Source organism: Levilactobacillus fuyuanensis (assembly GCF_003946395.1).
In the GTDB taxonomy this organism is placed as follows: domain Bacteria; phylum Bacillota; class Bacilli; order Lactobacillales; family Lactobacillaceae; genus Levilactobacillus; species Levilactobacillus fuyuanensis.
In genome coordinates this window covers 1-209,005 of sequence record NZ_RHNZ01000004.1, presented here as the reverse complement: position 1 = coordinate 209,005, position 209,005 = coordinate 1, and the positions used below count along the sequence as shown (strand labels likewise).

The following is a 209,005-nucleotide window of genomic DNA, read 5'->3' as shown; positions in this document are numbered from 1 at the left end:
TTTTGCTATCCGCCCGCATAGCGGGTGGGTTTTTGTTTCGCACGCTTTAGCGTGCTCAACTGGGCCTAAAGGCAATACCAAAAAGGCTCACGGAAGTTTTCCGTAAGCCTTCAAAGTTATCTGTTTTAAGTTGTCATAGCGCCAATCACTGAGGTTGGTCCAAAATTCATCCTAACCTATCTAGTCCACGTGCTTCGGTGCCGCCGTGGATTGTCGAACAATTAAGTCGGGTTCATAGGTGATCGATTGCACCGGCTGCTTATTCAACAACTGGAGCATCATCCGCCCTGCATCTTCCCCCATGACATCCTTCACGTGATTAAGCGTGGTCAGTCCCGGACTCATGTACTGCGACATTTGATAGTTATCGAAGCCGACAATCGAGATGTCTTGTGGTACCCGCAGCCCTCGCGATTTGACGTAGGACATGACTGGGATAGCCAATTGGTCATTATAGCAGGCAATGGCGGTTGGCCGATCCGTACTATCGATATAGGAAGCCACCCGACTGGTAATCCGTTCAAAGTCATCGCCGGATTGATACATAATGAGATTGCTCTTATAGGAAATGTCTGGATGTTCCTGGTAGGCCTGAACGAACCCATTCATCCGGTTAACCCCTTGGATATCATCAACCTGGAAGATGCCAAGGATACTTTCGTGCCCCATACCTAATAGGTACTCCACGAGCTTCTTCTCAGTCTTGGCATCCGCCGTATTGACGTACGGAAAGTCCAGCTGCGGATAAGCCGCATTAATGAAGAGCACGGGAATCTGGTCATCCTTGATCTCTTGGTACAAGTCCATATTCGGGTTAGGCAAGGCACTCTGGGTTGGTTCAATAATCAACCCAGCAACCTTGCTATTGAGCATATTGATCAAGTGCTTGCGCTCACGATCGTGGTTATTCCGCGTATTTCCCAGCAGCATTGAATAGCCACTATCGGAAATGACCTCATCTAACCCATAAATGATCCGTGGGAAGATGTAGTCAGCAATATGGGTGGTAATGACCCCGATCATCTTACTATCGTTCTCAGTCGTCCAGTCCTTGTGCCAGTCCTGAACGAACATACCGCCACCCTGAATCCGGTAAATGAAATGTTCGGTCTCCAAATCCCCCACGGCACGCCGAATCGTGTACCGGGAAACCTTAAACTGTTCCATCAGTTCTGTCTCAGTTGGTAATTTTTCGTCGATCGGATACTTCCCGGAAAGAATTGCTTCCTTCAGAGAGTCCTTGACTCTTTGATATTTGTTTTCCATAATTACTCTCCCATAGTTCGTATCCATGCCGGACGGTGAACGTCCATAGTAACGTTTTAGCAAGGTTGCGCAAACGTCACCGGCCCCCTATCAACGGGTCCAAATTTGTTCGCAATTTATTTGATTAACACTAGCATAGCAAATTTCACACCAAACCGCCAACTTTAGGCGGTTTTTATGCGGATAAATCTACTTTTTCTCAGGAATAACGTTGCCTTCAGCGTCCAGATGCTTGACGATGCGGGCTGGGTTACCGGCAATGACGACGTTGTCTCCGAATGACTTGGTGACAACTGCACCCCCACCAACGATGACGTTATTCCCAATCGTCACGCCTGGCACAATCACAGCGTCCCCACCGATCCAACAGTTATTGCCGATGGTGACGGGTTTGCCGTAACCCAACCAGGACGTCCGTGCCTTCAAGTTGTATGGATGCCCAGCCGTATAAATTTGTGCTTTGGGGGCCATTAACACGTTATTCCCAATATTGATCTCACAAGTATCCAACAGAATACAGTCAAAGTTCGCAAAAAAATTATCACCGACGTGAATGTTGTAGCCATAGTCGCAGGCAAAACGCGGACGAATCTCAACGTTCTTGCCGACCGACCCGAATAATTTTGTTACCAGCGCCGTCATCCGATCCTTCTCGCGGAAGGGAATTGTATTCAATTCCTCATATAAATCTCGCGCAGCAAAACGATCCGCAACTAGCTTTTCATCGTTGACATCGTAGAGCTCTTCGTCCATCATTTTTTGAAATTCAGTCTTTGCCATCAGTGGTCAGTCCTTCACAGTAATTTATGAGAATAATATTAGCACACCGTGTAAGCGATTACAATGCATTCATCCGCCAATTTGGCGTAATTCTATATTCATCCGGACAAATAATTGCCTCAAAAAAGCGGCTAGCCCGGGAAGGACTGACCGCCTAAATTTATTTGATTTATTTTTAAAGGTACTGCCCCGTTACCGAACGCGGAATATCCCGTACCCCGGCGACCGGTCCGGCATATAGGACCTCACCACCATTGGCTCCCCCATCCGGACCAATATCAATCAGCCAATCGGCACTCCGCATAACATCCAGGTTATGTTCAATCACAATCACTGTGTTTCCTTTGTCCACTAAATCATTGATAATTTGGATGATTACCGTCATGTCCGAAGGATGCAACCCAGTTGTGGGTTCGTCAAGGATATAAATATTTCCACGCTTCTGTAATTCCTTGGCAATCTTCAAACGTTGCCCCTCACCGCCGGACAATGTACTTAGTGGCTGACCCAATGCCAAGTACGATAGTCCCACGGTCAGTAAGCTCTTGAGCTTATTGACAACCTTGGTTCCAGCAAAGAAAGCCGTGGCTTCTTCAATTGTCATCGCCATAATCTCGACAATATTCTTATTCTGAAACTGGTATGTCAGTACTTGTGGATCAAACCGTCCCCCGTGGCACAGTGAACATTCGACTGTCGCGTTTTCCATGAAGGATAGATTCAGCTCCACGACACCCTTACCACCACACTGCGGGCACGCCCCCTTAGAGTTGGCACTGAACAGACTGTCGCTAACGCCATTCTCTGTCGCCAACAACTTACGAATGTCATTGAGCACTCCCATATAAGTGGCCGGATTGGAACGACTGTTGGCGTGCAGTGCCCGTTGATCGATCCGAATGGCTTCTGGATGCTCCTTAGCAAAGACCTGTTCGACCAAGGTACTCTTGCCGGACCCTGCCACCCCCGTGACCACGGTAAATAGCCCAGCTGGAATCTTCAGAACGGCATCTTTTAAGTTATGTCGGCGGCTCGGCTCACTCGTGATGAATTTCTCCGGCAATCGCGGCGCATCCTTGATGGCTAAATGCCGGTTCAGATATTTCGCCGTCAGCGTATCAGATTTCAATAGCTCTGGATACGTCCCCGTAAAGGTAATCTGCCCGCCGTGAATCCCAGCGTGTGGCCCGACGTCCACCACATAGTCTGCCACCTGAATCACGTCCGGGTCATGCTCAACCACTAGTACCGTGTTGCCCTTCTGCCGCAACTTAATGAGCAGGTCGTTGAGACGATGGACATCTCTAGGGTGCAATCCCGTGCTGGGCTCATCCAAAATATATAGTAGGTTTGTCAGGCTATTTGCCAGATACTTGACCGTCTTGACCCGCTGCGATTCGCCACCAGAAAGCGTGGTCGTCTCCCGCGTCAGGCTGAGGTAGTCGAGACCCACGTTGATTAGACCTGCGACCCGTTCCTGAATACTGTCAATCAAGTTTGCCATACGGGGATCATTGAATTCGGCCAGTGTCGTTCGTAACTCTGTCAGCTGCATGGCAGTCAGGTCGTAGAGGCTATACCCCTTGATCTTCACGGCTAGCACCTCGGAATTAAACCGGGTGCCGTGACAATCCGGGCAAGGACTCATGGTCGCAAACTTCTCAATCTTCTTTCGCGCACCCTCACTGATTCCCTTGCCAACCTTCAAGTTCTGCCGATAGAACAGCCGCTCCAAGCCTTCAAATTTCACATTAAAAACTGAATCCTTATAATTGACCCGCACCGGCTGTTCGCCATTCAACAATTGGGCTAACTTCTCAGGTGAAAATGCCTTAACCGCTTGATCCAAATCAAACCAGTCGGTCGCTACCAACGTTTGAAACAGAAATGTCTGTGGGCCATAGCCGGGCAATAAGATGGCGCCATCGTTGAGCGACTTCTCTGGATCTAGAATCGCCTCGCGTTTGACAACGTAAGTCTTCCCAATCCCCTCACAGGTCGGACACATACCGGCCGGATCATTGAAAGAAAAGGCATTGCTGGCCGTGCCATAATGGGGCGTGCCAAAACGTGAGAACAAGATTCGCAACAAGGGACTAATATCGCTGACCGTTCCTAGGGTTGAGCGTGCATTTCCACCCAGCGGCTTTTGATCGATCACGATAGCAGTCGAGAGGTTGCGCACCTCATCAACATCTGGGCGCCGATAATTTGGTAGAAAGGTCCGCGTAAAACTATCATATGTACTATTCAACTGACGCCCGGCCTCCTGGGCAATCGTGTCGAAAACGATGGAGGACTTCCCGGAACCGGAGACCCCAGTGAAGACGGTCAGGCGATTCTTGGGAATCCTGAGACTAATATTTTGCAGATTATTCTCACGGTCATTCACAATTTCAATGAAATTTGGATCAGACATGGCAGAACCCTCCTCTGCTAGACTTGAGCAACACAGTGCCTTTAAGATTACCATAGCGCTCTGACCGACCCAAGCATGTAGACTCGCAAATTTTTGGGCTAAAATTGTCGTCTGCGGCTGCCGGGAGTTCCGCCGCTGTGGGGAACGGTAAAAGCCAAAAAGCGGTCTTTTACCTCGACTTGAAACCTCGCCCAAACCGCGAGTCTTCAAGGTCGTCCCATGGCCTAAGCACGGGAAGAAACAATCGCCCGTGCTAACGCCATCGCCACGGCTGGCTACACCCCCGGCCTCCTCCGACTAAGCCAGCTTTAGCCCAAACATTACCTAAATCGACACGTTTTCCTCATCTTCACATGACACCTACCATCTGATGTCAGTACCCAAGTCGCCAGAGGACCTGCAGGCATTAAAAAAGCGGCGTTCATCGCGTCACTTCAAAATCGCTTAATTATCATCATGGATTGGGACTCGCATCGACTAAATTCATCAAGCTTATTTAGCCGCAGGTGGAATTCCTGACAGGCGTAGGCACATGGGCGACACGCTATGCTTTAGCCGCTGCCTGGTCCTCACGAATAATGGCCATGAAGGCTTCACCATACTTCTCCAACTTGCTCTGGCCCACACCCTTGACCGACAGGAAGGCCTCGTCGTCCTGGGGCAGTACCTCGCACATGCCGTGTAACGACCGGTCCGAGAAGATCACAAACGGGGGCACGTGTTGGTCTTCTGCCAGCTGATGCCGCAACTCCCGCAATTTGCCGAAGAGTTCATCGTCGACGGGTGCCAGTCGCTTGGCCTTGCGTGCCATCTTTCGGAAGACCTGGGTCTCCCCCTTCAACACGCTCGCCCCCTCTTGCGTAATCGCCAGAGTTGGGTACTGCCCACCGATACTTTGCAAATAGCCCGCTGCGGTTAGAAAGTCAATTAGCTCGCCAACGCTCTTCTGGCGTTGGCCATTCATAATGCCGTAGGTCGACAACTCTTCCAAATGGTTATCCCGCACACGTTGATTGTGCGCGCCCGTTAAGACCTGGGCCACGATTCCTTTGCCAAACCGCGACCGTAGCCGGACGACACAGGATAAAACCTTTTGCGCCGACACCGTAATATCTTGGGCTTCGCGATCATCACGGCAATTACTGCAACGGCCACACGGTTCGGAGTCCTCACCAAAGTAGGCAAGGATGAACTGCTGTAGGCAGCCCTGCGTGTTGGCGTATTGGCTCATCACCTGTAGCTTCTGGTATTCCCGTTGCTTATTGCTTTCATCACGCTCGGATTGATCAATGAAGAAATGTTGAATCTGAAGATCTTGCGCACGGTACAACAGAATGGCTTCACTCGGCAAACCATCCCGACCGGCCCGACCAGCTTCCTGGTAGTAGGCTTCCAACGTGCCGGGTACCTGCGCGTGGATCACGAAGCGCACGTTACTCTTGTCGATCCCCATTCCAAAGGCGTTGGTCGCAACCATCACCTGAATCCGATCGTACAGGAAATCTTCCTGATTTGCCCGCCGCTCGTCATCACTCAGACCAGCGTGGTACGCGGCCGCTTTGACGTGATGCCGGGTCAGCAAGGTCGTCAATCGCGTGACTTCCTTACGCGTACTGGCATAGATGATGCCCGTTTCGCCTTGATTGACCTTCAAGTAGTCCAAGATAAAGCGGTCGGTATCCTGATCCTTGACCACCGTCAAATCCAAATTATCGCGAGCAAATCCGGTATTAACCTCATTCTGTGGGTCAATCCGCAACTGCTGACAAATATCGGCTGCCACCTGTTCGGTAGCTGTCGCCGTCAGCGCCAAGACTTGGGGCTGCGTCGGCAATTGTTCGATGGCCGTACTCAGTGCCAAATAACTCGGCCGAAAGTCGTGACCCCACTGTGAAATACAGTGGGCCTCATCAACTGCCAGTAAATCGACTGGTAACTGGCCCAACGCCTGCAGGAACGCGGCCGAATCCAACCGCTCTGGTGCCACATAAAGTAATTTATACGCCCCGTTGTGCAGCCCAGCCAACCGTTCTTGAATATCCGGCCAGTCCACCGAACTGTTGATAAATGTGGCCGGAACCCCGCTGTCATTTAACGCATCGACCTGATCCTTCATTAAGGAGATCAGTGGCGACACCACAACCGTAATGCCGTCGAACATCAGCGCGGGAATTTGATAACACAGGGACTTCCCACCACCCGTGGGCATAATGGCAAGACTGTTCTCCCCCGCCATGACGTGCTCAATGATCGCCTGCTGCCCGGGCCGAAAGTCATCGTACCCGAACGTGGTTTTTAAAATGTGTTGCGCTGCCGCTAAGTCCATCAATGCTTACTCCTTCTTCTCAATGCTTCTATTCTACTGGCAAACCCGACCCGATACAACCGAACGGATGGCCGAACAGCTTTTTTTCACAAATTACCCTGAAATAGTTGACAGCCAGCACATATTCGATTATAGTAAATTAAATCGTACGCAACCGAATTGGAGGAACCAATCGTGGAAGACTCAGACATGACCCTGGCTAATCAGCTCTGCTTTTCGGTGTACCACACAAGTCGCCTATTCACCAAGTTCTATCAGCAAGCACTCCAACCGTTTGCGCTGACTTATCCCCAATACTTGGTGCTTTTGGCGCTGTGGGAAGAGGATCGCCAGCCCCTCCACGCATTAGGTGAACAGTTAGACTTTGGGAGTAACACCCTGACACCGCTCCTGAAGCGGATGGAAAATAAAGGGTGGCTGATTCGCCAGCTTGGCGCTTCGGACCATCGTCAATTGATTATCCAACTCACGGAAAAAGGGAGAACGAGTAAGACCGCTATTTTTCAAGCGATCCGCCTGTGCATCACCCAGCAGAATATCGATCCAGAACTCTACCAAAGCACGTTGAAACAGAACAAGGAACTGATTAAGGTCCTTGAAAAATTGCTAGATTATTAATTCTATCAGCAATCAGTCGTGCACGATTATTTACTTGACACTTTAGGAAAAAGAAAGAGGTAACTTATTTTTATGATGCATTACGATGTCGCATTTATTGGAAGTGGCCACGCCAACTGGCACGCCGCTATCGCTTTACGGAAGGCTGGCAAGTCAGTGGTTCTGATTGAAAAGGACCGTATTGGCGGCACCCCAATCACCGGTAACCACGAAGCCACTCCCGTGTGGGACGGAACCACTGCGCTGACGGCCCACGCCCAAGACATGGCCAGTGATAATACCAACTTCACGTGGGCAGATGTCACGGCCTATCGGCAACATACCAATGATGCCCAAGCCAATCAACTGACGACACTTTTCAATAAATACGACATCACTCTTACTCACGGTACTGGTATCCTGATGGGCAATCACATGATTCAAATCGGTAGCCAACACATTTTCGCTGAAAATATCGTCTTAGGAACCGGCCAACACGCCACGCTACCACGGATTACAGGGAAGGAATATCTCCACAACAGTCAAGACTTCCTGGATCTGAAGCAACTGCCCAGTCGACTAGCTATCATTGGTGCTGGTGTCGTTGCCCTTGAGCTCGCCTCTTTGGCCCAACGACTCGGCACCCAGGTCACCATTTTGACCCACGGCGCACGGGCAGCTAAGGACTTCGAGCCCCGTTATGTCACGAAGCTATTGGTTGGCTTACAGCAAGCTGGTGCCGACATTCGTTTCCGTGAACCCGTCCGTGACGTTGACGAGACGGCAACGGGTTACGTCGTTACAACACAAAGCGGCCTGACCGTCCCCAGTGATTTCGTGCTAGCTGAAACGGGTCGCGAACCCAATATGCGGATGCTCGGGCTGGAAAACGCCGGTATTTACACTAGCGACGATGGCATTATTGTTGACGATCACCTGCGGGCCAACGGACGTAATATCTATGCCAGCGGCGAGGTGGTGGCCAAGAACGTGACGTCGACACCCGCAACGTCAGCCTTCGAATCCACCTACATTGCCAATCAAATTCTGGGCGATACCGCACCAATCAGTTACCCCGTCATCCCCAATATTTTATTTACCTTCCCTCGTATCGCACGGGTCGGTATCAGTGCCGCCGAGGCCGCGGGAAATCCTGACTATCAAACTATCCGGTTGCCTTATGGCAAAATGGCTGGCATTAAAGGGAATCACAAGACAGATGCTGAAGTGACGATCGTTTTGGATACCGCCTCTCGCTTTGTCGGCGCTGATATCTTTGGCATGGCTGCCCCTGCCCTGGCAAACGTGCTGACCATGGCCATTACGCGACACCTGACAGCTGATGACCTAGCCGAACTGATGGCTACCTTCTCAACACCAGTTCGAGGGATTATGACGAATCTCTTGCCACTGTTGGCACCTGATACAGAGGAAGAAACTGTTCAGTTAGAAGCCTAGCTATTTACCTTTACATGACTATTTATTGGGACCAGTCGTTACTGCGGCTGGTCCTTTTTCTAGTTAAGCCACCTCCACTACCAAGTCTCCCACACACCATCACGTCCCTTAATCATGGGATACTCTACATAACAACGCTTATACCGCAATCATACAGTTATCGCAATGGAAACAGCGTCTAAACCGACAAGATTAGAAAGGTGTGCATGGCTATGACTTGGCAACTAAAACTTTACAATGGCGTGGTCATCGTCCTCGCACTGTGGTCGATTGGCCTCGCAATCCTCGATTTCTCCAGTCTGATTACGATTTCTGCCCTGCCGTGGTCCGTGATGGACGATGGCATTTTGGTGCTGTTTACGATTGACTACTGGGTGCGATTCTTCCGTGCGCCGAAGAAATGGGACTTCTTCCGCCACAACATCTTCGATTTGATTGCTATTCTCCCACTAACTAGTCTATTCAGCCTCTTCCGACTGGCCCGACTGACGCGCTTGCTTCGGTTGACCCGGCTATTTCGATTCGTCCGTCTGGTCGGCTTCATTGGCCGCTTGCGGAAGCCGCTTCGTCAGTTCTTAAAGACCAACGGCTTCATCTACTTGGTATGGGCTAGTCTGGCCATTTTGATTCTGGCGGCCACCCTATACGCGTATGCGGAACACGTCTCGTGGGGCGAGGCCTTCTGGTGGGCGATTGCGACCGCCTCTACCGTGGGGTACGGTGACATTGCGCCCCACACAACCATCGGTAAATTTGCGGCGAGTCTTCTCATGCTAGTCGGCATCGGCTTTATCGGAGCGCTGACCAGTACCATCACGACTTACTTTGCCAATCGCGGTGAAACCAACCAATATCAGCAATTAACCAAACAACTCAAGACCATCGAACAACAAAACGCCGAACTGCAGCGACTCCTCACCGGCTCACAAAAGACTGAACAAGAGTCCACAAAAACGCCCGAAGACTGACCAACCACTTCAACGCTCATGCCATCAATGCTATAATGTTTTTTAAAAGGAGTGCTGTATTCATGACGAAGAGAATTAAAGGTTCATGTACCACGATTTTAGTAGGGAAAAAGGCTTCCTTAGACGGCTCCACCATCATTTCACGGAACGATGACGGCCACGAAGCCCTTGACCCAGAACGGTTCGTTGTGGTCAACCCTGACGACCAACCTCGCGATTACCAAGCGGTGATCAGCGGTGTGCAAATCAAGTTACCTGACAACCCACTGCGTTACACCTCAATTCCTAACTCCATCTTAACCAATGGTATCTGGCCAGCAGCCGGCATCAACAGTGAAAACATTGCGATGTCCGCTACGGAAACCATTACTACGAACTCTCGCGTATTGGGAATCGACCCTTACGTTGACGGCGGGATCGGTGAAGAAGACCTGGTAACGTTGGTCTTACCATACATCCACAGCGCTCGCGATGGTGTGAAGCGTTTAGGGAGCTTGTTGGAAGAATTCGGGACCTACGAACCAAATGGGATCGCCTTCTCCGACAACAACGAAATCTGGTGGTTAGAAACCATCGGTGGGCATCACTGGGCTGCTAAGCGGATTCCAGACGACGCCTACGTGGTTGCTCCTAATCGCATGAACATTGACGACTTTGACTTTAGCGCCGAAGACACGTTGGCTTCAGATGACTTGGAAGACTTGATCGCCAAGTATAACCTGAACCCCGACTTCGACCAAGTTAACCTGCGTCACATCTTCGGCAGTGCTTCCATCAAGGACACGGTCTACAACAACCCCCGTGCTTGGTTCGGCCAGAAGTACTTCAATCCTGAAATCGAACAAGATCCTCAGGACCAAGACTTACCATTCATCTGCCACGCCAACCGTAAGATCTCAATCGACGATGTTAAATTTGTCCTGAGCTCTCACTTCGAAAACACAAAGTACGATGTCTACGGTCACGGTTCAGAAGATGACAAGACATTGTTCCGCCCAATTGGGATCAACCGGAACCACGATGTGCACATCTTACAAATCAGAAACAATGTGCCCGACAGCATCGCCGGGATTCACTGGTTAGCCTTTGGTGCCAACACGTTCAATACGGTTGTCCCATTCTACGCCAACGTTGACGATACGCCAGCTGCTTACAAAGATGCTGACGGAACCTTCAACATGAACCACATGTACTGGTTGAGCTGCACCACGGCATTGCTGGGTGACACGGACTACAGCCTTTACGAAGACTTCCGTAACACCTTCGCCCTGGAAGCCATGGCCGCTTACCGGAAGATCCAACACGAAACGGATGCTGCTATCGTTGACGGTGCCGACACCAAGATCCTGAAGGAAGCCAACGAAAAGCTTTCCGACGAATCCTTCACCCGTCAAACGAAGTTACTGGGTGACATGGTGACGTTTGGTTCTGAACACATGAAGTTACGTTACAACTTAAATGATTAATTCTCATTGACAAAAGATGACTGCTCAGAAGCTTAACATTAGCTCTTGAGCAGTCATCTTTTTATGCTAAATTTAGACGTTTCATGATTTCAATGACCACCTCAATTTTGACAAACATCGGATAAGTTTCCAGTATAGCTGGCACAGTGTCATAATCAGCATGCAAATATTCAAATCCTAATTGCTGATAGAATTCCAAGGCGCCAGGTAACGCAGCAACTTGAATTCCAATAATTCCAATGTTTAATTTGAATCTGGCAATTAGTACTTGCTCAAATATATCTAGAATCAATTTTGTGCCATTCTTCTGATTCTGAAGACTTCGCTCCACACCCAACCAAGTAATCTCAATAGCAGGATACGGGATTATCGCTTGGCTAAGCCATGATGCATCTTCCAACAAATTCCGAAACATTTGTGCATCGTATGCGCTCTGAACCTCTAAAATACTCGCGGATAATGCATAAAATCCAACAACCAGCCTATCATCTTTCGCTTCCAAGACAGTCGTTGAAGTCCGACCTAAATGATCGGCCCAAGCAGCTTGTTCCCTTAGAAAGCGATTAACAATTGGCTCGCCACAGTCAAATTTGACCAACGATTCTTGCGAACTTATCTTTGAAATATGGGTTCTATACATCGGGTGTCTCTAATGCCTTCTTAAATGCAGTGACTGCGCGTTCAATGCGAGCCTTCTCTGCATCACTCGGTTCACTTCCCGTAGGCAATAATATTTTCATAACCTTATCGTACTCTTTCTTGTCTTTGACCTTAACAACTTGCTTCAGTTTGCCACCTTCAACCATTGTCATTTTTTGTCCTCCTATTGATCTACACTTTACCTTGACCATTTTCTTGCGTTTCTCATCGTTCCAGCCAGTATAACTGCTTCACCCCATAGGTGTATAGTCCCTTTTACAAAATTTACAAACAAAGAGCAAGCTCCCAGCATTAAACGCCGGTAGCTTGCTCTTTTGATATAACTAGAATTTCAGTTCGTACTCAAATTTCAATTTCTTATAGTAATCCTGCTCGATAAAGTCCGTCGGTCGAACCGCGCCATCTTTCATGTCGAAGTAGGCCACACCCGCCATCTTGAGCATCTTATAGACAAATTGGGAACAGAACATGATGTTGGGCTTTGCAGAATGTTTGGATACCAGCCCCAGCATGTTATAAGCACTCCCCTCGCGATTGATCTCATCGATCTTGTCGATCACGAACTCCTTTTGCGCTGCCGTCACCGGCAGGCTGTAGACCAGCAGGGACGCGCCAGCCTTCTGGTGGAAGAATTCCAAAGTTTCGGCGTTCATCCCCGGTGGATAAACGTTGTCGCCCCCGTTGTAACTGATGATGGTCTCCAGGTCGCGGTCAAAGGCCAGCGAGACGTGATTGAACTGCTTGCGGGTAAATACCGAAATCATCTCGCTGGCAGCGCTCCCCGTATTGGACACCGCCAAGTAAAGATTGGTGTCATCCAAAGTAGCATCCGCCGCATCAAAATAAGCATTCGTGAGCGTCCCGTGGTTGATATATCGCACCGAACTGTGCCGCGGTAAATCTTCCAGAATCGTCTTCACGTGGGCTACTGACACCTTGTCCTTGGCTTCGGCAGCGGTATCCATGAGTTCGCTTAGTTTGTCGGCACTCTGTCGCAGCTCATCGAAGCTCACCGTCGCCGCCTCTTCAACCGTCGGCAAATAGAAGACTGTTTGGTTGTTGGTCGTCACAAATCGTTCGACCCACAGGGGGACGAGAATGATGATGATTCCCAAAATTTTAGCTGGAAAGTACACGGGTGACCAGCCACGCATGGGGAAGACCACCACTGAAATGAAGATAATCTGTAAGGCTAGTAGCAGCCCATAAGCCGCGGTCAGTCCAAGCTTTGCCGGGCGCGGGAATTGCGCCAACCATGTCCGCACAATCATGACCGCTGCCAGATAAATGTAAACGATAATCAGGATGGGCTGATTGGCAAACAGGTACAGGCTGATCAGCAGCAGCCACCCAACCCCACGTATTCTAATCGATTGAAAATAGTTGATAACGTCGTTCATGACAACCCTCTTTCACGTAAAAGGCAAACGCCACTCTCATTGACAGTCGCCAGTTGATCAGGTCACTTAACTTGGAAATAGTAGATTTAGTATACCATATTCTACGTCATGACACCGGCACCCCCTGCATCCCCGATTGCTTTCGTATAGAAACAATTATTGCTTTAAAACGATTCTATTCGCGAACCGGCAAGAACATGAGACTAAATCGTGAAAAATTACATTAGTAGTAAGTAGAGGGCCAAAAAAGCAGCTACCAAAAAAACTGGTAACTGCTCACGATAATTTATTTTTAAACTGTTACGTGCTTACTTCACCGTCTTGGCAACTGCAACGTGAACGGCATCCTTCTCGGCTTCAACCAAGTCAACCCGACTCTCGATGACCTTAGTGTCCATCTTGATTTCCCGGGTTAAGCCTGGGGTGTTGATCTTCGGTGTGAAGAAGGCCTTGAATTCAGCCAGACGTGCTGGCGTATGGAAGATTCCTGAGGTAACGGTGATGTACGTGGTGAATTCCATGTCGCCACCGACCGTATCTTCCAGCCATTGCCAGTCATTTCTGATCCAGTCCCAAGCGGCCTGTTGGCCCTTGTCGTTGCCTAGAACACCGCGATACCAAGCCCGCAAGTCTTGTGGCTTGATGGTTTCGGCATCTTCGAACAACGTGATCAATTTGGCAATCTGCTTGGCGTCCGGCGTCGTTGGCAGTGCAGAAGCTAAATCCGCCTTGTAGCCGGCGTCACTGGATGACCGGTAGTCGTTCAACAATTGATCGAACAACTGGTCACTGCCGAAGTGCTTGATTTCGTTGGCTAAAATGAAGACCCGAGTTGCGGCTGGCAACGTTGCTGGGTTGTCCTGGTGGGCAACGAAGACAGCGTGGGCAGCGGCGATCGATTCAGCATTCTTGGCGTATAAGGTGGCGTTCAAAACGTATGGCCGCGTCAATTGGTCATCGTTAGATTCACCGGCCTTAGGCGTCCAGCCTAACCGAGCAACTTGACTAGCACTCAGCTTGTCGAATAAGGCTTGTAACTGCTGTTCTTCGGTAGAATCTGGCGTCACAAACTTCTTCAGGTTGCCGGCAACCCCATACAAGACATCGTTGACAACCGTGGAGTGGCTGGCAGCGAAACGGTCCAGTAATGGCACGATTGCCGCATAAGAAATCTGGCGACCTTCGGCTAATAACCGCAAGTCTTGCAGCAATTGTAACTGGGTGATGGCATCCAGGGAATCCAAGTTAGCGAGGATGTCTTGCAACAAAGTGTCATCGTATTTCACGATGAAGTGAGAGTTGTTGCCCACGTTCAAACGGAAAGGTTCGCCACTAGCCTTGCGCAGGTCGGTGTAATCCCCTAAGGTGGCGGATTGGTCGGCAAAGATGGCTGGTGCGGCGCTGTAGTTGCTGTTCAAAGGTACCTGCCATTGACGACCGGCATCCTTACCCTCACCCACGAAGAATTGGTTCTGGGTAATGGTTAACTTGCCATCTACTACTGCGGCGGAAACGACCGGATAACCGGGTTGTTCCAGCCAAGAGTTCATGATGGCACCGACGTTCATGCCGGATGCGTCACCCAGTGCGGCCCAGAGGTCAGCCCCGGTAGCGTTGCCGTAATGGTGAGCGGCAAAGTAGGCTTTCAAGCCTTGACGTAAGGCATCGTCACCGATTAAGGCACGCACCATAACGAGCATCCGAGCACCCTTGGCGTAAACGATGGCACTGTCGAACAAGGCATCGATTTCGGCAGGATCTTCAACTTGCACGTGAACGGACTGTACGCCGTCGGTGGCATCCCGTTGAAGCGCCATTGGGGCTTCGGTCGTCTGGAAGACTTCCCAGATGTGCCAGTCGGGTTCGATGGCGTCGATAGCGACGTATTCCATCATGTTGGCGAAACTTTCGTTCAACCAGAGATCGTCCCACCACTTCATGGTAACCAGGTCACCGAACCATTGGTGTGCGAGTTCATGGGCAATGACCGTTGCGACCCGTTGCTTGGTTTCAAATGAGGTGTTGTCGGGATCTAACAATAAGTAGGCTTCACGATACGTGACCAAGCCCCAGTTTTCCATGGCACCGGCTGAGAAGTCGGGTAAAGCCATTTGCCAAGAATGTGGGAGTGGATATGGCGTCTGGTAGAAGTCTTCGTAGAATTCGATGGAGCGCTTGGCAATGTCTAAGGCGAAGTCGAGTTCCTTGGCTTGGTGTGCCTTGGTAGCGAAGACGCCGACTTGCACACCGCTCTTGGTGGTGGTCAGCTTGCTCTGCATTTCCCCGAAGGCAAAGGCAATCAGGTATGTGGACATGCGGACCGTGGTGTCGAAGTAGTGGACGCCGTTTTCGGTCTTGGTCTCAGGCATGTTACTGATGATGGTTTCGCCGTCGTGTTCGTCGAACTTGATGGCCAGGTCAAAGGTGGCCTTGGCTTCAGGTTCGTCGACACATGGGAAGGCTTGACGGGCAGCGGTCGTTTCAAACTGCGTCCCGATGATCAGCTTCTTCTCACCATTGACGTCGTAGTAGGATGGGTAGATGCCCATCATGCTGTCGGTCAGGGGGGCGGTGAAGTCGATGGTCAGCGTCGTTTCGCCGGTCTTACCCAGGTCGATATGGATGCCCTCACTCTTGTCATCGAAGGTGAATGGCACATTTTGACCGTCTGCTTTGACGGCACTGATGGTCATAAACTTCTGGTGAATGGCGATGCTAGTCGCCTTGGCGTCACCGGTAATGGTGGACGTCCCAGAGATGGTCTTTGTGGCACGATTAATGTCTAAGTAAACGTTGTAATGCGTTGGTCGGAATAATTCGTAAAAATGTGTGGATTTTGCCATGATTTCCTCCTGAATTATTAGAATATCCTCATTATACACTTTTGGCCGGCGGGAACCACGTGAGGTGTTATGAAAGATGACGATCGTAGTATTTCCAATACGCTATATTTAGTACGCCTATTTAACGTTTTTTAATCATGTCCTAACTTCACTCTCAGTATGACTAATCTTCTTCGCGAAAAAAATCATCCAATTCAAAAGTAACGACTGGCTTCACGTACAATTCGTACTTCGCTACCAAATCAATCAGCCGATCTCCATCAATCAGTGTAATGACCCGCGTCCCCGTCCGTGCAGCTTTAATGGCCTCTCGAGAAAAAGTTGAGGTTGCAACAAAGATTCCAAACTCTGCATTATATTTGTCCATTGCTCCCCTGAATTTGTCAATTTCCGGTGAGGGTACCATTGATGACCAGCGTTTCGCTTGAATCGCAACTCTGGCGGTTCGGAAATCATCCGTTGTTAGATAGCCGAAACCGTCGAGTCCGCCATCGCCACTGAGCTTTACACCTATCTTTTCGTCTAAGTCAACGCCCATCGCCTTCACTAATCGTCTAGCAAACAGCTCGAATTTCGCTGGGCTAATCCGTAATAGGGCATTTTGTAAGTCTAATCGCCAATTATCAGCTGGGTCATCATCGATTGCATCATCAGGACTATCCGAAACACTAGGCTTCTCATGGACTACTAGATTTTGCTCACGCCTCTTTTTCCATTGCACATCAGCCTTATCATAGATGTCGCGCTGCAAGTCTAGCTGGCCTAAGTCAAACTCGCGCGCCATCTTTGTGAGCTCGACCTCGCCACGCTTTGGGCGGGTCAGAAATCCGGCAAATTCTAGATTTTTGACGCTGAAATTAAAGATGTAAGCAAATGGACGATATTCCCGTCCTGATTGTTGACTAGCTACCTTCTGTGTAATAAAGCTCTCTGGAATCACATTATCACGTATTAATATGTCTTCACGGATGTTCTTGGTCAGTGCGCGACCACCAAGTTTCCGTAGAGACTTGATAATTTCTGGCATGGTCAGGCTCTCCTGTTCACGCCGTGATAAATCTTCAAATTTGTCGCTACTCATAATAGTCTCCTCACAATCAATATCCCAAGCTCGTCATGATAAAACCCGAGACCTTGAGCTCCCATTTACGTTCAGGATATCATAGTAGCCCAAACGATGTTTTCATCCTATCATAATTAACTTAGCGTTCCCGCTTCTTCCATCCGGCCAGACCGACCAAACTTCCCAATAGAGCCAATCCGGTAATGGCTAACTTGCTCCTTCGTTGTTCATTTGTCTGCGGCAATTCAGTCTTACTTTGTGCCAACTTATCCGGTTGCTTCTGCGACTGCTTCGCAGGTGTACGCAATTGTTGAACCTTAGCCCCCTGTCCACCTTTGGCCTTTGACACAGTTACCTTGGCAGGCGTCTTTGTTTTATTAGACGGTTTCTTTGTCTTTTTCGACGGTTTCTCCTCCGATACAATTTGATCACCATCGCCACCAGTGACTGGGCCAGTCGTCGGTGGCGTCACGTGACCACCACCATTATCACCACCGCCAATCGTGGCATCCGATGAATAGGTCACGGCGACGGCCACATCGGCACTATCTAGCGTGACAACTTGCGCCTTGGTCTGCGTCAGATCATTGGCTGGGTCAGTCGTTGCAACGACGTGCATCCCCGCCACAGTTGGATTCTTAACAGCAGCAAAGCTTACCCGAGCCCCAACCTTGTAAACGGTCCAACTGGTATCGATTGGCCGACCCGTGACGCCCAATTCTGGTGTACCCGTGACAGCCGCATTGCTATACATCACAGCGTCCTGGGTGACTTGATCCGTTACCGTCGCAAAAGTCATGGTCTTCGTCACCGGAGTGGCGACCTGCTTATGTTGTTGATCCTGATATGTAATCTTTTCAGTAACTGTCTTTTCCGTCGTCTTAAAGTTATGAGCTAACGTAATCGTAAAGTTGAGAGGCGTATTGGCATCTTTTCCAAAGACGATTGCGCTGGTACCGTCGGGATTCTTGGTGGTATCACTGACCAGCTTGTAGCCTTTAGCCACGTCCGACTTGATTGCGGAATCGGCGTCAAACGTACTGGTGGTTCCAATGGCGCCCCGCAATTCAGGATTAGTCTTATAGTCTAAAGTCCTAATCGTCTTACCCGTCGTGGCATCCTTGATAGTGACGGTGGCACGCTTGGCGTTAGCATACACCATACGAATGATCTGTTTAGTCCCAGCAAATGAGATATTTGGTGATTGACTGATATCAGTCCAAGTCTTGCCGTCCACACTAGTCTCAGCCCCGGTGTAAATATAATCCGGGAAGTCCTTCTGGTAGCTGTTCAAGGCAACTTGAGCAGTTGACGGACCATTATAGCTACCAGTAACTGGCTTGCCTGTTTCATCGGTAATTGGTTTAAATTTACCATCGGCATCCTTGGTCCCATAATTAACGGCAATATTCCAAGGTAAGCCATCCTTGTAGAACAGGACGGTCCAAGTCTTAGAAACATCTGCCAAAGTCGTAGTCCAACCCGGTTGGGCAGTCGCCTTGCCATTGCCGGCCACCCAATCAGAGTACAGACCCGTACCATCTAGAATCAAGCCAGAGAAGGTGAAGCCCTTAGCAAGCTGCTGCTGCAGAAAAGTCATAACTGTAGCGTTAGCTAGTACGTTGACGTTGGTACCCACATCACCCGAGATCAGCGTTGTGGGTGCCAAGTTGAGCTGCTGCCCATCGGTCTGGAGAAGTTGAATGTTGACGTTTAAATCGCCGACATTTGCTGCTAATTCATACGGCTGAATGATATATCCAGCGAAACTACTATTCGGATCAGACCACGTTGTCGAGAGGCTCCCATAATTTTCATTCGTGCTGGTAAGTAAGTTGTACCAGGACAGCGTATTACTGTTGACGTTCCCGGCATCTGCACTAGATGGAAAGAGGGATGGATACAATACGTTCTTAGCATTGTCAAAACCTTTAATTGGAAGATTAGCTGCCTCCAAATCTTTAATAATAAAGGATGGTGTCGTGTAGGTTAAAGTATCTCCCGTCGTAGTACTTTGACCTTTACCTACCTTGTTATTGACCTTAATCGGCCTTAATGTGATGTGTTGATGGTGTAATGCTACTTTCTGAATATTCAAACGCTTATCCGTCGCCAGTGGTGAGATATCACTAATTTGATTATATGGCATCTCAACACTTGTCAGCTGACTCTTATTAGCCAATGCAGAAATATCGTTGATTGAAAACATGCTAATGTTCACGCTCTGCAGTTGATCCAAATTACTTAGAGCACGAATATCCCATAAATTTCCGGGTTGAAATGATTGGCCAAAGGTATTTAAACTGACGATTGGATCAATCATAAGATATATTTGTTGTAAATTCGTCGCATTCTGAAGGCCTTCTAGTGTTTTCATGGATATCAAGGCTAAATAGTATGACGTGCATCGAACCCCGTCACCGTTAACTGACTGTTTTGATTCCGACGATGAGATACTAGTAACCGTCGCCAGTTCGGCCTTGGTAAAATTATCTAGAAAGTCTGCAAATGTTGCATACTTCTTATCAAAATTATTCTGCCAAATAAAGTACTGTAAAGCGGAATTAGGCATCCACTCATCAATATACATGATCTTCACGCCATACTTAGCCGACGAAACCATGTCAACACCCTTAGCATTCTGCGCAATATTATTCGCATACGTTTCGCCTAACCAAGTCTGTTGTCCCGGCACTTGATGCAAATAATCGTAGCCATCTACAACTCTCAAGTCCGAACTACGCCCAGTAGAATCAACATGGTCATAAGTATATTGCAACTGGCCAGTCTTTTTGACATTAAACACTGGTTGCCCGGTAACTTTGTCTGTCAAATCATCTGGATTTTGAACCATAATCCCGGTTTTGATATTCGCGCTTGATGGATCACCCTTCACAGTATCTTTGGGACCGTCGACATTCTTAACACCTTCAACGCCCTCATCGGTATCACCAGTCGGCTTCTGCTGTGTGCTTTTATTTCCCGATTGCTCTGAATTTCCTTGATTACCATCGATTGGTCGCCCAGCAGCATGGTCTTGATTACCTGTATTGGGTTGCCCTGTCGGCACTTCGGGAGCTGCTGGTGTAGGTGATGCTACCTTGCCATCAGTCTCGGATGTCGCCTGTTCTTCTCTCAAAGATTTCGCTGAGGAGTCACCTACCGGCTGCTCCTCGACAACCTTTTCTGGGGCTAATGCACTATCATCGGCTCGTGCCGTCTGCATAGCCTGCGGTCCCATAATGATTCCGGCCATCATACTAGTTGCCGTGATACCAGCTATTATCCAACCTTTATGTGACTTGTACATCTTATAATGTATCTTCGATTCAAAATTTTTCATGATTAGTCCCCCTCATCAACTACGATTAAGAATCAGGTAATTTAACACCGAACTTATACCGCATACCGTTCTATAAGCTCTATTTTTTTATTATAAGCAAGCTGCGAGAAACAGTCAATGAATCGAAACTTTTCATCCTATGAATAATTTAATAAATAGACACGAAATCCTAGTATCATAGGATTTCGTGTCATTTCTTAAAACTAATAATCACTAAGTCGTCTGATAAAGCAAACAAATTCATCAGTAAATTACGCATCATTCAAACATGTCACCAGTACTCACAATAATTGCTAACGAAACTAATATTAGCTTCAAATTGGCGTGACATGAACAACACCCCAGCTTTCAAACCAGACTAACAATTAAGGCTTATTCACTAAATTTTACTAACACAAAAGGATCAACCCATTAACTAGATTGATCCTGAAATATCTGTTCAATTGAATCAAACTTATTACGGATCACACATTGCTTCAAGAAACGTCACTATTTATGCATCATCCTGAAGCCACAAAGTCTTTATTGTTCACTTCATTAGTGTTCCCGTTTCTTCCAACCGGCTAAGCCGACTAAGCTTCCCAACAGTGCCAGTCCAACAAGGGCTAATCCGCTCCCCCGCTGTTCATTGGTCTGTGGTAATTCAGTCTTAGCCTGAGCCAATTTAACGGGTGCCTTCCGCGACTGCTTGGCAGACGTTGCTAATTGTTGCACTTTAGCACCCTGACCACCGGCCATGACAACGTCTGCTTGACCACCCTTGGCCTTAGTCTTAGGCGGTGTTGAGACCTTAGCAGGCGTCTTGTCCTTCTTGGCTGGTGTCTTAGGCGTCGTTGCTGGTTCCTTACCAGGCTTGCCGATGTCAGCACCACCACCCGTAGATGGGCCAGTGGTTGGTGGCGTTACGTTACCGCCACCGTTACCGCCGCCACCGGTCGTAGCATCCGCCGCATAGGTCACGACGACGGCCACGTCGGCACTATCCGACGTGACGGTCTGCGCTGCAGTCTGCGTCAGATCATTGGCTGGGTCAGTCGTTGAAACAACGTGCATCCCCGCTACGGTTGGATTATTAACGGCAGCGAATGCTAATTGATCACCGTCCTTGTAGACGGTCCAATTGGTATCGGTTGGCTGACCGGTAACGTCCAATTCTGGCGTGCCCGTGGCAGCCAGATTGCTGTAGGTCACAGCGTCTTGGGTGACTTGATCAGTTACCGTAGCAAAGGTCATGGTCTTCGTCACCGGAGCGGCGACCTGCTTCTGCTGCTGATCCTGGTAGGTAATCGTTTCAGTAACGGCCTTTTCCGTCGTCTTAAAGTCGTGTGCTAACGTAATCGTAAAGTCGAGATTTGTGTCGGCATCCTTGCCAAAGACAATCGCGCTGGTGCCATCGGCATTCTTAGTAGTATCACTGACCAGCTTGTAGCCTTTAGCCACGGCTGGCGCAATCACAGAAGCGGAGTCAAAGTCACTGATCGACCCAATGGCGCCCCGCAGTTCGGGATTAGTCATGTAGTCTAACGTTTGAACAGTCTTACCCGTCGTGGCATCCTTGATGGTAACGGTAGCGCGCTTGGCGTTGGCGTAAACCATGCGGATGGCTTGTTTAACCCCAGCGAATGGAATGTCGGTTGACTGACTGATATCGGTCCAGGTCTTGCCATCCACGCTGGTTTCAGCACCGGTGTAAACGTAGTCTGGGAAGTCTTTCTGATAGCCATTCAAGGCAACCTGAGCGTCTGACGTCCCGTTGTAGGTGTCGGTAACTGGCGACCCATCTTCAGTGGTGATTGGCGTAAAGTTACCAGCGGCATCCTTAGTCCCGTAACCAACGGAGACATTCCAAGGCAAGACGTCCTTGTAGAACAGGATCGTCCAGGTCTTAGAAGCATCCGTCAAAGTCGTGATCCAGCTTGGTTGAGCAGTCGCCTTGCCATTGTCGGCCACCCAATCAGAGTACAGACCCGTACCATCCAGAATCAGGCCAAAGAAGGTGTACCCCTTGGCAAGCTGCTGGTTCAGGAAAGTCATGACCGTGGCATTAGCTTGCACGTCGACATCGGAACCCACATCGCCCGAGATCAGCGTTGCGGGTGCCAAGTTAAGTTGTTGTCCGTCGGCTTGAAGCAGCTGAATGTTGACGTTTAAATCACTGACATTTTCGGCCATCTCATACGGCTGAATGACGTAACCGGCGAAGTCACTGTTTGGATCGGCCCATGTGGTGGACAGACTCCCATAGTTAGCACTCGTGCCGGCAAGCAAATTGTACCAGTTCAGAGTATTGCTATTGATGTTCCCGGCATCGGCACTGGATGGGAATAAGGATGGATATATCGCTCCATCAGCATTATCAAACGCCTTAACTGGCAAGTTGGCTGCGGACAAGTCCTTGATGATAAATGATGGCGTCGTGTAACTCAAAGTACCATCAGCCGTAACGTTCTGGCCCTTGCCAAGCGCCGTGCTAACGGTGATTGGTTCCAGTAAGATGTGTTGATTAAACAGATGTGTCCCCGTCTTGATGACCAAGTTCTTATCTGTGGCTAGTGGTGAGATATCCGTAATCTGATTGTAGGCCATGTCGACAGTCGTCAACTGCTCCTTATTGCTCAGCGCAGAAATATCATTCACGGAGAATAGTGTCACGTTAACACTCTGTAACTTGTTCAAGTTGCTTAACGCCCGAATGTCCCATAAATTCCCAGATTGCATATAATTACCCAACGCGACATTGCTAACATCCATATTGGGGTAAAGATACAGGCTTTGGAGATTCGTAGCGTTCTGAAGACCTTCTAGCGTCGTCATGGACATCAACGCATTGTAGTACAATGTTGCCTGATTACTACTATTTGCTGCCTGCATCGCTTTGTCCGAATAGATGCTCGTGACCGTTGCGAGATCAGCCTTCGTAAAATCATTCCTGAAATCGGCTATTGTTGCGAACTGCTTAGCAAAATTACTTTGCCAAATAAAGTACTGTAGGCCATAATCAGGCATCCATTCGTCAATGTAGAGCGGATGCGTACCATCACTGTATTGTAGTGGCGAATTCATATCCATTCCCTTGGCATCCTGCGCAATGTTATTGGCGTAAGTCTCGCCTAGCCATGTCCCAGCTCCTTGCGCCTGATACTTGTCACTATAACCATCTACCACACGAAGATCAGTGCTGACTCCGTTAGCGTCCGAGTGATCATAAGTATATTGCAGCCGCTGAGTCTTGCTGACATTGAACACTGGTTGGCCCGTGACCTTATCCGTCAAGTCATCTGGATTCTGAACCGTGATTCCCGTCTGAACATTAGCTGGCGCTGGTGTTGTCGCATCTTTTGTGACATCTAGACTTCCTTTTTCTGGTGCGGTTGGCATATCCCTGGTGATCTTATCCCTTACATTCCGAGCTGGATATTGCTGTGATTTCTCTTGCTTTAGAGAGTCCTCATTAGCCCCTTCCCCAGGTTGTTCCTGCTGTTGTTCTTGTTGTTCTTGTTTCTGTTGCTCTTGCTGCTGTTGTTGCTCTTGCTGCTGTTGTTGCTCTTGCTGCTGTTGTTCCTCTTGCTGTTGTCCTTGTTGCTCTTGTTTCTGTTGCTCTTGTTGTTCCTGTTGTTCTTGTTGCTCTTGCTCACCAGCCCCGGCTGTTTTCAGAGGTACTTCTGATTTCTCACTTGCTGGCTGACCCTGTTCAACGTTTTCCGTTGGTGGTACGTTGCCATCCGCCTGTGCTGTCTGCATGGCTTGTGGGCCCGCAATAATCCCAACTGCCATACTGGTTACCGTAATGCCGGCTACCAGCCAGCCCTTATGTGACTTGTACATCTTATAATGTGTTTTCCGTTCAAAATCCTTCATGATTGGTCCCCCTCATTAACAATGACCAAAAATCAGATAATTCAACGCCGAACTTATACCGCATATTGTTATTCTATAAGCTCTATTTATTGTCCATTATAGCTATATTGTGAGAAACAGTCAACGGCATGAATTTTTTTGGTGTGCAAGTGTTCCCTAACGTGTACATAAGCGTTGATATAACAAGCTTTATAATAATTGTGTTTTTAAGTTCAGCTTCTTTAAATGCATGACAAATCAATCGAATTTTTCACTAGTTCATACACTATTTAAACACTTCATCGGCATTAGCAATGATTGTTAAAAGAACTAACGATGACACCAAAGTTAAACGTCGCGAATACAATCATTTCTTTCAAGCTGGGGCAACCGCTAAGACATATTCACTGGCTGTATCCCTCATCAACGCAAAAAGAAGAGGCCCAATTCGTAAATGAATTGGACCTCCCAAAGTCTTTCTATTAACACTCACAGAGAGTCCTTAATTATGAGCATTGAAACATTTAAAAATTAGTGGAACACACGCGCGATTCCAGCCACGTCAGAGCGTTGACCGTTCTTGATTGGTTGAACCATGATTCGTGGTGGCCAGCTTTCGATAACCTTGCCCTTACCTAAGTAAATGGCAACGTGCCAAATCGTATGGGTGCCTGGTTGGTAATAGAAGACTAAGTCGCCACGCTTCTTGTGACTGTAAGCCACGTGTTGAAACTTCTTGCTAGCCCACAAGTTACGTGAATTCCACTCGTTACCTGGGTAAGCATGATGAATGGCACTGATAGGCTTAGTGTTGATCCCACCAGCGTACAGTGACTGCATAACCAGGCCAGAACAGTCCGTCCCATAGATAGTCTTAGATGAAGAACCAACTAAGTAAGGATTGCCCTTGTACTTGTAGGCTTGCTTAATCATCGCTTCGATATGGGCTGAACGACTGTTCCAGGCGTGCGCACCCAGTGGTGCTACGTATGAATCAATGCTCTTCCAGCTGGACTTAGAGAAGCCTAACTTAACCCATGTTTTTTCATTGACGTTCCCGGTAGCTTTCAGGTGGTGCTTACGTTGAAAGTTTTTGACAGCGTAGTAGGTCGCAGAATTATATTTGTTATAACCGTTGGCCGTTCCTAAACGCCGCATGATCTTCCAAGTCTTAATACCTTCGTAACCACGCTTAACGGTGTAACCGACCTTACCGTAAGGCTTGATCTGCGTGTAGTTGACCTGATAATACTTCTTTGGGTTTTGGTAGCCCTTCGTCTTGGCAACAAATGTCTTGTTGGCAGTGACGTATTTGCCGGTGTTAGTCTTTAACACTGGCGCGTGCCCCTTGGCCGTGACCACTTTGGAAATCTTAGCGTAGTGGTCCTTGTGAACCGTCGCCGCATGATGCTTCTTAGCGGCGTCCTTGTAGTAGGCGACCGTCTTCTTGACCCGGATAATGCCAGGATTGGTAGTGTAGTAACTGGTCTTAGCTTGTGCGGAGGTCGTCATACCAACACTACTTAGACCGGCAATGACGAGTATTGTAGATAGCCATTGTTTCTTCATTATATTTTTCTCCTTTGTAAATTTAGTTAATGAATACTTGATTAATAGCTCAGCGCCCGATACGCATCGTGTTTCCGATGATTGTGCAGGCTAGCTAAGCTCATGCTTGTTTTCCGCTTGGTCCACGGATCGTTGTAGTAAGCCCGCGTGCTACTGTAGCCAGAAAGCGTGACAGCATGGTTCACAAAGCCATCGACACCAGCGACCCAGATAACGACGGGATGGCCGTGATTGATTTTGGCCTTCATCATGTTAAACGAAGCCCCGGTCATATCTGTAGCTGAACCGAGATGATGTCTGACGGTCTTCACGAGGCCCTTGGGATAGATCCACCAACCGGTCTTCGAATAGGGACTCCCAACGAAGCCCTTGTTAGGATTCGAACTCCGCGGCATCTCTTTGGCCAGCGACTTCTTGGTGACTTTCGCCCCAGCGTACTGGAGCATCATGGTCGTCGCCGTAATCTCACAGCCGGTTGGGAGTTCAGGCCGTTGCGCAATCAAGGGGACGTTGAGCCACCGGTAGGACTTGACGGTCCCGTTGCGGTGAATCCACCCTGTTTGCGTGTGCTTGTAAGTAAATTTCAACCAGGTCCCATCGCCCATCTTTTCTTCACGGGTAATGTGGACCTTTTTAGTCGCGTAGTGCCGTCCGGTCGAAATAGCCTTCACATTCCTAGCTGAAGACTTAGCACCACCCGTTTGGTACACCTTGTAGTTATGCTTGCGGTTGGTACCGATCTTGGTGTAGTAGTTCACCTTTTTCTGGCTGATGACTTTGCGGTAAGTCACTTGTGGCTTGGGCTTAGGTTTGGGCGTTGATTCTGTTGATGAAGAGGATGAGCTAACTGATGCAGACGAAGTGGCCTCTTCCCCTGCCGTTGCTGTGCTCGTCTTAGTCGTCGTTGATGAAGCGGTCGATGTTGCCGTTGCCGCGTGGACCACGCCGCTGGGGACGGCACCCAGGAAGAAGCCCAGCCCAGCAACGGCCAAACCTGCTATAAGTCGGTTCACGGTATTTTCACCTCCATATTTATTTAGTTATTAAGCCAAATGCTTTAAGGCTATTTAACGTGGACCGTCTTAGCAGGTGTCACCCCTGAAAAGTGCCCATGTGAGTAATATCCAACGGTGGCACTGACTTTCTTTGCTTTAGGAGCGTAAAGCTTTTTATTGAAACTGCGTGAACCCTTTAGCTTGGCATAGCTGGTTCCCTTATACGTCTTGATCCGAGCGTAGTTCGCCTTTTTGCCTAATTTCACAGTCCCCGTAACTTTAACGTACTTCTTAGAGGACGTCTTTTTAGCGGTCAATTTAGTAATCTTGCTCTTAACGCTTGGAACGCCAGTGATCTTAGTTGGCCGAATGTTGGTTTCAAAGTACTGAATGAAATAGTCACCAACATCACTAATGCTGTCCGGATCAACTTTGTTCTTGCTAATCTGTTGATCAGCTTCATCAATCTCATCATTGACAGAATTCTGGTAATCCGTGTCTAAGCGGCCCTTAAACTGATCGTAAACAGCCAACATTGCCCGATAGTCCTGCTTAAATGCTGGTGTTACCTGGCCTTTACGACCAAGCTCACTGACCGCATGGGTTGTCAGGACATGCATGACTTGTGAAAAATATGCTGATATTGAACTGCCATACGCATTGACGGGCTTTTGCGCCATGCGCTTAAAGAAGGCGGCATTGAGTTGTTGCTTTACTTTAGGACTGGCCTTTTTAACAATCTGTTTAACGCTATTTTCGTCATTCTTAAAAACTTGATAACTAATTGGCGCGTCTTCATTGTTATAGGCTTGCGCTTCGGGTGTGAACATGGGAACGGTGGTGGTAACGATTCCCCCTACTAAAATGCTGCTAAGTAAAATTGTTGTCGCTTTGCTTATCCAGTTAAATTTCATTGCTGGTTCCTCCTAAAACTGTTGCTATCATCATTCACCGAATGACTAATTCTTAACTCTGTGATAGTAAGGCTTGTGCGCAAATGCCGTGGTTTTCGAAATCTTCAAGCGATTATGACTAAACGTTTTGATGTAATAGCGAACATGCTTGCCATTCCGGGTAACGCTTTTGATTTGATAAAGATGTGCGCTAAGCTTGCGAGATGGCACCCGCCACATCAGCAGCAAAGTGATTTTCCCGCTTTTTTCGGCGGGCCAGTGGGGTTTTCGAATCTCGTTGAACACGACGTTGGGGGCAATATTGAGCTCGTTGTAATGGTTTTTGACTGGTTTCGTACGAAACAGACCTCTAACCTTTTTTGGAGTTCCAAATTGCCACTTAACTGATGCCGATGCTTTCACTGGTGATCCCAGTAGACCGGCTCCCATAACAACTAGTGTGATAGCAAGAATCATTGCATAAAATCTTTTCTTCATAAATTTCGTCTCCTACAATAATTAATTTTCAGTATTTGAATCGCCGGTATATGTCCCATCTTCGCTATAATTGAATGAATAATTTTCTGGCTTCAACGTTACTAAGTACCGCCCAATCCCAACAATGGTGAAGAATAGAGCAAGTACCCATAAGATCACATGGCCGAAAAATTTAAACATCATTTTCATGCCTGCCGCATCGCTTTTAATGGCATTTTTAGTTTCGCCGAAGGAGTGATCGTTGTTTCTGAAATTGGAGTTGACCAATCGAACAGCTCGAAACTGAGCTTTTCTATAGTCAGCTGCTTGCATCTCAGAGTAATTATCAAAAATCCCCTTAGCCTGTCGACCGTGCTCCCACTCGTATATCACAAGAAACCCGTTCGCAATCGGATAAAATATTGCGGCCTGAATGCCGAAGAAGATAAAGTAGCCCGGCAGCTGACCACCCAGAAAGGCTTGCTTACCGAAGTAAAACCATGCGATGGCAGTACCAATTGAAATCGCGTAACGCGTTGCCCAAAACCGCATGTTCAGGGCGAAAAATTCCTGTTTGAAAATGTCTAATATTTTTTGAATCATGAAGCTCCTCCTCATTGATAATTTGCCACTTACGTAAATATAAGTAGCTTTATAGTCTAATATACATCAAATAGGTATTATTTTCCCTCTTTTCTAAATAAAAAGGTCTTTTTTTCTCTGTCAATGATATAAAGACTCCATTATGGTTAGTTTTGATGCCATGATAGGAGAGATGCCAACTATGCAAAACGCAATTAGTAAACTGGTGAGTCAGAAACGACGAGCATTAGATTTGACCATTGAAAAGTTAGCTGAAAAAGCTGGCGTTTCCGTTAGCCTAATATCGCGAATAGAGCGCGGAGAATTCGAGAATATAAGTCTCAAGAAGCTACAGTCCATTGCATCGGCTCTCAACCTAAAGCTAAGTGACTTCTTCACAGATGAATCACTGACTGGAATCCACACTTTAGAATTAATTGCCTACCTAAAGTCCCTGCCAGAGAATCAACGTGAAATTGTCTCAGAAAGTATCTTAAAAATTTTAAAACTATAGTTGGTACTTCTTTACAATTAGATTTGCGATTTCGGCCAGCGTATACTGACCCGCATAAGCTTGATACTCGGCCACTAAATCAATATCACTAGTCGGTAGCTTAATTTCAAAAATACGAAATCTTCTGTAATCAATCCGGTGGTCCGACCCCTGGTCAATCAGAAACTTCAAATCTTGCAACAACTGTAATCGACTCAACAACGGATTCTCTACTTTTTCCATACGCCATTCACCCCTAAAAAAATAAGCTAGCCTCAACCGAATTGGTTAAAGCTAGCTTAACGCCGCTACTAAATAAAAAACAGGCTTGTATGTAAGTGAAAATTAATTTGTAGGTGTGGCATTAAACTTGTTTTAGTAAATCAATTTTAACATGTGTGTCAAGTTCTAATGCAACTATAAGAAATTAAAAGGACAGCTGCTAGCCAATTTCTCGGCAGTAGCTGTCCTTTTCAGTATCCATTACCAAAGTTTCTGGTAGGGAACTATTTGATTTTAAGCTAAATTCGACTTGCAGTGTTCTTAATAAATGCCGTATTGTCGGCATTTTCACTCAACTAAGTCATGGGAATTATTCCCACTCAATTGTCGAAGGCGGCTTACTCGTCACATCATACAGGATACGGTTTACGTGATCCACTTCGTTTACGATGCGGACAGAGATCTCCTGCAGCACGTCCCATGGAATACGGGCGAAATCGGCGGTCATCCCGTCGATCGACGTTACGGCCCGGATACCCACGGCGTAGTCGTAGGTCCGGCCGTCACCCATGACACCGACACTCTTGATGTTTGGTAAGACCGTAAAGTATTGCCAAATATCGCGGTCGAGGCCGGCCTTCTTGATTTCCTCACGCAGAATCAAGTCACTATCGCGGACGATTTGTAACTTCTCTGGCGTGATTTCGCCAAGGACCCGAATCCCTAAACCGGGACCAGGGAATGGTTGCCGCCACACGAGGTCGCTAGGCATCCCCAACTTTTCACCCAACTCACGGGCTTCATCCTTGAACAATGAACGCAATGGTTCGATCAACTGGAAGTGCATGTCTTCCGGCAAACCACCCACGTTATGGTGAGACTTAATCGTCTGCGCCGTGTCGGTTCCACTTTCAATCACGTCGGTATACAACGTCCCTTGTGCCAGGAAGTCGATCCCATCGAGCTTTTGCGCTTCGTCGTTAAAGACTTGAATGAACTCGTTACCGATAATCTTACGTTTCTTTTCGGGTTCAGTGACGCCGGCCAGCTTGCCGAGGAACCGGTCCTGAGCATCGACTTTAACGATGTTCAGACCGAATTTCCCTTCCAGGCTGTCCATAACTTGCTTGGCTTCACCCTTCCGCAACAGGCCGTGATCCACGAAGATACTGGTCAGCTGCGACCCAATTGCCTTGTGCAAGAGCACGCCGACCACGGAGGAATCTACCCCACCGGATAAGCCTAACAAGACCTGCTTGTCGCCGACCATCTCACGGATGTGCTCGATCTGCAGATCAATGAAGTCATCCATCGACCAGTTGGATTCTGCACCACAGACATCGAAAGCAAAGTGCTTCAGAATGTCATTACCGTATGTCGTGTTACGCACTTCCGCGTGGAATTGAATCCCGTAGAAGTTCCGGTCAACGTCTTGCATGGCAGAGATCGGGCAGTTTTCGCTCGTTGCGACACGTTCGAAGCCATCGGGCACTTGGGTCACCAAGTCACCGTGGCTCATCCACACCGTCTGGGTCTTCGGCGTGCCCTTGAATAGTTTTGCGTCATCGCTCAGTACGGTGATGTCCGCCCGTCCATATTCACGGTTGTCAGCAGATTCAACCTTCCCACCAGTCAAACTGTGGGCCATCAGTTGCATCCCATAACAGATTCCCAGAATCGGAATCCCTAACTCGAAGATCTCAGGGTCAACGTTAAACGCACTGCTGTCGTACACGCTGTTTGGTCCCCCGGAGAAGATAATCCCCTTGGGGCCCCAAGCCTTGATTTCGGCCGCACTCATGGTGTGCGCCTTCAATTCAGAGTAAACGCCCATGTCACGAATCCGGCGCGTAATCAATTGATTATATTGACTTCCGAAGTCCAAGACGATAATCTTATCGAATTTGGACATATCAACGTTTGCCAAGCCATTCACCCTTTCTTCTTTTCAACATTGGTACTATCATACCGATTTCTGAAACGCGGGTCAATCTAAATCCAACAGAAATCAGGGAGAATTGTTTCACCCGTCAATCGGTTTCGCCGCCTAAGTGGTTCCAGCTGACCGGCTACCATTTATTTCCCCGCAAATTCAATCGTAAATGAAAATACGTCTGCCGATCCAGCTTCCGGCGTTCAACCGCCACAAAACCGTACTGGGCCGCAAGCTTCGCGAGAGAACTCCCCGGCCGCACGTCCATCCCCATGGTGTTGGCGCCACTCAATCTGGCGCGGTGAATCGCATCCCCCATCAGCCACTCGGCAAACCACCAACCCTGATAGGTCTTGCCCTGGTACCGACCGCGAACCGTCAGCATATCCAGATACCACTCATCGGGACGGGCCCGCGGTGTCACCACCGCCTGCTGGGGCGGTGCGACCTGCAACCGCTCAAACAACGCCGTCCACTGATTATCCAGCGTGCTCTCAACCGCCGCTGGATAACCATAGGCTACGCCAACCGCGACACCCTGGTTCTGATACACCCGTGCCAGAGGATAGCCGTAGCGAAACGCCAGCTGATGATAGCCAACAAATAAAAGCTGGGACAACTGCTCCTTACTCAGACGCCGTAACCGCCGTAGTTGCCGTCGCTCCAACTCGTGAAGCACCAGCATCGCGACGGAATCGGCGTCCACAATGGTTGCGTCTCGAAGCATCGCGTTCCCTCCTAATATTTCCGCAACAACAGCCGATCCACCCGGTGATGGAACGTCTTGTGAATAATCATATCCGCCCGGTTACGCGTGGGCAGAATGTATTCCTCCAGATTTTTTAAGTCAATATCGTGCCAAACCTGCTTGGCCTTGGCGATGGCCTGGTCATGTCCGCCAATCGCATACGGATAATAGTAGTTGGTTGGGTCCTGAAAGGCCGTGTTCAGTAACAAGTCGAACCGTTCCAGGAACCAGTCCTCAATTAACCCAGGATCGGCGTCCACGTACAGGGAGAAGTCAGTAAAATCGCTCACATAAATTTGTTCATTGGTCGGTAATTGCAGGGTATTAATGCCCTCCACAATTAGCACGTCTGGATGGACGATATATTCATACTGCTCAGGAACGATGTCATAGATTTTGTGGGAATAGACCGGTGCCTTAATCAGCGATTGCCCGGCCTTCACGCTATTTAGGAAGCGAATCAGCCCAGCCATATCATAGCTCTCCGGGAAGCCCTTACGCGCCATGAGATTGCGCTTCTTCAGCTCCTCATTGCTGTAGAGGAACCCATCGGTCGTGATCAGCTGAATGCGCTGTCCTTGAAAGTAGTGATTCAGTAAGACTTCCAGTAGCCGCGCCGTGGTACTCTTCCCGACGGCCACGCTCCCGGCAATGCCGATGATAAAGGGCACCCGGTGCGCTGGCCGTTGCAAAAAGCGGGCCTTGGCCTGCTGAAGCTGCTGGTAGTGATCAAATTCTAACCGCAACAAGTGCACCAACGGAATATAAATATCCTGAACGTCTTGCAGGGAAATCCGGTCGTTAAAGGCCTTAACTTGCCGCAGGCTTTCCTGGGTCAACGGCAACGTCGCATCGTCGGAAAACGCCCGCCACTGAGCACGGGTAAACGCATTGTAATTGATGGGATCTGACATGGGGACACCTCAACTTTTTCAGAAATAATTAGCCCCATTATACCGCAGATAACGGTGGATTCCTCGTGGTTCGCTGAGAAAGTTTAACGCGAGATTGGCCAGACAATCGTCCCTCACCCTAGCTACTACCAATCGCGAAAAATAGCCAAATAAAAAGGCCAAACTCATTGCTGAGCTTGACCTTGATTGTTATTTAATAATTACCCAACTCAGACACACGCTGCCGAACAGATCCGTATGAAATGATCGACCACCATGTAAGCCGTGAGGGTAGTGAAAAATGCACTTAGCCGTAGCCTGTCAGGGATGGAGCCAGCCGTGACAGCGACGTTAGACCGGGCGCTTGTTTCTTCCCGGCCTTACATCGCAGGACGCACTTGAAGACTCGCGGTTCTGGCGAGGCTTCAAGTCGAGGCGAGAGACCGCTTCACAGGCTCTCACCGGTCCCACAGCAGGTGGAATCCCTGACAGGCGGAGGCGACTGTTTTTCACCACCCAGTGTTCGCAATCAACTTAGGCCAAATCAAATTAAGTCACAGGTACCACATTTAATGCCATATCTATGACTAAAATACGATAGTAACCATCAAATAATATGATTTCAAATTCCCTTAGATAGCAAAAAGGCCAAACCCATCACTGAGCTTGACCTCGATTGCTATCAAATTATTAAATCAAAACTGCCCTAAGCTGCCGACCAGATCCGTATGAAATGGTCAGCCACCGTGTAAGCCGTGAGGGTGGCGAAAATCGGCTCAGCCGTGGGAATTCTCTTAGTGGCAGAGCCACTTAGAGAATTGGTGGCTTTGAAACTCGTTTCTCAGAGGTTCAAGACCAAGCCGGAAGACCGCTCTTCGGCTTCCGGCGTCCGCCCACAGCGTCACGGCCGATTTTTACCACCCGGTAAGGCGTACTTTTACACACAGTTTTAGACCATTTCATACTCATCGGTTGGGACGTCGCTCAGGAGTGGGGAAACCTCGCCCACCGCCACCAAGCTCAGCCGGTGCATTGCCCGTGAGCAAATGGTGTAGAGCAACTGGCGTTCATCGTCTGCCCCAAAGCGGCTAGCCGATGCCTGCCAAACAATAACCGCATCGAATTCCAACCCCTTGGCCAGGAATGATGGGACCACAATCAGTCCCGGTGCCAGTCGTTGATTTTCCGACTGAATCAGGGTGACCGCTACGCCTTGTTCCCGCAACTTTTCGGTCAGGTCCCGACAATCTGCCAGGTCCTTGCCAATAATCGCCGTCGTCTCGTTCTCGGCATCGTTTTGCTTGACCAGGTCAATGACCCGCTGCAAGCCGTCCGCTTCGTCCGCAGCGACCGTGACCGTTGGCAATTCGCCTTCACGATCAAAGGCCGTGACCGCTTCACCGTTCTTCAAGATATGCTTGGTGAAGTCCGTCACCTGCTGCGTGGACCGGTACGACTGCGTTAACTGGACGACCTTAGTCTTGTCCGGATCAAACATCGTACTGAGCTCCTGCAACAGCGTGCGGCTATTTTCCTTGGTGAAGATGGCCTGGTTCAGGTCTCCCAGCATCGTGAAACGTGCGCGAGGGAAACTGAATTTCAAAAACGCCAGTTGAAAGGCGTTGTAGTCCTGAATTTCATCCAGGAAGACGTAGCGCATGTCGCGTTCGCCAGCCTTCCCAGTCATCTTATCGTAGAGGTACAGGTACGGCGTGGTATCGACCAGCTGCATGCTGTGATCGCGCAGCTTAGCCACGGACTCTTCCACACTAGCTTGCCAATCTGCCGCGCTGATGTGATAGTCCTGCAGCTCAATGCGGTTCGGCATGTCCCGCAGCATGTGCACGTACTGGTTATTGATGCTCAGAAACCGGGCCCGCACGATGGCCTTACGAATCGGGCCAAATGACTGCATGACGACCTTCCGTGCTAGGAATTGGAACTCCTTGTCGGCAGATTCAAACTCCCGTGGTTCATCCCCGTACAACGCGTTCAGATGTTCACGGTCGAGGTCCTGAATCGTATCTTCAACCCACTTCGTCTTCATTTCGCTGGAGATTCGCCGGTTGAGAATCCGAATCAGGGCTTCCTTCGTCGCCTGAAGCCGGTTGGACAGGTGATAGTTCCGATTAAAGCTGTAGTAAATTTCTTGAATTTTTTCTTTCGGGATAAAGACTTTCCCGTTGAATTTAATATTTCTGAAGACCATATCGGTACTTTCCAAATGGTCGGCGTAACCGGTCACGGCGTCGAAGAACTCCAAGCTCCCCTTCAGGCGACTGATGCGTTCCTGAGCGGGCGTGTTGGTTTCGCCAAACCGTTGGGCCAGCGTTTCCACGTCGATCTTCGGTAAGCGACGGCCAGCGTACTGATAGTACGTCATCTGGACCATGTTGTGCTCACCGAGTTCTGGCAAGACCTGGTCGATGTAGTCGTTGAACAGTTGGTTCGGCGAGAACAGCATGACTTGGCCGGCCGTCAAATGGCCCCGGTAACGGTACAACAGGTAGGCGACCCGTTGTAGAATCGCCGCCGTCTTCCCAGACCCCGCAGCTCCCTGCACGAATAGCAGGTCGGAACCGGTGTCTCGGATGATCCGGTTTTGTTCCTTCTGAATGGTCGTCACGATACTCTTCATCTTGGTATCGGAGTGTTCGCTCAACGCGGACAGCAGCATCTGGTCGGTCACCGTTTGGTCGGTGTCGTAGAGCGTGATGATCGTGCCGTCCTCAATCTGGAATTGCCGTTTGAGTTGAACATCCACGGTCTGTTCCCCATCGGGCGTCTGATAGCTGACGTCACCCAACTCGCCATCGTAGTAAATGCTGGAGATGGGTGCCCGCCAGTCGTAGATCAGAAAATGATCGGGGGAATCAGAGAACGATCCCAGCCCAATATAGATGGTTTCCGGCTTGGACTTGGCCCCTTCTTGGAAATCGATACGGGCAAAGTAGGCCTTCTTTTCCAACCGCTTCAGCGTCGACAGTTCCGTCGTCGCATGTTGCCAACTGTTCTGACGTTCAGCCAACATCTGTTGTTGCTGACGCACGGATAGCGCCGTTTCCAGAATACCTTCGTAACTGTCCGTCTTGATTCGTAAGTCGTTGACAAAGTTTTTGCGAATTCCCGCCTCGTCATCCTCGGCAGAATCGATCCGCTTCTTGGATTCAGTCTGCGCGACCTTGATCTTCGCGACCACTTCATCTAAATGTTCTTGCTCATGAGCCTTGATTGAATCTGGCAAGCCAATCCCTCCTCGAATTAACCGGGCAACCTAGTCGTGAAATACCTAATCATCGTGCCCTAACGCCGCTTATGTAGACCGCCAGGATCAATGGCTGATGCGCCTCACTTTACAGGGCCATCATTGCCACCGATACTGCTTACGCTCCCCCGGATTCAGCGCCGTTAAGGCTAATAATTCGACTTACAATTCTACACTTAATCCCCTTATAAATAAAGGAATGTGACTGCTTAATGTCGGCTAGTTTCGCCCAACTTTGTTATAATTGAGAAGATATTTTTTCGGGGGTGACAGTTATGGACCAAGTTTCCTTATTAATTATTTTAACCGCCGCGTTAGTCACGCCGCTAGTTATGGCGAAATTCAAGCTCACCGTACTTCCGACCGCTGTGGTGGAAATCCTAGTCGGCATCATGCTGGGACCGAGTCTCTTCAATATCGTTCATACCAACGATACGTTAACTTTATTATCAAACACCGGGGTCATCTTCCTGATGTTTCTCAGTGGGATGGAGATTGATTTCAGTCTCTTCAACCGCCGCAAGCAACCGCAAACGCCACTGGCCGCCAAGGTCGCCGGCAGTGCGCCCAAGTACTCACCGGTCTTCATTGCCATCACGAGCTATGTCGCTGTGGCCGCTAGTGCGTTACTGCTCGGCTTCATCTGCCAGTGGACCGGGCTCTTCAAGGACCCCTGGTTGGCCGCCATTATCTTCATGACGATCTCTCTAGGAATCGTCATCGCCACGCTGAAGGAAAAGGAACTGCTGAGTAAGCCCTTTGGTCAGACGGTCCTGCTGATCGCCGCGTTGGGAGAAATTATTCCCCTATTTGCGCTGACCATCTACGCCTCCATCTTCGGTAAAGGCGGCAAATCCCTCTGGCTATTACTCCTAGTCTTCCTGGCTGCTGGGGTCCTCTTCCGTCGGTTCAAACCGTTCTTTACCTTCTTCAATAGCATCAATAAATCCACGACGCAACTGGATATTCGGCTGGCCTTCTTCCTGATTTTCAGCATGGTAGTTATCGCCGAATCCGTCGGGGCCGAGGGTATCCTGGGAGCCTTCGTTGCCGGGATCGTCATGAAGCTCCTGCAACCGCAAGAAGACACCCGGACGCGTCTGGATGGTATCGGTTATGGCTTCTTTATTCCGATGTTCTTTATGATGAGCGGGGTCGAGTTGAACCTGCGCACCCTGCTGTCCGATTCCGCCACCCTACTCCTGATTCCTGCCTTTCTGGTCGCCTACCTGCTCGCCAAAGCCGCCGTCTACTTCATCCTGCGGTTACGGTTCAAACGGGGCAATGCCTTTGCCGGAATGGCCATCACGTCGACCACCATCACCATGGTCCTGGCCGTCTTGCAAGTCGCCAAAACCATGAAGGTCGTCACCAGTCAACAGTCTGGGGCCTTCCTGTTGGCCGCCATCCTGACCTGTGTGCTGGGACCCCTGTTGTTTAACACCGGCTACACCGCCGAGGCCGAAGACTTGAAGAAGTCGACGGTCCACTTCATCGGGACCAACCTTCTGACGGTGCCGGTCGCCCAACAATTGGCGGACAGCTGGTATGACATCAGCATGTACACCGATAAACAAGCCAACTACAAGACCTACAATTCCGAGGTCAACGTGTCCCTGCTGGACTCCCTCGATACCGACTACGTTACGGACAAAGACGTCTTTGACGCGGATATCGTGGTACTGGGGCATTTCAATGCCAATAAGAATTACGAACTCGCCAAAGCAGCCAAAGCGTACGGCGTCAACCGGGTCATCGTCCGCTTCGAGGACCGCAATATCCTCGACGAGCGAGAAGACGAGCTGCATGACTTAGGTATCGAGGTCTACAACACGCCAAACGTCAACATCGCCATGCTCCGGAGCCTGATTGAAGCCCCAACGACGCTGCGCATGATGACGGCCTCGTCCTCTGCCGTCTACGAAGTGGCGCTGCGTAACCGCCGCTACACCGACCAGCAGATTCGCAACCTGGACTTTGTGGGTGACATCACCATCAGCCAGATTTTCCGCAACGGCCACTTTGTCCGGCCAACTGGGGGCACCCTGCTGAAGTTCAATGACCGGATTATCTTTACGAGTACGCCGGAAAAGGCTCGTGAAATTCGGCGCGAACTAGGCATTCTCAATTAAAACTGTTACAATGATACCCGCTGATTACTGTCGGTTGTGTCGCCTTCGGCTGCCAGGGATTCCGCCCGCTATGGGGTCGCTTCCAGCCAAAGATCCGGCTTCCAGCTTGACTTGAAGCCGCGCTCAAAACCAGCACGTCTCCAAGATCATCCCGTGCTGTAAACTGACAAAAAACGTCAGTTAACACCACCGACACAGCTGGCTACACCCCTGGCCTCCTACGGCTTGGCAACACAGTAATCGCGACTTAACATTGACCGATGGGCTTCTAACGATGCTTACAATTAGTAATATCTGTTTGGACTATTCTGTTTCATTCATAAACTAGCTGGTTATGTCTGTAGAACGAGTGACACTTGGCATTTAATTAAAATCAAATTTTGTCTTGGTACCTCTCCAAGCTTTAAATTAAGTCGTTATCTTAGCCGGAGGAGGTCAGGAACGTAGCCGGCCGTGCTTATGGTGTTAGGACGGACGGTTCTTTCCGTTCTTACACCATGGGACGAGCTTGGAAACTCGTGGTTTTGCGAGGTTTCAAGTCGAGGTTCAAGACCGCTCTTTGGCTTGAACCGGTCCCCACAGCAGGCGGAGTTTCTGACAGCCGCAGGCGGCAATTTTCACCAAATTAATCACAGAGACAGTACTAAATTACATTTAATTTTAAAGGAGCGAATGACATGGCGACAGTTGAACTTTATTTGGTCCGTCACGGCCAAACCTTTCTGAACAAGTATTTCCGCATTCAGGGGTGGATCGATGCCCCGTTGACCGACAAAGGCCTGGCCGATGCCAAACGCGCCGGTGAACGACTGGCCAATATTCCTTTTGCGGCAGCCTACGCCAGCGATATGTCTCGGGCCCAACGCACCGCAGATATCATCCTTGCCGCAAATTCACTCGACCAGAGCGCCCTTCAGACCGAACCCGCTTTCCGGGAAGAAAGCTTCGGATTCTTTGAAGGCATGGACGAAGGTGAAACTTGGCACACGGTCGGCAGTCCCAAGGGATTTCACACCTTTGACGACATGATTGCCGGTCTCACGATTGAGAAGACCAAGGACATGTTCCACGCCCAAGATCCTTACGGCGATGCCGAAGATAACACCGCCTTCTGGGCCCGCCTCCAACCCGGCTTCGACCGCGTGGTGGCTGCGGCTAACGATGGCGACAAGATCATGATTGCCACGCACAGCACGACCATTCGGAGTACCGTTTCCAAGTTCTCCGACATCGACATCTCAATCCCCGTCGACAACGGCAGTATCACCAAGCTGACCGTCACCGATGGCCAGTACCACGTCGACTACTACAACAACTCTGAGGGGCCTGTGCTTTAAGCACCCGCTCGCATATGAAATCGAACGCCAAACCACACTCGCTGGTTTGGCGTTTTTTTGATGTGGTGATGGTTGCGGGACGACATTATTCAGGCGTCTCCCCTCGGCAGTTATGGTGTTTGTGAAGCCGCCAGTAACGCCGATTTCACCGTCAATTCACGTTTGGCTAGTCGGACAACTAATCGCTGGAAAGATTAAGTTCCACTAAAGCTCGCGTCTTTCATGCGACTAAATCCGTAAAAATTACATTGGTAGTAGTGTAGGGACTATTTCAAATAGCAGTCCTACACAATTCGGGGGTCAGCTCCGCCAACGCATATGGATAAATAATCTAGCTCAGCCGGAGGAGGTCAGGGTGTAGCCGGCCGTGACGATGGTGTTAGGACGGGCGCTTGGTTCTTCCCGTTCTTACACCATGGGACGAGCTTGGAAACTCGCGGCCCTTGCGAGGTTTCAAGTCGAGGTCCAAGACCGCCCTTTGGCTTGGACCGGTCCCCACAGCAGGCGGAATCCCTGACAGCCGCAGGCGACCGGTTTGGCCCTTTGAAGTTGCGCAAAAAAGGCCCAAGAGCTGGATTGCTCTTGGACCTTCCGTAAAACGTTCTTTGTGGTTATGTTGCCGAAACGTGTTCCAGCAGGCAACCAGCTCCGCTTAACCCCGTAAAGCCAGAAATCCAGATTCGGGATTTCTAACTTTACGACGTTAATGCTCACTGATTACCGCCTGCTTCCACATTCTTTATTCTTTAATCAATGACGCTTCCTGGGCGCGTTGCTTGTACATGAAGATTTCATCCTTCGCTGCGCGGACCCAGTGACGTGGGGCGATTTCTACCAAGTGACGTTCCTTACCGTCATTTTCCTGGCTACCGTCGTAAGCAATTTCTTCCCGGGTCCGTTCGAACTCTGGATCGGGTACTGGGACGGCTGACAGGAGACTCTTGGTGTAGTCGTGTAACGGGTGCGCGTAGATTTCGTCGGCATCGGCGATCTCTAGCATCCGGCCGTAGTGCATAACCCCGATACGATCGGAGATGTACTTGACCATGGAGAGGTCATGGGCGATGAACAGGTACGTTAAGCCCTGTTCTCGTTGTAACTGCTTCATCAAGTTCACGACTTGTGCCTGAATCGACACATCCAAAGCTGAGATGGGTTCATCGGCGATCACGAACTTGGGGTTCACGGCTAACGCCCGGGCAATCCCGATCCGTTGCCGTTGCCCACCGGAAAATTCGTGGGGGTACCGACTGGAGTGGTCCTTGTTCAGGCCAACCGTTTCCAGTAAGTCTTCGACCTGCTTGGTTCGGTCGGCATCATCCTTGGCGAGGTTGTTGATATCAATCCCCTCGGCGACGATGTCCTTGACCTTCATCCGTGGATTCAGTGAGGCGTAAGGATCTTGGAAGATCATCTGCATCTCTTGGCGGAAGTCACGTTGGTCCTTCTTACTCGTGAAGGAATCGACGTTCTTACCGTCAAACAAGATTTCGCCGGACGTTGGTTCGTACAGATGAATGATGGCCCGACCAGTGGTGGTCTTACCTGAACCAGATTCCCCAACTAAGCCAAAGGTTTCACCCTTGTAGATATCAAATGAAATGTCATCAACGGCGCGCACTTCATCAGCTTTACCCACGTTGAAGTACTGCTTGAGGTGCTTGACCTCGAGGATTTTTTCGGCATTTTCGTAGTCCATTATTGCTGTTCCTCCTCTTCTTCAACCGGCGTGGTCGACTGTTGCGTCTTCAACCAAGCCTTTTGCATCTTCGCGTACTTCTCTTGACGTTCAACGATCTGTGCTGGTGGCGTCACCTTGGGTGCATCCGGATGGAGCAACCAAGTGGCCGCGTAGTGCGTATCGGAAACCTTGAAGAACGGTGGCTCTTGTTCCGTATCGATCTTCAGTGCATAGGCGTTCCGAGCCGCAAAGGCATCCCCAGTTGGTGGATCCAGTAAATCCGGTGGCGTCCCGGGAATCGATGGCAAGGAATCACCACTCGAATCCAGCGTCGGCATCGAACTCAGCAGCCCCCACGTGTACGGGTGCTTCGGGTTGTAGAAGATTTCATCGACGGTGCCGTATTCCACAATTTTACCCGCGTACATGACGGCAACCCGGTCGGCCATCCCAGCAACCACCCCTAAATCATGGGTGATAAAGATGATCGACGTTGAAATCTTGTCCTGTAGTTCTTTCATCAAATGCAGAATCTGTGACTGAATGGTGACATCCAAAGCAGTCGTTGGTTCATCGGCAATCAGAACTTCGGGGTAGTTGATCAACGCAATCGCAATCACGATCCGTTGCCGCATCCCACCGGAGAATTGGTGCGGATAGTCGTTGATCCGGTTTTCTGCGTCCGTAATCCCGACTAACTTCATCATTTCCAAGGCTTGTGCCAAGGCTTTTTCCTTCTTCATACCCTTGTGGACCATTAAGGGTTCGGCAATCTGCCGCCCGATCTTCATGGTTGGGTCCAATGAAGTCATTGGATCCTGGAAGATTTCGGCAATGTCTTGGCCCCGAATGGCCTGCATTTCCTTCTCGCTCTTCTTCAACAGGTCTTGTCCCTTGTAGATGATCGAGCCGCTGGTAATATCGGCGTTCGACGCATTCAGACCCATGATGGTCCGCGTCGTAACGGATTTCCCAGAACCAGATTCCCCAACAATGGCAAGTGTTTCACCTTTCCGTAAATCAAAGCTAACGTTCCGAATGGCCTTAACGTCACCGGCATAAGTCTTGAAGTTAACTTGTAAATTCCGGACCTCTAAAATGTCTTTTTCGTTATCCATGACGTCATCTCACCTACTCTTTCGTCCGCGGATCGAATGCATCCCGCAACCCATCACCCAAAAGGTTAAAGGCTAACATGATGATACATAGGATCAGTGCTGGCCACCACATTTGATAAGGCAGGAACTGGAAGTTCTTTTGCCCATCATTTAACAGCGTCCCTAACGAAGCTTGTGGGGATGAAATCCCGATCCCGATATAGGACAGCGTGGCTTCGAAGAAGATGGCACTAGGAATGGTAAACATCGTGTTGATGATGATGACACTCGATAGGTTTGGCAGCAGATGCTTGAAGGCAATCTTGAACGAGCTTTCACCCAGCGTTCTCGCCGCTAAGATGTACTCTTGTTCCTTGATTTCCAACGTCTGCGCTCGAACCAGCCGGGCCATGTTCACCCACGAGGTTAACGCGATGGCAATAATGATCGAGGCCATCCCGGGTTTCAGAATCAAAATCAACAGGACGATAACGACCAGGTTAGGAATGGACAGGATGATTTCAATGACCCGTTGCATGAACGTATCAACCCGTCCCCCTTTCCAACCGGAGAACAACCCGTAGGTCACCCCAATCGTCAAGTCAAACAGTGTCGCAACTAACGCAATGATCAGGGAAATTCGCGTCCCGTAAAGGACCCGGGAGAACAAGTCCCGCCCTAGGTAGTCGGTTCCCATGATGTAATGTGCACCAGTGGCCCCAGCTTGCTTGTAGGCGTCGACCCGTTGACCGGCCTGAACCAGCGTCCCGTTGAAACCGTTGATGCCAATTCCAGGGATTTTTGAGGGTAAGTTTGCGTATGATGGATTCACGGCATTAGGATTGTGCGGTGAAACGAAGATGGAGCCGAAAGCTAGTAAGAAGATGATTCCTAAAAGAATCAGAGACACCCAAGCGCCCCGGTTCTTCTTTAACCGCCGCCAAGCATCCTGTGTAAAGGTCAGTGACGGTGCCGCAATCTTTTCACTATCTAAAGCCGCACGGTCATCGGCCGTGATGGGCTTAAAGCTATCTTCTGGGAGTTTTACTGTATCTGCCATTTATTTACCTCCTAGTTAGCCTTTCCTGTAAGCCGAATCCGTGGGTCAACGATTCCGTAAAGGATATCGGTGATCAACAGAACGACACACAACATGAATGAATAGATGATGGTCAAGCCCATGATGGTTGGGTAATCGTTGGTCAAGACAGACTTGACGAACTGTTCCCCAATCCCGGGGATGGAGAAGATGTTTTCAACAACCATCGACCCGGTCATGATGTTAACCGCTAAAGGACCCACAATCGTGATCAGCGGAATCAAACTGTTCCGCAGCGCATGGTGGTAAATAACCCCCATCCGACTCAGGCCTTTAGCCTTGGCTAACTCAATGTAATCAGAACTCAACACATCGACCATTTCCGTCCGCACGAACCGCGCCGATTCGGCTAACGGCGTCGCGCCTAACGCTAAGGTTGGCAATACCGTGTAGATAAAGCCCCCCCATTCAGCGATTGGGAACCAGCCCAACTTCAATCCTAAGTAGTACTGTAACAGTACGGCTAAGACGAAGGAAGGAATTGAGATCCCTAAGATGGAAACAACAGTTGTCGTGGTGTCGACCCACGTATTTTGCTTCATCGCACCGAAGGCCCCGATGATGATTCCGACAATGACACCCACAATCATGGCTTGCAGCCCAATCTGTAAGGATGGTCCAATCCGGCTAGAGAGCAGGTAGGACACGGGTTGGTCACTGAACTGGAATGAAGTCCCGAAGTTACCTTTGACGGCCCCTGCCAGGTACAGCAGGTATTGTTGCCAAACCGGCTTATCCAAACCATATTGCTGGTAAATCAATGCAATCTGGCTCTTGGACAACTTGGCTTGGTTCGTCAGTGGCGTCCCGGGTAACAACTTCATCAGGAAGAATGTGACGGTAATAACGATGAATAAGGTCAGGATCAGATAGAAGATCCGCTTTGCTAGGTACTTTGCCATTTGTTTACCTCTCAATCAGTAGACTTATTCGTTACCGTTAAGTTGTTAAGCTTAACAAGAATTATATGAAAACAACAAGACGATAAATGATTGCTATATATCGAAAAGTAAGGACTAACTGCTTCGTTAATCCTTACTCCCCGATTAAAACTATAACGTTCTCTTACGCGTAATGACTAATATTAGATTCGATTATTTAGAAATGTAAGCCTTACTGAAGTCCCAGTTAGCGCCGGTTGGGAAGTAGATAACACCCTTGACGTTAGACTTGACCAGTTGTGATTTCCCTTGTTGGTACAATGGGATGATCCCTTGGTCCTTCATCAACGTCTTTTGAGCATCAACTAAATCGTTCCAACGAGCAGCTTGGTTGTTGGCATCCTTACCATCAGCAGCGGCAATGTCCTTGTTGTATTCGGCATTGTTCCACTTCCCACGGTTGTAGGAGTTGGTCTTCGTGAACATTTCCAGGAAGGAGATGGCGTCAGGGTAATCAGCACCCCAGCCAGATACAACGGCTTGGAATTGCCCATTTTCAGAACGTGCTAAACGCGTCTTGAATGGTAAGCTTTGGTTGGTAACCTTGATGTTGCCCAACTTAGACCATTGACTTTGAACGAATTCCAACGTGTTCTTACCAGCTGGCGTATCGTCGGCCATCAGCGTTAAGTTGTAGCTTGAACGACCCGTTTCCTTCAGTGCTTGCTTCCACAATGTCTTCGCCTTAGCTAAGTCATGGTTGGTTGCTTCTGGCACGTATGAAGCAGTGTTGAAGTCCTTACCCTTGTAAGACATCAGACCCGTTGAGACCAGGCCCTTCGTTTGCGTTGAGCCATCGGCTAAGACCTTGTTGACGAATTGCTTCCGGTTGATTGCCAAGGACAATGCTTGACGGGCCTTCTTGTTCTTCATCATGCTGTCTTTCCGTTGGTTCAATTCAATGTAGAAGGTTGAAGCCCCTTTACGTTCAACGTATTGCTTGCTGTTCTTGTAGTTCTTAGGTTGTTGACCACTTAAGTAAGTCGCGTCCAGCTTGCCGCTTTGGTATTGGCTCAAAGAAGTTTGCGGATCCTTCATCGTCTTGAAGTTAATCTTCTTCAGTTTAACATTCTTTGCGTTCCAGTACTCAGTGTTTTTACTCATCGACCAGTTGTCAGACGTCCCGGTCCAGTAGGTCAACTTGAATGGACCGTTGTAGACGTTATCCTTGGCGTTCGTTGCAAACTTCTTACCGTACTTATCAACGACGGCTTTACTTTGTGGGAAGAACATGGGACTAGCCACTAATGATGGGAAGTAGCTCGTTGCTTGTGTCAACGTGACGACGACTTTGTAATTGCCTTCTGCCTTGATCCCTAAGCTGGAAACTGGCTTCTTGCTAGTCATGATTGCGTTAGCGTTCTTCACAGGTGCGTACATGTAAGCATATTGTGAAGCGGTCTTAGGATTAACGGTGCGTTGCCAGGCATAAACGAAATCTTTAGCCGTAACTTTGGTCCCGTTACTCCAGTTAGACTTCCGTAAGTTGAAGGTATACGTCTTGCCGTCTTTAGACACCGTATAACTCTTGGCAACCCCAGGATGAACCTTACTGTTCTTACCGAACCGTAACAGACCTTCATTGGTGTTGTTCAAGGTTTCCCCAGAAACCACGTCAGTTGCTGTAGCGGAATCCATTGATGGTAAAGCGGAACTTTCCATCCAGTTTAACGTTTGCTTGCTAGCCTCGCTAGAACTGCTTGACGATGAGCCACACGCTGCAAGTAATACTGCCGCGAACGTGGCCACCGTCCCGAGTTTGACTGCCGAATTGATTTTCATTGATATCCAACCCCTCTATGTGTTGTTAGTGAAATAAATTGACATCCTCAAATTTGATGTTTCCAATTGTATATTAGAAAACAATTAAAATCAATGGTAAAAACTAATAAAATTTAAATATACAGTTACAAACGCCGTTAGACGGGTATTCGTTGTGCAAAAATAAAATTTTTGAGTATAATTTTTCTCATTTTAGTGATAATTCTGAGATAACGCTTACATAAATATTTACCTATTATACATTCATTATGATTAGTCACCGTACTAACCGATCCCCACACTTTCCCAACAGCCCTAGTCCGACAACAATCACCAAGTCCATGTGTCACCACAATGTCAGATAATTGCCGCTGTACCACGGCTTTCGTAAAACGCTAAACCCGGAAAGCTGAGAACGTAATTAGGATTTTTAATGGTCTAGACGCATCACCACCCCGCTCATTCTCGAGTGATGTACCGATTGCACCCACTATTAATTTATGAATATTATTCAATTTATGTAGAAAACCGAATTATGAGAAAATTGCCACTGCTTTTGACTAAAAACGAAATTAACCCTGAACGACCTCAAGAGCCGCCGTAAATCGCTTTAAAATCCCTCAGGTGACGATAAATCAGCCCCATCTGCCATATAGGACGCTAATCCTATGCAAACGCACCAGCAGGCTCTCAGGACGGTGTCTCTCTCTGAAGCAGAAAAAGAGTTCTCCGAAGTTAAATACCTTTCAGAGAACTCTTGATAATACTATAGGATACGGGCAGGTACAGTAGCGACTACATTGCTAATATAGTGTAGCCGGAGACAGTCAGGGATGAAGCCAGCTGTGTCGATGGTGTTAGCCCGGGTGTTAGATTCTTCCCGGGGTTACAGCATGGGACGAGCTTTGAGCTACGCCCGAACCTGGCGTGGCTTAAAGTCGAGGTGAAAGACCGCTTCTCAGGCTTTCACCGGTCCCCACAGCAGGCGGAATCTCTGACTGTCGCAGGCGCGCAAACACTACTTAGCAATGTAGGCCCGGCTGTAATCCCAATTGGCGCCGACTGGGAAGTAGACGACACCCTTGACCTTAGACTTCACTAATTGTGGCATCCCTGTCTGGTAGAACGGAATGATCCCTTGGTCCTTCAGCAGGACCTTCTGGGCATCCACGAGGTTCTGCCACCGAGCACCTGGCTTGTTGGCATTGGTGATCGTCGCATCGTTGATCAGCTTGTCGTAAGCCTTGGAAGACCATCTCCCATTGTTGTACGTGTTCCCCGTGGTGAAGAGGGACAGGTCGGTGATTGGGTCTGGGAAGTCAGCACTCCAGCCACTGACAACGGCTTGGAACTGGCCATTTTGTGACCGAGATAACCGCGTCTTGTAAGGAATGTTGGAATTCGTCACCTTGAAGTGATCCAGCTTACCCCATTGACTTTGGATGTACTCAGTTGCGGATTTACCGGCTGGCGTATCGTCACCCAATAAGGTCAGTGAGTAGCTCGTCCGTCCAGTTTCCTTCAGGGCCTGGTTCCATAACTTCTGGGCCTTGGCTAAATTGTAATCCGTTGCTGATGGCACGGTTGCTTCCTTGGCAAAGTCCTTACCGTTACGGATAGCTAAGCCGGTAGAAACGATCCCGGTCGCTGGCGTTGAGCCATCTTGCAGCACCTTGTTTACGTACTGCTTACGGTTGATGACCATCGACAAGGCTTGCCGAGCCTTCGTGTTCTTTAACATGGTATCCTTCCGTTGGTTCAGTTCCACGTAGTTGATCCGGGAACTCTTCCGGGAATGGAATTCCTTGTTGTTCTTGTAGTTCTTAGGTTGTTGGCCACTCAGTGAAATGATGTCCAACTTACCACTCTGGTATTGACTCAAAGCCGTCTGTGGATCCTTCACGGCACTGTATTTCACGTGCTGTAGCTTCACGACCTTGGCATTCCAGTACTTCTTGTTCTTGGTCAACGTCCAGTTATCAGACGTCCCGGTCCATGAGGTCAGCTTGAATGGCCCGTTGTAGACGTTGGTTTTGGCGTTGCTAGCGTATTTACTGCCGTACTTGTCGACGGCTCCCTTGTTGACGGGGTAGAAACACTGTTGTGCGACCAGCGTCGGGAAGTAACTCACTGGGTGGGCCAAGGTAACGACTAACTTGTAGTCCCCATCCTTCTTAACTCCCAGCGCAGTCGGCGCCTTCTTGCCGTTCATAACCGCATTCGCATTCTTAATGTCGGCGTAGAGATAAGCGTACTGTGAGCTGGTCTTCGGCGCAACGGTCCGCCGCCATGCGTAGACGAAGTCCTGAGCCGTCAGCTTCTCACCGTTGCTCCATTGTGACTTCCGGAGGTTAAACGTGTAAGTCAGCCCATCCTTGGATTTGCTGTAACTCTTCGCCAACCCAGGCAGTGTCTTACTGTTCTTGCCGAACCGCAACAGGCCCTCACCTGTGTTATTCAGTGTTTCACCGGAAATGATATCGGTGGCCTTGGCATTATCCATTGACGCTAACGCGGAGGTCTCCATGACGTGAACCGTTTGATTCTTGGCCTTATTATCGTTGGAGCTGGTACCACACGCCGCTAACGAAATCGTCGCTAACGCCGCTACCGCCCCTAACTTGGCAATTGACTTAACCCTCATATAATTCCGACCCCTTCACAAATTATCCTCAAGTGACATAACGTTGAAGAATATATTAGATTATAAAACAATGAGAATCAATAGTAAATTTTAATCTTTCGCTTTTAAAACGCCGCCAACTGCCGCAAACATTGAGTTACTGCCCCCTGAAAAATATTTCAGCAGGGACTCATTGTGGCTGACAATAAGGCTACCAAGGTCACTGACGCCCGCATTTTCCCAAAGAAGGGAATCTCAACGGATACTAAAAAAACTCCCAGAAGTCAGTTACAACTTCTGAGAGTTCCGATAACTTTGACAAATTTTGAAAACACACCCACTTCATCGGCGAGCAACACTTAATCTGTGTAGCACAGCCGGAGGCAGTCAGGGATGCAGTCCTACAGTGACGATGGTGTTAGCTCGGGCGCTAGGTTCTTCCCGAGGTTACACCATGGGACGCGTTTGGAAACTCGCATGACCCGCGCGAGGTTTCAAACCGAGCCGGAAGCCCGCCCTTTGGCTGCAGGCGGTCCCCACAGCAGGCGGAATCCCTGACTGCCGCAGGCGATACAAACGCACAGATTACTTGTTAGCGATGTAGGCTTTGCTGAAGTCCCAGTTAGAGCTGACAGGGAAGTAAACGACACCCTTAACCTTGGACTTAACCAATTGTGGCTTACCACTTTGTGAAACAGGGATGATCCCTTGGTCCTTCAACAGAACCTTTTGGGCATCAATCATGTTCTGCCAACGAGCGGCTGGCTTGTTAGCGTTCGTGGTCGTGGCATCATTGATCAGCTTGTCGTAAGTCTTGTTCGACCACTTACCATTGTTGTAGGTGTTGTCGGACGTGAAGAGTGACAAGTCGGTGATTGGGTCAGGGAAGTCGGCACCCCAAAGCGTAACGACGGCGTCAAATTGACCAGAGGCAGACCGAGCTAACCGGGTCTTGTATGGCAAGTTTGAGTTGGTAACCTTGAAGTTAGACAGCTTGGACCATTGACTTTGAACGTATTCGGTCGTGCTCTTACCTTCGGCGGTGTCATCGGCCATCAAGGTCAATGAGTAGTTCTTCCGGCCAGTTTCCTTCAATGCTTGCTTCCAAAGCTTTTGGGCCTTGGCAACGTTGTGTTCCGTGGCAGCAGGAATCGTGCCTTCTTGGGCAAAGTCCTTACCGTTACGGATAGCCAAACCACTGGTAACGATCCCAGTAGCGACCTTAGAACCATCGTCCATGACCTTATTGACAAATTGCTTCCGGTTCAAGACCAGAGACAAGGCTTGACGGGCCTTCTTGTTGCGCATCATAGAGTCTTTCTTTTGGTTTAATTCGATGTAAGTGACCCGAGAACTGTTACGAGCATGGTAATCCTTGTCGTTCTTGTAGTTTTTAGGTTGTTGACCGCTCAAGTAGATGGCATCCAACTTGCCACTCTGGTATTGACTCAGAGCGGTTTGGGGGTCCTTAACGGCGCTGAACTTGATCTTGTCCAACTTCACGTTCTTAGCATCCCAGTACTTACTGTTCTTGGAAAGCGTCCAGTTATCTGACGTCCCGGTCCAGTAGGTCAGCTTGAAGGCACCGTTGTAGACGTTGTCCTTGGCATTCGTGGCGTACTTCTTGCCGTACTTCGTCACGACCGTCTTGTTTTGTGGGAAGAAGGCAGTCTGAGCAACTAACGTTGGGAAGTAGCTGACTGGGTGCACCAAGGTAACCTTAACCTTGTAGTCACCGACAGCCTTGATTCCTAACGTAGAAACGGCCTTCTTGCCCTTCATAATGGCGTTGGCATTTACCACGTCAGCGTAAAGGTAGGCGTATTGTGACCCCGTCTTCGGGTTGACAGTGCGTTGCCACCCGTAAACGAAATCACGAGCCGTTACTTTGTCCCCGTTACTCCAGTTAGACTTCCGCAAGTTAAATGTGTAAGTCTTCCCGTCCTTGGACTTGGTGTAACTCTTGGCAACCCCGGGATGGGTGCTACTGTTCTTACCGAACTTCAGCAAACCTTCACCCGTGTTGTTCAACGTTTCACCGGAAACGACATCGGTTGCCAGCGAATTATCCATCGTTGGTAAGGTAGAACTTTCCATCCAGGTTAAGGTTTGATCCTTAGCCTGCTTGCTACTGCTAGAGGAAGTGCCACACGCTGCTAATGAAACTGTTGCCAGCGCTGCCACCGCCCCTAATTTGACGATTGACTTTACCTTCATAAAATTCCGACCCCTCTAAATATGTAATACTCACATTGCGACGTTAATTCCGACTCGCGTCACCGATTGGCAAGTCATCGTGCCCGGATATCCCTCTCAGGAAATATCCGACTCACAACCACCCTAATCATCGATTGTCCGAACACTAACGGCTCAAATAGAGCTTGCCCGTTGACTAAGCAACAGCAACTATTGTAGATTAAAGTTCAATGAGAATCAATGCTGATTTTTAATTTTGTGGAAATTTATTCACTTTTTATCGACAATTCCAGCAATCAGCAGCACCGAATAAGCTAATGCTTTCTAATCAAGGCAGTCATATACGCTGTTAAATAGGCATTCATTGCAATTCAATTTTTATTCATTCGTGCGCACATCATTCTGTCTAAAAATGAGATATCCATAATAAAATATTTTTAATTCGTTGGTTTCACCCGGTCAACATCGTACTTTTTCGCCAAAACCATCAATGGGCCTAATCACACCTTACTTACCCCAGCTAATCTTTATTCGCTTGTGAGCAAACATGTTATACTCAAGTCATAGACTTTAAAGGAGGGTGATCTTTTGGAAGAAGCCCCACGAACACCCGTCATCACGATTGGTCTAAACGCTGGTCAATCCACGTTTAACTACTCCATGACGGAACTTAGAAATTTGGTAGAAGCTAATAACATGACTGTGGCAGAAGAGATTCAACAATCTTTGCCCAAGCCCAACCCTGGTACCTACTTCGGTACTGGGAAGGTTGAGGAATTAGCCCAAATTGTCGCCGATGATGGTGTCGACATCATTATCGTCAATGACGAGCTGACCCCCAGCCAGATTCGGAACCTAGAGAACGGGACGAAGGCCAGAATCATTGACCGCACCGGCCTGATTCTTGAAATCTTCGCCAACCGGGCACAGTCTCGCGAAGCCAAGCTACAGGTTCAACTGGCCATGTTGCAATACCAACTGCCCCGTCTGCACACCAGCGCCTCACAACGGCTGGACCAGCAGACTGGTAGCGGTGGTGGCGGTGGCTTCACCAACCGTGGTTCTGGTGAATCACAGACTGAAATGAGTCGTCGGACCATTCAACGTTCCATCAATCACGTCAACCACGAACTCAAGGAAATCACCCAGGCAGCGGCTACCCAACGGCAACAACGGGAACGTAACGAATTACCTTCCGTTGCCCTAGTCGGGTACACCAACGCTGGGAAGTCAACGTTAATGAACGCCCTCGTCCGTGAATTTGGGAAGAGTGAAGACAAACAAGTTTTCGTCAAGGATATGCTGTTCGCCACGCTGGACACCAGTGTTCGACAGCTGATCTTTCCCGACCAAAAGAAGCTGCTGTTGAGTGATACGGTTGGGTTCGTGAGCCAATTGCCAACCCAACTGGTCAAGGCCTTCCGTTCCACGTTAGCCGAAGCTGCTAGTGCCGACTTACTGGTTCAAGTCGTGGACTACGCCGACCCGAACCGTGAAGCCATGATGGCCACCACGGAGAAGACGCTGGAAGAGATCGGCGTGACCGATGTGCCAATGATCACGGTCTTTAACAAGGCCGATCTGACGGAAGCAAGCTACCCGAGTCGCGTCGGCGATCAACTGATTCTGTCGGCCAAGGACCCTGATTCCGTTGCCCTGTTAGTCAAGGCAATGAAGGAAAAGGTCTTCCACAACTACGTCACGGCTAACTTCCTGGTACCTTTCTCAGATGGCGAAATCGTCTCATACTTAAACGAAAACGCTAATGTTCTGGATACCAACTACGAGGCTGAAGGAACGGCGTTGAAGGTTGAGCTACAACAGGCTGACTTCGACCGCTTCAAGAAATTCGTAGTTACTGAATAAGTCAAAAAATCATCCCCACATCAGTTGAGGATGATTTTTATTTGGCCCTGAACGTTAGTGGTTGTCGCCTGCGGCTGTCAGGGGTTCCACCTGCTGTGGGGACCACTTCCAGCCAAAGAACGGGCTTCCAGTTCGATTTGAAACCTCGTCAGGCCCAGACGAGTTTCCAAACACGTCCCGCGATGTAAGACCGAAAACCATGGTCTAACATCGCCATCACAGCTGGCTCCACCCCTGACCTCCTCTGGCTAAGTTAACCCTTAACGATCAGTTCCAATCGAACTAGCCAGTTTTTACAATCTTTTAAATCATTCACCGAACATTTCCATACTGACATTAGAAAAGTTAGTTCCACGCAGAATAGCCATCAACACACTCAAACCGAATGTGTTGATGGCTATTCTCAATTTAATTATCTTAATTTCAGTACACTATCAGTTAAACGCCATTGCATGGTTATTAGCAGAATACTCGTCAACAACCATTTATCAATCACCAACACGCTACGGTCACAGCCCAAACATAATTTTTGTCAGAGCTGTCACGTAGAGCCGGAGGCAGCCAAGGATGCAGCCAGCCGTGACGATGGTGTTAGCCCGGGCGATAGGTTCTTCCCGGGGTTACAGCATGGGACGAGCTTTAAGCCACACCCGAACTTGGTGTGGCTTAAAGTCGAGGTGAAAGACCGCTTCTCAGGCTTTCACCGGTCCCCACAGCGGCGGAATCCCTGGCTACCGCAGGCGGCACACTGACACAATCCAACGCAATTTATGCTTGGCGCTTTTCCAAGTAGCGTGATAGGAGCGATAGCAGGTAACAAACGACGAAGTACATCAAAGCAATCGCCACAAACATTGGAATAATGTAATTGGTGTTTTGCCCATAAATAATCTGTGACCGGAACAGCATTTCTGGCAATAGGATAATCGTCGCCAGAGACGTGTCCTTAACCAATGAGATAAATTGGCTCACGATGGCCGGAATCATTTTGACCAAGGCTTGTGGCAACACAATGTGCCACAGTCCTTGCCAGTAAGTGAGTCCGTTGGCTCGGGCCCCTTCCATCTGACCGGAGTCGACCGCTTGAATCCCAGAACGCACAATTTCAGCGAGCATTGTGGACTCAAAGATAGTCATGGCTAAGATGGCCGCCGGAATAATCTCCGGCTTGACCCCCAGGTTGGGTAACCCAAAGTAGGTAAAGAACAGGATCAACAGCAACGGCAGGTTTCGAATGACATCGATGATAAACCCAACGACTGCCGATAAATATTTAATCTTCACATAGCGAATCACACCGAGAATCGACCCGATAATAAAACTCCCAATAATCGAGACGACGGAAACCAGAATCGTAATCCATAAGCCCCCGAGCAGGTAGCGCAGGTTGTCGGGAGAATAGGCATCAATAAAATTTTGCAGCATAATGATTCTCCTCCCCTTAAGCTAACCGCTTTTCCAAGTAGCGCATGTAGTAACTGATTGGCATCGTAATAATCAAGTAAAGGACCCCCACGGCGGAGTAAGCCGCCATGGTTTCCAGTGAACTCGAGGCGATGACGTTTCCTTGATACATCAGATCAAACCCACCGACGAAGGCTAACGTCGACGAGTTCTTGACCAGGTTCACGAATTGATTACCCAGTGGTGGAATAACGTAGCGAAAGGCCTGAGGCAACACCACATAACGCATGGCTTGCCAGTACGTAAACCCATTGGACCGTGAGCCTTCCATTTGACCGGAGTCGACGGATTGAATCCCCGCCCGCACCGTTTCGGCGATAAAGGAAGACGTGTAGAGCGTCAACCCAATCGTACCGGCGGTAAACCCGTTCATCTTGACCACGTACAGCGGGAAGACGACGTAGAAGAACATCGTGATTACCAGCAGTGGAATGTTCCGAAAGAGCTCGATATAAGCCCGCGCAATACGCCGACCGATCTTGCTTGGTGATTCCTCCAGTAAAGCAAAGAACGTCCCGATAATCAGACTAAAAATCAATGCGATGAAGCTACACAACAGCGTTTGGCCAAGGCCATAGAGGAGTGTGCCTCCGTATGCTTGAAAGATATGAATCATTCTTTAGCCGCCTCCTTGTAGTCAAAGCCCTTCACGTTGTGGAACCATTTGTGAAGAATCTTATCGTATTCCCCATTCTCACGTAACTGCGTTAACGCCTTGTTTACGGACGTCTTAAATGGTTCCTGGTTCTTGTCGATGGCGATCCCATAAGGTTCAGAGACGAACGTGCCCCCGGTAACCTTGTAGCCAGGGTTCTGAACGGACATCCCGTAAAGAATCCCGTTATCGGTCGTCAACGCCTGGCCTTGACCGGACTTTAAAGCGGTCATGGCCTGGGCATAGTCGGTCAGTTGGAGCACCTTGGCATCGGGTGCGACCTTCGCCACATTTTGCACGGAGTCCGATCCAACAACGCCTAGGACGGTGCCCTTCTGCTTATTTAAGTCCTTCACGTTCTTGATGCTACTGCCTCGTTTGACCAGCAGTGATTGCCCGGCAAAAAAGTACGTCTTGGAGAAATCAACTTGCTTCCGCCGTTCTGGCGTGTTGGTCATCGTGGCAATGATGGCATCGATATTCCCGTTCTTCAGCATTGGCATCCGCGTCGAACTCGTCACCTGAATGAACTTGGCCTTGGCGTCCTTGCCAAGCATCTGCTTGGTCAATGCCGTCGCGAGGTCCACTTCAAAACCTTTGATCTTATTGTCCTTGGTATCAAGTAACCCAAAGAGCCGGGTGTCGGCTTTGACACCCCACGTAATCGTCTTGTTCTGGCGGTCCGTCTGCAACACATTCCGTTGCGACAGTGGCTTATGACCACAGGCACTGACGACGACCGTCAGCGTCACCAGGGTCAGAACTAAGCCGAGGATTCGAATAAACTTTTTCATATCTCGCGTTCCTCCCCCGTTTTAGTGTGTAATAATCTTGCTTAAGAATTGACGAGCCCGTTCATTCGTTGGTTGTCCATCAAAGAAGGTTTCCTTGGAGTCATCTTCCAGAATCCGGCCATCAGCCATGAAGATAACCCGGTTAGCCACTTCACGCGCAAAGCCCATTTCGTGGGTCACAACTAGGGTGGTCATACTGGAGTCCCGGGCAATGGTCTTCATGACGTTCAATACATCATCGATCATTTCGGGGTCCAAGGCACTGGTTGGTTCGTCAAATAACAGACACTTGGGCTTCATTGCCAGCGAGCGGGCAATCGCGATTCGTTGCTGTTGCCCCCCGGATAATTGCGAAGGCATCTTGGGTGCTTGGTCGGCTAAGCCCACTCGGTCGAGCATTTCCATGGCAACCTTTTTGTTTTCATTCTCGTCACGATGCAACACGATCCGTGGCGCTAACATGATATTTTCAAGAATTGTTTTGTTGGCATACAAATTAAAATGTTGGAACACCATCCCCACGTTCTTGCGGATCCGATTCATATCGGTCTTGGGGTTGGCGAGGTCCTGACCGTTCACTATCAGTTGCCCATGGCGAATTGATTCCAGACCATTGATGGTCCGAATCAACGTCGACTTTCCAGACCCGGATGGTCCAATCAGCACGACCGTTTCACCGTCCTCAATCGTCAGATTAATGTTATGCAGTGCGTGAAAGCTACCGTAGTATTTTTCAACGTTGTGAAATTCAATCATTGACATAAGTCTTTCCCTCCACTAACTAAAGTATTTGCCCGAAGGCGACTCCCACTCCTGAATTTTTTATTCCGTGTTTTTTGAGTCTAAGCTAAAGTTTAAACCAAAAAAATAACCCGGTCAAAATAAACACATCATATGTAACCACCCCCAGTGATGGTTCAAGTACAAAAATGTTAGGCACACCACGGGTTAAGACTCTATGATGTTTGGGTGAAAATATTTCTGTGAGTTAGCACAGTAGTGTTAGAAAAAGTGACATGTGATGGGGTAAAAACCGAACTATTTTTAAAATTCAAGTGAACTTTTCCTTCAATCTTTGCGTGTTATGTTAGTTGCGTCGCTATATACGATGGTTGGCCACGGTGCCCATCACACTGACTTCTGAAGAGCTCAACTGTCCACTTCACTCGATTTGTGGCGGATTGACGTCACAATGTCACGCCCCACGTTGCGTACATAGCGTGTTCCTAGCTTCAAAGTTCAACCGCATCCGTTTCTGGAGCACAAAAAAACACGCCCAGAGAGGTTATCTCTAAGCGTGCAAATTGTTATTGTGGCTTATTAATGATGGTAACGGGAGGTCCGAGTCATCGGTTCAGACTCGCTCTCCGTTTGTGGCGCTTCATCGTAACGTGCCCGCCGTGACGTTGCCGTGGATTCGCGGGTCATCCGGTCAGCGCTTGTTGGCGTTGCCTTGGTGTCGCCCTGATGCTTGTATGCCAATTGAACAGCCACTTGAAAGTCATTAGCTTGTTCAATCACCGACGTCCGGCCGAGAACCTTGAAAGGTCCCCCGACCAACGTGGCGTTGGCTAAATACAGTTCGATTTGGTCACGAACGTCCGCAACATTTTGCAGACCAACCGTACTGACCACACCGACCCGTTGCTTTTCAGCTTGGTTAATGCCGGCGTAAACGACCAACTGATTGTTTTCCGTTTGCATCTCGAAGTAAGGAATTAAGGCACCGGGACCAGAAGCGTAAACGGGCTTTCCCGTCTGCCGAGTCTGTTCCGTAATTTCACGGTCACCCAATCCCGAATAGTCCATCTGCAACAATTGGTTCTGTTGCAGGCGCCCCGCCAAGTTTTGAATATTGGCTTGTTCGATCGGCGTCGACGTTAATTTCCCAGGTAATATTTTCTTCTCATCGAAGTAACCGTTAGCCGGAATATTTCTTCCGCCCATCGTCCGTCGTGGCTTGTCTTCCTCGACTTCCTTGGGCTTCATGTGTAGCATCTTCTCAATCTTAGGCGAGATATCGAATGGTGCTTTCTTCTGGGTGAAGAAGTACACCGTGTTGAGATAGACAAAGTACAAGAGTACCAAGGCAATCAACAGAATCAATAAGCCCCAGAATGGGTGACCATTTTGGAGATAGCGTACGGCGATGTAAAACAAGTAGAGATCCCCTAGTGCGCCCAAAATGACGTAGATGCGATTCTTAATCTTAACACTCACATTGATGTAGCCCAGATAATGGTTGACCATATCAAGAAAACTAAGCATTGTCGGTCCCCCTCTCTTTGTTATTGACCCGTATCGTTGGTGTCATTCGTATTGTTATAGGTCGTGGCGTGACTATACGTGCTTGACCCGGTATCGTCCGTGGTGTCATCACTGTTTGTCGTATCATCACTCGCAGTATTGTTATTATCAGTCGTCGCTGAACTCGTCGTGCTGGATGACGTCTTCTTCTTAGAAGTCGTCCCCGTGCTACCAGTCGTGCCAGTAGTTGTGCCGTTGTTCGTGTTATCTTCGGATGTAGAATTTGCTGAAGAACTTTCCGTATCCGTCGAGGAACTACTACTACTGCTACTTTCCTTGCTGGACGAGTCACTGCTATCCTTCTTGGAAGAATCAGAGTCCTTCTTCTTACTGTCGTCACTAGCCTTCTTCTTAGAATCGTTCGACTGGTTAACGACTAGCGATGAACTCGTCGACGTCCGTGAAGCCCCTTCATTGGTCTTCGTCACGGAATTAGTGACCACGTTGGTAGCGCCGAGTGCGAGTGCCATTGAAACGATGGCAAACGGCGTAATAAAGGGTGGTGTCCGGTACGCCATGCTACATTCCTCCTTCTGAATTAACTCAATGGTTCTTATTATCCCACGTTAAGTTCAAAAATTTCTCAAATTTATTTTAATTTTTCCTATGGTTTTAAAACTGTTCGTTGTCGCCTGCGGCTGCCAGGGATTCCGCCTGCTGTGGGGACCGGTCCAGGCCTGAGAATCGGTCTTGGACCTCGACTTGAAACCTCACTAAAACCGCGAGTTTCCAAGCTCGTCCCATGGTGTAAGAACGGGAAGGATCGAACGCCCGTCCTAACACCCTCGTCACGGCTGGCACCATCCCTGGCCTCCTCCGGCTTAAACGGATTTTAAAACCGGCTATCCGGTCTTTTCTGTGTTCCTTACGACTGACACAAGACAACCTTCACTGATTAAATGACCACTTATGAATCATCTAACTCGTCATAGTCCATAGTTTGCGAGAACCAGACCGTTAATCATTCAACTAACGGTTAACAAGTTCTCCCAGCTGGAGGCAGCCAGAGGTGTAGCCAGCCGTGACGGCTGCGTTAGTCCGGGTGTTTGATTCTCCCCGGCCTTACACAGCGGGACGCGTTTGAAGACTCACGAGAATTTTGTGAGGCTTCAAACCGAGCCGGAAGCCCGTCTTTCGGCTGCAGGCGGTCCCCACAGCAGGCGAAACCTCTGGCAGCCGCAAGCGCCAGCTTTTAACCTTAGTTATTGACCAACGTCTTCTTGGGTGCCGCAACCACGCCGGCCGCCTTGCACTCCGCACAGATACCGTAGAGTTCAAAGCTGTGGCCCGTGATGTCGTAGCCCGGTAGTTGGTCCGTGAAGAAGTCCATCGGGCACATTTGCAGCTCGGTGACCTTGCCACAGTTCTGACAAATGAAGTGGTGATGGTGTTGATGATGGAAGTCACACTGGTATTTCACCCGCGTGCGTTCCTGTTCCGTGTTCTGTTCAACGATCCCAACCTCTTCGAATTCCTTCAGGTTCCGGTAGACGGTGTTGTGACTCATCCCCGGAAATTCGGTCCGCATGTAAGCGTCAACGGTCACCACATCCGTATAATGACCCTGATTGGTCAATAAAAACTCCAACAACGCGTGACGCTGCTTGGTTAACTTGAATTTATTCTTTCTTAAAATCGCCACAGCGGCGTTCAACGTATCTGCCATGATGGGCGGCCTCCTCTTAAAAATTTAGTCCGAATTCCTAGTAAGTTTCGCACATTTTCAAACGAAACTCAACCAAGACGACGCTTATTCTGCCTGTAAGCGTTTCATCAGGTGATCTAGCTTAATCTGGGTCTGTTGCCAGTTATCATTATTCAGCTGAATCGCCTTCCCCCGCAATGCTAGTGGCATGGTCAGGTCACGGCGATACTCGGGACTCGCGAACCGCTGCTTGAGCATGGTCCGGTCGTCCCCGCGCTGTGTCACCCGCGTGAGCAACTCGTCCGGTTGACTGACCGTCAGAAAGATCACAACGGCCTCGTCTCCCAGCTCCTGCGCATAAGTAATAGCGCCCTTACTGTCCAAAACGATGGCCACAAAAGGTGCCCGCTCGAAGCCCGCCTTTAAGCCTTCACGAGAAGACCCATAGTGGTAGCCCGAATAAAAGACGGACTCCAGGTAATGATTCTTGGGAAAGCTCTCGTCGGTCTCGAAATAGTAATCGCGACCATTGACTTCACCCTGACGTGGCGGCCGGGTCGTGTGCGTAATCACCTTAGTCACGGGATACTCATCGACCAGGTAATCCTGAACGGTGGTCTTGCCAGTTCCAGTCGCCCCGGTGATGACCAATACTTTATTTGACATGCCGATCCCCCGTTAAGAAGGCGTTGGCCTGCGTCATTAAGTCCTGCAGGTTCGGGTAACTCAGGCGTTCATGAGCTGTCGCAAAGTCAAACCAGCCGAATTCACTGATCTCTTCAACTTGCCGATGAATCGTGACGTCAGCTGGCACTTGTGACGTGTAAAGTACCACATGCTTGTGGTGCCCGTTCTTCATGTCGTAATCCAAGTCGGCGTGGAACGTAGGGTCGACCGTCACATTCAAGCTAGTTTCCTCGCGAATCTCACGAACGGCCGTTTCAATGTCGGTCTCGTTGCCTTCCACGTGACCCTTGGGGAATCCCCAGAAGTTGCTGGTGGCACTCTTTAACAATAAGTATTGTGGTTGGTCGTCGACGAGACGATATACGACGGCGCCACTTGCATTTTCGGTAATCATGATGAAATTGCCTCCTCTTTCACTTCTTCACAACCATTTGGTGGCTGGTTAGGCCCTTTGCATCGCCTTGCCGGGTGAGCAAAATGGACCGGGACGCGGTGGGCGGACGTCTGGAGCCAAAGAACGGTCTCCAGACTTGCCCTTGAACCTCTATGGATCGAGTTTCAAGGGCACCAATTCTCTAAGCGGCAAGCCGCCAAGAGAATTCCCACGGCTGAGTCCATTTTGCCCACCCTTACGGCTAACACGGTGCTAACCAGCCACAGGTGTGCTTTACATTTCTGATTAGAGTGGCCTCAGATTCGCTGTATCTTGGTTTCGCTATACCAGCTTTAGCTGAGAGCTAGCTTTATTCGTATGTAAATGAAAGTTAACCATACCACGAACTGGCTTTGATTTGGGAATTTTGTCAGAAAAAAAGATGATTACTATTTTACCTGACTCATTGCGCGTGATTCACGACTGCTTCTGCCGCTGGATTCCAATGAATTCATGTGGATCTATCCACTCAAAACGGCGCAGCTCCGGCCTTTCAACCGTTCATTTTGTTTCCAACTCGTTTCCCTAATCGCTAGCCCTTACCAAATCTGTTGTGACCATATCTGTTCTATTTTATATCGAAAACCGAAGTTGTGGGGATTTTTTAATCGAGTTTTGGGAAAACTCTTGCCAACTCTCATTGACTTTTAATTTAAGTCTAGGGTACACTATCCGAGATATCATCATTATTAAGGAGGCTTTTTATGGGTATTTCGCGAATATTCCGCCGCGAACGCTTAGATAATTATTTAAAAAGTGACCAGCACTTTGCCAAGACCATGTCGGCAAAAGATCTGATGTCACTGGGCATCGGTGCCGTTATTGGAACTGGGATCTTTATCCTCCCCGGAACCATCGCCGCGCAGTATAGCGGGCCCGGCATCGTTTTATCCTTCCTGTTAGCGGCCATTGTCTGTTCGACAGCGGCCATGTGCTACGCCGAATTCGCCTCCGTTTTGCCAGTTGCTGGGTCCGCCTACTCTTACGGTAACCTGGTGTTTGGCGAAATCATCGGCTGGGTCCTCGGGTGGGCCTTGATCTTGGAATACGTCTTGGCGGTCGCCGCCGTGGCCAATTCCTTTGGGGCCTATTTTAACTCGTTCCTAGCCGGTTTCCACCTGTCCCTCCCCACAGCCGTCACAGGGCCTTACGATCCCGCACACGGCACGTACGGGAACATTGTGGCTATCCTCGTCGTCCTGCTGATCAGTTGGCTACTCAACCGGGGCATGCGCGAGTCGATGCGGATCAACAACGCCATCGTCATCGTCAAAATTGCCATCATTATTTTATTCGTCCTAGTTGGGATGTTTTACGTAAAGCCAAGCAACTGGCAACCCTTCGCGCCATTTGGGAGTAAAGGGATTCTACGAGGCGCCTCGACCGTTTTCTTCGCCTACCTAGGCTTTGACGTGGTCTCCGCCTCGGCTGCCGAAGTGAAGAATCCCAAGAAGAATATGCCGATTGGGATCATTGGGACATTGATCGTGGCTTCAGTTCTTTACATGTTGGTCGCAGTCGTCCTCACGGGGATGGTTCACTACACCAAGCTGAACGTGGCCGATCCCGTTGCCTTTGCGCTCACGCTGGTTCACCAAAACTGGACGTCCGGGATCATCTCGCTGGGAGCTCTGGCGGGAATGTTTACCATGATGGTCACCATGATCTACAGTTCTTCTCGGCTGATCTACTCGATTGGTCGCGATGGCCTGTTGCCTAAATTCTTGGGCAAGATCGACGAATCCAACGGGACACCTAAGAATAGTCTGGCCGTTATCACCGTAGTCATCGCCTTGCTGGGAGGCTTCGTTCCCCTGGCCCAGCTGACCAACCTGGTTAACATCGGGACGTTGGTGGCCTTTCTCTTCGTTTCCTTTGGGATTATCCGTCTGCGCCACATCAAGGAGCTCCCAGAAAATTCTGGCTTCAAGGTGCCTTGGTACCCAGTATTGCCGATTGTCTCTGGTCTGTTGTGCTTTGGCATGATGCTTCAACTGCCGGCTGAGACTTGGATTGCTTCGTCGATCTGGTTTGCGCTGGGACTGGTGATCTACTTCACCTACGGCCTCCGGCACAGCCGCCTCAACGACGAAATGCCAAAATAACTTGTGTTGTCGGCCGCCTTACCGGACGGTGTAAATCGGCCGGGACCGCGGTGGGCGGACGTCCGGAGCCATAGAGCGGTCTCCGAACTTGCTGGTGAACCTCTAAGAACCGAGTTTCACCAGCACCAATTCTCTAAGCGGTAAACCGCTAAGTGAATTCCCACGGCTGAGCCGATTTACACCGTCCTCACGGCTTACACTGGTTCTTTTAGGAATTTCGCCGAGTGACAGCTGTTTGAGTATTTCATTCTCTATTTTTTACTTCTACATTTTTCAAAACCCTACTTAGCTGACTGTGATTATCTAGTGAACAAAGTTATCGCGTATCGCTTTATAATCAGATTGTCTTGATCTTAAAGTTAACGTTTACGGATAAAAACCAGCTTAGCCACAGGCGGCCAGGGATGTAGCCAGCCGTGACGGCAGTGTTAGGACGGGCGTTTGATTCTTCCCGACCTTACAGTGCGGGACGTGTTTGAAACTTCGCATGTACTTCGCGAAGTTTCAAGCCGAGCCTGCAGCCCGCTTCTCAGGCTGCAGGCGGTCCCCATGGCAGGCGGAATTTCTGGCAGGCGAAGGCGGCAAATTTTAACCCGTCACGTCAGCTAAGTAAGCTTAAACCATGACCCTTTAATTTATTCAGGAAGGTGATCAATTTGCGTAATCAACAATTTGCTATTCGTCCCACGCAGCCGGCCGATACCCTGCGCGAGCTGGAAAAGATTCACTTCTTAACCGCTGCTAATCAACAGATGACCAGTCCTAGTGCCTTACTACGGGATTTCTACGATAAGAGTTGGCCAGAATATACCACGGCTAGCGTGGTCGACCAGCAGCTCAGTAACTTAATGGCAACACCAGATCTCGATGGGCTGGCCTTCTTGACCCAGCACGAGACGGTCTCGGTTACTGGCTTCTACAACCTAGCCCTGCAACGCCTCGGCTTCACGCCCGACTTGGACTTTAAACTGGCCGATCCATTGGCCGCAATGGCTAAGATTCAACTGCCCGTTGCCGACCATGCCGGCGATGACTTTACCCTCGCCGAACTGAAGCAAGCCTGGTACATACTGCTTACGACACACACCAAGACGGGGCAGACCTTCCTCGACCATTTGACGACGCATGGTTACTTTGCCCCACTGGTACACGATGCCAGCGTGGAAAAGCCGCTGATCTTCAACGGAAAGTCCCAAGCCGTTTTCGATACGACTCGCTTGATTCGTGAGGTGGTTTACGTCGAAAGTCCTCAAGATACCGATCACGACGGTCACCGCGACCTGCTGAAGGCCGAGGTCATTCGACCAGCCGAAACGGAAACTGGCCTCAAGGTTCCCGTCCTCTACACCGCAAGTCCCTACAACCAAGGGACTAACGACGAGGCTGGCGACCAGATGATGCATAACGTCAACGTCCCCCTAGAACCTAAGCAACCCAACGACCTGACGTTAGCCGATGTCACTGCCCAACCCGACACCACGCCGATTCCCGACCCCCGGCCCGTGACGACGACTACCAAGACCGCCGAGGAAACCTTTGCGCGCGAACAATCCTACACGCTAAACGATTACTTCCTAGCACGGGGCTTCGCGGTCGTTTACGCCGCCGGTATCGGGACGTTGGATTCTGATGGTGTCCGTACCACCGGGGACCCCGAGGAAACGACCTCGACCATCGCCATCATCGAATGGCTGGCTGGGAATCGCACCGCCTTCACCAGCCGTGCCGCTACCCAAGCCATCCCCGCTTGGTGGAGCAATCACGCCGTTGCCATGACCGGCCGTTCCTACCTGGGTACGTTGGCCACGGCCGCCGCAACCACCGGTGTCGAAGGCCTCAAAACAGTTATTTCCGAAGCGGCTATTTCCAACTGGTACGACTACTACCGTGACGGCGGTCTGGTCATCGCGCCCGGCGGCTTCCCTGGTGAGGACACCGACGTTCTGGCCGAAGAAACCTTTAGCCGGCAGCTCAAGGCCGGCGACTACCACCGGATTCAAGCCAAGTGGCAAGCCGACCTTGCTGCCATTACCCACGGTCAGGATCGCAAGACCGGGAATTACAGTACTTACTGGGACGCCCGCAACTATCTGAAGAACGTCAAGAATATCAAGGCGGATCTCCTGCTCGTCCACGGGCTAAATGACTGGAACGTCAAGCCACGCAACGTCAACAATCTGTGGAATGCCGTTCGCGATTTGCCCGTCACGAAGAAGCTGATCCTTCACCAAGGCCAACACATTTACATCAATGCCTTCCGGTCCATCGACTACACGGACATCGTCAATCTCTGGTTGACCCACGAGCTCCTTGGCGTCGACAACCAGGCGGAAACACTGTTGCCAAACGTGATTATCCAAGACAACGTTACCCCAGAAACTTGGCACGCCACGGACGACTGGGATGCCCCAAGTAACCCAACTCGGGTCTTCAACCTTCAACATGACGAGCTGGTCGATGAAGCAACCCATGAACCGATGGAATTTGCCACCAGCTTCAACGATCAACTCCCTGTTGCCCAGTATCAGGGTTACACCAAGGATATCGATGCTTGGCAAAAAGACCTCCTCGGCGATAAGCACAATGACATGTTCGGTCACCGTTTGATCTTCAAGTCCGCCGTCTTAAAGGACGACCTGGTCTTGGATGGCAAGCCAACCGTGAAGCTCCAAGTCGCCGTTAACCAACCAGTCGGGATGTTAAGCTTCCAGATTGTCGATTACGGGGATGCTAAACGCCTCGGCGTGAGTCCGACACCGCTACGGGTCAGCCTCGATGAAGGCTACCGTTGGCGTGAGGATAGCCTGCGTGAATTCCAGACGACTAAATCAACGCCATGGAAGATGATCACGAAGGGCCACCGCAACCTGCAAAACCGAACGAACGCCTACCACGTGGACGAGTTGAAACCAAACCAGTTCTACGATTTATCCGTGACCTTACAGCCAACCCACTACCGGTTGTTGGCAGGACACCAACTGGGGCTGGTCATCTATGCGACCGACTTCGGCATGACCGTCCGGGGGAATCAGGACTTGCAGTACTCGATCCAATTGGGCGCTTCTTCCTTAATCGTCCCCTTCGTTGAGAAGTAACTGTTGTGTATGCATCGCCTTACCGCCTGCGATGGCCAGGAGGCTACGCTGTGGGGCAACCGTCAGAGCCAAAGTACGGTCTCTGACGGCGGTACGAAGCCTCGTCAAAACCACGAGTCTTCATACCGTCCCAGCTAGTAAGGTGAGAAAGAACCTCACCAAACTAGCTTGTCACTGCGTATTCCCCTAGCCCTCTCCGGCTCACGGCTAACCGAATATTTACTTCTGAACTGGCTGGGCCTCTATCTTGTGTACCACCAAACCAGTCAAAGTTAATCGCGAATTCACCACTTGCTCTCTGAGACAAGTCAATTATCTTTGGTTTCGAATTTACATGTACAGTGATAAACTATTAATTAACATATCTGTTCGGTGCTGGTTAAGCTATGATTAACTGACCACAGCTAGTAGTGGTCTACACGTAACTAGCCGTAGGGCCGGTGAAAATGGACTCAGCTGTGGGGATGCTCTTGCCGGCTGAATTTGCCGGTTAGAGCATCGGTGGCTTTGAGACTTGCTTCTTAGAGGCTTAAAGCCAAGCCGAAAGACCGCTCTTTGGCTTTCGGCGCCCGCCCTCAGCGACACGGTTCATTTTCACCGGTCCGAAGGCAGTTCAACACGTTGACCAGCACGACGGATAACTCATTAGAAACGGGGGAATTACTCATGAAACAAGGCACTACGATCATTACCTTAGACAACGGCTACCACCTCTGGACCAACACCCAAGGAACTGGTGACATTCACCTGCTCGCCCTTCACGGTGGCCCCGGTGGTAACCACGAATACTGGGAAGACACTGCCAAGCAACTCGCCGCACAAGGCCTGAACGTTCAGGTCCACATGTACGACCAACTTGGCTCTTGGTATTCTGATCAACCCGACTATAGCGACCCTGAGACGGCCAAGAAGTACCTGACTTACGACTACTTCCTGGATGAAGTCGAAGAAGTTCGGCAAAAATTAGGCATCGACAAATTTTATTTGATTGGCCAATCATGGGGTGGCGCATTAGTTCAAATGTACGCTGCTAAGTATGGTCAACACTTAAAGGGTGCCATCATTTCCTCCATGGTTGATAACATCGATGAATACGTTGAAAGCATTAACCATATCCGGGAAACGGTCTTATCTGCCGACCAAGTTGCTTACATGAAGCAGGTCGAAGCCGACGGTAACTACGACGATCCTAAGTACCAAAGTTACGTGGACATCTTGAATGATGGCTACGTGGACCGTAAGAAGCCCGCCGCTATCTCCCACTTGATCAGCACGATGGCAACCGACGTTTACGGTGCCTTCCAAGGTGACAACGAATTTGTCATCAAGGGCAAGCTGAAGGAATGGAACTTCCGTGACCATTTGAAGGAAATCAAGGTGCCAACCCTGTTGACTTTCGGTGAACATGAAACCATGCCAATTGCCACCGGTAAGAAGATGGCTGAACTCATCCCCCACTCTCGCTTCGTCACGACGCCTGAGGGTGGTCACCACCACATGATCGATAACGCACCGGTCTACTACGACCACTTGGCAACGTTTATCCGCGATGTGGAAAACGACAACTTTAACGCTTAATCTTTAATCTAAAACGTTCTGCAGACCTCCCTAAGAGAAATCTGCAGAACGTTTTTTAATTTGTTAGCTTTTAAGATTAAATAAAGTCGCAACAGACCAGTATGATATCAACGCCGTGCAATCAAGTCAGCCTCAAAGACAAGACTGCAAAAGCTCATGAGGTTAACATGAAGATCAAAGCAGTTAGCCTGACAGCTCACTAGGTATTGGTCATCAGGAAGCAACCCCTCTTGCAAGATTAATGTCACCTACCACTTCTATTAGTCAGAAATCTGTGACGAGTTTATTTCTCCTATACTACTCGAAATCTAACGTACCTTCATTTGGCATACCAGGTTCAAGCTTTTCTAACTCATTCCCGAGATCTGTCACTTTTTGTTCAGCTGCACTAAGCTGATTGTGTGCGCGCGCCCCTTCAATAAATTGATTAGAACATTTATCCATATAGCCATAGTAATCACTGTACGCTTTATCAAACGTAGCTTGTGCTACAGAAACTTTTTGATTCGCAGCTTGAATGTCAGTTGTACTGGATACATCTGACGTTGTGAGAGACTCTTTTGCTGAAAGTAATCGATTTCTGGCTATGGCTAAATTGTTGTTAAGCTTGCTACGTTCAGAGAAAAGTGAATTATAATTATCGATTTGCGGCTTGAGTTTCTGCTTTAAGATTATGTAATTCTGAATAGCATTTTCTATTTCAACACGTAGTTCTTTGACTTGTTTAGTTTTGTCCTGCGTACTTGTCGTAGCCGACTGTGAATTAGAACTAAGATGTGTCGCTACTGTTGAACTGTTTTGTTTTTTGGGGACAGCTACTGGGCTTTGATTACTTGATTCTGTGATACCGCCATTACCAATTGGTTGAGAGCTATGCTTGAATGGATGCGTATAGGCCCGCATTTTATATCCCTTCTTAGTTGCTTTGAGCTTAAACTTCAGCTTGGTTAAATTATTCTTTTTGACCTTCAGTACAAACTTTCCATGTTTATCAGTTTTGGTACTAGCCTTTTCACCATGCTTCAAATTAGTAAGCTTTACGCGAGCATACTTTGTTGTTTTGCCAGATACAGTGTGTTTAGAAACTTTTACATGGGAGAACTTGCTAACCGTTTTGGTAGCTGCTATTGCCGTAAGTTCCCCACCTGAAATAATTGTTAACATAATCGCTAACACAATTGTTCTTCTGATATGCATAATAGTTGTTATCCCCTTATACGCTATTTGATGCCAACGATAAACATATCATAAGTTCTTTGAGAAGAAAAGAGAGCCAAAATTTTTAACAAAGTTGGTGGATTGACAATACAATATACAAAAATGGACCAGCCGCCAAGTGGTAGCTGGTCCATTTTCAATTGCTTAACAACATGATTTTGGCATATTAGTGAATCACAACCTTCATCCCATAAGGCACTTTGTTGTAAACCCACTTGGCATCGGAGACCGACAGCCGGACACAGCCGTGTGACGCAGCCGTCTTACCCAATTCCTTGGCTTCACTTTCGATGAAGTTACCGTCCTTATCCGTTGGGACACTGTGGAAGAGATAAATCCCATGATCCTTCCAGGAGACCCAATACTTCGCCCCTTCACCAGAATTCTGGTTATAGAAGAACTTGCCACGCTCGGCCTGGATGTAATACGTTCCGTGTGGGGTACCATTTTCCTTACCCGTTCCTGTTGAACAGTACATGGTGTAGAGCACCTTATTGCCGTTTTTCACGTAGACCCGTTGCTCACTGGTATTCACGTCCAGCCAGGCATTCGGGTAAGTCTTTAAGTTTGGATAGGCTTTATCTTCGGAAGGTGCACGCCAATCAATAGTCTTGGCCTTGGCCTTTGGTTTTGCTATTGATTTGACCGTCCGTGTGGTCGCGGCTTTATCAGCCGACGTGTGTTGCATGACGCGGTTAATCCCCACCGCCGCAACAACGACCAACACGACAATAACGAGTAATTGTCTGAATCGTTTCATGCTTTTCCGTCCTTTTTTACTGAATTTCAACCCACCGTTAACTGTAACGGATTTAGCGGTAAAAGGGAACGCTTTTTACCGAAACGTAATCTTAGTTTTGAGTATTCTTCAAACTCAGTTTTTCCACGTTCAAGATCTTATCGACCAAGCCCGTGTAGAAACTTTCCTCATGGCTGACGATAATGGCATTCCCCGGGAAGGTGTTGATGGCTTCCTTCAGGGCTTGCTTGGTCTCGTCATCCAAATGGTTCGTTGGTTCGTCCATGATCAGGAAGTTAGCGGGTTCGAATTCCATCATAGCCAGCTTGACCTTGGTCTGTTCGCCCCCGGAGAGCTCACCGATCGGTTTCATGGCATTGGCGGAATCCAGCCCACACTTGGACAACTTGGTCCGAATGGCCTTTTGTGGTAACTTTTCGTACTTCGCCTGGATAATCTGCAGCGGTGTCTGCCGATTGTTATCCCAAACTAAATCCTGGCTAAAGTAGCTGATTCGTGCGGATGGCGAGAAGGACGCTTCCCCACCCTTGGCCTTGATGATGCCCAAGATGGATTTGATCAGCGTCGACTTCCCGACCCCGTTGAACCCGGTCAAGCCGACTTTTTGGTCGGTCGTCACGGAGAAGGTTACTGGCTTTAACAGTGGCCGGTCGTACCCAACGGACAGTTGGTCCACAACCAAGGCATTCTGCGACCCGGTTTCCTGATAAGGGAAATCGAAGTGGGCTTGAATGTTGGTGGAAGGTGGATCGACCCGGTCCAAACGATTCAACATCTTTTCCCGTGACTTGGCCATGGTCGACTTGGACCCAGCCTTGTTCTTACGGATAAAGCGTTCGGCCTTTTCAATCACGACCTGTTGCTTATCGAATTCACGCTGTTGGGCCTTTTCCTTTTCAGCCCGTTGCCGCATGGCCTGCTTGAAGTTCCCTCGGTACTTGGTAATCCGACCAAACGCCACGTTAATGATACAGTTCGTGACGTCTTGTAAGAAGTCGTAATCATGGGAAACAATCAGTGCGGCCCCATCGAAGCCGTTCAGGTAATCTTCCAACCAGTCGATATGCGCCGTATCCAGGTAGTTGGTCGGTTCATCCAGTAAGATAACATCTGGCGTTTCCAACAACAGCTTGGCCAAGATAATCTTCGACCGTTGGCCCCCAGACATGTTGGCAACTTCGTGGTCACGGCCCATGTCGTCCAAGCCTAACCCGGAAATCACCCGCTCAATCTCGGTCTCAACGTCGTAAAAGTTCCGCGCATCAAGTTCCTCTTGAATCCGGCCGGCACGCTCTAAGAGCTTGTCATCCATGCTCTCAGCGTATTCCGTGTACATAGCCGTCATCCGGTCGTTCATTTCATAGAGATCGGCGTAAGCAGTGTGCAGAAAGTCGATCAGCGTCATGCCTTCTGGAATATCGGCATACTGGTCCAAATAACCCACGTGGGTCTTCTTTTGCCACTTCACTTCTCCGGTCAGTGGGAGTTCTTGTCCCGTAATAATTTTGATTAAGGTTGACTTACCAACCCCGTTTTGCCCGACGACACCCATGTGTTCGCCCTTCTCTAGGGTAAAACTGGCCCCTTCGTAGAGCTTCTTATCAGCGAAACTCATGCTCAGGTCGTCAACTTGTAGTAATGGCACGTGTATCCTTCCCTTCTTCTCTCACGCAGAAAAAGCCCCGACGACGTCAAGGCTTTATCCTAAACATAATATATAAGTAGTAACTTACCACGAAACGCCCGGGTTCGTCAACTTCACCGCTTAGGGTCTTTCCTGAAAACTATGCTATAATAGTGAAAATTTACTTGCTAAGGACTGAAACTTTCATGAATATTCGTAATATTGACCATTTAACCCTAACTGTTAGTGACATCGAGCGCTCCGTCCGTTGGTACCACGAGGTTTTCGACCTACCCATCATCGAATTTGACGATGGCCGCCGCGGCGTCAAACTCGGCAAACAAAAGATTAATTTCCAACAGACTGACGTGCCCCATCTGCCGGTCGCCAAGCATCCCACGATTGGGGGCGCCGACTTCGCCATCATCGCGACCGACCCATTGGCAAACATCCTGTCCCATCTGACCAACTACGCGGTGGAAATCGTGGATGGGCCACTTCCTAAGCAGGGGGCGCTGGGCCCAATGACGTCCGTTTACGTCCGCGACCCCGACGAAAACCTCATTGAAATCGGGAAGTATGATAAATAACACTGGTTTAGTAAATGGGGAGCGGTAAAGTGCCGCCTGCGGCTGCCAGGGATTCCGCCTGCTGTGGGGACCGCCTGCAGCCTGAGAATCTGGCTTCCGGCTCGGTTTGAAACCTCGCGAGAATCATGCGAGTTTCCAAACGCGTCCCACGCTGTAAACCCGGGAAGGACCTAGCACCCGGGCTAACACCGCCGTCACAGCTGGCTGCATCCCTGGCCTCCTCCGGCTCTTGATAGTCGTTGACCACTAAGATTGTCGGTTATTTATCAGACTGCCGCGATGATGTGGTTTTCGATGGACGTCGTGCTTGTTCTCCATTTGATCAGGTCATCATTCAAAACACTCATAAACCTTAGAACATTAGCATAAGCTGTCAATCGTACGTATAAGCATAGAATCATGTTGACTGGTGCCAACCACCATGTAAGCCGTGAGGGCGGCACAAATAGCCTCAGCCGTGGGAATTCACTTAGCGACTTGTCGCTTAGAGAATTGGTGGCTTTGAAACTCGGTTCACAGAGGTTCAAAGCTAAGCCTAAAGACCGCACTTTGGCTTTAGGCGTCCGCCCATGCGTTCCAGGCTATTTGTGCCGCCCGGTAAGGCGCTGACAAAGACCAACTTAACCGCGCCAAACAACATTGAAATATTGGAGGATTGCCTGAATGAATTCTTGGAATAAGGGAATCAACTGGCTGCTCGACTGGGTCCTGCGTGACCTCAAGTGGCTAGGATTTCTACTGCTGTATCTCATCGACAGCGTCTTTCTCACCCTGGCGACCCAACAAGCCAGTCACGGGAGTAGCCCCAACCGGGCAATCGGGATGATGCTGATCTACTCCGGGCTGTTGCTGGGCTTTATCACTTGGCGTTATCAGAAGCAACTACAACAAAATAATCCGCGGGACTTCGGTCGAACCCCCTTTACTGGTAAAACTGTGAGCCAATTGATTGGCTTCTTCATCTTGATGCTGGCAATTCAGTATTCATGGTCGATCTTGATTGCTACGCACATTCTGCCCAGTCCTGCCAACCAGACGGCCATCAACCAGCAGGTCACGCAACTGCCCTTCTGGAACCTGGCCTATGCGATCCTGCTGGCACCGGTATTTGAAGAACTCATCTTCCGGGGAATCTTTCTGAATTACTTCTTCAGTAAAAATACCCGACTGATGAACTTCCTTGGTATCTTTATCTCGGGAATCATCTTTGGTTTCATGCACGTCTCCAGTTTTACCCCAACGCTGATTATGTACTCCGCGCTGGGCTGGGTACTGGGCTACAGCTACCTGCATTTCCGCGATATTCGCTATGACATGACGCTTCACTTTTTAAATAACGCGTTATCTTTAATTTGATATAAATAAAGGACTGAGGCCAATTGCCCCAGTCCTTTATTTATGTACGGCCGCTTTCCCCACGATTTCCTAGTAGTCGTGGTTCGCGCGTCCTTGACGTTTTTTCTTGTACCCAGTGATGACCGTCTCGCGGGACCAGTCACCCCACGGGTTACAAACGCTTCGCTCAACTTTACATGCGGATTCCGTCAAGCTCCCTAAAATTAGGTTACCTTAGAATCTGGCCATAGTATAGAACATTATTAGCGTGATAGATAGCAAACTCCCACATATCGGGGAAGATGCCGTGCAAGGACTAAGACAAACCAAACTTACTGGTAATCATGTAATTTCTGAATAGCTCATCCATATGCTTAACGACTCAAAGATCACTTCAAATCAGTTTATTTAATCATCGTCGAATTCATTAGAACATCATAAGTCCCGTTCTAATTATAAACGGTATTTTCACATGGCTTTATAATCTGATTGCTAATTACTCCACAAACATCGATAACAGGTCTTCCTGCCGCAAGTTTTGCTTCTCCTCGCCACGGACGTCAAGCTTGATCTGGCCATCCTGAACCATGACTAACCGATTGCCATAGGTCAACGCGTCACTCATTTTGTGAGTAATCATCATCGTGGTTAATTGGTTTTCAGCCACGATGGTTTGCGTCAGGTCCATAACTTTTCGACTGGTCTGGGGGTCCAGTGCCGCCGTGTGTTCATCCAGCAACAACAGTTGGGGTTGACTCAGTGTCGCCATCAACAGGGAAAGTGCTTGCCGTTGCCCACCAGATAAGTATTTTACCTGCGTCGTCAAGCGATTCTCTAGTCCCATATCCAATGGCCGCAATAATTCCTGATAGGCTTCCGTCTGCCCGCGATGCCGGTAACGGTGAAGGCTCATACTCCCCGTATGTTGGGCCGCCAACGTCAGGTTTTCCGCCACACTGAGTTCCCCCGCCGTCCCCATCTTGGGATCCTGGAAGACCCGTGATAACCAACGTGAGCGGTAGGCAATCGGCTTGCGCGTAATGCGGTGTCCAGCCAAAGTGAGCTCTCCGGCATCGGCCGTCAACGTGCCCGCAATCGTATTGAGTAGTGTGGACTTTCCCGCGCCGTTATTCCCAATGACGGAGACGAAATCACCGGGTTCAATCGTGAGACTGACGTCCTTTAAGACGTGGCGTTCATTTGCCGTCCCGGGAAAGAAGACCTTCTGAAGGTGCTTGACGCTTAATACTGCTGTCTGTTGTCGCATGCGAATCGACTCCAATCTGTGTGAGATAACGTTTCAACTGTTGCTTCGTTTGGTATTTATTGCGGATCAGTGGCAGGCAGATCACAACGACCAGGATGCCTGCGGAAAGAATCTTCAAGTCGTCGACTGGGAAACCTAAGCCCATGGCGACGGTCAACAGAAACCGGTAAATAATCGCCCCGACAACCATCGCCGTCAGTCGAACCCACATCTGCCGACCGCGGAGGAAGATTTCCCCCACGAGGACGGAGGCCAGCCCAATCACAATCGTGCCGATTCCCATGCCAATATCAGCGTACCCGTTACTCTGAGCGATCAAAGCCCCAGACAGTGCAATACAGCCGTTAGAGACCATGTAGCCGATAATCACCATTCGGTCGGTGTAAATGCCGTTGGCCGCGCTCATCGCCGAATTATTTCCGGTCGCCATCAGGGACAACCCGAGCCGGGTCTTGAACAGCCAAATCAAGGCTGCCATGACCACACCAGTTATGATGGCGCCCACGATAATCGTCTGTAAATCAACGGACCACGTGGCTGGCAGGTAACTGGTCAACACCCGCTGGTTCAACAGGGGCACGTTAGATTTACCCATCACATGCATGTTGATCGAGTACAACCCGGTCATCGTCAAAATCCCAGCAAGCAGTGATGGCATCCGTAGCTTGGTGTCCAGCACGCCGGTCACCCACCCGGCAAGACAGCCGGCCAGAAATCCTAAGAGACTGGCCACCAGTGCCGATTGGCCGCTAACCATTGCACTGATCGTAACGGCCGCCCCAAGGGGAAAGCTCCCCTCTGTGGTCAAATCGGGAATATCTAAAATGCGAAATGTAATGAATACGCCGATAGCGAGTGGCGCCCAGAGTAGGCCCTGGCCAATACTAGTGATTAACATAACTGATCTCCCTTTCTGTCTACGGTTCTTGAATCTGACTAGTCTTTAAGCCAATCGCCTTAGCGTTAGCCTTGTTGATGTACATGTGCAGCTTCTTTGAGGTCTGAACGGCCGTCGTTTGGGGTTTCTTGTTATTTTCCAGTGCGGCGTAGGCCATCTTCCCGGTCTGCTTCCCTAAATCATAGTAGTTGATGCCGTAAGTGGCAGTCCCGCCGTCTTGGGCCATTTCAATCGAGCCGGTCACAACGGGTAATTTCGCTGCCTTAGCCTTTTGGCCGATAGTCTTCATCGCACTCGCCATCAGGTTATCGGTTGGCAGGTACAGGCCGGAAATCTTGCCCTCTAAGCCAGCCAGGACGCTGGAAACATCATTGGTGCTCGTGGCGCTAACAACCTTCAAGCTGATGTTGTGTTTCTTAGCGTAGGCTTTGGCCAGGTTGACTTGTAAGACGGAATTTTCTTCGGAAGAATTGTACATGATGCCGAGGGGCTTGTTGCCCTTGCTCATGCTGGCCAACAGCTTCAGTTGTAAGCCAACTGGCGTTAAATCGCTGGTCCCGCTGACGTTGGTCTGTGGCTTGCTGTTGGACTTGACCAAGCCAGCTGCCTTCAGATCCGTGACGGCCGTGACCAACGTTGGTGTGGTCTTGGTCTTCTTAGCCAGTGCTTGAGCGGCTGGTGTTGCGATTCCTAATAGTAAATCATTCTTTTGTTGGACCAATTGTTGACTCATTGTGTTTAAGTTGGCTTGATCCCCCTGCGCATTTAAGTAATGATATTTCACGGTCACGGACTTGTGATGGGCCTTGAGTTCTTGCTTCAAACCAGCCTTGAAACCTTGCCGTGCCTCATCGAGGGAGCCGTGTTGTACGACCTGTAAAATTCCCACGTTCAAGGTACTCTTGCTGCTAGCGTTGGACTTGCTGGAACAGCCCGCTAATGTTAAGCCCAATCCTAATAATGCAATGCTCGTCAGTAATAATTTTTTCATAATCGATTCCCTCCAGGTATGTTTGGCCAGCCGTGCTGACCGTTGTGGTGACGCTTTTCATATATGTTGATGATTGTCAGAAATGTTTGGATTTGGTTGATAAATGATTCTGGAATTTACCGGCAGTGCTGGTAAATTCTGCCCACGGATTAGATCAACTGGCTGTTTATTTAGGAGCTGGTAAACCTTGGACTGACTCAGCGCGTCCACTTTGTCGGTCCTGGCTGCTTCTGAAACGCGTTCAGTCGGGCAGGTCCCTGCGCTTAACCCAGCTAAGCACCGGCTCGGTTCCACCGAGCGGGCACTTAGCTACGTTAATGCTCAGGACCTACCGCCCTTCCTCACGCTCTAAACAAAAAAACACCAGACAGATTCTAAGTAGAATCTACCTGGTGTTATCGGGCCCGATAATATTTTCTCCAGATAGATTATACCCGTATCTATCTGGCGCTTAAGTCATGTTGAAAAACTTTAGCTTATCGATAGATACGAACGCAATTGAGCGGCGCGTTCGTATCCAACGATGCTGAATACAAACGCTATCTAAAGAAGAAGCTAAAGGCAAATTGGCTATTCAAATGAGTGAGGTTATTTTGCTTCATGAGTGAAGTTCCTTTCATTTATCAATTTACAAGTACTAGTTAACCATTAAAAAATATCGATGTCAACCCTAAATTTCTAATCTATTTCTCATTATCAGGGATTAAGCTCTGGAAATCCTGTGACCATGCCATTCCCATCGCGCCATCGCCCACGTGAACGCCGAAGCTGGGACCAATCAACGCAACGTCAAATTTTACCGTGGGGAATCGTTCCTGGGCAGCCGCCAACCACCGGGGCGTTGCCTCGGGTTGGTCCGCATTTAGAATGGTGGCTTTGACCGGATATGTTGCGGCCAGATCCACAGCAAGATCGTCGAGGAAGTCCCCGCGCGCCCCACGCCACCGCAAGGTACTGCCGGCGTATCGCATTTTACCAGACGGTTCAAAACTCAAGATGGGCTTGCCCGCGTGTAGGGGCGTACTACCGGGACCGGTCGGATTGACTTCCCCCGTGCGCAACAGCGGCTTGATTGAATCCACCACGAATACGCTGTGAATCGTCTCTCGCAGCAAGGTCATCTGGCCGAAAACTTCATCGACCGTGGCCCCGCGATTAACTAGCTCTGCCGCCAGTCGAACCTGGTCACCCATAACGGTTAAGATGCCGCGTGAATCCCACGGCCACACGTGAATGGTGTCGATGCTTTCGGCAAATGCCGCCAACGTATTCACGAATCCTGAGATGCCCAATGATGGCCCCACGATGATGACGTCGGTGTAGCCCTGTTTGACCAAGTCGTTGCAGGCCGCTTCAATCGTCTTCATCGAGAGCTGAGGAGCGGTCGGCACCACTTTCTTGGTCTTCGCCAACCGCATCAACCGGTAGTAATCCGCCGTTGAAAGATCTTGGTACTCGTGATATTGGCGATTGCCAAACATTATTGGCGCCGGCAACAAGGCGATGCGGCGCTGGTCGGCTTCGGCAAAGTCGATGCCGGCCGAAGTATCCGTCATAACTGCAATTTTCATAGTTTCTGGCAACCTCCTTGAGGTTCAAACATCTTTATTAAAATACTTTAGTGGCGCGCTGGTCACCTGCGGCTTCCAGGGATTACGCCTGCTGTGGGGACCGGCCCAAGCCAAAGCGCGGTCTTGGGCCTCGACTTGAAGCCGCCAAAAATCAGGCGGCTCCAAGCTCGTCCCGTGCTCTAAGCTGGTAAAGAACAACCAGCTAAGACCACCGTCACAGCCGACTCCATCCCTGGCTTCCTCCGGTTACAAAACTTCTTTAATTCAAAAACGTTTGAATCCAAAGTTGCTTTGCGCTTTCAAAGTTACTATTTCATGGCTCCTCAAACTCTCCACAAACAATAGACAGCCTGATACAGCCACTAACATAAGTAAAATCTGATCGACGTAATCTACGTCTCAGCGGCGTAATCGTTAAAGTCCAGTATACCAAAAATTAAAAATTATGGTTGACGGTTTTTCAGCAATGCCGTACACTAAATTTATTCGAGAAACGGAAGGAAGGAAAGTTTATATGCAAATGTCTGGCATTCAACTTAATGGACGTTGGCAAAGCCGGTAATCAAGTCGTCATCGCTGTAGATGCGACTTGAGCTCCCAGAGCGATTTTCGCATCTGCGCCGGCTAACTTTCTGATGCAATAGCCCGCACGGATGTCTTCTATCCGGTAATGCGGGCCTTTTTCTTGGGCACCCAGCCGGACTGGGTGCTCTTTTTTTGATAAAGAGTGCGGAAGCAAGCGCTTAGCTAGTGAGCATTAACGTCATTAGGTAGAAAATCCCGGGTCTGGATTTTTTGCCTAATGGGGTTAAGCGCAGCTGGCTGCTTGCTGAAGCACGTTTCGGCCATGTCGCATTAGAGAGAGAAGGTTCAAACCAATCCAACCAGGCGCCACCAGTCCCAAACAAGCCTGGTCCCACAGCTTACATAACTCACCACCCGCTTCACAGCACCTTTACGCATTTTGACCAACACAGGCAAAACCCTTCCATCCTTAAACCATCTCTGCCAAGATGAAAGCCAACGCCATTTTTCAACAATAATCATCCAAGCACCATTATCCATCAAAAACAAAAGTATCCTAAACCAGCACTTATTATAGAGAATTGAGGTTGATTGCAGCATGAAACGACTATACGGACTCATCGCCATCCTCGTGGTTTTTCTCGGCTTCGCCTTTGTTAGCGAAAGCCACAAGGAAGCGGCGACCACCAAAGAGGTTCCCACCGTCGGGATTCTCCAATTACTTTCCCATCCCGCGTTGGATGCTATTCACAAAGGCATCATCCACGGGTTAGCCGAAGAGGGCTATCACGTGGGCAAGAACGTTAAGATTGATTTTCAAAACGCCGAAAACGACCAGAGTAATCTGAAAACCATGAGCGCGCGCTTCGTCAACGAAAATGCCGATGCCATGATTGGAATCGCCACCCCAGCCGCTCAGGCATTGGCTAACGCCAGCTCCACCACCCCCGTCGTCTTGGGGGCCATCACCGATCCCGAGGGTGCCCACCTGGTCAAGAATAACAACCATCCCGGCAATAACGTCACCGGGGTCTCTGACCAAGCGCCACTGGCTGCCCAACTCAAATTGATTCAAAAGATCATGCCAAACATGAAGACACTGGGCATCATTTATACCTCGTCCGACGACTCGGCAACGGCCCAGTATCACCAGTTTGCCGCCCTTTGCAAGAAGGAACACGTCAACCTGAAGGCCTACTCCATTGCCAACACCAACGATCTGAATCAGGTCAGCCAGGAAATGGTCAGCCAAGTTGATGCCATCTACGTGCCGACCGACAACACCGTGGCGAGTGCCATGCAGACGCTGGTCGCCACGGCCACCGCTAAAAAGGTCCCCGTTTTCCCAGCCGTCGACACCATGGTCAAGGCTGGTGGCCTCGCCACGTTGAGCATCAACCAATACAAGTTGGGTGTGACTACGGGTAAGATGACCGCCGCTATTTTAAAGGGCAAGAAGCCTGCCGATACGCCAATTCACTTCGTACGTAAGGGTGAAATGACCATCAACCTGAAGACCGCACACAAGCTGGGGATTACCCTGCCGGATTCGGTCGTTAAGGAAGCCAAACAACACGGGGAGGTATACCGCTAATGAGTTTAATTGTATCCGCTATTGGACAGGGCCTGCTGTGGGCCGTCCTGGGTGTAGGGTTATTCCTCACCTTTAGAATTCTCGACTTTGCCGATATGACCGTTGAAGGCACGTTCCCACTGGGGGCAGCTACCGCGGTCGCCGCCATCAGTAACGGGATGAATCCCCTACTGGCAACGCTACTGGCCTTCGCCATTGGGGCCATTGCCGGCCTGATTACCGGGTTGCTCTACACCAAAGGTCACATTCCCATATTATTGGCTGGTATCCTGGTTATGACCGCCTGCTATTCCGTCAACTTACGGATCATGGGCCGGGCCAACGTTTCCTTACTCGGAAAATCCACGTTATTTAAGAACCATTTTCTCGCGTCCCTGCCACAGTACTTTGACAGTGTCTTCCTAGGCACGTTGGTCATGGTCGTCATCACAGGGCTCGTCATCTACTTCCTACAAACCCAACTGGGCCAAGGCTTCATCGCTACTGGGGACAACCAAACGATGGCCCGCTCGCTCGGGATTAATACTGATAACATGAAAATCATGGGTCTGATGGTCTCCAACGGCTTGATTGCCTTTGGGGGGGCGCTGGTTGCCCAGAACAACGGTTACGCCGACGTTAACATGGGGATTGGGATCATCGTCATTGCCCTTGCCTCCATCATCATTGGAGAAGTTGCTTTCGGTGATTTAACGCTGAACCAACGGCTGGTGGCGGTCTCCCTCGGGAGTATCCTCTACCGTTTCGTCCTGTTGATTGTCCTCAAGTTGGGATTCAGCGCCAACGACCTCAACCTGTTATCCTCAATCATCCTGGCACTTTGCATGATGCTGCCGGTCTTCAAGAAGACGTTTAACTTCAAGCATATTTTGAAACGGGGGCTGGATACCAATGACTAAACCATTACTCGAATTGAAAAATGTCGTGTTGAAGGTCAACCGCAACACGCCCGAGGAAATCATGATTCTTGACCACCTCAATCTGACCATCAACGCCGGTGACTTTATCACCGTGCTGGGGTCTAACGGAGCTGGGAAATCTACGCTATTCAACGCTATCGGGGGCGACCTCAGTATCGACAGCGGCCAGATTCTGCTCAACGGCAAGGACATTTCTCATGAATCCGTGGAAAAACGCACGCGCTTTCTGGCCCGGGTCTTCCAGGACCCAAAGCTGGGCACCGCACCTCGGATGAACGTCGCCGAAAACTTATTGCTGGCCGAACGTCGCGGGCAACGCCGGACGTTAGCGCCCCGCCACCTGAACAAGCAACTCGACCGTTACAAGGAAATCACGGCCACCATGCACAACGGCTTGGATGAACGCCTGACGACGGCGACCGGAAACCTCTCCGGGGGCCAACGCCAGGCACTAAGCTTCCTGATGGCCACGTTAAAGCGCCCAGAAATCTTACTGCTGGACGAACACACGGCGGCACTCGATCCACAGACCAGCCAAGACCTGATGCACCTCACCAACGAGCGGGTTCAGGAGGAACAACTGACCTGCCTGATGATCACCCACCACTTGGAAGACGCGCTGACCTATGGGAATCGACTGATTGTTCTGCACCACGGTAAGGTCACGTTCGACGTCGCCGGTGCCGATAAGGATGCGCTGACCACGGAGAAACTCTACAGCTTCTTCGCCGAGATCGAATAGGAGACCTGGCATGGAACTTGTTATTTCAAATGAACCCTTCAACCGGGCCGCGGCCCTGTCGCTCCGCCAAGCTATCTTCGTCACCGAACGGGGGATTCCCCGCGATGTCGAATTTGACGACCGCGACACTAGCGACCGGGTCTACGTGACGCTGTATCAGGATGCCACCCACCCCGTTGCCACGCTACGATTGGAACCCCAATCGCCAACCGAGATGCGCTTCGGTCGGGTCTGCACCCGTCAGGACTTGCGCGGTCAAGGTCTGGGGACACGCTTGCTGACGGCCGCCGAGGACTGGTCACGGGAGCATGGCTTCACGACCGGCGTTATCCACGGCGAGGTCAGTGCCCAGGCGTTTTACGAACGGTGCGGCTACGTTGTCAACGAAGGGCCGTTCGATGAGGACGGTGCACCCGTAGTTATTCTGCATAAAGACTTATAGGTTAAACACAATGGCGTCGATGACTTTCCGGAAATAGGAAAATCATCGACGCCATTTAGATTTATTTTAGTGTTTCCGAACCAGCCACCAGTGCTTGCCCCACAGGAAAGCGCAGACAAGTGGGCCCGCTAGAATCAGAAAGAGTCGCATAATCAGGTTCATTCCCCACCGGAGCAACCAGCCTTCCTTGGCGTCGGCATCCCCGATACGGGCGAATCCCATGTGACCCGTGTTCCCGTAATTGGACCCCATCTTCATCGCCTCTTGATCGGCGTTCATTGGCTTCTTGATTTTCTTGCCAATATCGACCGATCCATTCAGCATTTGCCGCGCCCGGTCGTACAGAAGCGGAAAGAAAACGAGATAGCTCAACACGAGATACCCATTCCACCAGGAAAGGGCCACCGACCACGCCCCGGTCTGCGTATTTAAATTGTGAATAAAGAAAATAAAGGCAAACGGGAAGATTCCCAAAAGATACTTTCTAACCATACGACCACCCTGCTCCGTCTAAAATACCGGATGTTACCCTGGCAAAATGTGATACCACGTCATTGGCTTTCTGCCGCTTCATGGCGTGTAACTTATTGAATTTTTGCATGCAGCTTAATCTAGTCTGTTCTTACAGACTGCCCAATTTAAGGGTACCATTTACGTACCCAATTAACAATCCGGCTAAACCATTTGTTGGGCATTTAATTATTATACGAAAGTAAAAAACATTTCATCGTTCTCGCCAAATCATTTTGCTATATTTCCAGGTCAAATAGTGATAATCTCGAAACGATAAGCCACGGATTGGAGAAGAATAGACGATGAAGTATCCAGAACAAGTGTTAGTAACTATTCGTATGAACCTCAACCAAAAAAAGAAAGCCGAACAGGTCGCAAACAACATGAGCATCGACCTCTCCACAGCAGTCAATCTATTCATTTCCCCAATGATTAAAGAAAATGGCCTACCTTTCAAGCCAACCAATGACTCCGTAGCCATCGATTTAGCCGGCGCACTAGAAGATATTAAGAATGGCAATGTATCGAAGTTTAACTCGGTTGATGACTTCATGAAACACCTTCACGAGCTCGAAAGCGACGATTCATCCGACAACTCCTAGAAGAGTATCTACACAGATTATTCCCCACTCTAGAATTAGATTAATCAAGGCAAGTCCTCTAATTACAGAGAACTTGCTTTTTGATTGGATTTTAAACGACGCCAAATGAAAGGGTGATGCAACGAGCCCCGGCCCATTGCATCACCCTTTCAAAACCTAGTGTTCATAAGTCTTAATCAGTCCTTGCGTCCCATCGTTGCCCAAGCCAAAGTCGTCGACCATCGCCTCGTAGAGTAGCTTGGCCTGCTTGGTTGCCGGTAAATCCAGTCCCATGCGGTCGGCCTCCTGCAGCGCAATTCGCAAGTCCTTGAGAAAATGCTTGGCGAAGAAGCCTGGGGTATAATCGCCCTTTAGAATCCGTGGCACATAGTTGTCCATGCTCCAATTGTCGGCCCCGCCACTGCTCAACGTTTCCAAGACCTGCGGCAAGTCCAGCTCAGCCGCCTTAGCGTAAACTAGCATTTCCGTCAGACCGGTCATCGTTCCGGCAATCATGATCTGGTTAGCCATCTTGGTATGTTGCCCCTTACCAGCGCCACCGAAGTAGTTCACGCGTTGCCCCACCTGTTGAAAGACGGGCAGTACGCGATCGTAAGCGGCTTGATCACCGCCGACCATCACCGTCAGCGTCGCATTCTTGGCACCGACATCCCCACCGGAGACGGGCGCATCCAATGCCTGCACGTCATGGTCGTGAGCCAAACCGGTCAATTTCACCGCCAATGCCGGGGTGCTCGTGGTCATATCTACCACGATACTCCCAGTCTGAATCCCAGCGAAAATCCCCTGTTCTCCGGTATAGACTTCCTCGACATCACTGGGATAGCCAACCATGGTCATCACCAATTGCGACTGCTGGGCGACAGCAGCGGGCGTCTCTGCCCAGGTTGCCCCAGCATCCAGAACCGTTGCGGCGTGGGCCTTCGTCCGATTGTACACGACCACCGACTGACCGGCCTTCAGTAAGTTCAACACGATGCCAGTCCCCATGACGCCGGTGCCAATAAATCCAATTTGCATAAGCGGTTGCCTCCTTGAGCTATTTGAAGTCTATGGTACCACGTCGTTGGCTGGACCGGGTAAGGAAAGGATCAGTCATCTTTAATATAAATTAGGCATCCATCCCTTGCTTTCAAGCAAGGGATGGATGCCACTATGCCCTTCGCTGACTGGCAATGTAGCTTTCTACGGTTTCCTTGCTCATGTGATGACTCCATAAATATTATTATAAGCCGTTTTGTTATGGATGCAGTATGCTCATATGGTATGCTCCTATCAAGTAAGAGGAGGTGGCAGCTTATGGCGAAGACAATGGCCCAATTACCTTATCATTATGGCGTTAAGGTTAGGGTCTTTCCTTCAACCGAACAAAAACGCCTGATCAAGCGTAACAGTGATGCCAGTCGGTTTATTTATAATCAGATGAATGGTATGAACAACGACCTATTTTGGTTAAAGCAAGTGAAGATTCCAATTACGATTGTCTTGGATCGAATCGCTGATTTGACTAAACGTCTAAGGAAGCCATCAACTGCTATCTCCAATATTCATGGGTGGTTAAATCATCCGGACTTTGACAGTCTGATGAAAGCTAATGCCATCAAGAACTATAAGACTGCCTGGAAACTATTCCGTCAGGTTCATCAAGCGGGAACTCCTAAGTTTCATAAACGCGGCTATACTCAGACCTACCAGACATCTTGCCTCTATAGTGCCAAGATAACAGTGCCATCGATGAACAATGGGAGCGTCAGGCTAACTGATACGCACCATCTATGGCTGCCAAAACTGGGACGATTCCATTTTAAGGGCTTTCCATCACACCTTTTATCACGTGCCGATGATGTCAGGGTTGGTACGATAACGGTCTCAATGGATGCTGTCGGCCATTACTTTGTGTCTCTGCAGATGGGTTCGGAATACCCTTTCGTTGGCAAGCAAAGAGTTGCGAAATCTAAGGTTGGGATTGATCTAAATCTTGATAACTTTTTGACGGACTCCAATGGGCAGGTGATTGCTAATCCACGTTACTACCGGATGATTAAGGGAAAGCTGGCTAAAGCCCAGCGGAAACTGTCACGGCGGGCTAGACGAGCTAAAAAGGGCCAACGACGGTTATCAGAATCTAAGAATTATCAAAAGCAAAGGTTACTAGTGGCTAAGTTACAGCTTAAAGTTGCTAACCAACGTAAGAACTTCCTGCACCACATCTCTACGACCTTGATCAAAAACCACGATTTAGTCGTAGCTGAAGAACTGCGGAGTAAAAATATGTTGCGGGACCACGCTTTGGCAATGAGTATTTCGGACGTTGGCTGGCGAACACTATTGGGTATGCTGTCCTACAAAGCTGATTTGTACGGCCGTAAGTTTCTGACTGTCAATCCCCGAAATACTACGCAAACTTGTAGCCATTGTGGGCACATCATGACCGGTAAGAACAAGCTGACGTTGGCTGACCGCAAGTGGACGTGTCCTAGTTGTGGCACGTTTCATGTGCGTGATCACAACGCAGCTAAAAATGTTTTAGCAAAGGGTTTAGCAACCTTGTAAGCAATGAGTCCGCCTGGCAACCTGCGGACCTAAAAGGCTTTGGTAATTAGCGGATAAGTCCTATTCGTAGGCAATCGCTGTATCTAAGCAAATTGTGGTCACCATGCCGTGGGGTGTGGTTCTCACAAGCGCCCGTTTTTAAACGGGCGTGGTTGACCCGCGAATCCTACGAAAATTGACAACTCCCTGCCACGTCAAATCTCACGCACAAAGATAACTTCTACCTGCTTAATTCTCCTACTTCCCAACGATTACGACCATCTCTTCATTTGTATCATCCTATTATTTAATTAATGGATAACACGATTTCCCAAACTTTCTGATAAAAAACTGAGACAAGATCGTTGAAATTTACATTGGTATTAGTATCAGGCCAAGTTCTTGAAAGAACATCTGCACACAAAAAAACGTCACCCAGCATAACGACTTGCTGAGTGACGCCCAATTCAGAATTAAAAGTTTGCTAACTAGCCTATGCGGTTAAGGAAAGCAACTCGTTTAGCCGGAGGAGGCCAGGGATGGCGCCAGCCGTGGCAACGCTGTTAGACCGGGCGCTTTTTCCCCGGCCTTACAGTGTGGGACGTGTTTGGAAACTCGCATGAACCTCGCGAGGTTTCAAACCGAGCCGGAAGCCCGTCCTTCGGCTGCAGGCGTTCCCCACAGCGGCAGAATCTCTGGCAGCCGCAGGCGAACAAAACCGGTTAGTTGCCGTTTTCGACCTCGCCGAAGTGGTAGGCCTTACCGTTAACCGTGTAATTCGTCCAACTGGCAATTGCATCAAAAGTATCGTCAGTGGGATTGATTCCCAGGCTCCCCGTCGTCTTCTTATTGACGATTGTCAGCCGGTAGTGCCCTTTGCTGAGCTTCTTGTTAGGCAGCCCCTTTATTGCCTTATTGTAGTCAATCTTTGTCGTGTTCCCCTTGACCGTCACTTTCGACACTTTCACTGAACGTGTTGGCTTATACACGTTGGTTGAATCTGCCCAGCGTGACCCGAACAAATGGGAATCCTTGGCCATTGCGGCCTTGCTGTAATACTGCAAGTAGTTATCCAGCGTCAGATAGAAGCCTGGCGTTGGCTCGGCCGCCATATTCGTACTATTGGCCGTATATCCCTTGCCGTTCAAGAAGACTTGCGTCCGAATCGGTGCCTTCAGTGCCACGTACTTGAAGTTGGCCTTGGTAAACGGAATCGTCGCGATGTTCTTATACTTGAGTGTTTTGGCCCGTTTGTAGTTGATCACACCATACGTAAACAGCGCAGTCGTCTTCACGCCACCATGACCATCACTCATCGACATAATGCTCTCGGCATCCAACAACGTGTTCTTCTTAACCTTAACTTGCTTGTATTTGCCATTAGTCTTCTTATAAATGCCGACGTACATAGCCTTCTTCGTCCGCACGTAGCCGACATTCCCTGTTAAATACTTACTGCTGGTTGCAGCATTGGCCGTAGTTGCCCCAACGCCGACAACGGCCAGACCAACAACTGCGGCCAGCCACCATTTCACATGTACTTTCATCTTGTTTCCTCCCGTATGATTCTCAATGTAATCGGTGGTTCTTATCATTAACCACCGTAATGCCTACTCCTGAAGAATGACCTTCTACTCTGTTCCAAAAACCAGTATACCCTATGAAACTTAAAATTATGTGTCAAACACCTTACAAAAATAGTGGCTGCCATTCGTAAACAACTGGTGCCTTGGTATCACCCGTTTCAATGAATAAAAAGGACCCGAGAATTAATCTCAGGTCCACGTCTATTAAGATTCAGTTGAATGCGATGGCTTCTTATCGTCCTCAGCCTTGGCTTGTGGCTGCCGCCGCTTGCGGATTGCATGAATGATCAACGTTAAGATAATGGCGCCGATCACGATAATTCCGAATATGGTTGCCGGAATTTCGATGTCGATAGCGGGAATCGAGATGAACAGCTTAACGGCAATCAAGCCAATCAAGATGTACGCCATTGGTTCCAGCTCCGGAATCCGCCGCATGAGTTTCATGATCACCTCAGCGACACCCCGCATAGCGAGGATCCCAATCAAGCCCCCAATCAACACGATGACCGGATTGTTGGAGATGGCCAGTGAAGCCAACACGGAGTCCACGGAGAAGATGATGTCCATCATTTCGATCTGCATCACAACGGACCAGAACAACGGTAAGAGCCGCTTCTTTTTATCCTTAACCAACTTACGCGTGTGCTTGACCCGCGTTTTACTGAAGTATTGGAAGACCAGGAAGACCAGATAGAGTGCCCCAACGACCTTAATTTCCCAGAAATTAATGAGGTATACCCCCAGCCCAATGATGATGAACCGGAAGATATACGCCCCCCAGATACCGTAGAACAGGGATTCTTCCTGTTGCTTACGGGTCGGTAACGATTGCGTTTGCGCGGCAAGAACCACGGCGTTATCGACGGACAACAGGCACTCAATCAGTACCAGTGAGAAGATAATCAGCCAGTCATTACCAGAAGTAATCACGGTTTCCCAGTTATGAAGATCAAAGAATGGGCCATACATTTGGCCTAAAAAGTGTAACAACGCTAGCTTCAGCTCCTTAGCTTGAAAGTTATTAAGATTGTTTCTGCCGTCAATCCATTAACAGCCACAACTATCGTGACCATTTGGACCAGTCAGTTCAACAAAAAATAAGTAAACACACCGATGCTCAGCAATCGAAAACGAGTCAAAACGCACTAGCCGCTTGCATCGCCATCAATTATAAACTTATTTTTATCTGGATAAGTTTACCACATTCCCCCTTAACTTGCGACTCATTTATTTGCTTTGCCCCACAACTAATTAACAGGTTAGTTAGCTTGCTTAACTCGTTCATGAAATAAACGATTGAAAATATAACCGGAGCGCGTTAATATGGGACTGGCATTTGGGGAAACTTAGACCGACTTTTAGGGAATGGATGATAAATTTTGAAGAAAATTGTGACAATTTTGGGGTTAACTCTCGCGTGTGCGTTTGCTGGTAGCCTGCCGACAATTTCCGCCGACGCTAGCAGCTATCTGGGGATCAAGAGCACGACCAACACCAGTTACAACGCACGTTTCGTCAATCAAAGTAGCCGTAACGACGGCATCTACTATTACGCACCCTACTACACCCAGCGGTCGGCTAAGACCCGTGACGCTAGTGGTAAGAACTGGCAACATCGGTTCGTAAAGGTCAGCCAGGTGGCGACCCTCTCGAATGGTGTGCAATTCGCCAAGTTCTCCTGGTACGGGAAGACCATTGGCTGGGTCGACGTGCGGGCGCTGCAGAAGTTCAGTCGCAGTCAAAATGCGAAGGTTCTCCTGAACAACGCCCACTTCCAAGGCCGCGCCATGCTGTTCAATAACTATGCCAACGGCGCCAGCAACGTCAGTGTTGGCTATGCCGATGCGGCTACTAAGACGCTGAACGCAGCCGACACCATCTACCCCATCGCCTCACTTCAGAAGGTGATGACCGGTGCGCTCATCGTGCAACTTGCCGGACAAGGCAAGCTGTCGCTGAACAACAAGCTCAGTCAGTACTACCCGGGCGTCAAGAACAGTAGTAAGATCACGCTCCGCCAGCTACTCAACCAACGTTCAGGCATCGACATGGATGAATCGACACCTAGCAGTGTCCTCACCTCACAGTCTGCTGAGATCAACTATACGTTGAATCAGCTCAAGGTTGGCAGTAATGGGAGCTTCAACTACACCAACGCCAACTTTACCCTACTCGCTGGGGTCGCCTCAAAGGTGACCGGCCAGACCTACGATCAACTGGTTCAGAAGCGGATCATCGCACCACTTGGCTTGAAGAACACTTACTCGTGGAATAACCTGCCCCGTAGCGGTTCCATCGCTAACGGGTACAGTTACGCCAACGGTAAGAGCTACAACTCTAACAATGCCTCACAGAAATTAGTGTCCTCGCTACTCGGTGCAGGTAATTACTACTCGACACCAGCCGACTACTACAAGATTCAGCAGGGCCTACGCAATGGCAAGATTCTGACAACTAATCAATATTACGACCTCTCCAACGACTACAAGTTGAACTATGCCGGTGGATTGTATCACTATAGCCACAGTATGAAACGCGTTCGCGGGACCCTCAGCGGTGCGGGCTACGAAACTGTGCTGTACGGATCGGAAGGTAATAAATCCGGCGTCATCCTCTTTGCCAACCAGGCGCCAACCATGCCGATGGACAATCTGGCTAAAACGCTCTACGATCTCGCACGGTACTACAACGAAAACTAACGCATCATATGCCCTACTTATGGCGGTTAATGCGTTAGGTATCGGTAACTTGAAGGATGCCAATTCATTTGGTAAGTAACGTCAAACGAGGCAGTACCAGCGTCAATGCCGGTACTGCCTCGTTTGTTATCTCATTTAAGTGTCATAATCATTTAAATTGTAAGTAGCAATCAAGTTCGTCAACTTCTTGGCATAGCTTGGATCAGTAGCGTACCCGTTGTTCTGCAATAGCTTGGCCGCCGTCTTGTAGTCCGTCACCGTTTGCTTGAAGTAACTCCGCTTGAGCAACGCATCGTGATCCAAGATTGCCGCCGTTAGGTTCGGATAATCCCGAAAGTTAGCCCGTACTGAAATCTTCTTGCCGTTGACGTATTCGTTCGTCCAAAACGACTTGGACTTACCCTCGTAGCTGCCCTTCACCCCAAACGGGTTGTTGGCCTGTCGGAACAGACCCGATGTTCCCCAACTGGATTCCAGAATGGCTTGAGCAATGACGATGCTGGGCAAGACTTGCCCATTCTGCCGGTAAACTCTGACCGCTGGTTTCGCCATCTTCGCGATGAATTTCTTCTGTGCGGCCGTCTCGTTATCGGTCGCGCCTGTATCCGTCTGCTCAATGCGCTGAGCTTGAATATCGGTCTTGATCTTACCGCGCACTAACAGCGCGCCACCGAGAACCAACAGGACCATGACGAAGATCCAGGTAGCTGTCGCGGGATTATGACTCGATTTTCTTTTCGTTCTTCGACGCTTAGGCACCCGGATTCCTCCAATCTCAGTTATAATGTTCTCAATTATAACGAGTTTTTCGTTAGATGGAATTAATTATCCAAACCCTCAACAAAACTTAAACTTTACCCAGAAAGGAGATCACTATGTTACTAAGTGCCAGTGCCGCTATAATCTTTTTAATTATTTTACTGACTATTTGGGACCCCCACGGTCTGGCCAGTGCGGTGATCACCGTGCTGGGTGGGGGCTTAATCACCTTATTTGCCACCCTATCTCCTCATCCCTGGGCGGCGCCACTGGCAGGTTTGGGCAAGCTCATTATTTTAGCCATCGGTGCTTGGAGCCTCTTCACACTGCTTCTAATCATTGGCACCCCCAGCCTGGTCGTCCGCAAACGGGAACGACTGACGTTGGGGCTCATCGCCGGCATCTGGATTTGGCTGTTCCTGGGTGGTGCCTGGCTGTATGCCGTGAGCCACGGCACCTTCAACGATACCATTTGGCCATGGCTGAGTTTCATTCCCGCCTTCAGCCTCTACCTGGGCATCCTCTTTGCGGCCAGCATCGTGGGCTACCTACGCGCCATCTGCTTTCGTGCCCGGCACGCCGACACCCTCGTGATTCTAGGAGCCGGCCTGCTAAATGGCAATCAGATTGGCCGCGTGTTAGGCGCACGGCTCGACACCGCTCTCGCCTTTGCCAACCGGCAGGATCACCCGGTGACGCTAATTGTCAGCGGTGGTCAGGGACCGGATGAAACGACCAGTGAGGCCGCGGCCATGGCCGACTACCTGGAGCGTCACGGCTATCCGGCCGAGCTAATTGTTCAAGAGACTGCGGCTACTAATACACGAACCAATCTGCTGAACAGCCAACGACTCTGGTGGCGACTGCCCAATCAGGGTGGCCGGGTCGTGCTAGTCACCAACGGCTATCATCTCTTTCGCACGCGCCTACTCGCACAACACCTCCGCTTACACGTGGGGGGCTACCCGGCGTCAACACGCCTCGGCTACCTGCCGGTTGGGTGGGCCCGTGAATTTCTGGCGCTGATTATGCTACATCCCCGAATCCACCGGGGTGTGCTGATTGGCATGGTCGCAACGAACTTGTTGTGGATGCTGGCGTAATTACAAAAGGTGCGATGACAGAAATCATCACACCTTTTCTATACTCAAGTTTATATTGCCGAAACGTGTTCCACAAGGCAGCTAGTTCCGCTTAACCCCGATTTCTGGAAAATCAAGGCCCTGGATTTTCCAGAAATCGACGTTAATACTCGCTAGCTAACCGCCTCATGTCGCACTATTCTAATTTAAAGACGTCACACTAAGTTGGTTGGAGACCTCATAGAATTTTGGTTCCGTCCACGTTAGCATTTCCGGTGTTAATTTCAGCTGGACCACATCCAAGCGATTGTACGGTTGGAAGTAATACGTCAGCGATTCGCTACAGGTCGCCGCGCGGTAGACGGAGTAGGTCGGCCGATAACGGTGGCTCTTGGGTACCGCCACGCTATCTAGCAGATGCCACGCGCTGATAATACCCTCGTTCTCATCGGCTGGAAGGTCGGCGCGTTCCTTGTAATAGGCTGCTCGGACGAATCGACCACCAGGAGTAAAGGACCCACTAGGCACCGGCTTACCGGAGAAACGGCCGGTCGTGACGTGGGGCTCGTTCAGCGGCACCGTCCCAGCTTCGAAGTCATCGGTATAGTTGACGTACTGACCGAGACGTTCAAGCTGCAACTCAAAGTCCTTGCTGTTGGTAACCACACCCAACGGATTCTCGCGAACACGCATGGGAAAGTGGGTCGGCTCAATCACCACGGTCCGGCCGGTACGGTCGACCACGGCAAAGTGTAATTCGGAGTCGCCGATATTATTCACGGCATATGCGCCACTCATCAGCTGGATTTCATCAAGGTGCGCTTCAATATCGGCTACAGAGGCGAAGTTCGCCAGCAGGTAAAAGGAAAATTCGTACGGTGCCAAGTGAACTTGACCAGGCGTAGGCTTCTCGACCAGCTGGGAACCGTTGGCAAACGTCAACTTCTGCACGCTCAATCCCATCTCGTTGACACCATCGGACACGTCGATTTCGTTATGGTGAGCCCCCCCGCCGCCGATCAAGGCGTAGCGGTTGGTGTGCCAGTGATTGTCAAAGACACTCTGCCACTGAAAGCCACGCGGCACGAACAACGGCTGGACATAGAGCGCATGCCAGTCCATGGTCCGCGCTAGGATGTGACTGCCATCCTTGGCAATTTGTAAGATACTGGTACACATGGCAAATACCCTCCTTTTCCTTAATCAATTGAGTGACGTTAGTTTAAAATAGTCATGATTGATATTAACTGCGCCTTACCGGGTGGTGAAAATCGCCTGGGCCACTGAGGGCGGACCGTCCGGAGCCACAGTACGTTCTCCAGACTTGGGTTCGAACCTCTGAGAACCGAGTTTCAAACCCACCAATGTTCTAAGTGGCATAGCCCGCCGCTAAGAACATTCCCACAGTTAAGGCAATTTTCACCACCCTCACGGCTTACACAGCTTGAACCATCACAAGCAAAGGTAACCCAAGCTACTAGTCATTGGCCCGATTAATATCTACTAAAAGATGTCCAGTTACTACGCCGCACTGATCTTAGATATAGATCACAAATTGCACGGTCACAACACCTCTGGCCTTCTTCGGCAACGCTAATTGCTAACCATGCAGTTGTGGCATCAATACGCTCTACTTACACTAGTCACGACAACACAAACCATGAATTTATATATGCAATTATTGTTGCCAACAAGGTTAATCTAGTTAATTAAGTTTACGTGAAAACAACTGAAACGGCAATTAAAGTGGCTTGGCCGCATCTTCTAAGAAGGCTTGGAACCGCTCATCGATTTCTTTTTGGCGATCGGTAACGTTCTTTGCCGGTTCGGCAGCATTTGCCGTAATCTCTAAATAAGCAAACATAATCTGGCTGGCATCGAGGTGATACTGGGCCGCTAGCTTGAGGGCCAAGTCGAATCGGTCAGGCGTCAACATGGCTGCGTAGGGGCTCTGGTAGGCTTGATGGTGCTTTGTCATGGATTCACGTTCTTTCTTTTAGTTAGTTATAAGGACTTCTACTTTACCGCAATGGTTGTGGGAGTCAACCATAAGGCTTTCTTAAACTTTGTTAAATAACGCCGAAAACAGCCCGAATCCACCCCAATATGGTAGAATTATACATGAACTGCACCCTGCTTGCACGGCGGGAAATTGATTAGATAGAGAGGACTCAGACTACATATGCAAGAACGGATAAGAAAGCTTCACCACAACCGGATTTTTGCACTCGTATTCTGGTTAGTCGTGGTCTTTGCGGCCATCGTCACCTTGCCAAATGTCAAGACCATCATTCAATATGACGGTCAACCACAATTGGCGAATACGAGTCAACCCGTCAAGGCGACCCAACTCAAGAACACTTGGGGGCGGAACCTAAACGGAACCTATACCGTCAACGCGGTCTTTAACAACCCCGACGGCGCCCTTACCAATAAGCAACTCGCTTCGGTCAACAAGACCGTTTCCGAACTGCAGAAGCGTTCGCATTATTATGGGGTCCAAAAGATCACCACAATGACGAATACGCCGACTAGCAAACCGCAACTGCTTTCCAAGGATAAATCCACGGAAATCGTTCAGTTGGAAGTTAGCCATAATCAGGGGACCGTCCGCCAGATGGCGTCACAACTCAAGACTCAGATTTCGACCATTGGCCTAAACACCTATGTGACGAGTCCTGAGATCATCAGTGATGCCGCCAATGAACACATTACGTCATTTACGCTCGTCGTCATTCTGATGACCTTACTGATTGCGTTGGTTGCCATGGGGATTTTATTCGCGTCGATTATTGCTCCAATTATTACATTTTTAGCTATTCTAATTAGTTATATCACGACGCTATCCCTCGCAACCAACTTGGCTTACCACTGGAACTTCGCGTACTCCGAGTACACGCCGATCTTCCTGCTACTAGGTATCAGCTTGTTCACGTTACTGACCAGCTTCTGGTTCTTCCGTGAACTGCGGAATCTGACCGATGATGGCGCCGATAACCAAGCCGCCACGACTAAAGTGGTCAACGACTTGGGTTATCGGATTCTGATTAGTACGTTGAGCTTGACGATTGCCTTTGGTAGTCTAATGCTCTTTGACTTCTCCACGATTCGTGCCTATGGCCTGCTGGGAATTGGCTTTGCCATTACTGGTATTGCCAGTGTTACCCTCGTTCCTGTCTTTACAGGGATGCTGGGGAACAGCCTCTTCTGGCCAAAGAAGACGCGACCACGTCTCAAGGACCACAAGCTTTGGTCTCACTTGACGAAGTTCGGTCTTTGGCAACCATGGATCGCCGTTGCGGTTGTTCTGTATTTGATCGTTCCCATAACGTTTGCGAACCGGACACATCTCAATTACAACAGTGCTCAAGACATTCCAAATAATCAAGCCGTGCAGGGTGCTCGGGTATTAAGCGCGCACTTCGGTCAAGGGAAGGCAACGCCAGTCACGTTGTACCTCTCAACTAACCAACGTCTCGATAATCAAAACCAACTCTATCAATTGGATAACCTGACTAAGAAGCTCCGCGCCCAACCTGGTGTCGCTTCCGTCACGTCAGTTACCCAACCTGGTGGTCAACCGATCACGCAGTACTACATTTCTAATCAATTAAGTACGATCAACGAAAGCATCACCGGCGTTGTCGGTCAACTTGGCACGGTCAGAAACGACCTGCAATCCGACAGTACTAATTTAAAACAAAAGTCACTTAAGGCCGAGGTCAAACGGTTGGATAAACTGACCACTCAGACCAACACCTTGATGAGCGACAGTAGCACCTTACAAACATCGCTCCAAGCTGCCCTGAGTCGGTCAACGGCTGCTGGGACCACGAGCACGTCGAAGCGGATCACGCGTTACATTAACCAACTCAACGAAGTCAATACTACGTTGAACACTGCGGTTAATGACTTGACCACTCTCTCCAACTCCGTCAGCACCGCCAATACCGATGCCAGCGCCGCTCACTCAAACCTGAGCAACTACGCTGAATCAATCAAGGCCGTGAGCGACAGTTTAAAAACGTCCAAGAAACAAGTTGCCAGCATGCAGAAGTCGATGAACAAGATTTATCTTTACCTCAGTGGGTTACAAACCTCTGAAGCGGCTAAATCCCTCTACCTCTCCCCTATGCAGATTGCCAGTGGTGATTTCCAACAATCACTCGCAAACTACACGGACGCTAAGGTCCAGTCGACTTACCTGACGATTACGTTAAAGGATGCGCCAAACGCCAAGAACACCACCAAGACGTTGCAACAATTGAAGCAGGTTACCCAAAGTCAACTCCGCGGAACTGTTCTCAAGAACGCGACGTTAACGTTTAGCGGTCAACCGGTCGTGACGAGTACGATTCAAACGCAATACCAACACGACTTACCACGCGTCTTACTGCTGGTCTTTGGCATTACGTTACTCCTCTTGATCTTGTTCAGTCGGTCAATCCTGCAAGCCACCTACTGGTTCTTAACCTTCCTGGCTTCCGCATTCGCCGGTTACCAATTGACGCAGGTCCTCATGGGCTGGTTAACGGGTAACAACGAATTCAACTGGCAAGTGCCACTGCTGACCTTTATCCCACTGACAGTTCTCGCTGTTGTCGAGCTTACGCAACTTGCGCTGAGCTTCCGATTAAACGATGGTCCCCTGTTGGATTGGTTATTACCAGGGATTCATGAAGTCGGTCAAACGATGCGGCATTCACTGTTCATCATCATTGCTGGAGTTCTCGGTCTCCTAGCCGCCGAATCACAAACATTGGCGGCTGTGACACTGATTACCGTCTTCACGGCAATCATCTTCAACATTGTCTTGCCACTGATGGCAGCTTCCTTCGGTAAGCTTTCAGTTGTCATTCCGGCCCAAAAGCCAATGCAATTCAAACGGAAGAAACGGCGTCCCCGCAAGTCACGGTCACGTTCTAAGACGAAAGCTAAAGCAACACCTAAGGCTTCCGATTCAGATAAGACTGAAAAGTAGAAATAGTCATACACGAAAAGCCTTCGCGATTGCGAAGGCTTTTTTGTTGTGCGATTGGTGACCACTAGAAGGACAAGTCAATGAGCATTTTTCAAAGTATCAATAACCTTTTTCCAGACCATCTAAGCCCGCACTCGCCGACTAAACAGTCGCCAGCCCGTAATCACACTAGCCACCAAACAGACGGCCAATGAGGCCATAAAGGCCACGTGCATCCCGCTAATGAAGATCTCCGGATGCGCTGGTAGGTACGCGGTGACCTTATGCCCCGCGTAATGACCCATGGCGGAGAACAGAACGGTCGTAGCGATGGAGATCCCAACGACCATCCCCATTTCCCGCGCCAGCGCGTTAACCCCACCGGCGACACCGAGGTCTCGCATCGGCACGGAACTCATGACAATGGAATTATTGGGCGCCATGAAGACCCCGTTCCCAAAGCCAACCAGACCGATGAAGAACATAAACACCCACAACGGGGTCGCTAACGTGGACAGCATGTACCCCACCTGACTGATTGAGATCAACACCAGACCGATAAACGTCAGGATTTCTGGCCCAATCCGATCCGAGATACTCCCGGCAATCGGCGCCACCACCACCTGCACGATAGGAAAGGTCATCAACGCATAGCCGGCATAGTTCGCCGCCATGCCCCGAGCATTTTCCAAGTAGAATGGGGCGATGACGTTGAAGAAGAAGTTGGCCACAAAGATCAGAAAGGCACAGAGAATACTGATGGTGAATCGTTTATTTTCAAACAGATGTAGCGCTAAGATGGGATTTTCAATTCGCAGTTCCAGCCGCACGAAGAAAAAAGTGGCAATGATAGCGACCACAAATAATCCCAGAATCAGTGGCTTGGTGAAGCCGACTTCCTGACCAATAAAGACGCCAGCAAACAGCGTCACCATCATCAGAGCGAATAGACTCGCCCCGGGCTTGTCGATGGCCTGTTGGCTAACCATAATATCCTTAGGCAAAATCCGTTGACCAATCAGTAACGCGACAAGGCCAATCGGCACGTTGATCCAGAAGATGTAGCCCCAGTTGAAGTGCGCCAGTAGCAAGCCACCCACACCGGGGCCGGCAATACTGCCGAGGGCCACGAAGGACCCAATCATGCCCAGCGCCCGGCCCCGTTCATTGAACGGAAAGACTTCGGTGATGATGCCGCTGTTGGTCGCCATGGTCATGGCCGCCCCAACAGCCTGAATGACCCGCGCCACCAACAGAAAGCCTAAGCCAACGCTGAAGCCACAGAGTAGTGATCCCACTGTAAACAGGACGGACCCAATCTTAAAGATCCGAATCTTGCCGCGAGTATCGCCGAGCTTACCGAAGAGCAACAGCAACGCACAGATGGTAATCAGGTAGATTGACACCACCCACTCCGCTTGATTCATGGGGATGGCAATATCCTTACTGATGACTGGCAAGGCGATGTTAACAATACTGCCGTCCAACGTTGCCATGAAGGTAAACAGACAAACGGCCACTAAGATCAACCACCGATGTTTCTGAATCACGGGATCATCCGCAAATTTTTTCATTTTCATTCTCCCTTACTTAACCCGGCTAGGCGTGCCGCCACCCAGTCGGCTTGGACTTCTGCCCGGACTTGCTGCAACTGATTGACCTGCAAAGCATCGGCGACATCCGTCGACACCATTCTGGGACGATCCGTCATGTAATCACGGAAATTTTGCAAGTTCGTCAGCTGGTAATGACAGAACTGCTGAAAGTCCGTCAAAATTAGGCGTTGTTCCGGTTCCGCCAGTAGATGTAAAAAGTTACATTTAATCTGAAAGAGTAGCTGGGTCTGCTTGTTGACGGCCACCGGTGCCACGACTAACGCCACAAAGTGTTGCCGGCCCGCAGCTGTGATTGCCGCCACCTTTTTGGGACGCTGACCCTCATCAATCGTGGTCAATGTAATCTCCCCGGCCTTTGCCAATCGTTCCAGTAACGGGTACAGAACGCCATAACTAATGGTCTGTTCGGGCCCTACCATGGCGGCTAAAGCCTTCCGTAGCTGGTAGCCCGACATATCTTGATCCATCAATTGACCCAACACAAATAATTTGTACACGCGCCGTCAGCTCCTTTTTCGGTTCCCTATTATAGTATATCGTCCCGATATATATCAAGCTGACTTTTAAACTTTCTATTTATCCGTTAAATTATGGACAAGTGCGTTACTTAACTGGCCAAATATTCTGCATACACTTCGATAATCAAAAAGTCCCGTTCGCACTAAAAATCAGGCGAACGGGACTTCATTTTTTTCTAGTTAAACGCGACTCTCATCGGTCAAACGCTGAGCCTCATCGTTCGGCAACAATTTGTAACGAATGGGACCATCGTCGGGCAATAGCGCCATCAACGTCTGAGTGTCATCGAAGGCCCCCAAGTTAATGGCCATTTCGTTGTCGACCCTGGCAAACCCCTTCATCCCAGTAGAAACGAACCGGTGGATATGCTTCACGTTTTCCTCGCGAGCCTGCGCTTGCTTAGCGGCCCCATCCAGCGTGTACCCGGCATCCAAAAAGTATTTCATCATGGAAACTTTGATAAATGTTTTAAACGTATAGACTCGGGCCTGTTGCCCGTCCTCACGCTCCCGAGAAGCGATCAATCCCTTCTTCTCCCAGTACCGTAACTGCCGAGCTGAAACGCTAGTCATCGCTGATAACTCCCCGATTCGAAAGACCAACCGGTGAAAATCAAAAGTCTGCCGGATCTGATCTGTAAACTCTGCCATCTTGTATGACTTCCTCCCCGTGTTAACTTACTTACCAATCCTGTTAGATTTTAACAAGTTTTACCCCTAAATTGCAACTATATTGCGAAAAGTAATGATTTGTTTAAGACATTTAACGGGTTTGCAAAGGGCTTGTTACATATTTGTCACATTACATTGGTACGCTAGTAACTGTAGAAATTCATGAGGAGTTGTCAGTAGGAATGAAGAAAGTTGTTAAAATATTAGCTGCATTCGCATTAGTTATTGTTGGTGTCTTTGCTGTTTCGATGAGTACGACTACCACGGCATCCGCCGCTTCTAACTCATCATTTAAGTCCGTTTACAAGGTTGCTAAGTCACATTTAGGTGCCAGTTATGTTTACGGTGCTACTGGTCCTACTGCATTTGATTGCTCTGGGTTCACCGGTTACATCTACAAAAAGGGTGCTAAAACGACGTTGCCACGGACTGCTCAAGCGCAATACAACAAGTACCAACACGTCAGTTACAAGAACATCAAAAAGGGTGACTTGGTCTTCTTCGGTTACAGTGCCGGTTCTATCTCCCACGTTGGGATGTACATCGGTGGCGGTAAGATGATTGATGCCCAAAATCGTGGCGTTGTCCGTGAAGCTGTTCACGCCCCATGGTGGCACGCTGTTGGTTACGCCCGCGTTGCTACTGCAACTGACGCTGACTAGTTCTACTGAACCTCATGAATTCAAATGAACGTTAATAAATGATAACACGTTACGCGCTGACAATTGGTCAGCGGTAACGTGTTTTTTTGGCAAATATCTTCCCCGCCTTGGCAATCAAAAAAGACAAGCGGCGATTAAGTCATCACCCGCTTGTCCGTCTCTTTACTGTAACATTACGCAATCGTATACCGCATGGTTCGATGAGGAATCCCGGCTTCTTCAAACACATCACCAATAACCGTGAAGCCCAGTTCCTTGTAAAAATCCAAGGCCGTCTGTTGGGCATCCAATTCCACCCGCGTCACATCGGACTTCTTAGCGTCTTGAATAATCTGCTTGATCAGCTCCCCGGCATACCCGTGATGGCGGGCATCCTTTTCGGTGGCGACCCGCTGAATCTTCACACGATTGCCGGCCAACATGTCAATTCGTGCCGTGGTAGCTGGTTGATCATCCACGTAACCCACGTAGTGCATCTTGTCCTCGTCAGTACCATCTAGCTCCAACTCGGGGTCAATGCCCTGCTCGGCAATAAAGACGTCCTTACGAATCTGTAGTGCGTCCTGATAGACGGGGTTCAGCTTACCCCAAGCCATTCTAATTTCCATCAAACCATCCTCGTCCTAATCTTTTTGGTTGTAACTCAACACCTGAATGTCATTCGGTGTCAGTAATAATTTCGTTAAGCTCCCATTAGCGGGTCGCACGCTCAGGTCGTATTTACCTTGACCATAGCGTTCCATCAGACTCAGTAAGGTATTCCCGTGGCTGATCATCAGGACCTTATCGCCGTCTTTCAAATCGGGATTATCACGAATCATGTCAAACGCCTGATCGACGCGCGCCCAGTATTCTTCGTTGTTCTCGGCCTGCCGGAAGGGATCGGCTTCCTTCAAGAAGTCTTTGGCCTTACCAATAGAGTATTTCTCTTCGATGGCTTTGAATGACGGCACACCATGCGGCGCCCCAGCCACGTACCAGGCCTGGGCCATGTCGGTTCCCTCGTAATAACCGTAGAACTCTTCACGAAAGTATGGGGCCGTCGTCAGCTTGGCCGCCGGTTGTGAGTGGTTCGCCGCCAAAATCGTCTCCGCGGTCTGTTGGGCTCGCGTGGTATCGCTGCAATAAGCTGCCGCAAAGGACACATTCTGCAAGCGTTGACCGGCAGCCTTGGCATCGGCAATTCCGGCATCGGTCAACGGCGAATTGCTCCAGCCCTGTAATTTATTGTAGATGTTGAAATAAGTCTGACCGTGCCGCACCACGTACAATGTGATCTGCTTGTCCATAACGTCTTCACACCTTTCATTTCGTTGGTTTCCGCTAGACATGTGCCTCCGAGATGGTGAAAACCAACCATTCAAATTACCTTCTACTGTATTCATCTATCAGCTAAAAAGCATGACAGTCTTACATCACTATCATTTCTATCTCTAGTGTACCAAATAACCTCGCCGGTAGAGCATGATTTCCTCGTTGGACTTAAAATTTCCCTAAACTTACATCGAGAATTCCTATCGGAGCGGGTAATTTGCTACGATAGGGAAAATGCCTTCGTTAGGGGTGCCGGTTATTGCCCGTTAACTATGGTAGAATAAGACTACTTATTTACAAATGAAGGAGCGAAATAACTTGGAACGTTTCAAAAGAATCTGGGCCAGAACGGGAACGCGGATGGGCTTTACGACCCTACTCGTCGTGCTCTTTTGGCTAAAGACATTAGTCGCCTATTTCGTCGACTTCAAACTGGGGCTCAGCGACCCCTTCCAATTCCTCATCGTCCTCTTGAATCCAATTGCGACGACCGTCCTACTCTTTGGACTGGCGCTGTACCTGAAACGGGCGCGATTCTTCTACCCGTTTATCTTTCTGATCGACATTCTTAACTCCCTGCTGCTCTATATTAACGTCATCTACTTCCGGGAATTCACCGACTTCATGACGGTCAGCACTATGTTGGGCTACTCAAAGGTCGACCAGGGACTCTCTGGCAGTTCGTTAGCGCTGACCTCGCCCCACGATATTCTCTACTGGCTGGATCTGGTCATCGTTATCGTCTTAATGCTGACCCGGCGGATCTACATTGACCCGCGTCCCGTCAACAAGCGCGTGGCCCTCGCGGTGACGTCTGCCGGCCTGCTGGCCTTCTCCGTCAACCTGACGCTGGGTGAAATGGATCGACCACAACTCCTGACGCGGACCTTCGATCGGACCTATGTGGTGAAGTACTTAGGTCTGGACGCTTTCACCGTCTACGATGGGATTAAGTCGGGACACACCAGCGAGCTGCGGTCACACGCGAAGAAGTCCGAGCTCAGTGGTATTCTGAAATACATTCATGGCAACTACGCGGCGCCCGACAAGAATCTCTACGGGGTCGCTAAGAAGAAAAATGTCATCATCATTCACTTGGAAAGTTTCCAACAGTTCTTGATCAACAAGAAGATCAACGGCCAAGAGGTCACGCCATTCCTGAACAAGCTCTACAAGAGCAAGTCCACCTACAGCTTCGATAATTTCTTCCACGAAGTCGGCCAAGGGAAGACTTCCGATGCTGAAACGATGCTGGAAACTGGGACATATGGGCTCTCACAGGGGTCCCTATTCACCCAACTGGGTAATGACAACACCTTCCAGGCCGCACCCGCCATCTTCGATCAAGCGGGCTACACGACCGCCGTCTTCCACGGTAACGTCGGCAGTTTCTGGAATCGGAATAACACCTACAAGAACCTGGGTTACCAGTACTTCTTCGATGCCAGTTATTACGACACTTCCGGTGACAAGTCGTTGGGTTACGGCTTGAAGGATAAGCTACTCTTCAACGACTCCGTAAAATACCTGCAGCATCTACAGCAGCCATTTTACGTGAAGTACCTGACCGTCTCGAATCACTTTCCATTCTCCTTGGATAGCGAGGATAGCACCTTCAAAACACCAAATACTGGCGACAAGACTGTCGACAACTACTTCAAGACGGCCAACTACCTCGATCAGTCGATCAAGGAATTCTACCACTACCTCGACAAGTCCGGGTTAGCTAAGAACTCACTGGTCATGATCTACGGGGACCACTACGGGATTTCCAATTCGTCTAACAAGAGTCTGGCCAAGTTGCTAGGCGTTGATCCCGACGATTGGAACGACTACGACAATGCGCAGCTACAACGCGTACCGCTGATGTTCAACATGCCCGGCTACAAGAAAGGTAAGATTGAGCACACTTACGGTGGCGAAGTCGACGTGCTGCCGACCCTGCTTCACCTGATGGGCATGAACAGCAAGAAATACCTGCAGTTTGGGACCGACATGTTCTCTAAGGAACATAATCAGGTTGTGGCCTTCCGTAACCGTGATTGGGAAAGTCCGGGCTACACGTCCGTTGATGGCACCATTTACAGCAACAAGACTCAGCAGGAGATTCACCCGACTGGGAAGCTGAAAGCCAAGATTGACAAGATGCAGGCGCACGTTAATGAGGGTCTGAGCTTGTCGGACTCGTTGAATACCAAGAACCTCTTGCGTTTCTACCATCCGAAGGGCTTCACAGCAGTAGATCCGAGTGATTACAACTACTCGGATGGTCTGCAAAAATCCGAGAAGCTAGAAAAGAAGCTTGGTCTGAAGTCGACTAGCCTCTTCTCACGCAATGGTGACAAATCTACGCAAGGCCTCTACAAGACCGATGCACCAGAACTTAACCATAAAGAGACTGATTCTAACCGGATCAAGATTACCAATCAAGATGATACGAGTGGAAAATAAGTCGTCATTGACCATAAAATAAAGAAGCTATCCGTTCAATCTTAACGTTGAGCGGATAGCTTCTTTGCATTCAAAGGACTTAAAATCTAAGGTTTAAGCGTAATCGATGTACTATGAACTGGGCCCCGACGGTCGGGAAAAATTGTATTCATAATGGCTTGCACAGCAATTGGTGCTTCACCATAACCAACGGCAATCAAGGGCTCTTTACCGGGATAGGTGGCCCCATCCCCAATCGCATAGATACCGGGAACACTGGTTGCCATCTGGCGATCGACGGCAATCAAGCGCCGTTCCTCAGCCATAGCAACGTCCCAAGCGGCCAAGGCTGAGTGGTCGGCGGTAAACCCATAGCTGACGACCAAATCGTCAATGACTTGATGAACCATCTCGGCGTCTACGCCGACCGGCTTCAACGTCACATCCAAGGCACCCTCGGCCGTGGCTTGCAGGTTCCGAATCAGGTATGGTGTCTTCACATTAACAGTCGAGTCGTGAAGCAAATCCACCATGTGGGCTAACCCTCTGAATTGGGCGCGGCGATGAAGCAACGTAACCGACTTTGCGACTGGCTCTAACATCAGGGCCTGGTCAATGGCAGCGTCACCACCCCCGGCCACCATCACACGGTGACCACGGAATTTTTCCAAGTCACGAACGCTGTAGAAGAGCTGCTTGCCGGCGAAATTGTCGGCGTTGGCCACATTCAATTTGCGCGGCTTAAAGGCCCCATTTCCCACCGCAACGATCACAGCCCGTGTCTGACTCGTGCCCTTCGGCGTGGTGATCAAGAAGCCATCCACGTTGGGCGTTACGTTGGTTACCGATTCACCAGTTTTGATGGTCAACGGAAATTGCTTGAGCTGCTCACGCTGCCCGGCAATTAGGTCACGGCCGGTGATGCCTGGGAAGCCCGCAACATCGAGAATTGTCTTCTCCGGGTAGAGAGCGTTGACCTGCCCGCCCAATTCCGATAGGCTCTCGATAACTTGTGTCTTGGCATTGTGCATCCCGGCGTAAAACGCGGCAAACATGCCGACCGGGCCACCACCAACAATCGTAATATCATAGGATTCTGTCATTATTTTAAACTCCATTTCTTTGTCACAAAAAACATTTGAGGAGACGGCGGCCATGAAACATTTGCGTGGACTCACAATTTTACTGACCACACTCGTCACACTGGGGGCGCTCGCTTGGGGCTGGCACGCGCGCCAAGCCACTTTGGCCGCGACTCACGTGCCACAGACCCGCACGGCCACCCTCTTCTTACCCGGAAATAGTGGCGGCTGGCTTTCCATGCGTGACATGGTACTCAGCCTAAATCGGCCCCAATTGGCGCATTTTAGTTTGACCGCACACGTGACCGATAATGGTCGGGTCAATTGGCACCAGCACGAGTCTGTGACCTCCAATCCGTTGGTACCCGTACTTTTCCAAGATAACACTCATGCCGCCAAGGAAGCTCGCCAGCTTGTGACCGTGCTAACCCAGTTACGTGCGCGCTACGGGATTACCCACGTTAACTTCGTCGGCCACTCCTCGGGTGGCACGATTGCTTATGATTACTTAAATCAGAAGCGGCACGCACCCGTAACGGTCAGCCGGATTGTCTGCATCGGTGCCGATTTCCCTGGTTGCACGCCGCTACACGTCCACTACCCACAGCTACACATCTTGAATCTCGCCGGTAACATTGGCCTAACTGGAAATGATAGCGAGGTGCCCGTAAATACAACGACACCCCTGCGTCGTCTGGTCGCGGGCCACATTGGTAGCTATCGTTTTGAAGAATTACGCGGTCCTGTGTGGGACATGCAGCACTCCCTCCTCCACGAGAACCCGGCGATTGATCGCAAAATCATTGAATTTCTCTATCCGCCTAGCTGACTATTCTTCAATATTCGCTGTCCTTGAAGGGTTCTGACTTCCCGCAAACCAGCATTGATCAGCACGAAGATGGCCAACCACCCGATGGCAATCAGCGCCCATTGCTGGAGGTAGAGGATATCTAACACGTCAAATGGCGCGTTCCAATCCCAGCCGGCGTGGAGCAGGATAGCTAAAAGGTAAAACCGCAGAAACTTTGGTGCCACGATATTACTCCCAGTCACGGGCTGATGCCGTTCCTTGGCAAGCATGATGGCCGCGCCCATGATGGCGGACCAGATGGTATGCGTTCCAATCGCCTGCCAGCTGCGCATCAGTAAGGTTACCAAGCCATATTGGCCGGTGTACCCCGCCGTTTCGAAGACGGCGAATCCAGCCCCAATGGCTGCACCCAATAGCAGGCCGTTGAAGATATAATTCAAGCGAAAGCGGTTGATGAAGAATGCGATAACTAACATCTTGGCAGTCTCTTCAATGAAGCCCACGATCAACGCTGATTCCCACGACACGCCGTTCCCTGATGGAATCAACGAATAGAGAATCATTGTGGCTACCAGCGACAGAATACCACCGACCAGAAAGACCGCCATGAGTTGATAAACCGAAATATTGCGGAAAACATTGATTTCAAAAAACATAATCATGAGTGAAAATGGCACGGTTAACGACCCAATAAAGATCATTCCAGGAACAGCGTTGTTGCTTCGAAATCCCAAGAATAATAAAGCTAACAGGACAAAGCTGGCCCCCAATAGTGCGAACACTCGGGAAAATAGCCACGGTTTCACTGGTGCGGTCGACACGGCCTCCAGCGAAGGCGTGGTTTCTTTGGTACCAACAATAAATAGCGACTCCGCATCGTCTAAATCGTGGTGTTTAAAGACCTCCGAAAACATTGAAAATAAATGAATTTCTACAACTTTATTTTCTCCGGTCCATTCGTTCATTTCCTTTGTTGCATCATCTAGTAAATGGTTGTGATACTCAAAATGCCGTTTTGTCGGCTTCACTGACTCTTTATTCGCCATTGCCCAATCCCCCTTGACTGGCTCATTATAACGTTTGAACCTGATTCTTAGTTTACCGTGAATACCGTAACGCTTCAACTTGATTCCAAGACCGCTTGCTAATTGTAAACCGTTACATTATAGTTGTAGTAGGCGCTCAGCCAATTAAATATAGATCAAAGGGGAGACAATTATATCATGGCAAAACGTAAAATGATTTTAGACTTAGATACTGGTATCGATGATTCCTTAGCAATTGCTTACGCATTAGGTGCCCCAGATGTGGACTTAATCGGGATCATCGGTTCTTACGGTAACGTCGTTGTTGAAGCAGGTGGCCAAAACTCCTTAAAGATTTTGGAACTCCTCGGCCACACCGACATCCCCGTTTACCTAGGTGAAAGTCATTCCTCAACCAGTGATCACTTTGATCGGATGCAAGTTAGTGCCGACATCCACGGTGAAAATGGGATCGGCCAAGTCGACTTGCCAGCACCTAAGCGCGCTATCGAAAAGGAATCCGGTGTGGACTTCTTAATCGATTCCGTTCACAAGTATGGTAAAGATTTAACGTTAGTTCCAACTGGTCCAATGACCAACTTGGCTGCTGCTTTAAAGAAAGCCCCAGAAATTGCGACGGAAATTGGCAACATGACCTTCATGGGTGGTGCCTTAACTGTTCCTGGTAACGTTACGGCTTACGCTGAAGCCAACATCAACCAAGATGCTGAAGCTGCTAACGCCGTATTAACTAGTCCAATGCATTCAACTATGGTTGGCCTGGACGTTACGTTGCGGACTCTTTTAACCAAGAAGGAAACCCAACAATGGCGTGACTTAGGTACCGAAGCCGGTGAAAAGTTTGCCGACATCGTGGACTACTACATCCAAGCCTACGTCGATGTTAACGATAACCTGGGTGGCTGTGCTTTGCATGACCCACTGGCCGTTGGGGTTGCTTTGGACCCTAGCTTCGTGACTACGATCGACCTCAACATGGTTGTTAACTACAACAAGGAAACTTACGGCCGGACCATCGGTGACGATAACCGGTTGAACGAACCAACTAACGTGAAGGTTTCTGTTGCGGTTGATAAGGACCGTTACCTGAAGACCTTTATGGAATACTTGACGAACCTGTTCAAGCAAAACTAAATTTAAGTCATTTGAATCCCGCCGTCTCGCGATGGTGGGATTTTTTTGCGCTACGCTTTTTCAAGGCAACAAAAAACGAGCGGCAACGCCAATTAATTGGGGCTTGTCACTCGCTAGAATCAGGTTTATTTTGTCTTGTAATTAAAGTTACTGGTCATGGTCTTAACACCAGAATTTGCATATTGATTGGCATATTTCTTTTGATTAGCCGCATCCAAACTCTCAAAAGCCTTCATGTATTGCTTGTACAATACTGGCTTAACGTACTTCTTGCCATAAGCCGCGGCTGGACTCGTCTTCGTCTTGGTGTACGTGTAAGTCTTCCCGGTTGTTGCTAAATGCCGGTTAGCCTTTGTCCCTGCAATCTTAGCAGTGAACTTCGTACTCGACTTCTTCGTTAACTTAAAGGTGTAAGTCTTTTTGGTCAACGAAGTCGTCGTCTTGTTAGCATCACTGGTCTTAAATTGGATTAACTTGTACTTTGTTGTCAACGTTTGCCGATTCTTACTCAGCTTGGTTGAAGTTGGCACACCGTACTTCACGTTTGGTGTGGACCCAAAGTCACCAAGAATCAGCATCGTGCCGGTTTTGCCGCCTGATTTGTACGTCTTAAAGTAAAAGGCCGTCTTTGACTTGGCATTCTTGTAGTACCGTTTCAAATCGGTATTGTTGATTGTTGGTTTCTTGGCAGCACTAGCAGATACGCTTGGTGCAACGACCCCACCCAGGGTCCCCAATGCCATCACTGTTAGTCCTAACTTAACCATTAAACGTTTCATGACGATAATCCTCCTTAAAATTCATCCGCTACACCTTTTATAGTGCCATTATTATTTTGCGATTGCAAGAAGTCTCAACCGTTAGTCTAAGATCTCTGCAAAACGTTGTTTCAAGTACTCAGCGACTCCGGCTTCATTATTCGTTGTCGGTGTCTGATGATTGGCAGCCGCCTTGATTTCAGGTTGACCATTTAGCATGGCAACCCCATCTCCAGCAGCCTTAATCATCCCTAAATCATTTTCAGCGTCGCCGAAGGCCATCAAGTCATCGAAGTCCCAACCAAAGTGTGTCAACAGTTGGCCCAAGCCAACCGCCTTGTCCATGTCGGCAGCCAAGAATTCAAGAATCTTTGGTTGTGACCGCACCACATGATACAAGTCGTGCAGTTCCGGCGTCAATTTAGAAACGACTTGATCTAAGACGTCTGCATCCGTTGCCATCACGGCCTTACTAAAGAGGTGTTCTGGCAAATCAGCAAACGCCGTTGGGATAAAGTCCATCGGTGCCTTCAACATGTGTTGGTAGACCGAGGGTGTCAGGTCTGACACGGGATAAACTTGATCAAAGTCCAAGATATCGAGTGGGTACCCGTTTTCCTCGGCAAAAGCGTGAAGTGGCTGGAAGTCGTGCTTACTAAGCCCACTTTGCGCCAAAGCTTCTTTAGTTGTATTTTGAATAACCAACGCTCCGTTGAAGGTAATTGTGTAGTCTTCGGCGGTCGTTAGGCCAAGTTGTTCGAGGTAGCCCCAAATCGCATTGATTGGGCGGCCGGTGCAAAGGACCACTTTGATGCCAGCGGTGTGGAGCTTGCGCAAAGCAGCGGCGTTCTCCTCACTAATGGTCTTATCGGTGTTCAGTAGCGTCTCGTCTAGGTCGAGTGCAATCATTTTTGTCATTCGTTTTCGTCCTCCGTATGCCTTCCATTTTACACGTAACCGGTTACGAATTAAACCCAGACTATTTCAAAAGGTCTTGGCGGATCAACGCGACAATCTGCTGGTTCTCTGGTAGATCGGCGTGGTTGGCATTCGCGCCGGTCACCGTCATTTGCGTAAAATGCTTAACTTGGCCCTGAAAGATCAGCTTGCCGCGGTTCACACTGTCAAACGGCACAATCCCGTCGCCAGAATAACCTTCGCTCCCAGCAATCGAGTAGACCGTCAGTGCCTTAGGCAGCCGCTTACGATTGCCACTAAGCTGCTTAAAAAGTGGCGTATCTACATTTTGATCGGATTCTTCCAAATTAAATGGTGAGGCGATCGTCATTAACCGATCGGCATGCGTCTTGGTTCGGGCAACGTCATCCTCCAAGAAAATCGTCAATACTAATCCGCCATTGGAGTGACCCATCGCCGAAAAATGGTTGAAGTGATACGTTTGTTGCAAGGCTTTAAAGGCAATCGTAAACCACTTAGCCTGCTTCTGAATTGTGGCGTAACCGTCGTGATGATTCTCAAAGCCCACGACAATAATGGGTTGCTTGTCAGTTGGCCGAACACTGCCGGTATACTTCAACGTCCCGTCGGTCATGACTTCAACACGTAACAGGCTGTGCTGATGTGGCGTCTCCCGATTAAGCTCCGCAACCAGCGCATTGAAGCGGTTCTGCGTGGCGCTTGATCCTGGCACCAGAAAGACTGGGGCCATGGCACTCCGATAGTTTGCCTGCACGTTGGCGCGTTGCTGTGACCGCCAAAGTAATCCTGGAACACAGAGTGCCACCAAGATTAGGAGAATGATCCCCAAGCTACGAAATCTTCGTTTCATAACCGACCGCCTCCTCTGCAATTCCTGCCCATTTGACGAACGGATAATAGATGGCTGTACTGATGCCTAATTCTACTACAGCCAAGGCCAGTGCGGCCCAACTGCCGCCGGTTCCCAGAAAGGCTTGTAAGAGTCCCGGTGTCCCGTTTGCCAACGGATAAGCTACTGCAGGCACCCAATGCAGGACTAAAGCCGTCCAACTCAGTGCAATACAGACTAACGGTGCAAGGATGAACGGTAAAAACAATATCGGACTAAAAATAACGGGCAAGCCCATCAATAACGGTGCATTAAAGTTTCCTAGGGTCGGTACCAAGCAGTACCAGCCCATCCGTCGCTGTGCCGCATTATGCCGAACCAAAAAGATAGCGAGTAAGAGCGCCAGGACCATCCCCGGACCGCCACTCGTAGCATACACATCAACGACGGTGTGCAGTGTAATCGGATGTGGCACCTGCCAGCCACTGTGATTCAATACTGCGGCCAGGTTCTGCGCTGCCTCGATCGATTGTCCGCCGACACTGGCAATTGGGCCTAGAATTCCCAACCATTGGCAGGTTCCCGTGAGCAAGCCAAAGCCTAGCAGTGTTCCCAGGCTATGTGGCAATTGAAACGGCCACCGCGCCAATGCCAACAAGGCCGCATTTAAACTGACGGTCTGGGTACTGACCCAGATAAAACCGAGTCCCGTCAAAACAACTAACCAGAGACTAACCACCCCAACTGTCTGCTCCAGATGCTCGTGTCCCGGGTCCTGATGATTAATCAGCCAGCGGTACCCATTACCCACCAAAAAACCAACCAGAACCCCAACTAAGATGCCAGAGAGGCCCAGATTACTGGAGAGCCACTGAATCGAATGGTTGCTTAGCACGGACTGGCGATTCACGTTCAACGACTTCAAGGCAATAATGGCGATAATTCCCGCCATGAGTCGATCGGTAATCAACGGCGTGGCGGGCGCTACGAGATAAAAGCTGACCGCAAAAGCCATTAAGATTGCCGTTAAGCCCAACGTTCCCGCACTCAAAAGCCCTAGATATTGGCGAAAGAGTTTCAGTTGAAACGCCCACTTCACCACGTGGAGCGTCTGATAATAGTAGCCGCTTCGCTGTAACCATGCCTGATTGATAAAATCTGCCAACGTTCCTACCAAGATGACGGGAAAAATCAGGCGTAATGCCCGATAAATCGCAGTTATCTGCCGGTTGCGTCGGAATTTAACTTCAAATCCAATGAGGTCACGACCAACCCTACTGGTCCGTTCAGCCATTGGGACCACCCCCTCAATACCGCTGATTGTACGGCAATTGGTGGCCATTCTGATATGAACGGTACTCAGTTAGTCTGGCAGTCACCTAAACTAGCCACTGGTCAATCTGCCGGCTGACCGCTCCCCCCTGATTGTCCGCGGGCAGACGATGAATGTCCCCGGTAAGAATGGCCGGATCGGCGTTGGCAACTGCAAATCCCTGACCTACCATTTCTAACATGGCGTGGTCGTTACCTGAATCGCCAAACGCTGCCATTTGTTCTGGCAGGACGCCCCAGATTTGGCCTAACGCTAATAGTGCAGCGGCCTTGCTGACCAACGGTAACGTCACATTCATGCCACCCAAGCCACTGCTAGTGCCCACCAGGTGATTGCGAAAGCGCGTGTTAAAAGCGGTCACTTGTGCCGTCACATCCGTCTTAAGCCAGGTCACATCGATCTTCAACACAGCATCCGTCACCTGAAGGAGATCCGGAACACTGGTTAAACTGGGGTAAAAGACCTGGGACTCGTGGAATCGCTGACTCGTCGCTGACAATTCGGTGTACGCCCGATCCCGCCCGCACACAATGACAAAGCAGTCGGCCATGATTGGCGCCGTCTTCAACCAAGCCACCGCCGCACGCCAATCTTGCGGTGTAATCGCCTGGGACTGCAGTTGCTCACCAGTCCCCGTCACGGTCAGCGCCCCATCCTCGACGATATAGGTCAACGCTTCACGATTGGCTAGTGGTGCAAATAATGCCTGGACGTGGTCTAAGGGATCGCCCGTCGTTACCACAAAGCGCATTTCACGGCGAGTAAGTGCCGCTAGTTGGGCATCAAAGCGGTGCTGATCGTAGTGACCATTTTCATCTAAAAACGTCCCATCCAAATCCGTTGCGATAACTTTTGGCCGCATCCATTTCCACCCTTTCTCGATATAACATATTCCCATCATACCTGGCCAACCGGCCCAACACAACGCATTTCTCTTACAAATAAAATCATAAAACAAATACCGTCATATCAGGGATACCGACAGGATGAACGACTTAATCCGGTAGTCATTTCACCATCGATTCATCCATCAAAATGATCATCGGTTGGCAAAATAGTCGGTCACAAAACAAAAAATCGTCCCGGATTTCTCCAAGACGATCGATAATAACTCTAAATTAAGCGTCCATGCCCAAGCTGTACGCATGGTTCATCAATGACTGGGTTTCGGTAAACTCATTCTCATCATGCAGAACGACCGTAATTACTCGGTGTTTGCCGGCCTTCTGACCAGTTCCCACGAAGCAGTAACCTGCGAATGGCGTATAACCGGTCTTCAAACCGTCAACATTCAGGCTCGCTTGGTAATACTTGCGACCCTTCAACATGTTGTTGTAGTTATAGCACAATTGACCATTGACCGTCTTGGAACCCACGGAACCATCCGTTAAGATTTGTGGGTAGTCCTTGATCAGATGCTGTGCAATCAACGCAACGTCCTTAGCGGAAACCATGTTGGCGTTAGCCGAACCGTAGTTGTAACCAAATGCCTTTAAGTCGCTGTTTTCCAGGCCAGAAGCCGAGACAAAGCTGGCCTTGTCCAGGTTCCAGGCTTGTGCTTGCGCGTTCATCTTCTTGATGAATTTGGCATTACTACCAGAAACCCATTGGCCCAGTGCAATGGCGGCGTTGTTTGAGGAATCCAACAGTGCGGCATCGTACAATTCCTTGACCGTGTACTTGTGGTTGCTGTAGAACTTGAAACCCCCACAGCTGGCGCTATTTCCCATCGCAACTAGTCCACTATTATTGGTCTTCACAATATCAGTCCACTTGCCGGACCCATTGTCGATCTTGTCTAAGACCAGGTACAGCGTCATCAGCTTGGAAACGGATGCGATTGGCCGCGCCGTGTTGGCACTCTTGGACCAAACAGCTTTCCCCGTCGTGTAATCCAAAGCAACAGCGTTCTTAGCGTACTTCAGGCCAAATGGGGCCTTTCCCTTCTTCAGGTAGCCGTGCCAGATCCAGCCCTTAACGGACCCACTCTTGTTGGCAACGTAGTAATAAATCCCCTTAGAATTACTGTGCTTGAGCGTGGCCTGTTGCGTCACGTACCAAGTCGTGTTGGGATACCCCTTCATTGTGGCAATCCGCTTGTTATGTGCCTTGTTGTAAATGGCCCCTGCCGTACTCTTCTTGTGATAGGCGGCCTTCGTTACCGTCTTCGTCGACACCGTGGTATAGGTCGCGGCATTGGCGGTCACCTGCACGTTTACGGCGGCCCCTAATGTCACCGTAAATAACAGGGCCAGCATGAACCCCTTGAACTTTGAAATTCTCATTGGTATGTATTCCCCTTTTCTAATCTCTAACAGTCAGCCTACCATGGTAAACGGACCGGCGACAAGACTTCTCGCGACTTTGTAACCTAGTTGTTGGGACCGTAATTTTATCGTAATCCACCGTTTGTCGGCTGAACTAATTGCTGACTGGACCTTTCGGGGGTCACGCCACATTATCATTGCCTTTAGGACAGCGAAAATGACCTAAGACACTGCGTTTCTCCCCAAAATAAAAAGTATTCAGTAAGAATCAATCACTTCTCACTGAACACTTCCAAGCACAATTATTATTTTTCTAAATTCAAGTATTACCTAGTCATTCATACTGCTCATACTGTAAGCGTGGTTCATGAGTGACCGCGTTTCGGTAAACTCATTTTCATCGTGCAAGACGACCGTAATCACCCGGTGCTTGCCGGATTTCTGACCCGTTCCGACGAAACAATAGCCAGCTAATGGCGTGTAACCGGTCTTTAGGCCATCGACCCGCAGAGAAGCACGGTAATACTTCCGCCCCTTCAACAGGTTGTTGTAGTTATGGCAGACCTGCCCGTTGACTTTCATTGAGCCAATCTTACCATCCTTCAGAACCCGTGGATACTGGGTAATCAGGTGCCGGGCAATCAAAGCCACGTCCTTGGCCGAAACCTTGTTGGCATTGGCCTTACCATAGGCATACCCGTACTGCCGCAGGTCACTATTTTCCAAGCCGGATGCTGAAACAAAGTGGGCTTGCCCCATATTCCAGGACTTGGCTTGCGCATTCATCTTCCGAATGAACTTACCATTGCTACCACCGACCCACTTGCCCAGCGCAATCGCGGAGTTGTTCGATGAATCCAGAAAGGCCGCATAATAGAGCTGACGGACCGTGTATTTATGGTTCAGCTTAAAGTGAAAGCCGCCACAGGAGGCACTACGACTCATGGAGACCAAGCCACGACTGGTAATTTTAATTTTGTGATTCCAGTTGCTCGACTTGCCATCGATCTTCTTCAGCGTCAAGTACAACGTCATCAGCTTCGAAACGGAAGCGATTGGCCGTGCCGTGTTGGCATGCTTGGCCCAAACAACCTTCCCCGTCTTCGCGTCCATGGCAACGGCGGCCTTGGCCTTGGTCAAGGTGAACGGTGCCTTGCCCTTCTTCAGGTAACCATGCCAGATCCAACCCTTAACGCTGTTCTTGCTATTCTTGATGTAGAGGTAAACACCCTTAGTCTTGCCATGCTTCAGCGTCGCCTGCTTCGTGGCGTACCACGTCGTGTGGGGATGCGCAGTTAGGTTAATCACCTTACGGGTGTGTTTCTTGTTGAAGATGGCTCCCTTGGCACTCTTCTTGTGATAGGCCGTCTTCTTGATTGATTTGGTGCTGACGGTCTTGTACCCAGTTGCGGCATTCACCGGCACAACCGGACTGACCACGCCGCCCATCGTAATGGCAACGGCAAACGCGATGAGACCGCGTTTCATATGTACTTTGCGCATAACTCGAATCCTTTCCATCCAGTAATAATTAAGACAACTAACTATTAGAATAGCACTCTTCCCCAGCAACCGAAAGCAATTCGGGGAACATAGGTGCGACTGTAACGTAGTTGTAAAAACAATTTCAGCGCTGAACAGCTCATAGCATAGAAACGATTTTTTCCGGCTGTGGTTGCAATTCTCAGATAAACTCGTTAAGCTAAGATTAATCAAATACGACTGGGGTGCCATCGCGGCTGAGATCAAACCCATTGAACCTGCTCTGGTTAATACCAGCGAAGGGAACGCGTAATCAATAGCTATCAATGACCCCACTAATGGACTTAGTGGGGATTTTTTTAGCATTGGTGGCCCCTCAGCGTCTAAATTTTAGGAGGCGGATGTTTATGAAGCGTTGGCATATTAGAGATATTATTTTAGTAACGATTATTGCAATTTTTATGGGTGTTATTTTCTGGGCAATCGGTCCGGTCTACACAATTTTAGCGGCGGCCTTAGCGCCATTCGGGTTACAACCTCTGGCAAATGAACTGTTGTTAGGTATCTGGGTCATGGCGGGGCCCCTCGCAGGTTTCGTGATTCGGATTCCCGGTGCGGCAACCCTGGGTGAACTCTTGGGTGCCGTGGTAGAAATGTTTCTCGGGGGTATCTGGGGCGCCAGCACGCTGATTTCAGGTGTGCTCCAAGGTTTCGGTTCCGAACTCGGTTTCATTTTTACTGGCTACAAGCGCTACGGCTGGTTCACGCTGGCCATGAGCACATTGACCACGACCATCGTTACCTTCGCATGGGACCTGATTCGTAATGGGTATGCCGCTTACCACCTGCCATTCCTGTTATTGCTGTTCTGCGTGCGGTTGCTTTCCGTCTTCGTCTTCGGCGGCGTGCTGACTAAGCTGATCAACAATCTTCTGGTCCGCGCCCACGTCTTGAAGGACTAACCTCGCCGTCGCCTCACAGCGCCTCCAGAGTGGTGAAAATGGACCGGAACAACGCTGAGGGCGGACGTCTAAAGCCATAAAGCGGTCTTTAGACTTGGGATTGAGCCGAAAAACACGTCTCAATCCCACCAAGTCTCTAACCGGCATTCGCCGCTAAGAGACTTCCCACAGCTGAGTCCATTTTCACCACTCCTGCGGCTCACACAATGTTGGTCCAGCAAAAAAGGATAGCCCTTCATCGTCACTTCGAGTACGTCTTACACTTCTATCAAAATCACAACATTGCTCCATGGTTAGGGATATTCACACAACAAATCCTTAGACCAAGAACTGGCTGAACGATCAAAATTTCAAACAATTACAAACAACCATTCACACGTTTATCAAGCAACTTATTTTCAAGTCTTACAAGCAGTATTGGGGGAATTTATTTGGCTACCGTCACGGTACAATCACTCACTTACACCTATCCGAAGCAAGACCAGCCGGTGCTGAATCACCTCTCTGGCACCTTTCCTGCTGACAAATTTTCACTGCTGACCGGCGTTTCCGGCGGCGGCAAGTCTACACTACTCAAGTTGATTGCCGGACTGCTTCCTAACGCCGACGATGCGATTACGTTTGATGGTCATCCACTCAGTAGCGTCGCCCCAACCCAGCGCGCTGCCACCGTGGCCATGCTCTTTCAGGAACCCAGCACGCAATTCACCATGGATACCGTCCAGAACGAACTGCGCTTCGCTCTAGAAAATCAACAAGTGCCCGCCGAGCAGATTGCGCAACGTAGCGATACCGCTCTGGCCTTCGTAGGTATTTCAGATTTGAAATTTCGCAAGCTCATGCAGCTCTCCGGTGGCGAACAACAGAAGGTGGCATTGGCCATCATCGTTGCCATGAACAGCGACGTTATTCTCTTAGACGAACCGTTCGCCAGCATCGATCCACCGACTCGGCTGGTACTGTTGGAAAAACTAGTAGCGCTGTGCACCGACCGCGGTAAGACGATTGTTCTGGCCGATCACGACCTCAGTGGCTATCAGCAGTGGGTCGACCACCTCGCCGTTTTGGCGGATGGACAGCTCAACTTGCTCTCGACAGCCGAGACGCAGCAACGTTTCGCGGCTTTCACGCCACAACGGCTACGTCTGTCGCACGTTCAACTGCCGACCGACCAGCTCACCGTCCGCCTGTATGGTACTCAGTTGGGGCTGGCCCACGGCGACCGGCAGCTCCTGACACCACAAGATCTCAGCTTTTATGCGCATCGAACAACGCTGATCACCGGCCCCAACGGCAGCGGTAAGTCCACCCTGTTCAAAGCGCTCGTTCGTCTAGGTCACTATCAAGGCCACATTGCCTATCGCGACACTGACATTAAGAAGCTCCGGAAACGCCACTATGCGCGGCAAGTTGGCCTGATGTTCCAGTCAGCCACCGCACAATTTCTCAACGTAACCGTGGCTGAGGAACTGGCGCTCTCGCAAAAATACGGCAATAGCACCTACTTCACGCCGGAACGGGTGCAATCCCTTCTACGCGAGCTCAACCTCGATGGCCGCGACGACCAGGTGCTCTATTCCCTGAGTAGCGGTCAGCAGAAAAAGCTCCAGCTCCTGTGTATGCTCATGATGACGCCCGAAGTCTTATTGCTCGATGAACCCTTGAAGGGACTGGATTACGCCTCGATTCAAACGGTCATGGCCATTTTGACCACGGTTCAACGCGAACTCGATCTCACGCTGATTCTGATCAGTCATCAGCTCAGCGGACTGGACGACTTGGTCGATCTGCATTTACAATTGGCCGACAAACAGCTGACCTATCAGGGGGTGAGCGCATGAACCCCTCATTGAAACTGGCATTGATCACCCTGATTGCGCTGGAAGTTTCCTTCGTTCAGGTGTGGACGGTCAACGTCGTCTTGATTGTCGTGAGCCTCTTGCTCATGCTGATCAACCGTGTGCCGTGGCGCCGCCTGCTCTTATTGACGATTGTGCCGCTCTTCTTCGCCAGCGCCCTGGTTTGGTCATTGATGCTCCGCGGAGATGCCTCGACACACTTCTTAATCGTCATCTTCACGCGGATGTTCGTCTACGTCTATATGGGTGGCTGGTTCACACTGACTACCAAGCCACTGTGGCTGACCCGTTCTCTGGAACAGAACGCCAAGCTACCTAGCAAATTTGCTTATGGATTTCTGGCAGCCTTCAACCTGATGCCTAAAATTCAGGCCGAAGTCTCCACTGTGCGAGCCGCGGCCTTGATGCGCGGGGAAGTCCTGCACGTTTGGTCACCCCGGCTGTATTTCAAAGTTATCCTGGCAGCCATGAATTGGTCGGATCAGTTGGCGGCAGCCATGACCTCCCACGGCTTCGTGGAAGGTGCACCGCGGACCCACTCCCTGACCGTGCCACTCGTTGCTCGTGACTGGTGGCTCTTCTGCGGCAGTCTCGTCTTGGTTCAGGTCGGTCTGTTCATCGGCCTACCCTAATGTTAATCTAAAAGGAGTTTTGTCATGTTTACCGATCAAGCACACGCCGCAACATTGGCTTCGTGGACGGCCTCCAAGCACCACCCCTTCATCACGCAACTCTGTTCCGGCACCTTGCCACAAGAGACGTTTCGCTACTATCTGATTCAGGATCACTATTACCTGCAAGAGTTCGGTAAGATTCACGATCTCGCTGGCGGCCAGAGTACCGACCCCCGTGTCGCTAAACAGCTCCACGCCGGGGCTAAGCACTTGCGCCAGGGCGAGATTGCCGTACGCAAAACCTTCTTTGACCGCCTAAACATCACGGCGGCAGAGGTTGCCGCGACCCCCGTAGCGCCGACCGGTTACGCCTATACCAGTCACCTGTATCGCGCGTTGGCCACGGTTGGCCCGGCCGGTGCAGTGGCGGGCCTCTTACCCTGTTACTGGCTCTACGCCGAAATCGGTCAAGAGTTGGCCCAGGCAGGCTCACCAGTCCCTATCTATCAGGACTGGTTGGACACCTACGATGCCGATGACTACACCGGGATGATGGCGGACCAATTGGCCCTCGCCAACCACGTCGCCACTCCAGCCAACACGGCTACGTTACTCGACATTTTTGAAAAGAGTAGTTGGTATGAACTGAACTTCTGGCAAATGGCCCTCGACCATGAAAATTGGAATATTCCGGTCGTGGAGCCGTCAGATTTTTCAGCCGAAAATTAATGCGGTATACTAGAGACACCCTAAGAGAGAAAGTAGGTGTCGTCGATGAAACGAATTCGACAATTAACATTCTTGCAGTCTTTCGGTTACCTGGCTCTGGCGTTAGGTCTCATCATTGAGGTCTACGCGCTGTTTAACGGCTTGGGAACCCGGTTGTCCGGTGACGACATGTTCGGGGGTGCGGTGGTTCTGGCATTAGCCATCGCCTTCATCCACAGTAAGAATCTACCAGTCAACTTAACTTTAATTGCACTGAGTACGCTAGGTTTTGCATACTTTACGTTCATTCACACCCACGCCTGGTTCTGGACGGTTGTCCTAGCAGCGTTGGCCGCAGCATTCATGATCTACTTCTTCGGCCTACGCGGTGAGGTCCGCCGCAACCAGAGCGAGTGGTTTCACTTTTGATGGTTGAACACATACAGTCCGTATGGAGGAACCGTCGATCTGATTTTCATTTCAAGCTAGTAGAATATGATTAACGATAATCTTAGTCCGTCCACGGTGGCGGACTTTTTATTTAGGCCTCTTTTAAATCCGGAGTTATTTTAAGACGGTGAAATTGCAAATGGACATGAACCCGGCCACAACAGAATGCTAAATCCATGTGAGCCGTGAGGGCGGCGTAAATCAGCCCAGCTGTGGGAAAGTTCTTAGTGGCGGGTTTTGCCGCTTAGAACTTTGGTGTCTTTGAAACGCGTTCTCCAGCGGTCCAAAGCAAGGTCAGAGACCGCACTTTGGCTCTGGCCGTCCGCCCACGCGTCCCGGCTGATTTACGCCGCCCGGTAAGGCGCTGGCACATGCGATTTAGAAATTCAAACCAAAAAGAAACAGACTAACCGAAGTTAGCCTGTTTCCCCGCTTGATAAACTACAAGAGACTGTAGTCATGTAATCAATATGATTACCGATATTTAAGGATGGTACAGCCGGTTGCCCGGCCCCGGTGGCGGAGTGTTTCTCCGCAATTATTTAACGTGGATCTGTGAAACGTGGGTCTGCGTCATATTGACCGTTGCGGGCCGTGAACTGACGTGGGTCACGGTGCGCTTCCCCATGGTAAACCAGGAGAAGACACTAACAATGGCCAACAACACAACTGCCGTGGTCAAACTCGAAATTACATGTTTCAGATTCATCCTGTCACCTCATCGGTCTTTCTTACCGCTTAGCTTAAGCCAGCAACATCACAGAACCATGACAGGTTGACCAAATTACGTTAACAATTCCCGCACTAATCAACGATAATTGTTATATTGGATATAAGTTTACGCAATTTTTGCCTATTCATCAAGTAGAATACAAAAAAACTTGCAGATATCGAGGGTTATTTCACCGCTTTTGCAAAACTTTAGTATAATAAACGTAAGCAGTAATTTGGATTATCATTTGGAGGGATATTAATGAGTCAAGAATTAAATGATCTTGCTGAAGCAATCATCGCCTACCAAAAGAAATACGATAAAACTGATGGCGAAATGGCCTTTGGCTCTCGAATTTCAGTCGAAAAGTATCACGCAATCAAGTCGGGGGAACTCATACCGACGAGTGACGAGCAAAGTTCTCTGAAAAGTTTAATCGCCACGAAGCCAAATTAGCTGACTTAATCAGCCCGGTTTACAAAAACTGTTTTCAGATAATCACAATAAGTGCTCCAAATCAACTTTGGTTGGTTTGGAGCACTTTTTATCAACTTATTGAATTTGTTCCCAAGCCGTGCGATAGGCTGCGGCCGTATTATCATCAAATGCCACCAGCCGCACCGTTTGAATACTCGTCGTGTGGGCAAGTACCGTTGCAATCGTCTGGGTCGCTACGGCCGCCGCTTCTTCCAACGGATAGCCGTAAACGCCCGTACTGATTGACGGAAAATCCACCGTCTGACAATCGTGTTGCCCAGCCAGAGCGAGACTGTTGCGATAACACGCCGCCAACAGCTCCGCTTCGTGCTGATCACCGCCGTGCCAGACCGGCCCCGGCGTATGAATCACCCACGTTGCCGGGAGCTTAAATCCCGGAGTGATTCGTGCCTCACCGGTCGGGCAACCGTTAAAGGGCACACACGCCCGGAAGAGCTCTGGTCCAGCCGCACGATGGATTGCCCCATCAACGCCACCACCGCCTAGCAGCGTGGTATTTGCCGCATTAACGATGGCGTCCACGTGACTCTCCGTAATATCGCCATGAATTACCGTAAACTCTGCCATCTGATTACTCCTTTGACCACGGCCAGTGCCACCGCTTCTTGGCGGGTGCCTGACTGCTTTGATCACGTGCTTTCAGCCGCTTCATACCTTCTCGATAGGGATTAGCATATAGCGCCGATAGATTCAACTTTTGACTGTTCGCTGTGGCCTTAGGTGTCGGCCGAAACGGCCGCAGATCCGTGTGACAGTGCGGACATTCATCGTCCGCAGCCGTCACCGCGGCACCACAGTGGGGACAAAATTTCAAGTCTTCAGCCATGATTCCGCCTCCTACTTTGGTTGCTGTCGATGCTGCTGATTTTTCTGGCGGCGAACCACCGCATGATCAGCCTCACGGGCAGCCGCCTGCTGTTGTTCCTCTGCGCGCCGTTGCGCCGCTTCGGCCGCCTGCTTCGCGGCCAGTTGACGTTTGGCACGACTACGATAGCTCAAGAAACTCCACGCCCCGACTGCAATCAGGGCCAACGCAATCTGCACCGGCACGATTCCCCAGTCGGGCTGTTTGGCAACGAACAAATTATAAGCGATCAACAGTACCGACATGGCACCGACCACCGATAACGTATCGCGGAGCCAGCGCGGCATCTTCTTGGCTTTCATGGTCACAACTCCTTACAGGTCGCCTTCCACGCGCAACTGACGCTCTACCAGGTAGGCGTCCAAATACCCAAAGGCGATTTCATCAACATCACTGATACGATAGACCTTGCCGACCTGATCCAGTTGATTATCCTCGACTTCATGGAAGATAAACCGTTCGCCGCCGACCTGGCTGGGATATCCCAACAAGCCAGTGGTGTCGTGCATCTTCAACCGAATAATGGTGCGAAAGGCTGCCGCTTGGGTCAACCGTGCGCTGAACTGGTCAACGGTCGGATCGAACAACCGCTCGTCGTTTAAGACCGGTTGGATCTGATGCTGACGCGCTTTATTTAAGAGCGAGAACAACCGCATCGTCTGCAAGTAATCGGATTCGATGACGACCGCATGTAACTCGGTCAGTCGCATCACGGTATACCCACCGAATTGCCCGGTCATATCGATCAGGTTCATAATCACAGCATTTTCCGTGACTGCGTTGATCCGGCCGACAAAGAAGAGCTCCTTGTCGTGTGCTGGCACCAGGGCAACCAATGACTCCTGCCCGACCAACTTCCGTAGCGTTTCCGGAATAGCCTTAGCATCGGTCACCTCATTCGGTGCCACGTGCGATAACTTCCGCAGGTGTGGCGCCGCAATCCCTTGCAACGTTAACTCTTTGCCTTGAAATTCAATGACTTCAAGTTCAGATGGATTCAACGTAAAGACCGGTTGATCCGTATAATCAAATTTATTCAAAAGTTGGATGGTCACTTGATCCGCCACCACGCTGGTGACCAGGCCTTCATAGAAGTGCTCGTCACCCTTGACGACCATCATCACAACGAGATGGTCGACCCACGCATGACTCAAGACCTGCCGGCGCAAGTCGCGCTGACCGTCAAAGTTCATGGTCAGGCCACCGGCTTGGATAAACTGCTCCTCTTGAGCCGTCTGAATCCGAAAAGCCATGTTGTCCAAATCATCGCTTGAAAACTCAACTTCATCAATGACATCGACCGCAAGGAACACGGCGCCATCCGGCAATCCGAAATCATCAAACGTGGCGAGAATAATACCGGTATCGCTGACCGTCGTCACGTAGCCGGTGTACACGACTTCTTGGTTGGTTTGATACACGTTAACCAATATATGCTGAGCCAACGCCCGGTTTAAATCATTCATAATCGAATTCAACATGACGACCCCCTTTTTTATGGTTCTTTAACCTGGCTGTTGAAACACAGGCCAGGCTTATTTCTACTGTTCTGAAAATCTTATCATATCTGACTGAAAATAGCTCGTGAGCCGCCGCTAAATTTCGTTTAAGATACAGCAGTACTCAGATACTCCGCGAGACGGTCACCCTGTAGGCCCGCGCTGAGGCCAACTAACAGCTTGATCCGGGCCTTTTGCCCGTTCAAACCTTGGCAGAGCATCAAGCCCATCTTACGGAGCTCGATCCCGCCACCCTGATAGTCGTAAATGTCCTCGGCAACGCCATTATAACACCGTGAGACCAAGACTAACGGGATATGCCGGTCTAAGAGCCGTTGAATGGCTGGTAAGGTAACTGGCGGTAAATTCCCAGCCCCTAGACCTTCGATAACGATTCCGGCCGTCTGGTCACTGTTCAGGGCGTCAAACAAGCTGGCGTCCATCCCCGCGTAAGCCTTTAGTAAGTAGACGTGGTCCACCACGTGGTCGATGTCGCAGGTATCTTCGCGAATCAGCTGCTGGAAGTAGATTGGCTGCCCCTTAGCAACCAGACCGATAGGACCAAACGTGGGCGTGCGGAACGTGGCAACGTTCGTGGTATGTGTCTTAGTCACGTATCGTGCCGTGTGAATCTCATCGTTCATCACGACCATGACCCCATTGCCACGTGAGGCGTCGTCTGCGGCTACTTCAATAGCTGTCTGAAAGTTATACAAGCCATCGGACCCAACTTCGTTAGAGGAGCGCATAGCCCCTGTCACGACTACGGGAATGGTGCTGGGCAGGGTCAGGTCGAGGAAATAGGCTGTTTCTTCAAGGGTGTCGGTCCCGTGGGTGATAACCACGCCGTCGATACCCTCCTTTTCGCCCTGATTGATGCGCTCCTTGATCTTCAACATTTCAACCGGGGTCACATGGGGGGACGGCAGGTTGAAGAGTTCGTCGGTAATCAGCTCAACGCGTCCTTCCATAATGGTTTCTTGCTGGGCAATTGGATTCTGAGCGTTGGGAACAACCTCACCCTTTTCATTCTGGGACATCGAAATCGTCCCGCCCGTATGGATGGCTAAAATTTTCTTCACAACTGTCAACTTCTTTCTCAAAAAATTTTCTTTCCCACATTGTACCTTATTTGCTGTAGAATTTAGTTAGAATTAGGAGAGGATGTGTGGAAATATGCCAAAAAAAGATGAAAGCGCTAAACCCTACCGCCCTGGTGTGGTCGTCCATCCCAAGAAATATAGTAATTCCGGTGGCATGGCCGACTGGGGTCCGCTGTTAGAGTGGTTTGGCGGGCTTTTCAAGAAACTATGGCATCGGCATTAGAAAAGTCTACCGGGTGTTGTTTTTTTCATTTTCACGTGGTAAAGTTATCAACATTCCATTAAAAAAATAAAGTGATTGCCTATATAATGCCAAGATAAGGTTGGCGAGTTTCTACCCAGAGCCGTAAACTCTGGACTATAAGCAAATTGAGGACGAAACTCTTTTTGCCGATGAAAAGAGTTCGTCGGTAGAGTTTTCAGTAAGCCCCCTTTTTGCAAAGGGAGCTTTTTGTTTTCACCAACCTTGGCGGCGTATGGACATCACGAGAAGGAGGAACTTTTCTTGCAGTCCACTAAGTCCGCAACACCAGTCTCGTCATCAGAAAAAGGGTCCGCCTTACCCATGTGGCGCGCGGCCATTCTTGGTTTTCAGCATTTATTAGCCATGTATTCCGGTGACGTCATCGTTCCCTTACTGATCGGGGGCGCGCTTCATTTTAACGCCATGCAAATGGCCTACTTAATCAGTGCGGATATCTTCATGTGTGGGGTTGCAACCCTCTTACAGCTCAAACGAACACCGCTGACTGGAATCGGCCTGCCCGTCGTCCTCGGCTGTGCGGTCCAAGCCGTGACGCCACTGAGCGCCATCGGTAATCAATACGGCGTGGGCGTGATGTACGGGGCCATTATTAGTGCCGGTATCTTCATCTTTCTCAGCGCCGGGTGGTTCTCGAAGATTAAGAACTTCTTTCCACCCGTTGTGACCGGCTCACTCATCACGATTATCGGCTTTACACTGATTCCCGTGGGCTTTCAAGATCTCGGTGGTGGGGACGCCACGGCGAAGAACTTCGGTGATCCCAAGATGTTACTGGTCGGCTTTCTGACGATGGGCATCATTTTAGGACTCAACGCCTTTGCCAAGGGATTTCTCAAGTCACTGGCTATTCTGGCTGGTATCCTGATTGGAACCTTCATCGCGGCCGCCATGGGTATGGTTTCCCTGAAGGCCGTGGGTCAAGCCAGTTGGTTCCATCTACCACAATTCTTCTACTTCGGCACACCCAAGTTCGAATGGTCTTCCATTCTGACGATGATTCTGGTGTCGCTGACCACGATGGTCGAATCGACCGGGGTCTTCTTCGCCCTCGGTGAGATCACCGGCCGTAAGATTGGCGAAAAGGACTTGAAACGCGGCTACCGCGCTGAAGGTATCGCCGTGATTCTCGGTGGCCTCTTCAACACCTTCCCCTACTCCACTTTTTCTGAAAACGTGGGGGTCGTGCAATTATCTGGTGTCAAGACCCGTAAGCCGCTTTACTTCTCGGCATTGTTTCTCATGCTGCTAGGCTTACTACCTAAGATTGGCGCCCTCGCCACGGTCATCCCCGATGCCGTCCTCGGTGGCGCAATGATCGTCATGTTCGGGATGGTTGGGGTACAAGGCATTCGGATGCTGCAACAGGTTGACTTCAAGGATAACAACAACTTGTTGGTCTCCGCCATCTCCATTGGCTTGGGCTTAGGCGTCACCGTCTATCCCCAGATTTTCCAGGCCATGCCCCAATCGCTTCAGATCATCATGAACAACGGGGTCGTCATTGGCAGTTTCTCCGCGGTCATCTTAAATATTGTGTTCAACATGCGGCCACACCGGGCGGTAGCACCAGCCCAGGCACAGGTCAACACGACTGTCCAGCCGCAAGATCATAACTAACAGCTCCACGTTGTCTGTCTCTGTAGCCAGTAACCGGGGCCCTTTGCCCTGATTGCCGGCTATTTTTGTTCCCAATTTTTGATGATCAGGATTTGGTTGTAAACTAGATAATGTCAACCTTTCCGCCTACGGTTGCCAGGGATTCCGCCTGCTGTGGGGACCACCTGCAGCCAAAGTTCTGGCTTCCGGTTCGGTTTGAAACCTCGCAAAAATCCTGCGAGTTTCCAAACACGTCCCACGTTGTAAGACCGGGAAGAACCAATCGCCCGGCCTAACAGCGTCGACACGGCTGGCTACATCCCTGGCCTCCTTCGGCTAAGCAAACGATTTTCTACTTTTATAAGCGTCACATCTATCCTGACTGCCATAAATCGGCTAATCACCCCCCTATATATTCCATTAAAATCATTCCGAAAATATTCTAACCAAGTCCATTCCAAGTCAGCAAACCAATTAGTCGCTTACATCCATGTGAGCCGTGAGGGCCGGTGAAAATGGGCTCAGCTGTGGGAGTTCTCTTAGTGGCGGTCTATGCCGCTTAGAGAATTGGTGTCTTTGAAACTCGTCTTTCAGAGGTTCAAAGCAAACCCGGAGACCGCCCTTCGGCTCCGGGCGTCCGCCCTCAGCGGCACGGCCCATTTTCATCGGCCCGGTAAGGCGCAATTAATGTAAGCATACATTTTGGCTTGCGGGCGGGGGTTCGCGTATAATGTGAGTATTAACTTTGAAGAGGAGAACTGTGCATGCTAAGCATTCAACACATCAGCAAGCAATTCGACACCGTGAAAGCCCTAACCGACGTGAGCTTTGACGTACCCAATGGCCAGATCTTAGGATTGATCGGCCAGAACGGTGCGGGTAAGTCCACGACTTTTCACAGTATCCTAAACTTTATTAAATACGATGGCACCATCACCTGGCAGAGCCACCCCCTGTCGTCCGACGACTTCGATACGATTGGCTACCTGCCTGAAGAACGAAGCTTAATGACCAAACTGACCATTGAACAACAGATCGTTTACCTCGCCCGACTCAAGAATAAGTCAGCCAAGGATATCCGCCCACGCATCGATGACTGGCTGGGTCGCTTTGCCGTTAAAGGCACTCGCAAGAGCCGGATCAATGATCTGTCCAAAGGTAATCAGCAGAAGGTTCAGTTGATCTGTACCCTGATCCACCACCCCAAGTTGTTAATCTTAGACGAACCCTTCAGTGGTCTCGACCCCGTTAACGCCGACTTACTGAAGCAGGCGATATTAAACGCCCGTGACGACGGGGCCGCCATTATCTTTTCCAGCCATGACATGGAAAACGTTTCGGCCCTGTGCGACCACCTGGTCATGTTAAGAAAAGGCGAAATGGTGCTAAACGGGACGCTCAACGAAGTCCGTTCCCAATTCGGCAAGACCGAACTTTACGTCACGACGGACTGGTCGGCGACGCGGCTCACCACACTGCCCGGGGTGGCTGACGTGGAGACACGGCAACCCGGACAGTACCTCTTGCATTTGACTGATCCAGCCGTGGGCCCCGACATTTTTGCGGAGCTCACCCAGGGGCACTACATCGAGGAATTCAGTCAGCAGCCGCCAACCCTCGATGAGATTTTCCGGATGAAGGTAGGTGAAGACCATGCGTAAGACTTGGGTCGTCACCTTTGAAACCTACCTTCGTCAAATCAAGTCCTGGAGCTTCCTGTTCATGGTGCTCGGACCCTTCCTGATGATTGGTCTGACGATTGGGATCAGCTACCTGAGTGCCAACAGCGCCTCCAGTAGTAAACAAGTCGCCATCATTAGCACGTCACAACCCCTGCGCCGTGACTACATCAAGCAACAGGATAGCGGCCTCAATACCAAAATCACCACGGTCAGCGCGGCCAAGTCTGCGATGGGCAAGAATCATCTGGCGGGCTACCTGCTGCTCAGTGATAATCAGCAACAGATTCGTGCCGACTACCACGGCAGTAGCCAGATGAGTCGCGCGCTCAAGGCCCAAACGCAGAACTTTCTGAGTCGCTATCAACAAGCCCACAATTACCAGCAGGCGAAATTAACGACTAAACAGCAACGCTTGTTGGCCCGGACACCGGTTCTCCAGCAACACATCGAGAAAAAGGCCGGTACCGCCAACTTGGCTAAGACCATTTCCTTCTGGATTCTGGTCACGATGATCTACATCATCCTAATTACCTACTCGTCAATTGCCGCGCAGGAGATTGCTTCCGATAAGGGCACTAAGATTATGGAAATCATCTTCTCGAGTACCACGGCCACCAGCTACTTTGTCGGAAAAATCACTGGGATTCTGCTGGTCATCCTCACCCAGATTGTCATCTACCTCTTAGGTGGCTGGGCAGCGTTCCAATTCGCCATGAACAGTGCTTCCCTGAAGCCATTGATCACCCAGTATCAAAGCCTAATTGATGCGGTTCTTCACAACCTACTGAGTATCAACCTGGTCTACCTGTTCTTGGGTGTGATTATCTACACGATTCTCGCGGCATACAGTGGCGCGGTCGTGGCCAAGGCCGAGGACGCCTCCAAGGCGGCGCAACCGGTCGTCATGCTCGGCATGTTTGGCTTCTTCGCCACCTTCCCGTTCCAAAATAACATGGACGCCCTCTTGGTTAAAATTCTCTCGTACGTGCCTTTCTTCTCGTCATATTTCATGCCAATGCGAATCATTAATGGCACGGTCAACGGTTGGGAACAGACGATTTCACTGGTCGTGTTACTAGCTGCTATTGCCCTCTTCGCCGGGTACATCGGCAGTCAATATCAACGACTGATGCTGCAAACGGACAACCGCAGTTTCTGGCAACATCTGTTACACGGTTGGCGCCACCAGAGCTAATCTATGCTAGTCACTCGCATCCTCTATAATCACATTGCCCATTAACATTTTTAGCCAACGTGCTATACTTAATGGGTAAGTTTTGGGCCTTTAGCTCAGTTGGGAGAGCGCCTGCTTCGCATGTAGGAGGTCGTCGGTTCAAGCCCGATAAGGTCCATTGCGTGTTTCTTAGAGGAACAAATGACAAAATAACTGACTGTTAGCTCATCGGCTAGCAGCCAGTTATTTTTCTCTACTATAGTCTTCTACTCAGAGTATGTTTTTACTTTTCACCTATTCGCGTTACACTAATTGTGTACCATACATATATTAGGGGGTAGCTACATGATTAAATTATCGGGTAAAGGCGCCGTTCTTCTTACGACGCTAGGGTTATTCGCAGGGATTGGCCTTGGCCTTGCTACGGGGACCGCCACGGCACACGCATCAGGTAAGTATTTAGACTTGGGCCAGTCGGGGTATGTGCGTACTAAGAAGGCTATGTACGTTGGCATCTATCAAAAGCATGGCAACACCTATAAGCCACTGCTCAAGAAAAAGGGTGCCCTATTACGGGTTGCCGGTATATACCAGCCGACTGGTAAGGGCCCCATTAAAGTGTCTTTCACTTCTGGAGCAGTCAATTATAGTCGGCTGAGCAAGCTCAGATTCTCAGACGCAGCAACCATTCCGCTCACCAAGGCAAACTTTGAGAACGTTAAACTGAAGGCACCTCTCCGTGGAACTGTGCTACGAGCAGGCAAAGGGTTCAAAGAAGACAGCAAGTTTAATTACGGCAATAGTTCCGCATTCTACCTTACGCTGGATAATTATATTCAATATTATAGTAAATCAGCACTAATTAAGGATGATGCTCAGGGCGACATGGTTATTGATGGTGGAAACACCATGGATAACTACAAACCTACTGCGTCAGCTAAGATGATTAAGACAACCGTTAAGGGCAACACGACCACTGTTCAGTACAACAAGCGTATTAAGGGGATTCCCGGCAAAAAACTGAGCACCCACAAATATCAAATCAAAATTACCAATCTCAAAACACGCGGCGGTAAAAATTTTGCCGGGGAAACTCGGGGGAGTTGGACGAACTATACCGTTAATGCCAAGCCCTACTTTGAAGGCATGATGTATTTCGACTAGCTGCCACTCAAAAAGACTACTCATAATTGGGTAGTCTTTTTGAGTGGCATAACTAACCTAAGCAACAAAGGCTATTTTTTAAAATCTAATGACCACTTTTCCCTTTGGATGTCCATTCGTGACATAGTCTAATGCCTGATTAATATCAGCTAATTTGAATTCAGTTGGATCAACTGCCGGTTTAATATGATGTTTTTCGACAATTTTGGTAATCTTCTTCAGTTGTTCGCCATCGCTTCTAACGAAAATAAAGCGATAATCCGCCTTAAATTTTTTAGCCTTTCTATCAATGCTATGGCCCGCAACTGCGAATAAGGCCGTTTTCCAAAATGGCATATGATGGTCCTTAGCAAACTGGCCATTAGGCAGCATAATCAATGACAGCAATCTTCCGTTGGGTTTCAACACCTGTAGTTCATGATCAAGCTCCTTTTTACCAACTGTATCAATCACATAGTTTACGGGTTCCAGATGTTCCCAATAATTCTGCTCACGATAATCAAAGTATTGCTCTGCACCCATATCAAGCACTGATTGCTTTGATCGCGCATTCCCGCTAACCATGACTCTCAAGCCCATTTCTTTGGCAATCGGGATAGCCATTTGTCCAAACGAACCCGAACCACCGGGAATCATGACGCTTTCCCCTGGCTGAGCTCCTAATACTTCGGTGAAGCCTTGATACGCCGTTAATCCGGTTAAGGGCACCGCAGCACTGTGAACAAAGTCCAATGCCGTTGGCTTCATTGCCACCGCACGATAGTCGATTACGGCATACTCCGCAAAGGCCCCAATTTTATTTAAGGGTAAACGTGAATATACTTCGTCGCCAGCCTTGAACCCTATTACATTCTTCCCAACCGATTCGACGATACCTGACAATTCATTGCCCATCGTTACTGGTAATGAATATTTCTCCATTAACTTCACATAGCCAGTTCCAATTAATCTTTCCAACGGATTGACAGCAGCTGCCTTTACCCTAACCAATACTTCGTTATCAGTAGGCGTCGGTCTTGGGATATCCTTAACGACTAGTTTAAAATTCTTGTCATATTTCAATAATTGGGCAGCTTGCATCTTGTAGATTCTCCTTTTAAATGTGATCAGTTTTTTTAATTGCTATTATTTTATAATTGCTAGTTACAATTGTAAAGTAATGTTACTTTAGATTTTAGGTACCCTAATCGCCATAGCCATTTCTAACCGTAAATCAAAATAGAGAGCAAGCTGATTTCTCGGCTTACTCTCTATTTTTCTGCTGGCATCTTATACAATCATTCATCAATATTACTTTTCGACAAATACTTTTTGAACGCATCGGTATCTTTAAAGGCACCCGTCTCCTTGATATAGTCATCAAATGTCTGCGGATCCATCTCCATAAGATTACTTCACTATCAACCCCTCCCGTACCAGCAAACGGCCGAACAGAGGAAAACGTGATTGGCAAATGGTCTCAAAATTACAAGTCATCCTTCAAGTAACAATTCTTGTAAAATGTTACCAGATGCGGTAGACTCACTTTAGTCATAAAAATGATAATTGATATCAAACTAAAAACTGCCTAGACAGGCCGCGCAAATCGACCGCTGAACGATCGCTAATGCCCAGGGCAAAGTCCCCATTCGCTTTGCTGGAAAGGAATAATCACATGACCCCATACATTAATGTCCCCACCAAAACTATTGTTACCCCAGAGAACAAAACCTTCGCCTACCGCGAGATTGGTGTGCCCTCTGCCGTGCCAGTAATCGGCTTGATTCACCTTTCTGGTAACCTCGATAACTGGGACCCTAGCGTTATCGATGGTATCGCCCAAGAACACCGCTTGATTCTACCCGATTACCAAGGTGTCGGTGGTTCCGGCGGCAAGGCAGCAAAGTCCATTCAAGGTATGGCCCAGGAGATTCGCGAATTCATTCACGCCCTCGGTCTTGAGAAGATCGACTTGTTTGGTTTTTCCATGGGTGGCTTCGTTGCCCAAGAAGTCATCAACCAGGAGCCAGCGTTGATTAGACGAGCCATTCTGACAGGAACGGGCCCCCGTGGCGGTCAAGGGATTCGTGATGTGACGCGTATTTCTGACCAATCCTTGGCGAAAGCACTGGTCACCTTCACCGATATCAAAGCCTACCTTTTCTTCACCCGGACCCCCAATGGTAAGCGCCAAGCCGCACAATTCCTAAAGCGAATCAAATCCCGGCAAACCGACCGTGATCGTTCAATCGGTTGGCCAGCCTACCGTACCCAACTGAAGGCCATCAACCAATGGGGCTCAGAGAAGCCGATTGATTTTTCCAAGCTGGATATTCCAGTCTTAGTTGCGAATGGTGATCACGATATCATGGTCCCAACCAAGCCGAACAGCTACGCCCTTGATGAGGCCTTCACTAACAGTCAGCTCATCATTTATCCAGACGCTGGTCACGCGGGTGTCTTCCAATTCGCCGACGACTTCGTCAAACAAGTCAATAAGTTCTTGAGCTAGTCACACTTTAAGGGCAAACTAGATCCTTTAATAGACAGAACGGCACTCTCTGAAATGGCGGAAGCCACTCAGAGAGTGCTGTTTTATTTTTATCATTATAATTTTTCACGAATTAACGACTACCGACTAAATAGCCCTTGAAGACCTCACTAGAAATTTGTGCAATCTGCCCTCGCGACAAATAAATACTAATCATTCCCAACACTACAATGCCAACGCCTAACCAGAAATGCCAAGACTTAGTGTGTTTAGTGATAGATTGCCATGTCATCATTTCATCCCCTAATAATGGCTTTCAGCTCACTGATTGCTAGCATTGTAGCATCATGCCACTCAGACGGCTATCTACACGATTTCGATAGTAAGTTTGCCCGAACAATGTCCTAGGAAAATGACGTGGCCAATGTCTTGATGAAGGTCGTCAGCATCCGTGACTCCTGCTGGCTTTTTCGCTGAATGTAAACTGCCGTGAGCGTCTGACCGTCAAATTCTGTGGGCAAAACCTGCAATTGGCCGGTATCCAATTCAGGTTGAACCACAAACTTGGGCAGGTAAGCGATTCCCAGATTGCTGATCACACTCCGTTTAACGGCCTCAACGCTCCCAATTTCCAAGAAATTACTAAACACAATGTCTCGAGCAGCGATTGCCTTCATAAATTTCTTGTGGTAAATACTTTCTCGATCATCGGTAATCAACGCACATGTTAAGCGTTGATGTACCTGACGCAAATCGACGGTCCGTGAGTCCAGCTGGGCACTCGCGACTAGAACCAATGGAAAGTCACGCAACCGGGTCACCGCCAGGCTATTGCCATACCCGCCGACATCGTAGTGAACGCCCAAATCAACAGTGCCATTGGCCACTAGCTGCGGAATCGCAAAGCAATTCGCCATTTGTAATGACAATTGAACGGCGGGAACTTGGGCGTGAAACGCCTTTAAAATCGGCTGCATTCGATAGGTCAACAGCGTGTCTGGAATGGCAATTCTTAAGTCCCCAGTGAGTTCGGCATCCGCCTTACCGTAATTCTGCATTTCCGTGACCGTCCCCAGAATCCGATCGACCGCGGGCAGGAGATTCTTGCCGGCCGTCGTGAATACCATCTTTCGCCCCACCTTTTCAAACAGTTGTAGCGATAACTCCTGCTCCAACTGCTGAACCTGAAACGTCACGGTCGACTGCGCGTAATTCAACTGGTTTGCGGCCGCCTGAAAGCTGCCGGTCTCGGCAATGGCGCGCAGTGTCTTTAGATTTTTAATATCCATTTTGGTGCCTTCCTTCCCCAGTCGTAAAATATATCGATATTATTGAATAGTTAATTTTAATATTTCAATTAGACTGAACAATCATGTTGCCTTAGTATAAATAGCAATATCGCGAAAGTCAATTTCGCATCTCAGAGAGGAAGTCTCGCCTTGAAAATCGAAAGCTATACCCCTAAATATCGCAATCAGGTGATTGCCCTCATTCTCTACCTGCAAAACTATGACAATAAGGTCAATCTTTCCCTAGAAGAGCAGCCGGATATGGCCAACATCACGACCCACTATTTAAGCAATAATGGTGGTTTCTGGTTAGCTATCAATGATCAGGACATGGTCGTCGGTACGATTGGCCTGATGGTCGAGAACAGCCAATATGGCATTCTCAAAAAGTTCTTCGTCCATCAAGACTACCGCGGCACGGCGGCCGGTGTTTCGCACGACCTATTTGCCACCCTAATCGCTACCGCAACGCAGAAACGGCTACAACACATTCTGTTGGACACCCCCGCCGCCTGTCACCGTGCTCACCATTTCTATCGTAAGAATGGATTTACGGAAATTACGCGGACAGCCGTGCCACTAACCTATGATTATCCGGACCGCGATTCACTCTTTTTTGTCCGCGATCTGTAACAACTCCCTGGAAGACTTCAATGCTCTCCTAACCTGTGCTACCATGAGACTAGTTCTGCGCGAAGCTAACTAAAAACCAATATTAGAAACACAATTAGAAAGCAGGTTATCTCATGGGCCACCTCGTCTCAATCATCACCGTAGTTATCTCAATTACTGCATTGGTTATTTCATTAATTGGACTTACCTTAGGCTTCCGTAACTGGAAACGGGTCACTGCGGATCAAGATAAATCTGAAAAGTAGGCTGACAACAACCATCCCCGATACTTGGCGGATGGTTGTTCTTTTACTTACGAGATGACAAAACCTATATTTACTTCTACGCCTAGGAGACTTTTCCCAATAACTAACAACCTAGCGCAACATCCACTGATTACTAATTTATTTATAAGACGCTTTGCTTGAAAAAACCTTCCCAAAACTGACATACTCAGTTCAAACTTGATTAGCAACGAATATATCTGGTGACTCTAACTAGGAGGAGCAACATGAATTTAAAACACATCATCCAGTTATTAGCAGTTTTATATTTAACAAGCAATCTTGTACCAGCCCCACCCTTTTCAACAGCTTTAGCTGCAACACCGACTGCCATCACAAATTCAGATGGCACTACCACTGGAACCATTGGTCAGGGGTGTGTCTGGACCCTTTCTGCTGATCAAAAAACTTTAACCCTTGATGGTGGCACCTTGCCAAACTATGAAGGACCACTACAACTATTTGATGAAAGTCCAATTACTAAGGCTATTAAGAAACAACTCCACCTCTCAAGTTTTTATATCAGAAAGCTTATTCTCAAAGGGGCTATTAAAACCGGTTCCAACGCCGCCTACCTGTTCAGCAACTTTAGCGAAATAGACGGATTGAATCGTTTGAACACAAGTCAGGCTCAAAATATGGCTTTCATGTTCTCCGGTGATTCGAGCGATACTGTTGACACATCTAGTTTCGATACCAGCCATGTCACAAACATGTCCTACATGTTTGGTAACGCCTCAATTAAAGCTCTCAATTTGGCTAATTTTAATACCAGTAAAGTGACAGACATGTCCTACATGTTTGGTTTGAATAGTATTCTTCAATCTCTCGATATCAGTAACTTTGATACACACAACGTGACCAATATGGAAGGCTTATTTTTGGGTACGGACTTAACGGATCTTGATATCTCTTCATTCAATACTGCGAATGTCACGAACATGGCTAAAATGTTTGATGCTTCCAGTCTTGAAAAGATTGATGTCAGTAAATTCGATACTCGCAAGGTCACCAACATGCTCTCGATGTTTAGTTATACCCATTTGAAAACCTTAGATCTTTCTTCCTTCAACACAGCCCAAGTCACTGAAATGACCTACATGTTATCCAACAATCATAAGCTCCAAACATTACTGTTTAATCCTGAACTTTTTCAAACACGGTCCGCAACATCGACGGCCAGAATGTTTGAGGATGACGACGAGCTACGTCACCTTGATGTGTCCCATTTTGACACAAGCAATGTCACTGACATGCGTTACATGTTTGACAATACATCACAGCTCACAAGCCTTGACGTTTCTCACTTCAACACCTCTAAAGTTACCAATATGTTGCACATGTTTTCTTATGATGACCATCTCCAAAAACTAGACGTCTCACACTTCGATACCCACTTAGTTGAAGACTTTGGGTATATGTTCAACGGCGATTCTAGTTTAAAACAACTCGATGTTTCTAAATTTGACACCCACTTAGCTATTACCAATCCATATGACAAGAACGATACAACCGTTGGCTTATATCGAATGTTTGCCGATGACACAGCTTTAACCAGTTTAGATTTATCCAACTTTGTGATGACGCAATCCCCCACCCAAAGCTTGTACACCTATACTGCCCAACTATTTGAGAACGACACGCATCTAGATCATCTAAAACTCGGACCAGGTGTATGGTTTCAAACAGCCCCAATGTGGGGTGAAAATTCCAGTTCTAAACTGCCCCCAATCCAAGCTACCAACCGCTACACGGGTAAGTGGACTGCCAACGGTCAAGCTGCCTATACCAGCGACCAGTTGATCGCGCGTTACTCCGGAAATGATCGTCCTGAAGGCATTCAAACGTTCACCTGGCAACTCGTTGATCACGGGATTCAGCCGCCTGTCAAGCCAACGCTACCGCCAACAACCTCGCCGACGAATCCCGAGACTCCGATTTTCGTCGGTAGCAGTATTAATGCTGTCCGGACAATTGGACTCTATCGTCAGCCGACGTTTCGTAAACGAAACCATTTGCTCTGGTACCATCGCGCACCCCGCACCCGTCAACCACAATTTGTCGTGACCGGGGAAGCTACCTCCAAAAACGGTGTTCCGCGCTACAAAGTCCGCGACGTCAATCATCATTCCAACACCTACGGACGTACTGGCTACGTGACCACCAAATCTGCCTACGTTCAACCTACCTACTACGCAAAGTCAGTTTCCGCTAAGACCATCACCGTTATTAATCCAAAGGGGATCAACGGCTATCGACAAAAGGCACTCACTAACGCGGTTAAGCACTACCGTCAAGGCCAGCAGCTTAAAGTCAAACGGCTAGTGACGCACAATCTCACGACCCGTTTTCAACTGACTAATGGCGCCTACATCACGGCTAACAAACAGTTGGTTCAGACTGGCCGTCATGCCTATCCACATCACGTAACCACTAAGCATGCCATTAACCGGTATCGCGATGTCAATCTTCATAAACGGACACGCCACTACGCTGCCAAGACTAAGCTAACGGTTCGAGGTTGGGACTATTCCAATCATGGTACCCTACGCTATCGGGTTGCTGGTGGCTACATTACGGCCAATCCACAGCTCATTAGTTAAGAACCCACAGTCAAAACTTAGTAACCTACCTCTAGTTAAGTTTCGCCAAGCATACCACGGATAGACCGCATAACCTAGCACTTTCAGGTTATCTAAACTATCAGATTTTAGTCCAGTTACCTCTGGAAAAACTTATCATTTCGCCCAAAATTATTAAGCATGATGCTACTGGTGTTTACGGGAATAATTCGTGCCTATTTCAACGCCAGTTATTACAATAATTGTATAAATGACCTCCCATCAAACTCCCATTGCTTTTAACTTTAACTCGTTTTAGTGGTCAACAATCTGTTACAGAAAGGTTCTCAGCCATCGCCAAGAACCCTCACAAACGTGCTTTACTCTATGTGTCTCAATAGCTAGTTACTTTACCTGTATACTAACCCTCCTTCGACTGATTACTTCAAATACCAATTGCCAACACGCCCCATTGCTTTTCCTGCTCTGGCGTATAGATGGTATACGTGTCCGCTACCATTTGAGCAACATCATCTTCCGGTGCGCTGCCCACACTCTCCGGCGAATACTGACTGTAAAGATCAGCAAAAGTCGAAAACTGGCGTAGGCTTTTCACCCGTCTAACAAGTTGCTGGGTTTCATCCGCGACATTGTAGAAACAAATTGAATCTCCCACATGCAACCGCCGCCGTTTTTCGTCATTTAACCGAATCTCAATTGTCTTCGTTTCCATGAAGACCAACTCAAATTGGTCTGAATTAAGGCCCATCTTCAAATTTGTCTCTTCTTTCCAGTGCTTGGGGTAAGGATCTATTTACGCTGCTGTTTCAGCAAATATTGATGCTGCTTATACGCCGAAATACTGAGCCCCGTCAGCACGACCGCCAACACCAACGACCACCCGAATATGCCCTGCGGCCGATTGTAAGCGATGATTGGCACTAGGCTTAGCAAGTGATGATGCAAATCGGCTTGAATAAAAGCCCCCGCTGCCACAATCCACGAAATAAGTGCTCCCCCGTAAAACCATCTACGCACGTTGAATCTCCTCCTAGTTACTGCTACTCCGGTATCTATTCTACGTCACCCATCAATCATTCTCAAAAAAGTTCAGCAAAGTTTTGAATTTCCGACTATCCTAGAGAGGTAAGCACGACGAAAAATGGAGGTCTTCAAGATGGAATTTAATGTGACGCGTGATGGCTTAACCTTAGCGGGAATTTATGAGCCGGCGCCTAAGCCAAATGGGACAGTTGCCATTCTCATGCACGGCTTTACCGGTAATCGTGGCTATACCCCAACGGAACTGCTGCCCCAACTCGCGCAACAGCTACGAGCAATGGGTGTCGACACGGTACGCTTTGACTTTAATGGTCATGGTCACAGCGATGGCAACTTTGCCGACATGACCGTGGCCAATGAGATTGCCGATGCACAGGCTGTCCTGACCGCCGTTCAAACGCGGCTTGCCCCAAAACAGATTGATCTGTTAGGCCATTCCCAAGGTGGTGTGGTGGCCAGCATGTTAGCCGGATACTATCCGGACTTGATTCACAAATTGGTGCTCATGGCGCCCGCCGCGACACTCAAGGACGACGCCATTGCCGGACACACCCGCGGCCTGGACTACGACGCCCACCATATCCCTGCACAACTGCCCATGGATAACGGCAAGGTGTTGGGGGGCTTTTACCTTCGCACGGCGCAACTGCTCCCCATCTACGAGACTGCCCAGAGCTTTACCGGTCCCGTCTGCTTGATTCACGGGGACGCCGACCAGATTGTTGCCAATCAAGCTTCGCAACGCTACGACGATGTCTACCAGAACAGCACCTTCCATCTCATCCCCGGTGCCAGTCACCGTTTAGACGGTGCTGCACGGGCAACGGTGTTGCAACTCGCTACCGACTTTATTTCCGATTAATAATCGACGCGTTCAGCCAATGACTGGACGCGTTTTTCTGGCTCACAGGGCCAATAATCCGTTCGTTGATTACCTCCCCTAATTATCGTGGGCAACCATCATCTTTTTTCGTTCCCTTTTCGCGTAAAACCCGCTATAATCATTTAGGTTATACCATATTTCAATCCAGAAAACATCAAAAAATAGAGGAGGTAGCCTGATGACGCAACCACTTATTACCTTGCGCAATGTCACCAAACGTTACGGAAATCACACCATTTTGAAGAATATTAATCTGACACTCGAGTCCGGCAAATTTTATACCTTACTGGGACCATCGGGCTGCGGCAAAACCACAATTCTGCGGGCGATTGCCGGCTTCATGTCCGTGTCCGAAGGCGATGTCCTCTTCGCCGGGCAACGGATCAACGAAGTCCCCGCCAACAAACGCAACGTCAACACGGTTTTCCAAGATTACGCGCTCTTCCCTCACCTGACCGTGGCAGAAAACGTCGCCTTTGGCCTCACGCTTAAAAAGGTCGCCAAGGCTGAAATCGCCGAACGCGTCGCTAAGGCCCTCAAGCTTGTCCAGCTTGCCGGTTATGGCGACCGGGCCATCAGTGAACTTTCCGGTGGCCAACAGCAACGAATCGCCATTGCCCGCGCCATCGTTATGGCGCCTAAAGTTCTGTTACTCGACGAACCGTTGTCCGCTCTAGACGCTAAACTGCGGCGGCAAATGCAATACGAACTGCGCGACCTCCAACAGCGCCTGGGTATTACCTTCCTCTTCGTCACCCACGATCAAGAGGAAGCCCTCGCCATGAGCGATGAGATCTTCGTCATGAATCAAGGTGAGGTCCTGCAGAGTGGCTCGCCCGTCGATATCTACGATGAACCGATCAACCATTTTGTGGCCGACTTCATTGGGGAGAGCAACATTCTCCCCGCTAAAATGATTGAAGACTTTCAAGTCGCCTTTGGTGGCCATCAGTTTGAATGCGCCGATGCCGGGATTCCCGACAACGAACCGGTTGAGGTCGTGATCCGTCCCGAAGATCTCACCCTAACCACGCTGGATCAAGCCAAGTTGACCGTGACCATCGACACCCAGCTATTCCGTGGTGACTACTACGAAATCGCGGCAACCGACACCCTCGGCAACGACTGGCTCATCCACTCCGTCAACCCTGCCGAGGATGGCGAGACCATTGGCATTACCTTCCGGCCACAGGACCTCCACGTCATGCGTTTTGGCGAGAAGGAAGCCGAGTTCGACGCGCGCCTCGAGACCTACGAAGAATTGGAGGATGATGGCGTTGACGAAACGTAGAACCTGGGTGTACTTCATTCCCTACGGCCTCTGGCTGGCGCTATTCGTCATCGCTCCGGTCGCCCTTATTATCTATCAATCCTTCTTTGATCTGGGCCAGCATTTCACGTTAACCAATTACAGCACTTATTTCCGCTCCGCAACCTACTTAAAAATGACACTGAACTCCGTCTGGTATGCCTTTTTAATCACGTTATTCACCGGATTGATCAGCTATCCCACGGCCTACTTTATCCATCAGCTCAAGCACCGCCAATTCTGGTTACTGCTGGTGATTCTGCCCACCTGGATTAACATTCTCCTGAAGGCCTATGCGTTCATCGGCATCTTCAGTCAGGCTGGCCTCGCCAACCAATTTCTCACGTTCATTGGTATCGGCCCACAGCAGATTCTCTTTACCAACGCTAGCTTCATTTTCGTGGCGACTTACATCCAGATTCCATTCATGATTCTACCGATCTACAACGCTCTCGATGACCTGAATCCGGCGTTTGTCAATGCCAGTAAGGATCTGGGGGCCAGTACCTGGCAGACCTTCCGCCACGTGATCTTTCCGCTGACACTTCCCGGCGTCAAGGCTGGGGTGCAGGCCGTCTTCATTCCGTCACTCTCCCTCTTCATGTTGACCCGACTGATTGGCGGTAACAAAGTCATCACGCTGGGGACGGCAATCGAAGAACACTTCCTGACCACGATGAATTGGGGCATGGGCTCGACGATTGGCGTTGTCTTGATTGTGGCCATGATCGTTGTCATGCTCCTGACTGGCGACCAGAAGACGAAGGGAGGGACGCCACGATGAAACATAAACTGGCAAATACCTACCTGATTCTGGTCTTTATCATCCTGTACGCGCCCATTATCTTTCTGATTGCGTACTCCTTTAGCCAGGGTGAGACCATGACCAACTACCACGGCTTCACCTGGCGCCACTATCAAACGCTGTTCAGTGACGCGCGGATGCTGGCAATCGTGGCCAACACCCTGTTGATTGCCCTGCTGTCCTCGCTGATTGCGACCCTGATTGGTACCCTGGGTGCGCTCAGTATTACCCGCACAACCAAACGGGTGACGCGCGAATCGCTACTCACGCTGAACAACGTCCTGATGGTCTCCCCGGACGTAATCATCGGGGCGAGCTTCCTGATCTTCTTCACAATGCTGAAGATTCCACTGGGATTCGGGACGGTCCTCATGAGTCACATCGCCTTCGAGATTCCCATCGTCGTGTTGATGGTCCTTCCCCGACTTCGCGAAATGTCGCGTTCTTTGCTGGACGCCGCGCAAGACCTGGGAGCGACCACCCGGCAACTCTTGACGCAGGTGATTATTCCTTTCATCTCACCCGGCATCTTCGCAGGTTTCTTCATGGCCTTGACTTACTCGTTGGACGACTTTGCCGTGACCTTCTTTGTCACCGGTAACGGCTTCTCAACGCTGTCCGTGGAGATTTACTCGCGGGCACGTCAGGGGATCAACCTGGAAATCAATGCGCTGTCCGGCGTCATGTTCCTGTTCTCACTGCTACTGGTTGCCGGCTACTATTGGATTCAACAGGCGAGTCAGAAGCGCCGTCACCGGAAGCGGGAGGTAACCTCATGAAACGTTTAGTGAGTTTGATTGTAAGCCTGCTGGCGGTCTGTGGGCTGCTCGCCTACACTGGCCATCAGCTTCAGGCCTCTAGCGGGAGCACGGGGAGTAAGGTGCTGAACCTCTACAACTGGGGCGATTACATCGACCCGCACCTCCTGAAAAAATTTCAAAAGGAAACCGGCTACCACGTCAACGTCGAGACCTTCGACAGCAACGAGGCCATGTATACCAAGATTAACCAGGGTGGCACCCACTACGATTTGGCGGTACCCAGTGAGTACATGGTGGCAAAGATGAAACGTGCTCACCTGCTCCAGCCACTCGATAAAAGCCGCCTGACCAGCCTGCAGAACTACGATTCACAGTTTCTGAATCAGACGTTTGACCGGGGTAATCGCTACTCGTTGCCGTATTTCTGGGGAACGTTAGGCATCATCTACAACGATAAGTTTATCAAGCCCGGCAGCATTCGCCACTGGAACGACCTGTGGTCCACCAAGTATCGCGATCGCATCATGTTGATCGACTCGGCTCGTGACATCATGGGAATGGCCCTCGCCTCACAGGGGAAGTCCATGAACACTACAGATCCGACAACGTTGCGGGCGGCGGAACAGAAGCTCAATCGCTTAGCACCGAACGTCAAGGCAACGGTTGCTGATGAGATCAAAATGTACATGACCCAAAATGAAGCGCCAATCGCCGTAGATTGGTCGGGGGAAGCCGCAGAAATGTTGGCAAACAACGACCATCTCCACTACGTCGTGCCCAGCGAAGGCAGTAACTTATGGATCGACAACCTCGTCATTCCCAAGACGGCGCAGCACACCAATGCCATCTATGCCTTTCTGAACTTCATGTCGCGGCCGGATAACGCCGCACAGAACGCGGAATACGTCGGCTATGCCACGCCCAACCGGAAAGCTAAGACGCTACTGCCCAAAGCCACTCGCGATGATCAACAATTCTATCCCGATGCTACGACCTTGCGTCACTTAGAGGTCTACCGCGACCTTTCACCAACGAAGGTCCAGCTCTACAACGACCTCTACCTTGAATTCAAGATGCATCATTAGTGATGACTCGCCACTAATTAGTTAACAAAGCCCCGCAACGTTTCTCCGTTGCGGGGCTTTGACGTGCCGGTATCTAGCCAAAACTACCGGCGATATAATCTTGTGTGACAGGGATTTGGGGATTGCTAAACATCGTTCCAGTTGGGGCGTATTCCATGATGTGGCCCAAGTGGAAGAAGGCACATTGACTACTGATTCGCGACGCCTGTTGCATGTTATGCGTCACAATGATAATCGAATACTTCTTTTGCAGTTCCAGCAAGGTTTCTTCGACCTTAACTGTTGAAATAGGGTCCAAGGCGCTACAAGGTTCATCCAGCAGGAGAACGTCTGGTGCCATGGCAATCGACCGCGCGATACACAGCCGTTGTTGCTGACCACCGGATAGGGATAAGGCACTCTTATCGAGGCTATCCTTCACTTCATCCCACAGGGCGGCCCCTTTCAGGCTCTGTTCGATGCGTTCCTCGAGCTCAGCTTTTTTCTTGACACCGTTGGCCCGCAACGCGTAGACGATATTTTCCCGAATTGACTTGGCAAAGGGGTTTGGTCGCTGAAAGACCATCCCGATGTGCCGGCGAATTTCGTAGATGTTCACACCCGGTTCGTTGATGTTAACGCCGTGGTACCAGATCTTTCCGGTTACCGTGGCAATCCCATCGTTCATCCGGTTCAGTGAACGCAGGTACGTTGACTTCCCAGAACCAGAAGCACCGATCAGCGCCGTAATCTGGTTCTTGGGAAAAGCTAAGTTCGCATCAAACATGGCATGGTTACTGCCATAGAAGACTTGCATATCTTCGGTCCGCATCGCTAACGATGTCTTATCGTCAAACGTTTGTACCGCAGTTTCTTCGAATGAATATTGTTTTAACATGACTGCACCCCCTACTTGCTAGCCGTGACGCGCCGATACAGGTAATTTCCTAATAACCGTGCGCCCAGGTTGAAGAGGAGAACCGCAATGATCAGGACGGCCGAAGCCGCAGCGGATAAGGCTGCCGCGTTGCTGGCCAGTCCTTCCGTGTTCACTTTCCAAATGTGCACCGCCAACGTTTCGGCTGGCCGGAATGGGTTCAGCGGACTCGCTGGATCCATTGGGTTCCAATCCGCGAAGTTGGTCACGGGTGCACTCTGCCCGGCCGTGTAAATCAAGGCAGCGGCTTCACCGAAGACCCGCCCAGCACTGAGGACAATCCCGGTCACAATTCCCGGTAAGGCTACCGGTAAGATGATGCCCAGTTCCGTCTTCCATTTGGACAAGCCCAGTGACAGGCCGGCTTCACGTTGACTCCGTGAAACCGCGCTGAGTGATTCTTCAATGTTCCGCGTCAATAACGGTAAGTTGAAGAAGGTCAGGGCAATCGACCCAGAAATAACGGAGAATCCAATCTTGAACTTCACCACGAAGAGTAAGAAACCAAACAGCCCCACCACTACGGATGGCAAGGAGCTCAGCACTTCAATCGCGGAACGAATCAGACTAGTCCGCCAGTTGTCTTTTGCATATTCGGCTAGATAAATCCCGGCACCCAAGGAAATGGGTACGGAAATCAACATCGTCAAGACCAACAGATAGAAGGAATTGAACAGTTGAACGCCGATACCACCGGCACCGCTAAAGGCATCGGTTGCACCCGTCAGGAATGACCAGCTCACGTGAGGCAGTCCGGCAGTTAAAATATAAGCGAGCAGGAAGAAAAGAATTCCCACGACGGAGGCAACGATCAAGTCAATCACGACCGTTGCGATGAAATCAGTCCGTTTAGCGTTCATGTTTGAGTTGCCCCCTCTTAGCAATGAAACGCACCAGCGCGTTAAAGAATAGTGACATTAATAACAGAATTAGGGCTAATGACCACAGGGCGTTGTTCGGTAACGTGCCATCGATGGTGTCCCCAATTCCCGTCGTTAATTGACTGGTCAACGTTGAAGCTGGTGAGATCAAGTTCTTCGGCATGATTGCGGCATTCCCAATCACCATTTGTACGGCTAAGGCTTCCCCAAAGGCCCGGGCCATCCCAAAAATGATTGCGGTTAAGATTCCGGAAGTCGCTGAGCGAAGAATAACCCGTGACACCGTCTGCCAACGTGTTGCCCCCAATGCCAGTGACGCTTCCTTGTAGAAGCGTGGAACGGCTCGTAAGCTGTCGACGGTCATCGACGTAATCGTTGGTAAGACCATGACGAACAGGACAAAAGTTGCCGAGATGATCCCGAAACCGGAGCCACCGACCACGTGCCGCATAAACGGTACGATGACGGCTAGACCAATGAACCCGTAGACCACGGATGGAATCCCGACCAGCAACTCAATAACTGGTTGTAAGAATTTCCGGCCCCGGTTCGGCGAGATTTCGGTCATAAAGATGGCTGTGCCCAACGCAAACGGGGTTGCAACGATTGCGGCGGCAAAGGTAACGGCGAATGACCCTAAGATCATTGGTAATGCCCCTATTTGACCTTGGTCGGGTGCCCAGTTAGTACCCGATAGAAATTTCCAGAGGCTCACGTGATTTTGCGTAAACGTGGCAATCCCTTTCGAGGTGATGAACCACAGCATCGACGCGACCACGAGAATGATAATACCGATACAGAAGTAGCTGATCCCGCGACCGATCCAATCTTCATGGGTGGCCTTAGTTGCGTGATGCAACCGTGTATCCCACTCATGTGATTTGGTGTCTTGGTTTTTTAGCTGTGAATTAGTTTGTTCCATTGAATGACTCCCCCTTAAAAAAAGTGAAGGTGCTACGACCGCACCTCCACCCTGTGACGACTACTGACAAAGATTTTCGGTGCTAGTTCTGGGTAACGACACCCTTAGCATCCTTGGTAACCTTCATGTCATGAATACTGATGTAACCCATGTCCTTAACCAAGCTGTTTTGAACGGCCTTAGAGTCCATGTACTTCAGGAAAGCAGCGGTTGCCTTGTCAGGCGTACCCTTGGTGTACATGTGTTCGTAGGACCAGATCTTCCACTTGTTCGTTTGCACGTTGTTATCCGTTGGCGTTACGTTGTCGATAGAAACGGCTTGTAACTTGTTCGTGAAGTAGGAGAAGGCCAAGTAACTGATGGCCCCTGGCGTCGTGGAAACAATCTTTTGAACGGCACCGTTAGAGTCTTGTTCTTGTGACTTAATGGCAGTTGCGCCCTTCAATACGGCGTTTTCAAACGTTGCCCGAGTCCCACTACCTTGTGCCCGGTTGATGATGACGATCTTTTGGTCCTTACCACCGACTTCTTTCCAGTTGGTAATTTTCCCAGTAAAGATCTTCTTCACTTGAGCCATCTTCAAGTTCTTGATGCCGGCATCCTTGTTGACAACTGGTGCCATCCCCACGACGGCTACCTTGTGATCGGTCAACTTGTCAGCCTTGATACCATCCTTCTCTTCGGCAAAAATATCGGAGTCACCAATTGAAACTGCTCCGGCTTGAACTTGACTTAACCCAGTCCCGGAACCCCCACCTTGGACGGTCAAATTAACCTTGCTGTTCTTAGCGGTGAAGTTGGCGCCTGCCTTAGCTGCCAGTGGTTGTAATGCAGTTGACCCCACGGCAGTTACTTTACCAGAAAGTGCTTCGCTACTTCCCTTACTACTAGTTGAGCTGGTGGCTTTCCCACAACCGACTAATAATATGCTAAGTGCTGCAATCCCCATTGCTAACTTTGATCCCTTATTCATCTCTGTCACTCCATGTCATTTAAAGTAGTAGAACCATTTCAAGAATCACACGATGCTCTTCTCAAAATGCCTCCCCATAACTTACAACCCTGATTCTAAGCGATGAATATATATTATTCGTAGCAATCGTGTAAATTTTCGGTAAATGTTGCCAAATTCTCCATAAATTCCTTTATATTTCGGTAGTTAAGCCCCAAACACGATTAATTGCGTAAATGTGGGTCGTTAATTGCGTCTCGTCGGCAAAATGGCTAGAATTAGAGTAAGAGGTGACCAGAAGTGGCAAATAAAAGTGAACGTAAAGCACGACACGCCATGATCGTTGATATGAACGATTTCTTAATGGATTATGCCGCATCAAAATTGGGTGAAAAATCAGATTTAGCACAGCAAGTCGCTGCCGCCGGTAAGAGTGATTTGACCGGTCTGGACGACTTGTTCAAGGACAATGGCGTCGGTCGGCGGACCAAGTACTTGGACCTCGCCTCCGGTTTCCTACGGGACGAAGCAGACGCCGATAAAGCTGACGCACCAAGTGACTTCGATGCCGCAACCAAGGCGTTGGGCCAAGAGGCCATCGACTACCTGAGTAGCCATCCCCAAGAATTTAACCGTTGGGAAGAAGCTTAAACGCAAATACCGTTAGTCCGATTGACTTTTAAAGTCACCGGGCTAACGGTATTTTTTCGTTGTATTTGTCTGACTGAGTTTATATATGAGAAGTTTTAATAGAAGCTAGGCAGAATTCCCTTGCTTTCAAACAAGGGATGAATGCCGTTATCTCTTTCGTTGACTGGCAATGTAGTTTTCTACAGTTTTCTTGCTCATATCACCAAGGGTACTCATGAAGTAACTTGGAGCCCAGAGATGCCCACCCCAAAACTTCTGAGCCTTTATCTCTGGATGTAGTTCAAAGAACAGGCGAGCCGAACCGCCCTTGAAGGCTTTGACAATATTGGTGGGTGCATACTTGGGTTTAAAGCTCAGTAATAAGTGGATATGGTCAGGCATTACTTCCATTTGTTCAATGGTCACTTCGTTCAGTCGGGCTATTTTCGTTAGAATATCGGTCATTTCAGCGACTAACTTTGGCGTTGTAAATGCTTCATGCCGGTATTTAGTGACCCAGACCAAGTGAAAATGAAAGTTGTAAACATAACCTCGTTCGTGAATTGCTCCGCTAGTGTCTTTGCTCATATGATTCCTCCATAAATATTATTATAAGTCGTTTTGCTATGGATACAGTATACTCATATGATATGCTACTATCAAGCAAAAGGAGGTGGCAATTTATGGCGAAAACAATGTCCCAATTACCTTATCATTATGGCGTTAAGATTAGAGTCTTTCCTTCAACTGAACAAAAACGACTGATTAAGCGTAACAGTGACGCGAGTCGGTTTATTTATAATCAGATGAATGGCATGAACAATGACCTATTCTGGTTAAAGCAAGTGAAGATTCCGATTACAATTGTCTTGGATCGAATCGCTGATTTGACTGAACGTCTAAAAAGACCATCAACTGCTATCTCCAATAGTCATGGTTGGCTCAATCATCCGGACTTTGACAGTCTGATGAAAGCCAATGCTATCAAGAATTACAAGACTGCTTGGAAACTATTCCACCAGGTCCATCAGACGGGGACTCCCAAATTTCATAAACGTAGTTATACTCAGACTTATCAAACGTCGTGTCTTTACAGTGCCAAGGTGACAGTGCCAACCATGAGCAATGGAAGCGTAAGACTAAATGATACCCACCACCTACAACTACCCAAGCTTGGGCGTCTCCGTTTCAAGGGATTTCCATCAAAACTTTTATCACGTGCCGATGATGTCAGGGTTGGTACGACAACGGTCTCAATGGATACTGTCGGCCATTATTTTGTGTCCCTGCAGCTTGGATCGGCATACCCTTTCGTTGCCAAGCAAAGAGTTACGAAATCTAAAATCGGGATTGATCTAAACCTTGATAATTTTCTGACGGATTCCAATGGACAGGTGATTGCTAATCCACGTTATTACCGGACGATTAAGGGAAGACTGGCTAAAGCTCAACGAAAGCTGTCACGGCGGGCTAGACGAGCTAAAAAGAGCCAACGACGCTTATCAGGGTCCAAAAATTATCAAAAGCAACGGTTACTAGTAGCTAAGTTACAACTTAAAGTTGCCAATCAACGTAAGAACTTTTTACACCACGTCTCTACGGCCTTGATCAAAAACCACGATTTAGTCGTAGCTGAAGAACTGCGGAGTAAAAACATGTTGCGGAACCATGCTTTGGCAATGAGTATCTCGGACGTTGGTTGGCGAACACTATTAAACATGCTAGCCTACAAAGCTGAGTTGTACGGTCGGAAATTTTTGACTATCAATCCCCGAAATACAACGCAAACTTGTAGTGATTGTGGTCACGTCTTGACTGGTAAGAACAAGTTGACGTTAGCTGATCGCAAGTGGACGTGTCCTAATTGTGGGGTATTCCATGTGCGTGATCATAACGCGGCTAAAAATATTTTAGCTAAGGGTTTAGAACTCTTGTAAGAAATGAGTCCGTCTGGCAACCTGCGGACCTAAAAGGCTTTGGTAATTAGCGGATAAGTCCTATTCATAGGCTAGCGCTGTATCTAAGCAAACTGTGGTCACCATGCCGTGGGGTGTGGTTCTCGCAAGCGTCCGTTTTTAAACGGACGTGGTTGACATATAATTGATCGTTGCGGACTGTTTGTCTTGAAGCTATGGATACCGCTTTGGAAAAATCTGATTTCTAACTTCATATAGCCGAAACGTGGGACAACAGGCAGCTAGCTGCGCTTAACCCCATAAGAAGAATAATCCAAACCCGGGATTTTTCTCCTTATGACGTTAATGCTCTGAGTTGTTTCCTAATCTCATATAGCCGAAACGTGCGCCAAGGAGCAGACAGTTGCGCTTAACCCCAATAAGCAAATAATCCAAACCCAGGATTTTTTGCTTATTGACGTTAATGCTCGCTGTCTAACCGCTCCTTGGCGCACTCTTTTCCTATTTCCAATCCCACAAATCGGCCTTCATATTCGTCCCAATAATCTGTGTCAGCAAATCAATGAACTGGTCCGGCATGTACTTGGTTGTGTCTAGCTCCGTGGGTTGGTCGTTTACCTTGGTGATGACCAAGCCCTCATGTTCCAGATGTAAGCCATACTTGGGGGCAATTTCACATAGTCGTGCTATCTGTTCTTCACTCACCGCTAAGTCTCCTTGAATTTCTGTTTAACCTGAGCTTAGCGAATCTGGTGACCGCCGTCAAGCGGCTAGTAACAATACTTATCTGCGGCCAATTGCTGATGGATTGCGCCAGCCAGCTGGGCCTCGTCTGGACCTTCCGCAACGATGCGAACGTAATGGCCCGCGTAGTCCGTCAGCCCAGCGACCTCTTCGTGTTGGCTCGGGTCAATTTCCAAGTCACGCACCTTGATCTTGGCCTTACTATCATGTCTCTGGCAAATCTTCTGTAATGCGGGGGCTTCATCAACGGTTGGCATCTCTTCAAATAATGGGAATCCAATTGTCTTCATCATGATCACCTCTTGCTTCTATTGTAAGCGATTACATATTGAAAGCCAAGACTTTTCATATTATTTCACAAGGGTAAACTATCCCACGAACACGCGTTCAAAGTCAGCCCAAAGTATGGTATGATTATTGCCAGAAATGGAGGCGATGAGCGCATGCCAATTAAACTAGGGGTTCGTGAATTAGTGGAATTCACCTTGCGAACCGGGGATCTGGGTAGCACCAGCAATAGCCAAAATACGGCGCTCCTGGGTGCGCGCATCCACCGTCGCCTGCAAAAACAGCGCGGAGAAAATTATCAAAAAGAATACTATCTTGATTTGAACCTGACTTTAAACGGCGCCGACTACCTGCTTCACGGCCGGGCGGACGGCGTGACGTTGACCGATGACGGCGCCAGTATCGAAGAGATCAAGACATCTGAGACCGTCTTTGACCAACTCAGTGAGAACACCCTGACCCTCTATTGGGGCCAGGTCAAGCTCTATGCCTACCTGCTGATGCAAAAGGAGCCCGACCTCGACGACGTTACCCTAACCCTAACCTATTTTCAAACCAACACCGAGACGACGACTCAGACGGACCAAGTCATCAGCCGTCAAGCCGCTAAAGACTTCTTCGACAAGGTCATTGCCGAGTACGTCACCTGGCTGAAGTTCCGGTCCGATCTGCGAGAACGCCGCGACCCGACGATTCAGCAGCTCACCTTTCCCTTCGGCCACTACCGCCCAGGTCAACGCGAGCTCGCCGTTGCCGTCTACAAGACGATTCTCACCAACAAGCGGCTCTTCGCCGAAGCCCCAACCGGTACCGGAAAGACAATTTCGACCCTCTTTCCGACCATCAAGGCCATCGGCGAAGGCGTCATCCAACGCATCTTCTACCTGACGGCCAAACAGAGCACCCGGACCGTAGCTGAAGAGGCCATCAGCCTCATGGCAAGCCAGGGTCTCAAGCTCAAGAGCATCACGCTCACGGCCAAGGAAAAGATTCAATTTCCGGAGGAGGCCGACCTACAACCGGATGAGAATCCCTACATGCTAGGCTACTACGATCGGCTGAAACCAGCCCTGCTCGATCTCATCGACCACAACGACCAGCTCACACGACCCGTCATCGAAAAATACGCCCGCAAACACACGCTCGATCCGTTTGAATTTCAACTGGACGCGAGTCTCTTTTGTGATATCGTCATCGGCGACTACAACTACCTCTTCGATCCTCAAGTCCACCTCCAACGGTTCTTTACCGCCGAGGACCCGGACAACTTCTTCCTGATCGATGAAGCCCACAACCTGGTCAGCCGCTCACGGGAAATGTATTCCGCCGAACTCACCAGTCGGCCGTTGGATCGCCTAGTCGAGCAGAGTCGCGACCTCAAGCAGGCCACGCCAAAACTCCGGCGTCGTCTGCAGGATCTACGCGCCACCTTCGACGATATCGTGGCCCCACTCCTTCAGGATGGCAAGACCGATACTACCTTTCTCACACCACCAGAGGACTTCAACCACGACCTGTCACGACTGGTCGAAGCTATTCACGATTGGCTGGTCGACCAGCCCCAGACACCCTTCACCCAAAGCATTCTCGACTACTACTTCGCCGCCATCAGCTACCAACGAATCGGTGAGTATTACGACGACACCTATCGCATGCGTCTAGCCGTGGCGGACGGCAACATCACCATCAAGCAGCTCTGTCTGGACCCCAGCGCCTTTCTCGCCGACAGCCTTGCCCTGGGCCACGGCGCCGTCCTGTTCTCGGCAACCCTTTCCCCAATGGACTACTATCAAACGGTCCTGGGTGGCGATACCGAAAGCCTGGCCTATCAGCTCAACTCACCTTTCGAACCGCAGCACCAAGCGATTCTGGTCACCAATTACATTCAGACAACCTATAAACAACGTAACGCCAATCTCGCCAACATCTTGCTGGCAATTAAGACGCTGGTGGACGGGAAGACCGGTAACTACCTGATTTTCCTACCGTCCTACAGCTATCTGCTCGACGTCACTCAGGCCTTTCAAATGGCTTACCCACACATTAAAACCGTTGTTCAACAGTCTAAAATGGCTGAAGCCGACCGCACTGCCTTTCTCGCAAACTTCGTGGCCGATCCTCAGGAAACATTGGTCGGCTTTGCCCTTCTCGGCGGGATCTTTGCCGAGGGCATCGACCTCAAAGCGGACCGTCTAATCGGTGTGGGCGTCGTCAGTGTTGGCCTCCCTGGCATCAATCCGGAAACCGATTTGATTCGCGACTACTTCGATGAACAGTCCCAACAGGGCTTCGCATTTGCCTATCAGCTGCCCGGCTTGAACAACGTTTTCCAGGCGGCTGGTCGCTTGATTCGTGGTTCCAAGGACGTGGGGATTATTCTACTGATGGACCAACGTTTCTCCAGCCCGCGCTACACCAATCTGTATCCGCAACATTGGCAGCACTTCCGTCGCCTCTACCGTCCCGAACAACTGACGACTGCCGTGCAAAATTTCTGGCACCAGGAGGTCTCCTCATGAAAACCAAGCTTACCCTTGCTTTAGAAAAAACACTCTATTATTACTGTCGTGAAGCCGGTGCCTTCCCCGTCGAAGAAGTCACGATGCCCGATGACGCCGGCATCGTCGACACCCTCAGCTATCAGGAAATGCCGGATCTGTCGATTGAATGGCGTTGCTACGAACTGAAGGTCACCAAGTCTGACTTCCATTCCAAGGCCAAACTGTCCTTCGTGGGTCACTACAACTATTTCGTTCTCCCGCTGAACCTTTATCAGGAAGTTGCAGACGAAATTCCCACCGGTATTGGCGTATTGATCTATCGCCCCTTCGATAAGGACATGCTGGCGACGGCCACCGAAGCCCCCGTAACACCGGGCTATTTGACCGTAGCGCGACCACCACGCCGTCAAGAATTACAGGTGCCGGCTAGTCAGCTGACCACCCGCTTCATTGCGTCTCAGGCCCGTGAGGTCAACAAGGCCAAACAGATGGAAACTGGCTTGAAGCAGTATGGCACCGATCACCTCTATCAGGAACTGAAGAAGCGCCACCAACACTACGATATCTACGATCCCGAGGCCAACTTCTACGACCAATTCATCGAAGATACCCAGTCGGCCGCCGTCACTGCGCTCCAAACCGAAGTGGACGCCCTGAATCTGGAGCTTCACGACCTGCAGCAACGATTGAGGGAGGACTGACACATGCTCTATTTTCCTTACTTTCGCGGCCGGCAGTACGACCTGCTTGCACTTAAAAACATTGCCCAACAACACGTGCTGCCCGCGAACATCATCCCCATCATCGAACCGGTCAGGGACATCCGCGCCCTACCACAAACGGTGGCGGCCTTCGTCGACCACGAGCAACCCGTAGCCGTCATTGCCAATCCAACGGTGAGTGACTATGCGTTGACCCAGCAGAAGCTTCACGACTGGCGGCCGTATCAGGATAACCCCAACCTCATTGTTGGCCACGTGCTGACCCCCACCCTCATTCCGGATAGTCTCACAGCACCGGCTGGACACCGCACATTACTGATTGCTCGGCAATACGACGAGCTCAAGGCGGCCCAACACGCCGGCTGGTTGACGGCACCCAACTATCTACTGGTGCCCCCGGAAGCGCGTATTCGCCAGCTGTTGGACCGACCGACTGTCAGCCTCTTTGACCACGCCTGGTTCCCGGAACACGAACGGAGCTACGCCGATATCGAGGATGGTTTCTTCAGCAATGATTGGACACTGGCTGACTTCAATAACTACGTCGGTTTCAGTGACTACACGATTGGTGGCGGCCACTACAGCGAGCACGGTTATCCCGCCAAAGCAGTCACCCTGCATCTCACGTATTTCCGGGGAAATCAACTCCGCATCCATCGCTTCGTTTCCACCGACCGCGACGACTTCCGCCATCCCAAGGAAAAGTTCTTTCAGGCCGTGGCTAAGCTAGCCGAGTGGTTGCCACAACAATCAGCGGCCACGCAAACTCCCGCGGCGCAACAACTGGCCGCCTACCATGAGCAACAGCATTTCCCTGGATTGGGTGTGGTTAAACGACTGAGTTTAGAGCATCATCTGCAACTAATGGCTGGGTACTTTAAGAAGCAGTTTCCATTGAATTAGGCTTTGCTGGATGGGTGCTCACTACCTTTGGGTTGAGACAACCGTTATTTACAGACATTAAAAAACGAGTAACCAGACTTTTTATGCTGGTTACTCGTTTTTAGTTTTGTTGGCATTTAATGACGGCAACTTTGGTTTGGTGATTACGCCCTAATTCTCTGTTGCCGAAACGTGTTCGCAAGGGCAGCCAGTTCCGCTTAACCCCAATAAGGAAAAATCCAAACCCGGGATTTTCTCCTTATTGACGTTAATGCTCACTGATAACGTCCCTAATTTTATGTTGCCGAAACGTGTTCCCCAAGGCAGCCAACTGCGCTTAACCCCATAAGAAGAATAATCCAAACCCGGGATTTTTCTTCTTATGACGTTAATGCTCATTGGCTAACCGCCTTAGCTCACACTCTTTATTTCACCGGCACCACGCAAACGCCTTCTGGTACCATGAAGTCCTTCTGCACCATCGTTAACTTACCGCTGTCCGCGTCCCGCTTGTATAGCGTCGCGTTGTCAGAGTTTTGGTTAACAACGATGACTAAGCTTTCGTCGGAATTCATGTTGAAATCGCGAGGGAAGTCACCTTCCGTGGAGATCCGTTGTACCGTGGTCAGCTTACCTTCGTCATCGGCCGCGAAGACCGTGATGGAGTTGTGACCCCGGTTGGAAACGTACACGAACCGGCCATCGCTACTCAAACGAATGGCGGCTGAACCGTTGTGGGCCGTCCAGTCATCAGGAATGGTGTGGCTAATTTGCTTAACCGTTAATTTACCAGCGGCGGCATCGTAGTCTAAGGTAGCGACGTTGCTACTCAATTCACCGACCAGGTAAGCAACACCCTTCTTGTCATCAAAGATGATGTGCCGAGGACCATAACCAGCAGGCAGATCAACGTGACTAACTGCCGTTAATTTTCCGGCGTCAGAAACGTCGTAAATGTAGACCTTGTCCGTTCCCAAGTCACAAACGACCAACCGGTTGTCCGGCGTCAAATTAGTGAAATGAGGATGGGCCCCATCGGCCTGTTCCGGTGCTGGTCCAACTGGATCGTCATCGTGAACTTCGTCGGTTTCCGTCAAGGTTCCGTCGTCAGCGATAGCATAGACGTCGACCAAGCCCTTGTGGTAGTTGGCCGTGTAGACCAATTGCCGGGCTTCATCAACCGCAACGTAAGCTGGCGAAGCGCCGTGTTCCAGCACTTGTTGAATCGCCCGTGGCTTTTCTTCGGAAACATCATAGATGATCAAACCACCCTGGGTCTGGCCATCGGTTTCCTTCTTGTTGATGACATACAGGCGCTTTTCAGCGGCCTTCGCAATATAAGTCGGACTACCAGCAGACGCTAACCATTCGCAATCCATCAGCTTAGGCGTCTTCGTGTCCAGACTCACCCGGTAAATCCCGCGACTAATGCGCTTGGTGTAAGTCCCAATATAAAAATCTTCCGTCATGTGTGCTACCCCTTTCAACTTACCATATCTATTTCAAGTATAGCACAGCTCAGCCAACAACACCTGACGAAGTCACTGGCAACCTCGTCGATTTACCGGTACAATAGGGTAAATTGGCTTTAGGAAAGGAATCACTGTAAATGTCTAGCTTTGAGGGTTACCACCCGCTGTTAACACCTAGTTTTCGGTTCGACTGGCTTACCCGTTTCAAATTAAAAAATGTTGCCACACTCACGAATCGTGATCTCGCCGAAACTGCCGACTGGATCAACAATACTATGCGCTCCACCATGAAGGAATCCACCCTCACCTGGGGGATTGAACGGCGCCGGACCCACAAGTTAGTGGGCTGGGGCGGCTTTTTCACGTTGGATCTACCTGCTCACACCGGCCACGCTGGCTTAGAGGGTAAACGGTTGCCAATTAACGAGCAACAGGAAATCGTCGACCGCCTAGTTAATTTCGGCCGCGATGAATTACAACTGACCGAGCTCACGCTGACACCATCCGTCAACTTGGATGAAACGGTGCTGGCAGCGGCCGGCTTTACGGCAAATACTGCCGATGCCGATTGGACCTGGTGCTTACATCGGTAAAAGTAGGTCGCCTTACCGGGCGGTGCCAATCAGCCGTGACGCTGTGGGAGGACGCCTGGAGCCACAGAGCGGTCTCCAGGCTTGCTTTGAACCTCTGAGGACCGAGTTTCAAAGTCACCAATTCTCTAAGCGGCACAGACCGCCACTAAGAGAATTCCCACGGCTGAGTTGATTGGCACCGCCCTCACGGCTAACATGGCTTTAAGCCACGTCAGCCCCACTTGATCACTTAAGTACCGGTCTTTATCAGTATCGACCCAAATAGATAAATCACACATTAACGACAAAAGAAGCTGTTAGACCTCATATTGGCCTAGCAGCTTTTTTTAAACTCTCCCTAAAAACCTAATCCTCTTCCGTCACCCGCTGATTTAATTCGCGTGCGATGTCAAAAGAATCACTCCGATAAGCATCATGAACCCCGAGATAATAACAAGCCAAGCTACCCAATGCGACGATCAGGAAGTCTAGGGGATAGGCAATCTGCCCGATCCCACCGAACTCGTGACTGCCGGCGTATGACATTAGCGTTAGCCAGACCATTTCCGCCAATAACCAGCGGCTTCCCTTGAGGCTCGCGCGTAACGCGTGCCATCCCGCTGGCTGGCGGACTTCGTAATAAATGTAGCAGATTAAGCCTAAGGCAATGACGCCAAAGACCTCGACCGTGGTCGGCCACTTCGCCCAGTAGATGGCCAAGCTGGCCAGCACATAGGCGGCCGGTGCCCACACGTGAATGCCGTGGAGCCGAAACGGCCGGACGAAGTCGCTCCCCTGATGCCGGAGCGCAGTCACCGTGACTGGCCCCGTCAGGTAAGCAATCAGTGTCGACGTGGAGATCACGTTAGATAACGCACTCCAGTTCCGGAAACCGGCAACCAGTAGGACTCCCAGTAACATGTCGACTACCATGGCTCGCCGTGGGGTCTGGTATTTCCGGTTGATTTCCCCCAACCGGGTCGGCACGTGCTTGGTCCCCGTCATGGCAGCCAAGGCGCGACTCGTCGTGGCCACGAAGGACACCCCGGTCCCGAATGGCGAGACGAAGGCATCCAAGTACAGTAGCGTTGACAGCCAACCCAGATTTAACAGGATGGCAATGTCCGCAAACGGCGACTGGAAGTTAACACCCTGCCACCCGTGAGCCAGATTTGCTGGCGGCACGGAGCCAATAAAGGCAACCTGCAGGAGCGTATAGATCACGGTACTGATTCCAAAAGCAATCACGATGCCCCAGAGAATATTGCGCTCCGGGTGCTCGATTTCATTCCCCATATTAATCGTCGTCTGAAAGGCGTTGTACGAGAAGATAATGCCCGCAGCCGTCGTTGCCGAGAAGATGGCCGCACTCCCACCGGGCATGAAGCCCGCGGTATGACCAAAGTTATTCGGCTCAAACCCCGTCGCAATCAACACGATAATGGTCAACGTGGGAATTGCTAATTTGAAAACAGCAATAAAACTGGTAAATCTCGTCAGCAATTTCACCGACCAGAAGTTCAATAACGTAAAGGCCAGAATAAACAGGAAGACGACCATTAATCCTTGATTGGTAATGTTCCCATCCTTCAAGAATCCCCTAGTCCAGTTCGCCCAGGCCCAGGGCCAGGAACTCATGTACTGCACGGCGGCAACGGCTTCGATTGGAATAATCGTCAATAACGACAGCCAGTTGGACCAACCGGCGACGAACCCCAGCAAGGGCCCGTGAGAGAAGGCCGCGTACTGGCTCATCCCCCCACTCGTCGGAAACATGGTTCCCAGTTCAATATAATTCAATGCAATCAGGCCGATAACCACGGCCCCCAGAATCCAAGATAGGATAGCGGCTGGGCCGGCGATCTGAGCGGCCATTCCCGCCCCAAACAACCAACCTGAACCAATGATGGCACTCAGCGTTAGCATGACTAATGAAAATAAACTCATCTTGCGCTTCAACCAAATTCCTCACTTTCAAAAAAGATATTGGCCCATTGTACACTAGGAATCTGGCAATGCGCTAAGAAAGCAGCGATATTTCACTTAGAAGAGTTGCCCAACGTAATAGTGAATAAACATGGTAATGATCCCGACAATGACGTTTCTGATAATCGCCGTCCGGACTAACCCATGTCCTAATTTAGCACTCAGAAACCCGGTTAAAGTTACTGAAAGTAACACGGAAATAATGGTTGCTGGCCATTGCCAGGCTGTCGAAAAGAGGCTCATGGCAATCAGGGGAAAGGCGCCCCCCAGTGAGGCCGCAATCAGTGAAGAAAAGGCGGCGTTCCACGGATTCATGTAGTGGCCGAGTTGGATATCTTCCTTCACATTAACGACCGTAGCCAAAGCATCCTTGTGCATCAAGTCCTGCGCGATGGCCAGTGAGGTCTCGGCGGAAACGCCCCGTTCCTCGTAAAACTTCTGAACCGCGGCCTCCTGGTCGGCATAGTTGGTCTTCAACAGCGCCGCTTCCTGCGCGACGGCTGACTTTTCCGTATCCTTCTGCGTGCTGACGGAGGCGTATTCCCCCGAAGCCATCGAGAAGGCACAGGCCAACAGGTCGGAGAGCCCGGCAATAAAAATCGTAAATTGATTGTTCGTGGCTGCGGCGACACTGAACAATACCCCAACAACGGTTAAAATCCCATCGTTAGACCCCAGCACCCCGGCCCGCAAGGTATTTAATTTTTCACTCATCGTTTGTTTTTCTTTTTGCTTTTTGACGCGTACTTCTTCATTTGCTGCCATGGAATTAGCCCCCCTCTATGCAAATAAGCTACCGATGCCGTAAGTCACCAGCATCGTTAAAATTCCAGCGATAACGTTCCGTTTGGTGCCATTCCACCGGTTGGCCTTGCCCAAGATAGCAGCCGTGTAGCCGGTGATCGATAGCGCAATGATCACGGCAATAAACGTCCCAATGATTCGCCACTGCTCTGGCAGCAAGGTAATCGAAACCAACGGCAGAATTGAGCCTGTTGGGAATGAAATCATCGATGCAATCGCCGCAGAATAAGGGTTCGTGTACTCCCCAACGTTAAAGCCAAACCGTTCCCGAACGGTGGTCTTGAGGGGATCTTCACTCATCATTTCCCGTGCCGCTTGATCGGCCAGTTCCGGGCGAATCCCACTCGCTAAGTATTTGTCCCTGACGAAAGTAAATTCGCCTTCGTAGTCGTTATCCAACGCCACGGTCTGAGTCTCAATCGCCTTGCGCTGCGCATCCTTTTCCGCGTTGACCGAGACGTATTCTCCCATGGCCATCGACACGGTCCCGGCGATCATGCCGGCAATCCCGGAAATAAAGATGGCGAAGCTACTCGTCGCAGCACCAGCCACCCCCACAACAATCCCAGCCACGGAGAGGATGCCATCGTTGGCCCCCATCACACTGGCCCGTAGGACGTTGATCCGTTGGGCCAATGTTGCCTTTTTCTTCTCTTTCTTCATATCTATCCGCCCCCAAATAATATCCGTCTATTATCTTAACACTCTTATAAATAAAAGTTAGGTGTCACAAACTAAATTGTGGTCCAACTTTTATTAAGTGGTTTGCCACGAGCCCCGGCTCTTGTGGTATCATCATAGTTTGTGACCACCTGGTCAGAAAATAGCGGTTTTTGATTCTAATTTAGAATCATTATTAACTGCTAACAAATACATTGTACTCAGGTTACCTATAAAAGTAAACTCTAAAAATCAAAGTTATTCAATTCAGCCGTCTAGGATTCTACGGTGAGGCATAAAACTGGAAGTATTGTCAAAGTGTGGTTTAATAGAGGCAAACTAGAGTGATTATAAATAAGAAATTTACTAGCAACTTTAAAATTAAGGAGGGATAATATCATGGCAACGCAACAACAATTGTTGACTCAAGCCTTACAGACCCTGAAGGACCATCATGTCCGGGTCACGCCTCAACGGCAAATTATTTTGACTTACCTCGTCACCCATCACAATCATCCCTCGGTGGAAACGATTTTTAATGCGTTGGCCAGTCAGCTCCCCAACCTGAGCATGGCTACGGTCTATAATACCCTGAATCTATTGGTCGATCTGGGCGTCGTCATTGAACTGCCCAACGATAACGGTGGCCTGCGTTACGACTTTTACGGTCGGCCCCACTACCACGTCATTTGTGAAAACTGCGGCAAGATCACGGACGTCTTCGCTCCTGACTTTCCACAGATTGAACAGCGGCTCAACGATGAAGCCGCGGCGCAAACTGGCTACATGATTACCAGCAACCACGTCGAAGTGTACGGTCTGTGCCCCGAATGCCAGCAGAAGCTCCACATCGATCCCAGTCGGAAAAATTGGGCCGCTAACGGCTCGAAACCGCTGTCATAGCAATGTTACAGCCACGTTACAGGTGTCGTAAACATTTAATGTATTTGCAAACACCCTAAACAAATCCCGTCAGTATCGATATTAATCGCGTAATATTACAGTTTCGACTCCTCCCGGCGGTTGTCGCACTAGCCGATATTGTATATAGTTGATAACTGAAGAATATCGACTGAGCGGTGTGACAGCCGCAGTATACTAAAAAGATTTGAGGGATGATCAGGGTGAAGATGCATAAAGTAGTATTGACCGCACTGGCCGCCTTAGGGGTCGTTGGCGTTCTCGGAATGACCAACACCACGACGGCTAACGCGAGCTCCAAGGTGAACGATTATATCAGTAGTAAAAATATTAAGCCTGCTAAGGTGACCAAGTCCATTTGGAGTGGTTTTCCAAAGAATAAGTATCGTCATGGTAAGGCCAAGCCTGAAGGTGTCGTCATTCACGAAACGGCCAATCCATCTTCAACCATTTATAACGAAATTGCTTACATGAAGCGTAACTACAACAACGCCTTCGTGCACAGTTTCGTCGATGGTTCCCGGATCATCAACATTGCCAATACCGATTACTTGGCTTGGGGTGTCGGCTTCCCTGGGAATGCGCGCTTCGTTCAATTTGAACAAGTGGAAGTTCACAGTAAGTCCGCCTTTGCCCACGAAATCTCTAACGCGGCTTGGTACACGGCCTACCTGTTAAACCAATACGACCTGAAGCCTAACGATGCCGCTTATGACGGTAAGGGAACGGTCTGGTCTCACGGTTCCGTTGCGAAGAACCTGGGTGGCTCTTCACATACCGACCCAGTTGGCTACTACTCCACCACTGGGAAAAAGTACTTCGGTCAGAAATACACCATGGCCGCCTTCTATCAGATGGTCAAGAAGTACTACAACGCGATGAACGTTAAGCATACCAAGTTAGTTAGTGCTGATTACACGTCCGTCAACAAGCAAGCCAAGTTGAGCAGTAAGTACACCAAGTACTACCTGTACAACCACGTTAAGGGTGCCAACAAGAACGCCACGCGTCAAAGTTGGTCAAGGATTTCCCCTAAGGTTGGCAAGACTTACTATATTGACATGACGGCTAAGAAGAGTTCTGGCACCACTTGGTACCGGATCAAGACATCTAAGAACACGACTAGTAAGACCCGTTACTGGGTCTACTCCGGCAATCTGACCGGCGTGAAGGATGTCCCAACGGAAACTACGGCAACGGCCACGAGTGCTAGTGCAAGTTCCGATTCCGCTTCAGCTGTCAGTAGTTCTAGCGTAAGTTCGAGCTCTAGCAGCAACTAAATTTAATAATTACGAACGAGGTTGGAAATTATTCCGGCCTCGTTTTTTTGCGTTAATTTTCCGTCTGCGGCTGTCAGCTTAATTAAAGCTTACTAACCTGAACAACTTGCCCAACCCTTTTCGCGCTATAATTAAGCATAGATAAAACGCAGATTGTGGGGAAAGACTAATGGGGAAGCGACAATGGCATGGCTGGGTGATTGGCCTGGTGCTCGTCCTACTGGCAGGACTGATGGGTCACAGCATTTATCAACGATATACTAAACAACAGCACGCTGTCGCTACAAACACTGCCAAGCGGACGATTCCGGCTCAACTGCTCTCCCAGCAAAAGCTGCAGTACCGGACGCACCGCAAGCTACAGAACATGCAGGCCAAGTTGGGAACCCTGCAGAAAGTGGTTCCCAATGACCGGCACATCGCCTATCGCCTGACGAAACACACCCGAGTTTACGATGAACTGATTGATCATGAAAAGACTAGTTCCCTGAATAATGCGGCCTATGTCCCCTACGACAACCATAACGAGCGCTATAACTTCATGGCAGTCCGGACCTACTACGGCAGTAAGCAGACGCTGGTCGGCGTTAGAATTTACGACCTCTACAACACTTTTAAACCCTGGCGAGCACCGGGATTTTATCAGCTTGAAACCAACGACTTTGATGAGCCCGCGATGACTGGTTATGTTCGGCCCCAGGACCTGCGGGAAGTCCGACCGATTCGTTCTCAGCACCGGCTCAACCACGTGCCATACTATCTCAACACCTTTGACGGTGAACACGGCCCAAACGACTATAAAATGACGACCATGCGCGTCTGGAATGTCATCCCCGGGTCCAAGCCCAACGTGACCGGTGGTGACGTCTCTCACCTGCTCTACCAGCAACTCTACGCGACCAAGGAGGCCACCAATAATCAGGGGCGGACCTACCTGTACCTTTACAATGCCACGGGTCCCGTGGGCTGGATTCGCAAGAGCCATCAACTCACTCGGGGCAAGTTTGTCAATCCCGCCAAAGCCCTCCTGCATGCCAAGTCCACGGATACCGTCCGTTTGCAGACTCAACCGGTGAAGAACCAACATGGCTACCATTATGCCCAGCGCGTCTACAACCTCTACCGACATCACCACTGGATTCGCTCTTTGACGATGAGCTATCTCTATTACCCCACCGTCTTCGACATTCACGGTGATAAAATCACGGCTGTCAGATTCTACGATCACCATTACCGCTTGATTCAGCAGGCCCACAATGTTCATGGCCTCAAGAAAGTCATTGAGACCCATCCCAAGGTCCACACGCTGGATTGGGACAACGACAACGCCCGCGTGGTTGATTTTAACCTGAAGCACAAGTCCAAGCGCTACCTCTTCTCAATTCAAGATGGCGACCCTGACCCCGAGGATACCTATGGCACCATCTACGTCAATCGGCGTGGTCACGCGCTGATGTGGAGTTCGGGGATGGCTTCGCTGGAATAACAGGTTTCCCTCAGTATCATTGATAATTCGAAAACATTTCAGCTAGTTTATGCCAGATCTGACTTAAAAATACTTTCTGATGATCTGTAACAATACCCCTATCTGCCGAAAACTAATCAATTATTTTAAAATAAAAGAGCCAGCTCCCGTCAACTAAGCACTCCTGCTTAGCCTTCGAGAACCGGCTCTATTTTTAATGACAGTTATTTTTCATTCATCTGCTTCGCCGCGCGTTTCCGCTGACCAGCAACCGCTCGGGTCATCACCCAAGTCGTAATCGGTACCGTCAGGATCACACTGACCATAGCGAAGAGAATCATCAGGATCTCCGACACGAAGATTTTATCGTTGAAAATCTCGCCAAACGAGTAGTGAACTCCCGTGAACCAGATAAACAACGCCAGAAAACCCCCGAAGAAACCAAAGAACAGCGTGTTGAAGGTGGTCCCGATAATCTGCTTACCCACGGCAATACCATCCCCTAAAAGCGCCCTGGTGGACACTTTAGGGTGTTGCTCGAGGATTTCACTGAGTCCCGCTGAAATGGCCATAGCGGCCTCCGCAATAGCCCCCAGCGTGCTCAGGATGGCCGTGGCGGTCGTGACTTGCACAAAATTAATGCCAACCAGCACGGACAATCCCTCCAAGTCCTCACTATCTTCCGGACCGAACCCCTGGACCAACGCCCAGTGCTCGACCGGCACAATCAGTAAGACAAGAATGACCAGCACGGCCGCTGAGGCCAGAAACGCCACGGTACTCGACAGATCGTCGCCACTACTCATGAAGATGGTCAGCGCGAGAACTAGCACCCCTACAACCAGCGTGACGGGCAGTGGTGGAAAGTGAAAAGCCACCAGTACAATGGCCAGAAAGAGTAAACCGAAGTTCAGGAGGAGTGCCAGAAACGATTGGAACCCCGCCTTGCCGCCGACGAGCACCATCAGAGCTAATAAGACCAAGCCTAAAACGTTAATCGTACTCATGCGCGCACCTTCTTTTCCATGAAGCGACTCGCTAGATAGCTCGCTAACGGCACGGCCAGCACAATACCGATCCCACTGATCAGGCTTTGCACGACCCCCATCGACATGTTCATCGAGAAGGTGTAGCCCCAACTATTGCCGTTCTTCAAGTAGAGCATCGCCATTGGAAAGGTGTCCGCCACGAAGATGAAGAAGAGCACGTTGATCAGTGGCCCCATGATGGTACTCCCAATCTGTCGGCCGGACTTGAAGACTTGAGTGGCCGACAGTTCGGGCCGTTCCCGTTTTAAAGCGAATAACGACGAAATAATATCGGTCGACTCATCCATGACAGCTCCCAATGACCCCAACAACGTTTCGGCCAAGAACAACGGGCGTGGAAGTTGGGTCACGTACTGCATGGACTCGTAGTACATCCCCTTCTCGTGGGTGAAATGAAAGACCAGTAACGCCACGATAATCGACAGCGCCGTCCCCCCTAACGTAGTCGCCAGCGTAATCAACATCTGTCGATTAGCACCGATGACCAGCCACAGGGTCAGGGCCGCGAAAACCACGGCAAGACTGCCAAAGATCCACAGCACCCGGGCCCCCTGCGTTGAACCGTTTAAAATGATGGCCATCAGGAACAACACCCCGTTGAGCGCCACGCTGAGAAACGCCATGAAGCCACTGAACTGCATGATCAGTAGTAGCAGGCCCACGACCAGCCACAGCATGAAGATCAGCGCCGTATCCCGCTTGGCGTCCTTGGCCGTAGCCGTCAGCTGGCCGTGTCGGTGTTGGTGAACAACGATGAAAAGCTGACTGCCCTTGCGATAATGTTGATCCATCGCCCCAGACAGCGAATAAGTATTGGTGACCGTTAGCTTTTGCCCGCGGTACTTGCCATTCAGGATGCGGCCAGACAGCTTCTGTTTGGTCTGGTAATCCACGTTGTGAAAGTCATCTTCCTCTTTGGTTGCCTGCCCCTTCTGGACGCTCGTTACCTGCATGATGGGATCGCGGTAGAGACTGGCATCGTGTTGCGTTCCCCATACCAGTAAACTGCCGATCAGCAGCACCACTAGCCACAATCCAAGGGTGACCTTTCTTTTCTTAAGTAAGCCTTGCATATTCCCTGTCCCTTCCAACCTTTGACGCGTTGCATCCAATATACCACTTTCCGTGGGGTTACTTTTTGCCCCATGAAAATTTTAACCAAATCACATGAATCGCTGCTCTAGCAACCCTACCAGGGGGTGAATTACTGGAGAATCCCAGGCAGCCCTTGCAATTTGTGTGGATTAACGATAGAATGATACCCGATTGTTATTTTAATTAAGCGAGGGTTTTTACAATGAGAAAAGCACATCCAAATGGCGTTCAAGGTCGTCGGAAGGTTAACCGTAAAAAGGACCGGAAGCGACGCGACGAAATTTCAGACTTACAACGTTGGTTAAAGAACAAAAAGTAAATCTGACGCCTTACCGTAAAACGCACTGACATTTATTGTCAGTGCGTTTTATTTTTGTCTTGTCTTTGACAGTGCCTCCGGGCTGATGAAAATGGGCCGGGACGCTGAGGGCGGACGCCTAAAGCCATAAGGCGGTCTTTAGGCTTGGGAGTAAGCTGCTTAGAACCGCGTCTTACCCCCACCCAATTATCTAACCGGCATGACCCTCGCCGCTAAGATAATTCCCACAGCTGAGCCCGTTTTCACCAGCCCTGCGACTTTACATAGTGTTAGGACAAACGCACCGACAATTATGTCGCTAGTTCTCTGCCCTTCTTTGCGTAATCTCCAATGTCATCTTTCATTTAAAATTCCAACAAAGTTAACCCCAAAAGAAAAGAGACCCAGCAGTCGCCAGATCCCTAAAACGTTATTAATTTACAACCAATACACTTGATTTAGAATTGTGAACCACGTAGCTCGTGGTGGAACCCATGATGGCACGCCCTAAACCGTGCGAGCCGGAACGGCCGATGACCGTCAGATCCGTGTTCAATTCTTCCGGCAAGGTTACGGCAATCGTTGGCTTTGGGAGCCCCGTCTTGAACCGTGTTTCAACGGGCACACCCGCCTGCTTCACTTCTTCAACAGCGGTATCCAAGAACTTGGAAGCTGCTTCCTTGAAGTGGGTCACAATTTCACTGCCGAATTCCGCGCCGTAGTGGGCATAGGTCTGATCACTAGCGACGGAAACGATGAACAATTTCGATCCAAGCTTTTGCGCCAATTTGGTCGCCTCCACTAGTGCTTTGTGGGCATTCTTGCTCCCATCCATTGGTACTAAGATCCGTTCATACATGATATCCCGTCCTTTCCATATTAAACCATCAATGTGGTATCGCTTTCAACACCTTTATCATAGCAATAATTACGCCTCGTGGAAAGGTAAATGCACAAATTTTCACGAGAATTTTAGGGTTCTGGGCAAATGTTTAGGTGATTCTCATTCTGGCATTCCTTACGGTTTGTGGTAAGATTAATCAAACGACTTAATAATAGAAGGATGGTTTCCAAAATAATGAAGAAGTTTTTGTTGGGTGCCCTGGGGTTACTTGCATTAACCCTGGCTGGCTGCTCGAATAATAAAGTCACCACGAAGAAGAACACTTATCGCCCAACCGCACTGACCGCCGTCGTTAAAGGAACGGCTGGCGCCAAACATGTGAGCTACCAAATTGACAATGGCAAGAAGCAAACGGTCAAGACTAACGGTGGTGCTTATTTCTTCCAAGTCCCCGCCGCAACTAAGGACCAAACCGTTAAAATCACTGCGGGTAGCGCCAAGAAGACGATCACCGTCAAGAAGGTCAAGGCTCTGGGCAACTACAAGAAGCTCGCCGCCAAGTACAACCAGATGGTCATTGGCACTTACTTACCAACCAAGGTACAAAAGCAACTCCAAACCGCGCAAAAAAACCAAGCAGCCACTAAGAAGAAATTGGCAGTTTTAGCCAAGACCGACCCCATGGCCGCCGCGGCGGCTGCACAGAAGCAACAGGCCGCTGCTAAGCAGTTACAAACCGAAATGGCTACGGCCAAGAAGAAGGCCAAGGACAGCCTCCTGCCAACGACGACTAAGGACGGCGTGAAGAACCTGGTCGACACCAAGTACACCACGGTACGGGCCAACGTCCAAGATGGTAAGCTGATGGGCTTAGCTATGATTACACCAACCAAACAGATGAAGACCAAGACCGGTCAGAAGAAGTTTGGAACCACCTTCGCCCTGCTGGGAACCACGTTGAACGCCAAGCCCAAGTACGTCATCAACAAGTTTGAAAAGGTCTTAAAGGACGCCAAGAAGAACAGTTCTTCCACGACGACCAAGACCATCGAATCCAACGGTATCCGCTTCAACACCGGCTTCTCAACAGATCACCTCTACATCTACATGACGAAATAACGATCGATGAAGCTCAGCGGATATTGCCGCTGAGTTTTTTTGCGCGAGTTTTCCTGTGGCTGTCGGGGTCCGTCTGCCATGGGGACCGCCTACAGCCAAACAAACACCAGCCACCCACACCACGTCCTAGTAACTCCCCGATAATTCGTGTGAACGACGCGTTTAGACGGAGGTAGCCAAGGATGTAACCGGCCGTGTCGATGGCGTTAGGACGGGTGTTCGCTTCTTCCCGTTCTTACGCCATGGGACGAGCTTGGAAACTCGCGGTCTTGGCGAGGTTTCAAGTCGAGGTCCAAGACCGTCCTTTGGCTTGGACCGGTCCCCACAGCAGGTGGAATCCTTGGCTACCGCAGGCGACAGTTGCCCACAAGAATCACGAGTACAAGTTACTAGGATAAAGTTAGTTAGCGCATACCCTGAACCAGATAACAAACTGAATTGTCCTAACCCTTTCTCCCTAAGCGCAATCATTTTTATCCCTAGCAATCAGGCGGCATAATAACGGTATGCTGAGGTAGTGAATAGGTGCGGTGATTTTGCGCGTCAAAATTTACTAAACCGGCTAGATTCGTTTTCAAGGGGGAGTTATTATGCAAAACGAAGAAAGAGTATTTGAAAATTTTCTACGGCAATATCGGGAAATTTTTCGGGTGTTGATCAATGCGGCGGAACAAATTACCGGTCAGTACTCGGTTAGTTTTGAACAGTATCTGTTGCTGAAACAAATTCATGAGCAACGCAACATTACGCTCAGTGAATTGGCAGATTCCACGCGCACCACCCGTTCGGCGGCGGCACGTAAGTTACGGGCCCTGCTACTGGACGGATTCGTTGAACAGGAAGCTAAGATGGACGATCGCCGCGTGAAGTATCTGCGGTTGACCGATAAGGGGACCACCGTGGAGCATGACATTCGCCAGGCTTTCCTGCAAAGTGCTGAGACATGGAATCAGATTCCAACCAGTCTGACTGCGGCAGATATCACCGACTTCTTCACCCAGTACCAACAAAACATTGCGGTTTGGGATCGGACTCGGCCAAAGTTCCAGCGGCCAATTCTGCACGCAAAGCGTAAGGCGCTCGGCGGTGAATAGCCTCACCGCCACTGTCACCTTTCGATTAACGCGGTGGTCACCTGCTCCAATTGGGGAAAGCGGCCCGCTACGTTAAGACCCACACAGTCTTTGAGCTACCACAAGCATACAGTTTCCGTCATCGGAATAGGGGATAACGGGGTCAGAGCCACGGGTTCCGACCCCGTTATTATTGCCTTTTATCGGCTTTATGAGAGATTTATGATAAAATCAATTCCCTTTTATCTGCAAATGGGTTAACCTGTCACTAATGACTATTTTTAAGGAGGATTTCCTATGCGTATTAATCGTTTTGCTTCTGATGCACCTTCCGCTGATGACTTTCCAGTGGACGAATCCTTATTGACCAAGGACTTCTACGACGCCGTCAACGGTAAGTGGGCCGCTCAGGCCACCATCCCCGGTGACCACGCGTCGACTGGGGGTTTCATGGACCTAGCTGACAACATCGAGCACACCCTGATGCACGACTTCAGTGACCTCTTAGCGGGCAAATTGACGCCGGCTAATCCCGAAATGGCGGAGTTCAAGAAGCTCTATGGCATGACCAGCGACTTTGCCCAACGTGAAGCCACCGGTACCGCCCCACTCAAGCCATGGTTGGCCAAGATCGAAGCGCTCAAGGACTTTGATGACCTCAGCGCTCATTTAGCCGAATGGCACCGTCTAGGCTTACCCGTGCCAATTGGCGTGGGTGTGGAACCCGACATGAAGGACACCAGCCAGTACGCCCTGTACGTGGACGCACCGGACCTCTTCTTGCCCGACAAAACCTACTATAGTAAGGACAATCCAGCTGCCAAGCAGTTGATGCCAATCTTCACGCAAACGGCGACGAAGCTCCTGGAAATGCTCGGCTACGACAGCGACAAGGCTGCCGAAATCGTCGAACAAGCCAAGGCTTTCGATGCCCAAATCGCACCACACGTGAAGTCCTCCGAAGAAGCAGCCGACTACGTGAAGATTTACAACCCACGTAAGTTAGCCGATGTCGATGCCAAGGTCAACGCCCTTGACCTGACCGCGGCCATCACTGACCTGTTACACGACACACCTGAAACGGTGATCTTGCCACAACCGAAGTTCTTCGATGCCGTTAACGACATCTTGACGCCAGCAAACTTTGACGCCGTTAAGAGTTGGATGCTGGTCAACACCGCCTTTGACGCAACCGGCCTCCTGACCGAAGAGTATCGTCAAGTCGGTGGCACTTACAGCCGCGCCCTTTCCGGTAAGAAGGAAGCTCGCTCTCAAGAAAAGGCCGCTTATTACCTGGCCATGGGAAGTTTCTCCCAAGTTGTTGGGGACTACTACGGTCACAAATACTTCGGTGAAGCCGCAAAGCAAGACGTCCACGACATGGTCGTCAAGATGGCTGGTGTTTACCAGAACCGGCTGAAGACCAACGACTGGCTCAGCCAATCAACGCGTGAAAAGGCCGTCGTTAAGCTGCAAAAATTAACGATCAAGGTCGGCTACCCCGACAAAATCGACCCACTCTACGCCAAGTTCAAGGTCGACACCAACAAGTCCCTCTTCGATAACTTGCAGGGATTCAGCGAAATTGTCCTCGCCGACCACTTCGCTCACTGGGGCAAGCCCGTCGATCGTGACAAGTGGGAAATGAGTGCCAACACGGTCAACGCTTACTACTCACCGACCAACAACGAAATCGTCTTCCCCGCTGCCATCCTGCAGAAGCCATTCTACAGCCTGGAACAATCTAGCAGCGCCAACTATGGGGGAATCGGGGCCGTAATCGCTCACGAAATCTCCCACGCCTTTGATAACAACGGGGCCCAATTCGACGAGTTTGGGAACCTGAACAACTGGTGGACGGATGCCGATCTCAGTCACTTCCAAGACCTGGCTAAATCGATGATCAACGAATTTGACGGCATCGACTTCGCCGGCCAGAAGGTCAACGGGAAGCTGACCGTTTCCGAAAACATTGCCGATGCCGGTGGTTTAAGCTGTGCGCTCGAAGCCGCTAAGTCGGAAGATGACGTTGACCTGCGGGCCTTCTTTATCAACTGGGGCAACGTTTGGCGGATGAAGGCCACGACCGAATACATGCAACTGCTGTTATCGATCGACGTGCACGCGCCAGCCAAGTTGCGGGCTAACGTTCAACTCAAGAACCTCGCTGACTTCTACAGCACCTTCGACGTTCAACCAGGTGACGACATGTACTTGGCACCGGCCGACCGGGTAAAGATCTGGTAAGCCTTGAAATTAAATTAATCATTTGGTCTGTACCAATCACTATAGCATAGCTAGTGATAGCCGTGTGTAAAGTCTCTGTAAAGGTGAAAGATGCACCAGCAAAATAGGACCACGACAACCGTCGCGGTCCTATTTTGTTGCTCTGAAATTATTTTTAAAAACTAAAGATCCTCAAGAATGGCTAAACTAGTCAATCTTGAGGACTTTTTGGTATTACATGTACCTTTTGATAATTTGATTGTTTTCGAAACACTCTACTCCGAAGTGTTGCCAACTATCCACGCTTAAGTGTGCCGTGGGTGCGCGCCATAATTCGTCGAACTGCCGGCATGATGAAGAGTTCCCGGATAAAGTAAGCTGAGGTCAGCGTCTCAAAGAAGCCGAGAATGAACTGCACCGCCGTCATGTGACCCAGCGTGCCATTCATGATCAAAGCGCGCGTGCTCATGGTAAAACACATTACCAGTAGCATCGTCCAACTCCGAATCGTCCCGGCTTTGAGGTGAATCGCGTCTGCATTGGCCATCCCCCGTGTCCACCATTTAATCAGCAAAGTACTTAGAGTACTGGCAATCAAGAGATTGAAGATAAAGGCGAAGATAATCGTGGGAACGATCGACAGCAAGTACACCCGCCACATCGTAAGATTAATACCGGCGTTAACTGCCATTCCCAACCAGCTCATACTGCCCGCCATACCGGTACATAGTAATAAAGTAAAAAGCAATCGCTGTTTAAAAGTCATGTTAGATCCTCCATATAGTTGATAAAGCAACTATTACAGAATAGTCGCATTTAGTTTATTTGTCAACCATATTCTATGCTATACTGAATAAAAAAGGAGGCCGTTGTCTTGGACATCGTTAGAATTGGAAAATTTATTGGAGCACTCCACCGTCGCTTTCAGACAGCCATGAACCGCGAGATCACGCTGCCCGACATCAACGGTACCAATGCAAACTTTCTACTCTTCATCAGCGAACACGACCGGGTTACGGCCAAGCAGATTACGACCGAACTCGCCATCAATAAAGGACTAGTCAGTCGTGAAATGACCCGACTCGAAAAGGCCGGCTACACTACTAGAACCCCTGACGACACCGACCACCGCACCACTTGGGTCAGCATTACTCCCCAGGGACTAGCCGCCTGTAAGACGATTCGCCAGGTCAAACAGTCCCTCTGGGATCAAGTCCTCGAAGATACTCCGGAAGCTGATATCGAGACAGTCTTCACCGAGCTGGAAACCTGGAGTAACCGGGCTAAGAAATTCGATCAGTCGAAATAAAAATACACCAAAAGCCCCGAATCCGCCAAGATCCGGGGCTTTATCTATTTTCTCAACACGCTAATCCGAAATAGAAAACTAAATCTGCTTCTCCCTACTGCAGTACTTAAATACACTTCTGGGCCACCGTCACATTGACGTACGAATCAGAGTCGCCTTGCAACTTATTCACGTATGACCCTGCAATATCACCTAAATCTACATAAAAATTTTTCGTTCCAACTTTGACAATCATTTCCAAACGATTGACAGTCCACCTCAAGATTGCCTAAAGGACCCCTATTGCTCCTTTAAGTCAATTCTGCGTTGGTCAATCAGTTCTTGTAGCTCCTGCAGGTCATCCAGAGTAGACTTGTTTCGAATGAAGCTCCGTGCAGCGGACCGAGCATTAATGTAACGCATACGATCCTTATTTTTTTCATTCCACTTCTTATTAGCCTTGGCCTTAGCGGCTGTGTATCCTTGTTTCTCCACTAGAACATCCCCTCTTTTAATTATACCGCGCCGAAATACATACAAAAAGTATGGTTAATCTCTAACAGTTGTCTCAAAATTTGTCCCTAGCTACCGTTCAAAAAACCTTTAAGAACATACCTTCCCTATGTAAAAAAGCTCTGAATCCTAATCTAATGGGATTCAGAGCTTTATCTATTTCATCATTCAACCAATGCTGACGTTTAAGAGCTGGCATAAGTTGTAAGCGTCTACTACCCCGCTTACCCAGGCAGTCACGTTGTTACTTCAACGTGCTCTCGCGAACAACCAACTCAGTCCCAATCGTCACCCGTTGTGGCGTCTGTCGGCCCGTCTGCAAGCGGTCAGCCACCAGGTCGGCGGCCTCCGCGCCCAGCATCTCCGTGTTCACGTGGACACTGCTTAACTCGGGGAAGACATACTTGGCAATCGTGGTGTCATTGAAGCTGAAAAGACTGACGCGTTCGGGCACGGCAATTTCATTCTCACGCAGCGCCTTCAATGCCCCAGCGGCCATCGGGTCGTTGCTCACGAAGAAGGCGTGGGGTAAATTAGCCCCCAGTCGCGTCACCGCGGCCTGCATCTGCTCGTAACCGGACTCCGAGGTGTAATCCCCGGTGAAGACCAGCTTGGGGTCGAATGCGCCCCGCTCCTGCAAGTCACGACAATATGCCGTGTACCGCGGATCAAGCACATCCAGCTTGCCATCCGTCGTCGACTCGCTCCCACAGATCAAGCCAATCTCATGCTGATCGTGTTGCCAGAAGTAGTCGACGACCTGGTCCACGGCGACGTCAAAGTCAGTGACCACGCTGTCATAGCCGTGACCCAACTGATCCTGATCGACAAAGACGAGGTTACCCGTCAATTGCGATAACGTCTGAACCTGCTCATCACTGAATTTTCCAATAGCGATGACGGCATCCACGTCTGGATCAATGGCCTGCAGATTATTCTGAAAGGTCCGAGTGGCCAGCATATTGAGCTGTTCACAGCGTTTCTCTAGGCCCAATCGAATCGCCATATAGTACAGGTCATCGAGTTCCTTGGACTTCGAATACCACTGAACGATGGCGACCCGCAGTTGCTTGACCGGGGCATTGGCCCGGCGCTTGGACTTGGTATAGTTCAAGTCCTCGGCGACCTCAAATATTTGTTTTCTGGTGGACTCACTGACCGACAATGTCCGGTCGTAATTCAAGACCCGTGACACGGTCGCTAGTGAGACCCCGACTGTCTTCGCAATATCTTTTAAGGTGGCTGCGATCACCATCACCTCCTGTCAGAATTAAATCTGTGCAATAAACTTGTCTAATGCGGCTTGACCCTGGGCGTCTCGTTTGAAGACCCCAGCGTCAGCCAATACACGGGCAAAGGTATTCCCAATAGCCTCATGAACGACTGCCGTCACGTTAGCCTCGGTAATCGTGTTAGCCTGCTTCAACCCATCGGCCCATGCTTGGTGCATCGGCGCAATCTGGTTGGGCTGGTCCAACAGATACTTGCTGACTTCGGCCATTTCGGCCTTCAGCCGTGCGGGTAAAATGGCGCGACCCATGACTTCGATCAGGCCAATATTTTCCCGTTTGATATGCTGAACGTCCTGGTGCGGATGGAAGATGCCATCCGGATACTGAGCCGACGTCTGGTTATCCCGTAAGACTAAGTCTAACACATAGTCCGCCCCATCCCGGTAGGCAATTGGCGTAATCGTGTGGTGACGGGTGCCATCGGTATAGGCACGCACGTCCACGGACTCATCGGAATAGTCGATCCAGCTCTTCAGAACCTTCGTCGCTGCCGTAATCAGCGGTTCTGGTTGCGTCCCGCGTAGCCGAATATCGGTCATCGGCCACTGCACGATTCCTGCGGTAACACCCGTGACGCCCAGGTCTACGGCCCGGTCTACGGGTGCCAACATCATTGGGAAGGTATGCTTGCCCCCCTGATAATGATCGTGCGTCAACATGGAACCACCCACGATTGGCAGGTCGGCATTGCTCCCGACGAAGTAGGTTGGTAGTTGCCGGACGATTTCCAGCAGGTTGGTAAAGGTATGCTGGTTGATTACCATTGGCCGGTGTTTCTTGGCCAAGAAGATGGCATGTTCCGCGAAATAAGCGTATGGCGAGTACTGGAAGCCCCAGGTCTCGCCGCCCAGCATCATCCGAATAATCCGGTGATTGCTACGGGCGGGATAGCCGAGACGCCCCAGATAGCCCTCGTTAGTCATGCACAGTTGGTCCAATGGATAGCTGACCTGCGTCTGCGTTTGGGCGGCCGCAATCGCCTTCGGGTCCTTTTCCGGTTTGGACAGGTTGATGGTAATTTCCAACTTGCCGGCCGGTGTCTGGGCTGGGAAGACCACGTTGCGTGCAATATTTCTAGTCTTAATATAGTTGTTTGCCTTACTTAACTGGTAGAACCAGTCGGTTGCGGCACTGGGACTCTGTTGATACCGGTCCCAGAAGCCACGGTTGACGGCGGATGGCAGCGGCGTCATGAAGTCCATTAACTGGGACTCCAGAATCTCACGGGGACTTGGCGCATTCTCGATCTTGCCATTGGCAACGGCCGTCTCAACCATGGCCGCCACCAGGTCGATTGGATCGGCACTGGTAGTCGTCTGGGCGTCACCATCGCCGATCAACGCAAAGATCCGGTTGGTCACATACTGCCGATCCAGCTCCGTGTAAGGTGCCGGAGATTGGACGATTTGATCAATAAACGTTTGAATTGTGTCTTGTGCCATTTATTTTGCCTCGTCCTGGTCATCGTAGCCGGCTGGATTCTTTTGCTTCCAGTTCCAGGCCGTCCGAATGATATCTTCTACGTTGTCAAACTGTGGTTGCCAGTTCAAGACCTTCCGTGCCTTGTCACTAGCCGCAATCAGCGTGCTAGGATCACCGGCACGGCGAGGGGCCATCTTGGCAGGGATTTCCTTGCCCGTAACCTTCCGAGCGGCTTCCAGCATTTCCTTGTTGGAGAAACCAGTCGATGAGCCGAGGTTAAAGGCATCGCTGTCATGGCCAGCCTTCAGGTATTCCAACGCTAAGATGTGGGCATCGACCAGGTCGACAACCTGGACGTAGTCACGGACGTTGGTCCCATCCTTGGTTGGGTAGTCGCCACCAAAAATGGAGAGTTCTTTACGTTCTCCCGCAGCGACCTGCAAGATGATTGGAATCAAGTGGGTTTCGGGATGGTGATCTTCACCAATACTCCCGTCTTCCTTGGCCCCGGCCACGTTGAAGTACCGCAGCGCGATGAACTTGATGCCGTAAGCTTCGTCGGCCCACCGCATGATCTTTTCCATCATCAGCTTGCTTTCACCGTATGGATTGGTTGGAATCTGTGGGTCCGTTTCCTTGATAGGAATCTGCTTAGGTTCGCCATAGGTGGCCGCCGTTGATGAGAAGATGATGCGCTTCACGTTGTGCTTATTCATGACTTCCAGCAGCGAAACCATCCCGGTCGTATTGTTGTCAAAGTACTTCAGTGGCTTTTCCATGGATTCTGGAACGATAGAGAAGGCGGCGAAATGCATGACACCCTCGATGTCTTCCTTGTCAAAGACGCCGTTCAAGAATTCCTGGTCGCGCACGTCCCCTTGGTAGAAACGAGCCTTATCATTAACGGCGGCACGGTGCCCCGTGACTAAACTGTCGACGACCGCAACGTCGTATCCCTTTTGAATTAACCGATCAACGGCATGTGAGCCAATGTAACCAGCACCACCTAAAACTAAAACTGTCATCATCAATTCCTCCTCAATTATGTCGCGCCTTGGTTAACCTAGTCGTTAACCAGCGGGCTCTTTGACTGATCTTATTTTAAAACTAATTTTTTAAGCTGTTAAATTGGGTTGACTAGGCGACGTGAACGCCATTCACCCTGACCAAAAATAACCAGACTATTTCTGCAATTCCTTAGGACCGTCCGCAATCTCTGCAACGTAGAACTCTGCCTTGTGGCCAATCGTGTCTTCGTAAACCTGACCGACCTTGGCTTCAAAGTCGGTTACATTGGCCTTCTTAACAATGGCAATGGCACAGCCACCGAAACCGGCACCGGTCATCCGGGCACCTAAGACGCCAGGTTGTTGCCAAGCGGTTTCAACCAACGTGTCTAGTTCCTTCCCAGTTACGGCAAAGTCGTAGTTCAAGGAAATATGGGACGCGTTAATCAAGTGGCCAAAGGATTCGAGGTCGTTGTCTTGTAACGCCTTGAAGGCCTTCAATGTCCGTTGATTTTCGAAGACGGCGTGCCGTGCCCGTTTGATCAGCGTATCATCGTTGATCAGGTAGGCATTCTGGTCGAATTGGTCTTCGTCCAAGTCCCCTAACGTCTTGATATCCAGCTTGGTCTGCAACCGGCGCAAGGCTTCTTCACATTGAGCCCGCCGTTCGTTGTACTTAGAATCGGTCAGTTCCCGCCGCTTTTTCGTGTTCATGATGACTACGACGTTATCGTCCAAGTTGAGGGGCGCATACTCATAGTCCATGGTATTCGTGTCCAACAGCATGGCCTGGTCTTTCTTCCCCATGCCGATGGCAAATTGATCCATGATCCCGGTATTCAAGCCAAAGTAGTCGTTTTCGACCTGTTGGCCGACCTTAACCATTTCAACCTCATCCAACTTCATACCGTAAGCGGCATGAAGGATTTCACCCATCAACATTTCCATAGAAGCGGATGAGGACAATCCGGAGGCATCAGGCAAGTTCCCGTGAACAAAGAGATCGAAACCATGGTCGATCGTCAGGTCTTGCTTCGCCAGCTCGAACAACATCCCCTTCAGGTAATTGGCCCAGTTGTCAGCCTTATGAAAGGCCAAATCGTCCAGTGAGAACGTCAACATGCCCGCATCCGGGACGTTGGCCGAATAGACGCGAAACTGCCGATCATCACGGCTCGTGTACGCGGCGTAAGTCCCCATGCTGATTGCAGCTGGAAAAACGTGGCCACCGTTAAAATCAGTGTATTCACCAATCAAATTGATTCGACCGGGAGAAAAGAAGACCCGTTCTGGTGCAGCATCAAACTTTTCTTGATATTCAGTTGCTAAGCTGGCAAAGTCCATGGCGATTAACTCCTTAATAAATTTTTAGTAAACTTTTACTACGATTATCATAAACGCTTTTGCAGCAATTGTCAATTCATTTATAAAGCGCTTTCTTTTTCTGGCTCAATCCTTTTTGATTCCTGTTGACTGTGGGATTTATCCCTCAGTTGGTTCCAGTCGTTTAGATATGCCAAGAGCCCGGGCATCGTCACCCAGGCTCTTCACAATGAACGCTTCATTAATTTTCTGATTGAATCTTTGCGTCTTTTTCAGTCTTTTCAGTTTGTAACTTGCTTTCCAATTTCTTAACGATCTCGGCATGCTTCTTTTCAGACAAAGTGACTTTGAATTCATAAATCAAAGCAGAGATGACTAACAAGATCATTGGCATGTAGAAAATGAAGGAGTGGAAGATAAACATTCCGTGAGCCGTAATGTCACTAGGTTGGGCGTTACCCGTCATCCCAGAGTGGACAGCCGCAATAACAACGATCCCAGTTGAGAAGGCCCCAGCTAATTTATCAATCAAAGGCCGGACTGACAAGGTAACGGATTCATTACGCGTACCGTTCTTCCATTGCCCGTATTCCACACTGTCGGTAATGGTCATCAAGGCCGCCAGGAAGATCATTGGGTATGGGAAGAAGAAGATGGCATCCGCGATATACATCATGATGGCACTGCTACCGGCAAAGTTGAAGAGCACGTAGCCGACTAACATCATGCAGATACCGCCGACGTAGACCCCACGCCGAGTAATCTTGGAAACAATGATTGGAAACAGTGGCACTGAGATGATCCCTAAGATGGCCGTAACACCCCCAACCACACTGTAGGCCTTCGCATTACCAATAACGTACTGGAAGTAGTAAATCAGGAGAGAGTTCGTAACAACATAACTCAGGGCAAATAACAGATAAGAGAGACCCAACCACATCAATTGGTCATTTTCACCAATAACCTTGAAGACGTCGCGGAAACGGGTCCGTTCCGTATTTTCACGAATTAAGTTCTTAGTTTCCTTCGTTCCAAAGAAAGTGGCCAAAGCCCCTAACAGAGAAACAAGCCCAATCACGATGGCAAATCCTAACCAGCCGGCACGCGTTTCCGTAGAACCATGGGTCCCAGAGAACTTTTGGGAGAAGTAGATGACCAAAGGCATAATGACAATGATGACCCCTTGAGAACCCAAGGTAGACCCGAAACGACCAACTGTCCCAAACCGGTTCCGAACCTTGGTATCCACACTCAAGGCTGGTAACATGGACCAGAATGAAATGTCTTTGAACGAGTAGAAAATATCCATAATAACAAAGACAATCCCAAAGACCAAGAAGTAAATGGACTTGTTGGAATCTGCCAAACCAAACAGACTGGAGAACATGAGAATCAGTCCAACTGAACTGACGATTGCCCCCGCTAACAGCCATGGCTTGAACTTCCCAATCTTGGTATCGGTGTTATCAACCATCCCACCAATCATTGGGTCAAAAGCAATTTCAATTAAACGAATAACAACGACCATCGTGGTGACGATTCCGGCTGCAGCGGCGGAACCCTTCCCCACGAACAAGGCACTGGTGACAAAGATTGCAAAATAAGTATTAAGTGTTGCGTAGAAGGCATCATGTCCGAATGCCCCTAGAGCATATGAGAGATATTGCTTAACCATTGTTCTTTCACGCCTTTCAACAAGCGACTGCGTTCTAACTCTTAACGATAATCACTAGTCTAGTGATACCGGTGTTCAATGATCTTGGAGAGAACATCCTCCCGTTGTTGTGCCTTGGCCATATCAAATTGGGATTCTTCCAACTTGTTAAAGTCCTGGGCAAGTAACGTGGCTTCCAAGTAGAGCGTCAGTTGTCGCTTGATGTACAACTTATTTTCCTCATCCGGATACTGCGCGTTTCCTCCCAAAACAGCTGCCGCAAACTTTGCGGGGTCTAACATAATCTTGTCATTCTTAGCCATTTTGACACACCTCTGATTTCTCAAAATAGAATACCTACACCCCAAGTAAAAGTATAAATATATTTTTAACTAAAATGTAAGCGCTTTACGGCTATTATTCTAGGGCTTTGTCAGCTTAAACGCAACCACTTTTATTGTGAAAAATATTCGGTAACCTGCTGTATCGACTGGTCGTAGTCAGTTGCAACCGGTTGTCTTTTTAGCATGAAAACTTTAGTAAAGCTATCAGTAAACTGGCTGTTTTGACCCGTGCCCTGTTGAAAACCCACGATTACCTATAAATTTAGTGAAAGCAAGTCACCACTACATTAGCCGGCATGGCAACCGTTTGTCCCGTTTGATGCGCCGCAGCCACAAAAAAACAGCTAGTAGACACCCTAGGGGCATCGACTAGCTGCACTGAAACACTTTTTAATTAAGCTGAATCCTACTTCACTGAATCAACGTATTGCTTCAAAGCCGCTTCGTAGGTCGCTAACCGCTTTTGGGCGGCCGCATCGGTCTGATCACTCGTCCCGATGTAGAACTTGACCTTGGGTTCGGTCCCTGAAGGCCGAATGCAGATCCAAGTCCCGTCACTCAGCCAGTACTTCAAGACATTTGACTGTGGCAAATCAATCTTGCTGGTCGTCCCATCAGCCTCCGTCTTAACGCTCGTCGAGAAGTCTTCAACCGTCTCAATGGCACTGTCGCCAAAGGATTTCGGCGCGTTTTCTCTGAATTCGCTCATCAGGTGGGCCATTTGGTCGGCACCGTTGACGCCTGGGAATTCCTCAAACGTGGTCTTCTCGGCAAAGTAGCCGTAGGTCGCGTAGAGTTCTTCGATCCCGTCGTAGAGCGTCATGCCGCGTTGTTTGTAGTCGGCAGCGACTTCCGCCAACAGCACCGTGGATTGGATGGCATCCTTGTCCCGTACGAATGGCTTGATCAGGTAGCCGTAACTTTCTTCAAACCCAAACAGGAAGGTGTGGTCGTTGGTCGTCTCGTATTGGTGAATCTGTTCGGCGATAAACTTGAAGCCGGTCAGTACGTTCTTCATTTCCACGCCGTAAGCTGCCGCAATCTTGGTAGCTAGCTCGGTGGAAACGATGGACTTGACGACCCGTGAGTTGGCTGGCAGTTGGCCGGCTTGCTTGCGGGCCTTTAGGATGTAGGCCAGTAAAATCGAGGCAATCTGGTTCCCGGTCAACAGTTGGTAATCCCCGTTCGGTTGACGAACGGCGGCCCCTAACCGGTCGGCATCCGGATCGGTGGCGACTAGCAGGTCGGCGCCCTCCTTCTTCCCCAGCGCAATCGCCATATCGAAGGCCTGTGCAAATTCAGGGTTCGGGAACGGTACCGTTGGGAATTCTGGATCGGCAATGGCCTGTTCCGGCACCATGGTGAAGTTTTCAAAGCCAGCACCACGCAGGGCCCGTTCACCGATAACTTTTCCGGTCCCGTGTAATGGCGTGTAGATCAACTTCATGGTCTTCCCAACTGTCTTGACCAGTTCATGGTTAATCGTGACGCTCTCAACGTTTTTCAGGTAAGGTTGGTCGACATTTTCCCCAATGATCTGGAGCGTCTTGTCGGCGCGTAACTGTTGTTCGTCGGCCACCTTGATGGCAAAGACATCCTTGGCAGACCGCACAAAATCGGTGATCATGTCGGACGCCTTGGGTGGCATTTGCCCACCGTCTGGCCCGTAAATCTTGTAGCCATTGTACTGCTTCGGGTTGTGACTGGCCGTGATCATGATCCCCATGGCCGTATGTAAATGGCGGACCGCAAACGACAATTCTGGCGTTGGCCGTAAATCATCGAAGACGAAGCTAGGAATCCCGTGCGCCCCCAAAACGTGAGCGGCTTCGTGAGCGAATTCCGTGGAATGATAACGGGAGTCAAAACTGATGGCGACCCCGCGTTGCTTCGTAGCGTCATCCAAGGTGTCCAGGTAACGGGCAACTCCCTCGGTCGCTTGCCGCACGGTGTACATGTTCATTTGACCGATACCGGGTCCCATGACACCCCGCATACCGGCAGTCCCAAAGCTCATGGGACCGCTAAAGGCTGCTTTCAGCGCCTCTGGATCATCCGCAATGGCATCTAATTCCTGCTTGATTGCTGGAATCATCGTGGGCTGTTGTTGCCAAACCTGATAGTTTTCTTGCCAACTCATCTAAATCGCTCCTTTTCGATTATCACTTAACATTTTGTCCGGGGTCGATCTCGTGTACTTCGCCTTGCCGGGCGGTGCAAATCAGCCGTGACGCTGTGGGCGGACGTCTGGAGCCAAGGAGCGGTCTCCAGACTTGAGTTCGAACCTCATAGACCGAGTTTCAAACTCACCAATTACCTTAGCGGCCAGCCGCTAAGGTAATTCCCACGGCTGAGCTGATTTGCACCACCCTCACGGCTGACACGGATCTCGCCCAGACAATAGTTAACCCGCACGCCATCCCTTTACCTCTCCCCTGACGGTGCTGGTTAACTTAAATTCAATAACACTACTATACCAGCAACGCTTATGATTTGACACGTTGCTGGTAAAAGTTTAACTAGGTTGCTAAGTAAACTTTGCGCTTTCTTTAGGGTTCTTGCGGCCCTTTTGCTTCGACATCGTCAACTCTGGTCGCCAAGGAAGAATGATGAGCAAAGTTGACCAACAGCTATGACCTGAGGGCAGTCAAAGCAATACTGCCAGCTGGAGGCAGCTGGGGATGGAGCCAGCCGTGACGATGGCGTTAGGACGGGAGAATTTCCCGTTCTTACGCCATGGGACGACCTTGGAAACTCGCGGGTTTAAGCGAGGTTTCAAGGCGAGGCCAAAGACCGCTTCTCAGGCTTTGGCCGGTCCCCACAGCGGCGGAATCCCTAGCGGCCGCAAGCGATCACTCCGTATTTTTTGACTACTCCTTGCCACCAGCCAAGTATTGGTACGCAATCTTGTGGGTGATAGTTTGGTTGGCTGGCAACACGATATCGCCGAAGTCGGCGTGGTGAATCGCATCCGGTAGTGCCTGCGCCTCTAGTGCCAGCGCATTGTAGTCACGCACCGCTGCCCGCTTCTTATCTGTTGGATTGGCCGTGAAGACGACAAGGGCGTTGCGGTCGGAGTAGAGGGCGACCCGCCGATGTCCCGTGGCGTCTCCAATAGCCGCGATTGGCGTGGTTGCACTTGGCACAACTTCAAAGGCATCATCGTATTCGACTTTACCCGCTTGCTTGAGCTGGGTCAAACCATCCGCAATCGTCCGTGGTTGGCTGAAATCGTATCCAGTCCCGGCCGTTGGGAGTTTTTTACCCGTTGGAATTTTCTCATCATTCAGCTCGAGCCGGTGGTCCCCACTCAACAGGAGCCACTGCTTGTCGATGCTCTGCTGATCATCAGTCACGTTGAAGTAGGTGTGAATCGTCGGGTTGAAGAGCGTTGCGGCGTCACTGGTCCCCGTAAAGCTGATTTCTAGGCGATTGTCCGCCGTCAGTGTATACGTGATGGTCGTGTCCAACGTTCCGGGATAGCGGTCATCGGCGGGCGTCGATGTGTGCGTCAATACCACACTGGCAGACTCATCGGTGGTGCTGGTTGTCCCCGTCCAGTTCACATTCTTGAAGCCATGGGGTCCCCCATGAATGGCGTTGTGGCCCTCAGTGGCTTCCAAATGAACTTTTTGCCCATCGAGATCAAATTGTGCGCCAGCAATACGGCCAGCGACTCGGCCCAAGGCCTGACATAAACAGAATCCATTTTTCTCATAGGCGGCTATATCTGGCTCGCTAACGACCAACTGTTGTCGGCGGTCACCTTCGACCACACTAAATTCTTGAAGCGTGGCGCCCCAAGTTAAAACGGCCACCCGCGTTCCTTGTTTATTGGTTAACAGGTACTTGGTCACGGTCTGGTTCGCAATGGTGCCAGCAACTTCTTGTGTAATATTCATCAGTTATTTCCTCCAATTTAGAATCCGGTTTCATTGTATACTAACCGGTTGGTCAGTACCAATTTATTTGGAGGAAAATTTGAAATTACCCGCAACCATTTACTGGCAAAATAATCACGCTTTTGCTGGACTTATAATTTGATTATTCGCTATACTTACCTCGAATCGTGCACTTTTACACAAGAAATATTACTTGAATAAGGAGGAACTATCTATGCCAGCTACAACTGCTGCCGCTGAAAAGCTGCTGCTCCAAATGGTCGACGACTATACCGCTCGGGAAATCAGTCCTGAGGATATGCCCATGGACGCCGCGGGTGACTTCCCAGCCGGCTTTATGCAAAAATTGACGGATACCGGTTTTCTCGGCATCATGCTACCCCAAGAATTCGGCGGTGCCGGCTTCGGCCCCGAAGTCACTGCTGCGGCCTTGAACCACATCGCCCGAGGTAACGCCAGCACAGCCGTTACCCTCGAAGGCCACTTCAAGACCATCGATCAGATCCTTAAGTTCGGGACGCCGGCCCTGCAGAAACAACTGTTATCCTCCGCTAATGACCGGATCTTCGCCTTCTCTATGACCGAAGCCTCCGGGGGCTCTAACCCAATGGGGATCAGCTCAACGGCCACCCGTGAAGGTGACCACTGGGTCATCACCGGCGATAAGATCATGATCACGAACGGTGGCCTCGCTCAGGTCTACTGTGTGCTGGTCAAGACCGCGCCGAAGGAACTCTCCGTGTTCGTTGTTGATCAGGACATGCCTGGTTTCTCATTTGGAAAACGCGAAGACTTCATTGGTCTTCGTGGCACGCCAGTCGGTGAAATCGTGATGGACCACATCGTTGTCGATGACGACCACCTGCTGGGGAAGCTCGGCGACGGTGGTATCATCGGCGACTCCGCCCACGATGACGCCCGCATCTTAATGGGGGCCGTCCTCACCGGCATTATGGAGCACGAGTTGAAGATTGCCACCGACTATGCCAAGGAACGTAAGGCCGGCGACAAACCCCTGACCGAACTGCAAGTGACCCATCGTAAGGTCGCTGACATTGCCATGCGCAAGGAGACCACAAAGCTCCTGTACCAACGCGCGGCCCAATTAAAGGCTGCCGGTCAACCGTACAGTGAAGAAGCCGCTATGGCTAAGGCTCACGGCTCACGGGCCGCTGTCAGCGCCGGTGACGACACCCTACAAATTTTAGCTGGCTACGGTTACAGCCGCGAATACCCAGTCGAGCACCTGATTCGGGATGCCCGCGCAATGGAAATTGCCGAAGGTACCGTTGAAAAGATGCGGTCCGCCATTGCTACCGCCGAATTCAACAAATAGGAGGCTCCCCATGAAAATTGTCGTATGTATCAAGCAAGTTCCCGAAACTAACGACGTCACCATCGACCCGGTCACCCATAACTTGGATCGCCGTGGCCTGGCCGGCGTCATGAATCCATTTGATAAGAACGCCATCGAGCTGGCCTTGCACTTAAAGGATAGCACCAGTGACGACGTGCAAGTTGCCCTGCTCACCATGGGCCCGGACGACTACGCCGAATCCCTGCGTGAAGGGATGGCCATGGGTGCCGACGCCGGTTACCTGCTCTCTGACCGGGCCTTCGCCGGGGCCGATACCTTGGCCACCGGTTACGTCATCGCGCAAGCCTTGAAGAAGATTGGTGACGCCGATCTCATCCTCTTTGGGCGGCAAGCCGTCGACGCTGACACCGGTCAGGTTGGCCCCATCGTCGCTGAATTTCTCCACCAACCACAGATCACCTATGCCGCCAGCTTACGTTTGAGCGGTAAAAATGAAGTCACCGCTGAACGCCTGCTGGAAGACACCAAGCAGACCTTGGTTGCGCAACTTCCAGCCGTTGTCAGTGTCCGTAGCGAGCTAAACACGCCACGTTACCCAACGCCCCGGAACATTCAACTCAGCTTTGAGAAACCATTGACCGTTTGGCACCACGACGACCTCGACCTGGACGATTCTCGGCTGGGCCAAGCCGGTTCACCAACGATTGTGACCAAAGTCTACGCACCAAAGCCGGTCAAACGAGAACTGACGCCACTGACCGGAACGCCGAGCGAAGCTGCCAGCCAACTGATCAAGGCCTTAAAGGGCCGTCAATTAATCTAAGGAGGAATCTGCTATGTCAAAACCAGAACTGTGGGTCATCGCGGAACGCCGCTTAGACCACATTGAACTCACGACCCAACAACTGATTACCAAGGCCAAGCACCTTGCCGGCGACCAATTTCACACCGTGGCAATCCTGTTTGAAGCCACCAACGACCGCCTGGAAGACGAATTAAAATCCTATGGTCCCGACGAAATTCGGGTCGTGCGCGACGATCGTTTCCCAACCGCCACTGACGCCGAACACGCCGACGCCCTGGAACAGCTGGTCAAGAAATACCAACCCAATTCCATTCTATTTGGCGCCACCATCACCGGCCGCTCAATTGCGCCACGGCTCCAAGCCAAGCTACAGACCGGCCTGACTGCCGACTGTCTGGACCTGCGTTTCGATGACGACACGTTAGTCGCCACCAAACCATCCTATGGAGACAACATCATGTGTGAAATCATCTGTCCCGACCACCGGCCACAAATGGCAACGGTACGGCCCAACACCTTCGTGGCTGAAGCTGCGGATGGCGCTGCCGAAGTCACAACCGATACGATCACCTTCCACCCCGTCGACCGCCTGCAAGTCAAGACGGCTGTCCCCGTTGTCAACACGGCAACAACAGTCGGTGATGCCAGTCGCGTGGTTGCCTTAGGACGTGGTGCTGCTAGCGAAGCCACCATCGACACCGCTACCAAGTTAGCTGAAAAACTTGGTGGCCGCATCGGCGTCTCTCGGCCATTGACCGACCAGGAACGCTTCACGCACGACGACCAGATTGGACAAAGCGGGAACACGATTCATCCCGAACTGATCCTGAACTTTGGGATCAGTGGAGCCGTGCAATACCTCGTGGGGATGCAAGATTCCCAGACGATTGTTGCGGTCAATTCTGACAAGGACGCGCCGATCTTCGATGTGGCCGATTACGGCTACGTTGGCGATGCACCGGCGTTCATGTCCGCTCTCTTGGCGCAATTCGTCTAGTGATTTGTTTAGTGCTGGGATTGCCGAGATAGGCCGCCTGCGGCTGCCAGGGATTACGCCTGCTGCGGGGACCGCCTGCAGCCAAAGTACTGGCTTCCGGCTCGGTTTGAAATCTCGCGAGGTTCATGCGAGTTTCCAAACGCGTCCCACGCTGTAAGTCCGGGAAGAAACAACCGCCCGGCCTAACACCGCCGTCACGGCCGGCTGCATCCCTGGCCTCCTCCGGCTTAGGTTTGATTTTATTGGCAGCACTAAACAAATCATGGACCACTATCACAATTGCGCCAATCTAGCATGGCCGACTCTAAAAAACACTACTTGTGAATTTTAGTTGTGCCTCCGCATTATTCAAACCAATTTCACCTTGCGAAAAACAACAAAAGTCCCGGAACATCAACCATTTGACGTGGTCGGTGTTCCGGGACTTTTTCGTAATCTGGAAAATAATTGAAATTATTTTGGCAAAACATGAGACTATTTCTGTAATTTTTACATTAGTAATAAGTATAGGACTAATTCTAAACCAGCATCTCACTTTGAAACTGCTGTGTCCGTACCCTCGCAACACGCATCCTTCAAGCTATAGTCACTTTGTGCGCTACCTTTAGCCGGCAGTGACGATGACCTTAGCTGACGTCTTTTGTCAGGTTAGGTCATGGGACGCGCTTGGAGACGTCCGAACTTTGACGGCTTCAAGTCGAGGTTCAAGACCGCTTCTCAGGCTTGGACCGGTCCCCACAGCAGGCGAAATTCTGGCAGCCGCAAGCGGTGAAATTGACTATAGCTGAAACGTGTTCCAGCAGGCAGTCGGTTGCGCTTAACCCCACCCCAGCCAAAATCCAAACCCGGGATTTTCACCGGTGTGACGTTAATGCTTGCCGGCTAACCGCCTGCTTCCGCACTCTACAATTTTAGCAGTTCGTCCAACAATTGCCGCGCCGACTCATTGAGCTTGTCCTGTGACTTATCATTACCCAGATGAGTGTAGATTTCACCCACGTAGACGTTGTCCGTGAACAGACGATCGAAGACGGCATCGATGATTGGTTGCGTTGCTGCCTGTTCCTGCACCGGCCCGAATGGGTTGGCAAAGAACGTCGTGCTCATACCCACTTCATCGGTGGTGCCCAACGCCTTCCGTTTGCCGGCGATGAAGGTTGCCTTGGCCGTCTCTTGGTCGGCGAAACGGTGAACGCCCACGGCATCGTCGTAGTTGTTCGCATAGACCCACATATCGATGTGGTGGTGCGCAACCACGCGTGGCCAGGTGTTCGCTGGGATAATCACCCGCGCGTTCTTCTGCTCGGGGTTCATGTAGATCCCCCGGTCCATGTTGTTGAAAGCCACTTCACTGCTCAGATCATCGAGCCGGACAAACGCCCCGGTCTCCGTTCCCTGCGCGTAGAGTTCCTTACCCTGCAACGTGAAACTGCCCATATCGTCGAAAATGGTCTCCATGCTGACAATCTTGTCATCGGCAATCTGCTGTAAGGCCTCGATGGATTCGGACTTGCCGGCACCGGAATCACCGAAGAAGACGACGGTCTTGGTCTGCCCATTGGCAAAGGTAATCCGCATCATTGACCCGTGAATTGGCAGGCGTTTCTGCGCAATCATGTGCAGGTTGTGCAGCGTCAGGCACATCTTCTTCATGTAGCCAAAGTACGTGGTCTGATCGTTGTAAGGCACCTGACCCACGTAGATGTCGTTGGCGGCATCGTAGAAGTAGTGGCCGTTTTCAGGGTCGGCATCACTCGCAACGCCTGGCGTCCCAAATAACAGAACGAGGTCTGGCTTGTGACCGGCAACCTGCTTCGCATCGGCCAGCTGGAACAAGTTGGCCAGTGCCAACCCTGAAGCCATGTAGTCGCGGTGGAAGTAGATGTAGGCCAGACTTTCGCCAATCATCGCTGGGTAGCAGTAGTAGTCGTCTTCCGTTCCTTTGAAATTCGTCAACGGATTGACCTTCGTCGCCGTAAACGTCCCTTTACGCTTGTTGCTCTTGGTGTGCAACATCATTGGTGGCCGTAACATTAACCGGTCAATGAAGCGAATGTCCTGCAGCTTTTCGTAACCCGCGGGCATCGGCCACTTGAGTTGTTGTAACAACATGCAGGCGCTGGAACCAGCGCTCACTTGACGGTAAACGTGGTTGGCGTGCCCTTGAAGCTTTTCTTCGATGGTCCGGTACAAGCGAATCACCAGGTCGTTGAAACGTTGGTCGATGGTCATAAATTCACTGGCGACCACGTCATTTTGCTTGATGGTCATCGTTGCGACCCGCAAGTACGTCCGGTAATACGAATAGAGGTCTTCGATGCTGGCCAGAATTTCTGACTTTTGGTACTGTGCGAAAGCGTCCGGTTGATCGGTCAAAATCGCCTTGATTGTTGCGAGATAAACCTGTGGCGTGACCAGATTGAACGTGGTGCTTGGATCGGCAACTTCGGGTGTGTGTTCGCGCTGTTCGTCGAGGAACAAGCGCACAAAATCGGCCAGTTCGTCACTGTTAACGAGGTCAAAAATGCTGGTAATAAAGCGCGTGTTGTAGTCCAAGACCGCCACATTGCGGTCGGGATTTGCATAAAATGAAGCCAAATCAATTGATGCTGGTGTCTGCATGGTGAAGCCCCTTTCATAAATGTCTTAACCATCAGTCTAGCCTAAAAGTTGGACGGAGGGAAGCAACTTTACAAGATATTAAGTGCATTCGTCTCGTAGCTGTCTTACCATAAAAGGTGTAAAGCGCTGCCAATGTTTGTTTGGCGTCGATCTGTATCTCCGGTTATTAGTCATTAGGCACGCCATGAGAATTGAACTCAGTTAAATCTGACTGCCATAAAATGCCGATATGCAACTTACATAAGCTTGCGACTCACACCAACTTGACAGTCAATTCGGCAGCGTAAAGAATACGCAAATCAGTTACGAACTGACACTATGTCAGCCGCAGGGTCGGTGAAAATGGGCTCAGCTGTGGGAATTCTCTTAGTGGCAAGGGTTAGGCCACTTAGAGAATTGGTGGTGGCAAGACGCGTTTCCCAGCGGCTTGTCACCAAGCCTAAAGACCGCTTCTCGGCTTTAGGCGTCCGCCCTCAGCGCCACGGCCCATTTTCACCGACCCGAAGGCGCAACCAGTTTCAGTCCCAACTGAATGATTTTGAAAGGAAGCTTGAATCATGGAAATTGATGGTCACACCAAGTTAATCGCTCTAATTGCCCACCCAGCCGGACACTCCCAGTCGCCAGCCATGTACAACTTTGCCTTTGAACACGAACACATGAACGACCGGTTCTTGGCCCTCGACGTTGAACCAGAGAACCTCCCCCAAGCCATTGCCGCCGTTCGGACCTTTAAGATGCCCGGCGTCAGTGTCTCGATGCCCTTTAAGCAGCAGGTGATTCCTCTGCTCGACCACCTCGATGACGCCGCTCAGATGATCGGTGCGGTCAACACGGTCGTCAATCACAACGGTAAGCTGACCGGGTACACGACCGATGGCATCGGCTTCGTCAACGCTTTGAAGGATGATGGTGTGGCCTTAGCTGGCCAGACCATGACCTTAGCGGGCGTCGGCGGTGCCGGCACCCCGATTGCGATTCAGTCGGCCTTGTCCGGGTTGAAGACGCTGAACGTCTTTAACATCAACGATTCATCCGTCACCAATGCCAAACGTGTGGTTCAGGTCATCAACGAGCAGACTGACTGTCACGCCACCTTCTATCCCTTGGAGGATCGTGAACAGTTCCGCAAAGCCATTGCCGCCAGCGACTTGTACACCGATGCGACCGGCTTAGGAATGGGCAAACTGATCGACAAGACGCTGGTCGATGACCCTACTTGGTTTCACCCCAACATGACGGTCTTCGACACCGTCTATGCGCCAGCTGAGACCAAGCTGATGCGTGTGGCCAAACAAGCCAAGGTGGCCCACGTTATCAATGGTCAAGGTATGCTGTTGAATCAGGGCGTGGCGGCATTTAAGCTCTGGACTGGTCACGAGATGCCGGTCGCCGCTGTCCGTCACGAAATTTTTAAGGAGGATTAACTGATGTCAGATAAATGGTTAGGTTTAACGGATAAAGTTTGTGTCGTTACGGGTGCCATCGGTGGGATGGGGACCAAGATTTGTGAAGCCCTCGCCGATCAAGGCGCCAAAGTAGTGGCGTTGGATATGAAGCAGGACGCCGTGACCGCCTTTGCAACGAAACTCGCCGCCGATTATGGAACAGAAGCGCTCGCCGTGGCCGCCAACGTCACGGACGAGGCCAGCGTCAAGGCAGCGGTTCAGCAGGTCCAAGCTAAGTTTGGCCGCGTCGACGTTGTCATCAATACGGCCGGCATTTTGAAATTTGACCCACTGGAAGATCTCGACTACGTAACCTGGAAGCAGGTTCTCGATGTGAACTTGAACGGTTACTACTTGGTTACCCATGAATTTGGTAAGCTGATGATCAAACAACAGCACGGGACCTTCGTACACATCTCGACGGTTGCCAGTGACATCCCCGAGACCTACAGTGGCGCGTACAGTACCAGCAAGGCCGGCGTAAACATGCTGTCCAAACAGGTTGCGGCCGAATGGGGCATGTTCGGTATCCGCAGTAATGTCCTGGAACCTTGCTTGGTCAAGACGCCGATGTCTGCGGCCTTCTATGCGGACCCGAAAGTCGAAAACGGCCGGAAAGAGCTGACCGCCAGCAAGCGGATTGGGACGACCGACGATATCGCCAATGCCATCCTGTTCCTGGCTAGCGACCGGTCGAGCTATATCAACGCTGCCGGCCTCGCCATTGATGGCGGCTTCAGCGTCATGATGCAGAATCAGATTCCAAAGCCCGGTGGTCGCCGTGGCTTTGCGGAAACCCATTAATATTTAGCCAGACTAAAGGGCCTGGGACAAAGCCCCAGGCCCTTTTATTGTGCCATCTTATATGGTCGAAACGTGCGCCAAAAGGCAGCCGGTTCCGCTTAAAACTGATAACCAAACAATCCAAAACCGGGATTATTCGGTTATCAGCCTTAATGCTCGCCGGCTAACCACCTTTTGTCTCACTCTCTTCTCTGTTTTAATTTAATTGATTAGTGACTCGAGGTCCGTGAACGTAAGCGTTGGACCCACGGACTAGCTGGCCGCGGACTGCTCGCCTTGACGGGTTGATTTAATAAAATCACACCAATGATAATAGCCACAAACCCCACGACTTTAAATCCCGTCAAGATTTCACCAAAAGCCCAGACGCCGATCAGGCCAGTAATGGCCGTGCCGACGCCGGCCCAGACTGCATAACCCACGCTTAGGTGGAGCTGCCGCAAGGCTAACGAGAAACTAAAGATTGCTAGTCCGTAGAGGAACATCCCCGCAATCCCGATCCACCGATGAGTAAACCCATCTGAGAACTTCAACAAGCTTGTCCCGACAATTTCGACACCGATTGCGAATACCAACTGTAACCATGCCCGCATCGTGCAGACCCCCTTTTAGCTATTTAATAGAATCACGCCAACAACAATGGCCAATAAGCCACTGATTCGGCTGAGACTGAGCCGTTCCCGGTACACCACAACGGCCAAAATAACCGTCGCCACTGTGCCGAGACCTGCCCACATGGCATACGTCACCCCTAATGGAAGCTTTTGCATGGCGAGTGTCACCAAAATCAATGAACTAAAGTACCCCACCAACACCATGATCGAGGGTATTAAATTTCGAAACCCGTTTGCTTGCTTCAAGAAAAAGCTTCCAACAACTTCCATAAAAATACCACCGAACAATAATCCATATGCCATATCTATCACCTCGCTAAAATTTTCGCTGTGAACCTATTCTAAAGAAACTTTAGGCAAAAGGCAATCAAAAGATACGCCTGGCTGATTACAGTTTTGTGACAAAGAGATAGCGGCCTTTAGCCATTTAGCGAAGCACCACGTCGTCAGCTTAACTTCAAAGATGGCCACCTTAAGATTGGGTTAGGCCATCCCATAGTTTGCCGTCATCGTTAACCAAGGCCGCCTAGACTAACTTAGCCAGATGGCGTACAGTAATCCCAATACCTATTTAGGAGGCTTCCCATGGACGTTGAAACTTTTTGGCAACACTTCAAAACTACTCACCCCGACATTACCACGACACACCACGATACCTATGCCTTTGGCGCAACCGATGAATCCGCTGACCTGCTGGCACACCTGGTCAAAATTGGCCAGAAGACCGCGACGACCTCAGCACTCGACCTCTATGAAGTCGACGAGTCCCTCCCCTTTGTGGGCGAGTACAACGTCATCTTAGACGCCCATGACCAACCCGTCTGTATCACGCAGACCAAGGTCACCGAGGTCGTCCCCTTTGACCAAGTCACCCAGGAGCACGCCTATCACGAAGGCGAAGACGATCGCACACTGACCACGTGGCGGCGGGAACATCGCGCCTTCTTCACCGCTGCCTACCACGAGATGGGCCGCACCTTTAACGAGCAGATTCCCTGCTTCTGCGAAGTCTTTGAACGCGTGGATTGACACTGAAAAAGCTGCACCGAACCAGCCATGACGACCGATTCGATGCAGCTTTTATGTCTCATTTATTTAGTAGTCTGACGCTTCCGGCCATCCCGCAACATCGCCGCAAAGATCCAGCCAACAACTGCCACCACGCAGAACGTCACGAAGACAGCATGGTAACCCGCCAACGTGGCCGCCGCATGCGACGTGACTTTGACGTGAATCGCAGTCACCATGGCCAAGATCAGCGTGGCGACGGCAACCCCGGTCGACCCGAGAATCTGCCGCACGGTCGTAATGACCGCTGTCCCATGTGAGATCAGTTGGTCGGGTAACGAGTTGGCACCCAATGTTACCGCGGGCATCATGACAAAGGCATTGCCACCTTCAATCAGAGCCGCAATCAGAATCATGGCAACCAAGGACTGTTGACGCGTAACAACTGCCAGCCACAGCCAGCCAATCACGATCATCGACATCCCCGTCAGCATGGTTGCCTTGAACCCAATACGATCGGCCAATTTCCCGGTCAACGGATTCAACAGGCTCAACACGACCGCCCCGGGGACCAGCGCCATCCCAGATGCAAATGGTGAAAGACCCAATACTTCCTGATAATACAACGGAAAGACGATCGTTACGACGATCAAGGCAATGTACGACGTCCCGGTCAACAGGACCGCCAAGTCGAAGTTAAACGTCTTCAACACACGCAGGTCCAACAGGGGTTCCGTCGACTGAAATTGCCGCCACACGAAGAACGCCACGGCGAGCAGGCTCACCACCAGCAAGCCGCCCATCAGACCCCAGTTGACGTCAGTCTTGCCAATTTGGTTGACCACGTACAGGATTCCAATGAACCCAACACTACTGATCACGGACCAGTAGTCCAGGTGTGACTCGTGCTGTGGCATCACGTCCTTGATGGTCTTCAATGCCACCAAGAAGACAATGGTGATGATGACCATGAAGACGACGAACAGTCCCTGCCAGGTCGTGTAGCGTAGCACGATCCCGGAGATAATGGGACCGACTGCTAACGCCGACCCCATGACCAGGCCGGCCATCCCCATCACGCCACCCCGTTGTTTCTCCGGAGTGATTCGCAACATCACGGTCTGATATGAGGGGAACATGATGCCGACCGCCATGGCCTCCATCACCCGCCCCAACATCATCAGACCGAAGCTTGGTGCTAAGTAGATAATAAACGTCCCAATGTCGAATAACGCTAAGACACTCACGAATAAGACCGGAAAGCGGATGTTATTTAAGAGCCAGGGACTCACGGGCATCATGACCACCATCACCAGCATGAAACCGGTCGTCAGCCACTGCACTGTCGAGGCCTGTACCCCGAAATAGCGCATCAGCGTTGGGTACGCCGTCGACAGCGATGACTGGCTGATGGACATCGTAAAGGTCCCGGCCAATAACGTCCAGATGAACGCCAAGTGATTGTAGCGTTTTCCCTGTAAATCAATCGGTTGTTCCATATAATTCTTCCTCCCTATGCCCACTTTAGAAGCATTATCAACTGGTTATTATCCTAGTCCTTTTCCGATGACCTGTAAACTCAGGCGCCCCGGCGACCACTATGCAATAAAGTTACTTATCCGCTAATCTTTGGTACAATGAAACTAATTAAGGTTGAGGCAACTCAGCCGTCGCGGACTACGCAAGGAATGAGGGTAAAATATGGACTTAGTGGCATACTTACACGACGAGATTAACTTCTTAACGGAACAAATGAACCGGGCTAAAGAGGAAAAAGATAACGCAATGAACTTTCTATGTGACGCCCGCATCACTGAAGCAAAACGGATTCTGGATCAAGTCGACAACGGCACAATCAACCGGCTGAAGGCCGAATAACGATTGGAACAAATGCCCACAAAAAGCAGCACAGCACCACCTGACGGCGAGTTTGGGACAAATGTCTCAGACTCGTTTGTGCCGAAAACGTGATTTTAAAGGGACTCGTCACCTGGGGAGGAACGTCTGATGAAAACACGGATCATTGTTGAGAGTTTGACTTTACTGGTCGTGGTCGGCCTGATTGCTTTTCTGATTTTCAGGTTCGTCACGGACTTCAAGACAACACTCTTAGTTATCCTGGCCTTAGCCGTTGCCGGCTTTATCAAAAACCATTTCTTCAAGAAGGATGCGTCCCGTTGATGAGGTCGGATTTTTTCAAGTGGTCGGTTCGCCTAAATCTTAATTTAGGTGTAGATTAGTAATGTATGGAAACGTTTGGGATTGTCCATAATTGGCTGGTCGCAAACGAAATTTTGAGGAGGTAACACGTTGATAACCATTAAATCAGATCGTGAAATTAAAAAGATGGCCGAATCCGGTGCCGTACTTGCAGGTGTTCACAAGGGCCTGCGCGACATCATTAAGCCAGGAATTTCAAGTTGGGAAATCGAACGGTTTGCCAACAAATATATCGCGGAACACGGTGCCACCCCTTCCGAAAAGGGCTTTGAAGGTTACAAATACGCTACCTGTGTCAGTGTCAATGACGAAGTGGCCCACGCCATTCCTCGCAAGGACTTACTGTTAAAGGAAGGCGACATCGTGGCCGTCGACATGACCGTTAACTTGGACGGTTTCGAAAGTGACTCTTGCTGGACATACGCCGTCGGTAAGATTAGTCCTGAAGCCCAACACTTGATGGACGTCACCAAAAAGTCCCTCTACTTGGGAATCGATCAAGCCGTTGTGGGCAACCGGATCGGTGACATTGGTCACGCCATCCAAGCCTACACGGAAGGTGAAGAACACATGGGTGATGTCCGTGAGCTGATCGGCCATGGGATTCAACCAACCATGCACGAACAACCTAACGTGCCTAACTACGGTGAAGCTGGCAAGGGCCTGCGGTTACGCGCCGGCATGACGATTACCATCGAACCCATGATCAACTTGGGGACTTGGGAAATCGCTTCCCGTGAAACTGATGACAAGTCTTGGGAATACTACGTGACGGCTGATGGTTCCCTGTCCGCCCAATACGAACACACCCTGGTCATCACCGATGACGGTCCTAAGATCTTAACGTCTCAAGACGACGATATCGACGCAAAGTACCGGCTCTAGTAAAGGAGGCCACCCATGGCACTGACCAACCACACGCCGGAGCAATCCGTTCAAGCTATCTTTGATAAGATTGCCCCGCAATACGATCAGATGAACAGTGTCATCAGTCTGGGGACCCACCGTGTCTGGCGCAAACGCGTCATGACCATGATGGCCGTCCGTCCTGGTGACTTCGCGTTGGACCTGTGTTGTGGGACTGGCGATTGGACGTTGGCTTTGGCCCGTGCGGTCGGCCCCGCCGGTCGGGTGGTCGGACTGGACTTCAGCCCGGTCATGTTACAAGAGGCCACGGCGAAGGTTCGTACCGCTAAGCTAAACGACCGCATCACGTTGCGGCAGGGGGATGCCATGCATCTGCCCTACCCCGACAATAGTTTCAATGTGGTCACGATTGGCTTTGGCCTGCGAAACGTGCCGGACGCCAACCAGGTCCTACGGGAAATGGCCCGCGTGGTCAAACCCGGCGGCCAGGTCGTCTGTCTGGAAACGTCGCAACCGACGAATCCGGTGATTCACGCCGGTTGGCAGGTCTACTTCGGTCACCTGGTTCCCCTGATGGGCAGTGTGGTGGCGCACCACTACCAGGCTTACAATTACCTCCAGCGTTCGACCCATGACTTCGTGTCGGTCGACCAACTCGCCGCCATGTTTACGGCGGCTGGCCTGACCCGCGTGAGTTATACCGCGTTCAACTTGGGCGCGGCGGCCGTGCACTTTGGGTACAAGCCCTATTAACCCAAAAGTTATCGCGTGCGGCTGCCAAGGATTCTGCCGCTGTGGGGACCGCCTGCAGCCAAAGAACTGGCTTCCTTCGGCTACTATAACTTTTGAGTCACAGGGTTTAACCATATCGCAATTAATTTTCATTCTAAAATCAAACAAATCCCCTTGAGTTTCATGACATTTTGCCAGCCAACTCAAGGGGATTTTCTAGACTTTAATTGAAGATATTTACTAAGATGCATTCGCACAATTGTCTGTACGCATACTATCTCGTCGAAGTAAAAGAAAACAAATATTTTAGAGACTCAGAACATCCGGTAAGCCAGTCATCAGCTTGACTGAGCCGCTTCTAGTATGATTTTTGATCACGATAATTTGTGCTTGTAATTCAATTGATCTAATTTCTGATAATAATAACGAACTTCCTGCATGGCCGGTTTGGGCATTCGATCGGCAAATAGGAGTCCATCCCCAGAAAACGCGCCGTCATTAGGGCGATCATCAAAATCGCCACCATACTTTAAGACTTTTCGTCCACTAATTTCGTCCCGTGCATACAACGCTTGATCAATGAAATCCCAAATAAACCCACCACAATCTTGCGGATATTTCTGAATCAAACTGACATATTGAGCCAATCCACCCACTGAGTTTCCCATTGAATGCATATATTCACAAAAGATTAAAGGTTTGTCTGGTTTCTGTTGCAAGTATTCTGAGGCTTTCTCTGGTGGCATATACATTCCACTCTCAAAATCAGAAATTCGACTACGATAAGCAGGGTTCCGACTGACACCTTCATAATGGACTAAACGTTCGGGATCATGTGTATGATAAAACTGGTCCATTAACATAAGATTATCGCCTGCATAGGATTCGTTTCCTAAAGACCACATCAGAATAGAAGAGTGATTCTTGAGCCATTCAAAGTTTGATTTGGCCCGATCTAAAGCCATTCCACGCCAAAGCTCTCCGGATCCTGGTAAGTTTTCCTCTGGATGTCCTCCAACCCATGTCCCGTGTGTCTCCAGATTATTCTCCGCCATAACGTAAATTCCATAATGATCACAAAGAAAATACCAATAATCTTGATCCATATAATGACAAGTTCGAACAGCGTTAATATAATTATCCCGAAAAGTTTGAATATCCTCCCGCATTTCCTTTGAAGAGATTGCCCTGCCCTTCTTTGCGCTCCATTCGTGCCGATTGACGCCATTAATTATTAGTCGTTGACCATTCAATTGAACAATATTTTCTTCATTGATTCTAATTTTTCGAAACCCAAACTCATAATGCACAACTTCTTCGGTTGTTCCATTCAAATCATAAACTTTAAAGACAACCCGATAAAGGTTTGGGCGATGGTTATCCCAGACTTTAACGGCTGAAACTCGTCCAAAGTCAACGCTAGTTTGTTTCTGTTTAATAAGACAGGACTGACGATTAATCAATCGATTATCAGGATCATATAATTCACATTTTAGTTGCCTGGAAATGTTACCCGAAAGTTTCAAGTCACAAGTTAATAGACCTTCTTGTTCCGAAACACTTAGCTTAGGATGCAAAAAGAGATCTACCAGATGCGTATCCGGCCAAGCCACTAATTCTACATTCCTAAAAAGTCCAAAGAAGCTAAACATGTCTTGATCTTCTAAGTATGCAGCCGTACTGTACTTAAAAACTTCGACCGCTAAGTAATTATTCTTGTCTTCCAAATAAGGTGTCAAATCAAACTCGTGTGGTGCAAAACTATCCTCAGCATATCCAATGAAGTGGCCATTCAACCACAAGTAAATTGCACGCTCCGCACCTTCAAAAATAATGTGAGTTCTCTTCCCGATAAAGGACTGTGGCAAGTCAAAGTATCTAGCATATTCACCTACAGAATTATCTTCACCTTTAGAAAAGGAATTTTTTAACGATTCCTTCTTATCGAAAGACCGTTGTACTTTTGTAGACCACGGATATTGTATATTAATGTATTGATTTTGTGCATACCCGTTCAATTCAATATGGCTAGGAACTGAAATGTTATCAAAGCTTGCTAAGTTAAAACCTGGTTGATAAAACTTTTTAATTCGTTGCATTGGATTATCCGCGTAATGGAAAAGCCATTCCCCACTGAGATTATGCTTAAGGCTACTGTCATGGTTAACCCCCTCTTTCTCGTTTGCATAAAATGAGTGGTCACTATGCGCTTCTAAAGCATTAACACGATAAACCATAGGATCATCGAGCCACGATAGTTGTGCTTCCAAGATGTCTCTTCCTTTCTAAAAATGAGCAAACAAAGCCTAGTTGACTTTATTTACTCATTTTTAACTTAATAATTTCCTGGGCTAGGGGTGGACGAGATTAACAGCAAGTCTCCGCTAATGCTCCAATTCAATACATCGTTGGGAATAATGAAATGTTGCCCCTTTGCTATGGTGTACTGTTTGTCACCAATTTCAAGCACTCCTTGACCTCTAATCACTGAGTACAACATAAATGGATTCTTACCACGGTGATAATCTACTGTGCCTTTGATCCTATTTTCAAAAACTGAAAAATACTTAGAGTCTGGTGGACTCACCAATTTTGTGATTGTTGAGCTTCCCTCATGCGATACTTTAGAAGTAATCTTAGGCATCTCAAATGGCACCGTAATGACATCCAAAGATTGCTGAACGTGCAAGCTTCGTTTCTTCCCAGTGTGCTTATCCACACGGTCCCAATCATACATACGATAAGTCACATCTGAACTCTGCTGAGTTTCCAGTACTTCTATTCCTTTGGTTAAAGCGTGAACAGTACCACTTGGAACATAGAAAAAATCACCTGCTTTAACTGGTTGTTTTCTCAATAATTCATTCCAATCTCCGTCTTCAATCATTTGTGCCAACTGCTCTTTGCTCTTTGCTCGATGCCCATAGATTAAGTAAGCATCGGGTTCAGCGTTAATAACATACCAGCATTCGGTCTTGCCACTGTCATTTTCGTGCACCTCAGCATAATCATCATCAGGATGAACCTGAACAGACAATGCCGCCTCAGCATCCAATATCTTAATCAATAATGGAAAACGTTTTGACTGCGGTTGGCCAAATAGCTTCGGCTCTGATACATACAAATCCGATAGCAGTTTCCCCTTATAGGTTCCGTTAGCCACCTCGTTAGGTCCATGCGAATGGCCCGAAATTGCCCAACATTCACCAATATTTCCATCTGGTAATGTATATCCAAAATCATTTTCTAATTTCCGTCCACCCCATAGTTTTGAATGAAAAATCGGTTTCAAAAAAAGTGGTTCCTGCATTTTATTACCTTCTCACAAATTATTCCTGCTGACTCTGCTTAATTGCCAATGCAAAATTTCCAATTGTTGCTGATCCATTATTTTCAACCAATGGTCGAACAATATAATCTTCCAATGAAGGTAGCGAAATATAATCGTTAATTAACAGCTTATATTGTTGCCGAACTTTTTTAAGAAAAGTATCATTCACCACACTACCGCCCAAAACAAATTTACTTGGCCGCAATGTCATTGTCGATTGCATTAAAGCCTGAGCCATATAATAGGCCATCACATCCCAAACAGGATCGTTCAAAGAAACATCCTCGCCGCGTTTACCCAAACGTACTTCAAATGTGGGACCTGACACCAATCCTTCAAGACAATCATGATGATAATGACAAATACCTTCAAAGCCCTTATCATTTGGATGACGTTTTACAAATACATGCCCCATTTCTGGATGACCTAAATCGCCCAAAAATTTTCCATCATAGATAATACCCGCCCCAACACCAGTACCTATCGTATAGTACACAAGCGAGTTGAGCTTTTGCCCTCGCAAACGTCCAATAATATATTCACCATATGCAGACCCATTCACGTCTGTTGTCAAAAATATCGGGATGTGTAACCGATCTTTTAATATTTGATAAATTGGAATATTGCGCCAATCTAATTTTGGAGAAGCCATGATTGATCCAAAGTTTGCACTCTTCTTATCAAGATCCAGAGGACCAAAACTCGCAACTCCTAGTGCACTTATCTTAAACTGCTGAAAATAATCAATTACCTTAGACAGCGTCGTATCAGGATCTGTTGTTGGGAAATGATGACTATCAACAATGTTATATTCTTCATCTCCAACCGCACAAACGAACTTTGTACCACCTGCCTCAATACTTCCAACTAACATAGCATCATTTCCTTACATTACTTTACTTTTTAAACTCGAGCGTTTTAATTTCATATGGTGCTAAAGCGAGCTTCACTGTACCAGTTTGCCAACTACTATCATTGGCCTCTTCAAGTAAGTTAACTTCTCGCCAACCAGAGTAGTCAAACGTTGGATTCATTTCAATTACCCGACGTCCTCCCGTATGATCATGAAACCGAACAATAATATTGTCACTATCTTCAGCTCGCTTAACCGCATCAATATTTAGAACCTGATTACTTGGCATCGAAAAAACATTAGATTGATTAGCAAGTCTTTGACCTTTCAATACTTGTAACGGACTATTTAACGCCCAAGCATTCTCCTCAACTTTCCCTGAAACAAAGTCTCCTTCATGCGGTAATAGGCTGTACGTAAATTCATGATGACCAATATCCGCTTCAGGATCTGGACTAATCGCACTCTTTAAAAGCGTAATTGTCATTCGGTTGTCTTTAATTGCATACCCATATTTAGAATCATTTAATACCGAAACGCCATAATTGTGTTCTGAAAGATCTGCCCATTGGTGACCAACCGTCTCAAATTTTGCCCAATCCCAACTGTTATTCCATGTGTTTGTCCGCTTTAAATTACCAAATTGAATCTGGTAACGTGCTTCTGTGGAACGAATGCCAGTCGTGAATTCTGATTTTAATAACTTTTGGTGATCTTGCCAATCAAGACTCGTCTTAAAATCAATGCGTCGTGAATCACGATACAGGATCATATTCTGGGAAACTACAGAGTGTAAATACTTATAATTGAATTGAACTACCACACGCAGTTCATTGTTTTCAATTACCTTAATTGACTCAGCCTTCAATGCATGCTTTTTTTGATAATAATAAAGATCAATATTCCATGCATCATAGTCACGTGGCTTATCTTCATAGACTTCCAACGCATTACCAAGTTCATCTTGAGCTAAAACATTCCGCTGTGCCTGGCGATCAAAAATTCTAGTTAATTGCCCATCACTATTCCAGTCAATTTCGTAAAACGAGGTTTGTAACCCCTGCTCATTGATTTCAGCAACGTTAAAATCACCTGTATCTTCGACAGCCTGTCCTTTATGGAAAGTAATTACTGTACTTTCAGTAGCAGGAATCACTGGTGTGTTAACTAAATAACCACCATCAATCTTTTCGGCATTTAGAGGAAGGTTATCCTTGTCAGTAAAAATACCTTCATCCTTTACTGGAACTTTAACTAACTCCTGTCTTGCCCATCCTTGATCATTAATTATAGTAAAGCTATCTGCCGTCTTCTGGTCATTCAGAGTTTTATCAACTTGTTCGGCCAATAAGAGGACATTATTATAATCTTTTTGGCTGTCCTCATAAACCTCATGAATTGCCGACCCTGGAATAATGTCATGAAATTGGTTTCTTAACAAGATCTTCCAACCATCGTTTAGTGTCTTTTGTGGATATTGCGTACCATTAGCCATCTCATTCAAAACAGCGTCATATTCGAGTCTTCGATAGATCAGTTCGAGCTTACGATTCATCTTTTTCATATAAGCATGGCTAGTGTAGGTACCACGATGAAATTCCAGATATAATTCACCATCCCAAGTTGGCACATACTGTGTCTTCTCGGCTGCACTTACTGTCTCATGAAGCTGGTCAAAGAACTCTTTACCTGTGCCAGTTTTAACATGTGGTAATCCAGGAAGTTTATCTAAAACACGTCGACTTTCAAGCATGTCACGGTTAACACCGCCACCACCATCTCCATAGCCATAGGCCAATAATAAATTATTATTAAAGGACTTATTGCTATAGGCATCATAGAGCCCTTTAACTGAACTTGGTGTCATTTCACCATTATAGGTATAAAACCAAGAGTCAGGATTATCCTTCATCTTCCCAGCATCCGGCGTTGTGATAAAGTGCGTCAAGATCTCAGTTCCATCGATGCCTTTCCACATAAAAGTATCGTTTGGCATTCTATTATATTCATTCCAGCTAATTTTTGTAGTCATGAATGTATCAAGACCAGACTTACGTAAAATCTGTGGTAACGCCCATGAATAACCGAATACATCTGGTAACCATAAATAGTGAGGACGCTTATTAAACTCTTTTTCGATGAACCGAGTTCCGAACATAATTTGACGCACTAGGGATTCTCCAGATGGAATATTGCAATCTGCCTCAACCCACATAGCACCGTCAACTTCCCAACGGCCTTCTGCAACTCGCTTTTTAATCTCCTTAAAAATTTCTGGATAGTCCTCTTTAAGATAGGCATAAAGTTGCGGCGTTGTATGCAAGAAAACATATTCTGGGTACTTATCCATCATTTTCAGAACTGTTGAGAAAGATCGCGCCGCCTTCTCACGAGTATGCTTTATCTGCCATAGCCAAGCTAAATCAATATGCGTGTGTCCTAAAGCCGTAACAGTAACTGGTGTATTCTTAATAGCATGCTTCAAATAGTCTTCAACTAGAGTATTCGCCTGCTCGACTGAACGGTAAAAGTCGACTGAACCCGGTTCTTGCCAATCTAAGAGTTTGGTCGCTTGATCCAAAACATTTTGCATTTCATATCGATTAGGTGAATCCTCAGGCAAAATATCTACCGTATCTATCATATTTCTCATTGATAGATATAAACTGTCTGTTGAATGATCTAACTTTGCAATGTCTGCATAATTAAATTCATGGATAATTGGCTTTGTAGGGTCCCCATGACGACCATACATACCAGTCCATAATTTGATATCCAATTGAACCTTTTTTCCCTGATATTTATCAGGAACTAATACTTCTTCATGATTCGAATCAAGTCCCTGTAATGGATGTCCATTTACGAACAGCATTCCTTCAAAACCAGTTTGGTGTAGATTTCCGGGAAGCCCAAAATTAAAGAGCATCACCATTTCCTTCTCATCTGGTAATTGAACTTGTGTTCTTAACCATGCATACTCGTTAAGTTCTTTCCATTTATACCCTGGTGCAACATCTACATAATTGGCATCAGTGGCCGGATATTTCAACTCTCCATGAAGATCATCTAGGGACATTTGCCAATTCGTAATGGCACGCCTGTTCTGATACCGATATGCCTGTAACTCACTAACTCTTGCATGAATCTTTTCACTAGTAAAGAACATCGCCATTTTAACTAACTCCTTTTCTCAACTACGTATAATCTCATCACTTTTTATTAGCAACCTTATCACGATCTACCTTTAAAACGATTGGTGGATTAACCGTATCTGGACTCTCAGGCCACACTCTAGAGTAGTCATAACCAGTAATTTGCTTAGTAATCCGCTTTGTTTCTTCTGTCGCATCACGTTTTGAGCCACCGTCACGAAGTCGTTTTACTTCATCAATAATGACTTTATGCGTATGACGATTCAACTTGAAAGTTAATGCCACTAGCAACGCTAAGAGGACTAAGCCACCTGCACCAACAAAGATCGCCTGCATGATCGCATTTTGAACGTGAATCGGTTCAGTAGTTGCATTCTTAACAAATCCATTAGCATCTAAAAACATTCCGACTAGAACAGTTGCGATAGCCGCCGTAGAATTACGAGTCAAGCTAATAACTGAAGCAAAAACACCTGCACGATTATGGCCAGAAACTAATTCATCAACGTCTGGAATAAATGGATAAACATTCCAAGGGGTGAATTCCAATAATGAACGACCAATTTGATAGACAAAGGAAATGATAAACAACCACATCACAATATTTGAAGGTTGACTATGAACCACAGTAAAGTAACCGCCATACATCAAGAGCATTAGCCCATATGATAATATGTACAAGAAGCGAGGGCCAAATTTAACCATCAACCATCCCCCAATTAAGGTTGTCACAACCCCAACGATAGACAGTGATAATAAATTAGCAGCTAATGTTGCACTAACGCCTAGTACATAAACACAGAAGTAGGTAAAGACTGTGTTATAAACATCTTTCCCAGTGAACGACAGTAAGTAAATATATAAATGCTGTCTAAAGCTTTTGATCTTAAGCGTTGAAATATATGCTTTGAAATCTTGTGCAAGAGCTTGACCAATACTTCTCTTTTCGTTAATGTCGCCAACAGCAATTTCAGATACCGGATGTTCCCAGGTACTGAATGCGGAAATGTAATAAGCAACAACAAACAAAATACCAAAAATTAAACCGTTGATGAAGAATGGCATGGGTGACTTAGTCCCCATAACTCGGAAAAGCTGTCCTGGCAAGAATGTCCCAAAGAATGTGGCACTAGCTGAGAAAAACATCCGTGCTGTGGAGATTTTTGTTCGCTCGTCATAATTTTTAGTCATTTCAGTTGGTAGCGTTTCGTATGGAATTGAAATGGTTGAGACGGCATCAAAAACACAGTAAATAATCAGATAGTACCAAAAGCTTCTTCCGCCAACCCACATCAAGGTGAAGGTTAATAGTAGCGGCGCTCCAAAATACATAAAGGAGTGACGGCGACCGAAGCGACGACCAATCTTTGTCCGATAGAAGTTATCCGTCCATCCCCCCATCAACATACCACAAGTTCCCGAGATAATTTTCCCAATTGCCACAATTAAAGCACCTTGAGTTGCACTTAAATTACAGTATGTCGTGTAAAAGAAGAGCAGCCAAGCACCAATGATTGTCTGGCCCCCGCCACCAACCATGTCACTAACCCCAAAACCAATTGATGTCCAAAAAGTAACTTTCCTTTTTTGATAGACACGATGGCTGATATAATCTCCAATTTTTTTCAAAGCCATATACCTCTTTCCTTGAGACAAGTATTAAATGCCATACACCTTAGACACAAATGTAGTAAAATCAAATACGTTAGCTAACCCGATGCACAAATTCATTGTAAGCGATTACATATATAGTGCCAACTACTGTTTAAGATATAAGGTGCACTAATCTAATATCTGATTAAAAGAGGTAAAACTAATGTTTATTCATATCGAAGAACCATACTTAATTCACCTACAGGCTTATTCCCATACTGACTCTCAAAGGGTGTCAGCATCTTTACCTGCTAATTCCTGCAGCCTAATGATCACCGGAACAAGCAAGTCTGAACTGACTATTAATAATAGTATCAGTGTTATTCCTGAATCATCATGGAAAATTATTTACACCAAATATGATACTGAATTACAGATTGATGGGCCTTTAAACTTATTTATTTTTATGCCAAATCAAACTGGAATTACAATCGATAATCATATCTTTCCAAAAAGATTTGGATCAAAATTTCATGGATTTACGATACCTTCTACGGGTGAAATCACGCACCGAACCAATGTTCAGCTTCTACTCCAATGTTTTCAAAGTCAAAATGTGAATGATAATCTAGGGCTATATCAACAAGAAATAAACTATGGTTTCAATCTTCTTTTAATTAATATCAGCAAACAATTTATTCATAAAATACAACATTCTCCGACTCTTCTTACCTCACAAACCAATTCCAAATTTGAAGAAATCGAACGCTATATCGCCGATCATATCCATGAAAGACTCTCAATTGCTGATATTGCCCAAGAATTCAAAATTACACCTGAATATTTAACGACTCTTTTTCAAAAGAATGAGCATATATCAACTATTCACTATATTCACTTTCTGAAAATATCTAGCGCTAAAGATTTATTAATTCGAACCACAATGTCCGTTAAGCAAGTTGCATTATATTTTGGATTCACCAATATAAAATACTTTTATCGACTCTTCAAAAAAGAAACTGGTATCACTCCCAGTGAGTATCGACGATTGTTTCAAGAAAGAACCGAATCCAATTAAGATACGTTCCCAAATATTGATTTCTAGTATATTCAATATGGTACTTATCCTAGGGATTCCTTTAGATTCTATCCGCGGTATATGCCTTTACCTTCGACTCTTAGTTCTCCAACAACATTTTTTCACTAAGTTAGTTTGCACCATATTAGGTGCAATCGAGTAGGAGGTAACCAATTGGTTTGGCTACCGACCTCTCACACCACCGTACGTACGGTTCCGTATACGGCGGT

The 209,005-nt window shown here is 49.4% G+C and carries 179 protein-coding genes, 1 tRNA gene and 2 riboswitches; of the genes, 70 read left to right on the top strand and 110 right to left on the bottom strand.

Going from position 1 to position 209,005, the window contains the following annotated elements:
• Positions 1-180: 180 nt before the first annotated feature.
• The 4 genes from EKM73_RS03040 to recQ form a co-directional block, all read right to left on the bottom strand.
• Positions 181-1,266 (bottom strand): GntR family transcriptional regulator, encoded by a 1,086-nt coding sequence (locus EKM73_RS03040; protein ID WP_020089609.1) that lies wholly within the window; start codon positions 1,264-1,266, stop codon positions 181-183.
• A gap of 189 nt (positions 1,267-1,455) precedes the next feature.
• Positions 1,456-2,046 (bottom strand): sugar O-acetyltransferase, encoded by a 591-nt coding sequence (locus EKM73_RS03035; protein WP_125700517.1) that lies wholly within the window; start codon positions 2,044-2,046, stop codon positions 1,456-1,458.
• A gap of 175 nt (positions 2,047-2,221) precedes the next feature.
• Positions 2,222-4,465 (bottom strand): ATP-binding cassette domain-containing protein, encoded by a 2,244-nt coding sequence (locus EKM73_RS03030; protein WP_125700516.1) that lies wholly within the window; start codon positions 4,463-4,465, stop codon positions 2,222-2,224.
• 544 nt (positions 4,466-5,009) lie between these two features.
• Positions 5,010-6,791: a DNA helicase RecQ gene (gene recQ, locus EKM73_RS03025; RefSeq protein WP_164508835.1), complete on the bottom strand. Its 1,782-nt coding sequence runs from the start codon at positions 6,789-6,791 to the stop codon at positions 5,010-5,012.
• 174 nt (positions 6,792-6,965) lie between these two features.
• On the opposite strand from recQ, the gene EKM73_RS03020 reads away from it, so the two are divergent.
• The 4 genes from EKM73_RS03020 to EKM73_RS03005 all read left to right on the top strand — a co-directional run bounded on the left by EKM73_RS03020 (position 6,966) and on the right by EKM73_RS03005 (position 11,280).
• Positions 6,966-7,409, top strand: a complete 444-nt coding sequence (locus EKM73_RS03020; protein WP_125700514.1) for a MarR family winged helix-turn-helix transcriptional regulator — start codon at positions 6,966-6,968, stop codon at positions 7,407-7,409.
• Between the two features lie 72 nt (positions 7,410-7,481).
• Complete coding sequence (locus EKM73_RS03015) at positions 7,482-8,846, top strand: FAD-dependent oxidoreductase (RefSeq protein WP_125700513.1); 1,365 nt, start codon at positions 7,482-7,484, stop codon at positions 8,844-8,846.
• Positions 8,847-9,052: 206 nt separating this feature from the next.
• Entirely contained in the window at positions 9,053-9,814 is a 762-nt protein-coding gene (locus tag EKM73_RS03010; protein ID WP_318531127.1) for a potassium channel family protein, read from the top strand.
• A gap of 62 nt (positions 9,815-9,876) precedes the next feature.
• Entirely contained in the window at positions 9,877-11,280 is a 1,404-nt protein-coding gene (locus EKM73_RS03005; RefSeq protein ID WP_125700511.1) for a C69 family dipeptidase, read from the top strand.
• A gap of 61 nt (positions 11,281-11,341) precedes the next feature.
• Here EKM73_RS03005 and EKM73_RS03000 read toward each other — a convergent pair whose 3' ends face one another.
• From EKM73_RS03000 to EKM73_RS02945, 12 genes are all read right to left on the bottom strand, one after another.
• Positions 11,342-11,920 carry a hypothetical protein gene (locus tag EKM73_RS03000; RefSeq protein ID WP_164508834.1) on the bottom strand — a complete coding sequence of 193 codons (579 nt, stop codon included), beginning with the start codon at positions 11,918-11,920 and terminating at the stop codon, positions 11,342-11,344.
• Positions 11,913-12,092 carry a hypothetical protein gene (locus EKM73_RS02995; RefSeq protein ID WP_125700509.1) on the bottom strand — a complete coding sequence of 60 codons (180 nt, stop codon included), beginning with the start codon at positions 12,090-12,092 and terminating at the stop codon, positions 11,913-11,915. Before EKM73_RS02995 ends, EKM73_RS03000 begins: the two co-directional genes overlap by 8 nt.
• Before the next feature lie 171 nt (positions 12,093-12,263).
• The gene (locus tag EKM73_RS02990) at positions 12,264-13,340 is read right to left on the bottom strand and encodes a hypothetical protein (RefSeq protein ID WP_125700508.1); all 1,077 of its coding nucleotides are present in this window, start codon (positions 13,338-13,340) and stop codon (positions 12,264-12,266) included.
• Positions 13,341-13,648: 308 nt separating this feature from the next.
• Complete coding sequence (locus EKM73_RS02985; protein ID WP_125700507.1) at positions 13,649-16,183, bottom strand: M1 family metallopeptidase; 2,535 nt, start codon at positions 16,181-16,183, stop codon at positions 13,649-13,651.
• A gap of 163 nt (positions 16,184-16,346) precedes the next feature.
• Positions 16,347-17,264: a restriction endonuclease gene (locus tag EKM73_RS02980; RefSeq protein WP_125700506.1), complete on the bottom strand. Its 918-nt coding sequence runs from the start codon at positions 17,262-17,264 to the stop codon at positions 16,347-16,349.
• A gap of 121 nt (positions 17,265-17,385) precedes the next feature.
• Positions 17,386-20,589: a mucin-binding protein gene (locus EKM73_RS02975; RefSeq protein ID WP_125700505.1), complete on the bottom strand. Its 3,204-nt coding sequence runs from the start codon at positions 20,587-20,589 to the stop codon at positions 17,386-17,388.
• A gap of 537 nt (positions 20,590-21,126) precedes the next feature.
• Positions 21,127-24,447 (bottom strand): mucin-binding protein, encoded by a 3,321-nt coding sequence (locus EKM73_RS02970; RefSeq protein WP_125700504.1) that lies wholly within the window; start codon positions 24,445-24,447, stop codon positions 21,127-21,129.
• 510 nt (positions 24,448-24,957) lie between these two features.
• Positions 24,958-25,938 (bottom strand): DUF5776 domain-containing protein, encoded by a 981-nt coding sequence (locus EKM73_RS02965; RefSeq protein ID WP_225421260.1) that lies wholly within the window; start codon positions 25,936-25,938, stop codon positions 24,958-24,960.
• A 98-nt stretch (positions 25,939-26,036) separates the two neighbouring features.
• Positions 26,037-27,008: a C39 family peptidase gene (locus EKM73_RS02960; RefSeq protein WP_125700502.1), complete on the bottom strand. Its 972-nt coding sequence runs from the start codon at positions 27,006-27,008 to the stop codon at positions 26,037-26,039.
• A 50-nt stretch (positions 27,009-27,058) separates the two neighbouring features.
• Positions 27,059-27,904 carry a hypothetical protein gene (locus EKM73_RS02955; protein ID WP_125700501.1) on the bottom strand — a complete coding sequence of 282 codons (846 nt, stop codon included), beginning with the start codon at positions 27,902-27,904 and terminating at the stop codon, positions 27,059-27,061.
• 45 nt (positions 27,905-27,949) lie between these two features.
• Positions 27,950-28,381 carry a hypothetical protein gene (locus tag EKM73_RS02950; protein ID WP_125700500.1) on the bottom strand — a complete coding sequence of 144 codons (432 nt, stop codon included), beginning with the start codon at positions 28,379-28,381 and terminating at the stop codon, positions 27,950-27,952.
• 21 nt (positions 28,382-28,402) lie between these two features.
• A complete protein-coding gene (locus EKM73_RS02945) occupies positions 28,403-28,963 on the bottom strand; it encodes a hypothetical protein (RefSeq protein ID WP_125700499.1) in 561 nt (186 codons plus the stop codon).
• Positions 28,964-29,144: 181 nt separating this feature from the next.
• On the opposite strand from EKM73_RS02945, the gene EKM73_RS02940 reads away from it, so the two are divergent.
• A complete protein-coding gene (locus EKM73_RS02940) occupies positions 29,145-29,456 on the top strand; it encodes a helix-turn-helix domain-containing protein (protein WP_125700498.1) in 312 nt (103 codons plus the stop codon).
• On the opposite strand, the gene EKM73_RS02935 is transcribed toward EKM73_RS02940, so the two are convergent.
• From EKM73_RS02935 to helD, 5 genes are all read right to left on the bottom strand, one after another.
• On the bottom strand, positions 29,451-29,678 hold the full coding sequence (locus EKM73_RS02935) for a hypothetical protein (protein WP_125700497.1): 228 nt from the start codon (positions 29,676-29,678) through the stop codon (positions 29,451-29,453). The genes EKM73_RS02940 and EKM73_RS02935 overlap by 6 nt on opposite strands.
• 349 nt (positions 29,679-30,027) lie before the next feature.
• On the bottom strand, positions 30,028-31,569 hold the full coding sequence (gene guaA, locus EKM73_RS02930; RefSeq protein WP_191988608.1) for a glutamine-hydrolyzing GMP synthase: 1,542 nt from the start codon (positions 31,567-31,569) through the stop codon (positions 30,028-30,030).
• A gap of 157 nt (positions 31,570-31,726) precedes the next feature.
• Positions 31,727-32,317: an N-acetyltransferase gene (locus tag EKM73_RS02925; protein WP_125700495.1), complete on the bottom strand. Its 591-nt coding sequence runs from the start codon at positions 32,315-32,317 to the stop codon at positions 31,727-31,729.
• Between the two features lie 11 nt (positions 32,318-32,328).
• Positions 32,329-33,252 (bottom strand): type I pantothenate kinase, encoded by a 924-nt coding sequence (gene coaA / locus EKM73_RS02920; RefSeq protein WP_125700494.1) that lies wholly within the window; start codon positions 33,250-33,252, stop codon positions 32,329-32,331.
• A gap of 928 nt (positions 33,253-34,180) precedes the next feature.
• Positions 34,181-36,475 carry an RNA polymerase recycling motor HelD gene (gene helD, locus EKM73_RS02915; protein WP_125700493.1) on the bottom strand — a complete coding sequence of 765 codons (2,295 nt, stop codon included), beginning with the start codon at positions 36,473-36,475 and terminating at the stop codon, positions 34,181-34,183.
• A 296-nt stretch (positions 36,476-36,771) separates the two neighbouring features.
• Between helD and EKM73_RS02910 the strand changes: the two genes are divergently transcribed.
• Entirely contained in the window at positions 36,772-38,628 is a 1,857-nt protein-coding gene (locus tag EKM73_RS02910) for a cation:proton antiporter domain-containing protein (RefSeq protein ID WP_125700492.1), read from the top strand.
• Positions 38,629-39,305: 677 nt separating this feature from the next.
• A complete protein-coding gene (locus tag EKM73_RS02905; RefSeq protein WP_125700491.1) occupies positions 39,306-39,965 on the top strand; it encodes a histidine phosphatase family protein in 660 nt (219 codons plus the stop codon).
• 739 nt (positions 39,966-40,704) lie between these two features.
• Here EKM73_RS02905 and EKM73_RS02895 read toward each other — a convergent pair.
• The 7 genes from EKM73_RS02895 to EKM73_RS02860 all read right to left on the bottom strand — a co-directional run bounded on the left by EKM73_RS02895 (position 40,705) and on the right by EKM73_RS02860 (position 51,384).
• Complete coding sequence (locus EKM73_RS02895) at positions 40,705-41,664, bottom strand: ABC transporter ATP-binding protein (RefSeq protein ID WP_125700490.1); 960 nt, start codon at positions 41,662-41,664, stop codon at positions 40,705-40,707.
• Positions 41,664-42,764 carry an ABC transporter ATP-binding protein gene (locus EKM73_RS02890; RefSeq protein ID WP_125700489.1) on the bottom strand — a complete coding sequence of 367 codons (1,101 nt, stop codon included), beginning with the start codon at positions 42,762-42,764 and terminating at the stop codon, positions 41,664-41,666. The genes EKM73_RS02895 and EKM73_RS02890 overlap by 1 nt, the downstream gene beginning before the upstream one ends.
• A 13-nt stretch (positions 42,765-42,777) precedes the next feature.
• Positions 42,778-43,803, bottom strand: a complete 1,026-nt coding sequence (locus EKM73_RS02885) for an ABC transporter permease (RefSeq protein ID WP_125700488.1) — start codon at positions 43,801-43,803, stop codon at positions 42,778-42,780.
• Positions 43,804-43,814: 11 nt separating this feature from the next.
• The gene (gene opp3b, locus EKM73_RS02880) at positions 43,815-44,744 is read right to left on the bottom strand and encodes an oligopeptide ABC transporter permease (RefSeq protein ID WP_125700487.1); all 930 of its coding nucleotides are present in this window, start codon (positions 44,742-44,744) and stop codon (positions 43,815-43,817) included.
• A 192-nt stretch (positions 44,745-44,936) separates the two neighbouring features.
• On the bottom strand, positions 44,937-46,565 hold the full coding sequence (locus EKM73_RS02875) for a peptide ABC transporter substrate-binding protein (RefSeq protein WP_125700486.1): 1,629 nt from the start codon (positions 46,563-46,565) through the stop codon (positions 44,937-44,939).
• Between the two features lie 997 nt (positions 46,566-47,562).
• Complete coding sequence (locus EKM73_RS02870; RefSeq protein ID WP_125700485.1) at positions 47,563-49,188, bottom strand: peptide ABC transporter substrate-binding protein; 1,626 nt, start codon at positions 49,186-49,188, stop codon at positions 47,563-47,565.
• A 564-nt stretch (positions 49,189-49,752) separates the two neighbouring features.
• Positions 49,753-51,384 (bottom strand): peptide ABC transporter substrate-binding protein, encoded by a 1,632-nt coding sequence (locus tag EKM73_RS02860; protein WP_125700484.1) that lies wholly within the window; start codon positions 51,382-51,384, stop codon positions 49,753-49,755.
• A gap of 567 nt (positions 51,385-51,951) precedes the next feature.
• On the opposite strand from EKM73_RS02860, the gene hflX reads away from it, so the two are divergent.
• Positions 51,952-53,229 (top strand): GTPase HflX, encoded by a 1,278-nt coding sequence (gene hflX, locus EKM73_RS02855; protein WP_125700483.1) that lies wholly within the window; start codon positions 51,952-51,954, stop codon positions 53,227-53,229.
• 768 nt (positions 53,230-53,997) lie between these two features.
• Here the strand turns inward: hflX and EKM73_RS02850 are convergent.
• The 9 genes from EKM73_RS02850 to EKM73_RS02810 all read right to left on the bottom strand — a co-directional run bounded on the left by EKM73_RS02850 (position 53,998) and on the right by EKM73_RS02810 (position 61,175).
• On the bottom strand, positions 53,998-54,651 hold the full coding sequence (locus EKM73_RS02850; protein WP_191988609.1) for an amino acid ABC transporter permease: 654 nt from the start codon (positions 54,649-54,651) through the stop codon (positions 53,998-54,000).
• 19 nt (positions 54,652-54,670) lie between these two features.
• Positions 54,671-55,309 (bottom strand): amino acid ABC transporter permease, encoded by a 639-nt coding sequence (locus EKM73_RS02845; protein ID WP_125700481.1) that lies wholly within the window; start codon positions 55,307-55,309, stop codon positions 54,671-54,673.
• On the bottom strand, positions 55,306-56,142 hold the full coding sequence (locus tag EKM73_RS02840) for a transporter substrate-binding domain-containing protein (RefSeq protein ID WP_125700480.1): 837 nt from the start codon (positions 56,140-56,142) through the stop codon (positions 55,306-55,308). Before EKM73_RS02840 ends, EKM73_RS02845 begins: the two co-directional genes overlap by 4 nt.
• A 21-nt stretch (positions 56,143-56,163) precedes the next feature.
• Positions 56,164-56,904 carry an amino acid ABC transporter ATP-binding protein gene (locus EKM73_RS02835; protein WP_020089047.1) on the bottom strand — a complete coding sequence of 247 codons (741 nt, stop codon included), beginning with the start codon at positions 56,902-56,904 and terminating at the stop codon, positions 56,164-56,166.
• A 558-nt stretch (positions 56,905-57,462) separates the two neighbouring features.
• Entirely contained in the window at positions 57,463-58,410 is a 948-nt protein-coding gene (locus EKM73_RS02830) for a DUF6681 family protein (protein ID WP_125700479.1), read from the bottom strand.
• A gap of 20 nt (positions 58,411-58,430) precedes the next feature.
• On the bottom strand, positions 58,431-58,967 hold the full coding sequence (locus EKM73_RS02825; protein ID WP_125700478.1) for a hypothetical protein: 537 nt from the start codon (positions 58,965-58,967) through the stop codon (positions 58,431-58,433).
• A 680-nt stretch (positions 58,968-59,647) separates the two neighbouring features.
• Entirely contained in the window at positions 59,648-60,115 is a 468-nt protein-coding gene (locus tag EKM73_RS02820; RefSeq protein ID WP_020089051.1) for a Fur family transcriptional regulator, read from the bottom strand.
• An 84-nt stretch (positions 60,116-60,199) separates the two neighbouring features.
• Entirely contained in the window at positions 60,200-60,760 is a 561-nt protein-coding gene (locus tag EKM73_RS02815) for a nucleoside/nucleotide kinase family protein (protein ID WP_125700477.1), read from the bottom strand.
• The gene (locus EKM73_RS02810; protein WP_125700476.1) at positions 60,750-61,175 is read right to left on the bottom strand and encodes a bis(5'-nucleosyl)-tetraphosphatase; all 426 of its coding nucleotides are present in this window, start codon (positions 61,173-61,175) and stop codon (positions 60,750-60,752) included. The genes EKM73_RS02815 and EKM73_RS02810 overlap by 11 nt, the downstream gene beginning before the upstream one ends.
• A 743-nt stretch (positions 61,176-61,918) precedes the next feature.
• Between EKM73_RS02810 and EKM73_RS02805 the strand changes: the two genes are divergently transcribed.
• The 3 genes from EKM73_RS02805 (at position 61,919) to EKM73_RS02795 (ending at position 67,992) form a co-directional block, all read left to right on the top strand.
• A complete protein-coding gene (locus EKM73_RS02805) occupies positions 61,919-63,319 on the top strand; it encodes an APC family permease (protein WP_125700475.1) in 1,401 nt (466 codons plus the stop codon).
• A 656-nt stretch (positions 63,320-63,975) separates the two neighbouring features.
• The gene (locus EKM73_RS02800; RefSeq protein WP_125700474.1) at positions 63,976-66,414 is read left to right on the top strand and encodes a Xaa-Pro dipeptidyl-peptidase; all 2,439 of its coding nucleotides are present in this window, start codon (positions 63,976-63,978) and stop codon (positions 66,412-66,414) included.
• 666 nt (positions 66,415-67,080) lie between these two features.
• Positions 67,081-67,992 carry a proline-specific peptidase family protein gene (locus EKM73_RS02795; RefSeq protein ID WP_020089056.1) on the top strand — a complete coding sequence of 304 codons (912 nt, stop codon included), beginning with the start codon at positions 67,081-67,083 and terminating at the stop codon, positions 67,990-67,992.
• Between the two features lie 297 nt (positions 67,993-68,289).
• On the opposite strand, the gene EKM73_RS02790 is transcribed toward EKM73_RS02795, so the two are convergent.
• The 3 genes from EKM73_RS02790 to EKM73_RS02780 form a co-directional block, all read right to left on the bottom strand.
• A complete protein-coding gene (locus EKM73_RS02790; RefSeq protein WP_225421259.1) occupies positions 68,290-69,156 on the bottom strand; it encodes a carboxypeptidase-like regulatory domain-containing protein in 867 nt (288 codons plus the stop codon).
• Positions 69,157-69,376: 220 nt separating this feature from the next.
• Complete coding sequence (locus EKM73_RS02785; RefSeq protein ID WP_125700472.1) at positions 69,377-69,970, bottom strand: L,D-transpeptidase; 594 nt, start codon at positions 69,968-69,970, stop codon at positions 69,377-69,379.
• A 91-nt stretch (positions 69,971-70,061) separates the two neighbouring features.
• A complete protein-coding gene (locus EKM73_RS02780; RefSeq protein WP_164508839.1) occupies positions 70,062-71,585 on the bottom strand; it encodes an ABC-F family ATP-binding cassette domain-containing protein in 1,524 nt (507 codons plus the stop codon).
• 215 nt (positions 71,586-71,800) lie between these two features.
• Between EKM73_RS02780 and EKM73_RS02775 the strand changes: the two genes are divergently transcribed.
• Both EKM73_RS02775 and EKM73_RS02770 read left to right on the top strand, forming a co-directional pair.
• Positions 71,801-72,184: a VOC family protein gene (locus EKM73_RS02775; protein ID WP_125700470.1), complete on the top strand. Its 384-nt coding sequence runs from the start codon at positions 71,801-71,803 to the stop codon at positions 72,182-72,184.
• Positions 72,185-72,847: 663 nt separating this feature from the next.
• On the top strand, positions 72,848-73,540 hold the full coding sequence (locus tag EKM73_RS02770; protein WP_125700469.1) for a CPBP family intramembrane glutamic endopeptidase: 693 nt from the start codon (positions 72,848-72,850) through the stop codon (positions 73,538-73,540).
• Between the two features lie 475 nt (positions 73,541-74,015).
• Here EKM73_RS02770 and EKM73_RS02765 read toward each other — a convergent pair whose 3' ends face one another.
• The 4 genes from EKM73_RS02765 to EKM73_RS02750 form a co-directional block, all read right to left on the bottom strand.
• Positions 74,016-74,786: an ABC transporter ATP-binding protein gene (locus EKM73_RS02765; RefSeq protein WP_125700468.1), complete on the bottom strand. Its 771-nt coding sequence runs from the start codon at positions 74,784-74,786 to the stop codon at positions 74,016-74,018.
• Positions 74,716-75,684, bottom strand: coding sequence for an ABC transporter permease (locus tag EKM73_RS02760; RefSeq protein ID WP_125700467.1), 969 nt, complete (start codon positions 75,682-75,684; stop codon positions 74,716-74,718). Before EKM73_RS02760 ends, EKM73_RS02765 begins: the two co-directional genes overlap by 71 nt.
• Before the next feature lie 19 nt (positions 75,685-75,703).
• The gene (locus EKM73_RS02755; protein ID WP_125700466.1) at positions 75,704-76,675 is read right to left on the bottom strand and encodes an ABC transporter substrate-binding protein; all 972 of its coding nucleotides are present in this window, start codon (positions 76,673-76,675) and stop codon (positions 75,704-75,706) included.
• 683 nt (positions 76,676-77,358) lie between these two features.
• On the bottom strand, positions 77,359-78,246 hold the full coding sequence (locus tag EKM73_RS02750; protein ID WP_125700465.1) for a DegV family protein: 888 nt from the start codon (positions 78,244-78,246) through the stop codon (positions 77,359-77,361).
• A 1,123-nt stretch (positions 78,247-79,369) separates the two neighbouring features.
• On the opposite strand from EKM73_RS02750, the gene trpX reads away from it, so the two are divergent.
• From trpX to EKM73_RS02730, 4 genes are read left to right on the top strand one after another with little or no spacing between them, the layout of a single operon-like run.
• Complete coding sequence (trpX, locus tag EKM73_RS02745; RefSeq protein WP_125700464.1) at positions 79,370-80,365, top strand: tryptophan ABC transporter substrate-binding protein; 996 nt, start codon at positions 79,370-79,372, stop codon at positions 80,363-80,365.
• On the top strand, positions 80,365-81,264 hold the full coding sequence (locus EKM73_RS02740; RefSeq protein ID WP_125700463.1) for an ABC transporter permease: 900 nt from the start codon (positions 80,365-80,367) through the stop codon (positions 81,262-81,264). The genes trpX and EKM73_RS02740 overlap by 1 nt, the downstream gene beginning before the upstream one ends.
• On the top strand, positions 81,257-82,027 hold the full coding sequence (locus tag EKM73_RS02735; protein ID WP_125700462.1) for an ABC transporter ATP-binding protein: 771 nt from the start codon (positions 81,257-81,259) through the stop codon (positions 82,025-82,027). Before EKM73_RS02740 ends, EKM73_RS02735 begins: the two co-directional genes overlap by 8 nt.
• Positions 82,028-82,037: 10 nt before the next feature.
• Entirely contained in the window at positions 82,038-82,469 is a 432-nt protein-coding gene (locus EKM73_RS02730) for a GNAT family N-acetyltransferase (RefSeq protein WP_125700461.1), read from the top strand.
• Positions 82,470-82,535: 66 nt separating this feature from the next.
• On the opposite strand, the gene EKM73_RS02725 is transcribed toward EKM73_RS02730, so the two are convergent.
• A complete protein-coding gene (locus tag EKM73_RS02725; protein ID WP_125700460.1) occupies positions 82,536-82,961 on the bottom strand; it encodes a hypothetical protein in 426 nt (141 codons plus the stop codon).
• A gap of 323 nt (positions 82,962-83,284) precedes the next feature.
• Here EKM73_RS02725 and EKM73_RS02720 point away from each other — a divergent pair, with 323 nt between their 5' ends.
• On the top strand, positions 83,285-83,584 hold the full coding sequence (locus tag EKM73_RS02720) for a type II toxin-antitoxin system RelB/DinJ family antitoxin (RefSeq protein WP_125700459.1): 300 nt from the start codon (positions 83,285-83,287) through the stop codon (positions 83,582-83,584).
• A gap of 156 nt (positions 83,585-83,740) precedes the next feature.
• Here EKM73_RS02720 and EKM73_RS02715 read toward each other — a convergent pair whose 3' ends face one another.
• Positions 83,741-84,604 (bottom strand): NAD(P)-dependent oxidoreductase, encoded by an 864-nt coding sequence (locus tag EKM73_RS02715; RefSeq protein ID WP_125700458.1) that lies wholly within the window; start codon positions 84,602-84,604, stop codon positions 83,741-83,743.
• Between the two features lie 279 nt (positions 84,605-84,883).
• On the opposite strand from EKM73_RS02715, the gene EKM73_RS02710 reads away from it, so the two are divergent.
• A complete protein-coding gene (locus tag EKM73_RS02710) occupies positions 84,884-86,137 on the top strand; it encodes an RNA-guided endonuclease InsQ/TnpB family protein (protein WP_125700457.1) in 1,254 nt (417 codons plus the stop codon).
• 701 nt (positions 86,138-86,838) lie between these two features.
• Here the strand turns inward: EKM73_RS02710 and EKM73_RS02705 are convergent.
• Positions 86,839-87,663, bottom strand: a complete 825-nt coding sequence (locus tag EKM73_RS02705; protein ID WP_125700456.1) for a hypothetical protein — start codon at positions 87,661-87,663, stop codon at positions 86,839-86,841.
• Positions 87,664-87,906: 243 nt separating this feature from the next.
• Complete coding sequence (locus EKM73_RS02700) at positions 87,907-88,674, bottom strand: TerC family protein (protein ID WP_164508838.1); 768 nt, start codon at positions 88,672-88,674, stop codon at positions 87,907-87,909.
• Positions 88,675-89,084: 410 nt separating this feature from the next.
• Here EKM73_RS02700 and EKM73_RS02695 point away from each other — a divergent pair, with 410 nt between their 5' ends.
• The gene (locus tag EKM73_RS02695; RefSeq protein WP_125700454.1) at positions 89,085-90,404 is read left to right on the top strand and encodes a serine hydrolase; all 1,320 of its coding nucleotides are present in this window, start codon (positions 89,085-89,087) and stop codon (positions 90,402-90,404) included.
• A gap of 135 nt (positions 90,405-90,539) precedes the next feature.
• Here the strand turns inward: EKM73_RS02695 and EKM73_RS02690 are convergent, their stop codons facing one another.
• Complete coding sequence (locus EKM73_RS02690) at positions 90,540-91,163, bottom strand: glycoside hydrolase family 73 protein (RefSeq protein ID WP_125700453.1); 624 nt, start codon at positions 91,161-91,163, stop codon at positions 90,540-90,542.
• 116 nt (positions 91,164-91,279) lie between these two features.
• Here EKM73_RS02690 and EKM73_RS02685 point away from each other — a divergent pair, with 116 nt between their 5' ends.
• Complete coding sequence (locus tag EKM73_RS02685; protein ID WP_125700452.1) at positions 91,280-92,266, top strand: YdcF family protein; 987 nt, start codon at positions 91,280-91,282, stop codon at positions 92,264-92,266.
• A gap of 180 nt (positions 92,267-92,446) precedes the next feature.
• Here the strand turns inward: EKM73_RS02685 and EKM73_RS02680 are convergent, their stop codons facing one another.
• Entirely contained in the window at positions 92,447-93,424 is a 978-nt protein-coding gene (locus tag EKM73_RS02680; RefSeq protein ID WP_125700451.1) for a linear amide C-N hydrolase, read from the bottom strand.
• A gap of 562 nt (positions 93,425-93,986) precedes the next feature.
• Positions 93,987-94,223 carry a hypothetical protein gene (locus tag EKM73_RS02675; protein ID WP_125700450.1) on the bottom strand — a complete coding sequence of 79 codons (237 nt, stop codon included), beginning with the start codon at positions 94,221-94,223 and terminating at the stop codon, positions 93,987-93,989.
• A 204-nt stretch (positions 94,224-94,427) separates the two neighbouring features.
• Between EKM73_RS02675 and EKM73_RS02670 the strand changes: the two genes are divergently transcribed.
• Positions 94,428-97,226 (top strand): MMPL family transporter, encoded by a 2,799-nt coding sequence (locus EKM73_RS02670; protein ID WP_125700449.1) that lies wholly within the window; start codon positions 94,428-94,430, stop codon positions 97,224-97,226.
• Between the two features lie 122 nt (positions 97,227-97,348).
• Here EKM73_RS02670 and EKM73_RS02665 read toward each other — a convergent pair whose 3' ends face one another.
• From EKM73_RS02665 to EKM73_RS02655, 3 genes are all read right to left on the bottom strand, one after another.
• Entirely contained in the window at positions 97,349-98,779 is a 1,431-nt protein-coding gene (locus EKM73_RS02665) for an MFS transporter (protein WP_382387097.1), read from the bottom strand.
• 2 nt (positions 98,780-98,781) lie between these two features.
• Complete coding sequence (locus tag EKM73_RS02660) at positions 98,782-99,318, bottom strand: PadR family transcriptional regulator (protein WP_125700447.1); 537 nt, start codon at positions 99,316-99,318, stop codon at positions 98,782-98,784.
• 201 nt (positions 99,319-99,519) lie between these two features.
• Positions 99,520-99,990 (bottom strand): MerR family transcriptional regulator, encoded by a 471-nt coding sequence (locus tag EKM73_RS02655; RefSeq protein WP_125700446.1) that lies wholly within the window; start codon positions 99,988-99,990, stop codon positions 99,520-99,522.
• A 203-nt stretch (positions 99,991-100,193) separates the two neighbouring features.
• On the opposite strand from EKM73_RS02655, the gene EKM73_RS02650 reads away from it, so the two are divergent.
• Positions 100,194-100,673, top strand: coding sequence for a C40 family peptidase (locus EKM73_RS02650; protein ID WP_125700445.1), 480 nt, complete (start codon positions 100,194-100,196; stop codon positions 100,671-100,673).
• A gap of 173 nt (positions 100,674-100,846) precedes the next feature.
• Here EKM73_RS02650 and EKM73_RS02645 read toward each other — a convergent pair whose 3' ends face one another.
• Both EKM73_RS02645 and EKM73_RS02640 read right to left on the bottom strand, forming a co-directional pair.
• Positions 100,847-101,281, bottom strand: coding sequence for a GNAT family N-acetyltransferase (locus EKM73_RS02645; protein ID WP_125700444.1), 435 nt, complete (start codon positions 101,279-101,281; stop codon positions 100,847-100,849).
• 15 nt (positions 101,282-101,296) lie between these two features.
• Positions 101,297-101,962, bottom strand: a complete 666-nt coding sequence (locus tag EKM73_RS02640; RefSeq protein WP_125700443.1) for a histidine phosphatase family protein — start codon at positions 101,960-101,962, stop codon at positions 101,297-101,299.
• A 385-nt stretch (positions 101,963-102,347) separates the two neighbouring features.
• Here EKM73_RS02640 and EKM73_RS02635 point away from each other — a divergent pair, with 385 nt between their 5' ends.
• Complete coding sequence (locus EKM73_RS02635) at positions 102,348-104,438, top strand: LTA synthase family protein (RefSeq protein ID WP_318531128.1); 2,091 nt, start codon at positions 102,348-102,350, stop codon at positions 104,436-104,438.
• A gap of 86 nt (positions 104,439-104,524) precedes the next feature.
• Here the strand turns inward: EKM73_RS02635 and EKM73_RS02630 are convergent, their stop codons facing one another.
• A complete protein-coding gene (locus EKM73_RS02630) occupies positions 104,525-105,520 on the bottom strand; it encodes an NAD(P)/FAD-dependent oxidoreductase (RefSeq protein ID WP_125700441.1) in 996 nt (331 codons plus the stop codon).
• Positions 105,521-105,572: 52 nt separating this feature from the next.
• Here EKM73_RS02630 and EKM73_RS02625 point away from each other — a divergent pair, with 52 nt between their 5' ends.
• Complete coding sequence (locus EKM73_RS02625) at positions 105,573-106,328, top strand: alpha/beta fold hydrolase (protein ID WP_125700440.1); 756 nt, start codon at positions 105,573-105,575, stop codon at positions 106,326-106,328.
• Here the strand turns inward: EKM73_RS02625 and EKM73_RS02620 are convergent.
• On the bottom strand, positions 106,313-107,356 hold the full coding sequence (locus EKM73_RS02620) for a PrsW family intramembrane metalloprotease (protein ID WP_125700439.1): 1,044 nt from the start codon (positions 107,354-107,356) through the stop codon (positions 106,313-106,315). The two genes, EKM73_RS02625 and EKM73_RS02620, sit on opposite strands and share 16 nt — an antisense overlap.
• 177 nt (positions 107,357-107,533) lie before the next feature.
• Between EKM73_RS02620 and EKM73_RS02615 the strand changes: the two genes are divergently transcribed.
• Positions 107,534-108,490 (top strand): nucleoside hydrolase, encoded by a 957-nt coding sequence (locus EKM73_RS02615; protein WP_125700438.1) that lies wholly within the window; start codon positions 107,534-107,536, stop codon positions 108,488-108,490.
• Positions 108,491-108,615: 125 nt separating this feature from the next.
• Here EKM73_RS02615 and EKM73_RS02610 read toward each other — a convergent pair whose 3' ends face one another.
• From EKM73_RS02610 to EKM73_RS02580, 7 genes are all read right to left on the bottom strand, one after another.
• A complete protein-coding gene (locus EKM73_RS02610; RefSeq protein WP_125700437.1) occupies positions 108,616-109,269 on the bottom strand; it encodes a hypothetical protein in 654 nt (217 codons plus the stop codon).
• Positions 109,270-109,350: 81 nt separating this feature from the next.
• Positions 109,351-110,166 (bottom strand): Cof-type HAD-IIB family hydrolase, encoded by an 816-nt coding sequence (locus EKM73_RS02605; RefSeq protein ID WP_125700436.1) that lies wholly within the window; start codon positions 110,164-110,166, stop codon positions 109,351-109,353.
• 61 nt (positions 110,167-110,227) lie between these two features.
• The gene (locus EKM73_RS02600; protein ID WP_125700435.1) at positions 110,228-111,037 is read right to left on the bottom strand and encodes an alpha/beta hydrolase; all 810 of its coding nucleotides are present in this window, start codon (positions 111,035-111,037) and stop codon (positions 110,228-110,230) included.
• On the bottom strand, positions 111,018-112,310 hold the full coding sequence (locus EKM73_RS02595; RefSeq protein ID WP_125700434.1) for a PTS transporter subunit EIIC: 1,293 nt from the start codon (positions 112,308-112,310) through the stop codon (positions 111,018-111,020). The genes EKM73_RS02600 and EKM73_RS02595 overlap by 20 nt, the downstream gene beginning before the upstream one ends.
• A gap of 85 nt (positions 112,311-112,395) precedes the next feature.
• Positions 112,396-113,211, bottom strand: a complete 816-nt coding sequence (locus EKM73_RS02590; protein ID WP_164508832.1) for an HAD-IIB family hydrolase — start codon at positions 113,209-113,211, stop codon at positions 112,396-112,398.
• 256 nt (positions 113,212-113,467) lie between these two features.
• Positions 113,468-114,634 (bottom strand): serine hydrolase, encoded by a 1,167-nt coding sequence (locus EKM73_RS02585; RefSeq protein WP_125700432.1) that lies wholly within the window; start codon positions 114,632-114,634, stop codon positions 113,468-113,470.
• A 312-nt stretch (positions 114,635-114,946) separates the two neighbouring features.
• A complete protein-coding gene (locus EKM73_RS02580) occupies positions 114,947-116,119 on the bottom strand; it encodes a D-alanyl-D-alanine carboxypeptidase family protein (protein WP_125700431.1) in 1,173 nt (390 codons plus the stop codon).
• Positions 116,120-116,329: 210 nt separating this feature from the next.
• Positions 116,330-116,421, top strand: a riboswitch (TPP riboswitch).
• 84 nt (positions 116,422-116,505) lie between these two features.
• Between EKM73_RS02580 and EKM73_RS02575 the strand changes: the two genes are divergently transcribed.
• The 5 genes from EKM73_RS02575 to EKM73_RS02555 all read left to right on the top strand — a co-directional run bounded on the left by EKM73_RS02575 (position 116,506) and on the right by EKM73_RS02555 (position 120,670).
• Positions 116,506-117,060 carry an ECF transporter S component gene (locus EKM73_RS02575; protein ID WP_125700430.1) on the top strand — a complete coding sequence of 185 codons (555 nt, stop codon included), beginning with the start codon at positions 116,506-116,508 and terminating at the stop codon, positions 117,058-117,060.
• Positions 117,061-117,491: 431 nt separating this feature from the next.
• Positions 117,492-118,901, top strand: a complete 1,410-nt coding sequence (locus EKM73_RS02570; protein ID WP_125700429.1) for an ABC transporter ATP-binding protein — start codon at positions 117,492-117,494, stop codon at positions 118,899-118,901.
• Positions 118,898-119,551, top strand: coding sequence for an energy-coupling factor transporter transmembrane component T family protein (locus tag EKM73_RS02565; protein WP_125700428.1), 654 nt, complete (start codon positions 118,898-118,900; stop codon positions 119,549-119,551). The genes EKM73_RS02570 and EKM73_RS02565 overlap by 4 nt, the downstream gene beginning before the upstream one ends.
• 24 nt (positions 119,552-119,575) lie before the next feature.
• Entirely contained in the window at positions 119,576-120,262 is a 687-nt protein-coding gene (gene tenA, locus EKM73_RS02560; protein ID WP_125700427.1) for a thiaminase II, read from the top strand.
• 45 nt (positions 120,263-120,307) lie between these two features.
• A complete protein-coding gene (locus EKM73_RS02555; RefSeq protein WP_125700426.1) occupies positions 120,308-120,670 on the top strand; it encodes a hypothetical protein in 363 nt (120 codons plus the stop codon).
• 559 nt (positions 120,671-121,229) lie between these two features.
• On the opposite strand, the gene EKM73_RS12735 is transcribed toward EKM73_RS02555, so the two are convergent.
• Positions 121,230-121,400 (bottom strand): hypothetical protein, encoded by a 171-nt coding sequence (locus EKM73_RS12735; RefSeq protein ID WP_164508831.1) that lies wholly within the window; start codon positions 121,398-121,400, stop codon positions 121,230-121,232.
• 264 nt (positions 121,401-121,664) lie between these two features.
• Between EKM73_RS12735 and EKM73_RS02550 the strand changes: the two genes are divergently transcribed.
• Positions 121,665-121,859, top strand: a complete 195-nt coding sequence (locus EKM73_RS02550; protein ID WP_125700425.1) for an LBP_cg2779 family protein — start codon at positions 121,665-121,667, stop codon at positions 121,857-121,859.
• A gap of 96 nt (positions 121,860-121,955) precedes the next feature.
• Here the strand turns inward: EKM73_RS02550 and EKM73_RS02545 are convergent, their stop codons facing one another.
• The 5 genes from EKM73_RS02545 to EKM73_RS02525 all read right to left on the bottom strand — a co-directional run bounded on the left by EKM73_RS02545 (position 121,956) and on the right by EKM73_RS02525 (position 125,356).
• Positions 121,956-122,468: an O-acetyl-ADP-ribose deacetylase gene (locus tag EKM73_RS02545; protein ID WP_125700424.1), complete on the bottom strand. Its 513-nt coding sequence runs from the start codon at positions 122,466-122,468 to the stop codon at positions 121,956-121,958.
• A 4-nt stretch (positions 122,469-122,472) separates the two neighbouring features.
• Positions 122,473-122,727: a zinc ribbon domain-containing protein gene (locus EKM73_RS02540; RefSeq protein WP_125700423.1), complete on the bottom strand. Its 255-nt coding sequence runs from the start codon at positions 122,725-122,727 to the stop codon at positions 122,473-122,475.
• A gap of 11 nt (positions 122,728-122,738) precedes the next feature.
• A complete protein-coding gene (locus EKM73_RS02535) occupies positions 122,739-123,068 on the bottom strand; it encodes a hypothetical protein (RefSeq protein WP_125700422.1) in 330 nt (109 codons plus the stop codon).
• 12 nt (positions 123,069-123,080) lie between these two features.
• Positions 123,081-124,247 (bottom strand): hypothetical protein, encoded by a 1,167-nt coding sequence (locus EKM73_RS02530; RefSeq protein WP_191988607.1) that lies wholly within the window; start codon positions 124,245-124,247, stop codon positions 123,081-123,083.
• 125 nt (positions 124,248-124,372) lie between these two features.
• The gene (locus EKM73_RS02525) at positions 124,373-125,356 is read right to left on the bottom strand and encodes an asparaginase (RefSeq protein ID WP_318531126.1); all 984 of its coding nucleotides are present in this window, start codon (positions 125,354-125,356) and stop codon (positions 124,373-124,375) included.
• Positions 125,357-125,441: 85 nt separating this feature from the next.
• Here EKM73_RS02525 and EKM73_RS12730 point away from each other — a divergent pair, with 85 nt between their 5' ends.
• The 6 genes from EKM73_RS12730 to EKM73_RS02495 all read left to right on the top strand — a co-directional run bounded on the left by EKM73_RS12730 (position 125,442) and on the right by EKM73_RS02495 (position 131,249).
• Positions 125,442-125,591 carry a hypothetical protein gene (locus EKM73_RS12730; protein ID WP_164508830.1) on the top strand — a complete coding sequence of 50 codons (150 nt, stop codon included), beginning with the start codon at positions 125,442-125,444 and terminating at the stop codon, positions 125,589-125,591.
• Between the two features lie 59 nt (positions 125,592-125,650).
• Positions 125,651-125,749: riboswitch (purine riboswitch) on the top strand.
• 184 nt (positions 125,750-125,933) lie between these two features.
• Positions 125,934-127,250, top strand: coding sequence for a nucleobase:cation symporter-2 family protein (locus EKM73_RS02520; RefSeq protein WP_125700520.1), 1,317 nt, complete (start codon positions 125,934-125,936; stop codon positions 127,248-127,250).
• Positions 127,251-127,993: 743 nt separating this feature from the next.
• Positions 127,994-128,890: an ABC transporter ATP-binding protein gene (locus EKM73_RS02510; protein ID WP_125700420.1), complete on the top strand. Its 897-nt coding sequence runs from the start codon at positions 127,994-127,996 to the stop codon at positions 128,888-128,890.
• Positions 128,883-130,106, top strand: a complete 1,224-nt coding sequence (locus tag EKM73_RS02505; RefSeq protein ID WP_125700419.1) for an ABC transporter permease — start codon at positions 128,883-128,885, stop codon at positions 130,104-130,106. Before EKM73_RS02510 ends, EKM73_RS02505 begins: the two co-directional genes overlap by 8 nt.
• Positions 130,107-130,190: 84 nt before the next feature.
• Positions 130,191-130,263: transfer RNA gene (locus EKM73_RS02500), tRNA-Ala, on the top strand.
• 167 nt (positions 130,264-130,430) lie between these two features.
• Positions 130,431-131,249 (top strand): hypothetical protein, encoded by an 819-nt coding sequence (locus tag EKM73_RS02495; RefSeq protein ID WP_125700418.1) that lies wholly within the window; start codon positions 130,431-130,433, stop codon positions 131,247-131,249.
• A gap of 78 nt (positions 131,250-131,327) precedes the next feature.
• Here the strand turns inward: EKM73_RS02495 and EKM73_RS02490 are convergent, their stop codons facing one another.
• Positions 131,328-132,329: an NADP-dependent oxidoreductase gene (locus EKM73_RS02490; RefSeq protein ID WP_125700417.1), complete on the bottom strand. Its 1,002-nt coding sequence runs from the start codon at positions 132,327-132,329 to the stop codon at positions 131,328-131,330.
• A gap of 574 nt (positions 132,330-132,903) precedes the next feature.
• Here EKM73_RS02490 and EKM73_RS02485 point away from each other — a divergent pair.
• Positions 132,904-133,740, top strand: a complete 837-nt coding sequence (locus tag EKM73_RS02485) for an alpha/beta fold hydrolase (RefSeq protein WP_125700416.1) — start codon at positions 132,904-132,906, stop codon at positions 133,738-133,740.
• A 383-nt stretch (positions 133,741-134,123) separates the two neighbouring features.
• On the opposite strand, the gene EKM73_RS02480 is transcribed toward EKM73_RS02485, so the two are convergent.
• A complete protein-coding gene (locus EKM73_RS02480) occupies positions 134,124-135,008 on the bottom strand; it encodes a LysR family transcriptional regulator (protein ID WP_125700415.1) in 885 nt (294 codons plus the stop codon).
• Positions 135,009-135,158: 150 nt separating this feature from the next.
• On the opposite strand from EKM73_RS02480, the gene EKM73_RS02475 reads away from it, so the two are divergent.
• Positions 135,159-135,641: a GNAT family N-acetyltransferase gene (locus EKM73_RS02475; protein ID WP_125700414.1), complete on the top strand. Its 483-nt coding sequence runs from the start codon at positions 135,159-135,161 to the stop codon at positions 135,639-135,641.
• A 490-nt stretch (positions 135,642-136,131) separates the two neighbouring features.
• Positions 136,132-138,507, top strand: coding sequence for a BspA family leucine-rich repeat surface protein (locus EKM73_RS02470; protein ID WP_125700413.1), 2,376 nt, complete (start codon positions 136,132-136,134; stop codon positions 138,505-138,507).
• A gap of 403 nt (positions 138,508-138,910) precedes the next feature.
• Here EKM73_RS02470 and EKM73_RS02465 read toward each other — a convergent pair whose 3' ends face one another.
• Complete coding sequence (locus tag EKM73_RS02465) at positions 138,911-139,240, bottom strand: ASCH domain-containing protein (protein WP_164508829.1); 330 nt, start codon at positions 139,238-139,240, stop codon at positions 138,911-138,913.
• Positions 139,241-139,275: 35 nt separating this feature from the next.
• Positions 139,276-139,503 carry a hypothetical protein gene (locus EKM73_RS02460; protein WP_125700412.1) on the bottom strand — a complete coding sequence of 76 codons (228 nt, stop codon included), beginning with the start codon at positions 139,501-139,503 and terminating at the stop codon, positions 139,276-139,278.
• A 139-nt stretch (positions 139,504-139,642) separates the two neighbouring features.
• Here EKM73_RS02460 and EKM73_RS02455 point away from each other — a divergent pair, with 139 nt between their 5' ends.
• From EKM73_RS02455 to EKM73_RS02435, 5 genes are all read left to right on the top strand, one after another.
• Positions 139,643-140,389, top strand: coding sequence for an alpha/beta hydrolase (locus EKM73_RS02455; RefSeq protein ID WP_125700411.1), 747 nt, complete (start codon positions 139,643-139,645; stop codon positions 140,387-140,389).
• A 199-nt stretch (positions 140,390-140,588) separates the two neighbouring features.
• Complete coding sequence (locus EKM73_RS02450) at positions 140,589-141,701, top strand: ABC transporter ATP-binding protein (protein WP_125700410.1); 1,113 nt, start codon at positions 140,589-140,591, stop codon at positions 141,699-141,701.
• Positions 141,679-142,503 carry an ABC transporter permease gene (locus EKM73_RS02445; RefSeq protein ID WP_125700409.1) on the top strand — a complete coding sequence of 275 codons (825 nt, stop codon included), beginning with the start codon at positions 141,679-141,681 and terminating at the stop codon, positions 142,501-142,503. The genes EKM73_RS02450 and EKM73_RS02445 overlap by 23 nt, the downstream gene beginning before the upstream one ends.
• Positions 142,500-143,303, top strand: a complete 804-nt coding sequence (locus tag EKM73_RS02440; protein ID WP_125700408.1) for an ABC transporter permease — start codon at positions 142,500-142,502, stop codon at positions 143,301-143,303. Before EKM73_RS02445 ends, EKM73_RS02440 begins: the two co-directional genes overlap by 4 nt.
• Positions 143,300-144,370: an ABC transporter substrate-binding protein gene (locus EKM73_RS02435; RefSeq protein WP_125700407.1), complete on the top strand. Its 1,071-nt coding sequence runs from the start codon at positions 143,300-143,302 to the stop codon at positions 144,368-144,370. The genes EKM73_RS02440 and EKM73_RS02435 overlap by 4 nt, the downstream gene beginning before the upstream one ends.
• A gap of 73 nt (positions 144,371-144,443) precedes the next feature.
• Here the strand turns inward: EKM73_RS02435 and pstB are convergent, their stop codons facing one another.
• The 4 genes from pstB to EKM73_RS02415 form a co-directional block, all read right to left on the bottom strand.
• On the bottom strand, positions 144,444-145,247 hold the full coding sequence (gene pstB, locus EKM73_RS02430; RefSeq protein WP_125700406.1) for a phosphate ABC transporter ATP-binding protein PstB: 804 nt from the start codon (positions 145,245-145,247) through the stop codon (positions 144,444-144,446).
• 11 nt (positions 145,248-145,258) lie between these two features.
• Positions 145,259-146,146 carry a phosphate ABC transporter permease PstA gene (pstA, locus tag EKM73_RS02425; RefSeq protein WP_125700405.1) on the bottom strand — a complete coding sequence of 296 codons (888 nt, stop codon included), beginning with the start codon at positions 146,144-146,146 and terminating at the stop codon, positions 145,259-145,261.
• Complete coding sequence (gene pstC / locus EKM73_RS02420) at positions 146,136-147,089, bottom strand: phosphate ABC transporter permease subunit PstC (protein ID WP_125700404.1); 954 nt, start codon at positions 147,087-147,089, stop codon at positions 146,136-146,138. The genes pstA and pstC overlap by 11 nt, the downstream gene beginning before the upstream one ends.
• Before the next feature lie 82 nt (positions 147,090-147,171).
• Entirely contained in the window at positions 147,172-148,062 is an 891-nt protein-coding gene (locus tag EKM73_RS02415) for a phosphate ABC transporter substrate-binding protein PstS family protein (RefSeq protein WP_125700403.1), read from the bottom strand.
• 279 nt (positions 148,063-148,341) lie between these two features.
• Here EKM73_RS02415 and EKM73_RS02410 point away from each other — a divergent pair, with 279 nt between their 5' ends.
• The gene (locus EKM73_RS02410) at positions 148,342-148,692 is read left to right on the top strand and encodes a hypothetical protein (RefSeq protein WP_125700402.1); all 351 of its coding nucleotides are present in this window, start codon (positions 148,342-148,344) and stop codon (positions 148,690-148,692) included.
• A gap of 147 nt (positions 148,693-148,839) precedes the next feature.
• On the opposite strand, the gene tnpA is transcribed toward EKM73_RS02410, so the two are convergent.
• Positions 148,840-149,259, bottom strand: coding sequence for an IS200/IS605 family transposase (gene tnpA / locus EKM73_RS02405; protein WP_125700401.1), 420 nt, complete (start codon positions 149,257-149,259; stop codon positions 148,840-148,842).
• A 95-nt stretch (positions 149,260-149,354) separates the two neighbouring features.
• On the opposite strand from tnpA, the gene EKM73_RS02400 reads away from it, so the two are divergent.
• Positions 149,355-150,608, top strand: a complete 1,254-nt coding sequence (locus EKM73_RS02400; protein ID WP_125700400.1) for an RNA-guided endonuclease InsQ/TnpB family protein — start codon at positions 149,355-149,357, stop codon at positions 150,606-150,608.
• A 480-nt stretch (positions 150,609-151,088) separates the two neighbouring features.
• On the opposite strand, the gene EKM73_RS02395 is transcribed toward EKM73_RS02400, so the two are convergent.
• Together EKM73_RS02395 and EKM73_RS02390 are read right to left on the bottom strand one after the other, a co-directional pair.
• On the bottom strand, positions 151,089-151,292 hold the full coding sequence (locus EKM73_RS02395; protein ID WP_125700399.1) for a hypothetical protein: 204 nt from the start codon (positions 151,290-151,292) through the stop codon (positions 151,089-151,091).
• 65 nt (positions 151,293-151,357) lie between these two features.
• Positions 151,358-151,621 carry a PTS sugar transporter gene (locus tag EKM73_RS02390; protein ID WP_125700398.1) on the bottom strand — a complete coding sequence of 88 codons (264 nt, stop codon included), beginning with the start codon at positions 151,619-151,621 and terminating at the stop codon, positions 151,358-151,360.
• A 153-nt stretch (positions 151,622-151,774) separates the two neighbouring features.
• On the opposite strand from EKM73_RS02390, the gene EKM73_RS02385 reads away from it, so the two are divergent.
• Genes EKM73_RS02385 through EKM73_RS02375 form a run of 3 tightly spaced genes read left to right on the top strand, consistent with a single transcriptional unit; the run spans position 151,775 to position 155,745 of the window.
• On the top strand, positions 151,775-154,138 hold the full coding sequence (locus tag EKM73_RS02385) for an ATP-dependent DNA helicase (RefSeq protein WP_125700397.1): 2,364 nt from the start codon (positions 151,775-151,777) through the stop codon (positions 154,136-154,138).
• Entirely contained in the window at positions 154,135-154,821 is a 687-nt protein-coding gene (locus EKM73_RS02380) for a hypothetical protein (protein WP_125700396.1), read from the top strand. The genes EKM73_RS02385 and EKM73_RS02380 overlap by 4 nt, the downstream gene beginning before the upstream one ends.
• 3 nt (positions 154,822-154,824) lie before the next feature.
• On the top strand, positions 154,825-155,745 hold the full coding sequence (locus tag EKM73_RS02375; protein ID WP_125700395.1) for a sce7725 family protein: 921 nt from the start codon (positions 154,825-154,827) through the stop codon (positions 155,743-155,745).
• Positions 155,746-155,895: 150 nt separating this feature from the next.
• On the opposite strand, the gene EKM73_RS12860 is transcribed toward EKM73_RS02375, so the two are convergent.
• Positions 155,896-156,123 carry a hypothetical protein gene (locus EKM73_RS12860; protein ID WP_125700394.1) on the bottom strand — a complete coding sequence of 76 codons (228 nt, stop codon included), beginning with the start codon at positions 156,121-156,123 and terminating at the stop codon, positions 155,896-155,898.
• Positions 156,124-156,149: 26 nt separating this feature from the next.
• Positions 156,150-157,193, bottom strand: a complete 1,044-nt coding sequence (locus tag EKM73_RS02365; protein WP_125700393.1) for a lactonase family protein — start codon at positions 157,191-157,193, stop codon at positions 156,150-156,152.
• A 140-nt stretch (positions 157,194-157,333) separates the two neighbouring features.
• Here EKM73_RS02365 and EKM73_RS02360 point away from each other — a divergent pair, with 140 nt between their 5' ends.
• On the top strand, positions 157,334-157,789 hold the full coding sequence (locus EKM73_RS02360) for a GNAT family N-acetyltransferase (RefSeq protein ID WP_125700392.1): 456 nt from the start codon (positions 157,334-157,336) through the stop codon (positions 157,787-157,789).
• A 125-nt stretch (positions 157,790-157,914) separates the two neighbouring features.
• Here EKM73_RS02360 and EKM73_RS12725 read toward each other — a convergent pair whose 3' ends face one another.
• The 4 genes from EKM73_RS12725 to EKM73_RS02345 form a co-directional block, all read right to left on the bottom strand.
• A complete protein-coding gene (locus EKM73_RS12725) occupies positions 157,915-158,067 on the bottom strand; it encodes a hypothetical protein (RefSeq protein WP_164508828.1) in 153 nt (50 codons plus the stop codon).
• A 67-nt stretch (positions 158,068-158,134) separates the two neighbouring features.
• A complete protein-coding gene (locus EKM73_RS02355; protein ID WP_225421257.1) occupies positions 158,135-159,715 on the bottom strand; it encodes an APC family permease in 1,581 nt (526 codons plus the stop codon).
• 96 nt (positions 159,716-159,811) lie between these two features.
• Complete coding sequence (locus EKM73_RS02350) at positions 159,812-160,519, bottom strand: VIT1/CCC1 transporter family protein (RefSeq protein WP_125700390.1); 708 nt, start codon at positions 160,517-160,519, stop codon at positions 159,812-159,814.
• 15 nt (positions 160,520-160,534) lie between these two features.
• On the bottom strand, positions 160,535-161,221 hold the full coding sequence (locus EKM73_RS02345) for a VIT1/CCC1 transporter family protein (protein ID WP_125700389.1): 687 nt from the start codon (positions 161,219-161,221) through the stop codon (positions 160,535-160,537).
• Positions 161,222-161,617: 396 nt separating this feature from the next.
• On the opposite strand from EKM73_RS02345, the gene EKM73_RS02340 reads away from it, so the two are divergent.
• From EKM73_RS02340 to EKM73_RS02330, 3 genes are all read left to right on the top strand, one after another.
• On the top strand, positions 161,618-162,121 hold the full coding sequence (locus EKM73_RS02340; RefSeq protein ID WP_125700388.1) for a Fur family transcriptional regulator: 504 nt from the start codon (positions 161,618-161,620) through the stop codon (positions 162,119-162,121).
• A gap of 227 nt (positions 162,122-162,348) precedes the next feature.
• Positions 162,349-163,419, top strand: coding sequence for a peptidoglycan recognition protein family protein (locus EKM73_RS02335; protein ID WP_125700387.1), 1,071 nt, complete (start codon positions 162,349-162,351; stop codon positions 163,417-163,419).
• 169 nt (positions 163,420-163,588) lie between these two features.
• A complete protein-coding gene (locus tag EKM73_RS02330; RefSeq protein WP_125700386.1) occupies positions 163,589-164,905 on the top strand; it encodes a hypothetical protein in 1,317 nt (438 codons plus the stop codon).
• A gap of 203 nt (positions 164,906-165,108) precedes the next feature.
• On the opposite strand, the gene EKM73_RS02325 is transcribed toward EKM73_RS02330, so the two are convergent.
• The 3 genes from EKM73_RS02325 to EKM73_RS02315 all read right to left on the bottom strand — a co-directional run bounded on the left by EKM73_RS02325 (position 165,109) and on the right by EKM73_RS02315 (position 168,185).
• On the bottom strand, positions 165,109-165,891 hold the full coding sequence (locus EKM73_RS02325; RefSeq protein ID WP_125700385.1) for a YibE/F family protein: 783 nt from the start codon (positions 165,889-165,891) through the stop codon (positions 165,109-165,111).
• Positions 165,888-167,006: a YibE/F family protein gene (locus EKM73_RS02320; RefSeq protein ID WP_125700384.1), complete on the bottom strand. Its 1,119-nt coding sequence runs from the start codon at positions 167,004-167,006 to the stop codon at positions 165,888-165,890. Before EKM73_RS02320 ends, EKM73_RS02325 begins: the two co-directional genes overlap by 4 nt.
• A gap of 753 nt (positions 167,007-167,759) precedes the next feature.
• A complete protein-coding gene (locus tag EKM73_RS02315) occupies positions 167,760-168,185 on the bottom strand; it encodes a universal stress protein (RefSeq protein ID WP_020090020.1) in 426 nt (141 codons plus the stop codon).
• Between the two features lie 219 nt (positions 168,186-168,404).
• Between EKM73_RS02315 and EKM73_RS02310 the strand changes: the two genes are divergently transcribed.
• From EKM73_RS02310 to EKM73_RS02300, 3 genes are all read left to right on the top strand, one after another.
• A complete protein-coding gene (locus EKM73_RS02310; protein ID WP_125700383.1) occupies positions 168,405-169,289 on the top strand; it encodes a hypothetical protein in 885 nt (294 codons plus the stop codon).
• A 590-nt stretch (positions 169,290-169,879) separates the two neighbouring features.
• Positions 169,880-170,383 carry a MarR family transcriptional regulator gene (locus EKM73_RS02305; RefSeq protein ID WP_125700382.1) on the top strand — a complete coding sequence of 168 codons (504 nt, stop codon included), beginning with the start codon at positions 169,880-169,882 and terminating at the stop codon, positions 170,381-170,383.
• 276 nt (positions 170,384-170,659) lie between these two features.
• Positions 170,660-172,609, top strand: coding sequence for a M13 family metallopeptidase (locus EKM73_RS02300; protein WP_125700381.1), 1,950 nt, complete (start codon positions 170,660-170,662; stop codon positions 172,607-172,609).
• A 274-nt stretch (positions 172,610-172,883) separates the two neighbouring features.
• Here EKM73_RS02300 and EKM73_RS02295 read toward each other — a convergent pair whose 3' ends face one another.
• The gene (locus EKM73_RS02295; RefSeq protein WP_125700380.1) at positions 172,884-173,354 is read right to left on the bottom strand and encodes a hypothetical protein; all 471 of its coding nucleotides are present in this window, start codon (positions 173,352-173,354) and stop codon (positions 172,884-172,886) included.
• Positions 173,355-173,462: 108 nt separating this feature from the next.
• Between EKM73_RS02295 and EKM73_RS02290 the strand changes: the two genes are divergently transcribed.
• Positions 173,463-173,897 carry a MarR family winged helix-turn-helix transcriptional regulator gene (locus EKM73_RS02290; RefSeq protein ID WP_125700379.1) on the top strand — a complete coding sequence of 145 codons (435 nt, stop codon included), beginning with the start codon at positions 173,463-173,465 and terminating at the stop codon, positions 173,895-173,897.
• Between the two features lie 279 nt (positions 173,898-174,176).
• On the opposite strand, the gene EKM73_RS02285 is transcribed toward EKM73_RS02290, so the two are convergent.
• The 9 genes from EKM73_RS02285 to EKM73_RS02245 all read right to left on the bottom strand — a co-directional run bounded on the left by EKM73_RS02285 (position 174,177) and on the right by EKM73_RS02245 (position 185,333).
• A complete protein-coding gene (locus EKM73_RS02285; protein WP_125700378.1) occupies positions 174,177-174,371 on the bottom strand; it encodes a hypothetical protein in 195 nt (64 codons plus the stop codon).
• A 262-nt stretch (positions 174,372-174,633) separates the two neighbouring features.
• The gene (locus tag EKM73_RS02280) at positions 174,634-175,644 is read right to left on the bottom strand and encodes a LacI family DNA-binding transcriptional regulator (RefSeq protein WP_125700377.1); all 1,011 of its coding nucleotides are present in this window, start codon (positions 175,642-175,644) and stop codon (positions 174,634-174,636) included.
• 15 nt (positions 175,645-175,659) lie between these two features.
• Positions 175,660-177,123, bottom strand: a complete 1,464-nt coding sequence (locus EKM73_RS02275) for a UDP-glucose--hexose-1-phosphate uridylyltransferase (protein WP_125700376.1) — start codon at positions 177,121-177,123, stop codon at positions 175,660-175,662.
• On the bottom strand, positions 177,124-178,128 hold the full coding sequence (gene galE, locus EKM73_RS02270; RefSeq protein ID WP_125700375.1) for a UDP-glucose 4-epimerase GalE: 1,005 nt from the start codon (positions 178,126-178,128) through the stop codon (positions 177,124-177,126).
• A gap of 156 nt (positions 178,129-178,284) precedes the next feature.
• Positions 178,285-179,454: a galactokinase gene (locus EKM73_RS02265; protein WP_125700374.1), complete on the bottom strand. Its 1,170-nt coding sequence runs from the start codon at positions 179,452-179,454 to the stop codon at positions 178,285-178,287.
• A 220-nt stretch (positions 179,455-179,674) separates the two neighbouring features.
• Positions 179,675-181,108, bottom strand: a complete 1,434-nt coding sequence (locus EKM73_RS02260; protein ID WP_125700373.1) for a glycoside-pentoside-hexuronide (GPH):cation symporter — start codon at positions 181,106-181,108, stop codon at positions 179,675-179,677.
• Between the two features lie 59 nt (positions 181,109-181,167).
• Positions 181,168-181,410 carry a hypothetical protein gene (locus EKM73_RS02255; RefSeq protein WP_125700372.1) on the bottom strand — a complete coding sequence of 81 codons (243 nt, stop codon included), beginning with the start codon at positions 181,408-181,410 and terminating at the stop codon, positions 181,168-181,170.
• 427 nt (positions 181,411-181,837) lie between these two features.
• Complete coding sequence (locus tag EKM73_RS02250; RefSeq protein WP_125700371.1) at positions 181,838-183,571, bottom strand: phospho-sugar mutase; 1,734 nt, start codon at positions 183,569-183,571, stop codon at positions 181,838-181,840.
• Positions 183,572-184,301: 730 nt separating this feature from the next.
• Complete coding sequence (locus tag EKM73_RS02245; RefSeq protein ID WP_125700370.1) at positions 184,302-185,333, bottom strand: aldose epimerase family protein; 1,032 nt, start codon at positions 185,331-185,333, stop codon at positions 184,302-184,304.
• Between the two features lie 214 nt (positions 185,334-185,547).
• Here EKM73_RS02245 and EKM73_RS02240 point away from each other — a divergent pair, with 214 nt between their 5' ends.
• The 3 genes from EKM73_RS02240 to EKM73_RS02230 are packed head-to-tail and all read left to right on the top strand — an operon-like array spanning position 185,548 to position 188,453.
• Positions 185,548-186,669 (top strand): acyl-CoA dehydrogenase family protein, encoded by a 1,122-nt coding sequence (locus EKM73_RS02240; RefSeq protein WP_125700369.1) that lies wholly within the window; start codon positions 185,548-185,550, stop codon positions 186,667-186,669.
• Between the two features lie 10 nt (positions 186,670-186,679).
• Positions 186,680-187,474, top strand: a complete 795-nt coding sequence (locus EKM73_RS02235; protein WP_125700368.1) for an electron transfer flavoprotein subunit beta/FixA family protein — start codon at positions 186,680-186,682, stop codon at positions 187,472-187,474.
• A 13-nt stretch (positions 187,475-187,487) separates the two neighbouring features.
• Positions 187,488-188,453: an electron transfer flavoprotein subunit alpha/FixB family protein gene (locus EKM73_RS02230; RefSeq protein WP_125700367.1), complete on the top strand. Its 966-nt coding sequence runs from the start codon at positions 187,488-187,490 to the stop codon at positions 188,451-188,453.
• Positions 188,454-189,356: 903 nt separating this feature from the next.
• Here EKM73_RS02230 and EKM73_RS02225 read toward each other — a convergent pair.
• Positions 189,357-191,075, bottom strand: a complete 1,719-nt coding sequence (locus EKM73_RS02225) for a phosphoenolpyruvate carboxykinase (ATP) (RefSeq protein WP_125700366.1) — start codon at positions 191,073-191,075, stop codon at positions 189,357-189,359.
• 557 nt (positions 191,076-191,632) lie between these two features.
• Here EKM73_RS02225 and EKM73_RS02220 point away from each other — a divergent pair.
• Positions 191,633-192,502 carry a quinate/shikimate dehydrogenase gene (locus tag EKM73_RS02220; protein ID WP_125700365.1) on the top strand — a complete coding sequence of 290 codons (870 nt, stop codon included), beginning with the start codon at positions 191,633-191,635 and terminating at the stop codon, positions 192,500-192,502.
• 3 nt (positions 192,503-192,505) lie between these two features.
• Positions 192,506-193,327, top strand: a complete 822-nt coding sequence (locus tag EKM73_RS02215) for an SDR family NAD(P)-dependent oxidoreductase (protein ID WP_125700364.1) — start codon at positions 192,506-192,508, stop codon at positions 193,325-193,327.
• A gap of 209 nt (positions 193,328-193,536) precedes the next feature.
• Here the strand turns inward: EKM73_RS02215 and EKM73_RS02210 are convergent, their stop codons facing one another.
• Together EKM73_RS02210 and EKM73_RS02205 are read right to left on the bottom strand one after the other, a co-directional pair.
• Positions 193,537-193,920 carry a DMT family transporter gene (locus tag EKM73_RS02210; protein WP_125700363.1) on the bottom strand — a complete coding sequence of 128 codons (384 nt, stop codon included), beginning with the start codon at positions 193,918-193,920 and terminating at the stop codon, positions 193,537-193,539.
• Positions 193,921-193,935: 15 nt separating this feature from the next.
• Positions 193,936-194,244, bottom strand: coding sequence for a DMT family transporter (locus EKM73_RS02205; protein WP_125700362.1), 309 nt, complete (start codon positions 194,242-194,244; stop codon positions 193,936-193,938).
• Between the two features lie 282 nt (positions 194,245-194,526).
• Between EKM73_RS02205 and EKM73_RS02200 the strand changes: the two genes are divergently transcribed.
• Positions 194,527-194,970 (top strand): ASCH domain-containing protein, encoded by a 444-nt coding sequence (locus tag EKM73_RS02200; protein WP_125700361.1) that lies wholly within the window; start codon positions 194,527-194,529, stop codon positions 194,968-194,970.
• A gap of 62 nt (positions 194,971-195,032) precedes the next feature.
• On the opposite strand, the gene EKM73_RS02195 is transcribed toward EKM73_RS02200, so the two are convergent.
• A complete protein-coding gene (locus EKM73_RS02195; RefSeq protein ID WP_125700360.1) occupies positions 195,033-196,448 on the bottom strand; it encodes an MFS transporter in 1,416 nt (471 codons plus the stop codon).
• 202 nt (positions 196,449-196,650) lie between these two features.
• Here EKM73_RS02195 and EKM73_RS12720 point away from each other — a divergent pair, with 202 nt between their 5' ends.
• The 4 genes from EKM73_RS12720 (at position 196,651) to EKM73_RS02185 (ending at position 198,789) form a co-directional block, all read left to right on the top strand.
• Complete coding sequence (locus EKM73_RS12720) at positions 196,651-196,827, top strand: hypothetical protein (RefSeq protein ID WP_164508827.1); 177 nt, start codon at positions 196,651-196,653, stop codon at positions 196,825-196,827.
• Between the two features lie 129 nt (positions 196,828-196,956).
• On the top strand, positions 196,957-197,130 hold the full coding sequence (locus EKM73_RS12715; protein ID WP_164508826.1) for a hypothetical protein: 174 nt from the start codon (positions 196,957-196,959) through the stop codon (positions 197,128-197,130).
• Between the two features lie 129 nt (positions 197,131-197,259).
• The gene (gene map / locus EKM73_RS02190; protein WP_125700359.1) at positions 197,260-198,054 is read left to right on the top strand and encodes a type I methionyl aminopeptidase; all 795 of its coding nucleotides are present in this window, start codon (positions 197,260-197,262) and stop codon (positions 198,052-198,054) included.
• A gap of 15 nt (positions 198,055-198,069) precedes the next feature.
• A complete protein-coding gene (locus EKM73_RS02185; RefSeq protein ID WP_125700358.1) occupies positions 198,070-198,789 on the top strand; it encodes a demethylmenaquinone methyltransferase in 720 nt (239 codons plus the stop codon).
• 353 nt (positions 198,790-199,142) lie between these two features.
• Here the strand turns inward: EKM73_RS02185 and EKM73_RS02180 are convergent, their stop codons facing one another.
• The 5 genes from EKM73_RS02180 to EKM73_RS02160 all read right to left on the bottom strand — a co-directional run bounded on the left by EKM73_RS02180 (position 199,143) and on the right by EKM73_RS02160 (position 207,739).
• The gene (locus tag EKM73_RS02180; RefSeq protein WP_125700357.1) at positions 199,143-201,038 is read right to left on the bottom strand and encodes a glycoside hydrolase family 2 TIM barrel-domain containing protein; all 1,896 of its coding nucleotides are present in this window, start codon (positions 201,036-201,038) and stop codon (positions 199,143-199,145) included.
• Positions 201,039-201,103: 65 nt separating this feature from the next.
• Complete coding sequence (gene manA / locus EKM73_RS02175) at positions 201,104-202,078, bottom strand: mannose-6-phosphate isomerase, class I (RefSeq protein ID WP_125700356.1); 975 nt, start codon at positions 202,076-202,078, stop codon at positions 201,104-201,106.
• 19 nt (positions 202,079-202,097) lie between these two features.
• Positions 202,098-202,973: an ROK family protein gene (locus EKM73_RS02170; RefSeq protein ID WP_125700355.1), complete on the bottom strand. Its 876-nt coding sequence runs from the start codon at positions 202,971-202,973 to the stop codon at positions 202,098-202,100.
• Between the two features lie 22 nt (positions 202,974-202,995).
• Positions 202,996-206,124, bottom strand: a complete 3,129-nt coding sequence (locus tag EKM73_RS02165) for an alpha-mannosidase (protein ID WP_225421255.1) — start codon at positions 206,122-206,124, stop codon at positions 202,996-202,998.
• Positions 206,125-206,161: 37 nt separating this feature from the next.
• Positions 206,162-207,739, bottom strand: coding sequence for an MFS transporter (locus EKM73_RS02160; RefSeq protein WP_125700354.1), 1,578 nt, complete (start codon positions 207,737-207,739; stop codon positions 206,162-206,164).
• A 181-nt stretch (positions 207,740-207,920) separates the two neighbouring features.
• Here EKM73_RS02160 and EKM73_RS02155 point away from each other — a divergent pair, with 181 nt between their 5' ends.
• A complete protein-coding gene (locus EKM73_RS02155; protein ID WP_125700353.1) occupies positions 207,921-208,775 on the top strand; it encodes a helix-turn-helix domain-containing protein in 855 nt (284 codons plus the stop codon).
• Positions 208,776-209,005 lie beyond the last annotated feature (230 nt).

Bases quoted from the DNA above. Each gene is read 5' to 3' on its own strand.
- EKM73_RS02155 (WP_125700353.1), top strand. From the start codon at position 207,921: ATGTTTATTCATATCGAAGAACCATACTTAATTCACCTACAGGCTTAT.
- EKM73_RS02235 (WP_125700368.1), top strand. From the start codon at position 186,680: ATGAAAATTGTCGTATGTATCAAGCAAGTTCCCGAAACTAACGACGTC.
- manA (WP_125700356.1), bottom strand. From the start codon at position 202,078: ATGCAGGAACCACTTTTTTTGAAACCGATTTTTCATTCAAAACTATGG.
- EKM73_RS02770 (WP_125700469.1), top strand. From the start codon at position 72,848: ATGAATTCTTGGAATAAGGGAATCAACTGGCTGCTCGACTGGGTCCTG.
- EKM73_RS02265 (WP_125700374.1), bottom strand. From the start codon at position 179,454: ATGGACTTTGCCAGCTTAGCAACTGAATATCAAGAAAAGTTTGATGCT.
- EKM73_RS02355 (WP_225421257.1), bottom strand. From the start codon at position 159,715: ATGAGTTTATTTTCATTAGTCATGCTAACGCTGAGTGCCATCATTGGT.
- opp3b (WP_125700487.1), bottom strand. From the start codon at position 44,744: ATGGCAAAGTACCTAGCAAAGCGGATCTTCTATCTGATCCTGACCTTA.
- EKM73_RS02935 (WP_125700497.1), bottom strand. From the start codon at position 29,678: ATGGAAAAAGTAGAGAATCCGTTGTTGAGTCGATTACAGTTGTTGCAA.
- EKM73_RS02605 (WP_125700436.1), bottom strand. From the start codon at position 110,166: ATGACAAAAATGATTGCACTCGACCTAGACGAGACGCTACTGAACACC.
- EKM73_RS02775 (WP_125700470.1), top strand. From the start codon at position 71,801: ATGAATATTCGTAATATTGACCATTTAACCCTAACTGTTAGTGACATC.
- EKM73_RS02540 (WP_125700423.1), bottom strand. From the start codon at position 122,727: ATGGCTGAAGACTTGAAATTTTGTCCCCACTGTGGTGCCGCGGTGACG.
- EKM73_RS02450 (WP_125700410.1), top strand. From the start codon at position 140,589: ATGACGCAACCACTTATTACCTTGCGCAATGTCACCAAACGTTACGGA.
- EKM73_RS02390 (WP_125700398.1), bottom strand. From the start codon at position 151,621: ATGAAGACAATTGGATTCCCATTATTTGAAGAGATGCCAACCGTTGAT.
- EKM73_RS02790 (WP_225421259.1), bottom strand. From the start codon at position 69,156: ATGTTAACAATTATTTCAGGTGGGGAACTTACGGCAATAGCAGCTACC.
- EKM73_RS02230 (WP_125700367.1), top strand. From the start codon at position 187,488: ATGTCAAAACCAGAACTGTGGGTCATCGCGGAACGCCGCTTAGACCAC.
- EKM73_RS02785 (WP_125700472.1), bottom strand. From the start codon at position 69,970: ATGAAACGATTCAGACAATTACTCGTTATTGTCGTGTTGGTCGTTGTT.
- EKM73_RS02625 (WP_125700440.1), top strand. From the start codon at position 105,573: ATGAAACATTTGCGTGGACTCACAATTTTACTGACCACACTCGTCACA.
- EKM73_RS02300 (WP_125700381.1), top strand. From the start codon at position 170,660: ATGCGTATTAATCGTTTTGCTTCTGATGCACCTTCCGCTGATGACTTT.
- EKM73_RS02210 (WP_125700363.1), bottom strand. From the start codon at position 193,920: ATGCGGGCATGGTTACAGTTGGTATTCGCAATCGGTGTCGAAATTGTC.
- EKM73_RS02170 (WP_125700355.1), bottom strand. From the start codon at position 202,973: ATGTTAGTTGGAAGTATTGAGGCAGGTGGTACAAAGTTCGTTTGTGCG.
- EKM73_RS02765 (WP_125700468.1), bottom strand. From the start codon at position 74,786: ATGCGACAACAGACAGCAGTATTAAGCGTCAAGCACCTTCAGAAGGTC.
- EKM73_RS02215 (WP_125700364.1), top strand. From the start codon at position 192,506: ATGTCAGATAAATGGTTAGGTTTAACGGATAAAGTTTGTGTCGTTACG.
- EKM73_RS02630 (WP_125700441.1), bottom strand. From the start codon at position 105,520: ATGACAGAATCCTATGATATTACGATTGTTGGTGGTGGCCCGGTCGGC.
- EKM73_RS02160 (WP_125700354.1), bottom strand. From the start codon at position 207,739: ATGGCTTTGAAAAAAATTGGAGATTATATCAGCCATCGTGTCTATCAA.
- EKM73_RS02615 (WP_125700438.1), top strand. From the start codon at position 107,534: ATGGCAAAACGTAAAATGATTTTAGACTTAGATACTGGTATCGATGAT.
- EKM73_RS02735 (WP_125700462.1), top strand. From the start codon at position 81,257: ATGACTAAACCATTACTCGAATTGAAAAATGTCGTGTTGAAGGTCAAC.
- EKM73_RS02555 (WP_125700426.1), top strand. From the start codon at position 120,308: ATGAAACGAATTCGACAATTAACATTCTTGCAGTCTTTCGGTTACCTG.
- EKM73_RS02635 (WP_318531128.1), top strand. From the start codon at position 102,348: ATGGGCTTTACGACCCTACTCGTCGTGCTCTTTTGGCTAAAGACATTA.
- EKM73_RS02955 (WP_125700501.1), bottom strand. From the start codon at position 27,904: ATGAAATTTAACTGGATAAGCAAAGCGACAACAATTTTACTTAGCAGC.
- EKM73_RS02720 (WP_125700459.1), top strand. From the start codon at position 83,285: ATGAAGTATCCAGAACAAGTGTTAGTAACTATTCGTATGAACCTCAAC.
- EKM73_RS02805 (WP_125700475.1), top strand. From the start codon at position 61,919: ATGGGTATTTCGCGAATATTCCGCCGCGAACGCTTAGATAATTATTTA.
- EKM73_RS02550 (WP_125700425.1), top strand. From the start codon at position 121,665: ATGAGTCAAGAATTAAATGATCTTGCTGAAGCAATCATCGCCTACCAA.
- EKM73_RS02250 (WP_125700371.1), bottom strand. From the start codon at position 183,571: ATGAGTTGGCAAGAAAACTATCAGGTTTGGCAACAACAGCCCACGATG.
- EKM73_RS02345 (WP_125700389.1), bottom strand. From the start codon at position 161,221: ATGAAGAAAGAGAAGAAAAAGGCAACATTGGCCCAACGGATCAACGTC.
- EKM73_RS02860 (WP_125700484.1), bottom strand. From the start codon at position 51,384: ATGAAGGTAAAGTCAATCGTCAAATTAGGGGCGGTGGCAGCGCTGGCA.
- EKM73_RS02240 (WP_125700369.1), top strand. From the start codon at position 185,548: ATGCCAGCTACAACTGCTGCCGCTGAAAAGCTGCTGCTCCAAATGGTC.
- EKM73_RS02415 (WP_125700403.1), bottom strand. From the start codon at position 148,062: ATGAATAAGGGATCAAAGTTAGCAATGGGGATTGCAGCACTTAGCATA.
- trpX (WP_125700464.1), top strand. From the start codon at position 79,370: ATGAAACGACTATACGGACTCATCGCCATCCTCGTGGTTTTTCTCGGC.
- EKM73_RS02950 (WP_125700500.1), bottom strand. From the start codon at position 28,381: ATGAAGAAAAGATTTTATGCAATGATTCTTGCTATCACACTAGTTGTT.
- EKM73_RS02665 (WP_382387097.1), bottom strand. From the start codon at position 98,779: ATGAAAAAATTTGCGGATGATCCCGTGATTCAGAAACATCGGTGGTTG.
- EKM73_RS02795 (WP_020089056.1), top strand. From the start codon at position 67,081: ATGAAACAAGGCACTACGATCATTACCTTAGACAACGGCTACCACCTC.
- EKM73_RS03040 (WP_020089609.1), bottom strand. From the start codon at position 1,266: ATGGAAAACAAATATCAAAGAGTCAAGGACTCTCTGAAGGAAGCAATT.
- EKM73_RS02685 (WP_125700452.1), top strand. From the start codon at position 91,280: ATGTTACTAAGTGCCAGTGCCGCTATAATCTTTTTAATTATTTTACTG.
- EKM73_RS02645 (WP_125700444.1), bottom strand. From the start codon at position 101,281: ATGGAAATTAGAATGGCTTGGGGTAAGCTGAACCCCGTCTATCAGGAC.
- EKM73_RS02750 (WP_125700465.1), bottom strand. From the start codon at position 78,246: ATGAAAATTGCAGTTATGACGGATACTTCGGCCGGCATCGACTTTGCC.
- EKM73_RS02545 (WP_125700424.1), bottom strand. From the start codon at position 122,468: ATGGCAGAGTTTACGGTAATTCATGGCGATATTACGGAGAGTCACGTG.
- EKM73_RS12860 (WP_125700394.1), bottom strand. From the start codon at position 156,123: ATGAGCATTAACGTCATAAGAAGAAAAATCCCGGGTTTGGATTATTCT.
- EKM73_RS02530 (WP_191988607.1), bottom strand. From the start codon at position 124,247: ATGTTGAATTCGATTATGAATGATTTAAACCGGGCGTTGGCTCAGCAT.
- EKM73_RS02585 (WP_125700432.1), bottom strand. From the start codon at position 114,634: ATGAGAATTTCAAAGTTCAAGGGGTTCATGCTGGCCCTGTTATTTACG.
- EKM73_RS02340 (WP_125700388.1), top strand. From the start codon at position 161,618: ATGGCAACGCAACAACAATTGTTGACTCAAGCCTTACAGACCCTGAAG.
- EKM73_RS02320 (WP_125700384.1), bottom strand. From the start codon at position 167,006: ATGCAAGGCTTACTTAAGAAAAGAAAGGTCACCCTTGGATTGTGGCTA.
- EKM73_RS02910 (WP_125700492.1), top strand. From the start codon at position 36,772: ATGGACCAAGTTTCCTTATTAATTATTTTAACCGCCGCGTTAGTCACG.
- recQ (WP_164508835.1), bottom strand. From the start codon at position 6,791: ATGGACTTAGCGGCAGCGCAACACATTTTAAAAACCACGTTCGGGTAC.
- EKM73_RS02445 (WP_125700409.1), top strand. From the start codon at position 141,679: ATGATGGCGTTGACGAAACGTAGAACCTGGGTGTACTTCATTCCCTAC.
- EKM73_RS02905 (WP_125700491.1), top strand. From the start codon at position 39,306: ATGGCGACAGTTGAACTTTATTTGGTCCGTCACGGCCAAACCTTTCTG.
- EKM73_RS02295 (WP_125700380.1), bottom strand. From the start codon at position 173,354: ATGACTTTTAAACAGCGATTGCTTTTTACTTTATTACTATGTACCGGT.
- EKM73_RS12735 (WP_164508831.1), bottom strand. From the start codon at position 121,400: ATGAATCTGAAACATGTAATTTCGAGTTTGACCACGGCAGTTGTGTTG.
- EKM73_RS02315 (WP_020090020.1), bottom strand. From the start codon at position 168,185: ATGTATGAACGGATCTTAGTACCAATGGATGGGAGCAAGAATGCCCAC.
- EKM73_RS02940 (WP_125700498.1), top strand. From the start codon at position 29,145: ATGCAAAACGCAATTAGTAAACTGGTGAGTCAGAAACGACGAGCATTA.
- EKM73_RS02835 (WP_020089047.1), bottom strand. From the start codon at position 56,904: ATGTCAATGATTGAATTTCACAACGTTGAAAAATACTACGGTAGCTTT.
- EKM73_RS02255 (WP_125700372.1), bottom strand. From the start codon at position 181,410: ATGGCTAAGAATGACAAGATTATGTTAGACCCCGCAAAGTTTGCGGCA.
- guaA (WP_191988608.1), bottom strand. From the start codon at position 31,569: ATGTCCAAATTCGATAAGATTATCGTCTTGGACTTCGGAAGTCAATAT.
- EKM73_RS02725 (WP_125700460.1), bottom strand. From the start codon at position 82,961: ATGGTTAGAAAGTATCTTTTGGGAATCTTCCCGTTTGCCTTTATTTTC.
- EKM73_RS03010 (WP_318531127.1), top strand. From the start codon at position 9,053: ATGGCTATGACTTGGCAACTAAAACTTTACAATGGCGTGGTCATCGTC.
- EKM73_RS03005 (WP_125700511.1), top strand. From the start codon at position 9,877: ATGACGAAGAGAATTAAAGGTTCATGTACCACGATTTTAGTAGGGAAA.
- EKM73_RS02780 (WP_164508839.1), bottom strand. From the start codon at position 71,585: ATGAGTTTCGCTGATAAGAAGCTCTACGAAGGGGCCAGTTTTACCCTA.
- EKM73_RS02325 (WP_125700385.1), bottom strand. From the start codon at position 165,891: ATGAGTACGATTAACGTTTTAGGCTTGGTCTTATTAGCTCTGATGGTG.
- EKM73_RS02350 (WP_125700390.1), bottom strand. From the start codon at position 160,519: ATGGCAGCAAATGAAGAAGTACGCGTCAAAAAGCAAAAAGAAAAACAA.
- EKM73_RS02490 (WP_125700417.1), bottom strand. From the start codon at position 132,329: ATGCAAGCTGCCCAATTATTGAAATATGACAAGAATTTTAAACTAGTC.
- EKM73_RS02380 (WP_125700396.1), top strand. From the start codon at position 154,135: ATGAAAACCAAGCTTACCCTTGCTTTAGAAAAAACACTCTATTATTAC.
- EKM73_RS02260 (WP_125700373.1), bottom strand. From the start codon at position 181,108: ATGGTTAAGCAATATCTCTCATATGCTCTAGGGGCATTCGGACATGAT.
- EKM73_RS02225 (WP_125700366.1), bottom strand. From the start codon at position 191,075: ATGCAGACACCAGCATCAATTGATTTGGCTTCATTTTATGCAAATCCC.
- EKM73_RS02730 (WP_125700461.1), top strand. From the start codon at position 82,038: ATGGAACTTGTTATTTCAAATGAACCCTTCAACCGGGCCGCGGCCCTG.
- EKM73_RS02565 (WP_125700428.1), top strand. From the start codon at position 118,898: ATGAACCCCTCATTGAAACTGGCATTGATCACCCTGATTGCGCTGGAA.
- EKM73_RS02890 (WP_125700489.1), bottom strand. From the start codon at position 42,764: ATGGATAACGAAAAAGACATTTTAGAGGTCCGGAATTTACAAGTTAAC.
- EKM73_RS03015 (WP_125700513.1), top strand. From the start codon at position 7,482: ATGATGCATTACGATGTCGCATTTATTGGAAGTGGCCACGCCAACTGG.
- EKM73_RS02600 (WP_125700435.1), bottom strand. From the start codon at position 111,037: ATGAAACGAAGATTTCGTAGCTTGGGGATCATTCTCCTAATCTTGGTG.
- EKM73_RS02670 (WP_125700449.1), top strand. From the start codon at position 94,428: ATGCAAGAACGGATAAGAAAGCTTCACCACAACCGGATTTTTGCACTC.
- EKM73_RS02480 (WP_125700415.1), bottom strand. From the start codon at position 135,008: ATGGATATTAAAAATCTAAAGACACTGCGCGCCATTGCCGAGACCGGC.
- EKM73_RS02680 (WP_125700451.1), bottom strand. From the start codon at position 93,424: ATGTGTACCAGTATCTTACAAATTGCCAAGGATGGCAGTCACATCCTA.
- EKM73_RS02220 (WP_125700365.1), top strand. From the start codon at position 191,633: ATGGAAATTGATGGTCACACCAAGTTAATCGCTCTAATTGCCCACCCA.
- EKM73_RS02385 (WP_125700397.1), top strand. From the start codon at position 151,775: ATGCCAATTAAACTAGGGGTTCGTGAATTAGTGGAATTCACCTTGCGA.
- EKM73_RS02195 (WP_125700360.1), bottom strand. From the start codon at position 196,448: ATGGAACAACCGATTGATTTACAGGGAAAACGCTACAATCACTTGGCG.
- pstA (WP_125700405.1), bottom strand. From the start codon at position 146,146: ATGAACGCTAAACGGACTGATTTCATCGCAACGGTCGTGATTGACTTG.
- EKM73_RS02580 (WP_125700431.1), bottom strand. From the start codon at position 116,119: ATGCGCAAAGTACATATGAAACGCGGTCTCATCGCGTTTGCCGTTGCC.
- EKM73_RS02620 (WP_125700439.1), bottom strand. From the start codon at position 107,356: ATGGCGAATAAAGAGTCAGTGAAGCCGACAAAACGGCATTTTGAGTAT.
- EKM73_RS02330 (WP_125700386.1), top strand. From the start codon at position 163,589: ATGGGGAAGCGACAATGGCATGGCTGGGTGATTGGCCTGGTGCTCGTC.
- EKM73_RS02985 (WP_125700507.1), bottom strand. From the start codon at position 16,183: ATGGCAAAATCCACACATTTTTACGAATTATTCCGACCAACGCATTAC.
- EKM73_RS02945 (WP_125700499.1), bottom strand. From the start codon at position 28,963: ATGATTCAAAAAATATTAGACATTTTCAAACAGGAATTTTTCGCCCTG.
- EKM73_RS02310 (WP_125700383.1), top strand. From the start codon at position 168,405: ATGAAGAAGTTTTTGTTGGGTGCCCTGGGGTTACTTGCATTAACCCTG.
- EKM73_RS02610 (WP_125700437.1), bottom strand. From the start codon at position 109,269: ATGAAACGTTTAATGGTTAAGTTAGGACTAACAGTGATGGCATTGGGG.
- EKM73_RS03035 (WP_125700517.1), bottom strand. From the start codon at position 2,046: ATGGCAAAGACTGAATTTCAAAAAATGATGGACGAAGAGCTCTACGAT.
- EKM73_RS12720 (WP_164508827.1), top strand. From the start codon at position 196,651: ATGGACTTAGTGGCATACTTACACGACGAGATTAACTTCTTAACGGAA.
- EKM73_RS02710 (WP_125700457.1), top strand. From the start codon at position 84,884: ATGGCGAAGACAATGGCCCAATTACCTTATCATTATGGCGTTAAGGTT.
- EKM73_RS02520 (WP_125700520.1), top strand. From the start codon at position 125,934: ATGTGGCGCGCGGCCATTCTTGGTTTTCAGCATTTATTAGCCATGTAT.
- EKM73_RS02400 (WP_125700400.1), top strand. From the start codon at position 149,355: ATGGCGAAAACAATGTCCCAATTACCTTATCATTATGGCGTTAAGATT.
- EKM73_RS02700 (WP_164508838.1), bottom strand. From the start codon at position 88,674: ATGTATGGCCCATTCTTTGATCTTCATAACTGGGAAACCGTGATTACT.
- EKM73_RS02335 (WP_125700387.1), top strand. From the start codon at position 162,349: ATGCATAAAGTAGTATTGACCGCACTGGCCGCCTTAGGGGTCGTTGGC.
- EKM73_RS02975 (WP_125700505.1), bottom strand. From the start codon at position 20,589: ATGAAAAATTTTGAATCGAAGATACATTATAAGATGTACAAGTCACAT.
- tenA (WP_125700427.1), top strand. From the start codon at position 119,576: ATGTTTACCGATCAAGCACACGCCGCAACATTGGCTTCGTGGACGGCC.
- EKM73_RS12715 (WP_164508826.1), top strand. From the start codon at position 196,957: ATGAAAACACGGATCATTGTTGAGAGTTTGACTTTACTGGTCGTGGTC.
- EKM73_RS02715 (WP_125700458.1), bottom strand. From the start codon at position 84,604: ATGCAAATTGGATTTATTGGCACCGGCGTCATGGGGACTGGCATCGTG.
- EKM73_RS02885 (WP_125700488.1), bottom strand. From the start codon at position 43,803: ATGGCAGATACAGTAAAACTCCCAGAAGATAGCTTTAAGCCCATCACG.
- EKM73_RS02200 (WP_125700361.1), top strand. From the start codon at position 194,527: ATGGACGTTGAAACTTTTTGGCAACACTTCAAAACTACTCACCCCGAC.
- EKM73_RS02455 (WP_125700411.1), top strand. From the start codon at position 139,643: ATGGAATTTAATGTGACGCGTGATGGCTTAACCTTAGCGGGAATTTAT.
- EKM73_RS02365 (WP_125700393.1), bottom strand. From the start codon at position 157,193: ATGACGGAAGATTTTTATATTGGGACTTACACCAAGCGCATTAGTCGC.
- tnpA (WP_125700401.1), bottom strand. From the start codon at position 149,259: ATGAGCAAAGACACTAGCGGAGCAATTCACGAACGAGGTTATGTTTAC.
- EKM73_RS02740 (WP_125700463.1), top strand. From the start codon at position 80,365: ATGAGTTTAATTGTATCCGCTATTGGACAGGGCCTGCTGTGGGCCGTC.
- EKM73_RS02815 (WP_125700477.1), bottom strand. From the start codon at position 60,760: ATGTCAAATAAAGTATTGGTCATCACCGGGGCGACTGGAACTGGCAAG.
- EKM73_RS02205 (WP_125700362.1), bottom strand. From the start codon at position 194,244: ATGGCATATGGATTATTGTTCGGTGGTATTTTTATGGAAGTTGTTGGA.
- EKM73_RS02185 (WP_125700358.1), top strand. From the start codon at position 198,070: ATGGCACTGACCAACCACACGCCGGAGCAATCCGTTCAAGCTATCTTT.
- EKM73_RS02575 (WP_125700430.1), top strand. From the start codon at position 116,506: ATGAAGCGTTGGCATATTAGAGATATTATTTTAGTAACGATTATTGCA.
- EKM73_RS02510 (WP_125700420.1), top strand. From the start codon at position 127,994: ATGCTAAGCATTCAACACATCAGCAAGCAATTCGACACCGTGAAAGCC.
- EKM73_RS02675 (WP_125700450.1), bottom strand. From the start codon at position 94,223: ATGACAAAGCACCATCAAGCCTACCAGAGCCCCTACGCAGCCATGTTG.
- EKM73_RS02995 (WP_125700509.1), bottom strand. From the start codon at position 12,092: ATGACAATGGTTGAAGGTGGCAAACTGAAGCAAGTTGTTAAGGTCAAA.
- EKM73_RS02440 (WP_125700408.1), top strand. From the start codon at position 142,500: ATGAAACATAAACTGGCAAATACCTACCTGATTCTGGTCTTTATCATC.
- EKM73_RS02810 (WP_125700476.1), bottom strand. From the start codon at position 61,175: ATGATTACCGAAAATGCAAGTGGCGCCGTCGTATATCGTCTCGTCGAC.
- EKM73_RS12725 (WP_164508828.1), bottom strand. From the start codon at position 158,067: ATGTGTGATTTATCTATTTGGGTCGATACTGATAAAGACCGGTACTTA.
- EKM73_RS02485 (WP_125700416.1), top strand. From the start codon at position 132,904: ATGACCCCATACATTAATGTCCCCACCAAAACTATTGTTACCCCAGAG.
- EKM73_RS12730 (WP_164508830.1), top strand. From the start codon at position 125,442: ATGCCAAAAAAAGATGAAAGCGCTAAACCCTACCGCCCTGGTGTGGTC.
- EKM73_RS02990 (WP_125700508.1), bottom strand. From the start codon at position 13,340: ATGAACGACGTTATCAACTATTTTCAATCGATTAGAATACGTGGGGTT.
- EKM73_RS02965 (WP_225421260.1), bottom strand. From the start codon at position 25,938: ATGACGACCTCCGCACAAGCTAAGACCAGTTACTACACTACCAATCCT.
- EKM73_RS02650 (WP_125700445.1), top strand. From the start codon at position 100,194: ATGAAGAAAGTTGTTAAAATATTAGCTGCATTCGCATTAGTTATTGTT.
- EKM73_RS02305 (WP_125700382.1), top strand. From the start codon at position 169,880: ATGCAAAACGAAGAAAGAGTATTTGAAAATTTTCTACGGCAATATCGG.
- EKM73_RS02590 (WP_164508832.1), bottom strand. From the start codon at position 113,211: ATGCGGCCAAAAGTTATCGCAACGGATTTGGATGGGACGTTTTTAGAT.
- EKM73_RS02755 (WP_125700466.1), bottom strand. From the start codon at position 76,675: ATGAAAAAATTATTACTGACGAGCATTGCATTATTAGGATTGGGCTTA.
- EKM73_RS02825 (WP_125700478.1), bottom strand. From the start codon at position 58,967: ATGGCGTACCGGACACCACCCTTTATTACGCCGTTTGCCATCGTTTCA.
- EKM73_RS02495 (WP_125700418.1), top strand. From the start codon at position 130,431: ATGATTAAATTATCGGGTAAAGGCGCCGTTCTTCTTACGACGCTAGGG.
- EKM73_RS02535 (WP_125700422.1), bottom strand. From the start codon at position 123,068: ATGAAAGCCAAGAAGATGCCGCGCTGGCTCCGCGATACGTTATCGGTG.
- EKM73_RS02470 (WP_125700413.1), top strand. From the start codon at position 136,132: ATGAATTTAAAACACATCATCCAGTTATTAGCAGTTTTATATTTAACA.
- EKM73_RS02925 (WP_125700495.1), bottom strand. From the start codon at position 32,317: ATGCTTCGAGACGCAACCATTGTGGACGCCGATTCCGTCGCGATGCTG.
- EKM73_RS02245 (WP_125700370.1), bottom strand. From the start codon at position 185,333: ATGAATATTACACAAGAAGTTGCTGGCACCATTGCGAACCAGACCGTG.
- EKM73_RS02830 (WP_125700479.1), bottom strand. From the start codon at position 58,410: ATGCTTAGTTTTCTTGATATGGTCAACCATTATCTGGGCTACATCAAT.
- pstC (WP_125700404.1), bottom strand. From the start codon at position 147,089: ATGGAACAAACTAATTCACAGCTAAAAAACCAAGACACCAAATCACAT.
- EKM73_RS02165 (WP_225421255.1), bottom strand. From the start codon at position 206,124: ATGGCGATGTTCTTTACTAGTGAAAAGATTCATGCAAGAGTTAGTGAG.
- pstB (WP_125700406.1), bottom strand. From the start codon at position 145,247: ATGTTAAAACAATATTCATTCGAAGAAACTGCGGTACAAACGTTTGAC.
- EKM73_RS02870 (WP_125700485.1), bottom strand. From the start codon at position 49,188: ATGAGGGTTAAGTCAATTGCCAAGTTAGGGGCGGTAGCGGCGTTAGCG.
- coaA (WP_125700494.1), bottom strand. From the start codon at position 33,252: ATGTCAGATCCCATCAATTACAATGCGTTTACCCGTGCTCAGTGGCGG.
- EKM73_RS02760 (WP_125700467.1), bottom strand. From the start codon at position 75,684: ATGTTAATCACTAGTATTGGCCAGGGCCTACTCTGGGCGCCACTCGCT.
- EKM73_RS02595 (WP_125700434.1), bottom strand. From the start codon at position 112,310: ATGGCTGAACGGACCAGTAGGGTTGGTCGTGACCTCATTGGATTTGAA.
- EKM73_RS02505 (WP_125700419.1), top strand. From the start codon at position 128,883: ATGCGTAAGACTTGGGTCGTCACCTTTGAAACCTACCTTCGTCAAATC.
- galE (WP_125700375.1), bottom strand. From the start codon at position 178,128: ATGACAGTTTTAGTTTTAGGTGGTGCTGGTTACATTGGCTCACATGCC.
- EKM73_RS03030 (WP_125700516.1), bottom strand. From the start codon at position 4,465: ATGTCTGATCCAAATTTCATTGAAATTGTGAATGACCGTGAGAATAAT.
- EKM73_RS02280 (WP_125700377.1), bottom strand. From the start codon at position 175,644: ATGGTGATCGCAGCCACCTTAAAAGATATTGCGAAGACAGTCGGGGTC.
- EKM73_RS02980 (WP_125700506.1), bottom strand. From the start codon at position 17,264: ATGAGTAGCGACAAATTTGAAGATTTATCACGGCGTGAACAGGAGAGC.
- EKM73_RS02375 (WP_125700395.1), top strand. From the start codon at position 154,825: ATGCTCTATTTTCCTTACTTTCGCGGCCGGCAGTACGACCTGCTTGCA.
- EKM73_RS02360 (WP_125700392.1), top strand. From the start codon at position 157,334: ATGTCTAGCTTTGAGGGTTACCACCCGCTGTTAACACCTAGTTTTCGG.
- EKM73_RS02435 (WP_125700407.1), top strand. From the start codon at position 143,300: ATGAAACGTTTAGTGAGTTTGATTGTAAGCCTGCTGGCGGTCTGTGGG.
- EKM73_RS02875 (WP_125700486.1), bottom strand. From the start codon at position 46,565: ATGAAAATCAATTCGGCAGTCAAACTCGGGACGGTGGCCACGTTCGCG.
- EKM73_RS02705 (WP_125700456.1), bottom strand. From the start codon at position 87,663: ATGAAAGTACATGTGAAATGGTGGCTGGCCGCAGTTGTTGGTCTGGCC.
- EKM73_RS02820 (WP_020089051.1), bottom strand. From the start codon at position 60,115: ATGGCAGATACGTTGAACGCCGCTGTGGCGATTTTAAGAAAGAATAAA.
- EKM73_RS03000 (WP_164508834.1), bottom strand. From the start codon at position 11,920: ATGTATAGAACCCATATTTCAAAGATAAGTTCGCAAGAATCGTTGGTC.
- EKM73_RS02640 (WP_125700443.1), bottom strand. From the start codon at position 101,962: ATGGACAAGCAGATCACATTGTACGTGGTGCGGCACGGTCAGACTTAT.
- EKM73_RS02895 (WP_125700490.1), bottom strand. From the start codon at position 41,664: ATGGACTACGAAAATGCCGAAAAAATCCTCGAGGTCAAGCACCTCAAG.
- EKM73_RS02840 (WP_125700480.1), bottom strand. From the start codon at position 56,142: ATGAAAAAGTTTATTCGAATCCTCGGCTTAGTTCTGACCCTGGTGACG.
- EKM73_RS02655 (WP_125700446.1), bottom strand. From the start codon at position 99,990: ATGGCAGAGTTTACAGATCAGATCCGGCAGACTTTTGATTTTCACCGG.
- EKM73_RS02970 (WP_125700504.1), bottom strand. From the start codon at position 24,447: ATGAAGGATTTTGAACGGAAAACACATTATAAGATGTACAAGTCACAT.
- EKM73_RS02275 (WP_125700376.1), bottom strand. From the start codon at position 177,123: ATGGCACAAGACACAATTCAAACGTTTATTGATCAAATCGTCCAATCT.
- EKM73_RS02845 (WP_125700481.1), bottom strand. From the start codon at position 55,309: ATGATTCATATCTTTCAAGCATACGGAGGCACACTCCTCTATGGCCTT.